General features: G+C 69.0%; 208 protein-coding genes, 3 tRNA genes, 4 pseudogenes and 1 riboswitch (2 of these 216 only partly in view). Of the genes and pseudogenes, 73 read left to right on the top strand and 142 right to left on the bottom strand.

All coding sequences use genetic code 11. The features are described from left to right. Together ABNF93_RS04460 and cimA are read right to left on the bottom strand one after the other, a co-directional pair. On the bottom strand, positions 1–599 hold the 5' portion of the coding sequence (locus tag ABNF93_RS04460; protein ID WP_349326633.1) for a fumarylacetoacetate hydrolase family protein. 181 nt of this gene lie to the left of the window's left edge; the window shows 599 of its 780 coding nt (coding positions 1–599); it begins with the start codon at positions 597–599; its stop codon lies off the left edge, out of view. Positions 600–696: 97 nt separating this feature from the next. Further along, positions 697–2316 carry a citramalate synthase gene (gene cimA, locus ABNF93_RS04455; RefSeq protein ID WP_349326230.1) on the bottom strand — a complete coding sequence of 540 codons (1620 nt, stop codon included), beginning with the start codon at positions 2314–2316 and terminating at the stop codon, positions 697–699. A gap of 419 nt (positions 2317–2735) precedes the next feature. Between cimA and abc-f the strand changes: the two genes are divergently transcribed. Next, a complete protein-coding gene (gene abc-f, locus ABNF93_RS04450) occupies positions 2736–4445 on the top strand; it encodes a ribosomal protection-like ABC-F family protein (protein WP_349326229.1) in 1710 nt (569 codons plus the stop codon). A gap of 79 nt (positions 4446–4524) precedes the next feature. On the opposite strand, the gene ABNF93_RS04445 is transcribed toward abc-f, so the two are convergent. The 4 genes from ABNF93_RS04445 to ABNF93_RS04430 all read right to left on the bottom strand — a co-directional run bounded on the left by ABNF93_RS04445 (position 4525) and on the right by ABNF93_RS04430 (position 7661). Next, a complete protein-coding gene (locus ABNF93_RS04445; protein ID WP_349326228.1) occupies positions 4525–4809 on the bottom strand; it encodes a DUF397 domain-containing protein in 285 nt (94 codons plus the stop codon). 251 nt (positions 4810–5060) lie between these two features. Further along, positions 5061–6152, bottom strand: coding sequence for a branched-chain amino acid aminotransferase (locus ABNF93_RS04440; protein ID WP_349326227.1), 1092 nt, complete (start codon positions 6150–6152; stop codon positions 5061–5063). A 131-nt stretch (positions 6153–6283) separates the two neighbouring features. Then, positions 6284–7342 (bottom strand): 3-isopropylmalate dehydrogenase, encoded by a 1059-nt coding sequence (locus ABNF93_RS04435; RefSeq protein WP_349326226.1) that lies wholly within the window; start codon positions 7340–7342, stop codon positions 6284–6286. 133 nt (positions 7343–7475) lie between these two features. Next, on the bottom strand, positions 7476–7661 hold the full coding sequence (locus tag ABNF93_RS04430) for a hypothetical protein (RefSeq protein WP_349326225.1): 186 nt from the start codon (positions 7659–7661) through the stop codon (positions 7476–7478). Positions 7662–7924: 263 nt separating this feature from the next. Between ABNF93_RS04430 and ABNF93_RS04425 the strand changes: the two genes are divergently transcribed. Further along, positions 7925–8491, top strand: a complete 567-nt coding sequence (locus ABNF93_RS04425; protein WP_349326224.1) for an O-methyltransferase — start codon at positions 7925–7927, stop codon at positions 8489–8491. A gap of 30 nt (positions 8492–8521) precedes the next feature. Here the strand turns inward: ABNF93_RS04425 and serA are convergent, their stop codons facing one another. The 8 genes from serA to ABNF93_RS04385 form a co-directional block, all read right to left on the bottom strand. Beyond that, complete coding sequence (gene serA, locus ABNF93_RS04420; protein WP_349326223.1) at positions 8522–10135, bottom strand: phosphoglycerate dehydrogenase; 1614 nt, start codon at positions 10133–10135, stop codon at positions 8522–8524. A gap of 396 nt (positions 10136–10531) precedes the next feature. Continuing rightward, complete coding sequence (ilvC, locus tag ABNF93_RS04415) at positions 10532–11563, bottom strand: ketol-acid reductoisomerase (RefSeq protein WP_349326222.1); 1032 nt, start codon at positions 11561–11563, stop codon at positions 10532–10534. A 46-nt stretch (positions 11564–11609) separates the two neighbouring features. After that, on the bottom strand, positions 11610–12146 hold the full coding sequence (ilvN, locus tag ABNF93_RS04410) for an acetolactate synthase small subunit (protein WP_349326221.1): 537 nt from the start codon (positions 12144–12146) through the stop codon (positions 11610–11612). Between the two features lie 61 nt (positions 12147–12207). Beyond that, positions 12208–13941 (bottom strand): acetolactate synthase large subunit, encoded by a 1734-nt coding sequence (locus ABNF93_RS04405; protein ID WP_502877543.1) that lies wholly within the window; start codon positions 13939–13941, stop codon positions 12208–12210. 303 nt (positions 13942–14244) lie between these two features. Further along, the gene (locus ABNF93_RS04400) at positions 14245–14886 is read right to left on the bottom strand and encodes a pyridoxamine 5'-phosphate oxidase family protein (RefSeq protein ID WP_349326219.1); all 642 of its coding nucleotides are present in this window, start codon (positions 14884–14886) and stop codon (positions 14245–14247) included. A gap of 21 nt (positions 14887–14907) precedes the next feature. Then, a complete protein-coding gene (gene ilvD, locus ABNF93_RS04395) occupies positions 14908–16581 on the bottom strand; it encodes a dihydroxy-acid dehydratase (protein ID WP_349326218.1) in 1674 nt (557 codons plus the stop codon). A gap of 98 nt (positions 16582–16679) precedes the next feature. Next, positions 16680–17882: a glycosyltransferase 87 family protein gene (locus ABNF93_RS04390; RefSeq protein ID WP_349326217.1), complete on the bottom strand. Its 1203-nt coding sequence runs from the start codon at positions 17880–17882 to the stop codon at positions 16680–16682. 54 nt (positions 17883–17936) lie between these two features. Then, the gene (locus ABNF93_RS04385) at positions 17937–18884 is read right to left on the bottom strand and encodes a 2-hydroxyacid dehydrogenase (protein WP_349326216.1); all 948 of its coding nucleotides are present in this window, start codon (positions 18882–18884) and stop codon (positions 17937–17939) included. Positions 18885–18938: 54 nt separating this feature from the next. Here ABNF93_RS04385 and ABNF93_RS04380 point away from each other — a divergent pair, with 54 nt between their 5' ends. Then, a complete protein-coding gene (locus ABNF93_RS04380) occupies positions 18939–20102 on the top strand; it encodes a PQQ-dependent sugar dehydrogenase (RefSeq protein ID WP_349326215.1) in 1164 nt (387 codons plus the stop codon). 31 nt (positions 20103–20133) lie between these two features. Here the strand turns inward: ABNF93_RS04380 and ABNF93_RS04375 are convergent, their stop codons facing one another. The 6 genes from ABNF93_RS04375 to gatC all read right to left on the bottom strand — a co-directional run bounded on the left by ABNF93_RS04375 (position 20134) and on the right by gatC (position 26394). Next, on the bottom strand, positions 20134–20709 hold the full coding sequence (locus tag ABNF93_RS04375) for a Uma2 family endonuclease (RefSeq protein WP_349326214.1): 576 nt from the start codon (positions 20707–20709) through the stop codon (positions 20134–20136). A 159-nt stretch (positions 20710–20868) separates the two neighbouring features. After that, positions 20869–22377, bottom strand: a complete 1509-nt coding sequence (gene gatB, locus ABNF93_RS04370; protein ID WP_349326213.1) for an Asp-tRNA(Asn)/Glu-tRNA(Gln) amidotransferase subunit GatB — start codon at positions 22375–22377, stop codon at positions 20869–20871. Between the two features lie 201 nt (positions 22378–22578). Continuing rightward, entirely contained in the window at positions 22579–23859 is a 1281-nt protein-coding gene (locus ABNF93_RS04365) for a hypothetical protein (RefSeq protein ID WP_349326212.1), read from the bottom strand. A 5-nt stretch (positions 23860–23864) separates the two neighbouring features. Then, on the bottom strand, positions 23865–24365 hold the full coding sequence (locus ABNF93_RS04360) for a SigE family RNA polymerase sigma factor (RefSeq protein WP_349326211.1): 501 nt from the start codon (positions 24363–24365) through the stop codon (positions 23865–23867). Positions 24366–24583: 218 nt separating this feature from the next. Then, complete coding sequence (gatA, locus tag ABNF93_RS04355) at positions 24584–26077, bottom strand: Asp-tRNA(Asn)/Glu-tRNA(Gln) amidotransferase subunit GatA (protein ID WP_349326210.1); 1494 nt, start codon at positions 26075–26077, stop codon at positions 24584–24586. Further along, positions 26077–26394 (bottom strand): Asp-tRNA(Asn)/Glu-tRNA(Gln) amidotransferase subunit GatC, encoded by a 318-nt coding sequence (gene gatC / locus ABNF93_RS04350; protein ID WP_349326632.1) that lies wholly within the window; start codon positions 26392–26394, stop codon positions 26077–26079. The genes gatA and gatC overlap by 1 nt, the downstream gene beginning before the upstream one ends. 249 nt (positions 26395–26643) lie before the next feature. Between gatC and ABNF93_RS04345 the strand changes: the two genes are divergently transcribed. Beyond that, the gene (locus ABNF93_RS04345) at positions 26644–27309 is read left to right on the top strand and encodes an ACT domain-containing protein (protein WP_349326209.1); all 666 of its coding nucleotides are present in this window, start codon (positions 26644–26646) and stop codon (positions 27307–27309) included. 12 nt (positions 27310–27321) lie between these two features. Here the strand turns inward: ABNF93_RS04345 and ligA are convergent, their stop codons facing one another. The 11 genes from ligA to ABNF93_RS04290 form a co-directional block, all read right to left on the bottom strand. Further along, entirely contained in the window at positions 27322–29412 is a 2091-nt protein-coding gene (gene ligA / locus ABNF93_RS04340; protein WP_349326208.1) for an NAD-dependent DNA ligase LigA, read from the bottom strand. Positions 29413–29536: 124 nt separating this feature from the next. Beyond that, entirely contained in the window at positions 29537–30598 is a 1062-nt protein-coding gene (locus tag ABNF93_RS04335; RefSeq protein ID WP_349326207.1) for a uroporphyrinogen decarboxylase/cobalamine-independent methonine synthase family protein, read from the bottom strand. Positions 30599–30608: 10 nt separating this feature from the next. Continuing rightward, positions 30609–31703, bottom strand: coding sequence for a tRNA 2-thiouridine(34) synthase MnmA (gene mnmA / locus ABNF93_RS04330; protein ID WP_349326206.1), 1095 nt, complete (start codon positions 31701–31703; stop codon positions 30609–30611). Further along, positions 31703–32980 carry a cysteine desulfurase family protein gene (locus ABNF93_RS04325; protein WP_349326205.1) on the bottom strand — a complete coding sequence of 426 codons (1278 nt, stop codon included), beginning with the start codon at positions 32978–32980 and terminating at the stop codon, positions 31703–31705. Before ABNF93_RS04325 ends, mnmA begins: the two co-directional genes overlap by 1 nt. 180 nt (positions 32981–33160) lie before the next feature. Next, entirely contained in the window at positions 33161–33874 is a 714-nt protein-coding gene (locus ABNF93_RS04320) for a TenA family protein (RefSeq protein WP_349326204.1), read from the bottom strand. Continuing rightward, the gene (gene thiD / locus ABNF93_RS04315) at positions 33858–34730 is read right to left on the bottom strand and encodes a bifunctional hydroxymethylpyrimidine kinase/phosphomethylpyrimidine kinase (RefSeq protein ID WP_349326203.1); all 873 of its coding nucleotides are present in this window, start codon (positions 34728–34730) and stop codon (positions 33858–33860) included. The genes ABNF93_RS04320 and thiD overlap by 17 nt, the downstream gene beginning before the upstream one ends. Beyond that, positions 34727–35386 (bottom strand): thiamine phosphate synthase, encoded by a 660-nt coding sequence (gene thiE / locus ABNF93_RS04310; protein WP_349326202.1) that lies wholly within the window; start codon positions 35384–35386, stop codon positions 34727–34729. The genes thiD and thiE overlap by 4 nt, the downstream gene beginning before the upstream one ends. A 3-nt stretch (positions 35387–35389) precedes the next feature. Next, positions 35390–36202 (bottom strand): hydroxyethylthiazole kinase, encoded by an 813-nt coding sequence (thiM, locus tag ABNF93_RS04305; RefSeq protein ID WP_349326201.1) that lies wholly within the window; start codon positions 36200–36202, stop codon positions 35390–35392. Further along, a riboswitch (TPP riboswitch) is annotated at positions 36193–36291 on the bottom strand. It overlaps the preceding gene by 10 nt. Positions 36292–36338: 47 nt before the next feature. Then, a complete protein-coding gene (locus ABNF93_RS04300; RefSeq protein ID WP_349326200.1) occupies positions 36339–37307 on the bottom strand; it encodes an electron transfer flavoprotein subunit alpha/FixB family protein in 969 nt (322 codons plus the stop codon). A gap of 38 nt (positions 37308–37345) precedes the next feature. Beyond that, on the bottom strand, positions 37346–38137 hold the full coding sequence (locus ABNF93_RS04295; RefSeq protein ID WP_349326199.1) for an electron transfer flavoprotein subunit beta/FixA family protein: 792 nt from the start codon (positions 38135–38137) through the stop codon (positions 37346–37348). A gap of 367 nt (positions 38138–38504) precedes the next feature. Further along, the gene (locus tag ABNF93_RS04290; protein ID WP_349326198.1) at positions 38505–39398 is read right to left on the bottom strand and encodes a sugar phosphate isomerase/epimerase family protein; all 894 of its coding nucleotides are present in this window, start codon (positions 39396–39398) and stop codon (positions 38505–38507) included. A gap of 395 nt (positions 39399–39793) precedes the next feature. On the opposite strand from ABNF93_RS04290, the gene ABNF93_RS04285 reads away from it, so the two are divergent. The 6 genes from ABNF93_RS04285 to ABNF93_RS04260 are packed head-to-tail and all read left to right on the top strand — an operon-like array spanning position 39794 to position 46172. Then, positions 39794–41038, top strand: coding sequence for an extracellular solute-binding protein (locus ABNF93_RS04285; RefSeq protein WP_349326197.1), 1245 nt, complete (start codon positions 39794–39796; stop codon positions 41036–41038). After that, positions 41035–42324 (top strand): ABC transporter ATP-binding protein, encoded by a 1290-nt coding sequence (locus ABNF93_RS04280; RefSeq protein WP_349326196.1) that lies wholly within the window; start codon positions 41035–41037, stop codon positions 42322–42324. The genes ABNF93_RS04285 and ABNF93_RS04280 overlap by 4 nt, the downstream gene beginning before the upstream one ends. Continuing rightward, positions 42321–43244 (top strand): ABC transporter permease, encoded by a 924-nt coding sequence (locus tag ABNF93_RS04275; protein ID WP_349326195.1) that lies wholly within the window; start codon positions 42321–42323, stop codon positions 43242–43244. The genes ABNF93_RS04280 and ABNF93_RS04275 overlap by 4 nt, the downstream gene beginning before the upstream one ends. Next, positions 43244–44188, top strand: a complete 945-nt coding sequence (locus ABNF93_RS04270; RefSeq protein ID WP_349326194.1) for an ABC transporter permease — start codon at positions 43244–43246, stop codon at positions 44186–44188. Before ABNF93_RS04275 ends, ABNF93_RS04270 begins: the two co-directional genes overlap by 1 nt. Continuing rightward, the gene (manD, locus tag ABNF93_RS04265; protein ID WP_349326193.1) at positions 44185–45399 is read left to right on the top strand and encodes a D-mannonate dehydratase ManD; all 1215 of its coding nucleotides are present in this window, start codon (positions 44185–44187) and stop codon (positions 45397–45399) included. The genes ABNF93_RS04270 and manD overlap by 4 nt, the downstream gene beginning before the upstream one ends. Continuing rightward, entirely contained in the window at positions 45396–46172 is a 777-nt protein-coding gene (locus tag ABNF93_RS04260; protein WP_349326192.1) for a class I SAM-dependent methyltransferase, read from the top strand. Before manD ends, ABNF93_RS04260 begins: the two co-directional genes overlap by 4 nt. Positions 46173–46178: 6 nt before the next feature. Here the strand turns inward: ABNF93_RS04260 and ABNF93_RS04255 are convergent, their stop codons facing one another. Together ABNF93_RS04255 and ABNF93_RS04250 are read right to left on the bottom strand one after the other, a co-directional pair. After that, on the bottom strand, positions 46179–46664 hold the full coding sequence (locus tag ABNF93_RS04255) for a hypothetical protein (protein WP_349326191.1): 486 nt from the start codon (positions 46662–46664) through the stop codon (positions 46179–46181). Between the two features lie 108 nt (positions 46665–46772). Then, on the bottom strand, positions 46773–47603 hold the full coding sequence (locus ABNF93_RS04250; protein ID WP_349326190.1) for a M23 family metallopeptidase: 831 nt from the start codon (positions 47601–47603) through the stop codon (positions 46773–46775). 623 nt (positions 47604–48226) lie between these two features. Here ABNF93_RS04250 and ABNF93_RS04245 point away from each other — a divergent pair. Then, positions 48227–48697: a BlaI/MecI/CopY family transcriptional regulator gene (locus ABNF93_RS04245; protein ID WP_349326189.1), complete on the top strand. Its 471-nt coding sequence runs from the start codon at positions 48227–48229 to the stop codon at positions 48695–48697. A 29-nt stretch (positions 48698–48726) separates the two neighbouring features. Here ABNF93_RS04245 and ABNF93_RS04240 read toward each other — a convergent pair whose 3' ends face one another. The 4 genes from ABNF93_RS04240 to ABNF93_RS04225 all read right to left on the bottom strand — a co-directional run bounded on the left by ABNF93_RS04240 (position 48727) and on the right by ABNF93_RS04225 (position 51937). Then, positions 48727–49443: an acyltransferase gene (locus ABNF93_RS04240; RefSeq protein WP_349326188.1), complete on the bottom strand. Its 717-nt coding sequence runs from the start codon at positions 49441–49443 to the stop codon at positions 48727–48729. Between the two features lie 196 nt (positions 49444–49639). Next, complete coding sequence (locus tag ABNF93_RS04235; protein WP_092656270.1) at positions 49640–49840, bottom strand: cold-shock protein; 201 nt, start codon at positions 49838–49840, stop codon at positions 49640–49642. A 263-nt stretch (positions 49841–50103) separates the two neighbouring features. Next, the gene (locus tag ABNF93_RS04230) at positions 50104–51087 is read right to left on the bottom strand and encodes a class I SAM-dependent methyltransferase (protein ID WP_349326187.1); all 984 of its coding nucleotides are present in this window, start codon (positions 51085–51087) and stop codon (positions 50104–50106) included. 10 nt (positions 51088–51097) lie between these two features. Continuing rightward, positions 51098–51937, bottom strand: coding sequence for an enoyl-CoA hydratase/isomerase family protein (locus ABNF93_RS04225; protein WP_502877532.1), 840 nt, complete (start codon positions 51935–51937; stop codon positions 51098–51100). Positions 51938–52110: 173 nt separating this feature from the next. Between ABNF93_RS04225 and ABNF93_RS04220 the strand changes: the two genes are divergently transcribed. The 4 genes from ABNF93_RS04220 to ABNF93_RS04205 all read left to right on the top strand — a co-directional run bounded on the left by ABNF93_RS04220 (position 52111) and on the right by ABNF93_RS04205 (position 56812). Next, positions 52111–53811 carry an MDR family MFS transporter gene (locus ABNF93_RS04220; protein WP_349326186.1) on the top strand — a complete coding sequence of 567 codons (1701 nt, stop codon included), beginning with the start codon at positions 52111–52113 and terminating at the stop codon, positions 53809–53811. Positions 53812–53844: 33 nt separating this feature from the next. Beyond that, on the top strand, positions 53845–54930 hold the full coding sequence (locus ABNF93_RS04215) for an S-(hydroxymethyl)mycothiol dehydrogenase (protein ID WP_349326185.1): 1086 nt from the start codon (positions 53845–53847) through the stop codon (positions 54928–54930). Continuing rightward, a complete protein-coding gene (locus ABNF93_RS04210; protein WP_349326184.1) occupies positions 54927–55583 on the top strand; it encodes an MBL fold metallo-hydrolase in 657 nt (218 codons plus the stop codon). The genes ABNF93_RS04215 and ABNF93_RS04210 overlap by 4 nt, the downstream gene beginning before the upstream one ends. Before the next feature lie 377 nt (positions 55584–55960). After that, on the top strand, positions 55961–56812 hold the full coding sequence (locus tag ABNF93_RS04205) for a phytanoyl-CoA dioxygenase family protein (RefSeq protein WP_349326183.1): 852 nt from the start codon (positions 55961–55963) through the stop codon (positions 56810–56812). 83 nt (positions 56813–56895) lie between these two features. Here ABNF93_RS04205 and ABNF93_RS04200 read toward each other — a convergent pair whose 3' ends face one another. Further along, positions 56896–57792 carry a slipin family protein gene (locus ABNF93_RS04200; protein WP_349326182.1) on the bottom strand — a complete coding sequence of 299 codons (897 nt, stop codon included), beginning with the start codon at positions 57790–57792 and terminating at the stop codon, positions 56896–56898. 201 nt (positions 57793–57993) lie between these two features. Then, complete coding sequence (locus ABNF93_RS04195; protein WP_349326181.1) at positions 57994–58917, bottom strand: SMP-30/gluconolactonase/LRE family protein; 924 nt, start codon at positions 58915–58917, stop codon at positions 57994–57996. 365 nt (positions 58918–59282) lie between these two features. On the opposite strand from ABNF93_RS04195, the gene panC reads away from it, so the two are divergent. Genes panC through panB form a run of 3 tightly spaced genes read left to right on the top strand, consistent with a single transcriptional unit; the run spans position 59283 to position 62487 of the window. Next, positions 59283–61184, top strand: coding sequence for a pantoate--beta-alanine ligase (gene panC / locus ABNF93_RS04190; RefSeq protein WP_349326180.1), 1902 nt, complete (start codon positions 59283–59285; stop codon positions 61182–61184). 2 nt (positions 61185–61186) lie between these two features. After that, the gene (panD, locus tag ABNF93_RS04185; protein ID WP_349326179.1) at positions 61187–61600 is read left to right on the top strand and encodes an aspartate 1-decarboxylase; all 414 of its coding nucleotides are present in this window, start codon (positions 61187–61189) and stop codon (positions 61598–61600) included. Continuing rightward, positions 61597–62487: a 3-methyl-2-oxobutanoate hydroxymethyltransferase gene (gene panB, locus ABNF93_RS04180; protein ID WP_349326178.1), complete on the top strand. Its 891-nt coding sequence runs from the start codon at positions 61597–61599 to the stop codon at positions 62485–62487. Before panD ends, panB begins: the two co-directional genes overlap by 4 nt. Before the next feature lie 111 nt (positions 62488–62598). Here the strand turns inward: panB and ABNF93_RS04175 are convergent, their stop codons facing one another. The 3 genes from ABNF93_RS04175 to ABNF93_RS04165 all read right to left on the bottom strand — a co-directional run bounded on the left by ABNF93_RS04175 (position 62599) and on the right by ABNF93_RS04165 (position 66697). After that, positions 62599–64035, bottom strand: coding sequence for a cytochrome P450 (locus ABNF93_RS04175; RefSeq protein ID WP_349326177.1), 1437 nt, complete (start codon positions 64033–64035; stop codon positions 62599–62601). Next, complete coding sequence (locus tag ABNF93_RS04170; protein WP_349326176.1) at positions 64035–65666, bottom strand: FAD-dependent oxidoreductase; 1632 nt, start codon at positions 65664–65666, stop codon at positions 64035–64037. Before ABNF93_RS04170 ends, ABNF93_RS04175 begins: the two co-directional genes overlap by 1 nt. Before the next feature lie 191 nt (positions 65667–65857). Further along, on the bottom strand, positions 65858–66697 hold the full coding sequence (locus tag ABNF93_RS04165; protein WP_349326175.1) for a universal stress protein: 840 nt from the start codon (positions 66695–66697) through the stop codon (positions 65858–65860). Between the two features lie 169 nt (positions 66698–66866). Between ABNF93_RS04165 and ABNF93_RS04160 the strand changes: the two genes are divergently transcribed. From ABNF93_RS04160 to ABNF93_RS04145, 4 genes are all read left to right on the top strand, one after another. After that, complete coding sequence (locus ABNF93_RS04160) at positions 66867–68633, top strand: sensor histidine kinase (RefSeq protein WP_349326174.1); 1767 nt, start codon at positions 66867–66869, stop codon at positions 68631–68633. Positions 68634–68859: 226 nt separating this feature from the next. Next, positions 68860–70968 (top strand): sensor histidine kinase, encoded by a 2109-nt coding sequence (locus tag ABNF93_RS04155; RefSeq protein WP_349326173.1) that lies wholly within the window; start codon positions 68860–68862, stop codon positions 70966–70968. 147 nt (positions 70969–71115) lie between these two features. Then, the gene (gene glgX, locus ABNF93_RS04150) at positions 71116–73242 is read left to right on the top strand and encodes a glycogen debranching protein GlgX (RefSeq protein WP_502877531.1); all 2127 of its coding nucleotides are present in this window, start codon (positions 71116–71118) and stop codon (positions 73240–73242) included. Positions 73243–73489: 247 nt separating this feature from the next. Then, positions 73490–73909 carry an RbsD/FucU family protein gene (locus ABNF93_RS04145; RefSeq protein ID WP_349326171.1) on the top strand — a complete coding sequence of 140 codons (420 nt, stop codon included), beginning with the start codon at positions 73490–73492 and terminating at the stop codon, positions 73907–73909. Between the two features lie 48 nt (positions 73910–73957). Here the strand turns inward: ABNF93_RS04145 and clpX are convergent, their stop codons facing one another. The 3 genes from clpX to ABNF93_RS04130 all read right to left on the bottom strand — a co-directional run bounded on the left by clpX (position 73958) and on the right by ABNF93_RS04130 (position 76906). Then, on the bottom strand, positions 73958–75259 hold the full coding sequence (clpX, locus tag ABNF93_RS04140; RefSeq protein ID WP_349326170.1) for an ATP-dependent Clp protease ATP-binding subunit ClpX: 1302 nt from the start codon (positions 75257–75259) through the stop codon (positions 73958–73960). A gap of 311 nt (positions 75260–75570) precedes the next feature. Further along, on the bottom strand, positions 75571–76251 hold the full coding sequence (locus ABNF93_RS04135) for an ATP-dependent Clp protease proteolytic subunit (RefSeq protein WP_349326169.1): 681 nt from the start codon (positions 76249–76251) through the stop codon (positions 75571–75573). Between the two features lie 40 nt (positions 76252–76291). Continuing rightward, entirely contained in the window at positions 76292–76906 is a 615-nt protein-coding gene (locus ABNF93_RS04130; RefSeq protein ID WP_349326168.1) for an ATP-dependent Clp protease proteolytic subunit, read from the bottom strand. Between the two features lie 228 nt (positions 76907–77134). Between ABNF93_RS04130 and ABNF93_RS04125 the strand changes: the two genes are divergently transcribed. Continuing rightward, on the top strand, positions 77135–77863 hold the full coding sequence (locus ABNF93_RS04125) for a helix-turn-helix domain-containing protein (RefSeq protein ID WP_349326167.1): 729 nt from the start codon (positions 77135–77137) through the stop codon (positions 77861–77863). A 25-nt stretch (positions 77864–77888) separates the two neighbouring features. Here ABNF93_RS04125 and tig read toward each other — a convergent pair whose 3' ends face one another. Beyond that, complete coding sequence (gene tig, locus ABNF93_RS04120; protein ID WP_349326166.1) at positions 77889–79382, bottom strand: trigger factor; 1494 nt, start codon at positions 79380–79382, stop codon at positions 77889–77891. 191 nt (positions 79383–79573) lie between these two features. Continuing rightward, positions 79574–79650 (bottom strand) — tRNA-Pro (locus ABNF93_RS04115). Between the two features lie 278 nt (positions 79651–79928). Between ABNF93_RS04115 and ABNF93_RS04110 the strand changes: the two genes are divergently transcribed. Continuing rightward, positions 79929–80002, top strand: a tRNA-Gly gene (locus tag ABNF93_RS04110). A gap of 496 nt (positions 80003–80498) precedes the next feature. Here ABNF93_RS04110 and ABNF93_RS04105 read toward each other — a convergent pair. From ABNF93_RS04105 to ABNF93_RS04095, 4 genes are all read right to left on the bottom strand, one after another. Continuing rightward, positions 80499–81242 (bottom strand): nucleotidyltransferase domain-containing protein, encoded by a 744-nt coding sequence (locus ABNF93_RS04105; RefSeq protein ID WP_349326165.1) that lies wholly within the window; start codon positions 81240–81242, stop codon positions 80499–80501. A 327-nt stretch (positions 81243–81569) separates the two neighbouring features. Beyond that, complete coding sequence (locus ABNF93_RS34830; protein WP_502877530.1) at positions 81570–81989, bottom strand: NUDIX hydrolase; 420 nt, start codon at positions 81987–81989, stop codon at positions 81570–81572. Between the two features lie 287 nt (positions 81990–82276). Next, a complete protein-coding gene (locus ABNF93_RS04100; RefSeq protein WP_349326164.1) occupies positions 82277–82816 on the bottom strand; it encodes a pyridoxamine 5'-phosphate oxidase family protein in 540 nt (179 codons plus the stop codon). A gap of 444 nt (positions 82817–83260) precedes the next feature. Continuing rightward, positions 83261–84037 (bottom strand): phosphotransferase, encoded by a 777-nt coding sequence (locus ABNF93_RS04095; protein ID WP_349326163.1) that lies wholly within the window; start codon positions 84035–84037, stop codon positions 83261–83263. A 196-nt stretch (positions 84038–84233) separates the two neighbouring features. Between ABNF93_RS04095 and ABNF93_RS04090 the strand changes: the two genes are divergently transcribed. Next, entirely contained in the window at positions 84234–84671 is a 438-nt protein-coding gene (locus ABNF93_RS04090) for an alpha/beta hydrolase family protein (RefSeq protein WP_349326628.1), read from the top strand. A gap of 395 nt (positions 84672–85066) precedes the next feature. On the opposite strand, the gene ABNF93_RS04085 is transcribed toward ABNF93_RS04090, so the two are convergent. Both ABNF93_RS04085 and ABNF93_RS34825 read right to left on the bottom strand, forming a co-directional pair. Then, a complete protein-coding gene (locus tag ABNF93_RS04085; protein WP_349326162.1) occupies positions 85067–85621 on the bottom strand; it encodes an aminoglycoside phosphotransferase family protein in 555 nt (184 codons plus the stop codon). Between the two features lie 22 nt (positions 85622–85643). After that, positions 85644–85991, bottom strand: a pseudogene (locus tag ABNF93_RS34825) (aminoglycoside phosphotransferase family protein); the annotation flags it as partial. 246 nt (positions 85992–86237) lie between these two features. On the opposite strand from ABNF93_RS34825, the gene ABNF93_RS04080 reads away from it, so the two are divergent. Further along, on the top strand, positions 86238–86654 hold the full coding sequence (locus ABNF93_RS04080; RefSeq protein WP_349326161.1) for an NUDIX hydrolase: 417 nt from the start codon (positions 86238–86240) through the stop codon (positions 86652–86654). 39 nt (positions 86655–86693) lie between these two features. Here the strand turns inward: ABNF93_RS04080 and ABNF93_RS04075 are convergent, their stop codons facing one another. Together ABNF93_RS04075 and ABNF93_RS04070 are read right to left on the bottom strand one after the other, a co-directional pair. Next, positions 86694–87218, bottom strand: coding sequence for an NUDIX domain-containing protein (locus ABNF93_RS04075; RefSeq protein WP_349326160.1), 525 nt, complete (start codon positions 87216–87218; stop codon positions 86694–86696). A gap of 282 nt (positions 87219–87500) precedes the next feature. Beyond that, positions 87501–88421, bottom strand: coding sequence for a transglutaminase domain-containing protein (locus ABNF93_RS04070; protein ID WP_349326159.1), 921 nt, complete (start codon positions 88419–88421; stop codon positions 87501–87503). Positions 88422–88653: 232 nt separating this feature from the next. Here ABNF93_RS04070 and ABNF93_RS04065 point away from each other — a divergent pair, with 232 nt between their 5' ends. Both ABNF93_RS04065 and ABNF93_RS04060 read left to right on the top strand, forming a co-directional pair. Continuing rightward, the gene (locus ABNF93_RS04065; RefSeq protein ID WP_349326158.1) at positions 88654–88845 is read left to right on the top strand and encodes a VOC family protein; all 192 of its coding nucleotides are present in this window, start codon (positions 88654–88656) and stop codon (positions 88843–88845) included. Further along, the gene (locus ABNF93_RS04060) at positions 88842–89012 is read left to right on the top strand and encodes a VOC family protein (protein WP_349326157.1); all 171 of its coding nucleotides are present in this window, start codon (positions 88842–88844) and stop codon (positions 89010–89012) included. The genes ABNF93_RS04065 and ABNF93_RS04060 overlap by 4 nt, the downstream gene beginning before the upstream one ends. 169 nt (positions 89013–89181) lie before the next feature. Here ABNF93_RS04060 and ABNF93_RS04055 read toward each other — a convergent pair whose 3' ends face one another. The 5 genes and pseudogenes from ABNF93_RS04055 to ABNF93_RS04035 form a co-directional block, all read right to left on the bottom strand. Then, entirely contained in the window at positions 89182–89667 is a 486-nt protein-coding gene (locus ABNF93_RS04055) for a hypothetical protein (RefSeq protein ID WP_349326156.1), read from the bottom strand. Positions 89668–89850: 183 nt separating this feature from the next. Further along, positions 89851–90311: pseudogene (locus tag ABNF93_RS34820) on the bottom strand (aminoglycoside phosphotransferase family protein). Positions 90312–90683: 372 nt separating this feature from the next. Further along, positions 90684–91484 carry a class I SAM-dependent methyltransferase gene (locus tag ABNF93_RS04045; protein WP_349326154.1) on the bottom strand — a complete coding sequence of 267 codons (801 nt, stop codon included), beginning with the start codon at positions 91482–91484 and terminating at the stop codon, positions 90684–90686. 89 nt (positions 91485–91573) lie between these two features. Further along, positions 91574–92905, bottom strand: coding sequence for a hypothetical protein (locus ABNF93_RS04040; protein WP_349326153.1), 1332 nt, complete (start codon positions 92903–92905; stop codon positions 91574–91576). Positions 92906–92974: 69 nt separating this feature from the next. Next, positions 92975–94003, bottom strand: a complete 1029-nt coding sequence (locus ABNF93_RS04035) for a phosphotransferase enzyme family protein (RefSeq protein WP_349326152.1) — start codon at positions 94001–94003, stop codon at positions 92975–92977. A gap of 174 nt (positions 94004–94177) precedes the next feature. Between ABNF93_RS04035 and ABNF93_RS04030 the strand changes: the two are divergent. Beyond that, a pseudogene (locus ABNF93_RS04030) lies at positions 94178–94348 on the top strand (IS701 family transposase); the annotation flags it as partial. 207 nt (positions 94349–94555) lie between these two features. On the opposite strand, the gene ABNF93_RS04025 reads toward ABNF93_RS04030, so the two are convergent. From ABNF93_RS04025 to ABNF93_RS04015, 3 genes are all read right to left on the bottom strand, one after another. After that, positions 94556–96133, bottom strand: coding sequence for a carboxylesterase/lipase family protein (locus ABNF93_RS04025; RefSeq protein ID WP_349326151.1), 1578 nt, complete (start codon positions 96131–96133; stop codon positions 94556–94558). 339 nt (positions 96134–96472) lie between these two features. Further along, positions 96473–97018, bottom strand: a complete 546-nt coding sequence (locus ABNF93_RS04020; protein ID WP_349326150.1) for a dihydrofolate reductase family protein — start codon at positions 97016–97018, stop codon at positions 96473–96475. A gap of 469 nt (positions 97019–97487) precedes the next feature. Continuing rightward, entirely contained in the window at positions 97488–97865 is a 378-nt protein-coding gene (locus ABNF93_RS04015; RefSeq protein WP_349326149.1) for a GNAT family N-acetyltransferase, read from the bottom strand. A gap of 146 nt (positions 97866–98011) precedes the next feature. Between ABNF93_RS04015 and ABNF93_RS04010 the strand changes: the two genes are divergently transcribed. Together ABNF93_RS04010 and ABNF93_RS04005 are read left to right on the top strand one after the other, a co-directional pair. Beyond that, a complete protein-coding gene (locus ABNF93_RS04010) occupies positions 98012–98827 on the top strand; it encodes an LLM class flavin-dependent oxidoreductase (protein ID WP_349326148.1) in 816 nt (271 codons plus the stop codon). A gap of 11 nt (positions 98828–98838) precedes the next feature. Then, positions 98839–99459, top strand: a pseudogene (locus ABNF93_RS04005) (IS701 family transposase); the annotation flags it as partial. Between the two features lie 207 nt (positions 99460–99666). On the opposite strand, the gene ABNF93_RS04000 reads toward ABNF93_RS04005, so the two are convergent. Together ABNF93_RS04000 and ABNF93_RS03995 are read right to left on the bottom strand one after the other, a co-directional pair. Beyond that, the gene (locus tag ABNF93_RS04000; RefSeq protein WP_349326147.1) at positions 99667–100572 is read right to left on the bottom strand and encodes a phosphotransferase; all 906 of its coding nucleotides are present in this window, start codon (positions 100570–100572) and stop codon (positions 99667–99669) included. 23 nt (positions 100573–100595) lie between these two features. Beyond that, a complete protein-coding gene (locus tag ABNF93_RS03995; RefSeq protein WP_349326146.1) occupies positions 100596–101126 on the bottom strand; it encodes a pyridoxamine 5'-phosphate oxidase family protein in 531 nt (176 codons plus the stop codon). Positions 101127–101188: 62 nt separating this feature from the next. Between ABNF93_RS03995 and ABNF93_RS03990 the strand changes: the two genes are divergently transcribed. Continuing rightward, on the top strand, positions 101189–101650 hold the full coding sequence (locus tag ABNF93_RS03990; RefSeq protein ID WP_349326145.1) for a GNAT family N-acetyltransferase: 462 nt from the start codon (positions 101189–101191) through the stop codon (positions 101648–101650). Here the strand turns inward: ABNF93_RS03990 and ABNF93_RS03985 are convergent. The 3 genes from ABNF93_RS03985 to ABNF93_RS03975 all read right to left on the bottom strand — a co-directional run bounded on the left by ABNF93_RS03985 (position 101637) and on the right by ABNF93_RS03975 (position 103189). Further along, on the bottom strand, positions 101637–102101 hold the full coding sequence (locus ABNF93_RS03985) for a hypothetical protein (protein WP_349326144.1): 465 nt from the start codon (positions 102099–102101) through the stop codon (positions 101637–101639). The two genes, ABNF93_RS03990 and ABNF93_RS03985, sit on opposite strands and share 14 nt — an antisense overlap. Further along, positions 102098–102703 (bottom strand): winged helix-turn-helix domain-containing protein, encoded by a 606-nt coding sequence (locus ABNF93_RS03980; RefSeq protein WP_349326143.1) that lies wholly within the window; start codon positions 102701–102703, stop codon positions 102098–102100. The genes ABNF93_RS03985 and ABNF93_RS03980 overlap by 4 nt, the downstream gene beginning before the upstream one ends. A gap of 63 nt (positions 102704–102766) precedes the next feature. Beyond that, a complete protein-coding gene (locus ABNF93_RS03975; protein WP_349326142.1) occupies positions 102767–103189 on the bottom strand; it encodes a GNAT family N-acetyltransferase in 423 nt (140 codons plus the stop codon). Positions 103190–103317: 128 nt separating this feature from the next. Here ABNF93_RS03975 and ABNF93_RS03970 point away from each other — a divergent pair, with 128 nt between their 5' ends. Beyond that, positions 103318–103836 carry a DinB family protein gene (locus ABNF93_RS03970; protein WP_349326141.1) on the top strand — a complete coding sequence of 173 codons (519 nt, stop codon included), beginning with the start codon at positions 103318–103320 and terminating at the stop codon, positions 103834–103836. A gap of 31 nt (positions 103837–103867) precedes the next feature. On the opposite strand, the gene ABNF93_RS03965 is transcribed toward ABNF93_RS03970, so the two are convergent. Both ABNF93_RS03965 and ABNF93_RS03960 read right to left on the bottom strand, forming a co-directional pair. Beyond that, entirely contained in the window at positions 103868–104752 is an 885-nt protein-coding gene (locus ABNF93_RS03965; RefSeq protein WP_349326140.1) for a peptidoglycan-binding protein, read from the bottom strand. 214 nt (positions 104753–104966) lie between these two features. Continuing rightward, positions 104967–105992: a hypothetical protein gene (locus tag ABNF93_RS03960; protein WP_349326139.1), complete on the bottom strand. Its 1026-nt coding sequence runs from the start codon at positions 105990–105992 to the stop codon at positions 104967–104969. A gap of 260 nt (positions 105993–106252) precedes the next feature. Here ABNF93_RS03960 and ABNF93_RS03955 point away from each other — a divergent pair, with 260 nt between their 5' ends. The 3 genes from ABNF93_RS03955 (at position 106253) to ABNF93_RS03945 (ending at position 109841) form a co-directional block, all read left to right on the top strand. Continuing rightward, positions 106253–107581, top strand: a complete 1329-nt coding sequence (locus ABNF93_RS03955) for a CocE/NonD family hydrolase (protein ID WP_349326138.1) — start codon at positions 106253–106255, stop codon at positions 107579–107581. Positions 107582–107586: 5 nt separating this feature from the next. Then, the gene (locus ABNF93_RS03950; protein ID WP_349326137.1) at positions 107587–108366 is read left to right on the top strand and encodes a TMEM175 family protein; all 780 of its coding nucleotides are present in this window, start codon (positions 107587–107589) and stop codon (positions 108364–108366) included. A gap of 86 nt (positions 108367–108452) precedes the next feature. Then, complete coding sequence (locus ABNF93_RS03945; RefSeq protein ID WP_349326136.1) at positions 108453–109841, top strand: amidase; 1389 nt, start codon at positions 108453–108455, stop codon at positions 109839–109841. Positions 109842–109878: 37 nt separating this feature from the next. On the opposite strand, the gene ABNF93_RS03940 is transcribed toward ABNF93_RS03945, so the two are convergent. The 6 genes from ABNF93_RS03940 to ABNF93_RS03915 form a co-directional block, all read right to left on the bottom strand. Beyond that, positions 109879–110292: a cupin domain-containing protein gene (locus tag ABNF93_RS03940; RefSeq protein ID WP_349326135.1), complete on the bottom strand. Its 414-nt coding sequence runs from the start codon at positions 110290–110292 to the stop codon at positions 109879–109881. 75 nt (positions 110293–110367) lie between these two features. Then, positions 110368–111216, bottom strand: a complete 849-nt coding sequence (locus tag ABNF93_RS03935) for a hypothetical protein (protein WP_349326134.1) — start codon at positions 111214–111216, stop codon at positions 110368–110370. Then, the gene (locus tag ABNF93_RS03930; RefSeq protein WP_349326626.1) at positions 111213–112262 is read right to left on the bottom strand and encodes an endonuclease/exonuclease/phosphatase family protein; all 1050 of its coding nucleotides are present in this window, start codon (positions 112260–112262) and stop codon (positions 111213–111215) included. The genes ABNF93_RS03935 and ABNF93_RS03930 overlap by 4 nt, the downstream gene beginning before the upstream one ends. A 5-nt stretch (positions 112263–112267) precedes the next feature. Continuing rightward, positions 112268–112774 (bottom strand): LppA family lipoprotein, encoded by a 507-nt coding sequence (locus tag ABNF93_RS03925; RefSeq protein ID WP_349326133.1) that lies wholly within the window; start codon positions 112772–112774, stop codon positions 112268–112270. Beyond that, on the bottom strand, positions 112771–114477 hold the full coding sequence (locus ABNF93_RS03920; protein ID WP_349326132.1) for an alpha/beta hydrolase: 1707 nt from the start codon (positions 114475–114477) through the stop codon (positions 112771–112773). Before ABNF93_RS03920 ends, ABNF93_RS03925 begins: the two co-directional genes overlap by 4 nt. A 16-nt stretch (positions 114478–114493) precedes the next feature. Further along, the gene (locus tag ABNF93_RS03915) at positions 114494–114784 is read right to left on the bottom strand and encodes a type VII secretion target (protein WP_349326131.1); all 291 of its coding nucleotides are present in this window, start codon (positions 114782–114784) and stop codon (positions 114494–114496) included. A 360-nt stretch (positions 114785–115144) separates the two neighbouring features. On the opposite strand from ABNF93_RS03915, the gene ABNF93_RS03910 reads away from it, so the two are divergent. Next, on the top strand, positions 115145–116179 hold the full coding sequence (locus tag ABNF93_RS03910) for a phosphotransferase enzyme family protein (protein WP_349326130.1): 1035 nt from the start codon (positions 115145–115147) through the stop codon (positions 116177–116179). Positions 116180–116402: 223 nt separating this feature from the next. After that, a complete protein-coding gene (locus tag ABNF93_RS03905; protein ID WP_349326129.1) occupies positions 116403–116603 on the top strand; it encodes a hypothetical protein in 201 nt (66 codons plus the stop codon). A 57-nt stretch (positions 116604–116660) separates the two neighbouring features. Here ABNF93_RS03905 and ABNF93_RS03900 read toward each other — a convergent pair whose 3' ends face one another. Then, positions 116661–117548, bottom strand: coding sequence for a hypothetical protein (locus ABNF93_RS03900; RefSeq protein WP_349326128.1), 888 nt, complete (start codon positions 117546–117548; stop codon positions 116661–116663). Between the two features lie 53 nt (positions 117549–117601). Further along, the gene (locus tag ABNF93_RS03895) at positions 117602–118651 is read right to left on the bottom strand and encodes a LacI family DNA-binding transcriptional regulator (protein WP_349326127.1); all 1050 of its coding nucleotides are present in this window, start codon (positions 118649–118651) and stop codon (positions 117602–117604) included. Positions 118652–118861: 210 nt separating this feature from the next. Between ABNF93_RS03895 and ABNF93_RS03890 the strand changes: the two genes are divergently transcribed. Continuing rightward, entirely contained in the window at positions 118862–120094 is a 1233-nt protein-coding gene (locus ABNF93_RS03890; protein ID WP_349326126.1) for an MFS transporter, read from the top strand. Between the two features lie 88 nt (positions 120095–120182). Here ABNF93_RS03890 and ABNF93_RS03885 read toward each other — a convergent pair whose 3' ends face one another. Continuing rightward, positions 120183–120437, bottom strand: coding sequence for a hypothetical protein (locus ABNF93_RS03885; protein WP_349326125.1), 255 nt, complete (start codon positions 120435–120437; stop codon positions 120183–120185). Positions 120438–121093: 656 nt separating this feature from the next. Here ABNF93_RS03885 and ABNF93_RS03880 point away from each other — a divergent pair. Together ABNF93_RS03880 and ABNF93_RS03875 are read left to right on the top strand one after the other, a co-directional pair. After that, entirely contained in the window at positions 121094–122506 is a 1413-nt protein-coding gene (locus tag ABNF93_RS03880) for a hypothetical protein (protein ID WP_349326124.1), read from the top strand. Between the two features lie 545 nt (positions 122507–123051). Continuing rightward, positions 123052–124098: a hypothetical protein gene (locus ABNF93_RS03875; RefSeq protein WP_349326123.1), complete on the top strand. Its 1047-nt coding sequence runs from the start codon at positions 123052–123054 to the stop codon at positions 124096–124098. Between the two features lie 37 nt (positions 124099–124135). Here the strand turns inward: ABNF93_RS03875 and helR are convergent, their stop codons facing one another. From helR to ABNF93_RS03855, 4 genes are all read right to left on the bottom strand, one after another. After that, entirely contained in the window at positions 124136–126457 is a 2322-nt protein-coding gene (helR, locus tag ABNF93_RS03870; RefSeq protein ID WP_349326122.1) for an RNA polymerase recycling motor ATPase HelR, read from the bottom strand. Position 126458: 1 nt separating this feature from the next. Then, a complete protein-coding gene (locus tag ABNF93_RS03865) occupies positions 126459–127664 on the bottom strand; it encodes a glycosyltransferase (RefSeq protein ID WP_349326121.1) in 1206 nt (401 codons plus the stop codon). A gap of 908 nt (positions 127665–128572) precedes the next feature. Next, entirely contained in the window at positions 128573–128872 is a 300-nt protein-coding gene (locus ABNF93_RS03860) for a hypothetical protein (protein WP_349326120.1), read from the bottom strand. Positions 128873–128909: 37 nt separating this feature from the next. Next, positions 128910–129065 carry a hypothetical protein gene (locus ABNF93_RS03855; protein ID WP_349326119.1) on the bottom strand — a complete coding sequence of 52 codons (156 nt, stop codon included), beginning with the start codon at positions 129063–129065 and terminating at the stop codon, positions 128910–128912. Positions 129066–129395: 330 nt separating this feature from the next. On the opposite strand from ABNF93_RS03855, the gene ABNF93_RS03850 reads away from it, so the two are divergent. Together ABNF93_RS03850 and ABNF93_RS03845 are read left to right on the top strand one after the other, a co-directional pair. Beyond that, positions 129396–130289 carry a phosphotransferase gene (locus ABNF93_RS03850; RefSeq protein WP_349326118.1) on the top strand — a complete coding sequence of 298 codons (894 nt, stop codon included), beginning with the start codon at positions 129396–129398 and terminating at the stop codon, positions 130287–130289. A 21-nt stretch (positions 130290–130310) separates the two neighbouring features. Then, positions 130311–130841, top strand: coding sequence for a GNAT family N-acetyltransferase (locus tag ABNF93_RS03845; RefSeq protein ID WP_349326117.1), 531 nt, complete (start codon positions 130311–130313; stop codon positions 130839–130841). Between the two features lie 102 nt (positions 130842–130943). Here the strand turns inward: ABNF93_RS03845 and ABNF93_RS03840 are convergent, their stop codons facing one another. Next, the gene (locus ABNF93_RS03840; protein ID WP_349326116.1) at positions 130944–131495 is read right to left on the bottom strand and encodes a hypothetical protein; all 552 of its coding nucleotides are present in this window, start codon (positions 131493–131495) and stop codon (positions 130944–130946) included. Positions 131496–131700: 205 nt separating this feature from the next. Here ABNF93_RS03840 and ABNF93_RS03835 point away from each other — a divergent pair, with 205 nt between their 5' ends. Both ABNF93_RS03835 and ABNF93_RS03830 read left to right on the top strand, forming a co-directional pair. Beyond that, the gene (locus ABNF93_RS03835; RefSeq protein ID WP_349326115.1) at positions 131701–132018 is read left to right on the top strand and encodes a hypothetical protein; all 318 of its coding nucleotides are present in this window, start codon (positions 131701–131703) and stop codon (positions 132016–132018) included. A gap of 389 nt (positions 132019–132407) precedes the next feature. Next, the gene (locus tag ABNF93_RS03830) at positions 132408–133193 is read left to right on the top strand and encodes a phosphotransferase (protein WP_349326114.1); all 786 of its coding nucleotides are present in this window, start codon (positions 132408–132410) and stop codon (positions 133191–133193) included. Between the two features lie 243 nt (positions 133194–133436). Here the strand turns inward: ABNF93_RS03830 and ABNF93_RS03825 are convergent, their stop codons facing one another. Further along, positions 133437–133925 (bottom strand): NUDIX domain-containing protein, encoded by a 489-nt coding sequence (locus tag ABNF93_RS03825; RefSeq protein WP_349326113.1) that lies wholly within the window; start codon positions 133923–133925, stop codon positions 133437–133439. Between the two features lie 288 nt (positions 133926–134213). Between ABNF93_RS03825 and ABNF93_RS03820 the strand changes: the two genes are divergently transcribed. Continuing rightward, positions 134214–134978 carry a class I SAM-dependent methyltransferase gene (locus ABNF93_RS03820; protein WP_349326112.1) on the top strand — a complete coding sequence of 255 codons (765 nt, stop codon included), beginning with the start codon at positions 134214–134216 and terminating at the stop codon, positions 134976–134978. A gap of 482 nt (positions 134979–135460) precedes the next feature. Here the strand turns inward: ABNF93_RS03820 and ABNF93_RS03815 are convergent. The 15 genes from ABNF93_RS03815 to ABNF93_RS03745 all read right to left on the bottom strand — a co-directional run bounded on the left by ABNF93_RS03815 (position 135461) and on the right by ABNF93_RS03745 (position 149810). Beyond that, positions 135461–135533, bottom strand: a tRNA-Ala gene (locus tag ABNF93_RS03815). Positions 135534–135638: 105 nt separating this feature from the next. Continuing rightward, positions 135639–136277: a histidine phosphatase family protein gene (locus ABNF93_RS03810; protein WP_349326111.1), complete on the bottom strand. Its 639-nt coding sequence runs from the start codon at positions 136275–136277 to the stop codon at positions 135639–135641. Further along, positions 136274–136699 carry a ribosome silencing factor gene (gene rsfS, locus ABNF93_RS03805; RefSeq protein ID WP_349326110.1) on the bottom strand — a complete coding sequence of 142 codons (426 nt, stop codon included), beginning with the start codon at positions 136697–136699 and terminating at the stop codon, positions 136274–136276. The genes ABNF93_RS03810 and rsfS overlap by 4 nt, the downstream gene beginning before the upstream one ends. 121 nt (positions 136700–136820) lie before the next feature. Continuing rightward, positions 136821–137423, bottom strand: coding sequence for a nicotinate-nucleotide adenylyltransferase (nadD, locus tag ABNF93_RS03800; RefSeq protein ID WP_349326109.1), 603 nt, complete (start codon positions 137421–137423; stop codon positions 136821–136823). Positions 137424–137482: 59 nt separating this feature from the next. Continuing rightward, the gene (locus ABNF93_RS03795) at positions 137483–137647 is read right to left on the bottom strand and encodes a hypothetical protein (RefSeq protein ID WP_349326108.1); all 165 of its coding nucleotides are present in this window, start codon (positions 137645–137647) and stop codon (positions 137483–137485) included. A 95-nt stretch (positions 137648–137742) separates the two neighbouring features. Further along, positions 137743–139005, bottom strand: coding sequence for a glutamate-5-semialdehyde dehydrogenase (locus ABNF93_RS03790; protein ID WP_349326107.1), 1263 nt, complete (start codon positions 139003–139005; stop codon positions 137743–137745). A gap of 227 nt (positions 139006–139232) precedes the next feature. Next, positions 139233–139637 (bottom strand): VOC family protein, encoded by a 405-nt coding sequence (locus ABNF93_RS03785; protein ID WP_349326106.1) that lies wholly within the window; start codon positions 139635–139637, stop codon positions 139233–139235. A 147-nt stretch (positions 139638–139784) separates the two neighbouring features. Then, positions 139785–140141, bottom strand: coding sequence for a DUF8830 family protein (locus ABNF93_RS03780; RefSeq protein ID WP_349326105.1), 357 nt, complete (start codon positions 140139–140141; stop codon positions 139785–139787). A gap of 15 nt (positions 140142–140156) precedes the next feature. Next, the gene (gene proB / locus ABNF93_RS03775) at positions 140157–141299 is read right to left on the bottom strand and encodes a glutamate 5-kinase (RefSeq protein WP_349326104.1); all 1143 of its coding nucleotides are present in this window, start codon (positions 141297–141299) and stop codon (positions 140157–140159) included. Beyond that, complete coding sequence (gene obgE / locus ABNF93_RS03770) at positions 141299–142660, bottom strand: GTPase ObgE (RefSeq protein ID WP_349326103.1); 1362 nt, start codon at positions 142658–142660, stop codon at positions 141299–141301. The genes proB and obgE overlap by 1 nt, the downstream gene beginning before the upstream one ends. A gap of 178 nt (positions 142661–142838) precedes the next feature. After that, positions 142839–143108 (bottom strand): 50S ribosomal protein L27, encoded by a 270-nt coding sequence (rpmA, locus tag ABNF93_RS03765; protein WP_349326102.1) that lies wholly within the window; start codon positions 143106–143108, stop codon positions 142839–142841. A gap of 69 nt (positions 143109–143177) precedes the next feature. Continuing rightward, entirely contained in the window at positions 143178–143489 is a 312-nt protein-coding gene (gene rplU / locus ABNF93_RS03760; RefSeq protein ID WP_349326624.1) for a 50S ribosomal protein L21, read from the bottom strand. Positions 143490–143738: 249 nt separating this feature from the next. Further along, positions 143739–146819, bottom strand: a complete 3081-nt coding sequence (locus ABNF93_RS03755; protein ID WP_349326101.1) for an Rne/Rng family ribonuclease — start codon at positions 146817–146819, stop codon at positions 143739–143741. 182 nt (positions 146820–147001) lie between these two features. Continuing rightward, the gene (locus tag ABNF93_RS03750; RefSeq protein ID WP_349326100.1) at positions 147002–147868 is read right to left on the bottom strand and encodes a TIGR03936 family radical SAM-associated protein; all 867 of its coding nucleotides are present in this window, start codon (positions 147866–147868) and stop codon (positions 147002–147004) included. Positions 147869–147878: 10 nt separating this feature from the next. Next, positions 147879–149810 carry a TIGR03960 family B12-binding radical SAM protein gene (locus tag ABNF93_RS03745; RefSeq protein ID WP_349326099.1) on the bottom strand — a complete coding sequence of 644 codons (1932 nt, stop codon included), beginning with the start codon at positions 149808–149810 and terminating at the stop codon, positions 147879–147881. A 138-nt stretch (positions 149811–149948) separates the two neighbouring features. Here ABNF93_RS03745 and ABNF93_RS03740 point away from each other — a divergent pair, with 138 nt between their 5' ends. The 5 genes from ABNF93_RS03740 to ABNF93_RS03720 all read left to right on the top strand — a co-directional run bounded on the left by ABNF93_RS03740 (position 149949) and on the right by ABNF93_RS03720 (position 155148). Beyond that, positions 149949–150641, top strand: a complete 693-nt coding sequence (locus ABNF93_RS03740; protein ID WP_349326098.1) for a hypothetical protein — start codon at positions 149949–149951, stop codon at positions 150639–150641. 132 nt (positions 150642–150773) lie between these two features. Beyond that, positions 150774–151787 carry a magnesium and cobalt transport protein CorA gene (locus tag ABNF93_RS03735; RefSeq protein WP_349326097.1) on the top strand — a complete coding sequence of 338 codons (1014 nt, stop codon included), beginning with the start codon at positions 150774–150776 and terminating at the stop codon, positions 151785–151787. Positions 151788–152009: 222 nt separating this feature from the next. Next, on the top strand, positions 152010–152444 hold the full coding sequence (locus ABNF93_RS03730) for a hypothetical protein (RefSeq protein WP_349326096.1): 435 nt from the start codon (positions 152010–152012) through the stop codon (positions 152442–152444). Positions 152445–152594: 150 nt separating this feature from the next. Then, complete coding sequence (locus tag ABNF93_RS03725; RefSeq protein WP_349326095.1) at positions 152595–153614, top strand: LacI family DNA-binding transcriptional regulator; 1020 nt, start codon at positions 152595–152597, stop codon at positions 153612–153614. A gap of 76 nt (positions 153615–153690) precedes the next feature. Continuing rightward, positions 153691–155148, top strand: coding sequence for a sulfatase family protein (locus ABNF93_RS03720; protein WP_349326094.1), 1458 nt, complete (start codon positions 153691–153693; stop codon positions 155146–155148). A gap of 398 nt (positions 155149–155546) precedes the next feature. On the opposite strand, the gene ABNF93_RS03715 is transcribed toward ABNF93_RS03720, so the two are convergent. Further along, complete coding sequence (locus ABNF93_RS03715; protein WP_349326093.1) at positions 155547–156455, bottom strand: DinB family protein; 909 nt, start codon at positions 156453–156455, stop codon at positions 155547–155549. Between the two features lie 210 nt (positions 156456–156665). On the opposite strand from ABNF93_RS03715, the gene ABNF93_RS03710 reads away from it, so the two are divergent. Next, on the top strand, positions 156666–158330 hold the full coding sequence (locus tag ABNF93_RS03710; RefSeq protein ID WP_349326092.1) for a glutamate--tRNA ligase: 1665 nt from the start codon (positions 156666–156668) through the stop codon (positions 158328–158330). A gap of 390 nt (positions 158331–158720) precedes the next feature. Here the strand turns inward: ABNF93_RS03710 and ndk are convergent, their stop codons facing one another. The 6 genes from ndk to ABNF93_RS03680 all read right to left on the bottom strand — a co-directional run bounded on the left by ndk (position 158721) and on the right by ABNF93_RS03680 (position 164663). Beyond that, entirely contained in the window at positions 158721–159131 is a 411-nt protein-coding gene (gene ndk / locus ABNF93_RS03705; protein ID WP_349326091.1) for a nucleoside-diphosphate kinase, read from the bottom strand. A 74-nt stretch (positions 159132–159205) separates the two neighbouring features. Next, on the bottom strand, positions 159206–159691 hold the full coding sequence (locus tag ABNF93_RS03700; RefSeq protein ID WP_349326090.1) for a DUF4233 domain-containing protein: 486 nt from the start codon (positions 159689–159691) through the stop codon (positions 159206–159208). Between the two features lie 10 nt (positions 159692–159701). Continuing rightward, positions 159702–161081 carry a bifunctional folylpolyglutamate synthase/dihydrofolate synthase gene (locus ABNF93_RS03695; protein WP_349326089.1) on the bottom strand — a complete coding sequence of 460 codons (1380 nt, stop codon included), beginning with the start codon at positions 161079–161081 and terminating at the stop codon, positions 159702–159704. A 133-nt stretch (positions 161082–161214) separates the two neighbouring features. Continuing rightward, positions 161215–161646: a PIN domain-containing protein gene (locus ABNF93_RS03690; protein WP_349326088.1), complete on the bottom strand. Its 432-nt coding sequence runs from the start codon at positions 161644–161646 to the stop codon at positions 161215–161217. A gap of 5 nt (positions 161647–161651) precedes the next feature. Next, complete coding sequence (locus ABNF93_RS03685; RefSeq protein ID WP_349326087.1) at positions 161652–161885, bottom strand: DUF6364 family protein; 234 nt, start codon at positions 161883–161885, stop codon at positions 161652–161654. Between the two features lie 69 nt (positions 161886–161954). Beyond that, on the bottom strand, positions 161955–164663 hold the full coding sequence (locus ABNF93_RS03680; protein ID WP_349326086.1) for a valine--tRNA ligase: 2709 nt from the start codon (positions 164661–164663) through the stop codon (positions 161955–161957). 73 nt (positions 164664–164736) lie between these two features. Here ABNF93_RS03680 and ABNF93_RS03675 point away from each other — a divergent pair, with 73 nt between their 5' ends. Next, positions 164737–165369 (top strand): GNAT family N-acetyltransferase, encoded by a 633-nt coding sequence (locus ABNF93_RS03675; protein WP_349326085.1) that lies wholly within the window; start codon positions 164737–164739, stop codon positions 165367–165369. 261 nt (positions 165370–165630) lie between these two features. Here ABNF93_RS03675 and ABNF93_RS03670 read toward each other — a convergent pair whose 3' ends face one another. Together ABNF93_RS03670 and ABNF93_RS03665 are read right to left on the bottom strand one after the other, a co-directional pair. Beyond that, entirely contained in the window at positions 165631–166089 is a 459-nt protein-coding gene (locus ABNF93_RS03670; protein WP_349326084.1) for a hypothetical protein, read from the bottom strand. After that, entirely contained in the window at positions 166082–166441 is a 360-nt protein-coding gene (locus ABNF93_RS03665) for a hypothetical protein (RefSeq protein WP_349326083.1), read from the bottom strand. The genes ABNF93_RS03670 and ABNF93_RS03665 overlap by 8 nt, the downstream gene beginning before the upstream one ends. Before the next feature lie 268 nt (positions 166442–166709). Here ABNF93_RS03665 and valS point away from each other — a divergent pair, with 268 nt between their 5' ends. Then, complete coding sequence (valS, locus tag ABNF93_RS03660; RefSeq protein ID WP_349326082.1) at positions 166710–169340, top strand: valine--tRNA ligase; 2631 nt, start codon at positions 166710–166712, stop codon at positions 169338–169340. A gap of 76 nt (positions 169341–169416) precedes the next feature. Here valS and glgP read toward each other — a convergent pair whose 3' ends face one another. Further along, positions 169417–172131 (bottom strand): alpha-glucan family phosphorylase, encoded by a 2715-nt coding sequence (glgP, locus tag ABNF93_RS03655; protein WP_349326081.1) that lies wholly within the window; start codon positions 172129–172131, stop codon positions 169417–169419. Between the two features lie 291 nt (positions 172132–172422). On the opposite strand from glgP, the gene ABNF93_RS03650 reads away from it, so the two are divergent. The 4 genes from ABNF93_RS03650 to glgB all read left to right on the top strand — a co-directional run bounded on the left by ABNF93_RS03650 (position 172423) and on the right by glgB (position 180422). Beyond that, entirely contained in the window at positions 172423–174696 is a 2274-nt protein-coding gene (locus ABNF93_RS03650) for an alpha-1,4-glucan--maltose-1-phosphate maltosyltransferase (RefSeq protein WP_349326080.1), read from the top strand. A 209-nt stretch (positions 174697–174905) separates the two neighbouring features. Beyond that, positions 174906–176585, top strand: coding sequence for a maltose alpha-D-glucosyltransferase (treS, locus tag ABNF93_RS03645; protein WP_349326079.1), 1680 nt, complete (start codon positions 174906–174908; stop codon positions 176583–176585). Positions 176586–176671: 86 nt separating this feature from the next. Further along, complete coding sequence (locus ABNF93_RS03640; RefSeq protein WP_349326078.1) at positions 176672–178102, top strand: maltokinase N-terminal cap-like domain-containing protein; 1431 nt, start codon at positions 176672–176674, stop codon at positions 178100–178102. Positions 178103–178202: 100 nt separating this feature from the next. Then, positions 178203–180422 carry a 1,4-alpha-glucan branching protein GlgB gene (gene glgB, locus ABNF93_RS03635; protein ID WP_349326077.1) on the top strand — a complete coding sequence of 740 codons (2220 nt, stop codon included), beginning with the start codon at positions 178203–178205 and terminating at the stop codon, positions 180420–180422. 168 nt (positions 180423–180590) lie between these two features. On the opposite strand, the gene ABNF93_RS03630 is transcribed toward glgB, so the two are convergent. The 3 genes from ABNF93_RS03630 to ABNF93_RS03620 all read right to left on the bottom strand — a co-directional run bounded on the left by ABNF93_RS03630 (position 180591) and on the right by ABNF93_RS03620 (position 184962). Next, complete coding sequence (locus ABNF93_RS03630; RefSeq protein WP_349326076.1) at positions 180591–181358, bottom strand: class I SAM-dependent methyltransferase; 768 nt, start codon at positions 181356–181358, stop codon at positions 180591–180593. Positions 181359–181650: 292 nt separating this feature from the next. Further along, a complete protein-coding gene (locus tag ABNF93_RS03625; RefSeq protein WP_349326075.1) occupies positions 181651–181842 on the bottom strand; it encodes a hypothetical protein in 192 nt (63 codons plus the stop codon). 384 nt (positions 181843–182226) lie between these two features. Continuing rightward, entirely contained in the window at positions 182227–184962 is a 2736-nt protein-coding gene (locus tag ABNF93_RS03620) for a glycoside hydrolase family 84 protein (protein ID WP_349326074.1), read from the bottom strand. 221 nt (positions 184963–185183) lie between these two features. Between ABNF93_RS03620 and ABNF93_RS03615 the strand changes: the two genes are divergently transcribed. Continuing rightward, positions 185184–185855: an HNH endonuclease family protein gene (locus ABNF93_RS03615; protein WP_349326073.1), complete on the top strand. Its 672-nt coding sequence runs from the start codon at positions 185184–185186 to the stop codon at positions 185853–185855. Positions 185856–185924: 69 nt separating this feature from the next. Here the strand turns inward: ABNF93_RS03615 and ABNF93_RS03610 are convergent, their stop codons facing one another. From ABNF93_RS03610 to ABNF93_RS03590, 5 genes are all read right to left on the bottom strand, one after another. Next, entirely contained in the window at positions 185925–186929 is a 1005-nt protein-coding gene (locus ABNF93_RS03610) for a DUF8094 domain-containing protein (protein ID WP_349326072.1), read from the bottom strand. Positions 186930–186935: 6 nt separating this feature from the next. Continuing rightward, the gene (locus ABNF93_RS03605; protein WP_349326071.1) at positions 186936–188801 is read right to left on the bottom strand and encodes a hypothetical protein; all 1866 of its coding nucleotides are present in this window, start codon (positions 188799–188801) and stop codon (positions 186936–186938) included. 129 nt (positions 188802–188930) lie between these two features. After that, complete coding sequence (locus tag ABNF93_RS03600; protein ID WP_349326070.1) at positions 188931–189878, bottom strand: tetratricopeptide repeat protein; 948 nt, start codon at positions 189876–189878, stop codon at positions 188931–188933. A gap of 109 nt (positions 189879–189987) precedes the next feature. Further along, positions 189988–191802 (bottom strand): NAD-binding protein, encoded by a 1815-nt coding sequence (locus ABNF93_RS03595; protein WP_349326069.1) that lies wholly within the window; start codon positions 191800–191802, stop codon positions 189988–189990. Positions 191803–191887: 85 nt separating this feature from the next. After that, on the bottom strand, positions 191888–193426 hold the full coding sequence (locus tag ABNF93_RS03590; RefSeq protein WP_349326068.1) for a xylulokinase: 1539 nt from the start codon (positions 193424–193426) through the stop codon (positions 191888–191890). 177 nt (positions 193427–193603) lie between these two features. Between ABNF93_RS03590 and ABNF93_RS03585 the strand changes: the two genes are divergently transcribed. From ABNF93_RS03585 to ABNF93_RS03575, 3 genes are read left to right on the top strand one after another with little or no spacing between them, the layout of a single operon-like run. Beyond that, positions 193604–194224 carry a PadR family transcriptional regulator gene (locus ABNF93_RS03585; protein ID WP_349326067.1) on the top strand — a complete coding sequence of 207 codons (621 nt, stop codon included), beginning with the start codon at positions 193604–193606 and terminating at the stop codon, positions 194222–194224. Then, a complete protein-coding gene (locus tag ABNF93_RS03580; RefSeq protein ID WP_349326066.1) occupies positions 194221–194664 on the top strand; it encodes a nitroreductase family deazaflavin-dependent oxidoreductase in 444 nt (147 codons plus the stop codon). The genes ABNF93_RS03585 and ABNF93_RS03580 overlap by 4 nt, the downstream gene beginning before the upstream one ends. Before the next feature lie 30 nt (positions 194665–194694). Continuing rightward, positions 194695–195618: a sulfotransferase family protein gene (locus ABNF93_RS03575; RefSeq protein ID WP_349326065.1), complete on the top strand. Its 924-nt coding sequence runs from the start codon at positions 194695–194697 to the stop codon at positions 195616–195618. A 207-nt stretch (positions 195619–195825) separates the two neighbouring features. Here ABNF93_RS03575 and ABNF93_RS03570 read toward each other — a convergent pair whose 3' ends face one another. From ABNF93_RS03570 to ABNF93_RS03545, 6 genes are all read right to left on the bottom strand, one after another. Beyond that, positions 195826–197550, bottom strand: coding sequence for a glycerol-3-phosphate dehydrogenase/oxidase (locus ABNF93_RS03570; RefSeq protein ID WP_349326064.1), 1725 nt, complete (start codon positions 197548–197550; stop codon positions 195826–195828). A gap of 2 nt (positions 197551–197552) precedes the next feature. Then, positions 197553–198245 (bottom strand): class II aldolase/adducin family protein, encoded by a 693-nt coding sequence (locus tag ABNF93_RS03565; RefSeq protein WP_349326063.1) that lies wholly within the window; start codon positions 198243–198245, stop codon positions 197553–197555. Beyond that, the gene (locus ABNF93_RS03560) at positions 198242–199795 is read right to left on the bottom strand and encodes an FGGY family carbohydrate kinase (protein ID WP_349326062.1); all 1554 of its coding nucleotides are present in this window, start codon (positions 199793–199795) and stop codon (positions 198242–198244) included. Before ABNF93_RS03560 ends, ABNF93_RS03565 begins: the two co-directional genes overlap by 4 nt. Beyond that, a complete protein-coding gene (locus ABNF93_RS03555) occupies positions 199792–200868 on the bottom strand; it encodes a 2-hydroxyacid dehydrogenase (protein ID WP_349326061.1) in 1077 nt (358 codons plus the stop codon). Before ABNF93_RS03555 ends, ABNF93_RS03560 begins: the two co-directional genes overlap by 4 nt. A 109-nt stretch (positions 200869–200977) precedes the next feature. Further along, the gene (locus ABNF93_RS03550; protein WP_349326060.1) at positions 200978–201622 is read right to left on the bottom strand and encodes a histidine phosphatase family protein; all 645 of its coding nucleotides are present in this window, start codon (positions 201620–201622) and stop codon (positions 200978–200980) included. Positions 201623–201899: 277 nt separating this feature from the next. Continuing rightward, entirely contained in the window at positions 201900–203387 is a 1488-nt protein-coding gene (locus ABNF93_RS03545) for an FGGY-family carbohydrate kinase (RefSeq protein WP_349326059.1), read from the bottom strand. 145 nt (positions 203388–203532) lie between these two features. On the opposite strand from ABNF93_RS03545, the gene ABNF93_RS03540 reads away from it, so the two are divergent. After that, on the top strand, positions 203533–204744 hold the full coding sequence (locus ABNF93_RS03540; protein WP_349326058.1) for a damage-control phosphatase ARMT1 family protein: 1212 nt from the start codon (positions 203533–203535) through the stop codon (positions 204742–204744). A 48-nt stretch (positions 204745–204792) separates the two neighbouring features. On the opposite strand, the gene icmA is transcribed toward ABNF93_RS03540, so the two are convergent. The 7 genes from icmA to ABNF93_RS03505 all read right to left on the bottom strand — a co-directional run bounded on the left by icmA (position 204793) and on the right by ABNF93_RS03505 (position 211777). Then, positions 204793–206499, bottom strand: a complete 1707-nt coding sequence (gene icmA, locus ABNF93_RS03535; protein WP_349326057.1) for a coenzyme B12-dependent isobutyryl-CoA mutase large subunit — start codon at positions 206497–206499, stop codon at positions 204793–204795. Positions 206500–206641: 142 nt separating this feature from the next. Beyond that, positions 206642–207157 carry a MarR family winged helix-turn-helix transcriptional regulator gene (locus ABNF93_RS03530; RefSeq protein ID WP_349326056.1) on the bottom strand — a complete coding sequence of 172 codons (516 nt, stop codon included), beginning with the start codon at positions 207155–207157 and terminating at the stop codon, positions 206642–206644. Between the two features lie 99 nt (positions 207158–207256). Further along, positions 207257–208252 (bottom strand): phosphatase PAP2 family protein, encoded by a 996-nt coding sequence (locus ABNF93_RS03525; RefSeq protein WP_349326055.1) that lies wholly within the window; start codon positions 208250–208252, stop codon positions 207257–207259. Between the two features lie 249 nt (positions 208253–208501). Next, complete coding sequence (locus ABNF93_RS03520) at positions 208502–209164, bottom strand: PH domain-containing protein (RefSeq protein WP_349326054.1); 663 nt, start codon at positions 209162–209164, stop codon at positions 208502–208504. After that, the gene (locus tag ABNF93_RS03515; protein ID WP_349326053.1) at positions 209161–209328 is read right to left on the bottom strand and encodes a hypothetical protein; all 168 of its coding nucleotides are present in this window, start codon (positions 209326–209328) and stop codon (positions 209161–209163) included. Before ABNF93_RS03515 ends, ABNF93_RS03520 begins: the two co-directional genes overlap by 4 nt. Before the next feature lie 184 nt (positions 209329–209512). Next, the gene (gene meaB / locus ABNF93_RS03510; protein WP_349326052.1) at positions 209513–210526 is read right to left on the bottom strand and encodes a methylmalonyl Co-A mutase-associated GTPase MeaB; all 1014 of its coding nucleotides are present in this window, start codon (positions 210524–210526) and stop codon (positions 209513–209515) included. Positions 210527–210586: 60 nt separating this feature from the next. Next, a complete protein-coding gene (locus ABNF93_RS03505; RefSeq protein ID WP_349326051.1) occupies positions 210587–211777 on the bottom strand; it encodes an acetyl-CoA C-acetyltransferase in 1191 nt (396 codons plus the stop codon). 88 nt (positions 211778–211865) lie between these two features. Here ABNF93_RS03505 and mce point away from each other — a divergent pair, with 88 nt between their 5' ends. The 3 genes from mce to ABNF93_RS03490 all read left to right on the top strand — a co-directional run bounded on the left by mce (position 211866) and on the right by ABNF93_RS03490 (position 215358). Next, on the top strand, positions 211866–212360 hold the full coding sequence (gene mce / locus ABNF93_RS03500) for a methylmalonyl-CoA epimerase (protein ID WP_349326050.1): 495 nt from the start codon (positions 211866–211868) through the stop codon (positions 212358–212360). A 249-nt stretch (positions 212361–212609) separates the two neighbouring features. Continuing rightward, on the top strand, positions 212610–213914 hold the full coding sequence (locus tag ABNF93_RS03495; RefSeq protein ID WP_349326049.1) for a hypothetical protein: 1305 nt from the start codon (positions 212610–212612) through the stop codon (positions 213912–213914). Positions 213915–214167: 253 nt separating this feature from the next. Beyond that, the gene (locus ABNF93_RS03490) at positions 214168–215358 is read left to right on the top strand and encodes an AI-2E family transporter (RefSeq protein ID WP_349326048.1); all 1191 of its coding nucleotides are present in this window, start codon (positions 214168–214170) and stop codon (positions 215356–215358) included. 191 nt (positions 215359–215549) lie between these two features. On the opposite strand, the gene ABNF93_RS03485 is transcribed toward ABNF93_RS03490, so the two are convergent. The 5 genes from ABNF93_RS03485 to ABNF93_RS03465 all read right to left on the bottom strand — a co-directional run bounded on the left by ABNF93_RS03485 (position 215550) and on the right by ABNF93_RS03465 (position 219681). Continuing rightward, positions 215550–216335: a ThuA domain-containing protein gene (locus ABNF93_RS03485; RefSeq protein ID WP_349326047.1), complete on the bottom strand. Its 786-nt coding sequence runs from the start codon at positions 216333–216335 to the stop codon at positions 215550–215552. A gap of 116 nt (positions 216336–216451) precedes the next feature. Continuing rightward, positions 216452–217615, bottom strand: coding sequence for a Gfo/Idh/MocA family protein (locus tag ABNF93_RS03480; RefSeq protein WP_349326046.1), 1164 nt, complete (start codon positions 217613–217615; stop codon positions 216452–216454). A 133-nt stretch (positions 217616–217748) separates the two neighbouring features. Beyond that, entirely contained in the window at positions 217749–218423 is a 675-nt protein-coding gene (locus ABNF93_RS03475) for a hypothetical protein (protein WP_349326045.1), read from the bottom strand. Positions 218424–218620: 197 nt separating this feature from the next. Beyond that, positions 218621–219418, bottom strand: coding sequence for an alpha/beta hydrolase (locus tag ABNF93_RS03470; RefSeq protein WP_349326044.1), 798 nt, complete (start codon positions 219416–219418; stop codon positions 218621–218623). A gap of 35 nt (positions 219419–219453) precedes the next feature. Beyond that, the gene (locus tag ABNF93_RS03465) at positions 219454–219681 is read right to left on the bottom strand and encodes an Rv1322 family protein (protein WP_349326043.1); all 228 of its coding nucleotides are present in this window, start codon (positions 219679–219681) and stop codon (positions 219454–219456) included. 178 nt (positions 219682–219859) lie between these two features. Between ABNF93_RS03465 and ABNF93_RS03460 the strand changes: the two genes are divergently transcribed. From ABNF93_RS03460 to nucS, 3 genes are all read left to right on the top strand, one after another. Continuing rightward, entirely contained in the window at positions 219860–220072 is a 213-nt protein-coding gene (locus tag ABNF93_RS03460) for an FmdB family zinc ribbon protein (protein ID WP_349326042.1), read from the top strand. 61 nt (positions 220073–220133) lie between these two features. Then, on the top strand, positions 220134–220394 hold the full coding sequence (locus ABNF93_RS03455; protein ID WP_349326622.1) for an NUDIX domain-containing protein: 261 nt from the start codon (positions 220134–220136) through the stop codon (positions 220392–220394). Positions 220395–220613: 219 nt separating this feature from the next. Next, complete coding sequence (nucS, locus tag ABNF93_RS03450; RefSeq protein ID WP_349326041.1) at positions 220614–221291, top strand: endonuclease NucS; 678 nt, start codon at positions 220614–220616, stop codon at positions 221289–221291. 115 nt (positions 221292–221406) lie between these two features. On the opposite strand, the gene ABNF93_RS03445 is transcribed toward nucS, so the two are convergent. After that, positions 221407–222351 (bottom strand): helix-turn-helix domain-containing protein, encoded by a 945-nt coding sequence (locus ABNF93_RS03445; RefSeq protein WP_349326040.1) that lies wholly within the window; start codon positions 222349–222351, stop codon positions 221407–221409. Between the two features lie 67 nt (positions 222352–222418). Between ABNF93_RS03445 and ABNF93_RS03440 the strand changes: the two genes are divergently transcribed. The 3 genes from ABNF93_RS03440 (at position 222419) to ABNF93_RS03430 (ending at position 225241) form a co-directional block, all read left to right on the top strand. Then, positions 222419–223309, top strand: a complete 891-nt coding sequence (locus ABNF93_RS03440) for a phytanoyl-CoA dioxygenase family protein (protein WP_349326039.1) — start codon at positions 222419–222421, stop codon at positions 223307–223309. 82 nt (positions 223310–223391) lie between these two features. Continuing rightward, entirely contained in the window at positions 223392–224393 is a 1002-nt protein-coding gene (locus ABNF93_RS03435) for an FAD-dependent oxidoreductase (RefSeq protein WP_349326038.1), read from the top strand. 140 nt (positions 224394–224533) lie between these two features. After that, on the top strand, positions 224534–225241 hold the full coding sequence (locus ABNF93_RS03430) for a DUF1707 SHOCT-like domain-containing protein (RefSeq protein WP_349326037.1): 708 nt from the start codon (positions 224534–224536) through the stop codon (positions 225239–225241). Positions 225242–225337: 96 nt separating this feature from the next. Here the strand turns inward: ABNF93_RS03430 and ABNF93_RS03425 are convergent, their stop codons facing one another. From ABNF93_RS03425 to ABNF93_RS03410, 4 genes are all read right to left on the bottom strand, one after another. Next, a complete protein-coding gene (locus tag ABNF93_RS03425) occupies positions 225338–226069 on the bottom strand; it encodes a GNAT family N-acetyltransferase (protein WP_349326036.1) in 732 nt (243 codons plus the stop codon). Between the two features lie 133 nt (positions 226070–226202). Next, positions 226203–226484 carry a UBP-type zinc finger domain-containing protein gene (locus tag ABNF93_RS03420; protein ID WP_349326035.1) on the bottom strand — a complete coding sequence of 94 codons (282 nt, stop codon included), beginning with the start codon at positions 226482–226484 and terminating at the stop codon, positions 226203–226205. Beyond that, positions 226481–228064 carry a Na+/H+ antiporter gene (locus ABNF93_RS03415; RefSeq protein ID WP_349326034.1) on the bottom strand — a complete coding sequence of 528 codons (1584 nt, stop codon included), beginning with the start codon at positions 228062–228064 and terminating at the stop codon, positions 226481–226483. The genes ABNF93_RS03420 and ABNF93_RS03415 overlap by 4 nt, the downstream gene beginning before the upstream one ends. A 149-nt stretch (positions 228065–228213) precedes the next feature. Continuing rightward, the gene (locus ABNF93_RS03410; protein WP_349326033.1) at positions 228214–229077 is read right to left on the bottom strand and encodes a 3-hydroxyacyl-CoA dehydrogenase family protein; all 864 of its coding nucleotides are present in this window, start codon (positions 229075–229077) and stop codon (positions 228214–228216) included. A gap of 161 nt (positions 229078–229238) precedes the next feature. Between ABNF93_RS03410 and murA the strand changes: the two genes are divergently transcribed. Next, positions 229239–230594 carry a UDP-N-acetylglucosamine 1-carboxyvinyltransferase gene (gene murA, locus ABNF93_RS03405; protein ID WP_349326032.1) on the top strand — a complete coding sequence of 452 codons (1356 nt, stop codon included), beginning with the start codon at positions 229239–229241 and terminating at the stop codon, positions 230592–230594. A 34-nt stretch (positions 230595–230628) separates the two neighbouring features. Here the strand turns inward: murA and ABNF93_RS03400 are convergent, their stop codons facing one another. Further along, on the bottom strand, positions 230629–230686 hold the final stretch of the coding sequence (locus ABNF93_RS03400; protein ID WP_349326031.1) for an ABC transporter permease. It continues 827 nt past the right edge of the window; the window shows 58 of its 885 coding nt (coding positions 828–885); its start codon lies beyond the right edge, outside the window; the stop codon is at positions 230629–230631.

The raw sequence follows: 230686 nt of genomic DNA, 5'->3' as shown, positions 1-230686 counted from the left end.
TGCGAGGTACGCCCGGACTGGCGAGGCTCCCCCGCCACGGTCGTCGTCAACGCCAGGTCGGAGGCGTCGAGCTCGGTCTCGATCCAGGGGCCGATCGGGCAGAACGTGTCGAATCCCTTGGCCCTCGCCCACTGCCCGTCGGTCTTCTGCAGGTCGCGGGCCGTGACGTCGTTGGCACAGGTGTAGCCGAAGATGACCTCGGCGGCGCGTTCGCGTGGCACGTGTCGGCAGATCCGGCCGATCACCACCGCCAGCTCGCCTTCGTAGTGCAGGTCCGAGGTTTCTGCCGGGTAGACGATCCCGTCACGCGGCCCGATGACCGACGTGTTGGGCTTGAGGAAGATCAACGGCTCGGCCGGAACCTCGTTGCCCAGCTCGGCAGCGTGTTCGGCGTAGTTGCGGCCGACGCCGATCACCTTGCTCCGTGGGATGATCGGCGCCAGCAGGCGTAGGTCCGTGAGCGGGAGCCGTTCGCCGGTGGGCTGGACGGGCCGGTAGAGCGGGTCGCCGTCGATCACCGCGGCGATCTCGGCCCCCGCCTCCCCTTCGATCACGGCGTACTTCGGGTCCTCACCTGCACTGAACCGGGCGATGCGCAAGGCCAACCTGCCTTCGTGCTTCCTGGTCGCCGGTGGATCCGCGCCGGCGGCCCCGGTGGATCCGTACGGAAGCTCGCAGCCTACCGGGCCGCCCTGGTCAGGTCGCCTGCTCCCCGACCTGGCCGCCCTGGCCGACCTGACCGCGGACGAGACCGAACGTCACGCCGTCGACAAGTGCCTCGAACGACGCCTCGACGATGTTGTGCCCCACGCCGCAGGTCTCCCACGACTCCTCGCCGTCGGACAGCTCGATCAGAACTCTGATCACGGCGTCGGTCCCGTGGCCCGCTTCGAGGATGCGGACCCGGTAGTCGATCAGGTCGAGCTTGTCCACGATGGGGTACGCCTGCCCGATCGCGCCGCGGAGCGCACTGTCGAGCGCGTTGACCGGGCCGTTGCCCTCGCCGGTGACGATGGTGCGTTCGCCCCCGGCGCGCAGCTTGACGGTCGCCTCGGAGACGGCTTCCTCGCCGGGCCTGGAGTCCGTGATCACCCGCCAGGACTCGACCTCGAAGAACGTCGGTCGGACGCCTTCGACCTCTTCGATGAGCAGGAGCTCGAACGACGCGTCCGCGGCCTCGAAGGTGTATCCGCGCGACTCCAGCTCCTTCACCCGTTCGGTGATCCGCGTGACGAGCTCGCGGTCACCGGCGAGGTCGTATCCGAGCTCGCGTCCCTTCAGCTCGATGCTCGCCCTGCCCGCCATGTCGGAGACGAGCAGTCGCATGTCGTTGCCGACAAGCTCGGGATCGGTGTGCTGGTAGAGATTCGGGTCGACCTTGATCGCGCTGGCGTGCAGTCCCGCCTTGTGGGTGAAGGCCGACGCGCCGACGTAGGGCTGACGGGAGTACGGAGGAACGTTGGTCACCTCCGATACGGCATGGGCGATCCTGGTCGCCTCCCGAAGGGCAGGTTCGGGAACGAGCGCATGTCCGAGCTTGAGCTGGAGGTTGGCGACGACGGTGAGCAGGTCGGCGTTGCCGGTGCGTTCGCCGTAGCCGTTGAGGGTTCCCTGCACGTGGGTGGCGCCGGCGCGTACGGCGGCGAGGGTGTTGGCTACGGCGCAGCCGGCGTCGTTGTGGCAGTGGATTCCCACCCGCGCGGTGGTCCCCGCGAGACCGGCCGTGCTCAGCAGGGTGTCGACGACCTCGCCCACATGGTCGGGAAGCATGCCGCCGTTGGTGTCGCAGAGCGCGAGGACCTCCGCCCCCGCTTCGGCGGCCGTGCGTACGACCTCGATGGCGTAGGCCGGATTCTCGCGGTAACCGTCGAAGAAGTGCTCGGCGTCGAGGAAGACCCGTTGCCCGCAGGAGCGGAGGTGTTCGATCGTGTCCCGCACCATCGCGAGGTTCTCCTCCAGCGTGGTACGCAGGGCGAACTCCACATGGCGGTCGTGGCTCTTGGCGACCAGTGTCACGACGCTGGCACCGGAGTCGCGCAGGGCCGCCACGAGCGGGTCGTCTGCCGCCGCCACCCCCGCCCGCCGCGTGGCACCGAACGCGGCGAGCGTGGCGTGGCGTAGGTGCAGCTCCGACCGCGCCCGCGCGAAGAACTCGGTGTCCTTGGGGTTGGCTCCCGGCCAGCCGCCTTCGATGTAGCCGACGCCGAGTTCGTCCAGGTGCCGGGCGATCGTCAGCTTGTTGTCGACGGAAAGGCTCAGCCCTTCTTGCTGGGCACCGTCGCGAAGCGTGGTGTCGTAGACGTGAAAGTCGCTCATCGGGAGGCGCTCCTGGGGGATGACTGCTCGAGTTGACGTCTGCGGGCTCGGCGTGGGAGCTGAACCGGGGAGGGCTTGAGACAAACAAAAAACCTCCCGCCGGAAGCGAGAGGTCTGCGCGCTGGACGAGAGAAGCAGGTCCGGCGCGCCTACGTAATGATCAGGGTGAAGGTCTTCAGCATTCCGGCAGTGTCGCACATCACCCCGGGCACAGGTCAACCACCCCATTCCCGGCAGGCGGTCCTGCCGATCGAGAGGCCGCGCCCGGCGGGCCGTGATCTTGGGCAAATCTCTGGAGAGTCCGTCCCGTCGGCGGTTAGGCTCTGACTCATGGGCATCTGAGGAGAACTCACCTTTCCCGACATCCCGGTTGCCGCTCACCTGTCCGGCACGACCGGTCCGATCGAGTCCGGGGCCCCATGACTGCATCCGCCAGACATTCTGTAGCGCCCTCCGCCGCCGTGCTCAAGGCGTCCGGTCTTGCCAAGAGCTACGACGACGAGCCGCTGTTCACCGACATCAGCCTGACCGTCAACGCGGGCGAGCGGGTCGGCCTCGTCGGCCCCAACGGTGCCGGTAAGTCCACCTTGCTCCGGCTGCTCGCCGGGCGGGAGCGCCCGGACGCGGGGTCGGTGGCGTACGGCCCGCACGGCCGGGTGGGCTATCTCGACGCGGAGATCGCCGACACCGACGCCACGGTGGGTTCGTACCTCGACGAGGGTCTCGGTGAGCTGCACCGGATCGCCGCGCGGATGCGGACTCTCGAGGACGTCATGGCGAGGGACGCCCCGGCGGCCGGCGGCACACTGTCGGAGTACGCCGGACTGCAGGACCGCTTCGCGCTGCTGGGTGGCTGGGAGGCGGAGGCGCGTGCCGAGGAGGTACGCGGCCACCTCGACATTGCGTCCCTCGACCCGCGTACCCCCCTGGTCGACGTGAGCGGAGGACAGCAGGCACGGCTCATGCTGGCGCGGTTGCTGCTGCAGGAGCCGAGCATCCTGCTCCTCGACGAACCCACCAACCACCTCGATCTCGCCGGCGTCAGCTGGCTGGGCGAGTTCCTCGCGGACTACCGCGGGGCGGTCGTCGTCATCACCCACGACCGGGCATTCCTCGACGCGAGTATCGACCGGATCGTCGAACTCGACATCCTCACCGACCGGGCAGAGTTCTACGAAGGTGGCTATTCGGCCTACCGCGCGGAGAAGCAACGCCGCCGGGCGCGGCTGTTGGCCGACTACGAAGCCCAGGAGAAGCACCGCCGGCGTCTCGCCGCCGACATCGAACGCACCGCGAACCAGGCGTTGCGGACCGAACTCACGACCCACAACGACAAGGCACGCCGGTACGCCAAGAAGGTCGCGAAGAAGGCGAAGGCCCGGGAACGCAGGCTGCGCAGGGAAATGCTGTCCGCACGCTGGATCGAGCACCCGCAGGAACGCCCGCCCCTGGTGCTGGACCTCGCCGCCACGACACCGCCCGAGTGCACCGTCCTCACCCTGGACGGCGTCGCGGCCGATCGGGGCAACGGCCTGCTGTGGAAGGACTTCTCGGCGGTGGTGAGAGGTGGTGAGCGGATTCTGGTCACCGGGGAGAACGGCACCGGCAAGTCCACCTTGCTCGCGCTGCTCTCAGGCGAGCTGGCACCGGCCGGCGGGGAGATCGCCACCACCGCCCGCATCGGCGTACTCCCCCAGGTGCACGACCGGCTCCCCCTGCGGATGCCGGTGCTCGACTACCTGCGCAGGGAAGTCCCGATGTACGAGGAGGAGGCCGAACACCTGCTGGACTCGTACCTCTTCGACTCTTCGCAGTTCCGGCGGCCTCTCGGCACACTCTCCGCGGGCGAGCTGCGGAGGTTGTTGCTGGCCGCGCTGATCAACGGCGGCCAGCAGGTGCTGCTGCTCGACGAGCCCACCAACTACCTGGACTTCGAGTCCCTGGACGTGTTGGAGGCCGCGGTCGCCGCATTCGGAGGTACGACGGTGACGGTCAGCCACGATGAGCGGTTCGTGCAGAGTCTGGCTCCGACCCAGCAATGGCATCTCACGCGGCGGAGTGGTGCGGTGTCTTCCTGGGCGGTGTCTTCTTGGGCGGTGTCTTCTTGGGCGGTGGAGATCCGGGAGTGATCAACGGCCGGCGAAGAGGACATTCCCTGCAGAAACCCAATGTCCCGTTCGCGGGCCGCTGATCACCTGACGACCGGTCTCAGCCCGAGCCGCCGGGATCCGCGCCGACCTCGGCCCCTTCGAGGTCGAGGACCTCGGGATCGAACTCGCCGTCCTTCGCACCGGACAGGAACGCCTCCCACTCGCCAGGAGTGAAGACGAGGATCGGCCCGTCCGGATCTTGGGCGTTGCGCATGCCGATCAGGTCGTCGACGAAACCGACCTCGATGTCCCCACCGGGGACTGCCGCGCGCCACTCGACCCTGGTGAGGTCGAACTCTCCCTTGGTCGGGTGGGACGCCACTGCACTGCTCTCTTCGCTCATACCTCCGTTACTCCCTGTTTCAAGACGCGACCGACGAGGGCCTGGTCACCGGCGTTCGTTACCGGCAGAGGTCGCGTACTGTGCGCACAGAAGCTACTCCTCCTACGCCTATTTGCGCAGGATCCCTCGCCGATCCGTGTCGATCGGCAAGGCCGTGGAGACGCTCCGTGATGATCAGCGAAGACGTTGGTATCGAGTACTCAGCGTGACATCGGCGATGTGTTCGGCCGTGTCCGCGTGCGGAGGAGCGGTCAGCGCACCCGGTGGAGCCAGCCGTGGGCGTCCTGCGCCCTTCCGTACTGGATGTCGAGCAGCTGCTGCCGGATCCGCGAGGTCACCGGGCCGGCCGAGCCGTCGCCGATCTCGAGCGCGCCACCGCGCCACTTCAACGATCCGACCGGGGTGACCACGGCGGCCGTACCGCAGGCGAACACCTCCGCGATCCCGCCGCTGACGACGCCAGAACGCCATTCGTCGACGTCGATCCGGCGTTCTTCGATCTTGTGGCCGAGCTCGGCTCCGAGCGCCATGATCGCTTCGCGGGTGATGCCCTCCAAGATGGTGCCGGTGAGCTCGGGCGTCACGATCGACCCGTCGTCGAAGACGAAGTAGAGGTTCATGCCGCCGAGCTCTTCCACCCAGCGTCGCTCGACCGCGTCCAGGAACGCCACCTGGTCGCACCCGTTCGCGCCAGCCTCCTGCTGGGCCAGCAGACTCGCCGCATAGTTGCCGCCGCACTTGGCCGCACCGGTGCCACCGACCGCGGCCCGGGTGTAGTCCTCGGACAGCCAGATCGAGACGGGCTTGACTCCTTCGGCGAAGTAGGACGCGGCGGGCGACGCGATCACCGCGAACGTCACCTCATGGGCGGGTCGCACACCGAGAAAGACCTCGGACGCGAACATGAACGGGCGGAGGTAGAGGCTCTTCTCCCCGCCGGTCGGGACCCATTCGTGGTCGGTCTGGACGAGCAGGTCGAGCGCGGCGACGAAGTCGTCGGCGTCGAGCTCCGGCAACGCCATCCGGTGCGCCGAACTCTGGAACCGCCGGGCATTGGCTTCTGGCCGGAAGGTCCAGATCGAGCCGTCGTCGTGGCGGTAGGCCTTAAGACCCTCGAAGATCTCCTGGGCGTAGTGGAGGACCGCGGTCGCCGGGTCGAGCGAGAGCGGACCGTACGGGCGGAGGACGGCATCGTGCCACCCCTCCCCCGAAGTCCAGGTCACCGTGACCATGTGGTCGGTGAAGAACCTCCCGAATCCGGGCTGCGCGAGGATATCCTCCCGACGCTCCACCGGAGTGGGAGAAGGAGTGAGCTCGCGGCGAAACTCGAGGCTTGCGGTCATGGCAGCACCGTACCCAATCGTGTAACGAGAACAAGGAGTCTGGAGACCAGAGGACTGGAGACGAAGGACGCCGCCCGCGGAACGCGGGCGGCGTCGGGCCTTTGCGAAGGACGTGGGTCCCGTCCAAAGGCCTAGCTGGCTACTCGGGCGGCGATCGCATCGCCGATCTCTGCCGTGGTTCGGGTAGGGCTGGCGCCGCCCCTGGTGTCGAGGTCGGCGCTCACGGCGTCCTCGATCCGGCGGGCCGCCCCGGGCTCGCCGAGGTGCTCGAGGAGCAGGGCGGTGGACAGGATCGCCGCCGTGGGGTCGGCCTTGCCCGTGCCGGCGATGTCGGGCGCCGAGCCGTGGACGGGCTCGAACATCGACGGCGCCGTCCGGTCGGGATTGATGTTGCCGCTCGCCGCCAGGCCGATGCCGCCGGTCACGGCTCCCGCCAGATCGGTGAGGATGTCGCCGAAGAGGTTGTCGGTGACGATGACGTCGAAACGCTCGGGCTCGGTCACGAGGAAGATCGTGGCCGCGTCGATGTGGAGGTAGTCGACGGTGACGTCGGCGAACTCCTTCGCCACCTCCCCCACGATCCGCGACCAGAGGCCGCCTGCGTGGACCAGGACGTTGGTCTTGTGGACCAGGGTGAGCTTGCCCCGGCGAGCCTGCGCGCGCCGGAACGCGTCGCGGACCACGCGTTCGACGCCGTACGCCGTGTTGACGCTCACCTCGGTGGCGAGCTCCTGGGCGGTGCCCTTGCGTACCACTCCGCCGTTGCCGACGTAGAGCCCCTCGGTGCCCTCCCGGACGACGACGAAGTCGATCGGCGCGTCACTCGCGAGCGGGGTCGGCACGCCCGGAAAGCTGCGCGACGGCCGGAGGTTGACGTAGTGGTCGAGCTCGAACCGCAACCGGAGCAGCAGCCCGCGCTCGAGGATCCCGGCCGGCAGTTTGGGGTCGCCCGGTCGCCCGCCCACCGCACCGAGCAGGATCGCGTCGTGGGCACGAAGCTCGGCCAGCACGCTGTCGGGCAGGACCTCGCCGGTCGCGAGGTAGCGCTCGGCACCCAGGTCGTACTGCGTCTGTTCGACCTTGATGTCATAAGCCGGTACGCACGCCTCGAGGACCTTCAGGGCCTCGGCGGTCACCTCGGGGCCGATGTAGTCACCAGGGATGACAGCCAGCCGGATGCTCTGAGCCATACGGATCACCATATTCGCAAGTGTCCACATCCCGAAACTCAGGTCTCGACATGTGGTCGAACGCAATGTGGTCGTGTCGACGGGCGCCCTCGACGGGCGGTTGGAGTTGCTTCGACGGCGGAGGTCGCCTATCTCACCGGACGGGATTTCCGGATGGGGCGACTGCCGGCCGCGGGCGCGGGGTGGCGTCCCGGCTGTCATGTGCGGTGCGGGTCTCGGCAACCGCGGCGGCGGTCCTGCCGCCGTTGTCACGGCGATCCAGCGCCTCCTGCAGGGCCTGGTAGGCCAGCCGTTGCGCCTCGCGATGCGCCTTGGTCATCGGAATTCTCCTTCGCACGTACGCGTCTTCGTCAGTCTCGAGTGCTCGTCCATCTCGAGTGAAGGGCGGGCCGGCAACGCTGGACCCCGTGACGGAGAGCCGACCCTCAGCGGGCCCCGCCACGGCAGCGAAGGATTACGACGAATCTCATGACCCGACCGAGATTAGTTGGACGTCCTAGCAGTTGTCTCGCGGATCGAGGGAAGTTTTCACATGTCGAGACGCCGGGGCGGGAATGCCCTCATGTACCCCACCCTTGGCGCATGAGCGTGCCGCCTGAGATCCCGGCCGTCGTCGCACGAGCCCATCAGCTCTCGCGGCGTCGCGGCTTCGTGTCGTCCTGTCGCAACGAGACCGGCCGGCTGCTGGCGAGCCTCTCCGCCTCCCGCACCGGCACGCTCGCGGAGTCCGGGACCGGCTGCGGGGTCGGCTCTGCCTGGCTGCGCAGCGGCATGCGCGAGGGTGCGCGCCTCCTCACCGCCGAGCACGATCCGGCGCTCGTCGAGGCGGTCCGCGAGATGTTCGCCGGAGACGAGCCCGTGACCGTCCTGGAGGCCGACTGGAAGGAGCTCGCGGCCGAGGCTCCGTTCGCGCTGCTCTTCCTCGACGTACGCGAGGCCAAGCGCGCCGGACCCGACACCGCTGCCGATCTCATGGAGCCAGGCGGGTTCGTCGTGCTCGACGACTTCACCCCGAGTTCGACCTGGCCGCCGATGTACCAGGGCCGGGTCGACACCATGCGCATGCAGTGGCTGACAGATCCGAGGTTCGCAACGGTCGAGGTGATGGTCGCCAGCGACGCCAGCGTGCTGATCGCGACCCGCCGCTGACCGCGGGCCGCCACGGGCCAGTTCTGGGCCCTAGTCCACGAGGTCGATGGCGCGGATGTCCTGGGCGTTGATCTCGCGGGCGATCTCGTCGAGCGCCGCCTGCGGGATCGCCGAGTCGACGGTCATCGCCACCAGGGCCTTGCCGCCTCGGCGGTCCCGGCTGACCTGCATGCCGGCGATGTTGACCCCCGCCTCGCCGAGGATCCGGCCCATGACGCCGATGACGCCCGGCCGGTCGACGTACTTCAGGACTGCCATGTGTTCGGTCAGCTCGATCTCGATGTCGAAGCCCTCGACCTCGACCAGGCGTTCGGCGTGGCGAGGGCCGACGAGGGTGCCGCCGACCGAGACCTGGCGGCCGTCGGCCAGGGTCCCGCGCAGGGTCACGAGGTTGCGGAAGTCGGGGCTGTCGGGATCGGTGAGCAGGCGTACCTCGAGGCCGCGTTCGGCGGCGAGCAACGGGACGTTGACATAGGAGACCTGTTCCTCGACGACCGAGGCGAATGCGCCCTTGAGGGCCGCGAGCTCGAGCACCTTGACGTCGTAGTCGGTGATCTCGCCGCGGACCTCGACGTCCATCTGCAGGGCCACCTCGCCGGCGAGTGCGGTGAAGATCCGACCGAGCTTCTCCGCCAACGGGATCCCCGGCCGGACGTCTTCGGCGATGACGCCGCCCTGGACGTTGACCGCGTCGGGGACGAGTTCGCCGGCCAGCGCCAGGCGTACGGACTTGGCGACCGCGACACCGGCCTTCTCCTGCGCCTCCGCGGTGCTCGCGCCGAGATGGGGGGTCACCACCACGTTGTCGAGCTCCAGCAACGGCGAGTCCGTGCTCGGCTCGGTGACGAAGACGTCGATCCCCGCGCCGGCGACCCGTCCCTCCTTGAGGGCGACGTACAACGCGTGCTCGTCGATGATCCCCCCGCGGGCGGCGTTGACGATGATCGCGCCGGGCTTGGCTTTGGCGAGCTCCGCCTCACCCACGATGCCGGCCGTCTCCGGCGTCTTCGGCAGGTGGACGGTGATCGCGTCGCTGGTCGCGAGCAGTTCGTCGAGGGGCACCAGGCGTACGCCCATCTGCGCGGCCCGGCCGGGCTGGACGTAGGGGTCGTACGCCACGACCTTCATGCCGAACGCGGCCAGCCGCTGCGCGACCAGCACGCCGATCCGGCCGAGGCCGAGGACGCCGAGAGTCTTGTCGTGCAACTCGACACCGGTGAACTTGCTCCGCTTCCACTCGCCGGCCTTGAGCGAGACGTGGGCGGCGGGGATGTTGCGGGCGACCGCCAGGAGCAGGCCGATGGCGTGCTCGGCGGCCGAGACGATGTTGGACTGGGGAGCGTTGACGACCATGACGCCGGCCTGCGTCGCGGCCCGCACGTCGACGTTGTCCAGCCCCACCCCCGCCCGTGCGACCACCTTGAGCCGCGAGGCCGCGGTGAGGACTTCGGAATCGACCTTGGTCGCGCTCCGGACGAGGAGAGCGTCGACGTCGGTGACGGCGGCCAACAGCTCGGACCGGTTGGCGCCGTCGCAGTGGCGTACGTCGAAGTCCGGACCGAGCGCCTCGAGGGTCGCTGAGGACAACTCCTCGGCGATGAGAACGACGGGCTTGGACAAGGTCACATCCGCTGAGGGGCTCACGGTGGAATCCACGCGACAATGCCTTCCTGATGGGCCGAGACGGGGGGAAGGACAGGTCCCCGAGCACATCTGTGGGCCCGGCGCTCCGCCCCAGCATAATCATCGACTCTGATACCTGCAGCGGGGTGCCGAAACGCGGCCACGCGAGGCGGGAATGACCACGCTACCCACCGGCGCCGATCGGAAACACCCCGCTACCCGCCCGGGCGAGGTGGAAAATGAGGCTCTCCGGGAGCCACAGATGACCACGCTGCCCATGCCTGTGGTCTTTGGACAGGTGCCGACACCTGTTCCGGCTACCAGCAGCGTGGTCAATGCCGGGCGCCGGCTACCAGCAGCATGGGCAGCGTGGTCATTGTCGCCCCAGGCGCAACGCGGTTCGCGCTTCCGCCCGCTCTAGCCCCGGGCGGCAGTGCCTTCCACGTAGTCGTCGTCGTGGCTCTTGACCCAGGCCATCAGGGCCCGCAGGTCGCGGCCGACGGCCTCGATCGGGTGCTGCTCGGACTGGGCGCGGAACTTCGCGAACTCGGGTCCGCCGGCGTCCTGGTCGTCGATGAACCGCTGCGCGAACGACCCGTCCTTGATGTCGGCCAGAACCTCCCGCATCCGCTGCTTCACCGAGTCGTCGATGATCCGTGGCCCCGAGACATAGTCGCCGTACTCAGCCGTGTCGGACACCGACCAGCGCTGCTTCGCGATCCCGCCTTCGTACATCAGGTCGACGATCAGCTTCAGCTCGTGCAGACACTCGAAGTAGGCGACCTCGGGCTGGTAGCCCGCGTCGGTCAGCGTCTCGAAGCCGGCCTGGATGAGCGCCGACACACCACCGCAGAGGACCGTCTGCTCACCGAACAGGTCTGTCTCGGTCTCCTCGGTGAACGTCGTCTTGATGCCGCCGGCGCGCAGACCGCCGATCGCCTTGGCGTAGGACATCGTGAGCGGCCAGGCGTTCCCGCTCGCGTCCTGCTCGACCGCGACCAGGACCGGCACGCCGCGGCCCTCGTTGTACTCCCGGCGGACCAGGTGACCCGGCCCCTTCGGTGCGACCATGCACACGTCGACACCCGCCGGCGGCTGGATGTAGCCGAAGCGGATGTTGAAGCCGTGCCCGAAGAACAACGCGTCGCCCTCGACCAGGTTGGGCTCGATCGCCTCGGCGTACAGCTTGCGCTGCGCCGGGTCCGGCGCGAGTACGACGATCAGGTCGGACTCCTCACACGCCTCCGCCGGCGTCAGGACGCGCAGGCCCTCCGCCTCTGCCCTCGCCCGGCTCCTGGAGCCCTCCGGCAGGCCGACGCGGACGTCGACGCCGGAGTCGCGCAGAGACAGCGCGTGGGCGTGGCCCTGACTGCCGTATCCGAGGACGGCGACGGTCCGGCCCTGGATGACCGACAGGTCGGCATCGTCGTCGTAGAACAGCTCTGCCACAAGATCTCCTTCGTACGTTCTCTCTGGGGTGCTCTTACCACAAGCCTCAGGCGCTGCGCTCGCTCGCCCGGTCGAGCGAGCGGAGGGTACGGTCGGTGATCGAACGACTGCCTCGCCCGATCGCGACCATGCCGGACTGCACGAGCTCGCGGATCCCGAACGGTTCCAGGACCCGCAGCATCGCCTCGAGCTTCTCGGAGTTGCCGGTCGCCTCGATCGTCACCGTATCGGGAGCGACGTCGACCACTTTCGCCCGGAACAGCTGGACCGTCTCCAGCACGCTCCCCCGCGTCTGCGTGTCGACCTTCACCTTGACCAGAAGCAGCTCGCGCTGGACCGACGTCGCCGGGTCCAGTTCCACGATCTTGATCACGTTGACCAGCTTGTTGAGCTGCTTCGTCACCTGTTCCAGCGGAAGGTCCTCGACGTTGACGACGATCGTCATCCGCGAGACCTCCGGGTGTTCGGTGGGTCCGACCGCGAGGGAGTCGATGTTGAACCCGCGCCGGGAGAACAGGCCGGCGATCCGTGCCAGGACGCTGGGTTTGTTCTCGACCAGCACGGACAGCGTGTGTCGGGACACTGCTCTTCGTTCCTTTCCTAGAACGTGGGGAAGACGAAAACGCCGGAACGGGCGTACGGACTCACAGGTCGTCGTGCTCCCAGTCGGGTGCCAGGTCGCGCGCGATCTTGATGTCGTCGTTGCTCGTGCCAGCCGCCACCATCGGCCACACCATCGCGTCACGGTGGACCACGAAGTCGACGACCACCGGAACGTCGTTGACGCTCATCGCCTTCGCGAGCACGTCGTCGATGTCCTCGGGCCGCTCGCAGCGCAGACCGACACAGCCGTACGCCTCCGCCAGCTTGGCGAAGTCGGGGATCCGGGTGGAGTGCAGGTCGGAGTTGGAGTAGCGCTCGTTGTAGAACAGCGTCTGCCACTGCCGGATCATGCCGAGGCTGGAGTTGTTGATCACCGCGACCTTGATCGGGATGTTCTCCAGCGCGCAGGTGGCGAGCTCCTGGTTGGTCATCTGGAAGCAGCCGTCGCCGTCGATCGCCCACACCGTGGCATCCGGACGGCCCGCCTTGGCACCCATCGCGGCGGGAACGGAGAAGCCCATCGTGCCGGCGCCACCGGAGTTGAGGAACGTGCCGGGATTCTCGTACGAGATGAACTGCGCCGCCCACATCTGGTGCTGTCCGACACCCGCCACGTAGAACGCCTCGGGACCGGCGACCTGGCCGATCTTCTCGATCACCTGCTGGGGCGCGAGCGAGCCGTCGTCGGGCTTGGCATAGCCGAGCGGATACCGGTTCCGCCAGTCGTCCAGGAGCCGCCACCAGGCGGTGTAGTCGCCATGGCGACCGGCGCCGTGTTCGGCCTGGATCGCGACCACGAGATCGGCGATGACCTCCCGGCAGTCACCGACGATGGGCACGTCTGCGGTGCGGTTCTTGGAGATCTCCGCGGGGTCGATGTCGGCGTGGACAACCTTCGCCTGCGGCGCGAACGTCGACAGCTTGCCGGTCACGCGGTCGTCGAACCGGGCGCCGAGGCAGATCAGCAGGTCGGACTTCTGCAGCGCGCTCACCGCCGCCACCGTGCCGTGCATGCCGGGCATGCCGAGGTGCAGCTGGTGGCTGTCGGGGAACGCACCCCGCGCCATCAGGGTCGTGACGACCGGGATGCCGGTCATCTCGGCGAGGACCCGCAGCTCCTTGGCCGCGCGGGCCTTGATCACGCCGCCCCCGACGTACAGCACCGGTCGCCGCGACTCGGTGATCAGCCGCGCGGCTTCGCGCACCTGCTTGGCGTGGGGCCGGGTCACCGGGCGGTAGCCCGGAAGGTCGAGGCTGGTGGGCCAGGAGAACGTCGTCATCGCCTGCAGGGCGTCCTTGGCGACATCGACCAGGACCGGGCCCGGACGACCGGTGGACGCGATGTGGAACGCCTCGGCGATGGTCCGCGGGATCTCCGCCGGGTCGGTCACGAGGAAGTTGTGCTTGGTGATCGGGAGCGTGATGCCGCGGATGTCGGCTTCCTGGAAGGCGTCGGTGCCGATCGCGCTCCCCGGGACCTGGCCGGTGATCGCGACCATCGGAACGGAGTCCATGTACGCGTCGGAGATCGGCGTCACCAGGTTGGTCGCGCCCGGTCCGGAGGTCGCCATGCAGACACCGACCTTGCCGGTGGCGAGTGCGTACCCCTCGGCGGCGTGGCCGGCACCCTGCTCGTGGCGGACCAGGATGTGGCGGATCTTGTGCGAGTCCAGCAGCGGGTCATAGGCCGGAAGGATCGCTCCTCCGGGAATGCCGAAGACCGTGTCGACACCGGCCGACTCCAGCGCCTTGATCAGGCTCTGCGCGCCCGTCATCTGGCCACCGGTCGGTTGCGCTCCACCCGTCGGCTGCGTGCCCTTCGGGTGGGCGGCGCCGGGGGTGCGGCCTCCGGTCGTCTGGTCGCTCATCGTTCGCCCTTCCGTAGCGACGGCGTTGTCGGTGTTGTCGTCGAAAGTCTGTGTTGTCGTTGCCGGGGAAACAAAAACCCCCCGGCCCGAACGGGCAACGAGGGGTGCGCGCTGGCTGTGTCAGCCGTGTGAGGGCTCAGCCGGCGCGCTGTCGGAGTACGAGAATCTGTGGACGCACGCATGCACGTTCTCTGACCGTCGCCCCTCACGTCAAGCCGAAGCCTCGCGTGTCTCGACATCCGGACGTTCGGTCCGCATGTCGTCACCCTCCGGGGCGCCTGGATCGTCCGGCACGGGCGCCGGATCATCGGTGAACGCCGGGAGCCCGTCGATGCTGTGCAGGTTCTTCTTCCGGCGGTACGCCACCTGCCCCTCCTGCCCCTTCCGGTCCATGTGCGGCGGCAGCAGGTCGCGCTCCCCCACGTAGTCCATGAGGGGTACGCCGTAACCGCAGGAGTCCGAGATCCGGTGCACGTCCACGACAATCACCGCGCGGGCACCACGATGCTCGGTGAAGAGCTCGGCCAACGCGGGGTACGCGTCGTCGTAGATCGACACCACCCGTCCTCGCCCGTGCAGGCGGACGATGTTGGGTGGGCCCTCGAAGGCGCAGAACATCAGCGTGATCCGGCCGTTGTCCCGCAGGTGCGCGATCGTCTCGGCGCCGCTCGCGGTGATGTCGAGGTAGGCGACGGTGTGCTCGTCGATCACCGCGAACGTGCCGCCGACCCCCTTGGGCGAGACGTTGACGTGCCCGTCCGACCCGCTCGGCGCGGTGGCGGTGAAGAACATCTTCTGCGCTTCGATGAAGGTCCGCAGCCGACCGTCGATGCGTTCGTGGATCTTGCCCATGTGTCCTCCCCCACTCAGCCGTCAGCCGCAGACGGCGCCGTGCGCGGCGGACTTCACCAGCTTGGCGTACTTGCCGAGGACACCGCGGGTGTAGGTCGGCGGCAGGGGCTCCCAGTCCTTCCGGCGGCGTTCGAGCTCGTCGGCGTCGACCTGGAGGTCGAGCGTGCGCGCGGTCATGTCCAGGCGTACGACGTCGCCATCGCGAACCAGGCCGATCAGACCTCCGTCGACCGCCTCGGGCGCGACGTGGCCCACGCACAGGCCCGTGGTGCCGCCGGAGAAGCGACCGTCGGTGAGGAGCAGGACGTCCTTGCCGAGACCCGCACCCTTGATCGCGCCGGTGATGGCAAGCATCTCGCGCATGCCCGGGCCGCCCTTGGGGCCTTCGTAGCGGATCACCACGACGTCTCCGGCCTGGATCGTGCCGTCCTCGAGGGCGTCGAGGGCGCCGCGTTCGCGTTCGAAGACCCGCGCCGGGCCCTCGAAGACAGCTGCGTCCAGGCCCGCGCTCTTGACGACCGCACCTTCGGTCGCGAGCGAACCACGCAGGATCGTGAGGCCGCCGGTGCGGTGGATCGGGTCCTTGATGGCCCGGATGATCGTGCCGTCGAGGTCCGGCGGGTCGATGTCGGTGAGGTTCTCGGCCAGCGTCTTGCCGGTCACCGTGAGCGCGTCGCCGTGCAGCAGCCCCGCGTCGAGCAGGGCCCTCATCACGACCGGGATGCCACCCACCCGGTCGACGTCGCTCATCACGTAACGCCCGAACGGCTTGAGATCTCCCAGGTGCGGCACCTTGTCGCCGATCCGGTTGAAGTCGTCGAGGGTGAGGTCGACCTCGGCCTCGCGGGCGATCGCGAGCAGGTGCAGGACGGCGTTGGTCGAGCCCCCGAGCGCCATCACCACGGCGATCGCGTTCTCGAACGCGTCCTTGGTGAGGATCTGGCGCGCGGTGATCCCTCGGCGCAGCATCTCGACGACCGCCTCGCCCGAACGCCGGGCGATGCCGTCGCGGCGTCGGTCGACCGCCGGGGGCGCGGACGAACCCGGAAGCGCGAGGCCCAGCGCCTCGGCCGCGCTCGCCATGGTGTTGGCGGTGTACATGCCGCCGCACGCGCCCTCGCCCGGGCAGATGGCGCGCTCGATCTCGTCGACCTTCTCTCGCGTGATGAGCCCTCGGGCACAGGCGCCGACGGCCTCGAACGCGTCGATGATCGTGACGTCGCGGCCGTCGACCCTGCCGGGCAGGATCGAGCCGGCGTAGACGAACACCGACGCGAGGTCGAGCCGGGCCGCCGCCATCAACATGCCGGGCAGGCTCTTGTCGCAGCCGGCGAGCAGGACCGTGCCGTCCAGGCGTTCGGCTTCGACGACGGTCTCCACCGAGTCGGCGATGATCTCGCGGGACACGAGCGAGAAGTGCATGCCGACGTGACCCATCGAGATGCCGTCGGAGACCGAGATCGTGCCGAACTCCAGCGGGTAGCCACCGCCGGCGTGCACGCCGTCCTTGGCGGCCTTCGCCAGCCGGTCGAGGGAGAGGTTGCAGGGGGTGATCTCGTTCCACGACGAGGCGACGCCGATCTGCGGCTTCTCCCAGTCCTCGTCGCCCATCCCCACCGCGCGGAGCATCCCGCGGGCGGCTGCGCGCTCGATCCCGTCGGTGACTTCCCGGCTGCGGGGCTTGATGTCTGTCATGGTCGTTCGGCTCCTCGTTCGCCGCACAGTTGGTGCGTGGAGGCTGCTGATGGCAGCGACGTGGGACGGGATCTCCGCCCCCTCACTGTACGGCGCCCTCACACGGCGGCAGTCTCGGCACTATGTTGTGCGGTCCGCTTGGCGGAGCGGTGGCCCTCGACCAGAGCGATCCCCACGAGAACCGTTCCGAGAATCGGCGTCACACCGCTGAGCAACTGCTCGGCCGGACCGTAGGTCAGCTCGACGTCCTCACCCCAGGGCAGATGCTTGAACTCCGCGGCCGCGACCCAGACCACGAACGCAGCTGAGAAGCCACGTACCAGGGCGGGCAGACCGCGGTCGACGACCACCGCGGCAAGGGGCACCACCCAGACGAAGTGGTGCGTCCACGACAGCGGCGAGGCGAGCAGGGTGGCCACGCCACACAGCGAGACCGCGAGGAGCGGCTGCCCGCGTACATGCCAGCGTGCCGCTGCCCACGCTCCGGCGAACGCGACAACGGCACTGAGCGCGAGGCCCGCGTAGTAGACGGCCATTCCGTTGCCGGCGAAGCGCAACGTCGCCGCGAGAATCGACTGGTTGAACAGGAACGACGTCGATCCCGTCCGCGTGTCGCCGGCGAGCAGGAACTGCCAGAACGCGAGCGACTCCCGCGGCATGAGGACCGCACCCAGCAACGTCGCCGCTCCTGCCGCGATGAGTGTGGTGCGCGCCGTCCGCCACTGGCGGGCGAGAAGGAGGTAGACGACGAAGAGGGCAGGCGTCACCTTGATCGCCATCGCCAGGCCGGTGAGGACGCCGGGCGGCAGCAGACGCCGCCGCCATGGGGGGAGGCGGGGGCCGGGTACGAGGTCGAGGACGACCATCGCCATCAGGAAGACGTTGACCTGACCGAATCCCAGCGTCTCCCGTACGGGCTCGACGAAGAGGACGGCAGTCGTGGCCGCCAGGCTGAGCCACCAACCGGTCAACCCGAGCCGATGGACGACGGCCACCACCGCGACCGCCGCCGCCGCGAGCCAGAGCGCCTTGAGCAGGACCGGCGTGACGAGGACGAGGGGTAGGCACAGCAGTGCCGCGAACGGTGGATAGATGAACGCCAACCCGTCGCGCGGCGTGCGGGCGGTGAGGATGTCGCCGCCCTGGATCAGGACCTGGCCGGTGTACTGGTAGACCTCCAGGTCGACGACCCGCGGATCCCAGGGCCAGAACCCTTCGAAGCGTACGGAGAACGGCGCGACCAGCAACGCCGCCAGGATCGGCAACGCCACCTGCACGACGATGGCTACCCGGTTCCGCACTCGGTTGCTCCTTCCAGCGTGGGCGTGGTCCCGTCCTTGGTCACCGGATCCGGGTCAGTACGAGCCGGTGACGACGTTGGCGAGCGGCTCGCCGGCGACGTAGCGGCGCAGCTGTGCGCTCACCAGGGCACGGCCGCGGGGAACGAATGCCGACGTGTTGCCGCCGACGTGTGGACTCAGCAGCAGCCCGGGCGCGTCCCAGAGCGGATCCGTTGCAGGCAAGGGCTCCGGATCGGTCACGTCGACCGCGGCGCGCAACCGCCCGCTCGACAGCTCGGCGAGCAGAGCGTCGGACTGCACGATCGGCCCGCGCGCGATGTTGACCAGCAGAGCGCCGTCCTTCAGCTGGGCGAGGAACTTCGCATCGACCATGCCGCGGGTCTCGTCCGTCATCGGTACGAGCAGGACGACGACGTCGGCCGCGGGCAACAGGTCGGCCAGCTGCGCTGCGCCCGCGACGCCGCCCCGTGCCGTACGCCCGACCAGGGTCACCTCGCACTCGAAGGGGGCCAGCCGACGGGCCAGCGCCTGTCCGATCGACCCGGCACCCAGGACCACGACCCGCTTGTCGGCAAGGGCCTGCCTTCGACCGTCCGCCCACCGGTGCTCGGTCTGCGCATGGACGAACTCGGGGATCCCCCGCAGGGACGCGAGGATCAGCGCCACCCCGAGCTCCGCGGTACTGGCGTCGTGGACACCACGCGCGTTGCAGAGGGTGACGCCTTCGCCGAGGTGCGGGCGTACGTTCTCCACGCCCGCGGTCAGGGTCTGCACCACCTCGAGCGCGGGCATGCTGGCGACCAGTTCGACCGTGTGGGGTCCGGCCATGTACGGCGGTACGTAGAAGGTCACTCCCGCGAGCGACTCCGGCGGCTCAGCGCTACCGTCGTAGACGTCGATCACCAAACCGTCGGGCAACCCGGAATAGACGGCAGGTGGCTCGGGAAGCCAGACCCGCGCGGGTGGGGACGCCGGACGCCGGACACTCTGCCTGCTCTCCACGGGCCATGAGACTATCCGCAGCGAGGGCACGTTTCACACATCGAGGAGCCACCAGTGCGTCATGTCATCGTCGCCGTCGTCGCGACCACGGCACTTGGCCTGCTCGGCGCCTGCGCGGACGACCCCGCACCGGAGACCAACGGAAATCCGCCGGATTCGTCGCAAACAGCTACCGCGTCGTCCTCTCCCGAGGAGAGCACGCCAGCTGAGGACGAGGGCGAGGACTCCCGCCGGGCCGGTCCCCCACCCGCTCCCCGGATCGCTGGAACGGTCGCCACCGGCCTCACGTCCCCCTGGGGACTGGCCTTCCTGCCTGACGGCGCTGCGTTGGTGGCTGAACGTGACACTGCACGGATCAAGCGGATCGCCCGCGGCGGCGCGGTGTCCACCGTCGGCACCGTCCCCGGCGTGGTGCCGGGCGGCGAGGGCGGTCTGCTGGGCATCGCCGTGTCGCCGACCTTCGAGCGCGACCGGTTCGTGTACGCCTACTACACCGCCGGGGACGAGAACCGGATCGTACGCATGCCGTACACAGGTTCCCGGCTCGGCCGCCCCCAGACGGTCCTCGACGGCATTCCCGGGAGCGGCATCCACAACGGCGGCCGCATGGTCTTCGGCCCGGACGGCTTCCTCTACGTCGGCACAGGTGAGGCGTCCGACGAGCCGCTCGCCCAGGACCTGGACTCCCTCGGCGGGAAGATCCTGCGGATCACGCCGGACGGTGACCCCGCGCCCGGCAACCCGTTCGACTCGCCGGTGTGGAGCTACGGGCATCGCAACGTGCAGGGGCTGGCGTTCGACGACGACGGGCGGCTGTGGGCGAGCGAGTTCGGCCAGAGCACCTGGGACGAGCTCAACCTCATCCGGCCAGGTCGGAACTACGGCTGGCCCGAGGTCGAAGGTGTCGCGGGCGAGCGCGGGTTCGTCGATCCGGTCGCGCAATGGCCCACCGACGAGGCCTCGCCGTCGGGCCTTGCGTACGCCGACGGTGCGTTGTGGATGGCTGGACTCCGTGGCGAACGTCTCTGGCGGATCCAGATCGACGAGGGTCGCGTCATCGGCAAGCCGCGGGCGTTCTTCACCGAAGACCTAGGCCGGCTGCGTACCGTGGCACCGGCGCCGGGGGGCGGACTGTGGCTCACGACCAGCAACACCGACGGCCGTGGCGACCCGCGCGACGGCGACGACCGGATCCTGCGGCTGTCCCTCGACCGTTGAGCTCAGGTGTAGCGTCGGTCGACCGCTGAGTTCAGGTGTGGCGGCGGTCGAGCTGGGCCGGATCGATCTCCGCCCCCACATCCGGAAACTGCATGGTCTGGCCGCAAGAAGCACGCGCATGATCGACGTAGCGCTCGACCTCCAAGCGCCGTAGCCAGAACGCCGGCCGACCGCCGTCATCGGGCTCGACCACGAGGTACCACGGAATTCCCGCCATCGCGTAGTCGATCGCCTTCTCGTCCCGATCACGTCGCCCGCTGCCGGGCGAGACGACCTCAGCCACCAGAAGTGCTCGGCTCCCCTCGAAGATCATCGATCGATGCAGCTCATGCGTCACGACGACATCAGGAATGCGGATCCGACCCGGAACGATCCGGACGTTCACCTCATAATGAACGTTCAAAGTCTCAGGAGCCGCAGCCTCGAGAAAGTTGGCCAGCCGGCGCGTCCAGTCCTGGTGGAGAGCGCCCGGGCTGGGATTCACGAGCAGGCTCCCGTCCACCAGCTCGACCCACCGGCTTTCCTGAAGTGCCAGGAACTCTTCCTCGGTCCACGGCCCCGGGTGGTTGACCCACACGTCGGGATCCTCGGTCGTGATTGCACCCATTGCGCGACACCTCCAGCGGAGCGCTCACACCAGTGTGGCATGGCAATCCCCCTTCGATCAGGAGTTCGAAGGGTAGATGGCGGCACCGACGGCGAAGATCGACTCGACCTCATCGGCCCCGACTGCAACGGTGCAGGACGTTTCCGCAGGGCGCCGGACCTACTCGGCGCCGAGGCGCTCCAGGATCAGCTCGCGGACCCGGCCCGCGTCGGCCTGGCCACGCATCTCCTTCATCACGGCACCGATCAGCGCCCCCGCGGCGGCGACCTTGCCGCCACGGATCTTCTCCGCCACATCGGGGTTGGCCTCGATCGCCCGGTCGACCGCCGCACCGAGCGCGGAGTCGTCGCTCACCACGGCGAGACCGCGCGCCTTGACGACCTCCTCGGGCGTACCCTCGCCGGCGAGGACGCCGTCGAAGACCTCGCGCGCCAACTTGTCGTTGACGGTGCCGGCGTCGACGAGGGCCTGGATGGCGGCCACCTGTGGCGGCGTGATCGGGAGCGCTTCGAGCTCGACCTCGGCCTCCTTCGCCCGGCGTGCCAGCTCGCCGAGCCACCACTTGCGGGCCGCCGCCGGGGTCGTGCCTGCCTCGACGGTCGCCTCCACGAGGTGCAGGGCGCCCGCGCCGATGACGTCGCGGAACTCCATCTCGGTGAAGCCCCATGCCTCGGCGAGCCGTTTGCGGTGCGCGCTCGGCGGTTCCGGCAGGGTGGCCCGCAGCTCCTCCACCCACTCCGGCGACGGCGCGACCGGCACGAGGTCGGGCTCGGGGAAGTACCGGTAGTCCTCGGCCTCCTCCTTGCTACGTCCGGACGTCGTGATGCCGGTGTCCTCGTGCCAGTGCCGGGTCTCCTGCGTGACCTTGCCACCCGCGTCGAGGATGGCCCCCTGCCGGCAGATCTCGTACCGCAGGGCACGCTCCACCGAACGCAGCGAGTTGACGTTCTTCGTCTCGGTCCGCAGGCCGTACGGCGTCTCACCCTGCGGCCGCAGCGACACGTTGGCGTCGCATCGCAGCGAGCCCTGTTCCATGCGTACGTCGGAGACGCCCAGTGCCCGCATCAGGTCACGCAGCTGCGAGACGTAGGCCCGCGCCACCTGTGGCGCCAACGCGCCCGTGCCCTCGATCGGCTTGGTCACGATCTCGATCAACGGGATGCCGGCGCGGTTGTAGTCGACGATCGAGTAGTCGGCGCCGTGGATCCGGCCGCTCGTGCCGACGTGGGTGGACTTGCCGGTGTCCTCCTCCATGTGGGCGCGTTCGATGCCGATCGTGTACGTACGCCCCTCGACCTCGACCTCGACCTCGCCGTTGACCGCGATCGGTTCGTCGTACTGGCTGATCTGGTAGTTCTTCGGCATGTCCGGATAGAAGTAGTTCTTCCGGGCGAACCGGCACCAGTCCACGATGTCGCAGCCGAGAGCGAGGCCGATCCGGATCGCCGACTCGACAGCCTTGCCGTTGACGACCGGCAGCGATCCGGGCAGGCCGAGGCAGACCGGGCAGACCTGGGTGTTGGGCGGCGCGCCGAACTCCGTGGGGCAGCCGCAGAACATCTTGGTCAACGTGCTCAGCTCGACGTGCACCTCGAGCCCGAGCACCGGGTCGTAACGCTCGACCGCTTCGTCATAGTCGAGCAGGCTCGGCATGGTCCCGGTCGTCATCAGCGTCCTTCTTGATCGGGCAGGGATCGATCTCTGGAAAGTCAGCCTATCCAGCCCCCCGCCCCTGGCTCCCGCGCCGTGGCATGAGGGGCCCGGTACAGCGAACGCCCGTTGTGTGAGGGCCCACCTGCGGCGAACCTATTGGATCAGGGCGCCCCTCACACGAACACCTCTTGGATCAGGGCGCCCCTCATCCATGGGTCACCACGCATAGACCTGCGAGGGTTCGCCGCCGTCGAGCCAACGCACGGTGCCCTTGTCGTAGCGACCGACACTCCAGTGGCGGGTTTCCTCCGCGTACGACTCCTCGGGAGAGACCAGGACGTGGCGGCGCGAGGCATCGAGGGTGAAGCGTCCGACGTGCTTGGCCTCGAGTTGGTCGTCGAGGACCTCGATCGCACCGTCGGCGACGGCGACCTTCACCAGCGCCATCGCCGCGACCTCCCGCATCGCCGCATCGTCGGTCTCGACGTCCACGGTACGGACGAACACCGCGAGCACGTGCTGCCCGTCGGACGTTGCCGCCGCGTTGCGCAGGAGGCCCTCTCCAAGCCGTGGCAGGTTCACGGACTCTTCGTCGGTGACCTTTTCGGCGTCGTCGATGGCATCCTTGCGGTTGGTGTCCAGCACTCGGATCTCGCCACTGTTCGACACCTGCGATCGTCCCGGACTCCTCGACGAACCCCAGAGAAACACCAGCCGTCTGCTGTCTGGAGCCCACGAAGGACTCGAGAGCTCCGCGTCGTCGGAAGCCCACGCGCGCCGCTCGCCGGAGGGGATGTCAATGACCCGCAACTCCGAGCGATACCGCTCGTAGGCTGCCCAGCCCGAACGCGACGTACATCCAGCGTCGTCCTTCCAGGACCTCATGACGGACGCGAGGCGCTGCCCATCCGGGCTCACCGCCACGTCCTCATAGCCGGCCCAGGGATCCACCGTGCCAGCGACGGTGTCGACGCTCGCGGTTTCGCCGTCGGACCGCAGCACGATCCGTACGATCTTTCCCTGAGCCAGGCAGCCGGCGCTGTTTCGTTCCAGCTTCGAGACGTAGAACGTGCGCTGGTCCGGGGCGGCCGCCACCGACCAGAAGATCCCCCGGCCGGTCGCGGTGTCGACCAGTGCACCGGTCCGAGAGTCGCGTACGACAACGCGGGCGAGCTTGTCGGAGTCCTCGATGCTCACGTAGAACCGCGGTGGGTCAGCGGCTGGAATCGTGCCTGGAGCGGTAGTCCACGCGCCCTCGGTGCCGGTCCTGGCCGACAGGATCAGGGCGGGAAGGCCGACAACCAGCGTCAGCACCGCGGCGGTCGCCACGGCGACGGTGGGCCAACGCCAGCTCGACGTCCGGAACCGCCGTGCAGCGAGCCTCCGCGATCGTCGGGCCGGTGCCCAGCCACCGTCGGAGAGTGCCGGCGGGATCGCGTCGTCAGGGATGGTGTGGCCCGCGGCACCGAGTGCGTCGCGAAGTCGCTCTTCAGTCATGGGACTCATCGATCCCCCTTCAGGATCCTGCCGAGTGAGGCGAGCCCGCGCGAGGCGGCTGTCCGGACCGCACCCGGGCTGATTCCCAGGACCTCGGCGATCTCGGCGTCCTTCAGATCGAGATAGAAGCGCAGTACGAGAACTTCACGCCGACGAGCGGGTAGCTTCGTCAGTGCCCGCAAGACCTCACGTCTCTCCTCGCTCAGCACGGCCTCGTGCTCGGCCGACCACACGGGAGGCTCATGCAGGCGGGCGTGTCGTAACGCGACACGACGCCGGCGGAGCGTCGAGCGACTGCGATTCAGGACCGATGACCGCAGGTACGTCACCGCTTGCGCAGGATCACGCAAGCGGGCCCAGTTGCGGTACAACCCGGCGAAGGCGTCCTGGACGGCGTCCTCGGCCGATGCACGGTCGCCCACCATCAGCACCGCCAACCGGACGAGTCCCACCCAGTGCTCGCGGCACAGCTCAGTCAGCTCAGCGTCGCGAGTGCCTGCACTCATCGTCTCGATCACACAGGAGAGACGCCGGCCTTCGCCATTTGTTACACCTCGGGCGCTAGGGGGTGTCTGATGGATCACGATCGATCAGTGAGCGCGTATCCGCGCCCGGCTGGCAAGGCCGAGGAGGAAGGCGCACTGGTCTTGTGCGCCGATCGACGAGAACGCAGCCAGGCGGGATGCGGGACGCCGCGAGCCGATCGTGATCCATCAGACACCCCCTAGAGCGTGGGCGCCTCGTCGAGCAGGGGATGCCCCCGTCGTTCGGCGTACGCCGCCTCGACGGCCCCACCCACGCGGTAGAGCCGGTCGTCGGCAAGCACCGGCGCCATCACGTGCAGCCCCACCGGCAGGCCGTCGTCGGGCGAGAGACCGCAGGGGAACGACGCCGACGCGTTGCCGGCAAGGTTGGACGGGATCGTGCAGAGGTCCGCCTTGTACATCGCCAGCGGGTCGTCGACGCGTTCGCCGATCCGGAACGCCGTCGTCGGCGTGGTAGGCGAGACCAGCACGTCGACGGACTCGAAGGCCCGCTCGAAGTCCCGCGCGATGAGCGTGCGGACCTTCTGCGCCTGGCCGTAGTAGGCGTCGTAGTAGCCACTGGACAAGGCGTACGTGCCGATCATGATCCGGCGCTTCACCTCGGGACCGAAACCTGCCTCGCGGGTCAACGCCATCACCTCCTCGGCACTGCGGGTGCCGTCGTCACCGACCCGCAGGCCGTAACGCATCGCGTCGAAGCGGGCGAGGTTGCTGGAACACTCGCTCGGCATGATCAGGTAGTACGCCGCCAGGGCATGGACGAAGTGCGGGCACGACACCTCGACGACCTCGGCTCCCAACTCGCCGAGCAGGTCGACCGCCTCGCGGAACCGCTGCTCGACCCCAGGCTGGTAACCCTCGCCGCCGAGCTCTCTCACCACGCCGACCCGCAGGCCGCGGATGTCGGCGGCACGGGCGGCGTCGACCACCGGCGGCACCGGCCGGTCGATCGAGGTCGAGTCCATCGGGTCGTGGCCGGCAATGACCTCGTGCAGCAGCGCCGCGTCGAGCACGGTCCGGGCGCACGGGCCCGGCTGGTCGAGGCTCGACGCGAGGGCGACCAGGCCGTAGCGGGAGGTTCCGCCGTAGGTCGGCTTCACCCCCACCGTTCCCGTGACCGACGCCGGCTGCCGGATCGATCCGCCGGTGTCGCTGCCGATCGCGAGAGGTGCTTCGTACGCCGCCAACGACGCCGACGAGCCGCCCCCCGAACCACCCGGGATCCGCTCGGTGTCCCACGGGTTGCGAGTCGGCCCGTACCCGGAGTTCTCCGTCGACGACCCCATCGCGAACTCGTCCATGTTGGTCTTGCCGAGGATCACGAGGTCTGCGGCACGCAGGCGCCGCACCACGGTCGAGTCGTACGGCGGCCGCCACCCCTCGAGGATCCTCGATCCGCAGGTGGTCGGCACGCCCTTCATCGTGAAGACGTCCTTGAGGGCGAGCGGCACGCCGGCCAGCGGGCCGAGCGGCTCCCCCGCGGCACGCTTCTCGTCGACGGCTTGCGCAGCCGCCAGCGCACCCTCGGCGTCCAGATGCAGGAACGCGTGGATCCGGTCGTCGACCTTGGCGATCCGGTCGAGATGGGCCTGCGCCACCTCCACCGCGGATGCGTCGCCGGTGCGGACCAGGTAGGCGATCCGCGTCGCCGTGAGCTTGGTGAGGTCGGTCATCACGCCTCCTCGCCGAGGATCCGAGGTACGCGGAATCGCTGCGTCTCCACGGCCGGCTCGCCGTCGACCAGTGGCGCACCGGCCAGGGCCTCCTCGGCGGACAAGCCGGGTCGTATCTCGTCGGCGCGGAAGACGTTGGTGAGCGGCAGCGGGTGCGAGGTGGGCGGGATGTCCAGTGCCGCGACGTCACTTACCTGGGCGACCGACTGCAGAATGACGTCGAGCTGGGGGGCGAGATGGTCGAGTTCGTCATCGGTCAGGTCGATCCGGGCGAGGCGCGCCAGATGCGCAACCTCCTCGCGGGTGATCGCAGGCACGGTGGTGACCCTTCTTGCCGTCGCGTTGTCCTTGCCGTTGGTGCCGAGCCCTGAGCCTCGTCCGGTGATCATGAAGACTGCGCGGTGCTCTGACGCCGAGGAGATTTCATGATCACGCAGGCAGGGCCCGGTCCGGCAATCCTAGGAGGGCCACCGATCGGGCTCCCCACGGGCACACCGGCATGACTCGTCACGGAACTTGACCTCGAAGCAACAACGTCGCCGATCATTCGCTGCGACAATCATGGTGTGTACCTCGTCCGCGTCGTACTCCCTGACGAACCAGGTGCGCTGGGGACCGTTGCCTCGGCGCTCGGCAAGACCGGTGCCGACATCGTGGCGGTCGACGTGATGGGCCGTGAAGATGACGGTACGGCGGTCGACGACTTCGTGGTCGAACTTCCCCTTGGTGGACGTGCCGACGCCCTCGTCTCGGCCTGCCACTCGGTGCCCGGTGTCCGGGTGGTGTGGCTCTCGCGGTATGCGGCGGGCGGCAACCTGCGCCACGACCTGGAAGCCATCGAGGCGATGACCGAGGAACCCACCGACGCCGAACGCGTTCTGGTCCACCAGGCACCCACCGTCTTCCGGGCGGACTGGGCGTTCCTCGTCCACGCGGGTGAAGGGACCGAGGGCACACAGATCGTCCATGCGACGAGGACGGCACCACGACTCCCAGCGGGCGAGGCGTTCTGGTTCCCGCTCCCCTCGGCGCGCCGGTTGAGCATTCCTGCCGAGTGGGAGGGCCACGGGTGGCGCTACGTCGCGGCGGCCGCGGTGCCCCTCGGCCAGCCGTGCCGGGCTCTGGTCGTCGGAAGGTACGGCGGCCCCGACATCCTCGACTCGGAGCTGGCCCGGCTCGCCTACCTCGCCGCCCTCTCCCAGAGCGTCATGGCACTGGCGTCTGAGGAGTAGCCCGACCTGCGGCTACTCCGCGGGAAGTGCGTGTTCGCGGGCGGCGTCGGGGCCGTCGTCCAGGAGCACCTGGAAGCCTGCCTCGTCGAGGATGGGTACGCCGAGGTCGCGGGCCTTGTCGTATTTCGATCCGGGGTTGTCACCGGCGACGACGAAGCCGGTCTTCTTCGACACCGAGCCCGACGCCTTGCCACCCCGTGCCGTGATCGCCTCGGTTGCTTCGTCGCGGGAGAAGCCTTCGAGGCTGCCGGTGACGACGACCGTGACGCCCTCGAGCGGCCGTGGACCCTGCTCGATCTCCTCGCGCAGCTGGACGCCGGCCGCCCGCCACTTCTCGACGATCTCGCGGTGCCAGTCGACCGCGAACCACTCCACGAGCGACGCCCCGATGGTGGGACCGACACCCTCCGCGGCGGCCAACTCCTCTTCGCTCGCCGCCGCGATCCGGTCGAGATCGCCGAAGGTCCGGGCCAGCGCCTGCGCCGCCGTCGGCCCGACGTGCCGGATGGAGAGCCCGACGAGCACCCGCCACAGGGGGCGGGTCTTGGCCGCCCGGAGGTTGAGGAACAGCCGCTTGGCATTGGCCGAGAGCTCGCCGGACTTCGTGGTGAAGAACTCCGAGCCTTCGAGCTGCTCGGGAGTCAGCGCGAAGAGGTCGCCCTCGTCATGGATCAACCCTTCGTCGAGCAGGGCGGTGCCGGCCTGGTAGCCGAGCACCTCGATGTCGAACGCCCCCCGCCCCGCCAGGTGGAACAGGCGCTCCCGCAGCTGCGCCGGGCATGACCGGGTGTTGGGACAGCGCAGGTCGACGTCGCTCTCCTTCTCCGGCCGCAACGGGCTGCCGCACTCCGGGCACTTGCTCGGCATCACGAACTCACGTTCGGAACCATCCCGCAGGTCGACGACCGGCCCGACGATCTCGGGGATCACGTCACCGGCCTTGCGCAGCACCACCGTGTCGCCGATGAGGACGCCCTTGCGCTTGACCTCCTGGGCGTTGTGCAGCGTGGCGTACTCGACCGTCGACCCGGCCACCTTGGTCGGCTCCATCACGCCGTACGGCGTGACTCGCCCGGTCCGGCCGACGTTGACCCGGACGTCGAGCAGCTTGGTGTTGACCTCCTCGGGTGGGAACTTGAACGCGATCGCCCACCGTGGCGCCCGTGAGGTCGAGCCGAGCTGGCGCTGCAGCGGCACCTGGTCGACCTTGACGACCACGCCGTCGATCTCGTGGTCGAGGTCGTGCCGGCGTTCGCCGAACTCGCGGGCGTAGGCGTCGACCTCCTCCAGCGTGCGGAGGACCCGCACGTGGTCGCTGACGGGGACGCCCCAGTCGCGCAGGCTGGAGTACGCCTCCGAGAGCCGGGCCGGCACCCACCCGTCGCGTTTGCCGATCCCGTGGGCGACGAACCGCAGCGGCCGCTGGGCAGTCATCCGGGGATCCTTCTGGCGCAGCGTTCCGGCCGCGGAGTTGCGCGGGTTGGCGAACGGTGCCTTGCCGGACTCGACGAGCCCCGCGTTGATCTCCTCGAAGTCACGGAGGCGGAAGTAGACCTCGCCGCGGACCTCCAACACATCGGGCGGCATCGACCCGTCTGCGCTGGTGGCCAACCGGGTCGGGATGGAGTCGATCGTCCGTACGTTGACGGTGACGTCCTCTCCGGTCCGGCCGTCGCCTCGGGTGGCTCCGCGGACCAGACGCCCGCCTTCGTAGACGAGGTCGACGGCGAGGCCGTCGACCTTCAGCTCGCAGAGATACTCCGCTTCGGTGCCGATCTCGCGCTCGACCCGGGCGGCCCAGGCGCGCAGCTCCTCCAGACTGAACGCGTTGTCGAGCGACATCATGCGTTCGAGGTGGTCGACCGGGGCGAAGTCGGCCGACCAGGTGGCGCCGACCTTCTGGGTGGGCGAGTCGGGGGTACGCAGCTCCGGGTGGGCGTCCTCGAGGTCGCGCAGCTCCCGCATGAGGGCGTCGTAGTCGGCATCGGAGATCGTCGGGCGGTCGAGCACGTGGTAGCGGTAGTTGTGCTCCTCGACCTCCTGCGCGAGGGTGGTGTGCCGTTCACGTGCCTTGCTGGACGGCTCGGCGGTCCGCTTGCTCATGGCAGCAACCTACCGCCGCGGTCCGACATGGCCGCTGCCCATCGCCCCAGTTCACGCCGGACGTCTGCGAGGTTTCCGGCCGGTCAGGTGGCAGAGCGGCAGCTGGCCGGGCGAGGTGCGGTGATCAGGCCGTACGCAGATGAGCCGCGGCGTCGCGCGCCAGCGCCATCGCCGTGCGCGCCCATGCCGGGTCGGCGCCCGCAAGGCCGCACGAGGGTGTCACCACGCAGCCGCGGGCGGCTTCGTCGGCGGCGAAGCCGAGCCGTCGCCACAAGACCGTCACCGAACGCGCCACGTCGCTGTCCGACGGTCCCGCGCCCTTGCCCCCGGTCGCAGCGCCCGTCGCCGCGCCGGCCGCGGACGCCGGACGCGTAGCCGGCACGGCACCGACCAGCAGCGCCACCCCGCCGTCGACCGCCGCGCCGAGCGCGTCGAGATCGCGCTCCCGCACCCGGCTCAGGTCGAAGGACACCCCACGCGCCCCTGCCCGCACCAGCAGGTCGAACGGAACACCGGCCGCGCAGGAGTGGACGACCGGGAGAGCCCCGTCGCCCGCCACCCGGTCGAGGACACCGCGGAGCAACTCGAGGACTTCGTACTCCTCGACCGTCCGATAACGGGAGAACCCGGAAGCGGTCGGGACGGAACCCGCCAGGACGGACGGCAGGGAAGGTTCGTCCAGCTGGACGACGAGCTCGGCCCCGGGTACCCGCCCCCGGACCTCCACCAGGTGACCGGAAAGCCCTTCGGCCAGCGACTGTGCGACGTCACGCCGGGCGCCCGGGTCACCGAGGACGCGGCCCCCGCGCGGGCGTTCGACGCATGCGGCCAGCGTCCACGGTCCGGCGACCTGCACCTTCAGCGGCCCGGAGTAACCCTGGGCCAGTTCCTCCAGCGCGTCGAGGTCCTGTGCCAGCATCGACCGGCCGCGGCCCTGGTCCAGTCCCTCTCCCGTCGTGAGCCGCCAGCCGGCGGGCTGCAGGTCGACCGCCAACTCGACGAGCAGGCCGCATGCGCGGCCCACCATGTCCGCGCCGGGTCCGCGCCCCGGAAGCTCCGGCAGGTGCGGAAGGTCCGGCAGCTCTCCGAGGACGACCCTCGCCGCCTCCGACGGGTCGGAGAAGGGCAACGAACCCACGCCGGTCGCCGAACCCGGGCGCCAAGGAACCTCGATGTCGTTGGGCACGACGCACAGGCTACGAGTCGGCCGCCGCCGCGGCCGGAACGGTGTCGGCGATCGTCGCGGAGCCGATGACCCGGCTCTCGTCGTAGAGCACGACCGACTGCCCGGGCGCGACACCTACGGCGTGGTCGGCGAGGTCGACGCGGAGCGTCTCGCCGTCGAGCCACGCCCGCGCCGCGAACGCCTCGCCGTGGGCGCGGATCTGGGCCCGGCAGCGCACCACACCGGCCGGCTTCGACCCGCACCAGCGCGGCTGGGTGCCCGCGAGCGCTCGCACGGCGAGCCGCTCGCGCGGGCCGACCGTGACCGTGCGGCTCACCGGTTCGATCGACAGGACGTAGCGCGGGCGGCCGTCGGCGGCGGGCCGGTCGAGGTGCAGGCCGCGCCGCTGCCCGACGGTGAAGGCGTACGACGCGTCGTGGCGGGCGAGCACGGTGCCGTCCTCGTCGACGACCGTGCCGGGCCGCTCACCCAGCTCGCGCGAGAGGAAGCCGGAAGTGTCACCGTCGGCGACGAAGCAGATGTCGTGGCTGTCGGGCTTCTCCGCGACGGCGAGCCCTCGTGCCGCCGCCTCGTCGCGTACGTCGGTCTTGTGGGAGCCACCCAGCGGGAACATCGCGTGCGCCAACTGGTCGGCAGTCAGCACGCCGAGGACGTAGGACTGGTCCTTCTCCGGGTCGACCGACCGGTGCAGCTCTGGTCCGTCCGCACCGTCGACGAGGCGTGCGTAGTGGCCGGTGCACACGGCGTCGAAGCCGAGCGCGAGCGCCCGGTCGAGCACCGCCGTGAACTTGATCTTCTCGTTGCAGCGTACGCACGGGTTGGGCGTGCGTCCGGCCGCGTACTCCGTCACGAAGTCGTCAACCACGTCGGCCTGGAAACGCTCGGCGAGATCCCAGACGTAGAACGGAATCCCGAGCACGTCAGCGGCCCGGCGGGCGTCGCGGGAGTCCTCCAGAGTGCAGCAGCCGCGGGCTCCAGTGCGGAAGGACAGCGGGTTGCGCGACAACGCGAGATGGACGCCGGTGACGTCATGGCCCGCCTCGACCGCCCTCGCCGCCGCGACCGCCGAGTCGACTCCGCCGGACATCGCCGCCAGCACCCGCATCAGCGTTCTCCTCCGGTCGTCGTGCCCGTGACCCGCTCGTGTACGCCTGCGGTGTTGACTGCGTTGACCAGCCCGGCGGCGCGGGCACGCTCGACGACGGGTCCGATCGCGGTGCCCAGGGCGTCGACGTCGGCGCGCGTCGAGGTGTGGCCGAGGCTGAACCGCAGCGATCCGCGGGCCCGCTCCTCGTCCCGTCCCATCGCGATCAGGACGTGGCTCGGCTCGGCGACTCCGGCCGAGCACGCCGAACCGGTGGAGCACTCGATCCCGCGCGCGTCGAGCAGGAGCAGCAGCGAGTCACCCTCACAGCCGGGGAAAGAGAAGTGCGCGTTACCAGGCAGTCGGCGCGTCTCGCCAGCCGGCTGGCGCTGGTCCGTGGCGAGCGGCTCGCCGTTGAGTTCGGCGTCGGGCACCTCGGCGAGGACCTGGCGGACGAGCTCGTTCCGCAGACCTGCCAGAGTGCGCCCGAGCTCGACGTGCCGTGACGTCGCGAACTCCACCGCCGTGGCGAACCCCGCGACCGCGGGAACGTCGAGCGTGCCCGACCGGACGTCGCGTTCCTGTCCCCCGCCGTGCAGGAGGGGCATGAGGTCGATCTCCCGGCGTACGACGAGCGCGCCGACACCGATCGGACCGCCCACCTTGTGCCCGGTCACCGTCATGGCGTCGAGTCCGGTGGCGGTGAAGTCGACGGGCAGCTGGCCGACGGCCTGGACCGCGTCGGTGTGGAAGGGGATCTCGTGCCGGCGGGCGAGTGCGGCGAGCTCGGACACCGGCTGGACCGTACCGACCTCGTTGTTGACCCACATCACCGTCATGAACGCGACGGAGGTGGGATCCCGCTCCACGCTCGCGACGGCGGCGTCGAGGTCGACCCGGCCCACGACGTCGACCGGCAGCCACTCGACCTCGGCGCCAGCGTGGCCGGCCAACCACTGGACCGCATCGAGGACCGCATGGTGCTCCACCGCACTCGCGAGGATCCGGCGCCGACGCGGGTCGGCGGCCTGACGGGACCAGTAGAGGCCTTTGACGGCGAGGTTGTCGGCCTCGGTGCCGCCACCGGTGAAGACGATCTCCGACGGCCGGGCGCCCAGGGCCCGGGCGATCGTCTCGCGCGACTCCTCGACGACCCGCCGGGCCGCGCGGCCGGACGCGTGCAGGGACGACGCGTTGCCCAGCCGCGGGAGCTGGGCAGCCATCGCCGCGACGGCCTCGGGCAGCATCGGAGTCGTCGCGGCGTGGTCGAGGTAGACAGGGGAAGGCGTGGCATCCATCGCCCTCCAGAGTAATAACCGTCTCCGGCACGTGGGCGGCGAGCACGACGTTCGCGACAAGAGCCCCTCTGAGCTCCCGACGATGCACGGCAAGTACCAACGAAGCACGTCGACTTTTGCCGCGTCGTTGGGAATGATCACGTAAACGTGATCATTCCCCGGCGCCCGCGGCTCGCGGTGCTAGGCGGGCCAGGTCTCCCGGCGCCAGGCGGCGTCCCAGAACATCCACTCGAAGGTCGCCGCCCGGGCGAAGGCCGCGTGCATCCGGCGCAGGGTCGGCTCGCCGGCGCCGGCCGCCACCCGGTCGGCGATCGCCCGTGCCGTCGAGGTCGCGGCGGTGAACGACTCGTCCGCGTACATCCCGATCCAGTCGGCGTACGGATGCCCCCGCAACGCCCCAGCCCGCTCCAGCAGCCGCGTACCGACGTCGGAGTAGATCCAGAAGCACGGCAGCAGCGCGGCCACCAGCTCCGGGTAACCCTGGGTGTGTGCGACGCCCAGGAGGTACGACGTGTACGCCAGACAGGTCGGGCTCGCCGGGTGCCGGCCGATGTCGCCGACGTGGCGGCGGTGCAGGTCACGCTCGACGAGGATCGAGTCCCTGGCCGAGCCGGCGAAGAAAGCCAGGTCGTCGACCGTCTCCGCCTTGACCGCCGCCGTGGCCAGCGCCCGTGCGTAGTTCTCGAGGTAGTGCGCGTCCTGGGCGAGGTAGTAGACGAACCGGTCGCGGTCCAGCGAGCCGTCCCCCAGCCCGCGGACGAACGGCAGCGCGTCGATCGCCTCGCGGGTCACGGCGCTCGCGGTCCACGCCGCGGCACTGAACGTCGTACTGCCCGCCGTACTGTCCGTCGTACTGTGCGCCGGGTCGGGAGCGGCATCAGGAGGCGGCGTCACGGTTTCCCCACCAGTGGTGGAAGTGGTGCACGGGTCCGTTGCCGGTACCCACAGCGAGCGTGTCGGCCGCGGCGATCGCCTCCGTGAGGTAGGCCTTGGCGTCTCCGATCGCCTCCGGCCAGCCCGGACGCTGGGGTCGCAGCGCCGCGATCGCCGACGACAGCGTGCAGCCGGTGCCGTGCGTGTGCCTGGTCCTGATCCGTGGGGCGTTGAACAGGTGGGTGCGTTCGGCGTCGACGTACACGTCGGTGGACTCGTCGGAGTCCAGCCGGTGGCCACCCTTGAGCAGCACCCTCCGCGCGCCCATGCGCCGCAGGTCCCGTGCCTGCTCTTCCGCTTCGTCCACGCTCTGTGCAGGCGGGCGGGCCAGCAGCGTGGCCGCCTCGGGGATGTTGGGGGTCACGAGGTCGACCAGCGGCAGCAACCGGTCGCGCAGATCGGCGACAGCGTCGGGTTCCAGCAACCGGTCGCCGCTCGCCGCCACCATCACCGGGTCGAGAACGATGCACGGCGGTCGAAGCCGGACGAGAGCGTCCGCGACGGTACGGATCACCGCGGCGTTCGCCAGCATGCCGATCTTCACCGCGTCGACGGAGACGTCGGCGAACAGCGTGTCGAGCTGCTCGGCGATGAACGCGGTAGGGATCACCTGGATACCGGTCACGCCCCGGGTGTTCTGTGCGGTGAGGGCGACCAGCACAGCCGTGCCGTAGGCACCGAGTGCCGAGAACGTCTTGAGGTCGGCCTGGATCCCGGCACCACCGGAAGGATCGCTCGTCGCGATCGTCAACGCGACCGGGGGTGGCGTAGCCCCTGGCCGCTCCGGGTCGGGCGTTGTCCGCAACGCCGGTGTCATCGAACCTCCTTCACGGCAAGGCAGTTTCGCAGGGCTCGGGCCGCCGCGGCCGGGTCCGGCGTCCCGCAGATCGCGCTGACGACAGCGATGCCGTCCACCCCGGTCGCCCGGACAGCGGCAGCGTTGTCGGCGTCGATCCCGCCGATCGCGACGACCGGCAAGGATGCTCCGCGGACGACCTCTGCCAGCGTGTCGAGGCCCATCGGAGCAGCGGCGTCGCCCTTGGTACGTTGCGGAAGGACCGGTCCGGCACCGAGGTAGTCGACGGCGCCCGCCGCCAGCTCACGCACCGCGGCGAGCTGATCCGGCCGCTGGATCGACAAGCCCACGAAGGCGTCCGGACCAAGGAGCGCCCGCGCGACCTCGACCGGAAGGTCCTCCTGCCCGACATGGACTCCGTCAGCACCCGCCGCTGCCGCAACGTCCGCGCGATCGTTGACGATCAGCGGAACGCCTGTCTCAGAGAGGGTTTCGCGCAGGCGACGGGCTAGGGCCACGAGCGCGCGGGCGTTCGCGTGGGTGTCGCGTAGCTGGACAGCCGTCACGCCACCGGTCACAGCGGCCAGCACGGTGTCAACCACACCTTGCGTACCGCCACACAACCTCGTGTCGGTGACGAGGTAGAGCGAGAGGTCCAGGTGGCGCAACGAGATCACCTGTCAACGCAGCCTTGCGCCGGTACGGATACGGTCGCCGTCGACGGTGGCCAACTCGTCGATCAAACCCACCGCGAACGAACCAGGCTTGTCGGCCCGCGCCACCGCGTCCTCGGCCGCCAGCGTCAGGAACACGGTAGCCGTCACGGTGGCGAGAAGAGGATCGTCGACGACTGCGAGAAACCCTGCCGCCAGCGCGCCGAGCACACAGCCGACGCCGGTGACCTTCGTCATCAGGGGATGGCCGTTCTCGACACGGACGGTCCGCTCGCCGTCGGTGATCAGGTCGACAGCCCCACTCACGGCGACCGTCGCGCCGAACCTGCCGGCGATCGCGGTGGCCGCCGCGGCCGCGTCGTCCGGTCCGGCACTCGCGTCGACCCCCCGACCGCCGAGCTCTCCGGTGAGTGCGAGGACCTCCGAGGCGTTTCCACGTACGACCGCAGGGGGATACAGCTCCGTCAACTCCGCAGCCAGGGCCGCCCGCCAGGGCAACGCACCCGCGGCCACCGGGTCGAGTACCCAGCGACCGCCGGCGTCACCCACCGCGACCACGGCGGCCCGCATGCCGTCGGCGGATGCCGCCGTGACGGTCCCGATGTTGACGAGGACTCCGCCGGCCGCTCGGGCGAGCACGTCGGCGTCCTCCACCGCGTCAGCCATCGCCGGGGCCGCCCCTGCGGCGAGCAGGGCGTTGGCGGTGAATCCGGCCACGACAACGTTGGTGAGACAGTGCACAAGTGGAGTCTGGACGCGCAACCGCTCGAGCGCGTCGGCCATGTCGTCAGCTTTCACAGCAGCATCGGCTGCGGGCATCGCGACGTCCCTTCGCCAGCATGATCTGGATCAGGTTCCACGGGTGTGTTCTCAGCCCGGACGATCTACGGGCACCCCGCGTCACTGCCTTCGACCGTACCCGCTCGGCGGCGGGTATGCGACCCAGGTGTGCCGGTCAGCCCTTGCGTTCGGTGATCTCGTGCGTCGCCTGGGGCAGGACCGTGTGCAGGTCGCCGACGACACCGAAGTCGGCCATCTCGAAGATCGGCGCCTCGGCGTCCTTGTTGACGGCCACGATCGTCCGCGAGGTCTGCATGCCCGCCCGGTGCTGGATGGCGCCGGAGATGCCGGCCGCGACGTACAGCTGCGGCGACACGGTCTTGCCGGTCTGCCCCACCTGGTAGGCGTGTGGGTACCACCCGGAGTCGACCGCGGCCCGCGACGCCCCGACGGCGGCACCGAGCGCGTCGGCGAGTGCCTCGACGACGGCGAAGTTCTCCGCCGACCCGACGCCACGGCCGCCGGACACGACGATGGCCGCCTCGGTGAGGTCGGGCCGGCCGGTCTGGGTGCGTGCCGTGCGTTCGACGACCCGGGCCGTCTTCGCCTGGTCCGACACGGCGACGTCGAGCTTCTCCTCCACCGGTTGCGCAGGCGCCTGCTCCGGGGTGGCGGCGTTGGGCTTGACCGTGATGATCGGCGTGCCGCGGGTGACCTTCGCCTCGACGGTGTAGTTGCCGGCGAACACCGACTGGGTGGCGACCGGCCCGCCGCCGTTCTCGCCGGCTACCACGTCGACCGCGTCGGTGAGTACGCCGGCGTCGAGCTTGATCGCGAGCCGTCCCGCGATCTCCTTGCCCTCGGCGCTGGAGGTCAGCAGGATCGCGGCGGGCGTCGCGCGCTCCGCCACCTGGGCGAGAGCCTCCGCCTTGGGTGCCACGAGGTAGTCGGTCAGCTCGGGGTCTTCTGCGAGGTAGACCTTCTGGGCGCCGAAGCTCGCCAGGGTGTCCTTTGCGCGTTCGTACCCGCTGCCGATGAACACCGCGGCGGGATCGCCGAGGCGGCGGGCGATCGTCAGCAGTTCGGTGGTCGTCTTGCGGACGGCGCCGTCACTGTGGTCGACGAGGACGAGGATCTCTGCCATGCCGGAAGCCTTCCCCTATCTCTTTCCGCGCGCGTGCTTCAGACGAACTTCTGCTCGGCCAGGAAGCCGACGAGTGCCCGACCGCCGTCGCCGTCGTCGGTGACGACCGTGCCCTGCTGACGTGGTGGGCGTTGTGTGTACGACGCGACCGCCGTCCTCGCCGCGCCCAGCCCGACCTCGCCGGGGTCGATGCCGACGTCGGAGAGACTCCAGGTCTGCACCGGCTTCTTCTTCGCCGCCATGATCCCCTTGAACGACGGGTAACGGGGTTCGTTGGCCTGGTCGGTGACGGAGACGACCGCCGGCAGGGACGCCTCGACGGTCTCGGTGGCGGTCTCGCCGTCCCGGCGGATTCGTACGCCGCCCTCCCCCACCTCGACGCTCGCGGCGAAGGTCACCTGCGGCAGGTCGAGGCGTTCGGCGAGCATCGCGGGAACGACCGACATGCCGCCGTCGGTCGAGGCCATGCCGCACAGGACGAGGTCGACAGGACCCTCCTCGCCGATCTTCGCCAGCGCCTTCGCGAGCACCAGGGAGGTGGCCACCGCGTCCGAACCGTGCACCGCGTCGTCGGCGACGTGGACGCCGGCGTCCACGCCCATCTGCAGGGCCTTCTTCACCGCGGCGGCGGCGTCGGGCGGGCCGACCGCCAGGGCGGTGACCTCGGCATCACCGGCCTCGGCGAGCGTCAACGCCGCCTCGATCGCGTGCTCGTCGAGTTCGGAGAGCAGGCCGGGCACGTTCACCCGGTCGACGGTGTTGTCGCCAGGGTCGAAGGTGCGGTCCGCTGTGGCGTCGGGGACGTACTTCACACAGACGACGATCTTCATGCTCCGGTCCGGCTCCTCACTCGCTCCGGGCGCTTACGCGGCTGAACGAACACCCCGCGAGTCGCGGGCGCTCGCGTGGCTACCAGCCTGCCAGGCTCGCCGCTCCTGGCGAACGCACTCGAGCGAACACCTTGGACCCGAACCCGACCAGCGAGACGTTACCCGTCAGTAGCTTAGGCGGCAACCAGCGTGCCACGGGGACGTGTGGGTGCCTCGGCGCGGTGCAATGACCACGCTGAGCAGGCGTCAGGACCCTCACGAGGCGTCGGCACCTGTCCCGGGTGCAACAGACCTGCTCGGCGTGGTCATTTGCCGCCCCCCCGGCGGACGCCGGGAGCCGTTCGCGCGACGAGGAGCCGGGCGAGGGTCAGAGGACGGAGGAGAGGGAGTCCGCCGTCTTCGCCACGACATCGCGGACCGGCAGCGCCCGAAGCTCCGCGTTGAACGGCTCGACCTTGATCGGCCCGGCATAACCGATGTCGCGCAGCGCGCCGACGAAACCCGCCAGGTCGATGACACCGGTCGCTCCCGGGAGGGTTCGCTGGCCGTCGATCTGCTCGTCGCGTTCACGGCCGACCGGCGCGTCGTTGAGGTCCACGGCGACCACCTGGTCAGCGGTCAGTCCGCGCAGGTCGTCGGCCGTCTCGCCAGCGGTGTACCAGTGGAAGGTGTCCAGGATGAGGCCGACGTTCGAACTTCCCACCGCCGCCAGCAGCTCGCGCGCCTCGGCGAGGGTGTGGACGAACGGGTAGAGCTCGGTCGACCAGAAGGTCTTCGGCCCGACGTACTCCAGCCCGAACCTGATCCCCGCACCGCTCAGGATCTCGTCGACGAGGCCGACCCGCTCGACGTGCCGGGCGAAGTTGCGCCGGTACGTCACCGCGTCGCTCATCGGCCGGATCCACGTACCCGCGCGCTCGACGCCTGCCGCCGCCAGCGTCGCCGCGTACGCCGGAAGACCCGACAGCTGCTCCGCGAACTTCGCCGCATCACCGGTGAGGTCGACCGGCACGCCACCGGATCCCCAACGCAGACCCGCGCTCTCCAGGCGTTCGCCCACCTTCGACAGCTCGGCTTCGGGCTGCTCCCCGAGGTAGCGGGCGTCCGGGTCGACCGCGCCGAAACCGAACTCGCCGGCGAGCTCCACCGCCGCTTCGAAGCCCGGGCTGATACCGAGCGCACCGGGGTTGAGGCTGGTGAAGAACGCGTCGCCGGCCGGTGTGCCCGGTGTGGTGGAAGTGGTGGCACTGGTACCGCCCACAGGCGTACCCCTCTCGTCGTCGCTACGAGGACTGTCGCCGCTGCCGCCATGGAAGGAGCGACCTCTCAAGTCTCGTCCACACAACGCCGTCGAGTCGTGTGGCAGTCCGCCGGCCCTGGGCCGAAACAGGACCGTTCCGGTGTGGATTGCGCCGGTTCGTCCGGGGACTATGCTCTTCACCCCACAGCGGGGCAGCGAGGTCGTGCCTGGCCTTGCCCCGCGTGTCGGCCCGGGGGTCATGCCGGGGGTGGTCGCGACTCCACGTGTCCGGTTGGTGTGAAAAGTGGGGTCTTGACCGTCGAACGCCCGCTGTGGTCGTCTTCGGGAAACCCGTTTCCCATGGACTTCGTGTCGCTCGTCACCGCAATGCTCGCCGGCGAAGGAGAGACGCTGCCATGAAGGCTGCCATCGTGAGTGGTGCAGTTCGGTACGTCGCCGCAGGACTGGGCGCGGCTCTCGTGCTCATCGCCTGTGGCGCACCCGAGCCACCACCAGGAGCGGGCTTCAGCAGTATGACGGGAGGCAGGGAGGTCGAGGTTCCCGCGAGGCCGGCCCAGCCGGTCACGCTGAACATCCTCGACGTCGCCGGCGACCTGCAGTTCACCCAACCGATGATCGACGAGTTCGTCGAGGAGAACCCGGACATCGTGAGCCGGGTGACCTACTCCAAGTCACCCGCGCCCGAGCTCACCGGCAAGATCAGGGCCCAGCAGGACGCCGGGCGGGTCAACATCGATCTCGTCCTCACCGGCAACGACGGCCTGGCGGCCGGGATCTCCCAGGAACTCTGGATGCCACTGGTGCCCAAACACCAGATGCGGTTGACACACATGAACGACTATCTCCCCGCGGCGAGCAAGATGCAGTGGCTGGCCCAGGGCTACGGCGCCGTCGTGATGTACGACCCGTCCGGCCCGCTGCTGGAGTACAACCCGGAGAAGGTCCCCAGTCCGCCCACGAACGCCGACGCACTGCTGGCGTGGGCGAAGGAACACCCGGGCCGGATGATGTACGCCCGACCCGCCAACTCCGGTCCGGGCCGGACGCTTCTGATGGGGCTGCCCTACATCCTCGGCGACAAGGACCCGAAAGACCCGGTGAAGGGCTGGGACAGGACCTGGGCATACCTGAAGGAACTCGACAAGTACATCGAGTACTACCCGTCCGGTACGACCGAGACGATGAAGAACCTCGGCAACGGCAGCGTCGACCTCATCGCGTCGACGACCGGGTGGGACATCAACCCGAGGGTGCTGGGCACGGTGCCCAAGGAAGTCGAGATCGCTGCGCTCGACGGCTTCCACTGGATCACCGACGCCCACTACGCCGTCGTACCCCACGGCGTCTCCGTGCAGAAACAGGCGGCGATCCTGCTCCTGCTCGACCACATGCTGAGCGTGGAGCAGCAGGCGAAGATCTACGACGACGGCACGTTCCTGTTCGGTGCGGCGGTCAAGGGCGTGACTCTCGACATGGCACCGCCGGCGAGCCGAAAGATCCTCGAGGAGTTCGGCCGCCCCGAATACGACCAGCTCATCGCCGACCACCCCACCGAGACACCGCTCGACGCCGACGCACTCGTCAAGGCGTTCGACAAGTGGGACCGCCTCATCGGCGGGTCGAAAGTCAAGGAGTCATGAGTACCGACGCTCGGACCGACGGGTTCGAAGGCCTGACCCTCGAACGCGTGTCGCGCCGGTTCGGAGACTACACCGCACTCCACCGGCTCAACCTCACCATCAAGGCGGGTGAGTTCATCGCCCTGCTCGGCCCGTCCGGGTGCGGCAAGTCGACGGCGCTGAACTGCCTGGCCGGTCTGTTGCCGCTTTCCGGCGGCCGGATCTGGCTCGACGCCGAACGCATCGACACCGTTCCCTCGGAGCGGCGCGGCTTCGGGATGGTGTTCCAGAACTACGCGTTGTTCCCGCACATGTCCGTACGCAAGAACATCGGCTTCGGCCTTGCCATGCGCAAGATTCCCGACGCGGAGATCAAGCGCCGGGTCAACGACGCCCTCGCGCTCGTACGCCTGGAGGAGCACGCGAACAAGCTGCCCGACCAACTCTCCGGCGGCGAGCAGCAGCGGGTGGCGATCGCACGGGCGATCGTGCTCGAACCCGCGCTGGTGCTGATGGACGAACCGTTGTCCAACCTCGATGCCCGGCTCCGACTGGAGATGCGTACCGACATCCGCGGTCTACACCAGTGGCTCGGGTTGACGACGATCTACGTCACGCACGACCAGGAGGAGGCGTTGTCGCTCGCCGACCGGCTGGTCGTTCTCCGCGAGGGGCGCACACAGCAGATCGGCACGCCGGAGCAGCTCTACAGCCAGCCCGCCAACCGTTACGTCGCCAACTTCATGGGTTACCGCAACGACTTCGAGCTACGGGTCCACGCGATCGACGGGCGCGGCGGTGTCCTCGTGGCGGGGAACGGATGGGCCCTGCATGGCGCCGCACAGGCCCGGCTCACGGTCGGCGACCCGGTGGTCGCGATGGCACGGCCCGAGGACCTGGTGGTCGTCCGGCCGGGCGGCGATCCGCGCGGTCCACAACCCGCGTGGGGAGCCCAACGGGCGCCGTCCCCCGAAGGCCGTCAGGGGCAGGGATCCTCGCCTGGGCATGAGGCCGGCCAGGGCCAGACCGGCGACGTTCCGACTTCTCCCCCGGGCGCACCCGGGGTGGAATCCCCGACCAACCAGTGGGGCGTCCACAACGGCATCGAAGTCCGCGTCGAGGTCTGCGAATACCAGGGACGCGAACTCGCCGTCGAAGGTCGGACACCGGACGGCACCCGGATCCACCTGCTGACCCCGCACCGGTTGGCGCCCGGCGACCGGGTTCAGGTGACGATCCGGCCGGAACGCCTCCTGGTCTATCCGTCGGGGACCCGCGATGACACGCCCCGAGGACGCCACCGGTGACCCACGACGAGCAGCTGACCATCGATGTGGACGACGACACCGGCGGCAAGCCGGCCCTTCGCCACCGGCTGGCCGAGCACGGCATCGACCGGGTGCTGCTCCTGCTGATCCCCGCCGCGTTGTTCTTCGGTGTGCTGTTCGTCTATCCGTTCCTCTATGGCGTGGGGCTGTCGTTCCAGCCGGAGACCGGCGGCAGGTTCGCCAACTTCGCGCGGTTCTGGGCAGACCGGCACCTGCGCGACACAGTTGCCACGACACTGTGGCTGGCCATCCCGGCGACGGCAGTCAACGTCCTCGCCTCCGTTCCGGTCGCGTACCGGCTGCGCGGTCGATTCCGTGGGAAGAGGTCGCTCACCACGCTGCTCGTCGTGCCCGTCACCCTCGGCACGGTCCTTACCGCGGAAGGGCTGTTGACCTACCTCGGGCCGACGGGGTGGTTCTATCGCACGCTGCGCACGCTTGGCCTCATCGACGAACCCCTGCAGCTGATCCACAACTACTGGGGCGTGTTCTTCTCCCTCGTCATCACGGGTTTCCCGTTCGCCTTTCTGTTGACGCTCTCCTATCTCACCGGCATCGACCCGACACTCGAACGCGCCGCCGCCACGCTCGGTGCCGGTCGCTGGCAACGCTTCCGCCACGTCACGCTGCCGCTGCTCGCGCCCGGGCTGGCGATCGTGTTCTGCCTCAACTTCGTTCTCGCGTTCTCGGTCTTCCCCTCCGCCGTGCTCGTCGGTGAGCCCGCCGGGGAGACCCGCGTCATCGCCATCGCCGCCTACCAGGCGGCGTTCGAGCAGTACGACTACACCATGGCGGCGGCGATCACGATGGTCATGGGCGGCGTGGAGTTCGTCGTCATCGCGGCGATCCTCGTCTGGCGTTCCCGGCTCTACCGCGGTGCGACGAGGGGACGGGTGTGATGGTCACGCGCAGTACGGCAGCGATCCGCGCCACGGCGCGCCGGGAGCGGGCCGAACGCCGTTCCGCCCGGCGTCAGGAGCGGTCCGACTTCCATCCGCCGCAGCGCGAGCGGCGCCGTCTCGTCGCCAGTCCGCTCGGCTGGCTGGTCCTCGGCATCGTCGGCTTCTTCCTCGTCAACCTGGTCGGCGTCTTCGGCGCCGTCCTGGCGAGCTCCTTCGCCACCCGGTGGTTCGACACCTGGCTCCCGGAAGGCTGGACCACGCAGTGGTACACCCAGGCGTGGGAGGAGTTCGGGCTGCTGTACGTGCTCCTGGTGACGCTGGAGGTCTCCGCCGCGGTCGTGGGATTGTCGGCGCTGATCGGGGTGCCGGCGGCCTACGTGCTGGCCCGGCGGGACTTCCCCGGCAAGCGCCTGGTGATGTTGGCGTTCCTGCTGCCGATCGTGATCCCGCCGATGACCTACGGCGTGCCGCTCGCGACGGCGCTCTACAAGTACCACCTGGCGGGGACGCTCATCGGTGTGGTGCTCGCCAACCTCGTCCCCTCGGTGCCGTTCCTCATCCTGGTGCTCACGCCGTTCATCGAGCAGATCGACCCCAACATCGAGGCCGCGGCCAGAATGTGTGGAGCGACGACGTGGGACGTCCTGATCCGCATCCTGTGTCCCCTGCTCGCACCGGGGATCCTCGCCTCGTGCATCCTCGTACTCGTGCGGTCTGTCGGGATGTTCGAACTCACCTTCCTCACCGCAGGTCCAGGGTCGGAGACCCTGGTCGTGGCGTTGTACTACTCCATCTCGGCGGCGGGAATCCGCGCGCAGCAGTCCGTCGACGCGATGGCGGTCATCTACACCGGGTCGATGCTGGTCCTCCTCCTGATCGCCCTGAGGTTCGTCAACCCCACGCAACTCGTGGCCGAGGTCAAGGAAGCACCGCCGAAATGACGACAATCGTCGACGCCAGTGTCATCGTCAGCTGTCCGGGCCGTAACTTCGTCACCCTGAAGATTCGTACCGACGACGGCGTGTCCGGCGTGGGTGACGCGACGCTCAACGGACGCGAGCTCGCCGTCGCGAGTTATCTCCGCGACCACGTCTGCCCCCTGTTGATCGGACGGGACGCCCAGCGGATCGAGGACACCTGGCAGTACCTCTACAAGGGCGCGTACTGGCGGCGCGGTCCTGTCACGATGGCCTCGATCGCCGCCGTCGACACCGCCTTGTGGGACATCAAGGGCAAGCTCGCCGGCCTGCCCGTCTACCAACTCCTCGGCGGCCGCAGCCGCGAAGGCGTCACGGTCTACGGCCACGCCAACGGCGAGTCGGTGGCTGAGGCCGTCGACGACGTGGCGCGGTTGGTCGACCTCGGCTACCGCGCGGTCCGGGTGCAGTGCGGCATTCCCGGCATCGAGAAGATGTACGGCGTGCACAAGGGTTCGACGCCGTACGAACCCGCCGGTGCCGGTGCGCGCCCGGTCGAGGCGACCTGGTCCACCCAGCGGTACCTCACCCACGTTCCCCAGCTCTTCGAGGCGGTCCGAGACCGGTTCGGGCCCGATCTCACCTTGTTGCACGACGTCCATCACCGGTTGACGCCGATCGAGGCGGCGCGGCTCGGCAAGCGGGTCGAGGACTACGCCCTGCACTGGTTGGAGGATCCGGTCCCGGCCGAGCTGCAGGAAGGATTCCGGCTGATCCGGACGCACACGACGACACCCATCGCCGTCGGCGAGGTCTTCAACTCGCTCTGGGACTGCCAGCATCTGGTCGCCGAACAACTCGTCGACTTCGTCCGCGCGACGGTCGTCCACGCGGGCGGGATCACCCACCTGCGGCGGATCTTCGACTACTGCGCGCTCTACCACGTGCGGTCGGGCTCGCACGGAGCGACCGACCTGTCGCCCGTGTGCATGGCCGCGGCGCTCCACCTCGACGTGGCCATCCCGAACTTCGGGCTACAGGAGTACATGCCCCACGCCGAGGTGACCGACGAGGTGTTCCCGCACAGCTACCGGTTCGCCGACGGCTACCTGCATCCCGGTGAGGAACCCGGGCTCGGCGTCGACATCGACGAGAAGCTCGCGGCCCGCTATCCGTACCAACCGGCCTACCTTCCGGTGAACCGGTTGACCGACGGCACCGTGCACAGCTGGTGAGCGGGCTCATGGCCTCCCCCGACGCGCTGCCACTGACAGGTGAACGCACCATGCCTGGCATCTGGCACGAGAACTACTGGTTCCGCCGACACGAGGTGGTCTACCACTGGGTGGCGGAGCAGTTCCTCGCGGCGGGGGCGGGACCGTCCTGGCGGGTGCTCGACGCGGGTGTTGGCGAGGGCTACGGCGCGGACCTGTTACGGCGTACGACCGGAGCCCGGGTGGCCGCACTCGACTACGACGCGGACGTGACGGCACACGTGCGCAGGACCTATCCGGACGTCCCGGTGCTGCGGGGCAACCTCGTGGCGCTGCCGTACGCCTCGCACGTGTTCGACGCGGTGGTCAGCCTGCAGACGATCGAGCACCTGTGGGACCAGCCGGCGTTCCTCGCCGAGTGCGTCCGCGTCACCCGGCCAGGCGGGCGCATCGTGCTCTCCACACCGAACCGGTTGACGTTCCCACCGGGGAACATCTGCCACGCACATGAGCTCGTCGGCAGTGAGCTTCGCGCGTTGCTGGAACGGGCCGGGCTCGAGTCGACGACGGTCGCCGGTCTCCACCACGGCGAACGGATCCTCGCCTGGGAGCACCGACACGGCGACCTCGTCAAGGCCCAGCTCGCCGATCCGCCCGAAGACTGGTCGCCCGAGCTGGCGGCCTTCGTCACCAGCCTCGTCGACGAGGACTTTCACCTGCGAGCCGGGATCGGCGAAGGCGCCGACCTCGACGCCGCGCTCGACCTGCTGTCGGTCGCGAACGTCTCCTCCTGAGGACGGTCAGGGGCGGACGACGCGCTCCACGACGCGTCCGACGACGAGGTAGACCGCCGCGGCGATCCCCCAGTTGACGAGGGTCTGCTTCATCGCGTCGGCGAAGGTGAAGACGTCTGCGAACGGCCCGTCGAGCCGGCCCGCCAAGCCCAGGACCGCGGCCACGATCTCGTTGTCCTGATTGGCTTCCAACGCCGTGAGGATCGCGCCGAGCGCCATGACGAGGGCCGCCAGCACGGCGACCGCGAAGACCACGGTCGCCACCATCTCGCGCACCTTCCCGACCAGAGAGCCGGTCGGGCGCTTCCGGTCCCCCGGCGTACGCCGGCCGTCCGCACGCCCCGATGACGGTGCTGACGGTGACGGTGCTGACGGTGACAGTGCCGCCGAAGCCTCCTGCGCCGCCTCGTCAGGCGCGGGCGCTGGTTCGGCGGTGGTGGGTTCTGCTGACACGTTGCTGTCTGCTGTGGTGCTGCGCGCGTTGTCCGGCACGGCCGCTCCCCTCGACGACACCTCGAGGGTAGGGCACCAAGCCGGTTCACGGACCCTCGCGACGCCGTCAGATGTCAGAACCGACCACCTCCGGGGACTCCGCGTGGCCTACGGGTCGAGGCCCTTGTCCTCCAGCCAGTCCTCGGGGTCGATCGTGTCGTAGAGACCACCGTTGTCCGGGCGTACCTCGAGGTGCAGGTGTGGTCCGGTCGCGTTGCCGGTCGCGCCGATGTAGCCGATCACGGTGCCGGCGTCGACGCTGCCGGATGACCTCTCGAAGCGTGACATGTGGCCGTAGAGCGTGACGGTGCCGTTGGGGTGCAGCACCTTGATCCTGTTGCCGTAGGCGCCGTCCCACCCGGACGCGATGATCTCTCCCGAGCCCACCGCGCGAATGGGTGTGCCGCTCGGCGCCGCGAAGTCCAGCCCGTGGTGCGACGACGCCCAACGGTTTCCGCTTGCCCCGAAGCGACCGGTGAGGTGGTACGACTCCACCGGAAGGACCCAGTCAGGCTTCCTGGCCGCTTTCACCGCCCCACGCTTCGCGGCAGCCTTCCTCGCTGCCGCCTTCCTCGCTGCCGCCTTCTTCGCCGCGGCCTTCCTCGCTGCCGCCTTCCTCGCTGCCGCCTTCGTCGCCGCGGCCGTCTTCGCCGCGACCTTGGATGCCGCATGCTTCGCGTCGGCCCTCGAACGTCCGGCCCGCTCGCGAGCGGCCCGGGCGCGAGCAGCATCGCGGGCGAGGTGGACATCCGCCCCCGCGGCACGTTCCCCCGTGCCCGAGGCAGCGGCCGGCTGCGGTGTCGCGGACGTTCCACCGACCGCCACAGCCGTTCCCACACCGGCACCGCACACCGCGAGTGCCGTCGCCACCATCGTCAACGGAATCTTGCGCCAACGAAATGTCCACAGAGTGCGAATACGCCGCAAGAAGGACTCCACAACGGTTACCTCGAAAACGTAGACGGCACACCTGTTCGCCCTTTCGAGACGAAATGTGCCGTGCCCAGCGGTGGGCGTGGGGTCGCCAATGAATCGGCGGTCTTCGACCGCGCCCCCGGTGTGCAGGCGCCCAGGCGGACTCTGTTTCTCTGGCCGGGTGAGAGAAGAGATGCACGCACGTCGACACCGACGTTGGTGCCGAATTCCGCTCACCGGCCGCGGACAGTCCTAACAGAGGACTTTTCGCCATGCCAGCCCTGCGCTGGTGCGCACCTACGATTCCCGCTCGTAGTCGGAGTGGAAATACGTGCGTTAAAGTCGAGCGCCGCGGCACCGAAAAGCCGCGGCCGCAATTCACGCAGGTGCAATGTCACGCCTGGCCGGGCTAGGTAGTTCGTCCATGCCTGGTTGGCGGGATGCGTCGATAACGGGATTTATCCGCGAAGTACGAATCGGCGTCGAACCCGCGAGCATCCGTACGATGATCCGTAGGAGGAATATTTGTGGCGTGACACGGATCACAGCACTCGGACGTTATCCATCAAGGACACGTCGGATCTCTGCCCGATGATCCGAGGTGTCTCCGACACATTTCCGCCCAACCTGCGGGAAAGGATGGCGGGATGCCCCGATTTGGACAGCTCGAAGAACAGGTAATGCTGCGCGTGTGGGCGGCCGACCACCCGGTTCAGGTGCGCGAGGTTCGGGAAGCGTTGCTGCCTGACCGGAGTCTCGCCCACACCACCGTGATGACCGTTCTCGACAAGCTTTTCCGCAAAGGGTGGTTGCGCCGCGAGACCAATGGTCGGGCTTACCGCTATTCGCCGGTCATGTCCCGGGAGTCCTACACCGCCGCGCTCATGCACGAGGCGTGGTCGGCGGCGGAGAATCCGGCGGCCGCCCTCGTCTACTTCATCGAGGCGATGAACGCGGACCAGACAGACGCGCTTCGTGATGCGCTGCGGGTCGTCCTGCCCGCACCGAACGGGAGCACGGACTCCGACACCACCGTCCACGAGACCATCGTCAACGACCCGACCCTCCACGACCCCACCGTCAGCGGCCCTGCGGACCACGGCGCCACCCGGCCCTGACCCGCGGTGCCCAGCCCACGGCGAGCGACCTACGGTCCGCCGACCCCGCGGGCCTTCGCCGCCGCCTCTTCCGCGCCCCGGGCCAGACCTTCGAGATACTCCCGGTGACTCGCCTCCGCCGCGTGGACAGCACGTCGGTCCTTCACGAAGCGCGCCGGCACACCAGCGACGATCGCGTAGTCGGGTATCTCGCCGCGCACCACCGCGTGTGCGCCGACCACGACACCCGTCCCGACAAAGCTTCCGCGGAGAACCGTCGCCTTCGTTCCCAGCCAGCAGTTCGGCCCGATGCGTACGGGCGACTTGACGAGGCCCTGGTCCTTGATGGGAGCGGCGAGGTCACTCGTCACATGGTCGAAGTCGACGACGTAGCACCAGTCCGCGATCAGGCTCGCGGCGCCGATCTCGATGTCCAGATAACAGTTGACCGTCACGTCGCGGCCGAACACGCACTTGTCTGCGACCCGGAGCGTTCCCTCGTGGGCGTGCAATCTGGTGCCGTCGCCCAGGTGGACGAAGCGCCCGAGCACCAGACGTCCATATCCCTTGCGTACCTGCAGATCCACCCGCCGACCGAGGAAAACGAACCCTTCGGTGATGACACCGCGATGCCTGATCCGCAGCAGCAGAAAGCGCCAGTAGCGCACCAGGTGGTACGGCGTGAAGGCGCGATGGCGGATGACCCAACGCAGGCTGGCGAGGGTGAGGAACCTGGCCTGGCGCGGATCTCGGACGCGGCGTCGCACGGCATCCGACCCTACGACGCCGGCACGCCACACGTGCACCCGACACGAGTGCGTCGTGCCAAAAGCAGGTTCGGCTTCGACGGGTGCCCGAGATGAGCAGCCGAGATGAGCAAGGGCCCGCGGGAAGGAATCCCGCGGGCCCTTGACCAAGAGCAGTTGCTCCTCTGGTGGCCTAACTCAGATCACGCGAACGTGGTCAGACAGTGCGGACGTTCTCGGCCTGCGGACCCTTCGGGCCCTGCACGACGTCGAACTCCACCCGCTGGTCCTCGTCCAGGCTGCGGTAGCCGTCGGCGACGATCGCGGAAAAGTGGACGAAGACGTCCTGACCGCCGTCGACGGAGATGAAGCCGAAGCCCTTGTCAGCGTTGAACCACTTGACGGTCCCTTGCGCCATGTTCCTGATTTCCCCTCGCGGAGACGTTGGTGCAGTGCCCGAACCTCACGAGCACCGAGTCGCCACGGGGGTCCTATCCCCGCGTGTCGAATCCCGCGGACGAAGAGTTTGACGCGGCCGGTCACAGGAGGCTGTCACCGGCGCACATTGCACACTTCGACGTACGTCTTGTCGAAACGACGAACGACCGCCGAGGACGGTACCACGGGTGAGCGCCCTGTGACCATGGTCCCTGTTTGACCGGTAGCGCACGAAATCTCCCGTTAAGGTCGTACGCCGGTGATCGACACGTTGTAGTACAACTCGTCCGGGACGAGTGGCTTCAACCACCTGTCGACCGTGCAGAGCCGCCGCCAGCTGCGGTAGGCGAAGCTCGCCCAGCCCCACCCCAGGCGCCCCGGTTTGACCGCGTGCTCGAAGGTGCGGACCGGCCAGCCGAACCATGCCGCGGTCAGCTCGTCGGTGACGGTACGCACGTCCACCGCGCCCGCCCGCGCGGCCATCCGCGCGAGGGTGTCGGGATCGAAGGTGTGCAGATCGACGACCGCCTCCAACGCGGCGGCCCGGGAGGACTCGTCGAGCTCCTCCTGGGGCCGCGCCCACGCCTCGCGCAGGGCCGGCAGCCGGGTCACCCGCGTGGCCGCCCACCAGGTCGCCTGGGACAGCTTGCGGGCGACGCGGTCGCCGTACCGCGTCGGCTCTCCGCAGATCACGAACCGGCCCCCCGGTCTGAGGACCCGCAGCATCTCGCGGAACGCCTCCTCGACGTCGGGGATGTGGTGGATGACCGCGTGCCCGATCACGAGGTCGAACGTCTCGTCGGGGTAGGGCAGACCCTCGGCGTCGGCAACCCGGCCCTCGACCTCGAAGCCCAGCCGGCGGGCGTTGCGCTTGGTCGCCTCGACCATGCCGGGCGAGAGGTCCGTGACGTGCGCGGCGTCCAGAACGCCAGCCTGCTTGAGGTTCAGCGTGAAGAAGCCGGTGCCGCAGCCGACCTCGAGCGACGTCGCGTAGGGCCAGCCGGCCGCACCCGCGACGGCGACGAACCGGTCGCGGGCATAGCTGATGCAGCGTTCGTCGAACGAGATCGACCACTTGTCGTCGTAGGTCTGCGCCTCCCAGTCGTGATAGAGGACGTTGGCCAGCTTGGGATCGCCCCAGGCGGCCTCGACCTCTTCGGCGCTGGCGTTGGGGTTGGGATTGGGCGTGGGACCGCCCGTGGACCTCGAGTGCTCGGAGCGTGCCATCGGGTCCTCCTCAGCGTCCGGTGAAGGTCGGTGTGGACTTCTCCACGAACGCCGACATGCCGATCCGGCGGTCCTCGGTCGCGAAGAGCGCGGCGAAGTTCTGGCGTTCGATCTCGAGGCCGGTGGCGAGGTCGACGTCGAGGCCGTGGTCGATCGCGGCCTTGGCCGCCCGCAACGCCTGCGCCGGCCCGCCGACGAACTGGGCCGCCCATGCCCGCGCGGCGGCGTAGACGGACGCGCCCGCCGTGTCGGGTTCGGCAGCTGGATCGGTCTCGACCACCTCGTCGACCAACCCGATCGCGTGAGCGTGCTGAGCGTCGATGAGACGCCCGGTGAAGATCAGGTCCTTCGCCTTGGCCGGTCCCACCAGGCGGGCAAGTCGCTGGGTGCCGCCCGCGCCCGGAATGATGCCGAGCTTGATCTCAGGCTGGCCGAGCTTGGCCGTGCTCGCCGCCACCCGGTGGTCCGCGGTGAGAGCAAGCTCACAGCCGCCGCCGAGTGCGTAGCCGTTGATCGCGGCCACGACCGGCTTCGGAATCCGCGCCACCGCGTCGAACGACGACGTGAGCCCGTGGGACCGGATCGCCATGTCGGAGTAGGACATGTCGATCATCTCTTTGATGTCCGCCCCGGCGGCGAACACCTTCTCGCCTCCGTAGAGAACAACCGCGGCGACATCGGCACGCCCGGTGGCTTCGGCAGCGGCCGCCCGGATCTGTTCCTGCATCGCCGTGTCGAGCGCGTTCATCGGCGGTCGATCCAACCTGATCGTGCCGATGCCGTTGTCGACCTGCAGGCGTACGAATGCGTCCACGCGCGAAGCCTTCCTCTCGTTGTCCGGATCCGGCATCGCGGCGAGCCTAGCTCCCGCGGCGGACGCATTGTCCATTTCGCGGACCATCCGCCGAGCCGTGTTCCGGCGCGAGGCCAGCAACGGTACGAGACGAGACAGTTGTATGTGGCAAGTATATTCTTGGGTGGGCCAGATCGCTTTCGCCTCACGACAGGAGCGTTGACCACCGGATGAGCGCGACCGGCTCACAACCTGCGTCAGAACCGCCCACCACAACTACATCTGGCACAACTCCACAAAGCACTGAACGGCCTTCGTTCAGCCACAAGCAGATCATCGAGATCGTCTGGGCCCTTCTGCTGTGCCTCTTCGTCACCTCGCTTTCAGCGACCGTCGTCGGCACCGCCCTCCCCACGATCGTCGGCGATCTCGGCGGCCAGGACCAACTCGCCTGGGTCGCGAGCGCCACTCTCCTCACCACCACGGTCTCAACCCCCTTGTGGGGAAAGATTTCCGACCTCTATGGCCGCAAACCGCTCATGCAGATCGCGATCGCGGTCTTCGTCGTGACCTCGCTCTTCGCCGGCCTCTCGCAGACGATGGGCGAACTCATCGCCGCCCGCGCCGCACAGGGCGTAGGCATGGGCGGCGTGATCGCCCTGTCGCAGACGATCATGGCCGACATCGTGAGCCCTCGAGAGCGCGGTCGCTATGCCGGGTATCTCGGTGCGTCGTTCGGCGTCGCCACCGTGGCCGGTCCACTCATCGGCGGTTTCCTCGTCGACGGTCCGGGCTGGCGCTGGTGCTTCTACGTCGGTATCCCGATCGCCGTCGTCGCCTCCCTGGTGCTGCAGAAGACCCTGCATCTTTCGTTCGTACGAAGGAAAACCCGGATCGACTGGCTCGGTGCGATGTTCATCACGGCGTCGGCGTCGGCACTGCTGTTGCTGCTCTCCCTTGCCGGACAGGAGTTCGCCTGGGTCTCGCCATGGTCCGCCGCGCTGGTGCTGGTGAGCCTGGTGAGCCTGGTCCTTGCGGTGCTCGTCGAGCGACGGGCGACCGAGCCGATCCTGCCGCCGCGGCTGTTCCGCAGTCCGACGTTCTGCCTCACCGGGATCGCGGCGTTCTTGGTGGGGGTCGCGATGTTCGGCGCGATGATCTACCTTCCGCAGTACCTCCAGGTCGTTCGCGGGAAGAGCCCCACCGTCTCGGGCCTGCTCACCATCCCGCTGGTGATCTGCATGCTGTCGGTGTCGATGGTGTGCGGCCGCGCGATCACCCGGTGGGGGCGCTGGAAGGTCTTCCCGCTGGTCGGGCTGCTCCTCGTCGCCACCGGGTCGGCCCTGCTGTCGACCCTGCGCGCGGACACCGACCTGGTGGCCGTCTGCGCCTACATGGCCGTCTTCGGTTGTGGGCTCGGCCTGACGATGCAGGTGCTCGTTCTCGCCGTCCAGAACACCTCCGAGGTCCGCGACCTGGGCATCGCCACGTCGTCGTCGACGTTCTTCCGCTCCATGGGAGGGGCCGTCGGCGTGGCGTTGTTCGGCGCGATCCTGACCTCGGGCGTCACCGCGTCGATTCCCGAGGTCCTGGCCAGGCGTGGTGCCCGGGCGCCGTCGGAGGACTCCCTGTCCTCGCACCTGGGTACACCTGCCGAGATCGGTGCCCTGCCCGAACCGCTGCGTACGGCGATCCGGGAGGGGTTCACGATCGGGTTGGACCGGATCTATCTGCTCGCCGTACCCCTTGTGCTGCTGGCGTTCTTCGCCCTCCTCGCGGTGAAGGAGGTGCCGCTGCGGGGAAGGGTGCCCGCAGCGGCGGACCTTTCCGGTGGCGTGGAGACCCCCGGTGGCGGAGCGATCTCGGAGTGTCGACACCACCCTTCCCACGCGTGGCCCAATGCTGGAAGGATCCCACCCGAGCACGAGTAACGTCGCCGGCCCGAGGCCCGAAGGAGTGCCCCCATGCCCGAGGTCACCGCTGTCATCTCCCGAGCGAAGGACGCCCCTGTCACCCTGGAGACCATCCACGTGCCTGACCCGGGCCCAGGCGAGGCGCTGGTTCGCATCCAGGCGTGCGGGGTCTGCCACACCGACCTGCACTACAAGCAGGGCGGCATCGGCGACGACTACCCCTACCTGCTCGGGCACGAGGCGGCCGGGATCGTCGAGGCGGTCGGTGACGACGTGGCCGACGTCGCCCCCGGCGACTTCGTGATCCTGAACTGGCGGGCCGTCTGCGGCCAGTGCCGGGCCTGCCGCCGCGGCCGGCCGTGGTACTGCTTCGCCACCCACAACGCCACCCAGAAGATGACCCTCGCCGACGGCACCCCGCTCTCGCCGGCCCTCGGCATCGGCGCCTTCGCCGAGAAGACGCTCGTGGCCGCCGGCCAGTGCACCAAGGTCGACCCGCAGACGCCAGCTACCGTCGCGGGGCTGCTCGGCTGCGGGGTCATGGCCGGCCTCGGCGCCGCCCTCAACACCGGCGGCGTCCAGCGCGGCGACTCGGTGGCCGTCTTCGGCTGCGGGGGCGTAGGCGACGCGGCGATCGCGGGCGCTGTCCTCGGTGGAGCTACCACGGTGATCGCGGTCGACGTCGACGACCGCAAGCTCGCGTGGGCCAAGGGGCTCGGCGCCACCCACACCGTCAACGGCCGGCAGGAGGACGCGGTCGAGCGGATCCGCGAGCTCACCGGCGGAAACGGCGTCGACCTCGCCATCGAGGCGATCGGCCTGCCCGAGACCTACAAGCAGGCGTTCTATGCCCGGGACCTCGCCGGCACCGTCGTCCTGGTCGGCGTACCCACCCCGGAGATGACGATCGAGCTCCCGTTCCTCGACGTCTTCGGCCGTGGCGGCGCGCTCAAGTCGTCGTGGTACGGCGACTGCCTGCCCTCCCGCGACTTCCCCATGCTCATCGACCTGTACCGTCAAGGGCGGCTCCCCCTGGACGCCTTCGTGAGCGAGGAGATCGGTATCGACGCGGTGGAAGCGGCCTTCGACAAGATGCACGCCGGAGAGGTCCTGCGTTCCGTGGTGGTGATCAAGTGAGCACGCCCAGCATCTCCGGCGCCGGCGGGGCGCGCATCGATCGGGTGGTCACGTCGGGGACCTTCAGCCTCGACGGCGGCACCTGGGAGGTCGACAACAACGTCTGGCTGGTCGGCGACGACAGCGAGGTGCTGGTCGTCGACCCCGCCCACGACGCTCCGGCCATCCTCGCCGCGGTCGGCGACCGCGACGTGACCGCCATCGTGTGTACGCACGGACACAACGACCACATCAGCGCCGCCGGGGATCTCTGGGACGCCACGAAGGCGCCGATCTGGCTGCACCCGGGCGACCGGATGCTGTGGGACACGGTCTATCCCGACATGGCACCCGGCGGCGAGCTCTCCGACGACCAGCGGTTCACCGTCGCCGGTGTCGAGATCCGCGCCCTCCACACCCCCGGCCACTCCCCCGGCAGTGTCAGCCTGCGGGCACGTGACCTCGACGCGGTGTTCACCGGTGACACGCTGTTCGCCGGCGGACCCGGTGCGACCGGTCGTTCGTACTCCGACTTCGAGACGATCATCGCGTCGATCCGCGACCGACTCTTCACGCTGCCGCTGGAGACGGTCGTCTACACCGGGCACGGTGACACGACGACGGTCGGTTCGGAGATCCCGCACCTGCAGGAGTGGATCGCCCGCGGCTGGTGACAGGCGGGGCGGCCCGTGAGCCTGACACCAACGCGCTGATGCTGCCGGCCTGCGCCGCAAATGACCACGTTGGGTATGCCTGTGGACCTGTGCCAGGCGTCTATGCATGTTCCAGGTACCACAGGCATACCCAACGTGGTCATTGGTCTGCAGGCGCCCACCGCGGCAGCTATCCCGGGTGGGCTGTCTTTGCGGTAGGCGCGCGACTCCTCCCCCGGACCTCCACAGGTGCCAGAAGCGCCCCCAGTTGCAGAAGGCCTGAGCTTTCCCTTGCGCGGCCGAAGGCGGCCGCCCGTGCGCTGGCCGATGGCGACGACGTACGGGCATTGCCAGACTCGGAGGGCGCAGAGAGGGAACGCGCCAGCGGAGGAGTGCGCATGAGCCAGCTCAGCACCGACCTGCGGTCCACGATCGAGTCGCAGGGCTATGTCGTCGTCCAAGGCGTCGTACCGCGCGCGGCGACGGAAGCAGTCGTCGCCGACATCTGGCGGCACACAGGGGCACGGCCCGACGACCCGGAGTCGTGGTACGCAAAGGGCATCGTCGCCCCTACCGGCATGATCGAGATGTACCACTACGCCTCGATGTGGAACACGCGCCAGCACGAACGGGTCCACGCGGTCTTCGCAGAGATCTTCGGCACCGAGCGGCTGTGGGTGAGTCTCGACCGGGCCAACCTCAAGCCGCCGGTGCATCCGGACCATCCGGACTACGACCACAAGGGATTCATCCACTGGGATGCCGACATCGCGGCGTACCCCGACGTGCCGTTCCGGGTGCAGGGCGTGCTGGCGCTCGTCGACACCGACGAGGCGATGGGTGGCTTCCAGTGCGTACCGGAGATCTACCAGGATCTCGCCGGCTACCTCGAACGCCATCCACCAAAGGACGGCTCACGGGTGCCGGACCTCTCCGGCTACGAGGTCACCAAGATCCCGCTGAGTGCCGGGGACATGGTGATCTGGACCAACCTGCTACCGCACGGAAACGGACACAACACCTCCGACCGACCGCGGCTCGCACAGTACATCTCGATGGGTCCCGCACCCACGGACGACGAGAAGCAGGACTACCGCGACCACCGTGTCACCGTGTGGCGGGAGAACCGGGCACCGACCGAAGGCGGGTCACCGTTCCCCGGCGACCCGCGCCGGATCGAGGAGGCGCGTACGCAACCCGCACCGCTCACGTCACTCGGACGCAGGCTGCTCGGCGCCGACCCCTGGTAGGAGTGCGGTCCGGGGCGTCGGTGTCTCGGCGTTCTGGTGTGAGGGTGGCCCTCATCCAACGGGCGCTCGCTTGAGGGGCGCCCTCATCCAGTCCCTCGCGAGGTTGGCGCCGGCTCCGTCACGGCTTCCCCCGTCCGTGTGCGCTCCTGCGACGGTCGGGGCACATGTGCGCCTTTCTCGAGCGCGTTCGCTGTGGTGTCAGCCCCCTTGGACCGTTGCTCGACGAGACCGCCCGCTGCCTTGTCGAGGAAACGCAGGAGTTCCACCGGGAACGGCAGGACGACGGTGGAGTTCTTCTCCGCTGCGACTTCCACGATCGTCTGGAGCAGTCGTAGTTGGAGCGCGGCCGGCGTGTCCGACATCGCACCCGCGGCCGCCGAAAGCTTCTTCGAAGCCTGGAACTCCCCGTCAGCGGTGATGATCCGCGACCGCCGCTCGCGCTCGGCCTCTGCCTGGCGTGACATCGACCGCTTCATCGTCTCCGGCAGGGCGACATCCTTGATCTCCACCCGGTCGATCGAGACGCCCCACCCGACGGCCGGGCTGTCGATCATCAGCGCGAGCCCTTCGTTGAGCCGCTCACGGTTGCACAGCAGGTCGTCGAGCTCGCTCTTTCCGATGATCGAACGCAGGGAGGTCTGCGCGACCTGGGCCACCGCAAACGTGTAGTCCTGCACCTCGACGCAGGCCCGGATCGGGTCCACGACGCGGAAGTAGACCACCGCGTCGACTCGCACGGTCACGTTGTCGCGAGTGATGCCTTCCTGGGCCGGCACTGGCATCGTCACGACCTGGATGTTGATCTTGTGCAGCCGGTCCACCACCGGAATGATCGCCGTCACCCCAGGGGTCCGCAGGTGGTCCTGGACCCGGCCGAGACGAAACACCACGCCTCGCTCGATCTGGCGTACGACGCGGACGCTGGCCGCGAGCCCGACCACGACGAACGCCAAGACCGTGAGGACGATCGCGAGCGCCATGCTGACCTCCTCGTCAGCAACCTGCCTCCACCCCCAAGCCTATGACGGGGTTCGGGTATTGCCGGCGCTCAGGCTCGCTTCCGCCGGTACTTTCACGGCAATCACCGCATTGCGGCCGGAGACGCAGCCGGACTCCGCGCGGGCTCCACCGGCACTCGCAGGCACTCCTGACGTGGCTGGCGGCGTCGGCGAGCTCAGCTCCTAGAGGCGTGGGGCGCCGTTGACCGGGAGAAGTACGGCGTAGAGCGACGTCGTGGCGCAGATGAAGAGCCGGTTGCACCGTGGGCCGCCGAACTCCACGTTGGCGACGGTCTCGGGCACCAGCACCTTGCCGATCAGGGTGCCGTCCGGGTCGTAGCAGTGCACACCGTCACCCGCGCTGGCCCAGATGCGGCCGCCGTCGTCGAGCCGGAACCCGTCGAAGAGGCCCTCCGTACACACCGCGAAGACGTCACCTCCCGACAGCGACGCACCATCGTCGGAGACGTCGAACACGCGCATGTGTCGCGGCCCGTCGGCCGCGTGCGTGGCACCGGTGTCGGAGATGTAGAGGCGCCGCTCGTCCACCGAGAAGGCCAGCCCGTTAGGGCGTACGAAGTCGTCGGCGACGATCCGCACCTCCCCCGTCGCGGGATCCCACCGGTAGACATGGCAGGCGCCGATCTCGCTCTCCGCCCGGTGGCCCTCGTAGTCGCTGTCGAGGCCGTACGCCGGATCGGTGAACCACACCGAGTCATCGGAACGGACCACGACGTCGTTGGGACTGTTGAACCGCTTGCCCTCGAACGTGTCCGCCAGGACGGTGACCGATCCATCGTGCTCGGTCCGGGTGACGCGCCGGTTGCCGTGTTCGCAGCTGACAAGGCGGCCTTGACGGTCGACCGTGTTGCCGTTGGAGAACCCCGCCGGCGTGCGGAAGACGCCGACCTTGCCGCTGGTCTCGTCCCACCGGAGTTGGCGGTCGTTCGGAATGTCGCTCCAGACGAGGTAGCGTCCCGCCGCGAAGTAGGCCGGTCCCTCCGCCCACCGGCACCCTTCGTAGAGCTTCTCGAGTCGGGCACTGGTCTTGACGCATGAGGCGAAACGTTCATCGAGGATCTCGAAGGTCGGGGACGCGTCGGACATGCAAAAACCTCCAGCTCGGACGGGCACCACGCGGGGCAAAAGGCACCGTCACGGACGCTAGCGGGCCCTACCTTTCCGGCGCGAGAGGGTACGACGGCCGATCCAGGCTCGCCGGGCGCGAGAACTCGGCGCTCGGTGGTGACCGGCTCTCCGGGGGACGGGATGATCACCTCCGGCGGGTGTCAGGGACGAAACTCGGGAGGTGGTACGGCGGACGCCTATAATTTCGGTGCGCCGCGACCTGGGCCAACCAGGCGCGGACGGTGCCGCGCAGGCGGCACACCGGCATGCCCTCGCCGCCGTGAGGGTAGCCACACCGTATGGCCCTGACGGGGCCCCATACCGAAAGCCGTCTGGTATCTCCGATGCGAGAACTGGAACGGGACCGAGACGCGCGGGCGCTGTCCCGCGCCTCGTCCGAGTTTGGCCGGATTGTCGTGATCGGCAACGGCCGGGTCGGCGGTTCTGTCGTTCATGCCGCCCGGTCCGCCGGGCTCGAGGTCAGCGTCGCAGGACGCGATCGCCTCCACGAGGCGGCGGCAGCGGAGATCGTCCTGATCTGCGTGCCGGATCGGGCGATTCCAGACCTCGCCCACGCGCTCGCAGCCGCCATCCAGGAAGGTTCCACCCAAACGGAGGCTTCCCAACCCAGCGCCGGTCCGCCGACGTCCGCCCAGCCCACGTCCGCCGCCCAGCCCACGTCCGCCGCCCAGCCCACGTCCGCCGCCCAGCCGACGCCCGCGCCCAGCCGACCGGCGTACGTCGGGCATGTCAGTGGTGCGTCCGGCCTCGATGTCCTCGCCGCGGTCGTGGGCGCACAGGCGTTCTCGCTCCACCCCCTGCAGACGATCCCGCGGGCGGGGGCCGACCTCACCGGCGTTCCGTGCGCGGTCGCCGGCGCGACGGGGGCCGCGGCGGCGGTGGCCGAGGACCTGGCCCGCCGGCTCGGGATGGCGCCGTTCGCGGTCGCCGAGGAGCATCGCGCCCTCTACCACGCCGCGGCCGTCATGGCGTCGAACTTCCTCGTCACACTCGAGGAGACGGCGGCGGACCTGCTGGCCCGTGCCGGCGTGGCGGACGCGCGGGCGACTCTCGCGCCGCTCGTACGACAGACGGTCGCCAACTGGTCGGAGTTCGGCGGTGCTGCCCTCACCGGGCCCGTCGCCCGCGGTGACGACACCACTGTGGCGCGGCACGTCGAGGCACTCCAGGCCCACGCACCAGAACTCCGGCCGCTCTACGACCTGCTCACCACGCACACCCGGGCCCTCGCCGACCGCGCGGCGGCACCGACCACAGGTCGCCTGGGCGGCCTTCGACCTGACTCCGCTGGAGGTACCCAGATGAGCACCCCCCGCATCATCCGTACCCGCGAGGAACTCCGCACCGCGCTGGCGTCGGCGCGCCGGGAGGGCCACACGATCGGGCTCGTGCCGACGATGGGCGCCCTGCACGAAGGTCATCTCACCCTGCTGCGGACCGCCCGAGCGCGGTGCGACGTGGTGGTGATGAGTTTGTTCGTCAACCCGACGCAGTTCGCTGCGGGCGAGGACCTCGCCGGCTATCCGCGGGACGAGGAACGGGACGTACGCCTGGCCGGCGAGGCGGGTGCCGATGTCGTCTACGCGCCGGACGCCGCGCAGGTCTACCCGGACGGGTACGCCACGACGGTCGAGGTCGGTGGTGGCCTCACCGAGGTGCTGTGCGGCGCTCCAGGCCGGCGCGGTCCCGGGCACTTCCGTGGCGTGACGACCGTCGTCGCCAAGCTCCTCAACGCCGTCGGGCCGGACGTCGCGTTCTTCGGCCAGAAGGACGCCCAGCAGGCGGTGGTCATCCGCCGGATGGTGCGCGACCTGGAGTTCGGCGTGCAGATCGTCGTCGTGCCGACCGTACGGGAGCCCGACGGCCTCGCGATGAGCTCGCGCAACGTCTATCTCGACCCCGCCGAGCGGACCCGGGGGCTCGCGTTGAACCGGGCCCTCACGGCTATCCGCGACGCGGCGTTGGCGGGTGAGAGCGCGACCGAACCGGCGCTCGCCCTTGGCCGGAAGATCCTCGCCGACGCGGGCGTCGAGCCGGAGTACCTCGAGGCCCGCGACGCCGAGGACCTCACGGCGGCAGCGAAGTTCGGCGTACGACCGGTGCTCGTCGCGGTCGCCGCCCGGGTCGGACGGGCGCGGCTCATCGACAACACCGTGATCACCCTCTCCGAGACCACCACCACGTCAAGCACCACCGATACCGGCCCGAACGAAGCGGAGGACTGACGATGCACCGCACGCTGTTGAAGTCCAAGATCCACCGGGCGACTGTCACCGGATGCGACGTCGACTACGTGGGCAGCATCACCATCGACGCCGAGCTGATGGCGGCGGCGGACCTGCTCCCCCACGAACAGGTCCACGTCTGGGACGTCGACAACGCCGCCCGGTTCGTCACGTACGTGATCGCCGGTCCCGCGGGCTCGGGCACGATGCAGGTCAACGGCGCCGCCGCGAGTCTCGTGGAGATCGGTCACCGGGTGATCGTGGCGTCGTTCGGGAGCTTCTCCTCCGACGAGGTCTGGGCTCACGAGCCCGTCGTGGTCCACGTCGATGCCGCCAACACGATCGCCCGGGTGGACTCCGATCCCGGGGCGCTCCTGGGCTCGCCCCTTGCGTCGCAGGCAGGTGATCCGCGATGACCGCCCGCACTCGCGTGACCATTCCCAGGCTCGCCGAGATGAAGGCGGCCGGCGAGCCGATCGTCATGGTGACGGCGTACGACCATCCGTCGGCGCAGGTCGTGGAGAAGGCCGGCGTCGACGTGGTGCTCGTCGGCGACTCGGCCGCGATGGTGGTGCTCGGCCACGACTCGACCGTGCCGGTGGGGATGACGGAGATGCTCGTCCTCGCGGCGGCCGTGCGGCGGGGGCTCACGGTTCCGTTGCTGGTCGGCGACCTGCCGTTCGGTTCGTACGAACGCTCCGACGAGCAGGCGATCGAGAATGCTCAGCGGCTCGTCAAGGAGGCCGGCTGCGACGCGGTGAAGATCGAACGCGGTGGTACGTCGGTCGACCGGGCCCGCGCGATCGTCCGTGCCGGGATTCCGGTGATGGGCCACGTCGGCCTCACGCCTCAGACGGTCGGGCTGCTCGGCGGGTTCAAGGCGCAGGGGCGGACGGCGGCGAGTGCGGCGCGGATCGCGGCGGAGGCTCGGGCGCTGGCCGACGCCGGGTGTTTCGCGCTGGTCTTCGAGGCGATCCCGTCGGCGGTGACGGAGATCCTGATGGAGCAGGTGGACGTACCTGTCATCGGGATCGGCGCGGGGCCAGCCACCGACGGCCAGGTGCTGGTCTTCCACGACCTGCTGGGGATCTCGACCGGGCACACGCCGAAGTTCGTGAAGCGGTACGCCGGGGTCCGTGAGGCGATGACCACGGGCGTGGCCGCCTATGCCGCCGACGTCCGCGGGCGGGTGTTCCCCGGTCCCGAGCACGGGTACCCGATCGATCCGGACGAGAGTGCCGAGCTCCGCCGCCTGCTCGACGGGCGGCCGCCACTGCCGTGGGCCCGGTCCGCCCCGGGCTGACCTGGTGGCGAGGTCCCTGCGCTCGCAGGCGCGCCGTCGTTGTGCATGAGGGCGGCCCTCACGCAGAACCGCCTCGCATGAAGGGACGCCTCATGCGGAAAGCTGACACCCTCAACGGGGACGCGCCGCCTGGTCGGCAGCCTCCTCGATCGGTCGGCGGGCTTGGGGAACACCTGGCCGCGGTTCCGCCGGCTGCGCGGCGAGCAACCGGTCGTACGCCACTTCGAGGTGGCGCGGGCCACGCAAAACCGCGTTCGGACGGTACGACGGCGGATCCGCGGCCAGGCGGGGGTTCTCGAGCCGGCGGGCGAGCGCGGTCAACGCGACCCGCGCTTCCAGCCGGGCGAGCGGAGCACCGAAGCAGTAGTGGATCCCGCCGCCGAACCCGAGATGTTCGGTGCCTGCGCGGTCCTCGCCGTACCGGTCCGGATGGAAGCGGTCCGGGTCGAAGCGGTCCGGGTCCCGCACGTGCGCGGGATCACGGCTACCTGCGGCGAGGGCCAACGTGATGGCCGCCCCTTCCGGGATCGTCGTACCGCCGACGTCGATGTCGGCGAGGGCGACCCGTTCGGGCAGGAAGTGCACGGGCGGTTCGTAGCGCAGCAGCTCCTCGACGACCCAGATCCCGAGGTCGGGTTCGTTGCGCAGGCGCCGGAGTAGGTCGGGGTGCCGGAGCAGGGTGAGCATCCCGTTCGCGATCAGGTTCACGGTGGTCTCGTGGCCGGCGAAGAGCAGCAGCGCGGCGTTGCTGAGCAGCTCGGCGCGGGTCATCCGACCCCGTTCGACCTCCTCGACGACCAGCGTGGACAGGAGGTCGTCGCCCGGCCGGTCGCGGCGTACGTCGGCGAGCCCGCCGAGGTAGCGCTCCAGCTCCGCGACCGCCTCGATCCGTTTGCGCCGCAGGTCGGACGCCTCGGACCTCTCCCCACCGCGCGGGCCGATGGACTCCAGCAGCGCCGCGGTCCACACCCGGAACTTCGGTTCGTCCTCGGTGGGTACGCCGAGCAGCCGGCAGATCACCGTGACCGGGAACGGATAGGCGAACGCGTCCACCAGGTCCACCTGGTTGCTGGCGGAACCGTCGCTCGCGGCCGGGAAGTCGTCGACCAGGCCGGTCACGATCTCGACGAGTTCCGGCTCCATGTCGTCGATCCGCCGGGGAGTGTGGGGAGGGCCGAAGTGCCGCGCCATCAGGCCGCGGAGCCGGTCGTGCTCGGGCGGATCGTGGCGGATGAAGCTCGCCAGGTGCTCGTCCTCCTGTCCCGAGGCGGTCCCGGCTTCCGGTTCCGTCAGCTCGTCGTCCGGTGCCAGTTCGTCGTCAGGAACCTGCTCGTCCTCCGGGGCCGATCCCGGCGCACAGCGGGCGGCGTGCTCGTCCGAGCTGACCCGAGGATCGTGGAGCAGGTCGACGATCTCGCGGTACGTACTGACGACGTAGGTCCCGTCGGCCTCCCGGCGTACCGGTATCTCGCGAAGCTCCGCGTACAACCGATACGGATCGGGCCGGTTGGCGGGATCGAGGATCCGGTCGAAGACGCTCCGCTCCATCACAGGCCCCCTGACGGTTCGCCACCGTGCACCAGCGTCGCCCGCCGGTCGCTCGGCTGGTGGCCGGTGACGAGCACGGTGGCGACGTGGCTGGGCAGGGTCTGGTCCGGGATCTCGGCGGAGACGGGCGCCAGCGTGTCCGGTTGGTCGACGGCATGGAAGTCCGGCGGAAACGCCGCTCGCCGCTCGATCAGCCGCGCATAGAAGTCCAGCCACTTCGCCTGGTCGAAACAGACCGCCGCGGTGATGCGGCCCTGGTAGCCGTACGCCGCGACGAAGCCGTCGCCGTCAAGCGCACCTTGCGTGATGACCAGCTCGTCGGCGTAGGTCGGTACGCCGACCGACTTGATCTCGATCCCGAACTGCGTGGACCAGAACACCGGCAGCGACAGGTGCGGCCAGCGTTCGGTCTCGGCGCTGAGCATGTTGTGCGCGGCGACCTCGGCCTGGGTGACCGCGTTGCCCCAGTGCTCCAGGGCGAGTAGCTGGTAGTCGTAGATGGGGTGCGGGAACCGCGCCACGTCACCTGCGACGAACACGTCGTCGGTCACCAGCCCGTTGACGTCGAACGCCCGGCAGCCGGCGTCGCAGGCCACGCCCCACGCTCCGGCGGCGAGACCTGAGTCGTGAAGCCACTCCACGTTACGGATGGCGCCGAGTGCCGCTACCGCCACGTCGACGTCGAGCACACTGCCGTCGGAGAGCTTCGCCCTGCGCAGCCGGCCGTCGGCATCGCCCTCGAGGGCCGTGACTGTGACGCCACACCGCAGGTCGACGCCATGCTTGCGCTGCATCCTGGCCGCTGTTGCGCCGATCACGCCGCCGAGCGCGCCGACCAGCGGGGTCGGTCCGCGTTCGGCGACGGTGACGGGAATGCCGAGATCACAGCAGTCCGACGCGATCTCGGAGCCGGTGAAGCCGGCGCCGATCACGAGGACCCGGCGAGGCTCCGCCCCGAGGCGCCGCCGGAGCACAGTTGCGTCGTCGCGGGTACGCAGGACGAAGACACCGTCGAGTGCCGCCTCTGTCGGGTTCGGCCAGGGCCGGGCGCGGACGCCGGTCGCGATCAGTACCCGGTCGTAGCCCACCCGCCGACCGTCCGCGAGGACGACCTCCTTCGCCCCGATGTCCAGGCGCGCGGCCGGGCTGCCGAGCATCCACCGCGCGTCGATCCCCTCGGTCCGCGGCAGGCTCGTCCGCTGCGCGGGGACCCGGCCGGTCAGGACGTGCTTCGACAGTGGCGGACGATCGTAGGGTGCGTGGCGCTCGTCACCGATCACCGTCAGCGTGCCGGTGAAGCCCTCCGCGCGGAGCGTCACCGCGGCCCGCAACCCGGCAAGAGACGCGCCGACGATGACGATGCGTTCGACCCGCGGCCGCGTCGAGGTGCTCCGCGCCCGGGTTGGCACGGCAGCCGTGCCGCCCGGTGCGGCACCGCCGTCCAACCGGTCCAGCACGATCGCCTGCACCGGACACGCGGCCGCCGCACGCAGGATCCGGTCCCGCTGCCGATCGTCGGGTTCCGCGTCGTAGGTCAACGACTCGTTGCCACGCATCGAGAAGACGTCCGGCGCGAGGAACGCGCACTGGGCGTACCCCTGACAGCGGGTGAGGTCGACGACGAGCCGCATGGCGCTGTCCTCTCCCGAGAGCCTTCCCCGGCCCGGACTCGCCGTCCGGCCCTGCGACCACACTTTGCGGCCGGGCAGGTCGAACCATCACCTGATCGGGGTGAACACGGGCGGAGTCACCGGTCCCTCCGGCCCAGCGCCACAGGACTGCCAGACCGTTCCCCCGAACGCAGGGGCGGGACGGGGGTACTTCAGGAGGAGGGAACCACCGGGCGTACGACGGCGATGGAGCAGTACGCATGGTGGAGCAAGCTCTGGCTGACCGAACCGAGCAGCATCCCGACCAGCCCGCCGCGGCCCCGTGAGCCGACCACGACGAGGCCGGCGCCGCGCGAGAGTTCGGTGAGCAGCACCGCGGGCCGGCCCTCCAACAGACTCGTCGTCACCTGCACCTCCGGGTACTTGTCCTGAAAGCCCGCAAGCGATTCCGACATCCACCTCAGGTGCTCGTTGCGCCGTGTCGCGAACGCCTCCGCGTCCCACCGGGCTGCGGCCGGATGGTCAACCTGCCAGCAGTGCACGGCGACCAGCCCGGTCCCGCGGTGGGAGGCTTCGCCGAATGCGAAGTCCACCGCACGTTCGGACACGTCCGAGCCGTCGACTCCGACCACGACCCGCGCACCCGGCGTGGCGCGCTCTCCCGACGTCCGGGCCACGATGACCGGGCAGGGCGCATGGGTCGCCACCGCCGATCCCACCGAGCCGAGTACCACCGACGCGATTGCCGACCGCGGCCGCGATCCCACGACCACGAGTTCGGCATCGGCCGCCTGTTCCAGCAGGGCCATCGCCGGGAACCCGCTGGTGACCAGGCCGGACACCTCCGTGAAACCCAGGTCGTCACGGACGAAAGCCACCGCCGAGTCGAGTTCTTCGCTTTCGGGGTTCTCTTCGTACATCTCGACCGAACGCACGATCTGGAGCGGACAGTTCCGGTACCTCGCCTCGTCGACTGCCAGGCGCAATGCCGTGCGGCTCTCCGTACTGCCGTCGACTCCCACGACAACCCGACGGCGCGATGGATCGGTCATCAGAACCTCCTCGCCCGGCTCTGCGCCAGGATTCCCGATCTCGACGATCGCCCCCAGAGGCCAATGTCCCGCTGACGGACGTCCATCGACTCTCCGCGATCCCGCACAATATGCGAGCGAGACGGTGGCCGGCTATGTCTTGGCGTTCTGGGCGCCTACCATCGGTTCCATGGCCCTGACCGGGGAGGCGGCCGGTATGTCCACTCCAGGGCAACCGGGCGCTCTGCGCGACAACCGGGTGGATCAGGAAAGGATCCCTCCCGATGACCCTGCCTACCCGAGGATGCCGGCTCCTCAGCGTCGGGTCCAGACACTGATCGACGCGATCCTCACCGTCGGAACCGATCTGGACCTTTCACAGGTTCTCGAACGTGTCGTGCATTCCGCGTGCGTCCTTGCCGGTGCTCGATACGGCGTCCTCATTCTCGCCACACCCGAACGGGAAATCACCGACACCATTACCATCGGTACCACTGCGGAGGATCGGGAGAAAATCTCTCAACTGCCGGAATTCCGCGAGGTGCCGGGGTGGGACTTCAAGCCTGGAAAAGAGATCCGGATCGGCGAGGTTCCGGAGCATTTCACGGCCGCCGGGCTGCCTCGCCCCCATCCGGCGGTCCCTGATCTTCTGGGCGTTCCCATCGCCATGCGCGACGAGACATTCGGCCATCTCTACCTCGGCGACTGTGGGCAGGACGGCGACGACGGCACGACGTCGTTGACCCCCGACGACGAGGAAGCGCTTCTCGCCCTCGCCACGGCCGCCGGAATCGCGATCCAGAACGCCCGGCTCTTCGAGCGTGAACGTCGGCGCCAACAGTGGTTGCAGGCGGCATCGGAGATGACCCATCTCCTGCTGGGCGAGGTCAACCGCGACCAGGCCCTGCGCATGGTGACCAGGCAGCTGCGGGAGATCTCCGGCGCGTGCTACGGGAGCCTGATCCTGCTCGATCCGGCTGTCCCGGGAACGATGGTGCTCGAGGCGGCCGACGGTCTCGGGCTGGAGTTCACCACCGGCACCCGCACTGACATCCGCGGAATTCCCGCCATGGTGATGGAGTCAGGAAAAGCTCTTGTCACTCGTGACCTTCCGGCCGAAAAGGCGTTCAACCCACCGCCTGACTGGCGTAAGCCCTTGTCGGTGGTGGGTCTCGGCATGGTCCTGCCCCTCGTCGCCAGCGACGAGATCCTCGGCGTGCTGTATGTCGGCTGGGAACGCAACTCGCCGAACGAACGTCTGGCCGCCCAGGAGGTCCCCCTGGTGGAGATGTGGGCCAGCCATGCCGCACTTGCGCTCCAGCGGGTCCAGGCCCAGCGCAACAACTCCCGCCTGCTGATCCTGGAGGACCGCGACCGGATCGCCCGCGATCTGCACGACGCCGTGATCCAACGCCTCTTCGCCGTCGGTACCCGTCTGCACAGCGCCAACGGTCTCAGTACCCGGCCCGAGGTCCAGCGCAGGATCGCGAGAGCCATCGAGGAGCTCGACGAGACGACGAACGACATCCGGTCGACGATCTTCCAGCTCCATGAGCCGCGCCGCGAGTCCCCCACTCCCCTGCAGAACCAACTCCTGGCGGAGCTCGACATGGCGCGGGACCTGTTCGGTTTCACCCCACGTGTCGTGTTGAACGGGCTGGTCGATTCCCTGCCTGAGGCTTTCCACGACGAGCTGATATTCGCGGTCCGTCACGCCCTCACCGTTGCCGGCAAGCGTCGTGCGGTGGTCCACGTGGAGGTCGTGATCAACCTCGTCGGCGGAGTCAGCCTCACGGTGACAGATGACGGCGTTGCCGGCGATTCGCAGACCGAACGCTTCCGCGCCGCCCGGATCGCGGAACTGTCGGCGCAGGCGAGCCGCCTCGGGGGCAGGTGCGAGACATTCGCAGACGAGGACGGCCGCACGACGATCAAGTGGTACGCACCGTTCGACTGACTCCCGGGGCCGAGCCTTTGTCTGCCAGGCAGACCCTTTCTCTGCCAGCCTGATCCCTTCTCCAGCGGGCTGGCACTGTCCTCGCAGGGTGCGATCATGCCCCGCGAAGCAGCGGCGCGGCGCAATGTGTCCTACGCTTTTCGAAAGCGGGGTTGCGGACTCGCCGCAAGGGGATGTGTGACCTATTTGCCGCAAGGCTTATGGCCATTGATGGAGCGGACAAACGGTGGGTAACAATTGCGAGCGGAGGCAGGTCCTTCAGCGCATTGTGGAAACAGCGGCGCAGCTCACCGTCGCGAAGTATGCCGTTCTGGTCATCGTGACGCGGGAGAAGCGGATTCTCGAATTCATCCCCTTTGGTGTCACCGAGGAACGTGTTGCGAAAATCGGTGAGCGACCACAGTTCAGAGGAATTCTTAAAATTGTCCGCAAGACCGGCAGAGCCCTGCGGATCGCCGATGTCAGGACACATCCGGCACGATACGGCATTCCCGCACACCATCCCGTCATCACCAGTCTGCTCGCCGTACCCATCAAGCTGCACGGCGACACCGAAGGGCTGCTCTACCTCGCCAACAAGACGTCCGCGCGCGAGTTCTCGGCCGCGGACGAGGCCGCCGTGACCGCACTCGCCGACGCGGCAGGCATGACGATCGAGAACTCGCGGCTGTTCCAGCAGGAACGCCGACGCGAGCGTTGGATCGAGATGGGCGCCGAGGTGACCCGCCTGCTCCTCAACCCGGCAAGTCGCGACGAGGCGCTGCCGCTGGTGCTGCGTCGCATCCGGGAGGTCTCCAGGGCGTTCACAGGCGTGATCGCCCTCGTCGAACGCACGGCCTCGGAGGAACGCATCGTCTTCGAGGCGATGGACGGCATCGAGACGGATCACGACGAGACGGTCAGCATCCAACTCCGCCGCCCCAGCTTCCTGGCGTCCGTGATCGACACCGGAGCGCCGATCCTCACCACCGACCTGCAGGACGACCCGCAGTACAACCCCACCCCCATCTGGGCCGCCCTGTCCGAAGACGTCGGCCTCGCGATGTTCATGCCGCTGACGGCCGAGGGCGAGACGATGGGAGTGCTCGCTCTCACCTGGCGGCGAGGCTCACCCGACGAAGCCGTCGCGATCGAGGACGCCGAACTCATGCAGTCGTTCGCCGACCAGGCCGCACTAGCCCTGCACCAGCAGCGGCTCCAGTACGACCGTGAGCGGCGCGGGCGGTGGCTCGAAGCCGGGTTCGGGCTGACCCGTCTGCTCCTCAACGACGTCGACCGTGACGAGGCGTTGACGATGGTGATCCGGCGGTTCCGGGCGGTTTCCGCCGCCGACTACGCGGGGCTGATCACCGTGGACCCCGCCGACGCCGACACCGCGGTCCTCGCCGTGGTCGAGGGACTCGACCTGGAGTCGACCGCGGGCACCAGGATCGGCCGGCGTGGCCTCACCGCCCGTGTCATCGAGACGCGCCAGCGCGTCGTCAGCGACGATCTCACCCACGAGCCGGAGTACGACCCTCCGCCCGAGTGGGCGGAAGCCATGTCGGTGATCGGCCTGGGCATGCTCATCCCGCTGGTGGTGTCGGGCGACGTCTTCGGCATCCTCTACGCGGGATGGCGGCGTGGTTCGCCACAGGAGCGGGTCGGTCGTCGAGAGATCGACATGGTGGAAGCGTTCGCCGGCCAGGCCGCGCTCGCCCTGCAACACGTCCAGTCGCAGGAGGCCCGCGCCCGGATGCGGGTGCTCGAGGACCGCGACCGGATCGCATCGGACCTGCACGACGTGGTCATCCAGCGCCTGTTCGCGGTCGAGATGCGCCTGCACAGCGCGGCGGGGCTGAGCACCGACCCGCAGGTGCGGCAGCGCATCGACGCGGCGATCGACGACCTCGACGACATGACCAGGGAGGTGCGTTCGACGATCTTTTCCTTACACCACGAGGAGGGCGACGAAGCGTCCATCCGCTCTCAGCTGCTCTACGAGATCGACTCGGCGCGGGCTGTGCTCGGTTTCACGCCACGCCTGGTCGTGCGTGGACCGGTCGACCGAGGCGTGTCACCGCGGCTGCGCAGCGAGCTGGTTCCAGCAGTGCGCGACGCGCTCGCCAACGCCGCCGCCCACCTGTCGCCGACCGAGGTCGAGGTCACGGTCAGGGTCACCGGAGATGAGCTTGTCCTCACCGTCACCGACGACGGCACCGATATCGGCGGCTCGCCGCCTGAAGCGCGCGTCGCCGAGCTGAAGACCCGCGCCCTCCACCTGGGTGGTTCGTTCGACGTCCGGTCCGGCGAGCGTGGCAACCTCCTCGAGTGGCATGTCCCTCTCGCAAGTTGATCGCGTTTGAGCCCGCCCGTGGGGTGCGAGGAACGAGATCGCACGCCCCTGTCGGGCCCTCTCACACCCGGATCGGCGCGGCGATCGCGGGTATCAGTGTCCCGAATCGCCGGCACCACATCGGTTCCGTCCCACCGATCCGCAAGGATGGAGCCCGTGACGAGGAATGGAGCGGGCCTCTGGTGGCCCGACGGCTGCCCACCACCCGGTGCGACGTACGACGGCTCTGGCGTGACGTTCGCCCTCTGGGCGCCCATGGCCGAACGCGTGGAGGTCTGCCTCACCGCTCCCGACGGTTCCGAACGGCGGGTTCCCTTGTCCGACCAGATCTTCGGGACGTGGTACGGCCGCATCGCCGGTGTCGGGCCCGGGCAGCGTTACGGTTACCGCGTCTACGGGCCGTGGGATCCGCAGGCGGGCCACCGGTTCAACCCGGCGAAACTGCTTGTCGATCCGTACGCCCGGGCGATCAACGGTGAGCTCGTCGACCACGCAGCGATCTTCGGCCACGCGACCAAGGCCGAGGGCGACCTGATCCGCGACGACCGGGACTCCGCGCCCTATGTGCCGCGGTCAGTCGTCGTCGACGCGTCCTTCGACTGGGGCGATGACCGACGACCCCGCGTACCGTGGAGTGACACGGTTCTCTACGAGCTTCACGTGCGTGGTTTCACGAAGCTGCACCCCGAGGTCCCGCCCGAGCTTCGCGGTACCTACGCCGGCCTGGCCCATCCGGCGGTCCTCTCCTACCTCGTCGACCTGGGCGTCACCACCCTCGAGCTTCTGCCGGTCCACCAGTTCGTCAGCGAGTCGATGCTGAGCGGGCGTGGGCTCGCCAACTACTGGGGCTACAACACGCTCGGGTTCTTCGCGCCCCACGGGGGATATGCCGCGGCCGGCACCGAAGGGCAGCAGGTCACCGAGTTCAAGCAGCTGGTGAAGGCGGCCCACGAAGCCGGGCTCGAAGTCGTGCTCGACGTGGTCTACAACCACACCTGCGAGCAGGACGAGCGCGGACCCACGCTGTCGTTCCGTGGCATCCACAACGCCGCCTACTACCGGCTGGACGACGGGGGGCGGCACTACCTCGACCTCAGCGGTACGGGCAACTCCCTCAACCTGCGCCATCCCGAGGTCGTGCGGCTGGTCCTGGACTCGCTGCGGTACTGGGTGGAGGAGATGCACGTCGACGGGTTCCGGTTCGACCTGGCGTCGGCGCTCACCCGGGACGACGGCGGAGTCGACATGGCGGGACCGTTCGTCGCGGCCGTCAACCAGGACCCGGTCCTGCGTCGCGTCAAGCTGATCGCCGAGCCCTGGGACCTTGGGGCGGGCGGCTACCAGGTCGGCGCGTTCCCGCCGCCGTGGTCGGAGTGGAACGACCGGTTCCGGGACGCCGTCCGCGAGTTCTGGTCCGGCTCCCCCGATGGCGTCAGGGACCTTGCGTCGCGGATGTCGGGGTCGAGCGACCTCTACCGGCGCAGCGGCCGCCGGCCCTTCGCTTCCATCAACTACGTCACGTCCCACGACGGCTTCACGGCGCGTGACCTCGTGAGCTACGAACGAAAGCACAACGAGGCCAATGGCGAGGACAACGCCGACGGGAACGACGACAACCGGTCGTCCAACTCCGGTGTCGAGGGCGAGACGGATGACCCGGCGGTGGTCGCGCGGCGGCTGAGGCAGGTCCGCAACCTGCTCACGACCCTGGTCCTCGCAGCCGGTGTGCCGATGGTGCTCGGCGGCGACGAGCGCGGGCGTACGCAGGGCGGCAACAACAACGCCTACTGCCAGGACAACGAGATCTCCTGGGTCTCCTGGGCTGACAAGGGCGTCTGGACGGACCTTCGCCGCGTGGTACGGACGCTGCTGCGGATCCGGCGCGAGCACCCGGTCTTCCGACGTTCGACGTTCTTCTCCGGCGCGCTCGACCCCGCTGGCGGGCGCCGCGACGTGGGCTGGTTCGGCCCATGGGGCGAGGAGATGGACGACGCCGCCTGGCACGACTCGTCACTGCGGACGCTCGGGATGTTCCTGGCCGGCGAACGCACCGGACGGCGTACGGCCGCAGGCGAGCCGGTCCACGACGACTCGTTCCTGCTGTGGCTCCACGCCGGCGAGGAGGCCGTCAAGGTCAGCTTGCCGGGACCGCCATGGGCGCTGGCCTACTCCGTCATCGTCGACTCCAGCGACTCGGTGGTGCCGCGGCACCTGGCCGGCTACGAAGAGCTGGAGCTGCCACCCCACTGCGCCGTCCTCCTCCGCGCTGAGTGACCGCCGGCGACCCAGGTTCGGATTCGGATTCGGGTGCCCCCCCGCCAACGCGCCCTCACGAGAGGGGACCCCCCTCCAATAGGTACGTACGAAGGGCACCCTCACCCAACGCGGCTTCGCAGGGAGGGTCCCCTCCTGCAGGAGCGAGAGGGCGAAGAACCACCGACATCCCCGGCTCGTTATAGTCCCAGGCCGGAGGACGTGCGGGTCGGCGGAGAAGGGCCCGCACTCATCGAGAGGCGAGGCCATGCTGCGGTACAACCTCATCCATCCAGAGATCCTGGCCGCCCTGGCCTCGGCGGGCCATGGCTCGCGAGTGCTGATCGCGGACGGGCACTACCCCTTCGTCACCGCTGCCGGGCCCAACGCGACTCACGTCTTCCTCAACCTCACGCCCGGTCGGCTCAACGCCACCGAGGTTCTGGCGGCCGTGGTGGACGCCACGCCGATCGAGTCCGCCTCGGTCATGCAGCCACCTCCCGAGCTCCCGACGCCTGAGGTCTTCGCCGAGTTCGGGGCGCTGCTGCCCGACGGCACTCCGATGGAGCGGCTCGACCGGTTCGGGTTCTACGACGCCGCGAAGTCGGAGGATGTCGCGCTGGTCATCGCCACCGGCGAGCAGCGCACGTACGCCAACATCCTGCTCACCATCGGCGTCGCGGCCTGAGCAAGGGCCCCTCCGGCGCCCGTCCCCGTCGAGCCCGCGCCAGTCTCGTCAGGCCGTCTTCTCGCGGCGTTCGCTGCTGCTGCGCTTGCGGCCGGTCTGCTCTCGCGGAACGAGCGTCGGGTTCACGTTGTCGAGGACGACCTCGCGGGTGACGATGACCCGGGCCACGTCGTCGCGGCTGGGCACTTCGTACATCACGTTGAGCAGGACCTCTTCGATGATCGCCCGGGTCGCGCGCGCCCCGGTGCCGCGAAGCAGCGCCTGCTCGGAGATCGCCTCGATCGCTTCGTCAGAGAACTCGAGCTCGACACCGTCGAGCTCGAAGAGCTTCTGGTACTGCTTGACCAGCGCGTTGCGCGGCTCGGTGAGGATCCGCATCAGCGCGGTCCGGTCCAGTGGCTGCACCGTCGCGACGACCGGGAGCCGGCCGACGAACTCCGGGATCAGCCCGAACTTCAACAGGTCCTCCGGCATCACCTCGGAGAAAGCGTCGTCCTTCTCGCGTTCCTCCTTCGTCCGGATGGTGGCGGAGAATCCGACGCCCTTCTTGCCGACCCGCTGCTCGATGATCCGCTCGAGGCCGGCGAACGCCCCGCCCACGATGAACAGGACGTTGGTCGTGTCGATCTGGATGAACTCCTGGTGCGGGTGCTTGCGGCCACCCTGCGGCGGCACGCTCGCGGTGGTCCCCTCCAGGATCTTCAGCAGTGCCTGCTGGACACCTTCGCCGGAGACGTCGCGGGTGATCGACGGGTTCTCGCTCTTACGGGCGATCTTGTCAACCTCGTCGATGTAGATGATGCCGGTTTCGGCCTTTTTGACATCATAATCAGCGGCCTGGATCAGCTTGAGCAGGATGTTCTCGACGTCTTCACCGACGTAGCCCGCCTCGGTCAGTGCGGTCGCGTCGGCGATCGCGAACGGGACGTTGAGCATCTTGGCCAGGGTCTGCGCGAGATAGGTCTTGCCGCAGCCGGTGGGCCCGATGAGCAGGATGTTGGACTTCGCCAACTCGACTGGCTCGTCACGGGCGTGTCGCCCGGCGGCCGACAGGCCCGACTGCACCCGCTTGTAGTGGTTGTAGACAGCCACCGAGAGCGCCTTCTTGGCAGCGTCCTGCCCGACGACATAGGAGTCGAGGAACTCGTAGATCTCCCGCGGCTTGGGAAGCTCGTGCAGACCGACCTCCGAGGACTCGCTGAGCTCCTCCTCGATGATCTCGTTGCACAGGTCGATGCACTCGTCGCAGATGTAGACGCCCGGACCTGCAATGAGCTTCTTGACCTGCTTCTGGCTCTTTCCACAGAAGGAGCACTTGAGCAGGTCGCCGCCGTCACCGATGCGTGCCACTCCGGAACGTCTCCTTCGGTTGCTACGCCACTGTCATGGGCGTGGGGGTCGAACCTGCATAGGACTCGGGCCGGTCAGCCCTCAGGGTGTGTCGCGGCGACCTTGTGAGCCGTTGCCGCGCATGCTCTGAGCGTACAGAGACCGACGGTACTCCGTTCTGGGCGCGAACGGTCGCGTTCAACCGCGCGTCGCTGGACACACGCGGCGAATCCGGGTGGGCCCGACACTTCTGGGCCGCCGTGACATTCGGCACGTCGGTTGACTCCCTTGTCAGTTCCCCACAAAGCCGGCTCTGGAGCCTGGCTCGGCCCTCAGACCTCGACCAGGCTCTTCTTGCGGCTGACCAGCACCTCGTCGATGAGGCCGTACTCGACGGCCTGCTCGGCGCTGAGGTACTTGTCGCGCTCGATGTCGCGTCCGACCTCCTCGATCGGACGTCCGGTGTTGTCGGCGATCATCGTCTCCAGCATCTCGCGCATCCGCAGGATCTCGTTCGCCTGGATCTCGATATCGCTCGCCTGACCGTAACCACCCTCGGTGTAGGGCTGGTGGATGACGATCCGGCTGTGCGGAAGCGCCGACCGCTTGCCTGGCGCGCCGGCGGCCAGCAGCACCGCGGCCGCCGAAGCCGCCTGGCCGAGGCAGACCGTGTGGACGTCGGGAGTGATGTAGCGCATCGTGTCGTAGATCGCCGTGAGCGCCGTGATGGAACCACCGGGTGAGTTGATGTAGATCTGCACCTCACGGTCGGGGTCCATCGACTCCAGGCACATCAGCTGCGCCATGACCGCGTTGGCGATGTCGTCGGAGATCGGCGTGCCGAGGAAGATGATCCGCTCCTCGAAGAGCTTCGCGTACGGATCGATCTGTCGGTAACCGTAGGGGGTGCGCTCTTCCCACCGCGGGATGAAGTAGTCGCCCCGCGGCAGCCTCGAGGGCTCTGTCGCGAGTCCGGGGAGCTGGATACCGCCGGCCGGTTGGATGCTGGTCATCGTGGTTCGTCCTCCAGGGGGATGGTGCCGTGCCGGGGTGTCAGGAGACAGGTCCGACCGAGCTGACTTCGCCGGCGTACTTCACCACATGGTCGATGAAGCCATACTCCCGCGACTGCTCGGCGGTGAACCACCGGTCGCGGTCCGCGTCCGCCTCGATCTGGTCGACCGTCTGGCCGGTGTGGAGAGCGGTCAGCTCGAACAGTTGCTTCTTCAGGTGCAGGCTCTGCTGGGCCTGGATCTTGATGTCGGACGCCGTGCCACCGAGCCCACCCGAGACCTGGTGCATCATGATGCGCGAGTGCGGCAGGGCGAAACGCTTGCCCTTCGTACCGGCCGCCAGCAGGAACTGTCCCATCGACGCGGCCAGGCCCATCGCCACGGTGGCGACGTCGTTGGAGATGAACTGCATCGTGTCGTAGATCGCGAGGCCGGAGTCGACCGATCCGCCCGGCGAGTTGATGTAGAGCCAGATGTCCTTGGCCGGGTCCTCGGCGTTGAGCACGAGCATCTGCGCGCAGATCGCGTTGGCGTTCTGGTCGCGGACCTCCGAGCCGAGGAAGATGATCCGCTCCTTGAGGAGCCGCTGGTAAATGTGATCGTCGAGGCCGCCCTGGCCGTTGTGGCCCTGCGCCCGCTCCGCGTATTCGTTCACGTCCTCCGCCTAGGTCTGTCTCGTGGGTGTCTGGTGGCACACATCGGGCCCGCACGTGGGCGGTATTCGCACCGTTCGAACTTGACCTCGACCCTAGCCAACCGCTCCCCCGCAGCGGACGCGGAGAGGGTCCTGTTCGCTCACGGCGCAGAGTCGTCAGGTCCGGACTCCGCTTCCCATGCAAAGAATCGTTTGCAAACATGTTTCCGCGAGCGTACGGTGCCCGGCATGTCCGACGAGTCCGACCAGTCCGACGAGTCCGTCCGGGCCGCCCAGCCCGAGGCCACGCGAGACCTTCCGCCCAGGCTCGCCCCGAGGAGCGAGGTGCCCCTCACCCCGAGGAGCGAGGTGCCCCTCAACGCGCGGTCGCTGCGGGGCCTGGCCCACCCGGTCAGAGTCCGGATGCTCGGCCTGCTGCGCGAGGCGGGGCCGGCCACCGCGACCACCCTGGCGCACCAGCTCGGGCTCAACACCGGCGCCACGAGCTACCACCTACGACAGCTCGCCGCGCATGGCTTCGTCGTGGAGGACGCGGAGCGTGGCACCGCCCGCGAGCGCTGGTGGCGACCTGCGCACCGGCACACGCGCCACGCCCCGCCAGCGGCCGACGACGACCGCGCGCTCGGCGACGCGTACCTCCGTGCGGTCGGCCTGCAGTACGCCGAACGGATCCAGGACGCACTCGACGACCTGCCGACCCGCCCGGAGCGCTGGAGGCCAAACCTCAGCGACTTCAGGCTCCGTGTCACCCCCGACGAGCTCGAGGAGGTGCTCACCCAGGTCACCGAACTCATCGGCAGATACCGTCACGATGACGCCGCAGGCGGCGATTCGGCGCCAGCTGATGCCGAGCCGGTGGTTGTCCAGGTCCAGGCGTTCCTGCGTCCCGGCGCACCGACCGGCGACGACCTCGGGGCCGGCAACACCGCAGGGCCCGACCAGGACGGCGACGCGTGACCGTCCCTAACGCGGCGGCTGCCGATCAGGCACCGGAGCCTGGCTGACCTTCCGGGTCGCCATCTGTTCCGGTCCCGGCGTCACCCTCACCCTTGCCCGCCGTCGAGTCCTCTGCAGCGTCGGTGGGAGTCTCCGCGTCGCCAGCGGCGTCGGCGTCCTCGGAGGCCTCCGCCGCATCCTCGCCCTCCGGAGCGAGCGTGCCGTCCGGCTGCAGGCGCTTCAGCTCGACCGGGCGCCCGGACTCATCCGTCACGACCGCGTTGTCGACCACCAGGGCCAGAGCCTTGCCCCGCCTGACCTCCTGCACCAAAGTCTGGAAGTAGTTGGCCTGGATGACCTGGTTGAAGTAGTCCGCCGGGCTCATACCGGACTGCTGGGCGCGCTGCGCGATGGCGATCTTGACCTCGTCCTCGCTGACCGAGAGCTCTTCCTTCTCGGCCACCTCGTCGAGGACGAACTCCGCCTTCATCGAGTCGCGGGCCCGCTTGTCCAGCTCCTGACCGAATTCCTCGGCCGACTGGCCTTCGCTCTGGAGGTACTGCTCCTCCGACAGACCGATCTGGCCCAACTGCTGACCGATCGCCTCGCGGCGGGACTCGACCTCGGTCGCGACCGCGGCGTCCGGGAGCGGGATGTCGACGAGCCCGAGCAACTTCTCGAGGATGCCGTCACGCGCGGCCTGCGCCTGCTGGATCCGCTTCGAACGCTCGATGCGATCGCTGAGATCTGCCCGCAGCTCGTCCAGGGTGTCGAACTCGCTCGCGAGCTGGGCGAAGTCGTCGTCGAGGTCGGGGAGCTGCTGCTCCTTGACGGCGGTCACCGTCACGGTCACCTCGACGTCCTCGCCCGCGTGGTCGCCAGCGACCAGCTGAGTGCTGAAGGTCGCGGACTCGCCAGCCTGCAGGCCCTTCACGGCGTCGTCCAGTCCCTCGAGCCGCGCACCGCTGCCGATCTGGTAGCTGACTCCGCTCGACTCCTCGTCCTCGAGCTCCTCGCCGTCCTTGCTGGCGGACAGGTCGATCGTCACGTAGTCATCGTCACCGGCGGCGCGTTCGACCGTCGTGAGAGAACCAAACCGCTCACGCAGCGAGTTGACCTGTTCCTCGACGTCCTCGTCGGTCACCTCGGCGTCGTCGACGCTCAGCTCCAGCCCGTGATATTCGGGGAGCGTGATCTCCGGCTTGACGTCGACCTCGGCGGTGAACTTCAGGTCGGCACCGTCAGCGATCTCCGGTACGTCGACCTCCGGGCGGCCGAGTGGCTCGACCTTGTTCTCCTGGAGGGCGTCAACGTAGAGCCGCGGGATCGCGTCCTGGACCGCCTGCTCCAGGACCAGTCCGCGTCCCACCCGCTGGTCGATGATCCGGGGTGGGATCTTGCCCTTCCGGAACCCGGGGATCGTCACCTGTCGGGCGATCTCCCGGTAGGCGTTGTCGAGGCTCGACTTGAGCTCCTCGAAGGGCACCTCGACGGTCAGCCGGACCCGGGTCGGGCTCAGGGTCTCGACGGCGCTCTTCACGATCGTGGATCTCCTCGGAATGGGCGTGAGCACGTGGCCTGGGACACCCGCATGCCTCATGCAGACGATCGCGGGCGCGTCACGGGACGTGGCCCGCTCGGGCCGATCCCGGTGCGCGACGCAGTGTACGCCCCACGGCGGCGCCTCTTCTTCGCGCACCCGCTGAGTGGCCGAGGTGGAGGCCGGCCGCCTGGTCGGGGAGAGGGGATTTGAACCCCTGGCCTTCGGCTCCCAAAGCCGACGCGCTGCCAAGCTGCGCCACTCCCCGGTGTCACCTCCCACGCCCAGGCATCGGCCAGTCCCGCCGGCCGAGGCCGGTTGGGTCGTGGGACGTGACAATCCACCCACCCCGAACGGGTCGGAGCTGGCGGGCACTACGCTGGCCTCGCGGTGCCGCCCGGAGTTTAGTCCACCGGCTCGACACGGGCACGCACCGCCGGTTGGTCGGCCTACGGTCGTGCGACGGTACGCCTTCTCCGAGGAACGCCTGAGAGTGATCTCATGCGACGTCGGAGGGATACTCATGGGACCATGGACCGGCACCACGCGGGTGTAGCTCAATGGCAGAGCTCCAGCCTTCCAAGCTGGCCATGCGGGTTCGATTCCCGTCACCCGCTCCACACGCACCACCCCAGGTCAGAGCCCCTCTCGGCTCTCCTGGGCCTCGCCGAGTCACAGGGCTCAGTGGGTCCATGGGCCATTAGCGGGCCATTAGGCACGAGGACCGGAGGAGCCAGCGCCACGGTCGTCTGGACCGTCGCTCTCACCACCGGGCCGCTGGCCAGAGCCCTCGGAACCATCCTCGACGTCGCCGCGAGCCGCCTTCACCTGAGCATCAAGGCGCCGCTGACGCGGCGCACCGCCCGGCTACCGCCCTTGCGGGCGGCCGTGGGCGGCCGTCCTCGCTCGCCGGGCGATACGACGGTGATGAAGCCCTTGGTTGAGGTGGTCGCCGGACCGTCATGCTTTACCCACCTCCCTCGGGTCGGGTCCCTAAGACCGGGGGGCCGCCTCGGGCCACAACGGTCGGGCCAGGACCCGCCCGAGACGCGGAAGCTTACGGCCCCCCGGTCTCCGCGACCCGATGCAGGACACCGGCCAAAGCCCGCCGTTCCTTCATGCTCGACGCAGGGACGCGGCCAGGCCGCAGACCGTCTCGGCGCAGCGAGGGCCGAGCCGTCCAGCACGTAGCTCTGCCAGCAGAAACTCGGTGACTCGATCCTGGAGCTTGTGCGCCCGGCGTCGGTAGCCCGCAAGATCGGTGACGGTCGTCTCTGCTTCGAGATCTCGCAATAAGGCATCGATGTCGAGGCCAAGGGGATGCAGGTTGTCTCGCAGCATGGACCGCGCCTCGGTTCCACTGGCCGGGGCGATGCCGGTCGTGTGGCCGGCGACGATGGCGGCCATCCAGGCCAGAATCTTCTCGATCCCTGCCTTGTCGGTGTGGCTGAGATCGCTATCCTCGGCGATCACCCGGAAGACTCCCAGGGCCTCTCGCGCATGTTCGTCGAAGGTGGGGTGCGGCAGAACATGGCGCCAGTCTCGACCTCCGATGAACCTGGCCCTCTGTAGCTTCACCCAGGGGTCTGCGGCGAACCGGGTCGTCGTGAACGCCTTGAGGTCTAGCCGGTCCACGAGCGGGTCGTTGCAGGCGCGCCCAGCCGTGACAAAGGCCTGGATGACCTCAGGTGGTGTCGACGGATCGGCGAGCGCGGTGACATCAACGTCGCTGTGCGCGCGTTCCTCTCCGCGAGCACGGCTGCCGTGCAGGTAGACGCCGAACTGAGCTTGAGGCCACCTACCTGAGATCCGGAGTAGCTCGGCCAGTAGCTCATCCACGCTGTCGAGTTGCTCGGGCACGCCTCCCACCGTGGCCGCATGATCGACCAACCTCAAGCTGTCGTTGGACCAGCACCGGACACTCGGACCGTACGACGACCCTGCACGGTCACGGCTTCGTCTCTGGTGAGAGCCCTGACTCCGCCTGAGCCCAACGAGCAGCAACACCGGCCGACGATGAGCACCTGGTCGCGGGCGTAATGCGTCGCTCGCCCTGACCCCAGCGTGACCCCAACGACCTGCAACGCCGGGCGATGGTGAGCACCTGGCCGACGACCTTCCGAGGCCTGACGAGCAGGTCGCGATCGAGTTGCCTGCCTCTACGGATAAGAAGGTGGTCAACGGGCCCTACGTGATGGCTGCTTCGCGAAACATGCGCCTGATGATCGGCGCGACGGGCAGCGACGCCACCTTCAAGTCGTCCATGAGGTGCGTTGCCGGGACAACGCGACGGTGCGAGATTTCGAACTTCGGCTCCCATGGGGCCAGTTCGACATCGGCTCGCCACACCGAACGGACAAGGACCAAGCCCTCCTGATGCCCCACGACGCACACACCACGAGTGAATCCAAGGAGCCTGGCTTGCACCACGGTTGCGCAAGCCTCTTCGAGTACCTCGCGGCGAAGCGTCTCTTCCCACGTCTCCGTCCCGTCTGGCCTGCCAGCCGGAAGCTCCCAGCGCTCTCCATCGCGACTGATCACCACGATCTCACCGGCCGGGGTTACGCAGATGCCCTCTGCCCCATGTGGCTTACCGTCTGGCGGCATGTGCGGCTGATGCCACGACATGATCCAGTCCTGACCGTTCGACCGCGCGGGGACACCTTCTCCATCGGCAGCGACCGCGCTCACCAATGCCACCCGCAACTCCCGAAGTCTCGGCTCACAGGGATCATCTGGCCGGCAAGACCTTACTCAGTCCCCGGCGTGCAACCTGCATGCAACGAGCGGCCGGACGGATCTGGACTGACCTGGACAAGCGAGCCGAGGCGAGGCCGGTTTTGCAGCGCGAATCAGCGAGTCCTGGACTGATATGGACGAGTGACGATGGGTTCCTAACCCGTGTGTCGCGCAGGGCCAACCCGTGGCATCGTCAGGGCGTGTTCCCGTTCGGTCTGGGGGCGGATGTCTGTTGCGGTGGTGGGCATATTGGCCGGGTTGTCGGCCGTGAGCTGCGCCGGATCCAGCTGTTCGGACATCTTTCGCCGCCCCTGAATGACCTCGGCGTGCATCCGGATGATGTCGACTCTGCCGTCGTTCGTCCAAGGCTCGGGTAGCAGTTTGTGCAGTCGTGCTACTTCCTGCGGATCGGTGACTGGTTCGGCATGTCCGCTGAGGGTGACAGTCCATCCCCGTCCGTGTTCAGGGTCGATGTAGTCGACCTCGAATGCGGCGAGGTCGTGTTTGCTGGCTGCGTCGAGCTTGGCGCCGCCGTTGGTCTGGAAGACGACGCTTCCGCCATCGAAGGCGTATGCCACTGGATGGACGGCGAGCAGCATGTGGTCAACGAAGACGAACCGCCCGACCTTGTTCTGACGGAGCAGCGCCAGGCACGCAGCCTGGTCAAGCACCTCAAGCCCATATGCGTCGTACATGTCGTGATACCACCCCTGGAGCTTCACCCGTTGCATCTACCACGCTGCACACCGATTCGAACATATGGTCGGGCCGTTAGTCCCGACCTAAGGCAGGAGATATCCCTACGAGCCGGCGACACGACAGCCCGGGGCCACCCACGGGCCATTAGACCGGGCGAGTACGGGTTACCCCAGGCCACTCCAGGCACCGAAACCTCGCGTGCGCTGAACCTGTCCGGGACCGTTTCCACATCTTCCAAGCTGGGGCTCTCATCGCACGCAGGATTGACCCCAGCGTGACCCCAACGACCTGCAACGCCGGGCGACGATGAGCACCTGGTCGACGACCTCCGGAGCGCGGATGAGCGGGTCGCGATCGAGTTGCCTGCCTCTACGGATCTGATGGTTGTCCGTCACTCCAGCATGCTAGGCGGATCTGAACAGCCCGACGCTCCGGCGCAATCACGCCAGCAGTGCGGTGCGGTTGTCGAGGATGAACCTGGCAGCCGTTCGGTAGCCGCTGCCGTGGTCTTCCTGGCGATGCACCTCGAAGTCGGGGTTGCCGGCGCGAACCTCCTGCTCGATGTGGGCGGCGATCGAGGCCAGGCGCAGCACCGCGAGGTCGAGGATCTCCGCTGGGGTGACTCTCAACCCGTAGGTGCCACTGAACAGTCTCAGGCGGGCCGCTCGGTCTGGTTCGTCGTTCCAGCCGAACGGTGCCAGCGATGCAGGGGGGTGGAGTGGGACGAACTGGTGCGCCGCGTAGGACAGGTCCCACACCCGGTTGGACGGACGGATGGAGTCCCAGTCGAGGATGCCGACGACCCGGCTGCCGTCGAAGACGATGTTCCAAGGTGCGAGGTCGTGGTGTCCTATGCAGTCGGTTCGCACGGGGGCGGCGACTTCCTGGTCGTGCCAGGCGTTCGGCTCTGCCGGCACAAAGCCCTGGGTGGCGTCGTGCATGGCGCGGATCGCTCGAGCGACCTCGACCAGTGCGTCGTCCGAGCGGTGCGCATCTGACAGCGGCGGGTACCCGGTTTCGCCTTCGATGAAGCTGAGGACCTCTCGGGTGCCGTCGGCAGTGGTGCCAAGGATCCGGGGTGCCAGGGTGAAGCCGACTCGTTCGAAGTGGCGCAGTAGGGCATGCACATTTGGGCTCGCCGGGGTCAGTCGGCGCTCCACTGTATCTCCCTGACGCACCGGACTAGAGAATCGGCCGCCCGTCATCTCCTCACCCATGCGGCGACCCTATCCAAGGCCAAGTCCTGGGACTGTCACGCGCCACAGTGGGAGAGCCAGCCGCGCCGTTAACGGGCCATTAGCCGAGGACAACAAGGGGTACTCCAGGCCGCTCCAGCTCGTCGCTCGCGGCTGAGACGGCGCCTGCGGCTATGTACGATTCCCAAGCTGCCAGTCGGGTGTTCTCTACGCTCACCTGTGCTCCCTGCTCGGTGTCGATCAACCCGGTACCGTGCAGGCGGTGATCGCGCGAAGCGCTCCGGCCGACCTGACGAAGATCGACCTGGCCGCGATCGACAACAATGCCGTACTTGGCTCCCTGGCCGGCGGACCACCGAGCCAGTACGTGGACGTCTTGCATCAGCTCAGCCCCACACTGAATGTCCACGGCGCTGTCCCGCCGTTCCTGATCGTGCACGGCACCAACGACGAGATCGTCCCTTTCGCCAATGCTGAAGCCATCGTTATGGCCCTCCGACAGCATGCCGCTGATGTCACCTTCCACGTCGTCCAAGGCGGCAATCACGGGCTACGCACAGACTTTGCCCCGCCGACCGACAACAAGCTCTGGGAAGGCCTCGGCGACCAAGCACTCGCCTTCTTCACCAAGCACCTAAGCCATTGGAACGCTTAGCCACCACCGGTCGTCCGACCCCGTGCCCAGCCCATCCACCCACGACGAACCACCGCGCGGGGCACCCTTCGAGCAGCTTCGCGATCGCCGGGGGGGTCCCACGCATCCCACGTTTCCGCACCCCACTCAAGCCTCTCCGGCTCAGCCAGCACGCGGCGAGCATAGGCCCGACGTGGAAGTGCCCCAGCGTGAGCCTATTGAGCTGCAACCTCGCGCCCCGGCGCGCGGTCGGGCGGCTACACGGAAACTGTGCAGGGTGTGGACAAGCTGCCCGACCGACGTGAGAGGAGCCTCCAGGGGTACTCCCATGGCCATGCCTGACGCGGTGGACCATCGCGTGGGGACCATCGCGGGTTGTCCGGACTGAGTGCGGCCGCGAGAAGGTCCGCGAGTGGTCAGTCGGTCAGTGTGGTGGCCATCCATTCGTGCATACCGCCGTCGTTCATGGGGCCCTCGAGTGGCCCCGTTCGCAGGATCGTCTGGACGGCTCTGGTTTGCGTCCAGCGCAGGGCCCTCTCGACGTCGATCTCAGCGGCATCGGCGAAGATCTGGATCCGTCTGCGGAGGGCTCGGTCGGGGTCGGGCAGGTCTCGCAGCTCGGTCCACCGGTCGCGGAGGTGGGTGAGGCATTCGAACGCGATCTCGCCGACATAGCCGAGGGGGTCGATGGCGAGCCAGTCCTCGCGTTTCCCACGGAGCACATTGGTTTGGTTGAGGTCACTGTGCAGGATCGTCCTGGGTTGGTTTGGGCCCAGCTCCACACAGGTGGCGATGGCGGCGTCAACGGCGCGTGCGGTCAGGGGATCTGCCGCGGCTGCCGACATGGCGGGAAGTTCGGCCGCCCATTGCGCGAACAACGGCTCCAGCCTGGGCGGCCCGGGCGGTGCGGGGACTGCGAGTCGTCGGGCCAGGCGGCCGATGATGGTCATGGCTTCGTCGGTGTCGGTCACGGTGGCCAAGGACGCCGGGGTGGAGTTGTTCGAGCAGGATCGCGGAGTTGGCGTCGTCGCGCTCCAGCAACAGCGCGGCTCCCCGCCCGGCCCAGGTGGCGAGCGTGGTCGCCTCGAACTGAGGGGTCCCATAAGGCGGCGACACCTTCAGCATGGCGCCGCTGCCATCCAGTCGACGTACTGGGACTACGACGCCTGCCCATCCGGACATGGCTGGCCCGGCGATGATGCACGACCAGCGCTCCAACAGTTGAGCGACCAGTCCGGGCAGACGGTCGAACCATTCGCGAGCCCGATCGCCCTGGACATTGACGAGGGCGTCGCGAAACGCGGCCGGGACAGTGAAGGCTCGAGGCTCAGCTTGACTCATGGAAACAGATTCGATCACCCCGTCGCAGGGCGTCCACAGGTTTCACGATGGAGTCGTCTAGGAACCGTGCCGCTGAGGTGCGCCCAAGCGCCCGGCACCAACCGTCAATGACTCGCGCTCGCCAGTACCGGTCCACACTCAGCGCGCGCGAGGCGCGCCGGCTGGCCAGGAGTGGTTCCACCGCGCCGGGCCGAGATTGGTACGGTCCGCAGAGGGTTCGACTACGACGCGAAGGAGCCCGTGCCGATGCCGTACACACCCACTCGATTTTCCGTCAGCGTCAAAGGCGTAGTGGTACTGGATGGCCGGGTTGTCCTGCTCATGAACGAGCGGGACGAGTGGGAACTTCCAGGCGGCCGGCTGGAGCCAGGTGAACAGCCCGAGACCTGCGTCGTCCGCGAGATCCAGGAAGAGACTGGCTTGGATACGGCAGTTGTCGCAGTCCTGGATTCATACGTGTACCACATCGGAGCTGGGCCAGGTGTACTGATCGTTACCTATGGCTGCGCCGTGATAGGGGACACAGAGCCAGTCCTCTCGCATGAGCATCAGCAGATCGGGACGTTCTCCGAGCCCGAGGTCTCGGGCCTTGCCATGCCAGATGGCTACAAGCGATCGATCTCGGCGTGGTACAGCCACCTGCGCTCTGGTGCTCGTGCCTAGACCTAGACCGCGCGCAAGCACTGCGTTCGGCCGACCCGTTCACGATCTCCTCGCCGCACCGGCCGTGGCCGACCAGACGACTCGTTCGCCGTCTTCCAGATACGCCACCGTTCCATGTGCCCGCGCCTCCAGGCAGGCCGCGATCCGACGGGCAAGGAGCGGAGAGAGCCTTTCCGCTGCCTCCTGAGGAGAGCAGAACGCCCAGCCGCGAAGCTCATCCGCCGGCACCGCGATCGTCGCAGCCACATCCGCCGGCACCATGCCCCCGTCGAAGACAAGCATCACGCCCTCCGTCCTCCCCTCCTGAGGCGGAACCCAGTCGACGGCCAGAAGTCCACCGACCGGCAGACGGACGCCAAGCTCCTCCTCCAACTCCCTGCACACTGCCTCGTACGGAGACTCATCAGCCTCGACGGCCCCGCCCGGGACTTCCCAGTAGTCCTTGTATGTCGGCTCAACGAGGAGTACTCGATCCTCAGCGTCGAGGAGCAACGCACCCGCCCCCATCCGCTTCCGAGCCAGCGGGATCGTGTGCTGCTCGGCCGTCGCGGCGTGGTCGTTCATCCGCCGTACGCTACTGGACGAGTCGCTCCAGGACTGAGCCCAACGACCTGCAGCGGCGAGCGGTGACGAGCTCTTTGTCGACTGCCTTGGAAGCGTGTACGAGAAGGTCGCGATCAGGCTGCCTGCCTTGACGGGTCGCGTCGCGCGGGCCTGGACCGTGCACGCCCCGGGCACCACCATGGGCCGGGACGGGTGTCCCCGAACGGCCCTGACCAGCACGAAGCGACCACGCGTACAAGGAGCACTCCGTCAGGAGTGTTCGAGGCGGAGATCGCGTGGCTGTCAGGGAGCCGGCCGGCGCGCGATCGGCACGGTAAGAGGCGGATCGCCGTACGGGGAATACTGCGTCACGGACGTGCCAGGGTGCAGCCGCTCGTCATCGTCGTACCGCTTGCGCAACATGGCATCCAACCGACTCGCGTCCGCAGGTGAATCGGCGGACTCGACCGCGATCAGTAGGTCCGCGATGTCGTCGATGAGGGCCAGCGTGGAGTTGGGAGGACCGCTCGGCAGGCTCACGGCACCCCAGCCGTCCCACAGCAGCAGCTCGTCGGCGTAGCGGTGAGCAAGTTGCATCAGAACGTAGTTGTGGATGAACCACATCCCGGCGAAGTCCGATCCCGGACCAGTCCCGAACAGGTGCGGGTCCAGGGATCCGGCGCGACAGCCCTTCCAGACCTCGGCCGCCGTGCGGAAGGGGGCATCGGCACCAGCCGGAATGTCGTGTGGCGTCGGCAGTGCCTCGGTCGGCTCGGCGATTTCCGGGTCGAACCGCACCCAGCGCTGCGTTTCCCTGTCGTAGGTCTGCACGATCACATGGTCATGGTTGTAGTCCGGCCTGAGGTAGCCCGCGAAACCCACCAGTGAACGGGCCGGAATTCCGTGCTGACGCAGGACCCCGACGCAGAACAGGGTGTGATCACGGCAGCAACCCTGAACCCGATCGGTGGGATCGCGAGGTTCCGCGAGTGGCTTCCGGTGCCTCTTCTGGTCGATCTCCAGCGTGACCGCGAGCCAGCGACTGTGGATGTCGTTCCGGGTGGATGCGGGAAGCTCCAGCCCCGACCCTCGATAGTGCACGATAACGTTGCGCGCCACCGCTGACAGACCCGGAATGTCGGTGGGCACATCGTCCAGCAGCACCGCGTGCCTGCCGGGATCCGAGTACGGCGAGTGCCTGCTCCAGTCACGTAGATCCGTCATACCCGCGACCCTAGATGTACGGCACCCGCAACTGGAAGCGATTGCCGCGCTTCACCTGGTAGGCCTCCATGTCCACGACTTGGCCGCTGCGCTGATCGACCCACCGCCAGCACTCCTCGTACCCGGACACGACCGACGGGGTTCCTTGCGACCGGATGCGTACTGAGCTGGACTGGCTCGGCAGAGCGCAAACGAATGACGGCGTACCGCTTTCTGACAAAAGGAGCCACCCGTGCAGCCAACCCGCATCATTGCGAACCTGTCCGTCCCAGATATAGGCGAAGCCCGGGACTTCTACGTGGACTACCTCGGGCTGAGCGTCGAAGGGCTCAACATGGGGTGGGTTACCCGGTTCCAGTCTCCTGATGGCCAAGCGGTCGTCCAACTCGTCACCCGTGATGCCACCGCTCCGCGCGTTCCGTGATCTCGGTCGCCGTCGGCGACGGCGTTGAGGAGGCGTACGAGGAAGCGAAACGACGCGGGTTCGAGATCGTCCATCCGCTCACCACGGAGCCCTGGGGCCTGCGGAGGTTCCTCGTTCGCGCGCCAGACGGCAACGTGATCAACATCGTCAGCCACAAGAACGATTAGTTCCTACGGGTTCCACTCGTGAGTGTCGCTGTGACGAGGCAAAGTACGTCAACTCTGCGTGCGAAAAGGTCGACCAGTACGTCCAGACGCACCGGCAGACGTAGATCGCGACGGGTGACCTTCCGGGTGACCAGGGGCCCGTAGTGGTGGATCGAGGTGGACTCTTCGCCTATCCGCGCAGGTCGCGGGTTTCGACGTTGAGGTCTTCCCAGGCGTTGGCCAGGCGGCGGATCTCGCCCAGGTCGATCTGCGGATCGAGCAACCGACGGTCGGGTTGAAAGTGGACGGTCGTCCCTGTCGTCTCGTCGTCGGCGATCTGCACAAGGTCCGTCACCGGCACACCGTGCTCATAGCGCTGACTCCACGAACCGCTTTCGCGACGGTTGACATGCACGAGCCACTCGCTGAGCGCGGCGACGACAGACATGCCCCGCCTCGGATGTTCCTCGGGCAGCGACTGCGCCTGTGGCGAATCGAAGAACCGAATGTCTTTGCTGCTCAGAACCGGCTTCTTCACGAAACGACCGTTCGGATCGCGGCGGATGTCGGTGCCACGTCCGTCATCGGCAATCGAGATCGAACCGTCTGCGAACACCGAGACACGACATCGGCCGCCGTGACCGCCTGCCGCTTCGTCCGCGACATAGGCGAGCACCTCGAGCGCCAGGTGGATCGCGCCTGTCGGCGCGAACCCGGCAGCGTCCCGCCGGATCGCGGTCAAGTGCGCGAGATCTACGCCGACCGCCCAGTCATGTGTGGTGTTGCGCCACGGCGATGTCGCCACCGCACGACGCTACCAGCCAGAGGTCACCACGGCGGGGTTCGTACGCGGGAATGGTCAGTCCGCCAATGTGGTGGCCATCCAGTCGTGCACGCCCCCGTCATCGAAGGCGCCCCCCGTTCGGAGTATCACCTGGACGGCTCTGGTTTGCGTCCAGCGCACCGCCCTCTCGACGTCGATCTCGGCGGCGTCGGCGAAGATCTCGATCCGCCTGCGGAGGGCGCGGTCGGGGTCGGGCAGGTCTCGCAGCTCGGTCCACCGGTCACGGAGGTGAGTGAGGCACTCGTAGGCGATTTCGCCGACAAGCCCTGGGGGTCGATGGCGAGCCAGTCCTGGCGCGTTCCGCGGAGCACATTGCTCTGGTTGAGGTCGCCGTGCTGGATGGTGTCGGGTTGCTCCGCGCCCAGCTCCACGCAGGTCGCGACGGCGGCATCGACGGCTCGTGCGGGAAGGGGGTGACCCGCGGCCGCCGACATGGCGGGAAGTTCGATCGCCCACTGCTCGAACGTCGGCTGCATCCGGGGCAGTCCGGACGGTGCGGGGACAGCGAGCCGTCTGGTCTCGTGCGGGTGCGAGATCTTCAGCATGGCGCCGCTACCGTCCACCCGACGTACCGGCACCACGACTCCCGCCCACCCGCACATGACGGGCCCGGCGATGACGCACGACCAGCGCGCCAACAGATCTGCGACAAGCCCGGGCATGCGGTCGCACCACTCGCGAGCGCCCTCACCCTGGCCCTCGATGAGCGCATCGCGCAGCCTCGCAGGAACGGCCAGGAATTGCGCGTCAGCTTGACTCATGGCAGCCGATTCGATCAATCCCGCGGGGGGACGTCCAGTGGTTTCATGACCACGTGGATGGCATCCGCAAACCGAACTCCGTGGAAGTCAGGGGCAGTCTCGATCCTTCGTTGCCAGCAGTACGAAGCCACCGGGAAGCTTGCGAAGCTCTTCCTGCTGCTGTGTGGTGAGCTCCGGCCTGTCGTTCGGGTACTCGTCCAGGAGCTCGATGCGCATACCCGCCCGGGCCAGTGCAGTGATGACGTCGCCAATGGGCCAGCGGAACTCCACGGTTTCCGGCATGATGTCGTCGGGCCCTGTGCCGGCCAGGCCTGGCGGACCGGCAGCGTTCCATTGTGGCCGGTTCCGCCGGAAGTAGTCCTCAACGGCGACGTACCTCCTGCCGTCGAACTCGAGGCAGCTCGCGAGTGGATGGATCTCGTCGACAAGCAGGCGTCCGCCCTTCTTCAACGCCGCCGTGACGATTCCTGCCCATTGCTTGATGTCTGGGAGCCAGCCCAACGCTCCACAACTCACGAAGACGACATCGAACCCAGCGGACAGCAGCTCGGACGGCAGCTGATACACGTCGGCCACGACGAACGTTGCTTGCATGCCCGCGATCTCGGCCTTACGACGGGCGTGTCTGATGTTCTCCGGCGCGATGTCCACACCTGTGACGTGTGCTCCAGCGAGTGCGAGGCTGAGGGTGTCTTCCCCGGAGGCGCACTGCAGGTGCAGGACGTCGAGACCGCGCCACTGCGAAATAGGCAGCTCGTTGGCGGCCAGGTTCGCCTCACCTTGTGCGAACAGCTCTCCCGGGTGAAGACCGTCACCACGTACGCCAGCGATGGTGTCCCACGCATGACGATTGACCCCGGTAAAAGGGGCGATCTCGGCAGGCTCCACGCCTGCGAGGGTAGAGCGACACGGCAGGTACGGCTACCCAATATCCACAGGTCACCGCCAGGTCTGGATCCGGGCCTCCGTTGCCACCGCTACCGGCTGAGTCGTCCGGAAAGCACCTCGGAGCGGCTGTCCCAGGCGGCTCTGATCAACTCCTGGCGGAGCTCGGCACCGCCGCCGGTGTGCTCGCAGACCCAGTCGAGTTCGTCGCCCAGCGAGATGCCGAAGTTGCCGGGATCGTCGGAGGACACGACGACCGGGAGCCCTGCGGCTACGAAGCGCCGGACCGGATGGTGCGCCGGGTCCACGATGCCACCGATCCTTCGGTTGGACGTCGGGCACACCTCGATGACCGCTCCGGTGGAGCAGATGCGGCCCATCGCGTACGTCTGCCGTCGGCGTACCTCATCAAGGCGCGCCGCGTCGTAGTCGATGGTGACGGAGGCGCCGTCGGGTAGCGCGGCGAGGTCCGCGAGTTCGGTGCGGAGAGCCACGGAGTCAACTGCGACACCGGCCGCGCGCAGTCCGGAGCAGTGGTGGAGGTCGTAGGCGATCTGGTCCCTGTGTTCACTGACAGGTTCCTCTCGGGAGTGCGCGCCGTACAGGTGAGGATCCACCCCGAGCGCGATCGCGTGACCGAGCCGGTGCGCGCCGAACTCGGCCGCTTCCTGCACCCACCGGACGGCACTTTCGAGGCTCTTGTCCCGGAAGCTTTCCCCCACGTGGTAGAGGATCGCCAGGGAGCGCTGAGGGTGGGCGGCGTTGAAATCCTGTACCGCGTGGAATATCGCGGCGGCGTCCTTCGGTGGATGGCCCTCCTCGATGTTGCAGAAGTCGATGCCGGTCAGCACGTCGCCGTGGGGTCCGCGTGCGATTTCCTGCACGAGCTCCCAACCCGGCCACGGGTTCGTGCGGTTCAGCGAGATAGCCAGGCGTTCAGTTGGTCCGGCATCACCGTGGTGGTACGCGTCCAGAACCGTATCGAGCACTGCCCGGTTCCGCGGTGTGTCGAGGTCAACCCCGAACAAGACGCGGTGTTCGGCGTAGCTGATTCCGTGTCGGATATGGTCGGCTCGGATGCCGGTCACGATCTTGGCCATCTCGGCCGCGATCTCGGCCGGCCCAGCGTCAGGATCGTTGAGCGCCAGGCTCAGGGCCATCAGGTTGCCCTTGGCTTGAAAGCGGTCGAAGTTCCCCGCGTCCTGGTCGCCGAACACGTAGAGGTTCTCGAACTCGGCGGCCGCCGTGGCGTCTCCTTGGCGGTACCGTTCAACCACCTGCCGGACGGGCGGGATCGTGCCGTACGCGGCCTTCATCCCTGACTCGTACAAGTCCCACCGGACCTGGCCGCGGACCACCAGCTGACGGAGGAGATCCAGCGGGCGGATGCAGCCGAACAGGTGAAGGTGCAACTCTGCGAGCACGGCCGCCACGCTGCCATAGTCGACCGTGAATCCACACGGCATTATTCCGAGCTACTTCTAGGACGAGACTCATGATGGTGCCTGGGCGAATGCGGTCGTCCACCCTGAGTCGTTGATCGCCGCCGACGCCCACACCCAGGCGGGACCCCGACGGCGAATCAGCTCAGTCGCGCATCTCGCATCGCTGTGTGCCGGTTGGTCAGTGAAGCACAGCGTGGTGCGTGCGATGGCGTACGGCAGTGCGTGGCGTTCCGCTCTTGAGAGCGGTTCAGTGAGCGTTTCGTCATAGGCATCGACGAGCTCTCGCAGCTGGCAACGCCGCCGGACCGACGTGTCGTCGCGCCCGAGTCGCTCGTTGGCATAGAAGAGCGTCAACGCAAGGTCATCGATCCGGGGCCGGTAGCCCATGAAGTCCAGGTCCGTGATGAGGACGATCCGGGAGCCCGTGAACCTCACGTTGTCGTCCCAGAAGTCACCGTGGACGAGCTGGCGGGGCAGCAGGTCGACGAGACCTGCCTCGGCTCTCTGCACCTGATGCGCCAACGTCTCGGCGACCTCGGCGTACCGGAAATCCTCGTTCGACAATTCGGCGGCGCGCAGCGCGGCCACCCATGCCCCTACCACGTCGACCACGCGACCGGCGTCGACGTGATTGGCCACAGGAGCGTGGGCGGCCGATTCGTCGACACTGGCGAGGCTGAGCCGGTTGTGGATCTGCGCGAGCACGGGCATCGCCAGGCGGATGTGCGCGAGGGACTCCATGTACGTCTCCGACGGCACGAACTCGTCCGCCTCGATCAGTCGTCCACCGAACTCACACCAGTCGCTGCCATCGAGCGTCGGCCGGAGAGGTGCGAACGGAATGCCAGCATCGATCAGGAATCGGCGGACCTTCTGCACGGCCGCCAACCGTGGTGCGGTCATCGACGGCCGGTACATCCGTACGACCAGCCGCTCATCCCCATGCGATACGAGCATGTTGAGGTTGAACGAGTCCCCGAGTTCACGGTGCTCCGCCGTGGATGGCAGACCGTAGGCTGCGCTGACGGCATCGATCAGCTCGCGGGACATCGTTCCACGGGACGGCTGGCCGGCCATGGTCTCTCTCCTCGAGCGACTCGACTCACTATGGGTGCCGTCGGCGGGCACCACTACCGTAACGAGTTCTCCCCAGACGAGTTCGGAGGCGACGTGGAGGGGCACCGGCTGGAGTTCAGAGAGTCCGAGAATCCGTGGGCGCCGACAGCAGTGGTCGCCGAGATCAACGAACGCAAGGAGTGCTTCCAACAGGCCAAGAACGAGGCCGGACTGGACCACTACCAGGTACGCACCTACCACGCCTGGTACGCCCACATCACCCTCTCGATGCTCGCTCTCGCCTGGCTAGCCGTCACGAAAGCCCCTGCCATAAAAGGGAAACCAGCCCAGCAGAACAAAACATGATCAATTACACGCTACCGGAGATCCGCCGACTCCTCGTCAATCTGATCTTGCGACCCGCCCCCGAACCCGATCACATCTGGGGATGGTCCCACTGGCGACGACGACGCCAACACCAAGCCCGCGAAAGCCACTACCAACGACGAGGACATCCACTCCCACAAGTGCCGTTGCAGTATTAACCGCGATAGGTGTGTTGCTAGCCCGGAGTCAGTGTGGGAGTCCGGCCCAGAAACCGCAGCGGTGGTCGGTGGCGTACGGCGTCGGGCCGATGCCACCGGTCGACATCCCGATCACGGTGCCTGCCGTGCCGAACTCGGGCCAGGGCGCCCGGCTGGGACCGTTCGGGTTGCCAGTGCCGGCGAACGCCGACCAATAGTCGACGATCGTCGCCGACAGCCGATCCTGATCAGCGGACAGCTCCGGGTACGGGTTCGGCCAGAGGGGGTCGAGGTCCCACAGGTATGGCTGGTCCAGGCCATGGTAGGAGCCCATCGGGAACCCGTTTCGGTCCTGACCGCTGTCCTCGGCAAACTCGTAGGCGTAAACCGGCTGCTGCGCGGCGGCGGCCTCGGCCGTGCGCAGTACGGGACAAGCGCCGATGGCACCGCCCCAGTCGCTGAGCACCGCCGACAGGGCGAGCGCCGGGTTGTCGTAGTCGGTAAGCGGATACTCCGCGAGTACGACGCCGGCCCTGTCCCCGAATGTCTGGGTGATCATCGCGCGGTACTCCTGCTCGGTCAGCGCCGCTCTACCTGAGACGAACGACCGCATCTCGTCCCGGGTGCCGCCAACCATGAGCGGGACCCGAGCGGCCGATCCGTAGCGCAGCGCGTCGCCCGGCTGCTGCGGTAGCACCGATGTACCGGCGACCGGGTTCCACGGCCGGTCGCTCACCCGACCGTTGAGCTGCCAGCCGACGCCTGCGAGCGTTGTGAGGAGCTCGGCCGGGGTGCGCTCGCGAAGACAGGCGGCGACATCGGCCGCCATGTCGCAGCCGAGATCCTCGGCGGCCCGGGCGCCGAACGCGTGGGCCTCGACCAGGGTTGGCACCCGGTTGTCGCAGGCACCGCTCTGCGTAATCGCCCGGTGGAACAGGCCACGCGATATCGGCGAGGCAAGCTGGGCACACACAGCTCGGGCGCCGCCGGACTGGCCTGCCAGCGTCACGTTGTCCGGATCGCCGCCGAAGTTGTCAACGTTGCGGCGCACCCAGCGCAGCGCGGCGGCCTGATCCATGAGTCCATAGTTCCCTTCGCCGTGCTCCAGCGCGGGCGAGGCAAGGAAGCCGAGCGCACCGAGCCGGTAGTTCACCGTGACAACGATCAGGCGGCCCGAGGTCGCGAGCCGCGCGCCGTCGTGCTCCCGCGCACCGCCGGAGTTCAAGCCGCCGCCGTGCAGCCATACCAGGACTGGAATCCGCTCCCCCGGTCGGACATCCGTGGGCAGGGTGACGTCGAGATAGAGGCAGTTTTCCGTACCCACCATGCCCTCGGGTCCGCCCTGCGGGCAGTACGGACTCGGCCTCGTGGCGTCGCGGACCCCAGACCAGGCCCGCGGACGTGCCGGCGCTCGCCATCTGCGCCCGTCGACAGGGGGCGCGGCGTACGGGACGGCGGAGTAGTTCACGTGGTCATCGGTGACGCTGCCGCGCAGCCACCCGGACTCCACCCGGACCACGCCCGGGCCTGGATGGCGTGGGACGGCCGAAGCCGGCGAAGCGACAAGAGTCGCAGCCGCAACTACAGCGACCGCGAGCAGAGACATGGCACGAGCGCGAATCGACATACCGGCAAGTCTTGTCGGCCTGGACAATCGGCGCGTACGTCGACAGTCCCCACTTCCGCTACGTCACAGGACGTACATCCCATCCGAGAGATGCCCCGTCGATCTCATCGTCAAGAGCCACAACGAGAGGTGCGACCGATCCACTCGCGGAGCCGGTGCTTGATTCCGCGCCAGGCCAGGACGATCAGGCACCGGTGACAACGCAGTTCGCCTTCGGATCCACCAGCGCCGCAGGTGCCGGGCCTCCGCGCGAACGGGCGTCGTCTGCACCAGCAGACGATGGTGCGGAGCCCCTGATCGGCCACTCCGGTTGTCACCGGAGTGGCCGATCCTGTGCGGCTACCGGACGGGGCGATAGGTCGCGATCAGTGCCCCACTGCTGGTCGGCTGGGCTTCGAGCAGGTCGAACTTCGTCAGCGCGGAGTCGTCGGCGAAAAGCCGCCTGCGACCCCCGCCGGCGACGACCGGGCTGATCATCAGGGTGAGTTCGTCGAGCAGCCCTTGCTCGATCAGTGATCGGACCAGCCCAATGCTGCCTGCTACGCCGATGGTGCCGCCGTCCTGCTGGCGCAGGTCCGCGATGAAGTCGGTCAGCGAGCCCTTGATCAGCGTGCTGTTCGACCACTCGTCCACCGAGTCGAGAGTGGTGGAGGCGACGTACTTCTGGGTGTTGTTGATGAAGCTGGCGAACGGTTCGTCGGTCGATGTCGGCCAGTACTCCGCCCATTCGGAGTACGTCGCCCGGCCGAGCAGCACGGCGTCCTGTCCGTCGAGCATGCGGGCCAACGCCGCACCCATCTCCTCGTCGAAACTTGGCTGCCACTGGTCGGGCGCCTCGACCACACCGTCGATCGAGCTGAACAGTCCTGCGTAGATCTTGCGCATGCGACGAAACTCCTTCTGGGCACCCGAAACGGGCTGATGGACGACGTACTCAGTTGATCCGAACTTGCTCGACGTCGACCGCGAGCATCGTGGACCGACCTGGCGAGGTTCTCACAGCCCCTGGCACACGACGTACGCCTGGAAGCGGCGGTGGGAATACGTCGACCGACGTAGGTTCGTCGGTCGCCCGGGTTTCGTCGAAGCTCGACGCTACAGTCCGTCGGCGCACCGAGCGATCTGGCCGCCTGTCGGTCGTGGGAGGGCATCGGGATCTACGACGTCGCCTGCCTTTCAAGAGCGGCAGATAAGGCCGGCAGCCGGGTCGGCCGTGGTCACCATGGGCCGGCCTCCCCTCTACGCGTACAGCATCGTACGGGTTAGCACCTCGGGCCCGGCACGCCAGCTTTCCACGGGTGCGGCGGTTGTCACGGCTGCCTTGTCGGGTGGCGCGAACGCCACTGGTCGACGCTCAGGCGGTACAACACGTGCGGGCGCAGTGCATGGCGTGGGAAAGCCGCGGGTGGTCGAAGTCGTCCGCCGGATCGTGCGACCGCGTGTTCGACACTGCCGTCATCGACCGATCGTGGAGATGCCGACGCTGGTGAATGCGTACGCCAGAGCCGCCTTCGCCGCCTCGGTCGCATAACCTGGCCCATGCGCTGCGGGCAAATCGGTACGCGATCTCGAACGCGGGCGTGAAGTGAGCATCGAACGTCTGGTAGAGCAGCCCCGCGCAGCCGATGAACTCACCCGTCTCAGCCAACTTCACAGCCCACATACCGTGCCCGCGCTCGGAAGTCCCGGCCTCTATGACGATGACGAACCCGTCGCGCTGCTCGCGGGTCATCGTTGTCGAGGTGAGGCGGGACAGAGGGGTTCGATCGGTCAATCCAGTCGGCTGCTGTCCATGGTCGTCCTGCGCTCCTGTTGGTAATCCGGTTAGCAAGTCGGAGCGGCGGAATAGCCGAGGAACCGGGGAGGTTGGAGGCGATCATGCGCTATGGAATCTATGTCCCGTCGTTCGGTGCGTACGGCGACCCGGCCGTCCTCCGCGACCTGGCGGTCGCCGCCGAGTCCGCAGGTTGGCACGGCTACTTCATGTGGGACCTCATCAGTCCGGGCCAGTATGACCCGCCGGTCGCCGACCCGTGGGTAGTGCTCGCCGCGATCGCCCAGGCAACAAGGACCATCCAACTGGGGCCGATGGTCGTCCCGCTACCGCGACGCCGACCGGCGAAGCTCGCACTGGAGGCGGGCACGCTGCAGTCTCTGTCAGGGGGCCGGCTGATCCTCGGCCTCGGAACAGGTGTCGGGTGGGACTACACGAACCACGGCGAGTCAGCGAAGCGCTCTGAGCTCGCCGCGCGGCTTGACGAGGGCGCCACGCTGATCCACGCGCTGCTGTCTGGTGAGCCTGTCGAGCACATCGGGACGTACTACAAGGCCACCGGCGTCCGATTCCCGCCCACGGACGTCCCTGTGTGGACGAGCGGGTTCTGGCCACGAAAGGCACCCGTCCGTGGCGCGCGGAACGCCAACGGCTTGTTCCCGCAGATGCGTGACAAGACCGACGACTTCCGGCTGCCAACGCCGTCCGAAGTCCGCGGGATCCGCGCCGAGTTCATCCGAGCCGGCGGTCACGCCGACGGCGACATTGCGATCTGGTCGCCGAACAACGCCGGTGCGCCGGCCGCCGCACCGGCGAAGGAGTACGAACAAGCCGGCGTCACCTGGTGGTTCCAGGACGGCTCGGAACTCTCGCCGGATGATCTGCTCAAACGCATCGCCAACGGCCCACCGGCCGGCTAGCACCACCGCTTGCGACCAAGCCGCGGCAGGCCATCGGCATGCTTCAGCGCGCATTCGACGCGGGTGTGCCGTTCGCCTGGGTCACCGCCGACGAGGCGTACGGGCAGGTCAAGTACCTACGTGCGTGGCTGGAAGAACACGACGCAGCCCATGTGCTGGCCACCAAGTGCAACGACACCGTCATCACAGGCGCTGGCGGCGATGGGCGGGTCGACGAACTCATCGCACAGCTCCCGGCTCGGGCATCGCGACGCTTCTCGATCGGGGCGGGCGCGCACGGGCCTCGCACCTATGACTGGGCCCGGACCCCGATCCGGATCGGCTGGCAGGCAGGCCGCGGCCACTGGCTGCTGGCCCGCCGATCGATCAGCGACGGCGAGATCGCCTACTACGTCTGTTACGGCCCACGCCGGGCAACACTGGCCGATCTGGCGCGGGTCGCCGGATCACGGTGGCGAATCGAGGAATGCTTCCAACAGGCCAAGAACGAGGCCGGACTGGACCACTACCAGGTACGCACCTACCACGCCTGGTACGCCCACATCACCCTCTCGATGCTCGCTCTCGCCTGGCTAGCCGTCACGAAAGCCCCTGCCATAAAAGGGAAACCAGCCCAGCAGAACAAAACATGATCAATTACACGCTACCGGAGATCCGCCGACTCCTCGTCAATCTGATCTTGCGACACGTCCCCGAACCCGATCACATCTGGGGATGGTCACACTGGCGACGACGACGCCAACACCAAGCCCGCGAAAGCCACTGCAAACGACGAGGACATCCACTCCCACAAGTGCCGTTGCAGTATTAGGTCAGCCGCGACGGCTGGCGTGGGCGTTTCACCGCGGGCGCGGGCGGTTGTCCCAGAGAAAGTCGACATATCCAACCGGTACGTCGATCCCTTCGGTGCGCATCCAGTGGACGCGGCTCGAACCGACGAGCGCCAAGGTGATGCGGTAACCACGGACGACCTCGTGCGCGGGAAACGTCCCGTTGAGACCGGAGAGATACTCGGCCACGAGATCCCGCCGCGTGCTCAGCGCCAGATGGGCAAGGTCGGCCCCTACGGGCGCAAGCCCGAGAGTCCCCCAGTCGAGGGTCGCCGTATCCGAGCCGTACTCCCTCAGGTTCGCCTGATGAAAGTCACCATGAGACAGAACCGGAGCAACCTCTGCCAGCTCGCCGAGGAGGTCGTGGCGTGCGTCCCACAAGAACTTCACCCTGCTGTCTGATTGGACGTTCGACCAGTCGAGATCGGATGCTTCGATCCGCTGGGACACCTGGTGCCCGCTCAGCCATGCCACGTTCGGCGGCTCGGCGAGGGCCTGCCACGTGCCGAGCTGACGAGCTGACGTACGCACGTCCGCGGGACTGTCGCCCACATCCTCGAGGTAGATCGTCGACCCGGACACCCCGTAGCACCGCGGGGCGCGCAGGCCGGGGCCGGCCGGCAACACACCCGAGCCGTAGGCCAGGATCTCCCGCTTCCAGTACGCCCAGTGGGACGGCTCGTGAGCGCCATGCCGGTGCCTACCCGACCGCAAGGGACGGAACGTCTTGCGGATGACCCTGAGCTCGTCGAGTCGGCGGCCGTCGCGCTCGCGAGTCTGGATGGTCAGCCGTGCGACCGCTGCGGTCGCCGCGCCGGTACCGCCATGCATCGGGTGGGTGGTGAGGTTGACGACGCTGCTCGTGTCCCGCCCCGTCAGGTTGACGAGCACGGACGCCGGAATCTCCACGGACATTGGACGCCTCCCGCGTCGTGCCGTCAACGAAGTAGTCGCTGGACAGGCTCTGGAGGTCCGAGGCTGGTCGGAGTGGTCGCCGCTCGGACGTACTCGATGCCAGCTGGCCACCGGGCGACGTGCTGGGCACCATTGTCCGCGTCGTAGCTGACATAGCTCACCTCGTCGATGCCCACCGCGACAAGCGTGAACTCGCCCACCACGGGTTGCCACCCGATCTGGCTGGCGACCGCGTCGGCATAGCGCTCGTGCACGGCACGCTCGTTCTCGCGGCGTACCGAGCCTCGCACCTTGATCTCGGCCGCCGGATCTGGGCCGGTCACCACGCTGTGGAGCAGGATCCGCGAATCGCGCTGCAGGTCGTGTGCCTTGGTGGACGTCCGCATCATCGACAGGTACAGGTCGCCATCCATGAGCAGCGGTTCGACGCCACTGATGCGTGCCGTGCCGTCGCGTCGGGTCGTGCCCACCAGGAGCACACCGGGCTTGATGAGTTTCTCGTACGCAACTGTCGCGAGCGCAGGTTGACGCTCTGTCAGCTCAGACCAGTTCATCGATCCTGACTACACCTCTCCACCGACAGGGCGCTCTCTCCATCGACGCGTAGGCTCGGAAGATGAGGTTCGCCGGCATTCGGACGCGTTCTGCCGGACCGGATGATGGGGACTTCATCTTCGCGACCCGACGATCGACGTTCCGTGCGTACGTGGAGAGGATCTCGGGCTGGGACGACACCCAGCAACGCGCAGCCACCAATGAGGAGCTGGGGAGACTGCCCTTCGAGATCGTCGAGGAGTGGGGCGATCCGATCGGCTATCTGTGCGTTCTCCACCAGGAGGATCTCGATTTCCTCGAGGAACTCGCCCTCGTCCCGCAGGCGCAGGGGCGTGGCATCGGCACCCACCTTCTTCGTCGCATCCTCGAGAAGGCTCATCGCCGGCGCGTGCCCGTACGACTCAGCGTCTTCGCCGACAATCCGGCCCGCAACCTCTATGCGCGCCTGGGTTTCGGCGTTGTCGGTGGTGAGCATCCACGAGTGACGATGGAGTGGCACGCAGGCGAACTCAGTGGGTCATGAAGAAGCCCAGATGCGGAAGAAGTCGCTCGACCGCGTCGATGATCCCTCGCGCCGCGGTCACGGCCCCGTCAGCCTCCTCCTTGTCAGCTCTGTCCCCGGGATGGCTCGGGTACTCCAGTTCGTTGCGACGACGCCGTAGCATGCCGTACGCCTTGAACGGATCACCGAACGGCGCGCGGACCGCCCGCTCCACCACCAGATGTCCGCCGGCGGAGGTCGGACGCAGGCCCTGCTGCGCGAGCAGGGCGGTGCATCCGTAGCGCGCGGCGTCGTAGGCGAGGACGTAGGCGCTTTCGGGATCGGTGTCGACCAGCGAGGCGGCGGTCTGCACAGTACGACGCGCGCGGGTGAGCCATGCGCCCCCATCGGCCTGTGCGCCGCTGACGTCCTGCAGTCCGGCTTCGGCAAGGAACCGTTCGATCTCGGCCTCTCCTGCCCGCCACCTGCTCATGGCTCTCCCCTCTCAGCGGGTTGGTCGGGGTCGATCACGGTCACTGTCGGGCTGGACTTGACCTGCTCGACCAGCGCGTCCCCGGCATCCCGCCACCGCTGAACGGATCTGATGGTCGGGTTCACCGCGAATCCCAGCCGCTGCTCGGCCCGCTCTGCCGCCTCGTAGACGGTCGCGCGGTCCGGGCGACCCACCACGAGCACGTCCAGGTCCTGGGGCATCGGCCCCGTCTCACCGTCGTACCGCCGGGCCCACGAACCGTAGATCAACACGAGGTCCACCTGCTCCAGCCCGGCGAACTCGTCGGCCACCACGGTGTGCGGCCCGAACGTCACGGTCAGGAGCTGCGACAACGGCCCGAACGCCCGATGGCCGGTGTTGGCGCGGAGCAGCCTTGACCGGCCCACCGTCCGCCCGACCAGCAGATCCGCGTCCACCAGGCGTTGCGCCTCACGGTGCAGCGTCGTCAGGGGTACTCCCAGCCGGCTGGCCACCTCGGTGACCGTGTAGTCCCGCTCCGGATGCAGCAGCAGCAGGGTCAGCAGGTCGGCCTGGGCCCGCGATCGGAAGATCGGCAGCAGTGCCGGCGCCTCGCTACGCATAACTGGAAGATATAACCCATCTAACGGGAACGTCCAGCGGCGACACGCCAATCCGTCGTCCCGCTACGCGTCGAACGAGCCGCTTTGCCCCGGATGGAGCCGGAAGCCGGCGAGCGCACTGTTCGGCAGATTCTGGTAGAACGCGTTGGCCTCCGGTGTCGACAACAGGTCTATCCGCTCGGCCCCGCTGGCCCTGAACAGCTCACCGATCAGCCGCCGTCCCACGCCTCCTCTGCGGTGGTCGATGGCGACCGCCAGGAAGGTCAGGTACGCATGGTGACCGTCGCTCAGCAGGTGTGCCGCACCCACCACGCGCCCGTCCCGGACCGCGACCCTGGAGAAGACGCCGGGCGCGGCGGAGAGCCGCAGCACCCGGTCAGGATCGGAGAATGTCGGCCACCCCTCGGCTTCGGCCAGGGCGGACACGCCCGAAGCATGCCCTGCCTCGAACGGCATGATCGCGGTCCCAGGTCCAGCTGCCGACATCGCCACAGGTTGCGGGCACCAACCGACCCGGCGCAAATGACTATCTGAGCGTCGGGCCAACTCGCGAGGGAGCCCGCCGGACTGCACCCGATCCCTGTCCCGGCGACCGGAACTGTCATGCTCGTGCCATGGATCCAGCGGTCACCACCGAACGCGTCGCGCCGCCCTTGATCGCAGGCGAACGCGGGATGCTGCGTGCCTACCTCGACTTTCACCGCTCGACCCTTGCGATGAAGTGCGACGGCCTGTCCGACGAGGACCTGCGCCGCCAGTCGATGCCACCCTCGACGCTTTCCCTGCTCGGTCTGGTGCGCCACATGGCCGAGGTGGAACGGACGTGGTTCCGCCGGGTGATCGCCGGTGAGGACATTCCCCTCGTGTGGTCGCCCGAGGGAGATTTCCAGGTGGCGTACGACGCTTCGAAGGCCACCAGGTCGGAGGCGTTCGACGCCTGGCAGGCCGAAGTCGTCCACTCTCGAAGGATCGAGGCCGAGGCGGAGTCACTCGACGTGACCGGCCATCAGGCCAAGTGGGGCGAGGATGTGTCGCTGCGACTGGTGATGCTGCACCTGATTCATGAGTACGCCCGCCACAACGGCCACGCCGACTTCCTGCGCGAGGGTATCGACGGGACCGTCGGGGCCTGACAGCACGGCCAGGCCCCTTGGCGTGGTGTCGTTACTCGTCTTCGCGCAGTGCGGCGAGTTGGGCCCTGCTGATCGTCTTTCGGTCCTCGGTCACCCAGCCTTGCGCGACGAGGAACTCCAGGTGCGTCTGGTTCTTGATGTGGACCGCGCCTGCGAAGGTGACGGCGAAGATCGCGGACTCTCCTTCGACCTGCACCTGTTGGGCGGGAAGGCCTGCCATGACTGCGTCCTCCAGTTCAGCTGTGGACCCGGGTGGAAGTGGCCCGTTCTTGCGGACCCGTAGCTTCGCCCACGACGTTTCGCCGGGGATCCCGTCGGCGTCGTCGCCGGTGTAGCCGAGGCTGCGTTGGTAGTGCGCGTACGCCGACTTGCTCGCCGTCGTGAACTCGCGGGTCTCGGGCGCGTCGTGTCCCGTCGCCGCCAGCCGCATGTTCATCCGGCCGATGGTGTTGCTCCTGCGACCGATCCGGAAGTGGGCGGCACCGGGGAAGGCGATGTACGGCGACGGTCCTGGTGGCCGGTAGGCCGGCGGCTTCTCCTCGAACGAGATGTGCACGTGGTTGGCGTGCGACTCACCCGGGTAGTCGTGCCAGCCGCCATAGGCGTAGCCGTCCGGGTTGTTCGACTGGATCAGCTGGTCGTAGATGACGTAGTCGATGCCGAGTCGCTTGCGGTTGGCCCAGGCGTACTCCGCGACGGTCTTGTTCCAGCCCGTACGAATCGGTCCCGGGTTGTCAGGACCGCCGCCGCGGGAGTAGGCCATCAGGTCGAGTGCCTTGCCGGCCTTGTGGTCACCGGAGGCGCCGATACCCCAGGCGAAGTAGATTTCGTACCTCGCGGCGAACTCCTCGAACACCGCCTTCGTGTGTGCACGGATATCGCCAAGGTCTGTCTCCAACGGGACACGCCGTGCCATGAGACCCCTCCCGTGTGCCCAGCCGTGTGGCCCAGCAAGGCCATGCCGTGTGGCCCAGCCATCGGCCCTGCCGTGTCGCGATGCACGCCCTGTCATGCACCGCCGCAGAGCCTAGGGGCGTTCGCGGCAGTGATCCAGTTCTGATCCCACCAATCTGGGACATCCGCCAGGTACGGGTTCCACCACACCGCCGACCGACCCGGCCGGACCGCGCTCACCAGGTGTCGTACCACCGGGTGGCGACGGGTTCGGTGATCTCCCGGATCACCTTCTGGTCATCTTCGGTCAGGCGCGTGCGCCACGCGTTGACCAGTGCGGAACTGTTGCGCCGCAGCACATGCAGCACCGGCTGGTCGGGGGTGACGACGTTGTGGGCGCCGGTGTACTCCTCCACGATCCGCTCCAGATTCCGGGGTACGCCGAGCCCGCAGCGGCGATAGGTCTGGAGCAGAACGGAGTACGGATCGACCGCGAAGTCCTCCATCCGGACGACCTCCGCCCTCGCTCCCGCGTCGAGTTGCACGCTGAGCATGCGGACCAGACAGGCCCAGGTGGCGGCGCCGGCGGGTACGAGGTCGGCCTCCTCCCAGGCGCGCCGCGCGAGGATCTCGGTCACGACCGGATCGCCGAACCCCTCCTGCGCCCGGAACGACTCCAGCGCCGCGCGCGGGTGCATCGACCGTCGTTGCAGGCTGGCGACCCAGGCACAGGGGTGGCGGAGCGTCACCACGATCGGGTTCATGCTGAGCGCATGGTTGGCCCACCCGAGCGCGAGCAGGAGGAACGGATCCTTCACGATCACCGTGAACCCGAACGGACGCAGGGTCCGGATGTTGTCCCGGTTCGTCCGCATGCGCTGGTGGTTGGCGGGGAGTGGCTTGCCGTGACCGAGCCACTGGCCCTCGCCCGTCCGCAGGAACCGCCGCAGGACCTGGGCCGCCGGATGAGCGGTGTCGGACGGGGTGAGGTACGGAAAGCGCTGGGGAACTCCGACGAGCCCCCAGTCGAGGTTCAGCGGCTCGTGGACCAGGAAGGTGTGCGGTGCGTGGAGGAGCAGCCGGCCCATGATCGTCGTGCCCGAGCGGTGCGGGCCGGTGACCACGACGACGTTGCGTAACGGTTGACCCTCCGCCCGTGGCTCGAACCACCGGCCGACCGGCACGGCGGAGAGGGTCCGCACGGCTGCCTGTCGTGCAGCCTCGCGGACGGCCCTGTGCGTACGGCCTCTCGACGTCGACACCGGCCAGAGCTTACTTGACTCAAACCTCTTTACCCGCAACGGATGACAACGCGTGACCCTGGGCCTTCACGAGCAGGGACCATCCGGCTCCCCACCGCATCTTTCGGCCCTAGGACCAGGCGGTGCCGGGCCGCATCGTAGTGATGGCACCCATCGGCGAGGCCGCGACCGGCACAGCGCCGACGCCGGTGGGTGCCTCTCACCTTCTGGCGAACGAGAGCTGTGCGACAGAAAGCCCCTGTTGCTCGAGGAGGTCGGCCGTGGTGGTGGTGGCGCCCGAACGTCCGGCAAGGAAGCGGCGGGTACGCGGGCTCCGGCTGAGGTTCGGCAGCCGTCCACCACGGGCGCGACGCGGGCGGAGCCGGCCTCTGACGCTCCTTCCCCAGGGTTTCATCCTGCTCGGCGTCACGTTCGTGGTCATCCTCGCGCCGGGCGGTTCGATCGTGGGCGGCGTCAGCCGGGTCCTCTGCGCGCTCGGTGTCACCGGTTGGGCAGTGCTCGCCGACCGCTGGGCGGACCTTCGGCCACGGGCGAGCCTGGCGATCGCGTTCGGTACGGCCGGAACCGTGCTCGGCGCAGGGATCGGCATCCCGCACGCCGTGGAGGACGGACTGTCTCTCCGTTCCGCCGCCGGCCTGTGTGCCTTGCTGGTGGGACTCACCGTGCTCGTCCTCGGGCTGATCACGCTGCTGCGGACGATGCCGTTCCGCGCGCGCCTGCTGGTGTTCGCCTGCATCCCGTTGAGCCTGTTGTTCGTGATGACGCCGCTGGTGACGACCGTGGCCGGGGTCAACCCGCCGCCGACCATGTTGGGCCTGACCACACCCGCCGACCGCGGACTCGCCTATGACGACATAGAACTCCTGACCAACGACGGGCTCGTCCTGCAAGGCTGGTACGTACCCTCCCGCAACCACGCGGCCGTGGTCCTCATGCACGACAGTGGCGGCACCCGGTCGAGCGTGCTCGTCCATGCCGTGGCGTTGGCCCGCATGGGTTACGGCGTCCTGCTCTTCGACGCCCGCGGCCACGGGGACAGTGAGGGCGACGCGATGACGCTGGGCTGGGGGCGGGAACGCGACATCGCCGCCGCGGTGACGTTCCTGTCGTCGCGTGACGACGTGGACCCGGCGAAGATCGGGCTGTTCGGCCTCGGCCGAGGCGGTGAGGCGGCCCTCACCGAGGCGGCATCGGACGATCGCGTCAGCGCCGTCGTCGCCGAAGGGCCCGGCCGGAGGACTCCGGTCGATACCGTCACCCTGCCATTCGGTCCGGCGGGCTGGGCCCAGGGTTTCAACGAGATGATCAGCTACGCCGGAACCGCGGTCCTGCGTCAGGCCCTGCCCCCGCGGAGCCTGCAGGGAGCGATCAGGAACATCGCTCCGCGATGGGTCATGTTGATCGGCGAGCAGGGCAGCATCGACGCGAGTCGCGTCTACCAGCAGGGCTCGCTCACCAACGTGGTCGTGTGGGAGCTTCCGGACACTCCCCCGTCGCAGGCGTACGACCTGCACGCGGCGCCGTGGGAGGAGGAGGTCACGACGTTCTTCGACCGCACGCTCTTCCCCCGCACGGTGCCGCGCCAATAGCCGGCATGGGTGAGGACCGGGAGGAGCAGCCGGCCGTCACCCCGGGAGGGATCGGCGCGCCGCTCCACATCGAGGGAACACGTGTCGTCCTGCCGGTGGAGCGGGTCTTCGCGATCGTCGATGCGGTCGTGGCGATCGCGATGACCATCATCCTGCTCGACATAAGGATCACACCCGGACTCGACGACGGCCCGCTCCGGGAAGAGTTGTACCGCACCGTGCCCGATCTCTGGGCGTTCGCGCTGAGCGTCGTGGTGATCGGTCTGTTCTGGCGGCACCATCACATGGTGATGCGGCACGCCGCCCGGATCGACGCGCCCCTGCTCTGGCTCAACTTCGCGTTCATCGCGATGGTGTCGCTGATCCCGTTCCCGACCTCCGTGCTGGAGGACTACGTGACGAAGCCGGTCGGGCCGACGCTGTACGCGATCGTGATCGCGGCCCTGGCCTCCGTCCTGGTCCTGATGTGGCTCCACCTGACCCGGGAGGCCGGGCCCGCGCACGCGCCGATCACCGGGACCGCCAGACTCCGGCCGCTCGTCATGCAGCTGATCGTCGTCATCGTGTTCCTCGCCTCGATTCCCGTGGCCCTGAGTGCGCCTGCCCTGGCGCCGTACGTCTGGTTGGCCGTACCCCTGCTCAGCGTCATCGCCGTACTCCTCCTGCGCCGACACGACCGGGCGAGTCAGAACCGGGCGAGTCAGAACCGGACGAGACAGGACCGGACGAGACAGGACCGGACGAGACAGGACCGGCCAGGGAACGGCCCGTCGATTTCTGGTTGACCCAACCCCAGGCGCCTGGTTGCATGAGCCGCCGCGTCGCGGCCGTCGACACGGTTCGCGCCCCCGAAGCCCAGAGAAGACAGGCCTTGACCAGCGACCTCCACCACGGCTCCGTCACCAGGCTCGCTGAGCTGATCCGGGGCGGCGCGCTCTCGTCGTACGACCTCGTGACCGCACACCTGGCGCGCATCGAGCGGCTCAATCCGTCGCTCAACGCCGTGATCGAGATCGCCGACTCCGCCGTCGCACAGGCGCTGGAGGCCGACCGCGCGACCGCGCGTGGCGAGGTGACCGGACCGCTGCACGGCGTCCCGTTCACCGTGAAGGACGTCTACGCCGTGTCGCCGGAGACCGCCCAGCTGCGGACCGCTCCCGGAATGCCACCGCGCCCCGACCGGCCGACCGCCGATCGAGACGTCGCGCCCGCCCGGGACGCCACGGCCGACCGGGACTCCACGGCCGACCGGGACTCCACGGCCGTCGCGCGGCTGCGGGCCGCCGGGGCGATCCTCGTCGGGGTCACGAAGGCCACCCTGTGGACCGACCGCGAGGCCCACTACGGCGTGACACACAATCCGTACGACCTCAGCTGTACGCCGGGAGGCAGCAGCGGAGGTGAGGCGGCCCTCGTCGCGGCCGGCGTGTCCCCACTTGGCATGGGCAGCGACTCCGGCGGCAGCCTGCGCCAGCCGGCGCACTTCTGCGGGGTGGCGACGATCCGCCCTTCGAACGGCCGTGTGCCCCGCGCGACGGACGCCGACGGGATGTATGACCCCCGCACCGTCGCCGGTCCCCTCGCCCGCACCGTGGCCGACGTCGGGCTGGCCCTGTCGATCATCAGCGGCGCCGACTGGCACGATCCGACGACACTGCCGGTACCGCTCGGCGACTGGCGCTCGGTCGAGCTGGCAAGCCTGCGGGTCGCCGTCCACGCCGACAACGGCCTCGTTCCGGCGACGGCGGAGACCGTCGCGACGGTACGCCGGGCCGCCGACGCCCTCGCCGACGCCGGAGCCCAGCTGACCGAGGTCGTGCCACCCGAGCTCGACCTGGCGTGGGACATCACGCTCGACTACTGGCGCAGGTGCGGTGGCGACGGGACTCTGCGGGACTACTTCGGGCTCCTCGACCGGTGGCAGGACTACCAACGGTCGGCAGGGGCGTTCATGCGGGCGTACGACCTGATCCTCTGCCCGGTCGAGGCATCCCCGGCGCCGCGGCGAGGAGGCGGCGCCGATGGGAACGGTGGGGGTGGCGGGGACCGCGAGCAACGGGTTCCGGAGTTCACCTACACGGCACCGTCGAGTCTGCTCGGCTGGCCGGCCGCCGTCGTTCGCGCCGGAACCTCGCGCGGCGGACTCCCGATCGGCGTCCAACTGATCGCCGGGCCGCTCCGCGACGACGTGGCGCTCCGGGCGGCGGCCGCCGTCGAGGCGGCGACCGGAGGGTGGCAGCCGGCCGCCGGCATGGCGTGAAGCTCACACGGCTACCGGGACGGCCCCAGTGCCAAAGTCAGGAGGTCGACCGGTCCCACTGCGGCGCGACCCCCGGCTCGATGAGTCCGAAGTCGGGTGCGCCGGTCAGGGCCTGCTCCTCACCGCCTGGTACGTACGTCACGATCAGCCGGAGTGGGCGCCAGCTCGTGTTCAGCGTCGAGTGGTAGGCCGCGGTCGGCACGTGGACCGCGTCACCCTCCCGGATCACGAACGGTTCCTCGTCGTGGACCATCTGCAGCGCCTCGCCGGAGATGACGTAGATGACTTCTTCGGCGTCGGGATGGTTGTGCCGGGCGTGTCCACGGCCGGGATTGACGATCACCTCGCCGAGACTCGACGATGCGCCATCGATGCGCTGCGGCGTCACGAACCACTTGATCGAGCCCCAGTCGAACGTCATGGTGGTCAGTTCGTCCGGTCGGATCCGCACGCGAGCCCCTCTTTCGACGACAACGGTCTCGACAGCCTGCGACGCTCGGTGGGCGACGCTTCGGCACGCGACAGCTCAGCTGAGCGGCGAGGGAGATTGGTCCCCCGGGCGTACCGTCAGACGGTTACCCGGGGGCGCCTTGTTTCTACGGCTTCGGCGCGGCGTTGTCAACGCTCCGCTGGATTCTCGCACGCGACCCTCGCTCCGCCAGATCGCCTGCGCACCCGCGCGTGCCTGCCTATCCCGCATCGCGGTGACCCACGACTCGGGACACTCGCCGGCGATGCCACGCAACTGCTCCGACTCGTCGAGCAGGGCCTGCAGCAACGCCCGCTGCGCCACCAACCGGCGGGGACGTCCGTGCGTATCGAGCAGGCAACCGTGGCGGCTGACGTAGACATCACACCCGTCGAACGGCGCGCCGCCGACCGCCTCCAGGACACCGAACGCTTCAGGCAGGCGGACGCGGTCATAGCTGGGCTCGGTACGGTCCACGGCGGCGAGCTGGACGGGATCCAACCACACCACGAAGGCGTGCCCCATCTCGCCATCGGTGGGTACGGGCGTGGCAGGAACGTAGCCCGGCCGGCTCACGTGCGCGGAGACACCCGCGGCGAGGCCGTGGAGTTCGACGTACGCCATGGGAACGACCAGCGGATCGCGTGCGGAGCGCCCGGCAGGGGCGAGCTTGGCGCGGAGCTGCGCGGGTGCGGCGTTCGATCCGACCGCGACCACGGGCGTGCGGTGCACGAGGGGCGCGACCTGCAACCGGGCGAGTTCGGCGTCCACGGCCGCCCAGGGAATCTCGCGGTAGCGGGGACCGACGACCAGTCCGGATGAGGATGGCGTCGTCCCTGGATAGGCGAGCGGCGAGGTGTACGGAGTCTCCTCGGCATCGCCTGCCCGCGGATCGGCGGCGGTCATGAGTCGACGACCGCGAGTTCAGCGACGATGGTGCGGTGGTCCGTTCCCTGGATCGTGCGTTCCTCCACCGAGACGGCGGCCAGTCCGTCGCCGTGCAGCACATGGTCGAGCTGGATCAGTGGCGGCAGCGTCGGCCTCCCTGCCGGCCAGGTTGGCGCCCAGCCGCGACCGAGCTCCGCGTGACTGTCGACCAGACCGGCGTCCAGGAGCGACCGCATCGGCGCGTGGTCGAGGGTCGCGTTGAAGTCGCCGAGCAGCACCGCGTCCGCACCGGTCTCGGTCGCCTCATCCCGCAACGCCCGCAGGTCGAGGTCCCAGCGGCGCGGATCGCCGGCCGGATAGAACGTGTGCACCGCCACGAGGCGTACGACGTGACCGCCGACGTCGATCCCGGCCGTCACCTGAGGCCAGGTGGTGGGCCGGTCGAGGACTCGCGCGTCGATCAGCGGCCGACGAGAGTAGAGCGCCGTGTCGGCTTCGGGTCGCACGATGCGATACGGCATCAGGTCCCGCAGACCCGCGCCGTCGAGGGCATGGGCGCTGTCCGGCGTCATCTCCTGCACGGCGAGGACGTCCAGCCGGGCCGTACGCACGAGGTCGACAAGCGCCGCCTCATCGATCCTGCCCTGGTAGGCGTTGCTCGTCGCGACCCGCAGCCTCGGCGCCGTCGCCGGAACATCCCTCGCGTCCGGAACGAACCGCGGAAGAACCACGGCGAGTTCCACCCCCAGCAGGACGGCTGCCACCAGGGCCAGGCAGCGAGCCTTCACCCCGAGCAGAACCAGGGCGACGATCGCCGTACCGGCGGCGACGTACGGCAGGCCGGCCATGGGCAGGGCAACGGCAGTCCCCGCGTCGAGTCCAAGGAGCCGTGCGGCCGTCAGAGCTGCACTGGCGGCGAGGGCGAGTCCGCAGCCCACCAGTGCAACAAGTCGGCGGGGGATCCACGTCGGTGCGGGTGACCCGTGCTCAGGCTCCACCTGCGCCGTGCCCTCCGTCGGCGCGTCGTCGGGCAGGACGGGTACGTCGGCCGCCTGGACGCCCATCCTCGTCACGGCGACCCACCGGGGACAACCGACCCGCTGCCCGGCACGCTCCGCTGATGAGCACGCCTCGTGAGATGACACCCGGTGCTGAGGCCCAGCGTCGTGTTGACGGCGGTCCCGAACAGCAGTTCCGCGCCGTACGTGTCCATGAACGACACCTCGTGGTCGCCGGGACGTTCGACGACGACCGTCGCCGCACCGAACCCACCTCGACGCACCACCCCGGCCACCAGTGAGCGCGCACCAGGCCAGTCGGTGTCGCGGATGGCGCCCGGCGAGACACCCGCGTGGTACCGACGGACTTCCGCGTCCTCTCCCAGCGCTGCGTACTCCCCCACACCGCCGGAAACGTTCGCGAGCTGAACGCGGTTCATCCAGGCGCGGACACCCACCTCATCGACAAGGCTCGTCCGCAGGGCCGTGAGCAGGTCAAGGTAGCCGACTTCGACGTCCTCGATGTCAGGGCGCTTCCGCAACTCGGCAAAGGCCGCCTGGACACCGGGGAGGTTCACTGTCGCATGCCCCAGAGCTCCGGGTGGTCCCCCAGGCCGCGATTGTCGCCCCGAACCATCCGCTCGGGCATCCCACCGACGATCACACTCGTGTTGTACTGGCTGGTACTCCCGTCCTCGAGGTAGCTGGTGTGCCCCGTGACGCCCGACAGGTGCCGCCCGTCGGGCAGGTTCGCCTCCGCCGACGATCCTTGGCCCATCCCCGGCAGATGAGTGGGATCCTTACCGAAACGACCGAGGTCACCCACCGGGTCGTTCTTCGCCTCGATGTAGGTGGCATGCCCATCAGGCACCTTGAGGTCGTCCACATTGCTGGTCCCCACTCCGGGCGACCCGAGGAAGACCGCCTCGTCGACCCCGGTGTTCTGCCGCAGGGCGAGACCTGTCGTCGTCGAGCCGTACGAATGACCGATCGCGGTGACGTGCGCGTCGGAGTCACGCGCGGCGTCGATGCCTTGCAGGAAAGGCGCCAGCTTGGCGGCACCGCGTTCGGCCGCGCCCTGCGTCACCACCGAGTTGGGGTCACCGATCGTCTCACCGATCTGTGGCGCCTGGTAGCCGATCCAGCTCACGGTCGCCACCGAACCGCCGTCTCCATAACGCCCGAGCTCGCCTTCGGTGCGGTACTTGAGCTGCGCCATGTTGCCGTCGTACTGGCCGAGGCTGTCGCCGACATTGGACGTCAGCCCAGGTGTGAAGACGGCAACGTGATCAGCCTTGTCCACGTTCCCGTTGGCGACGGCCGCCTCCGCGCGTTCGGGCGAGGTGTCCAAGAGCAGCAACTGGCGCTCGCCCGGCTTCGCGAGCGCGCCCTCGATCGCCTTGATCGACTGGAGCTTCTCGTCGAGGAACCGGAGCCTGGCTTCGACGTCGGTGGCGCTGCCACCTCTGGCGTGCTGGGTTCTCGCGTACTGGGAAAGGCGGTTCCGCTCCGCCAGCAGCCGTTGTTTCTCCCAGGCGAGCGTCCTGCGGTTGGCCTGGTCGCGGGCGGTGAAGGGGATGCCGTCGCGGTTCCCGATCCAGTCCGGCCGATTCGCGATGATCCAGTTCTTCTCGTCCGCGGACAGGGTGTCCCACCAGCCGGCGTTGTCGCCCGGAGATCCCTTGCCAGGCGGGGGTTCCACGGTCGAGAGCCACCCCCGCTTCACTCCGGCCGCCGCGGCGGCCGCGAGGTTCGTCGCGCCGCCGTCACCGATCTGGCCGGTCGCGACCTTGTGAAGGACGGTGGCCAGGTCGTTGTCGATGTCGCTCGCTCGGCGCAGGATCTGCTCCACGCGGTCCCGTAGCTCGAACCAGATCCGTTCGCGTTCGCGCTGGACCTCATCTCGTTGGTCGGCGGGCACGTTCTGCGGCGGTGCGACATCGGCGATCGCGCCATCGCCGCCGATCGCGAAACCATGCTTGTGGGCAAGGGTTTCGGCCTCTTCGACACCGCTCCGCAAACCGCCGATGGCATCCGCCGCCTTCGCCAACGCCGTCCTGGTCGCGGACACACCCGCGACGAGCCACTCCATCCGGTTCGTGATGTGCTTGCGCGTCTCCTGGGCGGCTCTCGCCGCGTCGCCGATCCACCTGGCCGGCGTACCCATGTCGGAGAACTCGTCGGACAGGCCGAGCAGCCGGTCGGACCTTCGCTTGAGCGCGCGTTCGGCGTCGTCGAGTGGCTTCGGCCGCCACTTTCGTACGTCTCCGTAGGTGACCATCGCTGTTCACCCCAACTCAGCGGTAAGCGGAGAGGTCGCGTGCGGCCGCGTCCTCGTGCGTCTCGTAGTTGCCGGCGGCGGACCGCAGTGCCTTCGCGTAACCGGCGGCCTGTCCCACCCACCAGGTGATCTCGTCGGTCCATGCCTTGCCCAACGCCCCGAGGGCGGCGACGCTGCGACCCCCCGGCACGCCGGTGGCCGCGTCGTCGATGGCGTCGGCGAGCCCCACGGCGGTGACCTGTTCGCCAGCCGATTCGGCCGCTTCGGCGGCATCGCGTAAGGCACCGATCTGCGTCTGGTACGTCACCGAACGCCACCTTCCCGAGCCGCCCTCGTCGCCTTGGCGTCCCATGGTCCTGAGCCGACCTGTAGCCGTGCTGTACTCGTGCTGAAACACGTCGAGAACCGGTAGCGGCAGTCTCCGGGAGCCTTACCAGGTCTGGAATGTACGCCGGCGGCGAACCGCATGCTGACCTGACCACCGACAACGACACATCGCGTTGACGGCAACGTCCTGACCGGTTGCCCGTCGATGCCGCTCCTGTCCGCCACTGATCGCCGGGTACCGCACGCAGGGATCCGCACCAGAGCCTCGGACGCCGCGTCATGTCGTACCGTCAGGTAATTGCCGGGCGTTGGCGGCCACCATGCCGTAGTTTCCCGTGCTGTGCGGACTCCCGATCTCACCCGCGTCGTGGACAACGTGGTGGCCGCGTTCGGCCTCGGCAGCCACCTCGGCGCGACCGTGGCTGAACCGGTGCGGGAGGCCTGGTCCAACGACGTGCTGCGCGTGCGCACGACCTCAGGTGCGTACGCGGTCAAGTTCTTCCCTCGTGGGCTCGGTCCTGAGCAGCGTGCCGCTCTGCGGAACGGCATGGAGGTCGAACGGATCGTACTCGGCACCGGCCAGGTTCCGATGCCGGAGCCTGAGGCCGATCCGGATACCGGTAGCTGGCTGCTGGAAGTCGCCGAACCTGGCACTGGTGCCGCGAGGCTTGTCCGTGTCCATGCGTGGGTGGACGGTACGCCGTGTTCGGACGTCGCACCGTCGGTCGACCTGGTCCGCGATGTCGGGCGCTCGCTGGGCAGGGTCCACGCGCTGCGGCTCCCTGGTGGTGACACGTCCGGTCTGCGCGGGGTTGACCTCGAACGATGGCAGCGGGCGATCGAGTGGGCGAGATCCGCGGCGGCACCGTGGGCCGCCGAGCTGGCCGCGTGTACGCCCCTCGTCGAGGAGATGGCCGGCAGGGTGGACCAGGTCCGTGCGGCGCGCCTGCCGATGCGGCGGAGCCACCGCGACCTCGACCCCAAGAATGCCGTCGTACGCCCGGATGGCCGGGTCGCCCTCACCGACTGGGACTACGCCGGACCGGTCCTCCCGGGTGTCGAGCTCGTCGTGGCCGCGTCGTCATTCGCCGGCGTGGAGCCAGCTGTCGTTGAGCAGGAGCGGTTGGTGGCGGAGTTCGTGGCGGCGTACCGACTGGCCGGCGGTGACGCCGAGGCGCCGGACGCCTGGGCGATGGCCGCGGAGTTCGATCTCGACTGGCTGTTGCGCAATGTCGAAGGCAGCCTCCGCCCGCAACCTGGCGACGACATCGAGCTCCGGAGACGACTCGCCCCGGAGCTGATCGCCTCGTTGGCCGCGGACGTCACAGCCCTTGAGCGCTGGGCACGGCTGATCGCAGCTACCCTGTCGGGGTGATCGACATCCCCACGAGCTTTGCCCGCGGGATTGTCGAGCGTGAGGCGAGTCCGCGCATGCGTGGGTGGAATCCCTGCCCCGCTTGGTGGATGAGATCCTGCAGCGGTGGCGTTGCACACCCACCGAACGGATCGTCTGCGGCGGAGTCGGGATCATCCTGGGCGTCCATCGTCACGATGGTTCACCTGCAGTGGTGAAGGTCTCTTTCCCTCATCCGGGCAACGTGTACGAGCCACACGCCTTCGCCACCTGGGGTGGACGCCAGCTGGCAATCTTCTCTGATGCGGCCGAGGTCGATCGCGAACGAGTGACCCGATGGGTCCAGGCTCGTACGGCGATCGGCGCCCACCACAGCCGTAAGGTCGGCGACCCGGCCTGGGCAATCCACCTGCTCGAGCAGACCGCCGAGTTCCTGGCTCGATAGCAACCAGTTCATTCGTGCGTACGGGTGGCGCCTTCCGTTGTGCGCCGGAGGGAGCCGCTAGCGATCATCCACGCTCGCGCTGGAGGGGACTGGTTGTGCCGTCGCCCGGTCTGGATCGGCACTCTGGGCAGCATCACCTCTGGCAGCGAGCCACCTCCGGTGGAAAGCGCGGTAGCTGGGGAACCGCGTCGTGACGGCCTCCTGCACGACGGCGTACACCGCATCCGGAGCGCGGAAGGCATGTCGGTCAAGGGTGCCGTCGGCAAGGAAGACAAGTACGGTGCGGGCCATCACGTAGGCCGTCGTGCGGCCGTCGATCGGCGCGCCGAGCGAGAACTCTTCAGGCGCCATGAACCGGTCCGAGCCGAACATCCGGCCCATGTCGTTGTGGAAAGGCCCGGGCCGATAGCAGTCCAGGTCGATCACGGTCAGCTGCCGCCGGTCGAAGTCGTAGAGCAGTCCGCCGTCGTAGAAGTCTTGCTGGATCCAGCCGGCAGCGTCCAGCCGCTCGTGCAGATCGAACAACCCATCGAGAGCAACCAGGATCTCCTCTGCGGGCAATGAGCGGAACCGCTGGAACGCAGTCGTGGGATCATCCCGTCGATCTCGCGAAGTGCCGAGGTGATCGCCGTCCCGCCATTCGTAGGCCAGAAGAGGTCCTCCGGGCGACTCGATCAGCCCATGGAAGGTGGCGAGGAGCGGATGCTGGATCATCTCGGCGAGCCGGGCGGCGTTGCGGAGCAGCCCTACGCGGGCATCGAAGTCCAGATATGGAGCCGCGTCCGTCGGATCTCCCGCGGTCTTGACGAAGAGTCGCTGGCCGTCCGCATCGACGCCGTAGGAGATGTTGCCCGAGTCCTGGATGTCGGCGCCGAAACGGGCGAAGACGTTGCCGAGCTGTTCGACGTAGACGCCCGGTTGGTTGTCAATCGCACGAGGGAACATTCGTGCGACTTTACCGATGCGGATCCGGGACCTGCGAGCAGGTTTGTACCGCCTCAGCGGCGCGTACTCTCTCGGACCACGACCGTCCACGGTGCCGCCGGAGGCGGCGGCTCCAGACCCAGGACCGCGCGCGCACACTGCGCACCCTGGTCGCGGAGCGACTGCGCCACAGTCGTGAGTCCGAGGTCGGCGGCGATCGCCGCGTCGTCCCACCCGCTCACCGCGACGTCGTCGGGAACCTTGCCATGGGTCGTACGAATCGCTCGGACGACGCCCGCGGCCAGTTCGTCGCTCATGGCCGCGATGGCGTCCGGCGGGTCGGCCCTGGCCAGTAGGCGTGCGGTGAGCCGCTCCGCCTCGTCTGCCGCATTGTGCGCGCACACGGCGACGACGACGTCGCGCCACGGCCGGCCGTGTTCCTCCGCAGCCCGCTGGAACCCGGCCAGCCGGTCCCGGGTCACGGGGAACCGGACGTGCGCCGTGTCGGGTCCCGTCACCACTGAGCTGACCCTGGCGCGGTCCAGCGGGAAGCTCATGACCAGTGGACGCCTGGCGCCGGCGAAGGTGACCCGTCCCACCGCGTACGCCGCGGCCTCGTTGTCGATCGTCACAAGTCCCAGGCCGTCGACCGCCGGCCCGCCATGGACGACTGCCGGCCGCCCCAGCGACGCCACGGTCGTGAGCGCAGGGTCGTCGTCGGAGGTAGTCCAGAGGATGAAGCCGTCGACGGTCGCCGCCCGGATCCGCTGGCCGTCGTCGGCGGCACCAGTGATCGGCAGGATGGTCATGCCGTACGCGCGATCCGCGCAGACGTCTGCGATGCCGGCCAGGAACGACGCGGCCTGAGGATCCTCGAACGCGTAGCTCAGGTGCTCGCCGAGGATGACCCCGAGCGTGTGCGTACTGCCGCGGCGCAGCGATCGGGCGCTCGGATCCGGACCGGGATAGCCGAGCTCTGCCGCCGCGGCAAGCACCCTGGACCTTGCCTCGGCGGAGACGCGGCCCGGCTGACTGTAGGTGTACGAGGCAGTCATGACAGAGACGCCGGCCCGTGCGGCGACCTGGGTGAGGGTCGGGCGCCTGCCGCCGGCCGGGGGTGTCACGCCGACAGCCTATTGCGGTTGTTGCGCCTGAGTTGGTGCGCCCGAGTCGCCACGTCCGGTGGTGGCTCAGCGATCTTGTGTACCGTTACACGGATGTCGGAACAGCCGCGGGAACCCACCCGTCCACCGCACGGCGGAACACGAGTCCACCGCGGAGGAGCCGGCCCAGGGCGTACGCATGAGAGGCGTAGCGGCTCAGAGCCTGACCACGTGGCGGTCCGCCGTACCGTCGCCTCCGCTGTCCTGGCGTTCGCCGCGTTCGGCACGTTCTGGGGGGCCTGGGGAGCGTCCGTTCCGCGGGTCCAGGACCAGGCTGGGCTCACCGACGGCCAACTCGGGTTCGCGCTCGTGTTCGTGGGCGCTGGTGCCCTGCCCGCCATGCTGGTGGCCGGCAGGGCGCTGGACCGGTGGGGTCGGGCCGTCGTGGCGCTGACCATCGCTGCTCTCGGCGTGTCCGGCGCCGTCGTGGCCGTCACCGCGGTCGGGGTGAACAGCCTCTCGATCGGCCTTGCTCTCGTCGGCGCCTCCAGCGGTGCGGCCGACGTGGCGATCAACGCGGTGGCCGGCCGGGCCGAGAAACTCGCCGGTCGGCCGGTCATCACCCGGGCGCACGGGGTCTTCTCGGCCATGGTGGTCGTCGCCAGCCTTGGCTGCGGGCTCGCCTCGTCAGCGTCCCTGCCGCTGGCAGTTCCATTCGTCGCTGCCGCTGTCCTCTGTCTGGTCGCCGCGCTCGCGGTCGGCACGATACGACCTCCCGGAGGTGGTGGGACGGCTGACGTTGCGGCCAAGCCCTCGGACAGCGACAGTCCAGACACTCACGCTCTGAACGCCGACGCTCCGGACGCCGGATCTCCGATCGACGGTCGACCCAGAACCGTCCCGCTGCTCCTCCTCGGAGTGCTTGGCGCCCTCGCCTTCGCCAGCGAGAACGCCCACCAGAGTTGGAGCGCGGTCTATGTGCACGCGGAGTTGGGCCTGGGGCCCGGTGGCGCGGCGGTGGCCCCGGCAGTGTTCGCCGGCACCGTCGCACTCGCGCGGTTCGCCGCTGGTGGCCTCGGACCGGCGTACGCCCGCGCCGTCCTTGTGGCCGGCTCATCGGTCGCCGCCGCCGGTGCCACCGTCATGGCCGCCGCGCCCACGTTCCTCGTCGCGGCACTCGGCCTCGTACTCGCCGCGGCAGGCACCGCCGTCCTCTTTCCGACCCTCGTCGGCCTGGTCTCGCGCAGCGTGGACGAGCGGCACCGAGGCCATGCGACGTCCCTTGTCAGCACCACGTCGTACCTAGGGTTCCTGCTCGGACCTGGCTACGTAGGCCTCTGGGCGGACGCGGTCGGGCTGCGCGGGGCAATGCTTGCCGTCGCGGCGCTGGCGGCAGTCCTCTGCCTGCTCACGCCGGCGCTGCTGCGGCTCGGCGGACACGGACGGCTTCCTGCCTCGCCATAGTCCCTTCTCGCATGCACACCGATCACACGCCACGGTGACGAAAGGTGGCTGAGACAAGTCCGTTCGCCATGTGGGCGAAACATCGAGGCTAGGAGATTCTGGCCCGGCAGGTTGGTCGGTAGGACGCCTGGGTCGCGGGGCTGACCAGGTTCTGCGTCGTCGGGCGTGGAAAACCCTTGAGCAGGCGTTCGACCGCGGCAACCCGCTGGTGGCGGATGCGGTCAAGGATGGAGAAGCCCAACAGTTTCCGCGGCCGCAGCAGCACATACGTGGCCAACGTTCCTGAGACGCGAACCGGCAGGTCGTCGCCCCACACCCGCCGACCGAGGGCGCCAGTCGACACCGGTTGCCCCTCCGCGAGCGGGCGTCAGGTGCGGGCTGAGTTGTCATCGCGGTGCGATCACGGTGTCACCAGTCATCGTTCGAGCCCGAGCCATGACGCCTCCTCCCCGCCAGTTGACCGCATCCGCTTGACATGGCGGATCCTCACAGGGGAAAGACTTCACCGGTGAGGGCGCGTCTTCCAAGTGGCGCCGGTCCGAGCGCTCGGCGTACGACGGGTCAGCTGTGCAAGGCGTCGTGGGCTACGACAGTGGCGGGCTGAGGAGCGGGCCTCGTTGAGATTGTCCTGACATCGATCTGGGATCGGGCCTGCGTACCGTCGGTCTGCCTGTGACCGCACGCGGGCACCGCCGGCAGGGTGGGCACGTTCGAGGGAGATCGGGAGCGCACGTGGGTTGGCACGGACCACCGGGCCGGCAGGGACCACCAGGCCAGCAAGCACCAGACCAGCAAGCACCAGACCAGCAACCATCGGCCCAGCAACCACCAGGACAGCAACGACGGCCGCCTCTCATCCCGCCGCCTGCGCCACCTGGCAGCCGATGGGGATCCGGTCCGCCGTCACCGGGTCAGCCCGCCGGTTCGGCACGCACCCGCTGGGCCATCCTGACGGTCATCCTCGTCGCGTCCGCCCTCGTCGCAGCGACGGTCGGCGCGGTGTGGCTCGGCCGTGGTGCAACCAGCTCCGATCGGGAGGCGGGCAGCGAGGCCCCATCCGCCCAGCGTGCCGACGGCGGCGCGGCTGCCGGAGGTCAACCCTGGCAGGCCGAGGCGAACGACGGCCCCCGTCCTGGCGAGGTGATCCGGACGCTCACCGCGGGCCAGGATCTGATCATCGTCACCCAGCGCGACGTCACGTCCATCGATCGGCGTACCGGCGAGAAGAACTGGAACACCGGCGTCGCGAATCTCGACAATCCCCAGGGCAAGGCCGCGTTCTGCGGTGCGAGTACGACCGCCGCCAACGGAGTCATCGCCGTCGCCGCCGGATGGGACCCCAAGGCCAAGGAGGGCGGCCGCTACCGTCCGACCTGCGGCCTCGTGTCTTTGCTCGACCTCGAGACGGGCAAGCTCGGGGCGACCGTCCAGGTCGCTTACACCGAGGGCGCCGGGAGTGTGCCGGTCAACGGCGTCCCCGTGGAGATCATCGGCGATACCGTCGTCGCCGCCTGGAACTCGACCATCTTCGGCTTGAACCTCGCCGACCTCAGCACCAGGTGGAACTACCAACTCGAGCAGGGGCCCGGTCGGAAGGGACAGAGCTGCCGGATCACCGACATGGCGCTGGGTGAGAGCGACCGGGTGGTGGTGGCGATGTCCACCTGCACCAGACAGTGGAGCGCCGACGTCACCCGCTACGTGGACGAAGTAGATGTGGCGGGCCGCCCGTTGCGCAACCATCAGTTCAGCGACGAAGAGACTCGAACCGAGATCGCCTCGCTCGAGATGGTCTCCGCGTCGCCTCTCGTCGTCTCCGTGTACCCGGGTGTCAAGGTCAAGGGCCAGGTCGGCTCGCTGGTGACGCTGGGCGGCGACTCCTGGCAGGTGCAGAACGTGATCCACGACGAGCGCACCAAGCATGAGCGCCCGAACGACGAAGCGTTCACCATGGTGTCGATCGGTTGGGACTCGAGGGTCGGGACCTACCGTGTCCCCAACCGGACCCTGGTCTCGGACGAGACCTTGGTGTCTTTCACCCCGCCGAACCGGGGCAAACCCAATGCGCTGGTCGTTGTCGACCTCTCGAGCGGCAAGGAACTCTGGACCAGTCCGGCTCCCGCGGGGACGGTCTACTGGCAGGTTCTCGCCATCGAGGACGACGCGGTCGTCGCGCTCGCCGCTGACACCGACAACAAGGCACGTGGACTCCATGTCGTACGCGTTGACCGGAAGACCGGCAAGGTCATCGATCGGGAGACGACGGAGGTCCAGACGCCGACGGGTGGACGGGTAGTCGTGCAGTTCTACGGTTTCGTGTACGCCGACAAACGCGCGTACGGCGTGGAGTTCCAGCATGCCGGCGAAAAGGGTGGCGACCTTCCCAGCTGGCTCGCGTTCAGCGTGGGTTAGCACGCAGCGGGGAAGGCCGAACCCTCGGTCAAGGCGTGGGATCGCGACGACATCGACCTGGCAACGCACCGCCGTAGCGTTCCTGGGTCCTGCGCCGAGCTGAGGGGATCGTGGACGTGACGTGGAACCAGCCGCCGAACTCTGACCAGCCACCACCGCAACCGTCCCCACCACAACGGCCCTACCTACAGCGGCCGCCCGCACCGCAGCCGCTCTACCGGCAGCCGCTCCACCCGCAGCTGCCTGGCCGTTCGGTCGGTCAGCCGGGTCGGCGGCTCGGACGGACCGGCGTCGTCGCCATCGCGCTCGGTGGTCTCGGCGCGGTTGTCCTGATCATCGCCGTTGCCGTCACCTTTACCGCGGTATCTGGCGATCGGCAGTCTGGGGCCGACGGCTCCGCGGTTGATGGGTCCGCGGTTGATGGGTCCGCGGCTGATGGATCATCCGAAGAGAATGCCGGACCGAAGCACCCCGTCCAGCACGACAGACCAGGGTATGAACGAAAGAAGTTGAGCTCAGGCGTCGGCGACCCGATGGCCCTCACGATGAGTGAAAGTCCCCGGCGCATCGAGCTCGGCGGCAAGCCGACGCTCGACCCCTGCAGCGTGCTGCCGCTCACCGATGTCATCGAGCTCGGCCACCTGCCGATGGCGAACACGCTGCCGACCTCGATCAAGCGGTCGTTCTACGACGGCGTCGGGCGCGGCCCGGTCGAGGCCCCCAGCTACCTGTCGACCTTCACCGGTACGTACGCCCGGTGCGCGTACGCGATCGAGCCCGGCACCAAGACGATCGATGTGGAGACGTACCAGTCGTTCAACGTGTTCGACGAGGATGTCCTCGCGGAGATCGACCGGCGCTACATGTCCGGCCCGATGGTCGGTGGCTATGCGACGTACAGCCGAGAGGGCAAGTACTTCATGTTGCGCGGTGAAGGTGCCACCGTGCACCTCTACACCGACACCGGCGACGGCCCGAAGCTGCTCGACCGGATCGCCCGCAACCTCGCCGCCCTGGCCCAGGACCCTGGTGGTCCAGCGGTCGTGACGTACAAGTCGCCCACATTTCCCGCCCCGGTGGCCCGCGCCTGCGACCTGGTCGACAATGCCGACATCAAAGCCCATACCGGCAAGGACGCCAGCCCACTGGTCGAAGAGAACCTCGCCGGCGCTACCGGTGTGCTCGTCTTCCGCGAGGTGGGTGACCCGACGGAGAACAACTACATCCACAACGAATGCGTACGCCATGAAGGTTTCGCCGAGGAGTCCGACGCCGACATTCTCGTGCCGGACGCCGGCCTACGGGTCGCGACCATGAGCTTTCTGGACGCCAAGGCCGCACACAGCTACCTGTCGTTCATCCCGGTGGGAGGACTCGACACGAACGTCGAGGAGGTCGACGACCTCGCCGACGGTGCGTACAGCTACATCGCGGCCGGCACTGGGAACTTCGAGCTCGCGTTCCAGTACGAGCGTTTCGTCGTCAAGATCTCTCCGACCGAACCCTGGGACCCCCAAGAGGACCCCGGTCAGGTGGTCGACTCGTTGCGCCCCCTGGTCGCCAAGATGACGGCCAAGCTCGACCGCCTGTAGGCGTCCGAGGTCCGTCGACACGAGGTCGTGGCCGACGTCATGAGCTGGTGAGGATGACAAGTTGCTGGGTCGCTCGGGTCATCGCGACATAGCGGTCGACCGCTCCTTCGGTGCCCTCGCCGAACGACCCAGCGCCGAATGACTCGGGGTCGAGGAGGACAACCAGGTCGAACTCGAGTCCCTTCGACAGCTCCGGGGTCAGCGAGCGGACGCGGGACGTCGCCCGCAACGTGCCATCCGCCATCCCATTGGTACCGATGACGCAGGCGATCCCGTCGGCATGCTCGGCGAGCCAGGTGTCCAGGATCGGGCCCAGCTCCGCGGTAGATCCGTACACGACGGGGTTGCCGGTGCTGCGGATGGACGTCGGCACGTTGGCGTCCGGGAGTACGGCCCGGATGACCGGCTCGGCCTCGGCCATGACCTCTTCCGGCGTCCGGTAGTTGATGCTCAGCGAGGCCAGGTTGATCCGGTCGATCCCGATCCGCTCGAGCCGTTCCTGCCACGACTCCGCCCTTCCCGCCCCCCTGCCCTTCGGGCCCACCCCCCGTGCTTTTCCCGCCCCCCGGCCCTTCGGGCCCACCCCCCGGGTGAACCCGTTCCTGGCCTGGGCACGGTCCCCGACGATGGTGAAGCTCCGGGACGGGCAACGGAGCAGCAGCATCTGCCATTCCGCGTCGGTCAGCTCCTGAGCTTCGTCCACGACAATGTGCGCGAACGGGCCGGCGAGCAGGTCCGGGTCAGCGGCCGGCACGGCGCCCTCGTCGACCAGGGCACCCCGCAGGTCCTGCCCGCGCAGCATCGACATCACGCCCATGTCGGAGTCGTCGGTCTCGATGAGGTGATCGACGACGTCGGCCATGCGTGCGCGCTCGGCGGAGACGGCAGCCTCCTGCCGGCGCCTGCGTCGTGCAGCCTCCGGATCGCCGAGCCGCTGGCGTGCCGCGTCCAGGATTGGCAGGTCGGACACCGTCCAGGCGCGCGCGTCCTCGCGCTGGAGCCTCGCGACCTCGTCGCGGGTGAGCCATGGCGCGCACATGCGCAGGTAGGCGGGGACCTGCCACAGATCTCCTACGATGTCGGTCGCTTCCAGCAGCGGCCATGCCCGGTTGAAGGTCTGCACGAGCTCACGGTTGCCTGCCAGTGACCTGCGGAACGCGGCTACCGGGTTTTCGCCCCGCAACCCGTAGGCGTCGAACTCGTCGTCGTCACCGTCCTCTGACTTCTCGTCGGCGGCGTCCCGGAGCTTGTCGATCAGGATCGCGAGCAGCGCCTCCCAGACGTGGTCACGCGCCTCGTTGTGCGGAGTGCCGGGTTCCGCTGCTTCGAACGCCTCGGTCCAATCGGCGGGGCTGAGCCAGATGTCGCCCCAGGGGGTTTCGACCTCCATCCCTTCGGTGGGTGGATCCTCGTAGAGCCTGACGGCGGGCTCGATCGCCTTCACCATGTCCGCGGACGACTTCAGGCGGGCGACGTTCGGATCGGTCTCGATCGCCGCCGTGGCTCCCTCAGGGACGAGGTTCCGCAGGGTGCAGGTCTGCACTCCCTCCTCCCCCAGGCTGGGGAGTACGTCGGACACGTACGCCAGGTAGGGCTGGTGCGGACCGACGAACAGTACGCCGCCCCGGCGATGGCCAAGGCGTGGGTCGGAGTAGATGAGGTAGGCGGAGCGGTGCAGAGCGACGACGGTCTTTCCCGTACCCGGACCGCCGTCGACGACGAGAGCGCCACGGGAGCTCGCGCGGATGATGGCGTCCTGGTCGGCCTGGATGGTGCCGAGTACGTCTCGCATCCGGGGCGACCGGCTGCTGCCCAGGCTGGCGATGAAGGCGGACTGATCGTCGAGTGCGGCAGCGTGTCCGTCGAAACCGTCCGAGGTGAACACCTCGTCCCAGTAGTCGCTGATCCGGCCGCGGATCCAGCGATACCTACGCCGGCTTGCCAGACCCATCGGGTTGGCGTGGGTCGCTCCGAAGAACGGCTCGGCCGCGGGGGAACGCCAGTCGACCAGCAGCCGACGGCCCGCACTGTCCGTGAGGCCGAGTCGTCCGACGTACACAGGTTCGGGGTCGCCGGCACTGACGATGTGTCCGAGGCACAGATCCAGGCCGAAGCGACGCAGGGCGCGCAGGCGAGCGGTCAACCGGTGGATCTCCATGTCCCGGTCCATCGCCTCCTGACCTTGGCCGCCGGGCGCCTTACGCGCGACATCGAGACGGTCGGACAGGTCGGCGATCGACTGCTCGAGGCACTCCGCGATGGCCACGAAGTGCTGCTCGTCGCCGGCGATCAGCATCGGGTCGGCCTTGCGAGCGAGCTGGTCTGGAAGGTCGAACGCGCTGGTGGTCAGAGGGTTCACGTCAGCAGCTCCGATCGAGCAGCAGCTTCGCGGCCACCATCGCGCCGTCGGTGCGGATCCAGCCGGCCACGGCGGTCGCCTGCGCTCGGGTCTCCGCGGTCAGGGCCGTCTTGAGTGCGGTCGACAGGGACTCCAAGGTCAGAGTCGGGCCGTCGTGGGCCGCGCCGATACCCAGGTCGGCTACCCGGCCCGCCCAGTACGGCTGGTCCCCGATCTGGGGCACCACCACCTGTGGCGCGCCGGCCCGGGCGGCCGTGGTCGTCGTACCCGCCCCACCGTGGTGGACGACGGCGGCCACCTGGCCGAACAGTGCCTGCTGGTTGACCTCGCCGACGGCGAAGCAGTCCTCCCGATCGTCGATCAGGGCAAGGTCGGCCCAGCCACGGGAGACGACTGCGCGGCGACCCTGCGCGCGGATCGCCTCGATGGCCGCCCGGGCGACGTCATCCGCGGCGCGCATCGGAATGCTGCCGAAGCCGACGTACACCGGTGGTGTGCCGGCGTCCAGGAACGCCTGAAGCTCCGTCGGGAGTGGGCGGTCGTCCGGCAAAATCCACGCGCCGGTCTGCACGACGTCGAGGTCCGCCGGCTGCAGCCACGGCCCCAGCACCGGGTCCGCCGCCAGCCACGGACTGTCGGTGAAGAGGTGACCGCCGACGCTGTCGATCGGCGGCAGGCCGATCGACACCCGGTGTGCGTTGATCGGCGCGCCGAACACCGTGTTCAGGCTCTCAGCGTGCAAGTCCCACAACGCTCGGTTGTCGATCACGTCCGGTGGCGACGGCCACAGCGGCGGGTGGTGCGGCGACGGCAGCCAGAGCGGACAGTAGGTCGCGTACGCGTAGCGGATGCCCAGCTTCTCGGCCATCGACTGCGCGCCGGCCACGGTCGGAGTCAAGCCGGTCGCCACGACCACGTCACATCCCTTCGCCGCCGCAGCGGCAACCGCGTCGAACTGCGCGGTGACCAACCCGGGGGCCAGGTCCGCGGGCGACGGCGGCGTCTCCTCCGTACGCACCCGGCGCACCATCTCGCGCACCGACTGCCCGGCGGGTACCAGCGGCACGCCGACACGGGCCAGGAGGTCCGCGAAGTCCGGGGGCGCGCACACCCGCACCTCCGCGCCCAGTGCCCGCAACTGCACCGCCAGCGCCACCATCGGCTCGACGTCCCCGCGCGACCCGTACGTCGACAGCAACACACGCATTTTTGTGACCCCCCACTTCCGCAGATTCTTGCTTCGGCCGACGATTCTCCGGCACGAATAGGGGCTTGCGGCAAGCCCCCAGGTGCGCTATAACTTAGGAGTGGCAGGGAGTGCGGACTCCTTGCCTTTCTTTATGTCCGCTCTGGACGGGGACCTCCTCGCGAAGCGGCGACATGGCGCGTGCGGCGGCACCGTCGGCCCAGGAGGATCTCCCATGTGCCTGCAAATGCAACCGCGGAATGAGGAGAAGATCGCCATGTTGGAACCACGAATGAGGAGCCCGCACACACTGCATTCCCGGAGCCAGGGATGCAAAGTAGTTGATCCATCCCTTTGTGTATAACGAGTCCCGCCGATAGGAAATGCGTAACGGGGAACACCGCAAAGTCAACGCCACTCGCCAGGCAACCGAGAATCGTTGGCTCAGTCGCCTGATCCGGATGGAGCGCGACGACCAGATCAAACTCGCAAAGATCAACACCTTCGACGCTTGCTCCTATCCGTCGTATTGGATAGGGCCGCTCTCCCCTGACTTGCCGCTCCGTAAGTCTCGCTGTATCCATGTGGGGAACCTAGCGGCGCGCGGATCTATTACCGTTGGGTCGCGTCCGATCATCGCAAGCCAGTACGAAAGATCGCCGTGTCCACCCGCAACGTCAGCAATGGACACCGCTTCCGGAAACGTCTCACAGGTGAAGCTCGCGAAGACTTCTGCTCGAGCTTTGCCGCCCATTCGTAGACCTCCGAAGACGCACGCAACGATTCGCGCCACGCGCATGACAGCGCCTGCGCTGGTCGCGCCGCTGCGGGGCTGGTGTGAACACGTCGAGCGCTCACGGGTGCATTGCGCTGTCGATTGGATCCGGACCACGCGAAGGTCGCGCGGTCCGGATCTGAAAGCGTGGGGCTCACAGAGGATTGCTGGGATCGTCGGCCAGGTGGTTGAGACCTGCGAAGACCCAGGGCAGGCTCTCCGGGTCGCGTTCGGCCTGGAAGCGCAGGATGTCGAACGCGGTAGCGGCTGCACACAGAGCGAGCACCGTTGCGCAGCAGCACGTTGCGGCTTTGGAGGTCTCCATGCACCATGTCGCCGTCGGGAAGCCGCACACACCCGTGCTGTTCCAGGACCCGGTCAAAACGGGCGAGGAGATCCACGCCACGTTGGCCAAGCCCGCGAACGAACGCGCGAGGTCCGTCGTCGCCGTCATCGTGAACGACGTGTGCTCTCCACTTCACGATCGCCTGTCACCCGTCGGGGGCGATCAGGGCCCAGGCCCCGCCGTTGAGCCCACCACGGCAGCGATCCCGCAGTGCGTACCGTAGTCCGTGGGCCTGGTTGATGTCGTTGACCACCTGCCGTACAGGTTCCGAGGCGGGGTCAGCAAGGTTGAGGTCATCCATGGTGGCGTTCTCTCCCATTCGTCGGATGGCCGCCGGTCGGGACTGGCAGACGGCAGTCATCTGCGCGGCTGAACCGCGCTGGAGAGATCACGCCACGTGAGGACTCTAGCGACCCGGCCACCTGACGAGCAACGAGTTACTCGATGTCCTTGCGCACACTCACAATGCGCTGGCCTGCTCGACGCCGGCGTCCCCGAGTGTCCGCCGATGTACTCTTCCTCGATGCGATTACATCCGGAGGCTACGCTTTCAGCCGCTTCGCTCGCCGCCATTTCCGACGCCTACGGTCTAGGGGAACCACTGGACTCTACGTTCATCGCCCGAGGAGCCATGGGAGCCGTCAACCGAATCACTACTCGCATGCATGGCGAGCGGGTTTGTTGGACCGTGAAGCGCGCGTACTGGAACCATTTCAGTGAAGACGGGATTCGGCGCGAAGTTGACTTCACCACGCGATGTGAATCAGTCAGGGTACCGGCACCGCGGTCCATCCGGCGGATCGACGACGGTAGCTTCGTGTTGACGGTTGATGATCAGCCGGATGGGAGGAGTCAGTACCGTGTGCTGGCCTGGGTGCCCGGTGAGACTGGTGACCGGGAGGACGATCGCACCATCGCGCCGATAACGGAGTGGATGGCGCGAATCCATAACCTTGCCGTCGACCCGAACGACCAGGCAATTGACGACTGGTTCGTGCGGGTGAAATTTGATTGGGACGAACTGGCCAAGCGTATGAAGGACCCCGCTCCCGATATAGCCGATGCGATGCACGCACGCAGATCGGACCTCCATGCGCTCACCGACCTCGTCAACAGCACGCGCGAGCCAGGCGCACTGTGGTGTCACACCGATCTCGGTGCCGACAACCTGATCTGGAGCGACGGCGGCCCTTGGTTGATCGACTGGGAGAATGCCGGCCCCTTGGTTCCTCACCAGGAACTCGGATCCTTCGTACGGTCCCTGGGGTCGCGGGTGCGTGGGAAGAGCGCATACTTGGCGTACCGCCGAGCGGGTGGTCCCGCAGAGATCACAGAGCCGAGCCACCTCGCCAGCTCCGTGGCTGTCCATCTCAACTATCTCGGTTGTCAGTCCGAGCTGTTACTCGATGCCACGCATCCAGAACAACATGACTTCGCCAGAGAACAGGCCGGCAACGCGGCGAAGGACCTGCCGAGCCTCGCCGAGTTGGAGGCCTTGATCGACCACCTGAATGGTCGGACGTAGCCGAGGCGCCAGGAAGTACTGATGTCTACTGTACGGATGACTGCCGAATGGAGTATCGAGCCGGCCACGACCGCCGAGTTGGCCGACGTCGCTGCTGTGTTGGAGGACGCGGCGGCCTGGCTCAACGAGCGCGGCATCAGGCAGTGGCCAACCAGGTTTCCCGAACGACTGCTCCTTCCCGCCATCGAAAGCGGGGAGACTTGGCTGGTTCGCGCCGGGACTGATGTGGTCGCCACAGTTACTGTCGACCACGCTGACGCCGCTTGGGACGATCTCCCTACGGACGCCGCGTACGTGCACCGGATGGCGGTCCGCCACCACGGCCAGCAGCTCGGCACCTGGATGCTCGACTGGGTCACCAAAGTAGCCATCGACGAGGGACGGCGAGCAGTGCGCCTGGACTGCGTGGCAACCAACGAGGACCTGTGCCGCTATTACGAACGGCAAGGTTTCCGGAGGATGGGTGACGTAACTGTGGGTGGTATGCCGGGCGAAAGGCTCGCCAGCAAGGCAACTCAGACCGTGGTGCGTCGATACGAACGGGTGCTGTGACAGCACGACGAAGGCGCGGCCACGCTTAGCAGGTCCGCCGGTCATTGTCAGGCAGGGTTCTGGTCGGTCTTGTCGCTGTGCTTCTCTGCAATCCGCTGCGGTCTAGACAGTTGGATGGCGGCGGGAACGGGCGCGCCGCCGGATTTTGGCGCTCGTGGCGACGACCTCCGCGGCGATGCCGCAGCCAAGCAAAACTCCAAGCAGGCGGGCCCACCAAGGCAGGCCGCTTGCTGCCGAGGCGGTCGCGATCACTGCGCCGACGGTCAGACCGAGGCCGATGTCCGGCCAGAGCAGTCGTCCGGCTCCGGCATCGCGCAGTCTCCTGTCTACCGCCGGCAGATGGCGAATGCGGCGGCCGACGTGGAACAGGAGTCGCCATCCCAGGATCGGCAGAAGCAGCAACCCTACGATCGCGAGGTCCGCTGGGGGGTTGAAGGCGCTGATGGAGAGCAGCGCCAAGACGCCGACCACGATCATGACGCCGACGCCGATGATGCAGAGCAGCGCCAGGATGTCGAGCACGAGGCCGCACACGCGCACCCACAGCGGGAAGACCGACGCGGGCATCGTCACCATGGCGCCGGCAAGCATCAGGGAGCAGGCCGAACCGAGCGCGAGCCGCAGCCATCCCGCCTTGTCCGGCTGCTTGCCCATGGCGGGATGATGGCAGGCCCCAGGAGGCTTCGGAAGGTCCTAAGCCGACCTGCTGCCTGCCGACCGAAGCCTCGCCGCCTACCCATGCTGACCGGCCACTCCGACAGCCATGCCGGGCTGTGACGGTGCAAGCCACGCAGGCGGTGCGAGGTGTTCCTTGTCAAGATCTTCGGTCATGCTGGACTCCTCTTGACGGAGGGACCTCATGAGCGAGCGACCGCGAATCAACCCGGCTGAGTATCCATATCTCAAGACCAGAAGTGCCACGTTCTATCTTTCCAAGGATCCGCAGGTGCGCGCCCAGCGTTACGAGGACGCCATCAAGAAGGTGCTGGAGTTATGTGACGACGTATCCGACAATCCAATCGATCACGTCCCTCCGTGGGAGGGTGAGGACCGCCACGCTCGTGGTCAGCGGGCCTGGACGGTCGAAGGCCATCCCACCCGGGAACAGCATCTTGTCGCGCGCATTGAGAGTCTCATCGAGAAGACCATCGCCGAGAACTGGGTCGCGGGATGGTGAGGATCACAGGATCGCCTGCCGGGCCCCGCTCCGCGACGGCGGCGACGTCGTATGGTGTGCCGGATTCGAGTACGTCTTCCTCGGCCCACGCGCGGGCACTTCCGTCGGTCCGACTACAGCGAGCGCATCATGCGGCCAACCGCGGACGGGTGGCACCCAGCCCGGAAGCAAAGACCCCACGTCAGAGCGTGGCTGTCCTCGTCGGCCTCGCACACGGCTGGCCAGGCAAGGTCCAGATCGGTCGAGGGCTCACTCATTCACAGTGGAGAGCCGCCGCTTCGACGCTCACATGTCCAGGCCAGTCCAGACCCGTCCGGCTCCGTGTTGCACGCGGGTTGCACGGTGGCGACTCTGGCCACCCCACTGGCTCTCGACTGTAGCGTGGCCTCGTGCCAGAAGAAGTCCTCGCAGGTGGCAACCTCAACCCGGTGGCCCGTGCAGGCGATACCGTCAGGCGGGCGACTGGAGCTTGGACGCCCGCCGTGCACCAGCTTTTGAAGCACCTCGAAGCCCACGGTTTCGAAGCGGCCCCCCGCGTACTAGGCGTCGATGACCAGGGGCGCGAGGTGCTGACCTTCATCGACGGAGACACCGACAGCTCGGGCGCTCAAAGCTGGATCTGGTCAGAACGAGCGCTAGTCGAGGCTGCTCGTCTCATCCGCCGCTATCACGATCTGTCCAGAAGCTTTCAATCCCCAGCCAACCCACACTGGCAGGTGATGGTCCGCGCACCGACACAAGGCGACATCATCTGTCACAACGACCTGGCACCGTTCAACGCGGTCTATCGACAGGGCATCCCAGTTGCCTTCTTCGACTGGGACCTGGCCGCCCCCGGAACACCATTGTGGGACATTGCTTACGCGGTCTGGCGGTTCGTCCCGCTCTACAGCGATACAGCCGGGCGGAGCTGGCCGGCCAGCATCGACGAGCGCGCCGCCCGACTGCGCTCGTTCTGCGACTCGTACGGCCTAGAGTTCCACGACCGCGCGCGCCTCGTGGAACTGATCGAACGGCGGATTCAATGCGTGTTGGACACGGGCGAAGCCTGGGGCAAGGCAGGCAAGCCAGGCTGGTCTGAGATGTGGCGGGAGAACACGCACAGGGATGGTGCGCTCCGAGACCTGGCGTACATCAACGAGCATCGTCGCGCCCTCACCGACGCCCTCGTTTAACGTCAAATGACTCGACGGATGAGGAGCCCGGCCTTCCCTCCCGGAGTCCTCCCACAATGGCTAAGCGTCAAGATCCCGCACGCCGGACCATCTGTTCCGTAGGCCGCTGACGATCGTCCGGCAAGCGTCCATCGACGTCCAAGCCACGCGGGACGGATGGGCTCGAACGGCCCAGCCTGTCGGCCGTTGCCCACGATCGTCCAGCGCTCCTGTTAGGAGTCGCGTTTGCAAGTTCCCGCGCTCCTAGGCGACCTGGAACCGTCCGGTTCGACCGTACGCGTGCCAGAGTCTCAGCGTCTCGTCCACCTGATCGTGGCGCTGGTCGGGGAGGTCGGTGAAGAAGCGGAGGTCGAGGGCCTCCCCGTCGAGCGGATGTAGTGCGCCGGTCCACGTTCTGACAGCGAAGCACAGCGCAAATGCATGCACCTGGTCGCCGTTGGGGTACGTCACCGCGTACCGGTCGGGATTCGAGACGCAGGCGAAGGGTTCGAGGTCGGCGACCTCGGCACGCAGGCCGGTCTCTTCCTCGAGTTCGCGAACCGCGGTAAGCGCAAAGGTCGAATGTGGTTCTGCACTGCCAGCGGGCAGCCCCCAGCGTCCCGTGTCGCTGCGCCGGATCAGAAGCAACCTGTCGTCCGAGTCAATGACCAGAACCTGGGCGCCGGGCACGACGACCAACTCGGAGCCAATCTTCCGGCGCAGCCGCCACAGGTATGAACCTTCGAATCCCACTGCGGGACCATATCTTCATGGGCCATCTTCCGACGGCCGCCCTCCCTGAGACCCCCACGCGGCTGGGGCGTCGCATGCTGGTGCACCACCACTTGCAAAGACACCTCGCCCGTTCACGCTGCGCCGAGCGTGGATCGGGTCAGCGTGCGTGGCGAGTCGTCGTGGCCGTTCGCTGGGTCTTGTTGTCCATCGCCGTCCAGATCAGTCCGGCGGCCTATTGCACGCGGGTTGCATCGCGAGGGCGTATTCGGTTGGTGAGGTGCGGCCATGGTGAGTACGGTCCGGCCCATGGACCGAATCCTTGCCCATACGAGGTCGAACCGGCTCGGTTGGAATGCGATCGCCCCGGCTCGGCCATCACAGCCGCCTGAGTTCTTCCTGCAAGGTGGCACCACGCTCGAGGACTGGGAACCAGGACTCCTGCCGGACGTTGCCGGTAAGCGGATGCTTCACCTCGCGTGCGCCAACGGCAACGCCTCGATCTCCTGGGCCCTCCTCGGTGCTTCAGTGACCGGTGTCGACATCAGTGACGTCGCGATCGAGGCGGCGAGAACTCTGGCCCGCGAGACGGGGGCAGACGCGCAGTTCATCGCGGCTGACATGTATGAGATGCCAAGCCAGTTGCGGGACTTCGATGTGATCTTTGCCCAAGCGGGCGTCGTGTGCTGGCTCCCCGACCTTGACCGGTGGGCTCAGATGATCGCCGACCGTCTGCGCCCCGGCGGGACGTTCCTGCTCAACGAGCACCACCCGATCTGGGAGGTCCTCGGCGTCCGACGGCCTGGCGAGGTAGCTGTAACCGTCGACTATTTCGGCCGCGGTCAGCCCAAAGAACAGACCTACGACCAGTCCAAGCGCCCGATCGGGTGGACGCCTGAGGTCTCGTTCGACGCGTTCCTATGGCCAGTGAGCGACGTCGTGATGAGCCTCCTGCGGGCCGGACTGCGTATCGAGCAGTTCTTCGAGGCGCCGTACCCCACCATGTATGACGGTCTCGGCGAGCCCGCGACCTGGCTGCCAGCGGTCTACGTGATCAAAGCAACGCGCGAATGAATACAAGCGCACGTCCCGACAAGGGTCGCGAGACGAGGTCTTCGTTGAGTGCAGGAGTCTCGCTATGCGCCGGCCGTCCGAGGAGGGCCCCTAGGGCGCCCGCAAGGGCGGCCGGCGAGCGCCGCACCAGCGGCGACCTTGATCAAGAGAGAGCCAGGCTCGGCAGTACTAGGAGCGCGCTGATGCCCAGGTCGCCGTTCTCAGCGTTGGTTACGCCAGGGACATGCCGGCTCTGTCACCACTGTCACTCTGTCACTCAACCGTCCTTGACCTGCAGAAGCGGGCGTGACAGCGGGAGTGACAGTCACCAGTTCCTGGCCTCTCACACTCTCCCCAGTCACTACGTAACTCCCTACCCAGGTGTGGAGGGGCAGCGGTGTCCTGAGGTCCTTCGCTCCCATTTCGCTGCCAGATCGGGCATCCAACAGCGAGAGGCCCCGGCTGCTTTCGCGCCTAGGGCCTCTGACCTGCGAGTTCGTGAGTGGAGCTGAGGGGATTCGAACCCCTGACCCCCTCCATGCCATGGAGGTGCGCTACCAACTGCGCTACAGCCCCGCGGCCCTCTCACTCGGGCCAGGCGAGCATATCTGGTCGGCGTACGCGAGGTGAAATCAGGTCACCGCTCCGCGCAGGCGGGCCACAACCGCGTTGGCCGCGTCCTCAGCGATCATCACTCAGGACCGGCTCCGGCAAGGTTCCAGCGTTCCATTCGACGATCCGCCAGCCGCGTCGTCCCGGTTCGCACACCACCCAGGAACAGTTGCTCAACCCACCCAACGCCTCCCAGTACGCGGCGGGCAGGCCGACCAGCCGGGCGATGCCCACCCGCATGGCGAGGCCGTGACATGCCGCGACGACGGTCTCCCCGTCGCGAACGAGATCGATCGCCCGCCGTAAGCCCTTCTCGGCTCGTTCGGCGAGTTCGGCGACGGTCTCGCCGTCGCCGCCCCGGCGGTAGTCCTCGCCCGCATCCCCACGTGCCTGGATGTCGGGGAAGCGGGCGCGGAACTCCTCGCGCGTCATGCCCGCCCACGAGCCGACGTCGATCTCCCGGAGGTCCAGGTCGTAGGTGACCTCGAGGCCGGTGAGTCGGGCGAGTTCAGCGGCGGTCTGCGCGGCCCGCTGGAGGTCGCTGGACACGATCGCGGCAGGGCGCAGGGCAGCGAGCCGGGCAGCGGCCGCCCGCGCCTGCTCAATGCCGACAGGGTCGAGCGGAATGTCGGTCTGGCCCTGAAACTTTCCCTCGAAGTTCCACGACGTGCGGCCGTGCCGCCACACCACCAGGCGCGCGGCGGTCACAGGTCGGTGCCGGTCGGACGACGACGGTCAGCGACCGACTCGCCACCGGGCGCGCCCGCAAGGACTGTCTCGGGGAGCGGGATCTCCGGGCAGTCACGCCACAACCGTTCGAGCGCGTAGAACTCACGCTCCTCGACGTGCTGAACGTGAACGACAAGATCGCCGTAGTCGAGAAGGACCCAGCGGTTGTCCCGCTCGCCTTCGCGGCGGGCGGGCTTCGCGCCAGCAGCGGCCAACCGGTCGAGGATCTCATCGACGATGGCGCCGACCTGGCGGTCATTGGTGGCAGAGCACAAAAGGAACGCATCGGCGAGGGCGAGCCGCTCAGAGACGTCAAAACAGATGATGTCGTGGGCCAGCTTGTCAGAAGCAGACCGCGCGGCCAGGTGGGCCAACTCGACGGCGTGGGTGGTTGCGGGCACGAGGTCCTTTCTCGGCGAAACCCGGACATTGCGGCCCGACCCGCCGTTCGCTCATCGGCGTACGAACGACTCCAGGATCTCACGCCGCATTCGTCAAGTTGACCGGTGATTCGAATCTGGCTCAGCCACCGCGGTACATCCGCCTCTTGTTGATGTACTGCACGATGCCGTCGGGTACGAGATACCAGATAGGTTGACCGGCTGCGACGCGCTCACGACATTCCGTAGACGAAATCGCCAGGGCGGGGATCTCCAACAGCGTGATGCCGTTGGACGGTATCTGGTCGGTGTCGATCGTGTGCCCCGGCCTCGTGCACCCCACGAAGTGCGCCATCGCGAAGAGTTCGTCCACGTCGCGCCACGTGAGGATCTGGGTCAGGGCATCAGCGCCGGTGATGAAGTAGAACTCCGCGTCCGGCCCGCGCGCCTCGCGGAGATCCCGCAACGTGTCGACCGTGTAGGTGAGCCCTGGGCGGTCGATGTCCACCCGGCTCACCGAGAACCTCGGGTTGGACGCCGTCGCGATGACCGTCATGAGATAGCGGTCCTCAGCGAGGGAGACTTCCCGATCGTCCTTCTGCCATGGCTGGCCGGTGGGGACGAATATGACCTCATCGAGATCGAACCAGGCCTGCACCTCGCTCGCCGCCACCAGGTGCCCGTGGTGGATCGGGTCGAACGTGCCGCCCATCACGCCCAGGCGCAGCGGCCTTGCGTTGCTCACGTCTGGCCTCCCGCGCCCTGCGCGCTCAACAGCCTCAACCGCCCCTCTCGCGTACCCGCTCAGCTGTGCGGGCGGCCCCTGCCGATCGCGAGAGTGATCAGGAGGAGCACCGTCAGCAGGACGAAACTTCCCAGGCCGATGACCTCGGCCGGCACCGGCAGCTCGATGTGGTGGGCCGGCTGGGCGAGGACGATGCTGCCGACGATAGTGGCGTACGACTCCATGGCGGGCAGCCTACCGGGCGCGCCATGCCGCCCCCGCCGCGAGGCCCGACCGTCGATCCAGTCCGGCGATCCAGTCCGTCGATCCAGTCCGGCGGTCAGGCGCGGATCTGACCCTCGCCGACCACGACGTACTTCGTCGACGTCAACTCCGGCAGGCCCATCGGACCGCGGGCGTGGAGCTTCTGCGTGGAGATCCCGATCTCGGCACCGAACCCGAACTCCCCGCCGTCGGTGAACCGCGTCGACGCGTTGACGACCACCGCCGCCGAGTCGACCGCCTGCACGAACCGCCGAGCTGCCTGCTGGGAGCCGGTGACGATCGCGTCGGTGTGACCCGATCCGTGCGTACGAATGTGCCGGCAGGCATCGTCCAGAGAGTCGACGACAGCACCTGCGATGTCGAGCGAGAGGTACTCGGTGCCCCAGTCCTCTGGTGTGGCCGGCACGACGTGGTCCTTGCCGTACGACCGGATCCGCTCGTCCCCGTGGACCGTCACGCCGGCCCCGGCAAGTGCCGCCAACGCACGGGGAACGAACGTGTCGGCGATGTCGGCATGGACGAGGAAGGTCTCGGCGGCGTTGCAGACGCTCGGCCGCTGGGTCTTGGCGTTGAGGAGGATGTCGATCGCCATGTCGAGGTCTGCCGCGCTGTCGACGTAGACGTGGCAGTTGCCGACGCCGGTCTCGATCACCGGCACGGTCGACTCCTCGACCACGCTGCGGATAAGGGTGGCTCCCCCGCGCGGGATGAGCACGTCGACGAGGCCGCGGGCCCGCATCAGGTGCTTGACGGACTCGTGGCTGTCGCCGGGGACCAGCTGGACCGAATCTGCTGGGAATCCCTTGCCCACAAGGGCGTTGCGGAGGGCTGCGACGATCGCTTCGTTGGAGCCACGGGCCGACGACGAGCCGCGCAGCAGCACGGCGTTACCGCTCTTGAGGCACAGGCCGGCGGCGTCGGCGGTGACGTTGGGGCGGGCTTCGTAGATGATCCCGACCACACCGAAGGGCACCCGCACCTGTCGCAGCTCGAGCCCGTTGGGAAGGGTGTAGCCGCGGACGACCTCACCCACCGGGTCGGTCAGGGCGGCGACGTCGCGGAGTCCGTCGGCCATCGCATGGACGCGCTTCTCGTCGAGCCGAAGCCGGTCGATGATCGCCTCGGACGTACCCCCGTCGCGGACCCGCTCGACGTCACCGGCGTTGGCGGCGATGATCGTGGGCGCCGCCGCCTCGAGGCCGGACGCCATCGCGTGGAGCGCGGCGTCCTTGTCGGCCCGGGAGCGGCTCGCGAGATCGACCGCCGCGGTCCGCGCCCGGCAGGCCGTCTCGCGGACGGCATCGCGATCAGTGCTCATGGTCCGATCCTAGGCGCCCCGCCAGTCCCGGCCGCAAATGACCACGCTGCCCATGCCTGTGGTAGCCGGACCCGGCATGTACGCATGGCCCGGTTACCGGAAGCATGCTCAGCGTGGTCATTTGCGCGCGCGGTTCTCAGCGGCAGCGTGGTCATTTGGGCGAGCGCGGTTCTTTGCGTGAGATCGCGGTTCTTGCGGCAGCGCGGTTCTCAGCGGGAGCGCGGTTCTCACATGCGGGGCGCGACCACCGTGTCGTCGGGCTGCAGCGCGCCGAAGTGGTTGCCTTCGGGATCGACGAAGTACGCCATCCAGCCGACACTCGGAAGTGCCCGTCGTTCGCCGACCTGGCGGCCACCGGCGTTGGCGACGGCCTTCTCCACGACGTCGAGGTCGTCCACCTCGATCGTGCACAGGAACGCCCCCGCCGCGTTCGTGTGATCCACGCTGGCATCGCCCTGACGTGGCGCGAGTCCCCCGTTGATGCCTGCCGTGTCATCGGACCCGGTGGTGATCAACCGGAATTCCGTCGGACCGTTCCAGCGCCGAAACGACCAGCCGAACACGTTCGCGTAGAACCGCTCGGCCCGATCCAGGTTGTCGGCCTTGATCTCGAAGTGAACGACCCGATTCATGCGAGCCTCCGCGTACTTGTCGCCAGCTGTCCCTTCCTTTTGAGAATGTCCAGCTTCGACGCGGGCCACACCGTGCGCTGCACGAGTTGTCCGAGGATCGGGAACGGAGGGGTACGACAGATCCGACAGATCCGTACAGACGACAGATCAGTACGGGCGGACGTCGGCGGCACCGGCGACGGGCGGCGGAGCGGTCCCCTCGTCGACCCGCATGGCGAAGGTCTCCCGGTCGAGTACCTCGAGCCCGATGACCTCCCACCGCGGGAGCCGGGCGCTGTCGCGATGCTCGGTCCAGAGCCGAAGGGCGAGGGAGGCCGCGTCGAGGATGGTGGTCGCCTGCTCCCAGTACCGCACCTCCACCCGGTCGGCCCGGTAACGGACCGTCAGCAGGAAGGGCCGCTCCTCGGTCAGACGTTCCAGACCAGCCTGGACCTCGGTGACATCATGCGGCTCACCGGCCACCGTGACGGTGATGTGCCACATCCGTGGCTCTTCTGAGCTCACCACCGCCGGCGCTCCTCACGCTCGGGCGCCGTGCCGGCGCTGGGTCAGGACGAGATCGTCCCGATGGACGACCTCGCGCTCGTAGGCCGGACCGAACTCCCGCGCGAGGTCACGAGTCGACCGCCCGAGCAGACCGGGCAGCTCCTGTGCGTCGAAGTTGACCAGGCCGCGAGCGACAGTCTGGCCATCCGGGTCTATCAGGTCCACCGGATCGCCGGCATCGAAGCTGCCTTCGACCTCGACAATCCCTGCTGGGAGCAAGGATGCCCGACGTTCGCAGACCGCACGCACCGCACCCGGGTCAAGGCGTAGCCGCCCGCGTGGCGTGGTCGCGTGTGCGAGCCAGAGTAGCCGGGTCGGACGTCGGCGGCCGGTGACGTGGAAGTACGTCCCGACCCGTTCGCCGACGAGTGCCCGTGCCGCATCGGCCGCGTCGGCGAGGATCACGGGGACGCCGGCGCCCGTGGCGATTCGGGCGGCCTCCACCTTGGTCGTCATCCCACCGGTCCCGACACCTGAGCGGCCCGTCCGGCCGAGCATCACCTGGTCGAGGTCGGCCTCGGCCCGGATCTCCGCGATCCGTTGCGTACCGGCGCGTCGGGGGTCTCCGTCGTACAACCCGTCGACGTCGGAGAACAGCACCAACAGATCGGCGTGGACCAGGTGCGCGACCAACGCGGCCAGCCGGTCGTTGTCACCGAACCGGATCTCCTCGGTGGCCACGGAGTCGTTCTCGTTGACGAGCGGGACGACGCCGAGCTCGAGCAGCCGGGCAAAGGTGCGGTAGGCGTTCCGGTAATGGGACCGTCGGGTCACGTCATCGAGCGTGAGCAGGACCTGCGCCACCCTGAACCCGTGGCGCCCGAACGCCTCCGTGTAGCGCGCGACGAGCAGGCCCTGCCCCACACTGGCAGCCGCCTGCTGGGTGGCGAGGTCGCGCGGGCGGGTACGCAGGCCCAGCGGTGCGATCCCGCTCGCGATCGCGCCGGACGAGACCAGGACGATCTCGATTCCCGCGGAAAGTCGGTCGGCGAGGACGTCGACCATCGCGTCGATCCGGTGCGGGTCGATCCCACCTCGGCGGGTCGTCAGCGAGGACGAACCCACCTTCACCACCACCCGCTGGGCCCCGGCCACATCGGCCCGAACCTCGGCCATCACCGACCCTCCAGCCGCGGGTCGCTGCCGCGCGGCCCGCGGAGCAGCTCCGCCCCTGACTCCACCGACGGGTCGAAGTCGAAGATGACGGCGTTCTCATCCGAGCCCACCGCCACCGCGTCACCCGGCACCGCACCGAGCTGGCGCAGTCGGTCCTCGACGCCCAACCGGTTCAGCCGATCGGCGAGGTAGCCCACCGCCTCGTCGTTGGCGAAGTCGGTCTGGCGTACCCACCGCTCTGGCCGGCGGCCGGTGACCCGCCAGATCTCTCCCTCGCGGACGACCGTGAACTCCGAGTCGTCCACCGCCTTCGGGCGGAGCACGATCCGGGTCGGCTCGGCCTGCGGCATGGCGGCACGGCGCCCCTGCACGAGCCGGGCCATGGCGTACGTCAGCTCGGTCATGCCTTCCCTGGTGGCCGCCGACACGTCGTAGACGGCGTAGCCGCGGCTCTCCAGCTCCGGGCGTACCATCTCGGCCAGCTCCCGCCCCTCGGGCACATCCACCTTGTTCAGGGCCACCAGGCGGGGACGGTCGTCGAGCCCACCGTGCGCACGCAACTCCGCCTCGATCACCTCGAGGTCGGTCAGCGGGTCACGGCCGGATTCGATCGTGGCGCAGTCGATCACGTGACACAGCGCGCTGCAGCGTTCGATATGACGCAGGAACGCGTGGCCGAGCCCGCGTCCCTCGCTCGCCCCTTCGATCAAGCCCGGAACGTCGGCCACCGTGAACGACGTGTCCCCCGCCGTGACGACACCGAGATTGGGAACGAGTGTGGTGAACGGATAGTCCGCGATCTTCGGCCGTGCCCGCGACACCGCGGCGATCAGGCTGGACTTGCCCGCACTCGGGAACCCCACCAGGCCGATGTCGGCGACCAGCTTCAGCTCCAGGACCACCGTCCGACGCTCGCCCGGCTCGCCGAGCAGCGCGAAACCGGGCGCACGACGCTTCTTCGAGGCCAGTGCCGCGTTGCCGAGACCGCCATGGCCTCCGGACGCGATGACGTACGACGTGCCAGAACCGATCAGGTCGACCAGCACCCCGCCGTTTATGGACTTGACGACTGTGCCGTCGGGAACCCTCAGGATGACGTCGGGTCCTTCGGCGCCCGACTTGTTGTTGCCCTGGCCACGCTTGCCGTTGCCGCCGCGGCGGTGCGGTGCGTGGTAGTAGTCGACCAGCGTCGTCACGCCGGGATCGACCTGGAGGACGACGTTTCCGCCCCGCCCACCATTACCGCCGTCCGGCCCGCCGAGCGGCTTGAACTTCTCCCGGTGGATGGAGGCACAGCCATGACCGCCATCCCCGCCGGCCACGTGCAGGGTGACCCGATCCACGAACGTCGGAACCGCCACGGCTCACCTCCCTCGTCTCGAACCTTCATGCGTACGACGTGCTCTGTGCGGTCGGCGTGCGACCGGAAACCCCGTGCGAACGGCCCCGGCGATGTGAAGAGGGGCGGGCCAGCTGGCCCGCCCCTCGAGGTCTCACTGCCGCGTTCGCGGCATCACTCCGTTGTCCAGGAAAGTGGCGTCACTCAGACGGAGCACCGTCGCCCGCGACGATGCTCACCACCCGGCGCCCGCGCCGGCGGCCGAACTCGACCTTGCCCTGGGACAGTGCGAACAGCGTGTCGTCGCCGCCACGCCCGACGTTGACACCGGGGTGGAAGTGCGTGCCACGCTGCCGGACGATGATCTCGCCGGCGTTGACCAGCTGGCCGCCGTAGCGCTTGACGCCGAGCCGCTGCGAATTGGAGTCGCGCCCGTTCCTGGAGGACGAGGCGCCCTTCTTGTGTGCCATCGGTCGACCCTTTGCCTGTCGTTCGCGGTGGGGAGCAGGATCCGGTGGTCCTGCCGTGCTGTGTGAGGACTACTTCGTCTCGATGCCGGTCACCTTGAGCTGCGTCAGCTTCTGGCGGTGACCCTGGCGGCGGCGGTAGCCCGTCTTGTTCTTGAACTTGAGAATGTTGATCTTCGGTCCCTTGGCGTCGCCGAGGACCTCGGCGGTGACCGCGACCTTGCCGAGCGCCGCGGCGTCGGAGGTGACGGTCTCGCCGTCGACCAACAGCACCGCCGGAAGCTGCACTGTGGCACCAGTCTCCTCGGCGAGCCGGTTGACCTCGAGGACGTCGCCGACCACAACCTTGTGCTGCCGGCCGCCACTGCGCACGATCGCGTACACCGCTCGTCTCACTCTCTTCGGGATAAAGCTCTTCGGGAAGTGCAGCTTCGGATCTATGCGCCTTCGAAGTTCAGAGGACTGCGCCGGACCAACGACGGCAGACACGACGAAGACGCGAACTCCGCGCCGATCGTTGAGGATACCCAACCGAGGCGATGGGGTCCAAAGCGGGTGAGCGCGCGGCCGGCGCCAGGGTGGGCCGAGGCGAGGTCGAGACCGCCCCACGGAACACCGTCGGTCCCTGGTCGGTCACCACCAGCTGGTACGACCGACGGGACTCCCCTGGGCCTGCGGTGTCTCCTTCGGTGTCTCCTGCTGTGTCTCCTGCTGTGTCTCCTGCTGTGCCCCCTCCAGGACCGTTTCGTCCGAATGGGGCGCTTCATCGTGCTCCGGCGCTTCGCCCTGCTGAGACGCTTCGCCGTGATCGGGTGCTTCGCCGTGACCGGGCGCTTCGCCCTGGTCGCTGGGCTCGGCTGGCTGACTAGGTTCGCCTGGCTGACTAGGTTCGCCTGGCTGACTAGGTTCGCCTGGCTGACCGGGTTCGCCCAGCTGACTAGGTTCGCCCAGCTGACTGGGTTCGTCGACGTGGGCGGGTTCCTGGGCGGGGGAAGGCTGGACCTCAGCCACCGCCGGTGCTGACGGCTCCACCTCGACCGCCTCGTCAGCCCTGGCCGCGACCGCCTCGACCACTTCGTCAGGCCGGGCCGCGACCGCCTCGACCACTTCGTCAGGCCGGGCCCCGACCGCCTCGACCGCCTCCTCAGCCCTGGCCTCGACGGCCTCGTGTGTCTCAGCCTCCGCGGCGAGTTGAGCCTCGGCCGCCGCCACGAGTTGGGCGTGGGCGTCTGCCGCAACCGGCGCCTCGGGCGCTGGCGCGGTATCGGCCTCCACCGCGGTCGGAGCTTCTGCGGTGTCCGCGTCGGACCCAGCCTCTGCGGCAGGTTGGTCGTCCGTCTCGGGCTGGGCGTCCGGCTCCGACGATGCCTCGTCGGTATCGAGGCCCTCCGCCGTAGCGGCTCCCCCGCCCCCTCCGCGCCGCCGCCGGCGCGACCGGCGTCCGCCCTCGCCGTCCGCCGGGTGATCGTCGGACTCGACAGGATCGAGCCGGATGTGGAACCCGCGACCGTTGCACGCCTCGCAGGGCTCGCTGAACGACTCGAGCAGGCCGGTACCGATCCGCTTCCGGGTCATCTGGACCAGCCCGAGCGAGGTCACCTCGGCCACCTGGTGCTTCGTACGGTCCCGGCCCAGGCACTCCACCAGACGGCGTAGCACCAGGTCACGGTTGGACTCCAACACCATGTCGATGAAGTCGACCACGATGATGCCGCCGATGTCGCGCAGTCTGAGTTGCCGGACGATCTCCTCGGCCGCCTCGAGGTTGTTCTTGGTGACCGTCTCCTCGAGGTTGCCGCCAGCGCCGGTGAACTTCCCGGTGTTGACGTCGATGACCGTCATCGCCTCGGTGCGTTCGATGATCAACGACCCGCCCGACGGCAGCCACACCTTGCGGTCGAGCGCCTTCATGATCTGCTCGTCGATCCGGAACGACGCGAAGACATCCTTCGGCGTCGTCCAGCGTTCCAGCCGGCTGCCCAGGTGCGGGGCAACGTGGCGGACGTAGCCCTCGACCATGTCCCACGCGTCGTCGCCGGACACGACGAGGCGGGTGAAGTCCTCGGTGAAGAGGTCGCGGACGACCTTGATCAGCAGGTCCGGCTCGGCGTAGAGGAGGTTCGGCGCCTGCCCGTTCGATGCCTTCTTATCGATCTCCTGCCACTGTGCCTGGAGGCGCGACACGTCGCGGGAGAGTTCCTCCTCGCTCGCACCCTCGGCAGCGGTGCGGACGACCACGCCGGCTTCCTCGGGGACGATCTCCTTCAACAGCTGCTTGAGCCGGTTGCGTTCGGTGTCGGGGAGCTTGCGGCTGATGCCGTTCATGGAGCCGTGGGGTACGTAGACGAGGTAGCGCCCCGGGATGCTGATCTGGCTGGTCAGCCGCGCACCCTTGTGTCCGACCGGATCCTTGGTGACCTGGACCAGCACGGCCTGGCCGGACTTGAGCGCGGTCTCGATCCGCTTGGGCTGACCCTCGAGGCCCAGGCCGCTCCAGTCGACCTCACCGGCGTAGAGCACGGCGTTTCGGCCGCGGCCGATGTCGACGAACGCGGCCTCCATGCTGGGCAGGACGTTCTGAACCCGGCCGAGGTAGACGTTGCCGATCATCGAGGACTGGGTCTCACGGGTGACGTAGTGCTCGACGAGTACGTCGTCCTCGAGAACGCCGATCTGGGTCCGGTCGCCGTGCTGTCGGATCACCATCGTGCGTTCGACGGACTCGCGGCGGGCGAGGAACTCCGACTCGGACAGGATCGGCGGCCGTCTGCGGCCGGCCTCGCGGCCCTCACGTCTGCGCTGCCTCTTCGCCTCGAGCCGGGTCGAGCCCTCGACCGAGGTCACCTCGTCGGACTTGCGGGGTTCCCGCACCTTGACGATGGTCGTCTCTGGGTCGTCCGGAGCGGCCTCGATCGCCTCTCCCTTGCGCCGGCGCCGGCGCCGGCGCCGACGGGACCCGTTGCCGCCGGACTCGTCGTCAGTGCCCGACCCGTCGGCGTCGTCGGCCTGGCTGTCGTCGGTGTCGCCTGCGCGGTCGGCCTCGGCGTCGTCGTCTCCGGAGGTGCGGTCACCTTCGGACCGGTCCTCGTCGGAGCTGTCGTCGCCGTCCGCGCCGGAGTCGTCGTCGGAGGCGTTCTTGTTGCGCCGCCGGCCACCACGCCGGCGTCGCCGGCGTCGGCCACCTTCGTCGTCGGAGTCGTCGCCGTCCGAGCTGGCGCCGGTACTACCGGCGCTGTCGCTCTCGGAGCCGCCGCTGGTGTCGGCCTCCTCGCGGGCATCAGAGGAGTCGCCGGTGTCGCTGGCCTTGGCGGTCCGGCCCCGCTTGCGCCGGCCGGGGGCGGGCTCGTCGACAACCTCGTCGGTCACCGGTTGCGCGGTCTCGATCGTCGGCGGCTGGAACAGCACCGACGGCGCCTGGAACGCCACGGTCTGCGCGGGGGGCTGGGCTGCTCGCCCGGATCCTGCCGGTGGTTCCCCGGGGCTGCCACCCGTGCCGACACTGCCGCTGTCGCCGCTGTCACGCGTGGTGCCCGGGTCGCCGGAGGACTCCCCCGCGTCGGACTTCGAGCGGGCGGACTTCCGCGAGGTCGTCCGTTTCCGGCTCGACCGCCGCCCGGGCGAGTCGGCCTGCTGGTCGTCGGCCGGATTCGCGGCGGTCTGCGAAGGATCTTCAGCTGGTTCTGACTTGTTGGTGTCTTGCTCGTGGTCGAGCATGCAGTCTTTCTCCTGTCAGCCCTCGGGCTCGAAAGCCGCACAAGGGCCCTGTCGGTCGCCTGCGTTGCGCTGGGCAACGCGGACGTAAGTCGTCTTCGTCGGCTCCGACCGGGAGAAATGGTTCTCTCCGATCGCCGCGACGACGTTCTCACCGGCAGCACCGCAACCCCGGCTGCTCTGGCCTACCGCGGAACGGCCTCCGCCACTTTCGGTGTGACGGGGGCGTCGCGGTCGAGCGCCAACGGATCGCCCACGGTGCCGGACACCTCGTCCCAAGGGCCCTGCGCCAGCCGGGTCGCACGAGGCGACATCGACAGCTCGAACCCAGACGCCAGGCGGAGCCCGGAGAGGACATCGTCGGGTCGTACGGCGGGCGTTCCATGCCGGACGACCACCTGCAGTATCGCACAGGCCTGGCTCGACACCTGGTAACCGACCGGTTGCGGGCTGCCAGACACTGCCCGAGCCACCTCGCCAGGAGCCGCGGCGACCGCCTCCGGGTCGTACGGTGGGTCCGCAACCAGGAGGCACAGGATCGCCGGACGGACGTCGAACACCTTCCGGCCGTTCTTGGTCAGCCGCTCCACCTCGACGGTCTCGCGGGCGAGGAACGCCTCCACCGCAGCGGCAAGCCCGTCCATCTCCGCGACCGGCACCTCGATCCGCCAGTGGGACGCCTGGAGCCGCTCGGCCAGCGACTGTCCTCGCGCCTCCACGATCTCGAGGACGTCCAGACCGTCAGGTAGCGCCGCGTCCAGGGCAATCCGGACGGCCTCGGGATCCTGGACGACGGCCAGCCCGAGTTCTGCGTACTCTGCCTCGCTCGCCGCGCCGGTAGGCGCCGCTCCCGCGAAGGAGATCTTCGGGTGCGGGCTGAAGCCGGCGGAGAACGCCATCGGTACGGCGGCCCGCCGCAGCGCCCGCTCCAGCGCCCGCTGGAAGTCGCGGTGGCTCGTGAACCGCAGCCGCCCGCGCTTGGCGTACCTCAGGCGTAGCCGCTGGACGGTGGCCGGCGTGTGGCGGTCGGGAGGTGTGGGTTTGCGACTCATCTCGCGGCACTCAGCTGTGGGAGACGGCGGCGATGGGGAGGAGCTTCTTGCCGGTCGGGCCGATCTGGATCTCCGTACCCATCTGCGGGCAGACACCGCAGTCGAAGCACGGCGTCCAGCGGCAGTCGTCGACCTCCACCTCGTCGAGGGCGTCCTGCCAGTCCTCCCAGAGCCACTCGCGGTCGAGCCCTGCGTCCAGGTGGTCCCAGGGCAGGACCTCCGCCGCTTCCCGCTCCCGCGTGGTGTACCAGTCGAGGTCGACCGGTTCGTCCGCGAGCGCCTCCTCGCACGCCTTCACCCAGCGGTCGTAGGAGAAGTGCTCGCTCCACCCGTCGAAGCGGCCACCGCCGTCCCAGACCGCCCGGATCACCCGACCGACCCGACGGTCGCCGCGCGACAGGAGCCCTTCGATCACCGACGGTTGGCCGTCGTGGTAGCGCAGACCGATCGCCTTGCCGTAGTTCCGGTCACTCCGGATCGCCTTGCGAAGCTTCGCCAGCCGCGCGTCGACGACCTCCCACGACGCCTGGCCCGCCCACTGGAACGGCGTGTGCGGCTTGGGGACGAACCCACCGATCGACACCGTGCACCGGATGTCGCGCCGGCCGGTCGCCTCACGCCCGGCCGCGATGACCTTGCGGGCGAGGTCGGCGATCTCGAGGACGTCCTCGTCGGTCTCGGTCGGGAGCCCGCACATGAAATAGAGCTTCACCTGGCGCCAGCCGCCGGCGTAGGCCGTGCTGACGGTACGGATGAGGTCCTCCTCGGACACCATCTTGTTGATCACCTTGCGAAGGCGTTCGCTGCCGCCTTCTGGCGCGAAGGTCAGCCCGGACCGCCGGCCGCTGCGGGAGAGTTCGTTGGCCAGCGTCACGTTGAACGCGTCGACGCGGGTGGACGGCAGCGACAGCGAGACGTTGCTGCCTTCGTACCGGTCCGCAAGGCCCTTGGCGACGTCGCCGATCTCGGAGTGGTCGGCGCTCGACAGCGACAGGAGCCCGACCTCCTCGAAGCCCGACGCCTCGATGCCCTGCTGGACCATGTCCCCGATCGTGGTGATGCTGCGTTCGCGGACGGGCCGGGTGATCATGCCCGCCTGGCAGAACCGGCAACCGCGCGTACAACCGCGGAAGATCTCGACCGAGTACCGCTCGTGCACGGTTTCGGCCAACGGCACAAGGGGTTTCTTCGGGTACGGCCACTCGTCGAGGTCTGTCAACGTGTGCTTGACGACGCGCATCGGGATGCCACTGCGGTTGGGAACCACCCGCTTGATGCGTCCGTCCGGGAGATAGTCGACGTCGTAGAAGGCTGGTACGTAGACACCGCCGGACGCGGCGAGGCGACGCAGCAGCTCGGTCCGCCCGCCTGGGCCACCCTCGGCCTTCCACTCGCGGATCACCTCGCTGATCGCCAGGACGATCTCCTCACCGTCGCCCAGGACCGCGGCGTCGAGGAAGTCGGCGATCGGCTCGGGGTTGAACGCCGAGTGCCCGCCCGCCAGCACGATCGGGTGCGCGTCGGTACGGTCCCGCGACTCCAGCGGGATGCCGGCGAGATCGAGCGCCGTGAGGAGATTCGTGTAGCCCAGCTCGGTCGCGAACGACACACCAAGGACGTCGAACGCCTGGACCGGGCGGTGCCCGTCGACCGTGAACTGGCCGATGCCGTGTTCCCGCATCACCCGCTCCATGTCGGGCCAGACGGAGTACGTGCGCTCGGCGAGGATCCAGTCGCGTTCGTTCAGGATCTCGTAGAGGATCTGGATGCCCTGGTTGGGCAGGCCCACCTCGTAGGCGTCGGGGTACATCAACGCCCAGCGGACCTGCGCCGCGTCCCAGTCCTTGACGGTCGAGTTCAGCTCGCCGCCGACGTACTGGATCGGCTTCTGCACCTGCGGCAACAGCGGTTCCAACCGGGGGAAGAGCGACTCGACGGACATTTTCGTGGTGCCTCCGGGGCGGGATGTACGCAACACTCTGTGGATCTGTAGCGGAAATACCTGGGTCCGAGGGCCAGATCGTCAGGTTTGGACTCGAGGCTCGATGGGGTCGGAGAACTCAGTGGGTCGGAGGTATCGGTGGGGTCGTACGAAGCAGACAGCGTAACCGGGACCGGGAACCCGGAAGCTCCGCGGACCGAGGCGGACGCCGCGGCGGCGGATCGGGCCCTCGATCCCGCCCGCGTCGCCGAACTGCTCCAGCGGCAGGACGATCTCCAGGCCGAGGCGGGGCAGGTGAGCGCCGACCTCAGGCTCGACGTCGTACTCGGCCAGGTGGGGCGGGTGGTGCCGATCGGCAGCGCGGCGTCCGGGTTGATGGTGTGGCGTGACCTCGACCTCAGCATCTACTGCACCGGTGCGGAGCCTGGCCGTGACGTGGCGACAGCGCTCCGCGACCTGCTCGCCGATCCGCGCCTGCTCGAGGCGGAGTACCGGAACGAGGTGGGTCCCCGCAGCCCGTCAGGCGGCACCCACGACCAGCGCTACTACGCCGTCCTCCACTACCTCGGCGCCGGGGACCAGGAGTGGAAGATCGATCTGTCCTTCTGGACCGACGCCGGACCTCGGGGCGAGTTCATCGACGCGGGGCGGCTCCGCGAGCGGCTCACGGACGAGACACGCCTCGCCGTCTTGTGGATCAAGGACGTGTGGCATCGCCTGGACTGTTATCCGTACGAGGTCGGCGGCATGGAGGTCTACGACGCCGTCCTGAACCACGGGGTGCGGACGCCCGCCGAGTTCGCGACCTTCCTCGCCGGCGGCAGTGCGTAGCGCCAGAGTTACGCCGAGGTAGAGGCGGCATCCGGACGACACCGAAGACCACGCCGGCTCGGCAGCCGGAATGCGTACGACATTGCGGGCACAATGGCACCCGAGTAGGAGCCGCTGACACAAAGGACCGCAATGAGCGTCGTCGACAACGCGATCTACGCGGGCGGGCACCGGATGGAGCCGGAGTCGCTCGACCAGACCTACGACCTGCTCCGCCAGAGTGGCGGCATGGGGTGGATCGGGCTCTACCGACCCGACGACGACGAGATCAGGTCAGTCGCCCGGGAGTTCAGCCTGCACGAGCTCGCCGTCGAGGACGCGGTGCACGCCCACCAGCGACCGAAGCTCGAACGCTACGGCACCACGCTGTTCGTGGTCCTGCGGCCGGCCCGCTACGTCGACCACGAAGAGGTCGTCGAGATCGACGAGCTGCACGTGTTCGTCGGGCCCGACTTCGTGGTCACCATCCGGCACGGCCCCGCGCCCGAGCTGAAGCCGGTACGCAGTCGCCTGGAGGGACAGCCGGACCTGTTGAAGATGGGTCCGGAGGCCGTGCTCTACGCGATCATGGACCAGGTCGTCGACGACTATCAGCCCGTCCTCCGGGGCCTGCAGCACGACCTGGACGAGATCGAGACCGAGGTCTTCGGCGGCGAGATCGAGGTGTCCCGCCGGGTCTACCAGCTCTCCCGCGAGGTGATCGAGTTCGACCGGGCGTGCCGGCCGCTGGTCGAGGTGCTCGACGCCCTGATGGCAGGTTTCGACAAGTACGCCGTCGACCTCGAGCTGCGTCGGTTGCTGCGTGACGTCCGGGACCACGCGGTACGGGTCGCGGAGCGGGTTGATTCGTTCCGGCAACTGCTGGGGTCCATGCTGACCGTCAACTCCGCGCTCGTCGCCCAGAGGCAGAACGAGGAGATGAAGCGGCTCTCCGAGGCAAGCTTCGAGCAGAACGAACAGGTCAAGCGGATCTCGGGATGGGCCGCCATCATCTTCGCGCCGACGCTGGTGGGCACGGTCTACGGCATGAACTTCGCCTCCATGCCCGAGCTGGACTGGGCCTATGGCTATCCGTTCGCGCTCGGACTGATGTTCGTGGTGGGGCTGATCCTCTACGCCTTCTTCAAGATCCGCGGCTGGCTCTGAGGGGCGGCGCGTCCACCGCTCCCCTCACGTGGAAGAGGGGCACCCCGACCAATGGGTTCGCCACAGGGGCACCCCCCACCAGCCCGGCTCCGCCACAGGGGCACCCCCCACCAGCGCGGCTCCGCCACAGGGGCGGGCACCCCCAACCAGTTGGAGGGTCGCCGTCGGGGTTCCCGGCAAGGCGTGATCGGCGCAGGGGCTGGCGGATGGCACCATAGGCGCATGGCTGCGTTCTTGCTGCTCCCCACTGGCGCCGACCTGACCCTCGCCGATGTCGAGACCTGGGTCGCGCGGGCGAGGGCGCTCGGCGCCGCCGACTCCGCGCCCGTTCAGGTCGGCACGCCACCCCTGGCAGGTGACGACAGCGCCGAGGTGGCACTCAGCGTTCCGGTCACCGTGTCGCGCACGATCATCCCTGGCGCCGCTCCCGCCACGCCGGAGCCGGACGCTGAGGTCGCGGACGAACCTGAGGCTGAGGCTGAACCTGAGCCCGAGGCTGAACCTGAGCCCGAGGTCAGGGCCGGTGCGGTCGGGCCCGAGGCCGAGGTCAAGGTCGGCTCTGCCGCTGAGGCGGAGCCTGGAGCCCCGAGGCGGCCCGCCGGCCGAGGAGCGCCGCCGCCGGCGGTCTTCGGCTCGGGGTCCGCCCTCGTATCCTGACCAGGCCCGCGCGCTTCGCCGGCACTCACGGCGGCCGTGCCGCTTCGTGTGCCGGCTCGTAGACCGCGTACTTTTGCATCCGTGATGGCCCCGGTGCCCGGTGGCGGACAGGGGGTTGACCCTGGAGGTCGCCTCCTTAAACGTATAACCATGCCAGGTCGCCAGCATCCGACCTCACGGGACGTCGCCGAACTCGCCGGCGTCTCGGTCGCGACCGTTTCCTACGTCATGAACGGACGAGACGACCGCCGGGTCAGCGCCCAGACGAGGGATCGGGTACTGGCTGCCGCCCAGCAACTGGCGTACGCACCCAACCAGTCCGCCCGCAGCCTGCGACGCCGGCGAACTGAACGGGTCGTTCTGGTCGTGGGATCCATCGGCGTACCCGCCTATGACGAACTCGCGATCGACCTGCACGCCAGTGCCGACGATGCCGGCTACGGCGTGATCACACTCGTCGTCGACACGCCTGCTCGGGCGCTCAAGGCCGTCGATCTCCTGCGCCAGCGGATCGCCGACGGCGCCGTCATCGCATCCTCCGTCCCGCACATGCAGGAGGACACTCTCGCCAGCCTTGCCCGCGCGGGACTCCCGTTGGTCGTGATGAGCAACAGCGTGAGGCCGGACGGCTTCGATGTCGTACGAGCCCCGGAACGCCAGGCGTGCGGCGATGCTCTTGACCATCTCTTCCGGAGTGGCCGGCGACGGATCGCCTTCGTCGGGCACGCGCACGAGGTGGCAGCCGAGGAAGCATCTGAACGCCGGACCGCGTACGTCGACGCCCTCGAACGCCACGGCGTCCCTGCTACCGAGCAGATCATCGTGCCGGGGGCGAACTCGCGCGTTGCCGGCTACCGGGCCGTGACGGATCTCCTTGCCCGGCCCGACCGGCCGGACGCGATCTTCGCGGCGTCGGACCGGGCCGCCATCAGCGCGATCCGTGCCACGGTTGATGCCGGGCTCGCCGTACCAGAGGACGTGGCCGTGATCGGGGTCGGCAACCTGGAGGAGGGCGTCGTCACCAGACCCACCCTCAGCACCGTCGGACCGGCGGCGCAGGACTACGCGGAGGTCGCACGCCTGTTGTTCGACCGCGTCCTGCGCGACACACCGCTGCCAGGGCGCGAACGCCTCACTCCCTGGTCCTTCATCCGCCGCGGCTCGGCCTGATGCCTCGAGTGGTATCAGTGTGAGCCGGGCTTCCCACGCCACGCCGTCGCCCCAACCCCCTGCGAAAGGTTCGTCGATGCCATCAGATTCGCCCACGCCGTCGAGTTCCCCGGCCAGACGTCCCAACGTCATCGTGGTCTTCACCGACCAGCAGCGCTGGGACACGACCGGCGTGCACGGGAACCCGCTCGACCTCACGCCGAATTTCGATGCGCTGGCGCGGGCCGGAACCCATGCGGTACAGGCGTTCACACCACAGCCGGTGTGCGCACCCGCCCGTGCGGCGATCCAGACCGGGGTCTATCCCACGACGTCCGGCGTCTATCGCAACGGCCGCATACTTCCCGACGACGCCCGCACGCTCGCCCACCACTTCGGATCGGCCGGCTACGCGACCGGCTACATCGGCAAGTGGCACCTCGCCAATACCGAACCCGTGCCGGAGGCGCAGCGCGGCAACTACCAGTCGTGGCTTGGGGCCAACGTGTTGGAGTTCGTTTCCGACGCCTACCGCACCACAGTGTTCGACGACTCCGGTACGCCGGTGATGCTGCCCGGCTACCGGTCCGACGCGTTGATCGACGCGGCGATCCGGTTCGTTGCCGATCGCTCGTCGCCCGACGGTTCCGGCGCGGCCACGCCGTTCTACCTCTTCCTTTCGCTGATCGAGCCGCACCACCAGAACGAGGTCGACACCTATCCGGCGCCCGAGGGTTACGCGGAGCGCTACCAGGGCAGGTGGATGCCGCCCGACCTGGCCGCGCTGTCGGCGAAAGGGCTCGGCACGGCGCACCAGCACCTCGGTGGCTATTGCGGACAAGTACGCAGGATCGACGAGGGGTTTGGCCGGCTGCTCGACGCGCTGCGGAGCATGGGACTGGCCGACGACACGATCGTGGCGTTCACCTCCGACCACGGCAGCCACTTCAAGACCCGGAACACGGAGTACAAGCGGTCCTGCCACGACGCCTCGATCCGGGTGCCGCTGGCCCTGCGGGGTCCGGGCTTCGACGGCGGCGGTGCGTTGGATCGGCCGGTCAGCACGATCGACCTACCGCCGACGCTGCTCGACGCGGCGGGGTTGGAGGTGCCGGCGCAGATGCAGGGGCGGTCGTTCCTGCCGTTGCTGCGCGACCCTGCGGCCGAATGGCCGGAGGAGGTGTTCGTCCAGGTCAGCGAGTCCGAAGTGGGCCGGGCGGTGCGTACGTCCCGGTGGAAGTACTACGTCGTCGACCCCGACGCGCACCCGTGGAACGACGCCGCTGGGACCCGGTACGTGGAGACGGCGCTCTACGACCTCGCCAACGATCCGTACGAACTGGTCAACCTGGCGGGGATGCCGTCGCACCGCAAGGTGGCGGACGACCTGCGGGCGCGGCTGGTCGCGCGGATGCGCGAGGCCGGCGAGGCGGAGGCGCAGATCGAGCCGGCGCCCGCCGTGCCCGCGGTCGCTCAGCGCAGAACCGACCCGGCCGTCCACACGTCGACACGTACGCCCACCCGCTTCGGCCACCAGCCGCCCGCCAGCAGGTGAACCCTGCGCAAGACCTGCAGGTCGCCGCGGATGACCGTGAGCGCCGGGCAATAGGGCGGCGAACGCCGGAGAATGACCACGCTGAGCATGCGTCTGCTCGCCCGAACAGGCACCACGCGCCGCGGGACTCCACAAGCCTGCTTGCCTAGGTCACTCAGGCTCCACAAGCCTGCACACCAAGGTCACTCAGGCTCCACAAGCCTGCACACCAAGGTCACTCACCGCGCCAACCAGGCGTCTGCTCGCCGAAACAGGCGCCGACACTTTGCGGAGTCCCACAAGCCTGCTCAACGTGGTCAATCTCCGGGCCGAGCAAGGCGCCTGTACACCGGGACAGGCACCGACACGCTGCCGGCTACCACACACCTGCTCAGCGTGGTCATTTGCAGCGGCGCGCGCTACGCCTGCAGAGCGTCGAGATAGGCCGCTACCTTGTCGTGGCCGAAGTGCGCCGCCCAGCCCCGCGGAGTGTCGCTGAACGTCGGATCCGCGACACCCCGGTCGGCACCGCGCTCGACGAGAAGCCTGACCACCTCGACCTCGCCCGCCCCGGCGGCGTAGTGGAGCGCCGACGCACCCGGTTCGCCCGCCGCGAGGTTGACCGGAAACCCGAGTTCGACGAGCAGGCGTACGACATCCCACCGCTGGCGGGCGGCGGCCAGACGCAGCAGGTCCGGTTGGCCGGACCGCGCCACGTCGACCACGCCGGGATCGGCGGCCCACAACGCCTTGGCCACTGCCATGTCACCCCCCAGGCAGGCGGCAACGAACGGCTCCCGCGGCCGACTCGCACGGTAGAGGTCGCGCACGACCGCGATCTCGGCACCGTGGTGGATGAGCTCGTCGAGGATGTGCAGGATGAACGACAGCCGCGTGTGTGCGGCGTACGGACCGGCGATCGGGCCCATCGTCGTACCCAGCCCGTCCTCGTCGACCGCCGTCAACCGGCGGCGCCAGGCAGTGTGGGCGCGGTCGAGCGCCCGCAGTGCGTCGGCCGCGGTGCCGGGCACGGCCGGTTCGCCGTCCTCAGGCGTCGGCGCCACGTCGACCCAGGTCGCCGTACGCGCGGCCTGGAGAACGTCGATGACGTGGCTGATCCGCCAGGCGGCCGTGGTGAAGGGCGCGGGCTCCGGCGGCAGAGCCGCCGAGTCCATGGCGAAGGTCCCGTCCCCCACCGCGCGCACGGACCAGCAGTCGGGCGCGGGATCCCAGAGGTACTCCTCGTCCGTGAGCCCCGTGAGCCGGGTCCGCAGCCGGCTCCACGCGTAGTCGGACAGGCCGACCAGGTCAGACTTGAGGTAGGTCATGCCCGGCACCGTACGACGGCTCGCGGACAGTACAGGTCCTCGATTCCTGATCGACTCCGGTGACCACTCGAATCGCGACAACCGGGTCCTGAGAGACTTCGTACGCGGGCGCTGTCTCCGGTCGCGCGCCGAACCCCCACCGGAGAACCGAGCCCGCCCCGACGAAGCCCCGACGAAGCCATGCCCTTCCAGAATGTGGAGCCGCCACCGATGCTCGACCGCGCCGCCGTCGACGCCCTCTTTCCCGCCGACCTTCCGGAGCCGGCGGACTGGGAGCAGCGCTTTCCACCGCGCGACCTGCCCGAGGGAGCGAAGGTCACCCGGGTCGGTCCGTCGCCCACCGGCTCGCCGCACATCGGTCTCATGTACGTCGCCATGATCGACCGCGACATCGCACACTCCACCGACGGTGTGTACATCCTCCGCGTCGAGGACACCGACCAGGCGCGGGAGGTCGCGGGGGCACTCGAGCAGTTCGAGCGGGCGTTCGCGTACTTCGGGATCACGCCGGACGAGGCAGAAGACGTCGCCGGACACGGAGAGTCCGGGGCCTATGGTCCGTACCGGCAGACACAGCGCTCCCTCATCTACCAGTCGTACGTCCGTGAGCTGCTCCGCCAAGGCAAGGCCTACCTCTGCTTCGCCACCAAGGAGGACCTCGAGCGCACCACGAAAGCACAGCAGGCGGCGCGGCTTCCCACGGGCTACTACGGCAAATGGGCGACGTGGCGCGATGCGCCCGCGGAGGAGGTCGAGAAGCGGCTCGCCGCCGGGGAGGCGTACGTCGTGCGCTTCCGCTCGCCGGGCGAGACCGGTGCGCGGGCCCGCTTCGTCGACGCGATCCGCGGCCCGCTGGAGCACGAGGCCAACCGCAACGACGCCGTGATCCTCAAGTCGTCCGACACCGAGCCACGGCTGCCGACCTACCACTTCGCGCACGCCGTCGACGACCACCTGATGCGGGTCAACCTCGTGATCCGAGGCGAGGAGTGGATCTCGTCGGTGCCGCTGCACCTGCAGCTGTTCGAGGCGTTGGGCTTCGAGCCGCCGGAGTACGCCCACATCGCGCCACTCCTCAAGCAGGAGGGGGGCAGCAAGCGCAAGCTGTCCAAGCGCAAGGACCCGGAGATGTCGGTCGACTTCTACATCGAGGCCGGATATCCCCGGGAGGCGGTGCTCCACTACCTGCGCGGACTGGCCAACGGGCGGCTCGCCGACCTGCCGCTGGACGAGGCGCTGGCGACGCCCATCTCTTTGGCCGAGTTCGGGGTCGCGGGTCCACTCTTCGACGTCGTGAAGCTCGAGGACATCAGTGCCGACCACATCGCCGCCCTGTCCGGCGAGACGATTCTGGAGGCGGTCAAGGAGTGGGCCGCGACCTACGACCCACCGGTGCGGGCGGTGCTGGACGGCGAGCGCGACCTGGCGCTGCGTGCCCTCGCGGTCGAACGGGAAGGGGTCGACAACCCGCGCAAGGACCTGCGCAAGTGGTCGGACTTCCGTCCGGCGTACGGCTTCTTCTTCCCGGGGCTGTTCGAGGTCGTCTCCGACGCCGCCGATCCGCGGCTCGGTGGGCTGGCGCCGGAGCTCGTACGCACGGTGGCGGAGGAGTTCGCGTCCGGCTACCAGCCACTCGACGATCCGCAGGAGTGGTTCGGTCAGATCCGGGCGCTGGCCGCGCGGCACGGGTTCGCCAAGAACGCGAAGGAGTACAAGCGGGATCCGGACGCCTATCCGGGGTCGATTCGTGAGGCGGCGCAGGCGATCCGGGTGGCGCTCACGGGTTCGACGCGGAGTCCGGACCTCTTCGCGGTGGCGCAGGCGCTGGGGCCCGAGGAGGTCGTCCGCCGGGTCCGCGCTCTCGCTTCCGGCTGAGCGGCCTGATCCCTTCGCGGGTTCGTTGACAGTTGCCTACCCCCCAGGATGCCTACCCTCCGACGAATGCTGATCCCCTTGTGATCATGATCGTGATCATGAAAGTAAACGGGGCTGGCCATAGGTCCGCGTGACGTTCACCATTCTGTTTGCGTTCATGATCGTGGTTCCGCGACCTCCGACTCCGGACCGTGAAGGAGACCGGGTAGCGAGACCGGGTAGCGAGACCGGGTAGCGAGACCGGGTAGCGAGACCGGGCCATAGCGCGGTCATGAAGCGAAACCGGACCATGAAGAGAAACGGGGCAATACGTACGCCAAAGCTTCATGATCACGATCATGATCACGGGGAGGCGGCGCCGGCGGGACGTTCGCGGAGGAGAACAGGCCGTCAGGCGAGGTGGGGGAACCAGAGGGCGATCTCACGCTTCGCCGACTCGGGCGAGTCTGAGCCGTGGACGAGGTTCTCTCGATTGGACAGGGCGAGGTCTCCCCGGATCGTCCCCGCCGCGGCCTTGCGGGCGTCCGTCGCACCGCACATCAGGCGTACGACCTCGATCGCCTCGTCACCCTCGAGTACCGCGGCCACCAGCGGACCACTCGTCACGAAGTCGCGCAACGGCGGGTAGAACGCCTTCTCCACATGCTCGGCGTAGTGCCGGTCCGACATGGCACCGTCGATCGTCCGCAGGTCCATGGCGACAAGGGTGAGCCCCTTGCGTTCGAATCTGCCAAGGATCTCGCCGACAAGACCCCGGCGTACGGCGTCGGGCTTGAGTAGGACCAGGGTGCGCTCGGACACGCGTCAACTCCTCCAGAGGCGATCAAACGTGCGCAGCGTAACGGGTCGGTGCGGCCACGCTCACCGCGCGCCCCTCACGTATCCGGGTCTCGCCGCTGCCCGCCCTCCGGTTCAGCCCGCGCGCCCTCTGCGCCCTCACGTTCTGCGTTCTCGCGCTCCGCGTTCTCGCGCTCCGCGCCCTCACGCTCCGCGCCCTCACGCTCCGCGCCCTCACGCCCGGCACCCTCACGTTCAGCGTTCTCGCGCTCCGCGCGTTCCGCCGTGATCCGCCGGTCGAGGCGCAGGCACACGAACCACAGCACGGCAAAGATCGCCCCGAGGAGGAACATCAGCGGTACGACGAACCCCAGCCCGATCGCGATGACCTGCAACACCGAGCCGGCGATCCGCCCCACCCGGTAGCGCAGCAGACCCGTCACCACGAGGCACGCCACCGCGAGTCCCGCACCCACCGCGCCGGCGAGCCCTCCGTCCACACCACTCAGTGCGACCGCGACCGGAATCGCGAGCGCGACGATGATCGCCTCGAACACCAGGATCGCCGACAGGACCGGACGCATGACCGCCAACTCACCCGGCCCCGAGCAGGACCCGCGCCTCGCCGGCGGTGATGACGGACCCTGTGATGAGGACGCCGCCGCTGCCGAGGGCGGTGCTCTGTTCTTCGGCGAGCCGGACCGCGAGGTCGATCGCGTCGTCGAGGCCCGCGGCCGTCTCGACCCGGTCCTCGCCGAAGATGTCGACGGCGACCTCGGCCAGTTCAGCGGCGGGCATCGCCCGGGCGGTGGAGTTCTGCGTACACACGATCCGGTCCATCACCGGCTCGAACGCCTCCAGCACGCCTTCGATGTCCTTGTCCTGCATCATCGCGACACAGCCGACGAGCGGCTCGAACGAGAACGCCTCCCCCACCGCGGCCGCTGTCGCCCGCGCGCCATGCGGGTTGTGGGCGGCGTCGAGCACGACCGCCGGGCTCCGGCGTACGACCTCCAGCCGACCGGGTGAGCTCACCGCCGCGAAGCCGGCCCGGACCAGCTCGGCGTCCAGGCCCTCGCCTTCGGTCACGCCACCTGCGAGGAACGCCTCGACCGCGGCGAGCGCGCACGCGGCGTTGTGCGCCTGGTGGACGCCGTGCAGCGGGAGGTAGATCCCGTCGTACGTCCCGGACAGCCCTTGGATCGTGACCTGCTGCCCGCCCACGGCGAGCTCACGTTCGACGACGCCGAACTCCAGCCCCTCCCGCGCCACGCTCGCGCCGACCTCGGCGGCCCGGCGCATCAGGACCTCGGCGACCTCCAGCTCCTGCTGGGCGATCACCGCAACGGCGCCCGGCTTGATGATGCCGGCCTTCTCCTCCGCGATCTCCGCCGGCGTACTCCCGAGGTACTTCGCGTGGTCCACCGCGACCGGCGTGACCACGGCCACCTTGCCATCGGCGACGTTGGTGGTGTCCCATCGGCCGCCGAGACCGACCTCGAGCACGGCGACGTCGACCGGAGCGTCGGTGAAGACCGCGAAGCCCAGCGCTGTGGAGGCCTCGAAGAACGACAGGGGCCGGTCGAGCCGGGCATCGGCGAGTTCGAGGAAGGGGGCGAGCTCCGCGTACGCCTCGACGAAGCGGTCCGGCTCCACCGGCTCGCCCGACAGGCTGATCCGCTCGCGTACCTCGGCCAGGTGCGGGCTCGTGAGCCGCCCTGTCCGCAGGCCGAACGCCACCAGCAGGGCGTCGATCATCCGGGCCGTGGTGGTCTTGCCGTTCGTACCGGTGATGTGGATGACCGGGGCCGAGTGCTGCGGGTCGCCGAGCAGTTCGCAGAGGTGGCGGATCCGGTTGATGTCGGGTCGCTCGATCGACTTGTGCTCGGCGAGCCGACCGAGCAGTGCCTTCTCCGCCTCGACGTACGCCGAACCGGTGGTCTTCGCGTTCGCACGCTCCTCAGGACTGGCCATGCCTGCCTTCGATCGCTGTCTGGGTCACCCACGTATTGTTCCGCGCCGGTCGGCCCACGCGGTGAGAGGGGGTTCATCGAGCTGGCGGCGCGCCGGCTGGTGGCCGCACCATCACGCGTCCACCGACGTGCCGTTAGCCGGAGGCGTCGGCGAAGGGGTTCTCCACGGTGAGAGCGCCGAACGTTCGGCCGTGCTGGAGGTCCTCGGTGAGCAACCTGCTCGCACCGGCACGTCGGGCAGCCTCGACGATCAGGGCGTCCCAGAACGACACCGAATGCCGCTCGTGCAACTCCGACGCAGCGAGGATCAACGCAGCGTCGGGCGATACCACTGGCCATCCGGAGTAGCCGCGAAGCACCCTGCGCGCAGCTGCATGCGACAGCGGCTGCCGGAAACGCCGCGTCGCCGTGTTGTAGAACTCCTGCAGAACTTGCGTGCTGACGACGCCGGCCTTTGTGCGCCAGAGGATGTCCAGCGCCTCCAGGGCGATTGGTCGTTTCTTCGCCTCGTCCAGATCGTAGGCATAGGCCAGGATGTTGGTGTCGACGAAGGTCAGTGGAGGCACCAGCGTCAACGGTCGTAGAGATCTTCGCGCTTCCAGTTCCGGCCTCCCCCGTGAGTGGCGTCCTCGAGCGACTCCCGCGCGATCCGCCACGCCTCGTTGTAGCGCTCGTCAGCGGCGGTGAGATCTTCGATCTGCTGAGCGACCAGCCGACTCACCGACGTGCCGCGGTTCGCGGCGAGGACGCGGGCCTTGGCGATTGTTTCCTCGTCGAGTTGGACGGTGAGGTTCCGCTTAGCCATGCCCACAGTCTGTCACGTGGAGCACGCGGATGCCACGGGATTCGCCGCTGGCGAATCCGTGGCATCCCGTCAGCCCTCGGGCAGGCCGGCCAGCTGGCTCTCGATCCGGGCGATCTCGGCGTCGGCCGACGCGAGCTGGCCGCGGACCTTCTCCACCACGGCGGCCGGCGCCTTCGCCAGGAAGTCCGCGTTGCCCAACTTCCGGCCCGCCTGGTCCCGCTCCTTGCGGGCGCTGCCGAGGTCCTTCTCCAGGCGCTTGCGCTCGGCGCCGACGTCGATCGTGCCGGCGGTGTCGAGCTCGACGGTGACGTTCTCGATCAGCACCGACGCCGTCCGCGAGAAGCCGTCACCGGGCGCCTCGAGCCGCAGGAGGGTACGAATGGCCCGCTCATGGGACGCGAGAACGGTCGCGTTGATCCCCACCAGCTGGGCCGGCACGCGCTGACCAGGCTTCAGGCCCTGGTCGGACCGGAAGCGCCGGACCTCGGTCACCAGCCGCTGCAGTGACCCGATCTCCGCCTCCGCCTCGTCATCGGCATACGACGGGTCGGCGGCCGGCCACTCCGCGACGACCACCGACTCGCCTCTCGTGACGGCGAGCCACAGCTCCTCGGTCACGAACGGCATCACCGGGTGGAGCAGCCGCAGCAGGCGGTCGAGCACGTGTCCAAGGACCGCCCGCGTGCCGTCAGCCGCCGCACCGCCCGCTGTCAAGGTCGTCTTGGCAAGCTCGAGGTACCAGTCGCAGAACTCGCTCCACGCAAATGCCTGGATCGCCTCGCACACCTTCGCGAACTCGTACGTCTCGTACGACGCGTCGACGTCGCCGATCAACCGGTGCAGCCGAGACAGGATCCACCGGTCGGCGGCCGACCGCTGGTCGGCGGGCGGCAGCGGCAGGGCGGGATCGGCACCGTTCATCAGCGCGAAGCGGGTCGCGTTCCACAGCTTGGTGGCAAAGTTGCGCGAGCCCTGGCACCACTCCTCGCTGACGGGTACGTCGGCGCCGGGGTTGGCGCCGCGGGCCAGGGTGAACCGCGTCGCGTCCGCGCCGTAGCGGGTGATCCAGTCCAGCGGATCGACGACGTTGCCGAACGACTTCGACATCTTCTTGCCGTGGGCGTCGCGGACCATGCCGTGGAGGACGACGGTCCTGAAGGGGACGGAGTGGACGGGGCCCTTGTCCTGCATGGCGTAGAGCCCGAACATCGCCATCCGCGCCACCCAGAAGAAGAGGATGTCGTAGCCGGTGACCAGAACGCTGGTCGGGTGGTAGCGCGCGAGGTCGGGCGTCTCGTCGGGCCAGCCGAGCGTCGACACCGGCCACAGCCCGGACGAGAACCAGGTGTCGAGCACGTCCTCGTCCTGTGTCCAGCCGTCGCCGGTGGGAGGCTCGTCGTCCGGGCCGACACACACGACCTCGCCGGCTGGGCCGTACCAGACGGGAATCCGGTGCCCCCACCACAGCTGGCGGGAGATGCACCAGTCGTGCATGTGGTCGACCCAGGAGAAGTACCGCTTCGCCATCTCGGGCGGGTGGATCTCGATCCGGCCGTCGCGTACGGCGTCGCTCGCGGCCGCGGCCAGCGGCTCCACCCGGACGAACCACTGCAACGAGACTCGGGGCTCGACCACCGTGTCGCAGCGCTGGCAGTGGCCGACGGCGTGGCGGTACGGGCGTACCTCCTTCACGATCCGGCTCTGCTCCCGCAGCGCGGCGACGACGGCGGGACGTGCCTCGAACCGGTCCAGCCCCTGGAACGGACCGTGGGCGGTGATCACCCCGTGCTCGTCCATGATCGTGATGCTCGGCAGGTCGTGCCGCTGGCCGATCTCGAAGTCGTTGGGGTCGTGCGCCGGCGTGACCTTGACCGCGCCGGTGCCGAACTCCGGGTCGACGTGGACGTCGGCCACGATCGGGATCCGCCGCCCGGTCAGCGGCAGCTCCACCTCGGTGCCGACCAGGTGGGCGTACCGCTCGTCGCTCGGGTGGACGGCCACCGCCGTGTCGCCGAGCATCGTCTCGGGTCTCGTCGTCGCGACGACGACGGAGGCGTCCCCTTCGCCGTAGCGGATCGACGTCAGCTCGCCGTCGTCGTCGGAGTGCTCGACCTCGATGTCGGACAGTGCGGTGAGGCAGCGGGGACACCAGTTGATGATGCGTTCGGCGCGGTAGATCAGGTCGTCCTCGTACAACCGCTTGAACATCGTGAGCACGGCGCGCGAACGGCTCTCGTCCATCGTGAAGCACTCGCGGCTCCAGTCGACCGAGTCGCCGAGCCGGCGCATCTGGCCGAGGATCGCGCCACCGGACTCGGCTTTCCACTGCCAGACGCGCTCGACGAACGCCTGCCGGCCGAGGTCGTGGCGGGAGAGTCCTTCCTTGGCGAGTTCGCGTTCGACGACGTTCTGGGTGGCGATGCCGGCGTGGTCCATGCCCGGGAGCCAGAGGGCGTCGTAGCCCTGCATCCTGCGGCGGCGGATCAGGACGTCCTGGATCGTGTGGTCGAGCGCGTGGCCGACGTGCAGGGAGCCGGTGACGTTGGGCGGTGGGATGACGATGGAGTACGCCGGCTTGTCCGAGCCCTCGCCACCCGCGGAGAAGTACCCGCGCTCGATCCACCGGTCGTACAACCGCTGCTCGACCTCGGCAGGGGCGAACGCCTGAGGCAGTTCGCGCGCGGGCGTGCGAGCCGGGGGCTGCGCTGAGGTTGGGGCCTGCGCGGGAGCCGGTGCTGGGGCCTGCGGGGAGGGATCGGGACGCTCGGGCGCACTCATGCGGTGCAGTGTAGGGACCCTCCCGCCCCACCCCGCGATGGCGGTCGGGCGGGTCGGCGGCAGACTCGTGCGGGTGAGCGAGCCGACGGAATCCTCCTATGTCGTACGACCGGCGACGGACAGCGACGCCGACTTCATCGCGCTGATGACGCTGGAGGCGTTCAACTGGGATCCCGACCGGACCCCCTTCACGATGGCGCAGTTGCTGGCCGATCCGGCGCTCGCGAAGTACGTCGAAGGCTGGCCGGCGGCCGGTGAGGAGGGGGTGATCGCCCAGACGTCGGGTACCGCGAGCGGCGGAGGTCCCTCCGCGACGGGCGCGGGTCCCGGGTCGACCCGCGCCGGTTCGGGGTCGACCGGGCCGGTTTCGGGGTCGACAGACACCGGTTCGGGTTCGATCGGCACGGGTCCTGTGCCGATCGGGGCGGCGTGGTGGCGGTACTTCTCGTCAGCCGAGCCGGGCTACGGCTACGTGGCCGACGACGTACCCGAGATCGGCATCGCCGTCGTGGCGTCGTGGCGCGGCCGTGGCCTCGGGCGGGCCCTGCTGCGCGGGATCGCCGACCGGGCCAGGGCCGCCGGAGTCTCCCGGCTGAGCCTGAGCGTGGAGCGTGCCAACCCGGCCGCCCGCCTCTACGCCTCAGAGGGGTACGAGATCGTCGCCGTCGACGAGTCCGCCGAGACGCGGGTGAAGCACCTGCGGTAAATGACCACGCTGCCCATGCTGGTGGTCACATGACCAGGCGCCGATGCCTCGTCCGAGGCCACAGGCCCAGCCGACCAGGCCAGTAGCCGAGCCCCTCGATCACCGAGTGCCAGCCGGTCCTCCCTCGATCACCGAGGCCCGCATCCAGGCCCACAAACCCAGCCAGCCAGGCCACTCACCACCCCACAGGCACCGACACCTGCCCCACAGCCCACAAGCCCAGCCGACCAGGCCAGGAGCGGTCACCTGCCATGGCCAGCGTCAGCCGCGGGCAGTGCGACGGAGCCAGAGCAGGCCGAGGACGGGGAGGACGAGCGGGATGAAGAGGTAGCCGCGCCCGTATGCCGACCACACCGTCTCGTCCGGAAACGCCGCCGGGTCGAGGACGCTGAACGTCCCGATCGCAAGGACCCCCGCGAGTTCGATCCCGCACGCGGCGTACGCGACCGGCCGGGCGACCCGACCGCCACGGGCCAGGGCGACGGTCGCCACCACGTAGACGATGGCCGAGAACGCCGAGAGTGCGTAGGCCACCGGCGCCTCATCGAACCGCGACGCGATCTGGACCGCCGCCCGGGCGCTGGCGGCCACCGCGAAGACCGCGTACACCGCGACGAGCACCCGGCCGGGCCCGGACCGGGTCGACCTGGGGTGGCCGCCGCCCGGCGCCGGCGCGCCGGGTCGTCGAGGCCGGTCAGGGGTCTCGAGCCCGTCAGACACCGGCCCACACCTGTTGCAGGCGTACGACGAGAACGACGACGACCAGTCCGCCGACCCCGAGGACCACGCCGCTCCACCGGTTGCGTTCCGACGCGGCCCACAGGACAGCGATCGGCAGCACGAGCACCGAGACGATGAGGTACGCGAGGAACGTCGCGAACTCCGTCGGCCGCTCACCGCTCAGCATCAGCACGACCGCGGCGATGAGCTGGCCGATCAGCGCGAGCTCCAGCAGCGCGGCTCCGCCGACCAGAACGATCCCCGAGATCCGGTTGAGCAGGCCGGTCAGCAACGAACCAACGGAAAACACCAGTCCCAGCACCACGAGCACGGTCACCAGGACGCCGATCATCGCGCTTCCTCCGTCGGGTGGGCATGCAGGATTCTCCGCATTGTAGTACTACGTACGGTAGTAGAACTGCGGTGGGTCGAGGCTTTGGGTTAGCATTGGCCCCGATGGCCAACGGAGCGCACCCTCACAGCGTCCACGCCCGCGTCGGCAGCGCGCGGGCGCGAGTAGCCACGCGCCTCTGAGCGCTCTCCGACCCCTCTCGTTCTTCCGACCTTTTGCCGTGGCACGCCCACGACGCGTGCCGCGACATCTCGAAGGTGAGCCATCCATGCTGCCTGCAGACATGTCCACGCCCATCCAGGTTCCCGACCGGCCCTCCCTCGACGGTCTCGAGGACAAGTGGCTGCACTCCTGGGACGCCAACGACACCTACCGGTTCGACCCCGCAGCGCCGGCCGGGCAGATCTTCTCGATCAACACGCCCCCGCCCACGGCGTCCGGCGACCTGCACGTCGGCCACGTCTTCTCCTACACCCACACCGACATCGTGGCCCGCTTCCAGCGCATGCGCGGACGCGAGGTCTTCTACCCCATGGGCTGGGACGACAACGGCCTGCCCACCGAACGCCGGGTGCAGAACTACTACGGCGTCAGGTGCGATCCGTCGTTGGCGTACGACCCGAACCTCGTCGCGACGCCGCGCAACCAGCGGCCCAAGGCGATCCGCGACCAGCAGACCGCCATCTCCCGGCGGAACTTCATCGAACTCTGCGAAACCCTGACCCTGCAGGATGAGCAGGCCTACGAGCGACTCTGGCGTCAGGTCGGGCTCTCGGTCGACTGGTCGCAGCTCTACACGACGATCGGCGCACCCGCCCGCCAGGTGTCGCAGCGGGCGTTCCTTCGCAACCTGGCCCGCGGCGAGGCCTACCAGGCGGAGGCGCCGACCTTGTGGGACGTGACGTTCCAGACCGCGGTCGCCCAGGCCGAACTCGACGACAGGGAACGCCCCGGAGCCTTCTACCGTGTGGCGTTCCACGCCGACGAAGGCTCTGACAACGCCCGCCCGAACGAGTACCCCCGCACGATCGAGATCGAGACCACCCGGCCCGAACTCCTGCCTGCCTGCGTCGCACTCGTCGCGCATCCAGATGACGCGCGCTACCAGCCGATGTTCGGATCGACCGTGCGTACGCCGGTGTTCGGTGCGCGGGTCCCGGTCCTCGCCCATCGGCTGGCCGATCCCGAGAAGGGCACCGGGATCGCCATGATCTGTACCTTCGGCGACACCACCGACGTCACCTGGTGGCGCGAGCTCGACCTGCCGATCCGCGCGGTGATCGGACGTAACGGACGGTTCCTCGCCGATCCGCCAGAAGGCCTTGCCCCACAAGGGAAAACGGCGTACGCGGAACTCGCCGGCCGCACCGTCAAGCAGGCACAGCGGCGGATGGTCGAGCTGTTGGGCGAGTCCGGTGAGATGATCGGCGAACCTCGTGAGATCACCCATCCGGTGAAGTTCTACGAGAAGGGCGAGCTGCCGCTCGAGATCGTGACCAGCCGGCAGTGGTACATCCGTAACGGTGGAACGGATCCGACGCTACGTCAAGCTCTCCTTGCGCGTGGTCGCGAGCTGGGTTGGACCCCTGACTTCATGCGCCACAGGTACGAACACTGGGTCGAAGGGCTGACCGGCGACTGGTTGATCAGCCGGCAGCGGTTCTTCGGGGTGCCGTTCCCGGTGTGGTATCCCCTGAACGCCGCGGGCGATCCGGACTACGACCGGCCGCTCCTGCCTGGTGAGGACCGGTTGCCGATCGACCCGACCTCGGACGTTCCCGACGGCTACCGCGCAGACCAGCGTGGCGTTCCCGGTGGGTTCATCGCCGACCCTGACGTCATGGACAGCTGGGCCACCTCGTCCCTGACGCCGGAGATCATCTGCGGGTGGGAACGCGACCCGGACCTGTGGGCGAAGACCTTCCCGATGGACCTGCACGCCCAGGCCCACGACATCATCCGGACCTGGCTCTTCGACACCGTCGTGCGTTCCCACCTCGCACACGACTCGCTGCCGTGGAAGCGTGCGGCGATCTCGGGCTTCGTGGTGGACCCCGACCGCAAGAAGATGGGCAAGTCGACCGGCAACGCCAGTACGCCGATCGACGTGCTGCACCGCTACGGCACCGACGCAGTGCGCTGGCGGGCAGCCGGTGCCCGGCCGGGTCTGGACTCGCCGTTCGACGAGGCGCAGATGAAGGTCGGCCGGCGGCTCGCGACGAAGATCCTCAATGCCAGCAGGTTCGTGCTCGGACTCGGCTCGGCGGCGCCCGATCCCACGCAGGTGACCGAGCCGCTCGACCGTGCCATGCTCACCCGCCTCGCCGAGGTGGTGCGGGCGGCGACGGAATCACTCGACGTGTACGACTACACGAGCGCCCTGGAGACGGCCGAGAGGTTCTTCTGGGACTTCTGCGACGACTACCTGGAACTCGTGAAGGATCGTGCGTACGCCGGTCTGGGTGACGAGGACGGTGCGGGTAACGGCGCTGCGAACAACGCGGGGAGTACGTCTGCCAAGGCGGCCTTGACACTCGCCCTGTCGGTGCAGCTGCGGCTCTTCGCGCCGTACATGCCGTTCGTGACCGAGGAGGTCTGGTCATGGTGGCAGGAAGGTTCCATCCACCGTGCGTCGTGGCCGAGCGGCGAGGAGTTCGCCCACCTGGACGGCGACCCAGCCCTCCTGAGCGCGATCAGCACCGTTCTCGCGGCCGTCCGCGGAGCGAAGTCGGCTCGCAAGCTGTCCATGAAGGCAGAGCTGTCCCGGGTCACCGTGCGCGGGGCGCAAGCCGAGCTTGACAGGATCGCCGCAGCCGCCGCGGACCTCCGCAACGCCGGCCGGATCGGCGTCCTCGACCTGCATCCGGACGCGGACACGGCCGTGACGGTCGACGCCTGACCGCCTCGTCAGTTGTTGGAGGTTCGTCGCCCTAGAAGCCGACGAACCTCCAACAGGTCATCGCGGGCAGGAACGCCTAGCGGAGGTCGCCATTGGTGAATCCTGGGCTCGAGGGTGGCCAGGCAACCAGACCGAGCTCGGCAGGTCCGGAGAGTCGCTCATGGTGCGGCAGGATCCGCACCGTGTAACCGACGGGGCCGGTCCGGTCGAAGTGGACCTCCCCTTCGTAGCGATACCGCCCCGCCTCATACGCCTCGGCCTGCTTCAACGACACCGCGGTCGGGTCCCTCAGCTGGTCCGAGTCGTCCACCCGGCCGTGCAGCACCTGCACGTCGACGTCCTCCGGAGTGAGCGACCCCAGGCTGACGAAGACCCGCAACGCGGCCGAGCCACCCAGTTGGGCGCCATCGCCGGCGCCCGTCGACTCCACGTGGTCGACGCGTACGCCGGACCAGCCGTCACGCACGCTGCGCTTCCACGCCGCGAGCGCCCGCGCCCCGTCGAACGAGGAGTTGAGCGCCCGGGAGCTCTGGGCCGCCGGCGTGTACAGCTCGCGTACGTAGTCACCGACCATCCGGCTCGCCAGCACCTTCGGCCCGAGCGACTTCAGCGTGTGCCGCACCATCTCCAGCCAGCGGCGCGGCAGACCGGCGGCGTCACGGTCGTAGAAGCGCCTCGCGACCTGGTTCTCGACCAGGTCGTACAACGCGGTCGCCTCGAGCTCGTCCCGGCGGTAGGCGTCGTCCACCCCGTCGGCGGACGGGATCGCCCAGCCGTTCTCGCCGTCGAACCACTCGTCCCACCAGCCGTCGCGGATCGAGACGTTGAGCCCGCCGTTGAGGGCCGCCTTCATCCCGGACGTTCCGCAGGCTTCGTACGGGCGCAACGGGTTGTTGAGCCACACGTCGCAGCCGGTGACCAGCGGATGCGCCAGCGACATGTCGTAGTCGGGCAGGAACACGATCCGGTGGCGCACCTCGGGATCGTCGGCGAACCACACGATCTCCTGGATGAGCTTCTTGCCACCGTCGTCGGCCGGGTGCGACTTGCCGGCGATCACCAGCTGGATCGGCCGCTCGGGGTCGAGCAGCAGCCGCTTGAGCCGCTCGCGGTCGGTGAGCATGAGAGTGAGTCGCTTGTACGAAGGAACCCGCCGGGCGAAGCCGATGGTCAACACGTTCGGGTCCAGGGCGTCGTCGATCCAGCCCAGCTCGGCCTCGGAGGCACCACGGGCGAGCCACGCCTTGCGCAGCCGCGCACGGGAGAACTCCACGAGCCGGGCCCGGAGCTTCGCCTTGGCCGACCAGATCTCCGCCATCGGGATCTGGTCGGCGACGTCCCAGGTGCCGGGGGCATCGACGATCCCGGCGAGGCGGTCGTCAGGATCGCCTGACCCGTCGGCGCCAGCCTCGAGCTCGCTCATCTCCCGGGCGACCCAGGTCGGAGCGTGGACCCCGTTGGTGACGGAGATCACCGGAAGCTCGGTGGCGTCGAAGCCGGGCCACAGCCCGGCGAACATGCCCCGGCTCACCTCGCCGTGCAGGGCGCTGACGCCGTTGGCGCGCTGACCGAGCCGCAGACCCATCACCGCCATGTTGAACAGGCCTGGGTCGCCGCCCTCGTAGTCCTCGGCGCCGAGTGCGAGCACCTGGCCGATCGGGATGCCGGCGCCCGCCGCTCCGCCATCGCCGGAGCCAGAGCCTGCGGTGGTGCCGGACCCGTCCTGCCCGCGCTCCCATGCCGCGGACGTTGCCACCGGCGTACGCGCCCACACGGTGAAGTGCTGCTCCACGAGCTCGCGGGTGAACCGGTCGATGCCGGCAGGGACCGGCGTGTGGGTGGTGAAGACGGTGCCGGCCCGGGTGATCTCCAGCGCGGCGTCGAAGTCGAGCCCGTGTCCCTCGACGTACTCCCGGATCCGTTCGAGGCCGAGGAAGCCCGCATGCCCCTCGTTGGTGTGGAACACCTCCGGTGGGGTCGCGCCGGTGATCCGGCTGTAGACCCGCAGGGCGCGTACGCCGCCGATGCCGAGCAACATCTCCTGCAGCAGCCGGTGTTCGGTGCCACCGCCGTAGAGCCGGTCGGTCACGTCCCGTTCGAGGGGCTGGTTGTCCTCGATGCCGGAGTCGAGGAGGAGCAAGGGCGCCCGGCCGACCTGGGCGACCCAGATCTGGGCGGCCAGCTGCCGGCCACCGGGCAGCGCGACGCTCACCCGGGCAGGCGTACCGCCCGCCTCGCGGAGCAGCGTGAGCGGCATCGCCTGCGGATCGACGATCGGGTAGCGCTCCTGCTGCCAGCCTTCGCGGGAGAGTGACTGGACGAAGTAGCCGTGCCGGTAGAGCAGGCCGACACCGATCAGCGGTACGCCGAGGTCGCTGGCCGCCTTGAGGTGGTCGCCGGCCAGGATGCCGAGGCCGCCGGAGTACTGCGGAAGCACCGCGCTGATCCCGAACTCGGGTGAGAAGTACGCAATCTGGCGCGGAGCATCCGGCCCCTGCGCTTGGTACCAACGGTCGCTCGTGAGGTAGTCGCGCAGGTCGTCCGCTGCCTCTCCAAGGCGAGCCAGGAAGCCCTGGTCGGAGCCCAGTTCGGCGAGGCGCTCGGCCGTGACCTCGCCCAGCAGGCGTACGGGATCATGGCCGCTCGCCTCCCACAACTCGCCGTCGACGGCGGCGAACAGGTCCTGGGTGGGCGGGTGCCACGACCAGCGGAGGTTGAGGGCGAGGTCGCCGAGCGGCGCGAGCGGCTCGGGGAGCATCGGGCGGACGGTGAAACGACGGATGGCGCGCACGAGGGCACACGCTAACCCAGCGCCATCTCCGACACGCCGTGGGGCCTGCTCTGTCGTTGCAGAACAAGCAAGGTTTTGCAGCCGCTCCGGGGGAACCACCCGGGTATGAACCTGCTGCTGGTCGGCCTCGTGGCGGGCCTCGCGTTGGCTGCGCGGCGCCAACCGTACCCAACCCGAGCATGCCCTGGCTCTACCCGTGATACTGGGATGAGTAGGTTCACCGCTGTGTCTCAGCGTCGATCCCGAAACAACCGATCCCACGCCCGCCCATCCCCCAGCTCCCGGACTTCCATGGCTCCCAACGAGATGCCCCAAGACCCCAGGCAGCAGGCTCACGGCGCGCCGGATCCCGGCCGCGGCACCATCACCTCGGGGGAGGTCGCCGAAGCGACCGAGGCCCCCGAGGTCACGGAGGGGACCGAGACCGAGGCCCCCGAGGTCGCGGAGGTCGGCGAGGACACCACCGGAGCGCGCCACCGGCCCGACCCGGCAGCGGACCGGTCCTGGGACCCGCACACCGTGATCGGCCGGATCCCGATCATCTCGGTGGATCCGGTCGTACGCGCCGGCGGGCAGTTCCCCGCGAAGGCCGTCGTCGGCGAGGCGTTCACGGTCGCGGCGACGATCTTCCGCGAGGGCCACGACGCGCTCGGCGCCAATGTCGTCACCCGTGGCCCGGACGGCCGCACCCTCGGCTGGATCCCCATGCGCCCCGGCGAGCCGGGGACCGACCGGTGGTTCGCGGAGATCCGTCCCGATGCGGAGGGTGACTGGACCTACACGATCGAAGCGTGGGGCGACCCCGTGTCCACCTGGCGGCACGCTGCGGAGATCAAAGTCCCGGCTGGTCTCGACGTCCCGCTCATGCTCGCCGAGGGGGCGCAGGTCCTGCGGCGCGCCGCTGACAACCTTCCGGCGGCCGACCGGGCCGGTCGCGCGATCCTCGAGGCTGCCGTACACGCGCTCCGTGACGACTCCCGACCCGCCGAGGCCCGGCTGCATGTCGCCACGGCGCCGGAGGTGTCCGAGGTCCTGGCCGCGCACCCGCTGCGCGACCTGCTGACCGCCTCCGAACCCTTCCCGCTGCGGGTCGACCGCGAGCGGGCGTTGTACGGCAGCTGGTACGAGTTCTTCCCGCGGTCCGAGGGCGCCTACCTCGCCGCGGAGGAGGGCCGCTGGGTCTCCGGCACGTTCAAGACCGCCGCCGAACGCCTGCCCGCCATCGCCGCCAACGGCTTCGACGTCGTCTACCTGCCACCGATCCACCCGGTCGGCAAGGTCAACCGCAAGGGCCCCAACAACACCCTCGACCCTGGGCTCGGCGATCCCGGCTCGCCCTGGGCGATCGGGTCCGACGAGGGCGGCCACGACGCCGTCCATCCCGACCTGGGCACCCTGGAGGACTTCGACGCGTTCGTGGCCCGCGCGGGCGAACTGGGCCTGGAGGTCGCGCTGGACCTGGCCCTGCAGGCCGCGCCCGACCACCCGTGGGTCGCCGAGCACCCCGAGTGGTTCACCACGCTGTCCGACGGAACCATCGCCTACGCCGAGAACCCGCCGAAGAAGTACCAGGACATCTACCCGCTGAACTTCGACAACGACCCCGAGGGGATCTACGCCGAGGTGCTGCGGATCGTCCGGCACTGGATGGACCACGGCGTACGCATCTTCCGGGTCGACAACCCGCACACCAAGCCGGTGCAGTTCTGGGAGTGGCTGCTCGCCGAGATTCGTACGACCGATCCGGACGTGCTCTTCCTGTCCGAGGCGTTCACCCGGCCGGCCATGATGCAGACGCTGGCCAAGGTGGGCTTCCACCAGTCCTACACGTACTTCACCTGGCGCAACACCAAGGACGAGCTCGAGTCCTACCTCACCGAGCTCAGCCAGCAGACGTCGGCGTTCCTGCGGCCGAACTTCTTCGTCAACACCCAGGACATCCTGACCGCGTTCCTGCAGGACGGCGGGCCGGCGGCGTTCAAGATCCGCGCCGTCCTGGCGGCGATGCTCTCCCCCACCTGGGGTGTCTACTCCGGCTTCGAGCTCTGCGAGCACCTGGCTCTGCGCCCGGGCAGCGAGGAGTATCTCGACTCCGAGAAGTATCAGTACCGACCCCGCGACTGGTCCGCCTACGAGCCGGGCGGCGACCGCGAGGGCCAGTCGATCATGCCCTATCTGCGCCAACTGAACGACATCCGCCGTGCACATCCGGCCCTGCAACGCCTGCGCAACCTACGTTTCCACCATGTTCCAGACGACAGCCTGCTCGTCTTCTCCAAGCGCGAGCAGCTGCCGGACGGCGACCACACCGACGGGCGGCGCGACAGCGCTCACAGCGGCGCAGCCGACACCGTTATCGTCGCAGTCAACCTCGACCCGCACGGGACCCGTGAGTCGGTCGTTTCCCTCACCATGCCCGACCTGGGCCTGGACTGGCACGACACCTTTGTCGTGCACGACGAGCTGACCGGCGAGACATGGCGCTGGGGACAGCACAACTATCTCCGGCTCGACCCCGCTGTCCAGCCGGCCCACATCCTCTCCCTCCGACGAGGTATCGCATGATCCAGACTGCTGCCCCAGGGGACCGTCCGTCCGGGAGCTCCGGCGGGCGCCCTCCCGACCCCAGTTCCACGTCGACGGCCAGTTCCACGTCGACGGCTGGCTCCACGTCGACGGCTGGCTCCACATCGACGGCTGGCTCCACATCGACGGCTGGCTCCACATCGACGGCTGGTTCCACATCGACGGCACCGGACGCCAGCGCGTCCGGCGTGGTGGGCGGCCTCGGGTCGGATCCCGAGTGGTACAAGCGGGCGGTCTTCTACGAAGTGCTCGTCCGTTCCTTCGCCGACTCCACCAGCGACGGGATCGGTGACATCAGCGGGCTGAGGGAGAAGCTCGACTACCTCGAGTGGCTGGGTATCGACTGCCTGTGGCTGCCGCCGTTCTACGCCTCGCCGCTGCGCGACGGCGGGTACGACGTCGCCGACTACACCGCCATCGCGCCCGACATCGGCAGCCACGACGACTTCGTGTCGTTCGTCGAGGCCGCTCACGCCCGGGGTATCCGGGTGATCATCGACTTCGTCATGAACCACACCTCCGACCAGCACCCGTGGTTCCAGGCGTCCCGCAACGACCCCGACGGTCCGTACGGCGACTTCTACGTCTGGGCCGACACCGACGAGGGATACCCGGACGCGCGGATCATCTTCGTCGACACCGAGACCAGCAACTGGACCTTCGACCCCGTACGCAAGCAGTACTTCTGGCACCGGTTCTTCTCCCACCAGCCGGACCTCAACTTCGAGAATCCGAAGGTCTGCGAAGCGATCATCGACGCGCTGAAGTTCTGGCTCGACCTCGGGATCGACGGGTTCCGCCTCGACGCCGTGCCGTACCTCTTCGAAGAGGAGGGCACGAACTGCGAGAACCTCCCGAAGACCCACGAGTTCCTGCGCCGGATCCGCAAGGAGGTCGACAAGGAGTACCCCGACCGGGTGCTGCTCTGCGAGGCCAACCAGTGGCCCGCCGACGTCGTGGAGTACTTCGGGGATCTCGGCAGCGGTGGCGACGAATGCCACATGGCGTTCCACTTCCCGGTGATGCCCCGCATCTTCATGTCCGTACGCCGGGAGTCGCGCTACCCGATCTCGGAGATCATGGCGCAGACGCCGAAGATTCCCGACCGCTGCCAGTGGGGCATCTTCCTGCGCAACCACGACGAGCTGACGCTGGAGATGGTCACCGACGAGGACCGCGACTACATGTGGGCGGAGTACGCCAAGGACCCCCGCATGAAGGCGAACATCGGGATCCGCCGGCGCCTCGCTCCCCTGCTGGAGAACGACACCAACCAGATGGAGCTGTTCACCGCGCTCCTGCTGGCGCTGCCCGGATCGCCGGTGCTCTACTACGGCGACGAGATCGGCATGGGCGACAACATCTGGTTGGGCGACCGTGACGGCGTGCGTACTCCCATGCAGTGGACCCCGGACCGCAACGCCGGCTTCTCCGCCTGCGACCCCGGCCGGCTCGCGCTGCCGGTCATCATGGACTCGATCTACGGCTACCAGGCCGTCAACGTCGAGGCCGAACTGCAGAACAGCTCCTCGCTGCTGCACTGGGTGCGCCGGATGATCTGGGTACGCAAGCAGAATCCGGCGTTCGGTTCCGGTTCGTTCACCGATCTTGGGGGTAGCAACCCCAGCGTCCTGTCGTTCGTTCGGGAACAGGGCGACGACGCGGTGCTCTGCGTCAACAACCTGTCCCGGTTCCCGCAGCCGGTCGAGCTCGACCTGCGCCGATGGGAGGGGGTCGAGCCCATCGAGCTGATCGGTGGGGTGCGGTTCCCGAAGATCGGCGAGCTGCCGTACCTGCTGACCCTCGGTGGCCACGGGTTCTACTGGTTCCGGCTGCCCCTACCCACAGGTGAGGAGCCCTTGGCCTGAGGCAAAGCGACAGGGCGAGACGACACTTCCTTGAGCCAACACAGTCTTGAGACAACACCGCCCTCGAGGAAGGCGACCGAAAGGCGATGATGGGACAAGCCGCTCAGACCACCGGTCTCCATGACTATCTCGAACGCCAGCGATGGTTCGCGGGCAAGGGACGAGAGTTCACCGTGGAAGCCATCCACCCCCTGAGCTGGCTCTCCGCACCGCCGGCCGACTCGAACAACACGGCCTGGCCCGCGGTCCGGATCGAGCTGGTGACCGTTCGCTATGCCGACGGGGGAGGCAACCTGGTCGACGTCTACCAGCTCCCGGTCTCCTACCGGCACGAACCGGAGGACCACCTCGGCCACGCCGCGATCGCCGACTGGGCCGAGCCCGAGCTCGGCGGCAAGATCGTCTGGGCCTACGACGCCCTGCACGACAAGGAGGCCACGCCGGCCTTCCTCCAGGGTCTGCTGCGTACGACGGTCACAGGCGACGTGGCGTTCCAGCGGATCGGGACCATGGACGTCGAAACCGAGCTGCCGTCGCTGGTGTTGACCGGCGAACAGAGCAACACGTCCCTGGTGTTCGGTGAGGACGTGCTGCTGAAGGTGTTCCGGCGGGTGCACCACGGGCGCAACCCCGACATCGAGGTGCACGAGGCCTTCGCCCGGCACGACTGTGGCAACGTCGCCCGCCTCTTCGGCTGGATCGAGGCGGAGTGGCCCGACGCCGACGGCAAGCCAGGGCGCGGCGACCTGGGAATGTTCAGCGACTTCTTCCGTACGGCGACCGACGGGTGGGAGCTGGCCATCACCAGTGTGCGCGACCTCTACGCCGAAGCCGACCTGCACGCCGACGAGGTAGGCGGCGACTTCGCGGCTGAGTCCCACCGGCTGGGCGCCACGACCGCTCAGATCCACGCCGACATGGCCCGCTACCTCCCGACCGGCGAGTGGGGGCGCGACGAGCTGGTCAGCCTGGCCGGCGCGATGCGGTCCCGGCTGGCCGCGGCGATCGACGTCGTACCGGCCCTGCAGACCTACGCCGGCGGCCTGCGCCAGGCATACGACGACCTCGAGGGCGCCCTCGAGTCCGTCCAGGTCCAGCGGATCCACGGCGACTTCCACCTCGGCCAGACCATGCGGACCGTCGGCGGCTGGCGGATCATCGACTTCGAGGGCGAGCCGGCCCGCGCCTGGGCCGAACGCACCGCGCTCGACTCCCCGATCCGCGACGTTGCGGCGATGCTCCGCTCGTTCGACTACGCCGCCCAGCACCTGCTCGCCGGCCACGACCACCCCGACGAGCACCAGCTCGCCTACCGCGCGGCCGAGTGGTCCGAGCGCAACCGCTCGGCGTTCTGTGAGGGCTACGGCGAGGTGGCCGGCAGCGACCCGCGCGACCAGGGCGTCCTGATGCGTGCGTACGAAACCGACAAGGCGGTCTACGAGGTCGTCTACGAAGCCCGCACCCGACCCGACTGGATCGGGATCCCCCTCGCGGCGATCCGGCGCCTCGCCGGTTGAACAGTCCGTTGATGAGGTAATAGGCACCGAACACCTTGGAGTGCGCCACCCTCATACCGCGAGACACGCCGCAGCATCGGCCCGAAGAAGGTGCCCCACGATGCCCGACCACACCACCGTTCCCGCCCAGCCCGCCGAGATCGCCCGCGAGGAGCTGGCCCGGCTGGTCGCCGGGGAGCACCACGACCCGCACGGGATCCTCGGCCCCCACGTCGGCTCCGACGGCGTGGTGACCGTCCGCGTCCTGCGTCCGCTGGCGGAGAAGGTCTGCGTCCGCGTGGGCGCCACACCTGACACGAGCACCCTCGTCGAGCTCACCCACGAGTACGAAGGCATCTGGGTCGGCGTCCTCCCGGGCTCGCAGGTGCCCGATTACCGGCTCGAGGTCGGCTATCCCGACGGAGTGAGCGTCCGTACGGACGACCCTTACCGCTTCCTGCCCACGCTCGGCGAGATGGACCTGCACCTCATCGGCGAGGGTCGTCACGAACAGCTCTGGACCGTGCTGGGTGCGCACGTCCGCACCTACGACACCCCGGCCGGTCCGGTCACCGGTACGTCGTTCGCCGTCTGGGCGCCCAACGCGCGCGGTGTCCGAGTGGTCGGCGACTTCAACTTCTGGGAGGGGCGCGGGCATCCGATGCGCTCGCTCGGCAGCAGCGGCGTCTGGGAGCTGTTCATCCCCGACGTCGGCGACGGCACCCTCTACCGCTACGAGATCCTCGGGCGCGACGGCGGGTGGCGGCAGAAGTCCGACCCGCTGGCGTTCCGGTCCGAGGCACCACCGGCCAACGCCTCCATCGTCTACACCTCGTCGTATGCCTGGGACGACGCCGAGTGGCTCGCCCGGCGCGCCGCCGCCCAGCCGCACGCCGAACCGATGAGCATCTACGAAGTGCATCTCGGATCGTGGCGGATGGGGCGGTCCTACCGCGAGATCGCCGACGAGCTGGTGCCGTACGTCCGCGACCTCGGCTTCACCCATGTCGAGCTCATGCCGGTGATGGAGCATCCGTACGGTCCGTCGTGGGGCTACCAGGTCTCGTCGTACTTCGCGCCGACGGCGCGGATGGGTGACCCGGACGGCTTCCGAGCGCTTGTCGACGCGCTGCACCAGGCCGGCATCGGGGTCCTGCTCGACTGGGTTCCGGCACACTTCCCGCGCGACGAGTGGGCCTTGGCGCGGTTCGACGGCACTCCGCTGTACGAACACGCCGATCCACGCCGCGGCGAGCACCCGGACTGGGGCACGCTGGTCTTCGACTTCGGCCGCCGGGAGGTCCGCAACTTCCTGCTGGCCAACGCGCTCTACTGGCTGGAGGAGTTCCACATCGACGGGCTGCGCGTCGACGCGGTCGCGTCGATGCTCTACCTCGACTACTCGCGGAAGGAAGGCGAGTGGACCCCCAACGAGTACGGCGGGCGGGAGAACCTCGACGCGGTGAGCTTCCTGCAGGACGTCAACGCGACCTGCTACCGGCGGGTGCCCGGCATCGTCACGGCCGCCGAGGAGTCGACCTCGTGGCCCGGGGTCACCAGGCCCACGCATCTGGGCGGGCTCGGGTTCGGGTTCAAGTGGAACATGGGCTGGATGAACGACTCGTTGGAGTACATCCGACACGAGCCGGTCCACCGGCAGTACCACCATCACCAGATGACGTTCTCCCTCATCTATGCGTACTCCGAGAACTTCGTCCTGCCGCTCTCCCACGACGAGGTCGTGCACGGCAAGGGGTCTCTGATCGCGAAGATGCCGGGTGATCGGTGGCAGCAGCTCGCCAACCTGCGGGCGTTCCTCGGATACATGTGGGCTCATCCGGGCAAGCAGCTGCTCTTCATGGGCGGGGAGTTCGCCCAGAGCAACGAATGGGCAGAGTCGCGCGAGCTGGACTGGTGGCTGCTGGAGTTCGCCGAACACCAGGGCGTGCAGGCGCTGGTACGCGACCTCAACCGGGTCTACCGCGAGTCGCCCGAGCTGTGGGCGCGCGAGCAGGACTCCGGTGCGTTCGCGTGGATCGACGCGAACGACGCGGGCAACAACGTCTTCAGCTTCGTCCGCGCCGGGCCGGACGGCTCGCTGCTGGCGTGCGTCGCCAACTTCGCCGCCGTACCGCACGAGGGGTATCGGATCGGACTTCCGACGACGGGCGCGTGGCACGAGGTGCTCAACACCGACGGCGATGCGTACGGCGGCAGTAGCGTCGGCAACCTGGGTGCCGTCGAGGCAGTGGCCGAACCCTGGCACGGCCGTCCGGCGTCGGCGACCCTCCGGGTCCCGCCCCTCGGCACCGTCTGGCTCCGCCACAAGCCTGCGCCCTGACCTGGACTCGGGTCTTGGCGCGCCGCGACGACCCGGCGATTGAAGCGATTGAGGCAAATGACCACGCTGAGCACCGCAGCGCCCGGTAGGGCGGCACCGGGGAGGGGACGGGGCGGCACCGGGGAGGCGGCGGGGCGGCGGCCGGCAGGTCGACAGTGAGCCTGAGGGTCAGCTCACATCGGGCTTGCGGGCCTCGACGAGGAACCGTTGGGTGTGGGCGACGAAGGACCCTTGCCGCTCGATGTGCGCGTGCATGTCAGCCAGCCTGGGGCGGTACGCCTCGACCGTGAAGCCGGGGACGATCCAGATCACCTTGCGCAGGAAGTGCACCACGGCGGCGACATCGAAGAATTCCGCACGCAGCGACTCGTGGCGCAGGTCGACCACCTCGAGGCCGACCCGCTCGGCCTCCGTCGCGGCCCGCTGGGTGCTGTCGCCTCCCACCGGCTGGGTGCCCATCATGAAGTCTTTGAGTTCGCGGACCGTACCGGCACCCACCTGCTGCGACAGGTAGGTCCCACCCGGCTGGAGAACCCGTGCGATCTCGTCCCACAGCGTGACCGTCGGGTGCCGGCTCACCACCAGATCGAACGACCCATCCGGGAACGGGAGCGGCGCTTCGTCGGCGACCTCGACCACCGACGCGCCCAGCCGGCGCAGGTTCCCTCGGGCGACCTCGATGTTCGGCGGCCACGACTCGGTGGCGGCCAGCACGGGCGGTGCTTGGGGGATGCTGGCCAGGACCTCACCGCCCCCGGTCTGGATGTCGAGGCCGGCTTCGGCGGTGGCCATGCGGGCGGCGAGGAGGCGTGAGTAGCCCCAGGAGGGACGTTCCTCGGTCGCCCGCCCCTCGAACCAGGAGAAGTCCCACCCTTCGACGGGTACGGCCTCGCCTTCGGCGAGCAACTCTTCGAACGACGCTGTTGTGCTGGCCATAGCGAGAAGGATGACCCCCACGACGGGTCGCCGCGAGCGGTTTTCCGACGCCGCAACGTCTGTACCAGACGCGAGGCGCCCTCGTCTGGGACAACGCCCGGACCCCCGGTCTGGGACAACGCTCGCAGGGCCGCCCCGTCTGGGACAACGCTCGGGGGCGCTCCGCCCGTCGCACACAAGACTGCGGGGCCCCTGCAAAAGGGGCCCCGCAGGACGTGCTGCTCCAGGTAGCGCTGTGCGTGCGTGACCTGGACGGTCCGGTCAGGTCATTGACCGGGCCCGTCCGGTCCGGTCAGCAGGTCTCGGCGTTGGGACGGGGGGCGTCGAGCCGGTCGGCGAACCGGACCAGCTGCGCCCCGGTGCCGCGAAGCGACCGGACGACCCACCGGTTGCGCTGACGCGGGAAGGGCACCACCTGGTGCCGGGTCCGCTCGTCGTACCGGTAGTTGTAGTCGTTGGCGAAATTGCTGATGGCAGGCCACATGGTTCTTCGATCTCCGTAGGTTTGGTGATGAATGGTCGGGAACGGGGAGGTTCACTCCCTCGACGACCAGCCGCACGCCGCCTTGCCCAGGCGTCTTCCTTGACCCCCCGACATCGAGTGGCGTCGACTTCTGGGTCGACTCCGGCGGCCGAACCGGCGCTGGTGCGACCGGCTGGCTCGCGTGGCAGCTCGCTGGCTGACCACTCCTTCGATGATGATCCGGGTTTGTGTGGACAGTATTTCTGCGGTGCTTCGGCTTGGTGCCTTCCCAACCAATAGGTGGCAACGTCGTAGCCTGGTCGGACATTCCAGTCTTCGCAAGATATTTCTGGTCCGGGTCCAACTTCCTGAGCCCGCCCCGCCCCCACGGCGGCGTGGGCTGCCTCAGTCGGGCAGGTAGTGCGGAACGATCTCCGCGACCCTGGGAGCGACCTCGCCGCGTTTCCACCGTAGGCGGAGTGCCTCGACCGGGGCATGGTCCCGCACCGGGATCGACGTGTAGGTGCCGCCCACCTGGCCGATCACCGTCCATGTCCCGCTCCTGCGCACCTCCAGCGTCCCCTGCGAGGTCTCCCCTGCGGCCTGCAGGACGCTCACCCGCTCCAGCGGGCGGGCCGTCGACAGCGTGACGACCAGATGGTCATCGTCGCCCTCCGGACCGGTCCCGAGGTAACTCGAGTGGGGGTCGCCGTCCACCGCGGCATTCGCCGTACCGCTCGCGTCGCCCGCATCGTTCTCGCCGTCCGCCGCGTTCTCGTCGTCAGACTCGTTCTCGTCGTCGGACTCGTCCTCATGGTCGGAGCCACCGTCGACGGAGAGAGTCGTACGGTCGAGAACCTCGACGTCGAACTCACGGACCACGAGCCAGTACGGAGCGTTCGCCGCCGCAGCGCGGTAGCGGACGTAGCGCGCCCGCGTCCCCTCCGGGGCCTTCGCCAGCACCTCCGCGGCGTCGCCTCGGGTAAGAACGGTCCAGGTCTCGCCGTCGGTGGAGTACTCCAGTACGCCCGACCGGAGGTAGTCCTTCGGTGAGTTGGCGTACGCCAGCTCGAGCCGCACCTCGCCGATTTCGTGCTCGACACGGAGATCGACCTGGACGAAGTCGCCGACCACGGGAGCCCGCGCACTGGAGTAGTAGGTGATCTTGTCGCCGTCGAGCATCTGGGCCGGTTCGTGGCCCGCGTAGGTGTCCATGGATGCCTGCGCCTGCGGCCGGTCGAGCCCGATGCCGAGGGCGGCGTCGACTGCCCGGTCGACCCGGGCGACGAACTCGTCGACCACCCCGTCGCCGACCATCAGCTGACGACCAGCGTGCGGGCTTCGGGTGTCCCGGACCTCCTTGGCGCGCTCGACCAGGCCATTCGCCGCCGCGCGGGCGTCCGCGGCCGCCGCGAGGTCGTTCTCCGCCGCAGCTACCAGGGCGGCGAGCGATGCCTGCATGGCACGTGCCCACAGTTCGGTCGCGTCGAGCCAGCCGGCGGCCTGGGTCGCGAAGTTCGGGTCGTCGACACCTTCCCGGATCAGTTGCGGTGACCCGGCGATCTCAGCCAGCGTGCGACGCAGCTCCGCCGCCGCGCGGGTCCGGTCGCCGTCGTTCCACGCGGTCCAGAAGTCCGCCAGTTTCACCGAGAGCACCGGCGCCCGGGCATAGTGCAGCGCGCCGTCGAAGTTGTTGAGGTCTGCCAACCAGCGGAGAGCGCCGGCCACTCTCCGGTCGCCACCGGCCTGGTCGGCCAGTGCGCGCGACCACGCCGCCGCCGGGTCGAAGCCCTCGTCGTCCCAGCCGAACTCGCCGACCGCGGACAACGCGATCTTGCTCAACGCCGACTGGTTCATCGGGTTGGACAGGACGCCCGCGACCTCACCGGACAGCCCGTTCTCCCGGCCGGAGTACGCACCGAGCGGGATCCGGCCGGGGATGTAGTCGTTGGTCGGATAGTTGTCCCAGAGGATGATCTCGTGCCCGAACACCCTGGCCGCGTGCGCCGCCTGGTCGCGGCTGACTGAGCGCGGGATGTTGGCCACCCCGCTCCAGTACACCGTCACACCCGTCTGCAGCTTGGCCCGCAGGACCTTCTTGTAGGGCGAGTCGGTGACGCTGTCGTACTCCGTCGGCACGATCCGCAGCGCCGCGATGTCGGGCTTGCCGTTCGCCCACTCGTGCTGGAGGCGGGTGAGCAGAGCGGCCTGCGCCTCGGCCGCCCCTCCCGGCTTGTCGGCGTACGTCGCCTCGTCCGCGGCGCAGTGCCACTGGGTGGGATCGATGTCGTCGAAGCCCATCGTGAAGGACCGGACGCCGAGGGCGTAGATCGAGTCGAGCTTCGCCGTCAGGGCCTTGTAGTCCTGTTCGCCGCTGAAGCACATCGACAGTCCCGGCGACAGCGTGAATCCGACGTCGACCCGGTTCTGCCGTGCCCTGCGCACCAGCGTGGCCAGCTGGGAGCGCTTCTCGGCGGGGTACGGCATCCGCCAGAGCTTGCGCTGGTACGGATCGTCCTTCGGTGCGTACTCGTAGGTGTTCATCCGATGCGTGCCCATGAAGTCGAGCAGGTCGAGGCGCTCCTCGAACGACCACGGCGTGCCGTAGAAACCCTCGACCACACCGCGGTACCGCATCGAGGGCGTCTCCTGCACGTGCGTCGGGGGCATGAAGTCGGGTCCGCTGCGACGTTGAACCAGGTCGGCCAGTGCGTGGGCCGCGTAGAATGTCCCGTCGGCGTCCGCACCGTCCAGCACCACGTGACCACGCCCGTCGTGGTCCTTCCCGACAGCGAGGATGTAGCTGTCGGCGGGGAGCGTCGCGGCCGTCTTGGAGCCGAGAGCCGCCAGAGTCGTGGCAGCGTCGCCGAGCCACACGGTGAGGTGGGTACGCGGCTGTGTTCCGTCCGTGTTGACCACCTTGCGGACACCGGCGCGGGCGAGGACATCGCGGACCAGTTGCTCGGTCTGCTCGTCGGAATCGACGCCGCGGACGATCCCCACGGGGCCGATCAGGCCGAATCCCTCGAAGGAGCGCGCCACCTCGGCCTCGGCGCTCGGCAGCATCGCCACGGCCACGAGGACCCCCACCGCCGCCACGACCAACCGGCGTACGAGCCCGCCTCGCTCACGTCCACCCATCGCCGCGGCGTCCCCCTCACCTGTGACCGGATCCCCCGGTACGCCTCTGGGGATTTCCCTGGCACCCCCTGCCAGACCCGGACAGGTCATCAGGTGCTTACCCAGGCGTTCCTCCGGCTCACCCGCAAACGGTCCAAACTGGGATGAGAAACCCGAGACACCGAAAGACACCGCATCAGTTCGCGAGATCCGCGATGGCGATGAGCCCGGAGGTGGCAGCCGTGTCCAGGTGGCGATCAGGTCCCGACCCAGCCCGTCGAAGTCCCCGCAAGCGGCCGGCGATCCTCGCCGTCGTCCTGGCGAGCGTGGCGCTCGTCCTGTCCACCCAGCAGTCCGCCGTGGCGTACCCGCCCACCCCGCCGAGCGGCGGCGAGGCCGCGTCGATGCTCGCCGCGCTCACGGTCGCTCCGGAGGGATCGTCCGACGGATACGACCGCGACCTCTTCCCGCACTGGATCAACCAGAGCGGGTCATGCGACACCCGTGAGGTCGTCCTCCAGCGGGACGGGACCGGCGTCGCCGTCGACTCGTCCTGCCAGCCCACCTCGGGCCAGTGGTACAGCGTCTACGACGCGACCTGGGTCACCGACTCATCCGACGTCGACATCGACCACATCGTCGCCCTCGCCGAGGCGTGGCGGTCCGGTGCCAGCGGGTGGACCACCACGCGGCGGCAGGAGTTCGCGAACAACCTCTCGATCGCCCAACTCATCGCCGTGTCCGCGTCAAGTAACGCCTCGAAGAGTGACAAGGACCCAGCCGAGTGGATACCACCGAACCAGAACACGTGGTGCATCTACGCCCGGGAGTGGATCTGGGTGAAGAGCAGCTACGGGCTCACCGTGGACAGTGCCGAGAAGCAGGCCCTGCAGTCACTGCTCGGCTCCTGCTGAGCGGTCACTGCGGTCGGGTGCGTTCCCTCGCGTACGGGAGGGCTGGGGAGGCGGTCGGGAGGCGGGCCGTCACTTCATGTCAGCCGACGCCAGGGAACGCTCCGTGCCGAGGATGCGGACCCTGATGTCCTCGGCGTCCTGCATCGGGACCGCCGCGACCACCTGCCAGATCCATGACGTACGCAAGAACGCCTCCCCCTTGGCGAGCCCGGTGTAGGCGGCGACGGCGTCGTCCTGGTCGAACTCCAGGCTCGCGTTGCGCATCGCGAGACTCTCCGCCTCCGTCATCGTGAAGAGCACGAGCGCGCCACCGTCCTTGGTCGCGAGCGCCCGCACCGACGTCACGGAGAACTCCTGGTCGTAGGTGAAGGCGTTGGCCTGGCTGCGGTTCTGCTGGGAGGCGCGGTGGCTGCGTTCGGTGTCAGGATGAGGGACGAACGCCGGTGCCTGGGGCGCCTCCGGCCCCTCCTCGAGCAAGGCAGCGTAGGCGGCCGCCGCCTCGGCGGGTGCCCGGGCCCGGCCCTCTCGTTCGCCCGGAGGTACCACGACGGCAGCGCTGTCACGGTCGAGGATCTCCGGGACCTCCGCGTCGTCGTCGAGGACGACGGACTGGGCCTTCCGCCACAATGAACCCGCGGTCGGGCGCATGACCAGGTCGACGGCGGTGTCGCCCTCGCCGGCGACCTTCGAGACGGCGAAGTACCAGACCGGGTAGCCCTCGAACGCGGGGAGGTAGGCCCGTGGATCGCTGTGGCTGACCGCCGCGCCGGGATTCTTGTCGTCCGGGTCGAGCCGTTTGGCGATCCGGAACTGGGCCTGGCTCGCCGTCAGGAGCGGGCCGGACTGGATCGACTCGATGAGGTCGGAATCGCGTGCGGCGCTCGCCTTGGCGTTGATCTTGTCGTACCGCTGGAGGAACCCGATCGTCTTGTCCTGGCTCGCCGGTGACCACTCGGGCGACCTTCCGGTCCTGGTCTCGGGCAGCGAGACGCAGCCCGCACTCGCGGCCAGTGCGAGCAGCAGGACACCGAGGGGGACGGCACGGCGGACGGGCCGGGGGCGCCGGTCAGGCATCCTCCGTCACCGACCTTCCGCCCGGTCGGCGTCGCCCCGCAACAGGGCGTCGATGGTGGTCCGGTCGTCGTCGTACGCACGGTCCTCGGGCGGGGAGTAACCGTGCCCGCTGGCGTCGACGGGCGGGAAGGACTGGAAGTCGGAGAGATCCGGTTCGAACGCCGGGAAGTCCGACAGATCGGGCGTCGGCGAAGCTGCAGGTCCTCGCTGGGGCCGCCAGTCGGGCCCTTCCGGTGCACGGGAAGCTGGCGAGGTGGGTGCGCCACGTGCAGCGCTCCACCATTCGTTTCCCTGGGGTCCGCTCTGCCCACCTCCCTGAGGTCTGCTCTGCCCACTTCCCTGGGGTCCGCCCTGCCCACTTCCCTGCGGTCCGCCCTGCCAACCCGGACCATCGGCTGTGCTCGGCCGGCCAGGCGCAGTCGGTTGGCCGGGCGCAGTCAGGCTTGCCGGTGGGCCAGACCAGCCAACGTCGGCGCCCCCGCTCGGTCCACCAACCTCACGCGGTCCACCAACCTCACGCGGTCCACCAACCTCACTCGGTCCACCAACCTCACTCGGTCCACCTACCTCACTCGGTCCACCTACCTCACGCGGTCCACCAACCTCACTCGGTCCACCAACCTCACTCGGCCCGCCAACGCCGCCAACCCCGCTCGGTCCGCCAACGCCGTCAGGGGCGCTCAGTTCGCTGGGCCCGCTCGGCGGTTGCCAGGGAAGTCGGGCGGACGCCTCGCTGAAGCCGGTCGGACCACCGGGAGGCGCGCCCTGTGGCGTGCGCGGAGGTGCGCTCCGCGGGATGTGGTGTTGCGGGTCCGTCGGCCTCCCCGGCAGATCAGGAGGGTGGCGATGCGCCGGCGGCCAACTGCCGTTGTGCCTCGCGGCGGGCGCTGAGGACGGCGAGGGCGGAACGGTCGCGGGGCCGCCCGAGATGCGCTGTGGCCGGCTGTCGGGATTCCACACCCCCGGCGGCGGCCACGCGCTGCCCGGGGGTGGTGCCGCCGAGGGTCCTGTCGGCATCCCCTGTCCCTGCTGACCGGGGTGCCCTCCCTGGTGACCGGGGTGCCCTCCCTGCCCGGGATGAGCGGGGGCGCTCCGCGCAGTGCCTTGCGCGCTGGATGCGTGGGCAGGCACGGCGCGGGGGTCTGCCGGTATTCCGGGGAGCTCCGCCAACGGCACCGACCGCTCGGGTGATCCCCAGTAGCCGTTGCTCTCCCAGAGCTCCCGGTCCTCCCACAGCACGTCATTGCCGAGCGCAGAATCCTTCCGGAGGGATCGGAAGAGCAGACCGGCGCCAGCGAGGAGCACCATCCCTGCGCCAGCCACGGCGAGCGAGCTTGCGAAGGCGCCCTTGATCTCCAATCCGAACGTGGCGGTCACGTCGACACCGGGCGTGCCGTCGGCGGCCATGATCACCAGGTCGTAGGGACCGTCGGGGAGTTCCCACTCCAGCGTCTGGGCGCCGCGACCCGAGACGTGGGCGGTCCACCAGTCCAGCTCGGTCGGTGGCAGGACGCGCGAGGTAGCGCCTCTGACCTCCTGGGTTTTCACCGTCGACGGGTAGCTGACCTCGGTGAACCGGGTCTGCGCCACCTTGTCGAGGTAGCTGCGGACGTCGATGTCGTGGCCAATGCCGACGAACACGTCCCTGTCCGCCATCGCGGGATCGACCCTCACCACGGCGCGACTTCCGTAGTAGTCGACGAGATCGGGTGGGGTCGTGAGCGCCAGCCCCTTGCTGGCGACCTGCCGCGGTTCGGCGCTCAGGACGTCGTCGGGGCCGACGATCCAGAAACCCACCACGGCGCCGACGCCGAGCGCCACCACTCCGACGAGGGCAGCCAGGATCCCGGCAGCCACACGCAAAGCACGCATGCTCACCTGATGACCCCTGTGACCAAAGTCGGAAGTACCTGCTGATCCGTAGCCTAACCAAGCCGAGCCAGGTCGGGTCAGGCACGATTCTCCACCGGTGGACAACCCGGCGACCCTCGATCCGGCGGGTCAGAAGAGCGCGGCGCTCAGGTCCTTCCGGCCCTGTCGGACCCGCTCGTCCTCGGGCCCGACGGCCTCGAACAGCTCCAGCAGATGCAGCCGGACGACGTTGCGGTCGTCTCCGGTCGTACGCCGGACCGTGTCGACGAGCCGGCTGAACGCGTCGGCCACATGACCGCCGGCCACGTCGAGATCGGCGACCGCGCACTGGACGCGCGCGTCGTCAGGCTTCGCCGCCGCTTCCGCCCGGACCTCGGCGCCGGAGCCGAGAGCCGAAACCCGCCGCAGGAGCTTGGCGCGGGCGAGGCCACGGGTTGCCTCGGCGTCGCTGGGTGCCTGAGCGAGGATCCGTTCGAAGGCGGCGACGGCCCCGTCGAGATCGCCGCGTTCCAGGGCCGCGTCGGCATCGGCGTATCGCGGGTCGCGGGCGGGTTCGTCACCGGCATCCTCGACCGGTGCGCCACCGACCGGCTGGTGCGTACCGGCGGCACCCTGACCTTCGCTCAGTCGAAGGAGTTCCTCGATGAACTGCCGGACCTGCCCCTCGGGCACCGCCCCCTGGAACAACGGCACGAGCTGACCCCGGACGACGGCCACGACGAGCGGGATGCTCTGGACCCCGGCCGCCTGGGCGATCCGGGGATTCTGGTCGACGTCGATCGTGCCGAGCAGGAAGCGTCCCGCGTACTCCGTCGCGAGACGCTCGAGCACTGGGCTCAGTTGCTTGCAGGGCTGACACCAGGTCGCCCAGAAGTCGAGAACGACAGGTGCGGTGACCGACCGTTCGACCACTTCGGTCTGGAAGTTGGCCTCGGTCACCTCGACGACGTATCCGCCACCCGCAGCACCCTGGCCGGGCGCACCGGGTTGACCCGTCGTCGCTCCCGGTGAGCCTGTTGGTGCGCTGAGGCCGGACAGGTCGACGGCACCGGGGCGCGAGAAGCTCTCGGACGTCATGAGGGCGATTCTTCCCGACTGGACTTCTCCCTGCCACGGGAGGTCCCCATCCATGCGCTTGGGCAGGGACGGGTCCGCTGGTCACGCCTCGCCGGCGAGGCGGCACCACTCATGCCTCAGCGTGGATGTCGGAACTCAGCGAATCGTCCTGGTCGGCGGCGGATGAGACCGAAGGCTGCCGCGCGGGCCTGGCGGCCAGCAGGACGCGGGCCAGCCCGGCGCGGCTGGTGACGACCGCCACGCGGTCGCCGGCGCGCAGCGGCGTCGTGAGAGCGGGATCCCAGTTCCACCCCCCGGCGAGTGTCCGGTGGGCGAGGAACCGGACCATCTGCGGCTCCACCAGGTCGCCGAGCAGGTCACCGACGACGGAGGCACCGTCGCGGATGGTCACCTCGGTGACGACGATCACCCGCCGCCCGGCCGGCACGACCGCGTCGACCCGTCGCTCCAGCAGCGCGTCGGCGAACGCGGGAGCGGCGAGCGTGGACACGCTTCGCGTGGTGAAGCCCATTCCCTTACGGTCCTGGACCCGTCCGGCGAACTCGTGGTCGAAGAGGCGCAGGACGACGCGGGCATCGGCGTTGCGTGCTCGTGCGTACAGCCCGGCCTGCAGATTGGCCACGTCGTCGTTCGTGACGGCGAGCAGCGCTCGGCAGCGATGAAGCCGGGCTTCGCGAAGCACCGCGTCCTGGCTGACATCGCCGATGAGAACGGGGATGCGGAGCGCGCGGGCGGTGCGGACGCCCGGCTTCTCAGGATCGACCTCCACCGCGACGACGTTGAAGCCCCTGTCGTGGAGCAACTCGGCGACCCTGGTGCCGACCGTGCCGAGCCCGCACACCACGACATGCCCGCGCGGCCGGCCGCGCAGCACGCCGAGCGACCGCGCCAGTGAGGCCCCCACGAACGCGTCGACGATCGCTGCCGTCACCAGCGACACCATCACGAGCCCGAAAAGCTGGACACCGACCGCGAAAAGCTTCACCCAGGTGGTCGCGCCGGACGTTCGCGGGTCGTCGAAACCGGTCAAAGTCACGGTCGAGACGGCGATGTAGATGGCGTCGGGCCACTCGATCTCCTGGTTCTGCTTCCGCGGCCAGAAGTGCACGAGCAGACTGCCCACGGCGATGACAGCGACCAGGAACAGGGCGACCAGCCGGAGGCGGGCGTCGAAGACCCGCCGCAGGTCGGTGAGGAAGTCGTCCAGTCGGGGATGCACCCGCCTGGGCCTCCGCCGGACTCCGGTGGCAAGGACCAGGTCGGCGTGCTCGTTCGGCAACAGCTCCGTACGACCGTCCGATGTCCGCGCGAGCCCGGTCAGTGGCGGGTCGGCGAGGAGCTCGGCCGGCCCCGCGACGACCTTCCGCCCACCCACCGTCATCGACTGGATCTCGGACTCCCCCAACGCCGCGGCCACGAACTCCGGCGCGGCCATGTCCGCCGCCGACATGGCCTCGCAGGCGACCAGGTTTTCGACGAACTCGGCGAGCCGCGGGTTGACGATGTGGACGACCAGCCGGATCGACTTGTTCAGCTCCTCCGCGGTCAAGGCGGCATGGACATTGCCGAGATCATCGGGCGCGACGAGGGCGATCGCCTGCGCGGTCTCGACCCCGGCTTCCCGCAGCGCCGCTTCGTGGGGTCGCGCGGCGACGACGAGAGTCGCTCCCATGGCCGCCATCTCCTGGGCATGGTCGGAGTCGGCGTCGGGGACGATCACCGTCACGGCCTCGTTGACCGCCAGCAGCTCGGTGGTGATCCGCGCGGCGGTGCTGTCCGAGCCACACACGACGTAGTGGCCGGTCGTCCGGGTGGCCTTCCTGGTGTCGGAACGCTCCGCAGCGGGCTCCTGCGTGCGGCCGCGGCCACGTTCGCGGACCCGTCCGACGATGCCGTTCCGCGTCCTGGTCTGAAGGTCAAGCATGCGTCGCAGTCGCGTCAGCACCCGTTCGAACCCTCCCGTGTCGGTACGCGGCGAAAACGATCTTAGAGCTTCCGGCTCGGAGTCCTCAGGTGACGCGGAGGTCGGCGAGCTGGTCAAACGTACGACCGAGTGCTGGGTAGAGGTCCCGAAAGACCGCGTAGTAGCGCTGGTACACCTCATGACGCGCCGGATCGGGTTCGACGTGCCGGAGAACGCCGGCGGCCCGGGACCGCACCGTCGCGGCCAGGTCGGGGACGAGCCCGACTCCGGCCGCCGCCACCAGTGCGGCGCCGACGGGCGCGCCACGCGACTCCTTCGGCACGTCGATCGGCAGGCCCGTGACGTCGGCCTTGATCTGGGTCCAGGTGGTTCCGCGGGCGCCTCCGCCGACCGAGCGCAGCACACCGGGCCGCAGGCCGAGCCGCCCCAGCTCCTCGAGGTTGTGGGCGAGACCGTACGCCGTGCCCTCGAGGATCGCGCGGACGACGTCGGCCCGCCGGCTCGCCATCGACAGGCCGACCAGCGCACCTCGCGCGTCGGCGTTCCACAGCGGCGAGCGCTCGCCCAGGAAGTACGGCAGGAGCACGAGGCCGCCGCTACCGGGCGGCGCCGTCGCGGCGAGAGCGTCGAGAGCGGCGAACGCGTCGGGGGTAGGTTCGGCGTCGCCGAACTCGTCGCGGAACCAGCGCAGGATCCCGCCCGTCGCGACCATGGAGCCGTAGACGAGATGGTGGCCGGGCAGGGGGTACGGCAGGACGCTCAGGGTGCCGAGCCGGTCGCGGCGGAGGCGCTTCGCCTCGACTGCCGCGTTGACGACGGTCGACTGGCCGGTCATCTCGCAGACGTCGCCGTGGTGGGCGAGTCCCGCCTCCAGGCTGGCCGCCGCGCCGTCGACGACACCCGCCACCACCGGCGTACCGGCGAGCAGTCCGGTCGCCTCCGCGGCGTCGTTCGTCACCGTTCCCACGACGTCGGTCGGTTCCGCTACCGGGGGCAGCCACGCGGGCGGCACGCCCCACAGGTCGACCATGCCGGCCGACCACTGGCCGGTGTCGAGGTCCCCGAGCAGGGTCAGCCCGAGGTGCCCGGAGTCGCAGACCGCCACGCCGGTGAGCCTGCGTACGACATAGCCGTTGGCCATCAGGACGCCGGCGCCTGTCTGCCGAATCCCGGGCTCGTTCGCCAGGAGCCAGGCGAGCTTGGGAGCCGCGAAGTACGCGTCGATCCGGTTGCCGGTCGTGGAGACGACCGTTGCGGCGGCGTCCGCGCGCTGCCGGCAGGCGGGCTGCCCACGCCGGTCGAGCCAGAGCAGTGCGGGCCGCACGGGAACACCCGCCGCGTCGACGACGACCACGCTCGGGGCCTGGCTGCTGATGCCGATCCCGCCGATCCGCGCGGGGTCGACGCCGGACCGACCGAGGACCGCCCGTACGCACCGGCAGGTCGCGGCCCACCAGTCGTCGGGGTCCTGCTCGGCGCCGTTCGGCTCGAGGTACCGGGTGGGGTACTCCTCGCCGGCCTCGGCACGGACCCGCCCGGCGTCGTCGACCAGGACCGCCTTGGCGCCGGTCGTCCCGATGTCGACTCCGATCACACCGTCGCTGTGGACCCTGTCGCCGACCATCCCACCCTGCTTTCCGCTCCGGGACCACATCACCAGCCGGATGTACGCACCAGCATGCCGCCGGACCGCCGCCCCGGTTGTCCGCGCGCCGCCTTCGGACGTATAGTCGATATCGATTAACCGAATTCGACTAACGTCAACGTCACCGTCACGGCAAGGTGCGAAGGGAGATCGTCGATGTCGCTCCGCGCTCTCCGCACGCCATTGACCATGGCCGTGCTGAGCCTGCTCCGCGAACAACCGCGGCATCCGTACGAGCTGCAGGCGCTCGTCCGCGCCCGCCACATCGGCGAGGTGGTGAAGTTGCGCGGCGGTTCGCTCTACGACAGCGTGGGGCGCCTCCATCGGGCCGGACTGGTCGAGCCGGTGGAAACCAGCCGGTCCGGCGGCCGGCCTGAGCGCACGGCCTACGCCATCACCGACGCTGGACGCGACCTACTGGACGCGCTCGTCCGCGAGTACGTCGGCGTCCCCGCGCAGGAGTACCCGGTCTTCGCGGCCGGCCTGGCCCACATCCTCAACGTGACCGCGGGCGACGCGGCCGACCTGCTCGACGCGCGCGCGGACTCCCTGCACGCCGAGATCGACGAGACCGACCGCCAACTCGAGCCGCTGCGCGAGTCCGGCATCGCCCGCGTCGTCCTCCTCGAAGTGGAGTACGCCCAGGTTCTGCGCCGAGCGGAACTCCACTGGCTGCGCCAGATCGTGGACGCAATACGCGAAGGGGCCCTTCCATGGATCGATGGGCCCGAGCGAGCGGAGACGTCCGCCACACCTAGCGACAAGGAGAACCCATGAGCAGTTCGACGTTTCCCCCGCCCTGGCTGAAGTGGGCCAACAAGATCATCATCGGCCTCCAACGGCTCGGCCTCCCCTTCGGCACAATGCACCTCCTCACCGTGCCTGGCCGCCGCACCGGGGCGCCGCGCACGACCCCGGTGTCGCCGTACACCGTCGACGGGCAGCGCTACGTCGTCGCCGGTCAGGTGGACGGCGACTGGGCGAAGAACGTTCGAGCGGCCGGCGAAGCGACTCTCGCCCGCGGACGTCGCCGCGAAAGCGTCCGACTGGTCGAGTTGCCGGTGAACGAGCGGGGACGGATCCTGCGCGAGTTTCCGGTGAAGGTGCCCCAGGGCGTCACCATGTTCCTCAAGACGGGGACGGTGGAGAGCCCTACCCCTGAAGGCTTCGAGGCCGCCGCGCCGCACTGCGGGGTGTTCCGCATCGAACGCCTGTGAGCCGACGTCGGCATGGCAAGATGCCTGCTCGTGGATGATTTCCGGCTGGTCTTCGTCGGCGGGATGGGCCGGTCAGGATCAACGCTGGTCGAGCGGCTCCTCGGCGAGCTGCCCGGCGTGTGTTCGGTCGGCGAGGTCGTGCACATGTGGCGGCGAAGCCTGGTCGACAACGAGGCCTGCGGATGTGGCGCACCCTTCGGCGACTGCGGGTTCTGGCGCGCCGTCGGCGACCATGCCTACGGCGGATGGGATCGCGTCGACGCCGGCGAGATCCTCGCCCTCAAGGACTCGGTCGACCGGATGCGCTTCGTTCCGTCCCTCCTGCGTGCGCGCCCGCCGCGCGAACTCGCCGCCAGGATCGACCGCTACACCGAGCTGTACCACCGGCTCTACGCGGCGATCGCCTCGGTCAGCGGCTGCGGCGTCGTCGTGGACGCCAGCAAGCACGGTTCCCTCGCCGCGTGCCTGTGGCAGCGCTACGGCGCGCGGTTCCAGGTGGTCCACGTGGTGCGTGATCCGCGGGCGGTGGCGTACGCCTGGAACAAGCAGGTCCGGCGACCGGAGGCGACAGCAACCAGCCCCGAGCAGGAGATGGCGCGGTACTCACCGGGCGTGGCCGCCGCACAGTGGATGGCGCAGAACTCCGTCTTCGCCGCACTCGCCCGTCGGGGCGTGCCGACCCGCCGCGTGCGGTACGAAGATTTCGCCGCGAGGCCAGTCGAGGAGTTCCGGGCAGTCGCCGCTTTCGCCGGTCATCGCGGTGCGGTGCCGTTGGGTGCCGACCAGGTGGCACGGCTGTCCAGCAGCCACGCGGTCTCAGGCAACCCGATGCGGTTCACCACCGGCGCCGTCGCCGTACGCGCGGACACGAGGTGGCGCGACGATCTCGACCCGGTGCGGCGGCTCGTCGTGTCCACGCTCACGGCACCCACCCGCTGGCGCTACGGCTACTGACACGCCTCTTCCGTACTGGTCCACGTGGGACGGGCCGTCCTGGTCCACGCGCGGAGCGGCGTCGTGGCTCCGCCAGCAGTCCAGCACCCGGCGGCGTCCATGATCAAGAGTCACTTACGGGGCTTTTGCCGGCCTCAAACGCCCGGTTTCCGCCTCTTGATCATGGGAGATCCGCAGACTCTTCATGATCACGATCATGATCACGGATCAGGTCGAGTCCGGCGAATCCGCGAGAGAGCGCCAGGTCTCGACGGCCTTCTCGTCGGTCGGCATCTCCGCGGCCCGGCGCTCGGCGTCGACCATCCGGCGATAGGCCGCGATCTCCTCGCCCCGCCGCGTGTCGTCCCAACCCAGGACCTCGCCCATCAACCGGGCCGCGTTCGGCGCCGCATGCGTACCCCGGTCAGCGGTTTCCATGAACACCCGCGTGCGGCGAGCCAGCACGTCGACGAGATGGAGCGCACCTTCGGCCTGCACCGCGTACACGACCTCCGCGGCGAGATAGTGCGGCGCACCGAGCAGGGGCCGGCCGAGGGCCGGGTTGTCGGCGATGAGGTCGAGCACCTCGGTGACGAGGGTGCCGTAGCGGCCGAGCAGGTGGTCGATCCACTCCACGTCGAGACCCGCCTCGCGGGCCAACGCCTCCCGCTGGTGCCGCAGGGCCTCGAACCCCACCGCACCGAGCAGCGGCAGCCGGTCGGTGGTGGACGCCGGGAGGGTACGACGAAGAGGGCGGGCGGCGGCGCTGACCGCGTCGCGGGCCATCAGCCGGTACGTCGTGTACTTGCCGCCGACCACCGTGACCATGCCCAGCGGTCCTTCGACCACGGTGTGGTCCCGCCGGACCGCCGCGGTCGAGTCGGTGCCGAGCAGGCCGCTCGCACCTCCCCCGGTACGGGCGAGGAGGGGCCGCAGACCGGCATAGACGCCCACCACGTCGTCGTAGGTGAGTTTGCGCCGCAGCCAGCGGTTGGCATGGTCGAGCAGATAGTCGGTGTCGGCCCTGGTCGCGAGTGGACGGTCCCGGTCGTACTCCCACGCGGTGTCGGTCGTCCCCATCAGCCAGTAGTCGAACCACCGGCGGATGATGAAGACGCTGTCGCGAGTCTTCGCGATGAGGCCGGTACGCGACTCGATCCGGTCGGCGGGTACGACGACGTGGACCCCCTTCGCCGCCGTCACCATGAGGTTCTGCTGACCGGCGAGCGCCTGTACCTCGTCGGCCCACACACCGGCGGCGTTGACGACGACTCGCGCCGACACATCGACGTGGTGGCCGGACTCGAGATCGTGGACGCGTACGCCCCGCACCCGCCCGGCCTCGCGGATGGTCGCCACCACGCGCGCCCGGGTGATGATCGTCGCGCCGAGACTCGCGGCTGTCCGGGCGACGGTCATCGTGTGCCTGGCGTCGTCGACGCGCACGTCGTGGTACTGCACCCCGCCGGTGATCCGGTCCGGCCGCAACGCGGGCATCTCGGCGAGGACGGCCCGCCGCCGCAGGTGCCGGTGCCCCGGCACGCTGCGCGAGCCGCTCAACCGGAACAGGTCGTACAACGCGACACCGGCCCCGACGTACGGACGCTGCCAGTGTCGGGTGAACGGGAAGAGGAACGGCTCGGCCTCCACCAGGTGTGGGCACAGCCGTTCGACCATCAGGTCGCGTTCGAGCAGGGCCTCCCGGACGAGCCCGAAGTTGAGCTGTTCGAGATAGCGCAGCCCGCCGTGGAAGACCTTGCCCGATCGCGATGACGTACCGCTCGCCAGGTCGTCGGCCTCGACCAGCACCACGGTGAGCCCGCGGGCCACGGCGTCCAACGCGACGCCAGCACCGGTCACGCCACCACCGACGACCGCGAGGTCGAAGCTGCGGGCGCCAAGCGTCCGCAGCTGCTCTTCCCGGCGAGCGGCGGAGAGGCGGGACCGGTCCATCCTCACCCGCCGCTGGTCTCGCCGGACGGCTCAGCCTGGTCCACCGGGACGGCCTGGCCGTACGTCGCGAACTTCGCGATCACCCGCTCGATCTCCTCCGGTGGCAGCTCGCGCGGCCGCAGGCCCATCGCGCCGCCCGCGGTCGAGGCCCGCAGCCAGACCTCGCACAGCCATTCGAGGTAGTGGTTCAGGGTGTACGCCTGGGCGAGGCTCGCGCCGACCGTCACCGTCCCGTGGTTGGCCATCAGGGCGCCGGTCCGTCCTTCGAGGGCCTCGATCACCGAGGAGGCGAGTTCGGGAGTGCCGTACGTCGCGTAGGGCGCGACACGGACCGCTCCGCCGAACAGCGCGACGAGGTAGTGGATCGACGGCAACTCGTCCACGAGCAGCGAAACCGCGGCCGCGGCGGTCGCGTGGGTGTGGACCACCGACTGGTGGGCGGTCGTGGTGTAGACGGACAGGTGCAGCGGCATCTCCGAGGTGGGTTCCAGCGGCCCCTCGACGAGCCGGCCCTCGAGGTCACACACGCAGACGAGTTCGGGGGTGAGGGCGTCGTAGTCGAGGCCGCTCGGCGTCGCGACGACCAGATCGCCGACCCGGATGCTGAGGTTGCCCGACGTACCGACCACGAGGCCGTCGGGGCGCAGCGACTGTGCGTACCTCACGACCTCAGCGCGCTCCCGCTCCAGTTTCATGCCGGACCTCCAGATGCGCCGGGCTGGTCGTCGGCGCCAGCAGGGTGGCCGCGAACTGCGTCGGACGGATGAGTCAACGAACGCTCCTTCCATTCCGTGCGGGCCCGGCCGACGGCGGCGAGGTATCGCGCGTACTTCTCTGCGTAGACACCCATCGACGCGGGCGCGGGTTGCACGACGGCGGCCGGCTCGGTCCATCCGCCGGTGTCGACCCCGGTGTCGACCCCGGTGTCGATTGCGGCGAGCCCGGCGAGTACTGCCCCATAGGCTCCCACCTCCGGTTTGGCGGCGACCCGGACCTCCCGGCCGAGGACGTCGGCGAACAACTGCAGCCACTGCCGGCTCCGGGTCCCGCCGCCGCAGCACGTGACCTCCTGCAGGGTCGTCCCACCGGCGCTGGCCGCCTCGAAGCAGTGTCGGGCGGCGAACGCGATGCCCTCGCAGACCGCACGTACCAGCTCGCCGGTCGACGTGTGCATGGTGAGCCCGTCGAGGCGGGCGCGTGCACCCGACTCGACGAAGGGCGCCCGCTCCCCCGCCGGCGAGAAGTACGGCAGGCAGTCGACCCCACCCGCACCCGGCTCCGTTTCCGCGAGCAGGTCGTCGACCTCCGCATGGGGAACCCCGACGCGGGCGAGGATCCAGTCCAGCGCCGCCGTACCCACCATCGCCGGCATCGCCCGCAACCACTGGCCGGGCGTGGTGAGTGCGAGCGTGAGCCCGGCGACCTCGCCGGAGAGGTCGAGGGTGTCAACGATGACTTGACAGGCGAGGGTGGTGCCGACGATGAGGTGACCCTGGCCGGGTGCGGTGACGCCGGAGCCGAGCGCGCAGGCCGGCAGGTCGAACGGCCCGGCGGTGACCGGCGTACCCTCCGGCAGGCCGAGCAACGTCGCCGCCTTCCCGGTAAGACCGGCCGCCGGCACGGGTTCGACCACGGGCGCCAGCAGGTCTGCCCGGTGGGCGAGGCCGCAGTGGTCGAGAACGTCTCGTGCGTACGTCCTCGTGGCCGGATCGAGGAACGGCTGCGACGCGTCGGAGGCGTCGGTCGCCCGCAGGCCGGTGAGCCGCTGCATCACCATGTCCTTGCAGTAACCCGCCGTGCGGGCTCGGTCGAGAACGTCAGGCTCGTACGCATCGAGCCAGGCGAGCACCGGCCCTGGTGACCCGGGGAACATCGCCCCACCCGTACGCCGGAACGCCGCCTCGACCGTGCCGTCGGCCTGCCACCGGTCGACGATCACGGCGGCGCGGGCGTCCATCCACGACACGGCCGGACGGGCGGCGTGACCGTCGGCGTCGACCAGCCACACGCCGTCGCCCTGCCCGGTGAGGGCGATCAGCTCCGGGGGCGCCGCGCCGCCGCCCACCAGCTGCCCGATCACGCCCGCGACCGCCGCGAAGACGTCGTCCATGTCCTGCTCGAACCACCCCGGCCGCGGGCTCACGACCTGTGCGGGCTGGGACGCGACCGCGAGCTGGCGACCATCGGTGTCGAAACTCGCGGCCTTGATGACCGACGTACCGATGTCGACGCCGATATAGCTCACGTGGCGGCCCCCAGCACGTCCGGGTTGGCGCAGTGCAGCGGTGGCTCGCCGGCGAGCCACCTACCCACCTCGTCGGCACAGATCCGGGCCGCGCGTTCGGCCACCTCGCGACTGCAGCCGGCGATGTGCGGTGCCATCACGATGCCGCGGGTGGTGAAGAGACGCGAGTCCGGCGGGAGGGGTTCGGCCGGGTAGACGTCGAGACCGGATGCGGCGAGGTGGCCGGAGTCCAGCGCGTCGCAGAGTGCGTCGTAGTCGAGGAGCCCACCCCGTGCGGTGTTGACGAGCACCGCGTCCTCGGGCATGGCCGCCAGCTCGGCGGCACCGATCAGATGTGTCGTCTCGGGGGTGAGCCGCGCGTGCAGGCTCACCGCGCGCGACCGCGCCAGGAGATCGGCGAGGACGTCGACCCGCTCCACTTCGGGACCGAACGCGTGCGCCGGCGCGACCGGGTCGTACGCCAGGACATGGGCGCCGAACGCGGTGAGGATCCGGGCGACGATCCGGCCGATGGCGCCGTAGCCGACCAGACCGACGGTGGAGCCGTGCAGTTCGAAGCCGGCGGAGTCGTAACGGAAGTAGTGGTCGGGCCAGCTACCGCTGCGGAGCTCGGCGTGGCCGGCCGCGATGTTGCGGCACGTCGCGAGGAGCAGGCCAACAGCGAACTCCGCCGCGGCCTGGGCGTTGCGTCCGGGTGCGTAGCAGACGGTCACGCCGGCCTCGGTGGCCGCGGTCAGATTGACGTTGACAGGCCCGCCGCGGGACACGACGACCAGCCGCAGGTCGTGGGCGCCCGCGAAGACGCGCTCGGTGAACGGTGCCAGGTGGGTGACGACGGCGTGGACTCCGGCGAGGGCGTCGATCATCGTGTCCTCATCGCCCGCCGCCTCGGTCACCTCCGCGACATCGCCCCACGGTGTCGTCGGCCAATCCAGCGCGAGTTCCTGGATCCTTGGTCCCGCACCGATCCGGTCCCGCAGAGCCCGCACCAACAGGTCCGTACGTACGAACTCATCCCCCACCGCCAGAATCCGGTGATCATGATCGTGATCATGAAGACTTCCGGGCTCCACAGCCCCGTCATCCTTCACGGACCCGTCAGGCTTCATGATCACCACATCCCCCTCGCGCGGTCACCGGGTCGCTGACCCCCTGTCATCCGACGTCATCCGACGAGTCCGGTCACCAGCTGTGCGCCCCCAGCACGAGCGGCGGGTTCCACGCGACCAGACCCCAGGAATCTGCCGTACGCCGCAACACCGCACCCGTGGCGTTGCGGATCACCGGGAACGCCGAGCGGTAACGGCCAGGCGGGAGGCCGAGCAGGTCGCAAAGGACGATCCGCAGGAAGGTGCCGTGCGCCACGACGAGTACCCGCTCGCCGCGTTCGCCGGAGGCGAGGTCGGCCAAGGCCGCCCGCCCGCGGGTCAGCGCGTCACACGGCGCCTCGCCGCCCGGGAACGGATGGGAGTACGGATCGGCCTCGAACGCCGCCCGCTCCGCCGGGAACTGCTCCCGCATCTCGGCGGCGGTCAGGCCGTCGGCGGCGCCGAAGTCAAGCTCGACCAGGCGTTCGTCGAGCACCAGGTCGAGCCCGGTCTTGCTGGCCACCGGCTCCGCGGTCTGGCGCGCCCGCCGAAGCGGCGAGGCCACGATGCCGGACAGCCGGGCAGCCGCCGCCCACTCGCCGAGCTCGAGCGCCTGCGCCTGGCCGCGATCGGTCAACGGCAGGTCGGTCCTGCCGGCATAGCGGTTCTCTGCGTGGTAGGGCGTCTCGCCGTGGCGGATCAGGAACACGGTCACCTGGGTGCTGGTGCGCCTCGTCACGCATCGACCATAGACCGTCGCCGCAACCCCTACGCCCGCCATGCGCCCCGACTGGTGTTCATGACGGCTCGCCCGTGCTTTGACCTCGCCCGCGGAACTTCTTGACCGCAAGTGTCCGCCGTGATCATGACGGCTCGGCCGTGCTTTGACCTCGCCCGCGGAACTTCTTGACCGCAAGTGTCCGCCGTGATGATGAAGGAAAAGTGGCGCATACTCGACAAAACTTTCATGATCACGATCATGATCACGGGACGCAGGGTCTGGGCGGACGTCCCGATCAGGACAGCCAGCCGCGGGAGCGGAGTTCGGCCCGCCATCGGACGTAGGCCTCACTCAGCCGCTCCGACGCCTCGGCCCGGGGTACGAATCGCCCCCGTATCCGCACCATCTTGGCCGCCGCGTCCTCCAGCGAGCCGTACGCCGACCGCGCCGCCAGCACCGCCATCCCGAACGCTCCGTCCGCCACTTCCGGCACCACCACCTCGCCACCGAGGATGTCGGCCTGGAGCTGGCACCAGTACGCACTGCGGGTTCCCCCGCCGGTGAGTCGGACCGACGTACCGACCGACGCGCCCAACCCGCGCACGTGGTCCAGGCTCAACCGTTCGACAAAAGCCACTCCCTGCAACAGCGCGGCGTAACGATCGGCATCATCGCGGGGCGACCCCACCGTGAACCCCACCGCGTCCGCGCGCCGGAACGGGAACCGCTCCCCCGTTCCCACGAGGGGATATCGCAGGCACCCAGCCGGCTCCCGCGCGGCGGCGGCCTCATCGAGCGACGCCAGGTCGGCGCTGCCGAACTCCGCCGCGAGCGCACCCGCGCCCGCGCTCGATGCGCCGCCCGGCCACCATGTCCCGTCCGGGCTGCGATGGGAGTAGACCGCACCGCTCGGATCCCGCAGCGGCTCCTTCGTGGCGCCCTTGAGGACCAGCGTCGTGCCGAGGACGAAGTTCCAGGAGCCGACTGCCAGCGCACCTGAAGCGACCTGCGCGGCACATCCGTCGGTGAGCCCCGCGAAGACCTGCGTGCCGGCAGGGATCCCGGTGAGCGCGGCGGCCCCCGCGCCGACCGCTCCGAGAATCGCCCCCGGCGGGACCACAGCGGGCAGCCGAGCGGCGTCGAGCCCGCAGCGCTCGAGAACGTCCACCGGCCACTCGCCGGTCTCCAGGTCGACACCGGTCTTCAGCGCGTGACTCCAGTCGGTCGCGACCGGTACGCCGACCAGCCGGGAGGTCACGACGTCTGCCTGGTGGGCGAGTCGCGCCCGGCGCGGCACGTCGGCGTGGTCGAGCAACCACAGCGCCTTGGCGAGTCCCCAGGTCACCTGCGGCCGGGCGCCCGCGGTGAGCCATCCCGGCGCCGGCGCCTGACCGATCCGGTCGGCGTACTCCACTGCCCGACCGTCGTCGTACATCAGTGCCGGCGACACCGGCCGCGACGGCTCGTCACCCGCGGACTCCACGAAGAGGACGGTCCCCGACGTGCTGCACACCGACAAGCCACGGATCCGCGCGCTGTCAAGGTCGCGCGTGGCGGACCCGGCGGCACGGATGAACGCCGACCACCAGTCCTCCGGGTCCTGTTCGTGCCGGTGACCGTCCCGCACACTCGTCAGCGCGACACCCGCGCGCGCTACCACCTGCCCGTCCCCGGTGGCAGCGATGACGCGGACGCCCTGAGTACCCAGGTCGACGCCCAACCAGATCGCCTCGTGATCCCCGCCGGACCCGGTCCGCGGGCTGGACCCACCACCGTGTTCCACGCGGGCCTCCCTGACCACGACGGCTGCGACGCTTCAACGGTAACGGTCAGGAGGGGTGCCGACGCCTCCCACTCGACCCGGTTGGTCGTGTCGAGTGGGAGGAGCCGAATAACCTCGGTGGCACCAGTCGCCATCATCGAAGTAGGTGCGGACGCCACTCGTGCAAGAGACATCCGACCGACCGCCGACGATCCACAGCAACGAGCCCGGCTCGTTCCCGTGGAGCGTTCTCCACGACCGTCACCCGGAACTGATCCGCCGGGTTCTCGACAGCCATCCGTACCCACCCCGGCACCAGCATCGGCTGCGGCTGCTTCTCGAGCAGGCCACCGGCGGTGTGATCGAGCCTCTCGACGACACCGCGGGCGACCACGAACGCTGGCGGGAGTCGGCCCGGCCGTACCTCGGCAAACGGTGGTACGACGTGCCGTGGCTGTGGGCCGAGAGCTACTTCTACCGCAAGGTCCTCGCAGCGGTTGGCTACTTCGACCCCGGTCCTTGGCAGGGCGTCGACCCGTTCGCGCCGATCAAGGACGCCGAACTGCGAGGCGCCGGAGTCGAGGCCGAGTTGGCGGGGCTGGACGAGCTCACCGACCTCCCCGACGACGAAGTCGACCGGGCCGTGCTCCAGGCGGCGCTGTGGGGCAACCGCGCGGACCTCGGCTTCCGCATGATCGCGGACGGAGCAACGGACGGAACAACGGACGCAGCAACCGACGGGGCAACGCCGGGGACGATCGTCGACGACAGCGCTCGCCTCTGGACCCTGCTCGACCCGGCGCGTCCGGGCAAAGTCTGTGTCATCGCGGACAACGCGGCACAGGAACTGCTGCCCGACCTCGTCCTCGTCGACCACCTACTGCACTCCGGTCGGGCGGACGTGGTCGTCCTGCACGTCAAGCCGTACCCCTACTACGTCTCTGACGCCACCACCGCCGACACGCTCGCCTGCCTCCGCCGGCTCTCCGCGGCGCGCGGGCAGGCGTCGGTACGCGGGCAGCGCCTCGCCGAGGCGATCAGGACCGGACGGCTCACGCTCGCCACGCACCCGTTCTGGTGTGCTCCGTTGACGTTCCACGCGATGCCCGTCGACCTGCGGGCGGACTTCGCAGACGCCAGCCTCACGATCGTCAAGGGAGACCTGAACTACCGGCGACTCGTCGACGATCGCGTCTGGGCACCGACCACGCCCTTCGAGGAGCTCACTGCGTACTTCCCCAGCGCGGTAGCCGCCCTGCGGATCCTCAAGTCTGATGTCGTCGCCGGCCTGCCCGCGTCGGCGGTGGAGACCCTCGACGCCACGAGCGATGACTGGCGGACCAGCGGCAGCTACGCCCTGATCCAGGTCCGGAGCTGATCCCAGTCCGGACCTGGATGCCAGTCCGGGCCAGAACTCGAGCGGCCCTCAGAACATCGCGGGCTCGCGGTAGTCGCCCCACTCCTCCTTGAGCGCACCGCAGATCTCCCCGAGGGTCGCCTCGGCGCGCGCCGCCTCCAGGATCACCGGGACGGCGTTCTGCTCGGTTCGCGCCACCTCCCGCAACCGTCTCAGTGCGGCGTCGACCTCGGTGTGCGACCGCGCCTTGCGGCGTTCGGCCAGCACGCGGACCTGTTCGGCCTCGACCTCGTGGCTCACCCGCAGGATCTCGACCTCGCCGGTCACGGTGGAGGTGTGGGCGTTGACGCCGACGATCTTCTTCTCGCCCTTTTCCAACGCCTGCTGGTAGTCGAACGCGGCCTCGGCGATCTCCGCCATGAACCATCCGTCCTCGATGCCGCGCAGCAATCCGGAGGTGATGGTCCCGTCACCGCCCATGTCCTTGATCCGGGCGAAGGCCTCCTCCGCCTCGGCCTCGAGCCGGTCCGTCAACGCCTCGACGTACCACGACCCGCCCAGGGGGTCCGCGACGTTCGCGACCTCGGTCTCCTCCCGCAGAACCTGCTGGGTACGCAGGGCGATCTCTGCGGACTGCTCCGACGGCAGGGCGAGCGTCTCGTCGAGCGCGTTGGTGTGCAGGGAGTTCGTGCCACCGAGAACAGCGGCCAGTGCCTCCACCGCCGTACGCACGACATTGTTGTACGGCTGCTGCGCCGTCAGGGACACGCCAGCGGTCTGGGTGTGGAAGCGCAGCCACTGCGCCCTTTCGGTCTTCGCGCCGTAGACGTCGCGCAGCCAGCGCGCCCAGATCCGCCGCGCCGCCCGGAACTTCGCGATCTCCTCGAAGAAGTCGATGTGCGCGTCGAAGAAGAACGACAGCCGCGGCGCGAACAGGTCCACGTCCAACCCGCGCGAGAGTCCCAGCTCGACGTAGCCGAACCCGTCCGCCAGCGTGAACGCCAACTCCTGCGCGGCCGTCGAGCCCGCCTCGCGGATGTGGTAGCCCGACACCGACAGCGGCTTGTACGCGGGAATCTCCTTGACGCAGAACTCCATCAGGTCGCCGATGAGCCGCAGGTGCGGCTGCGGCGGGAACAGCCACTCCTTCTGCGCGATGTACTCCTTGAAGATGTCGGTCTGCAGCGTGCCGTTGAGGCTGGCGATGTCGACGCCCTGGCGCTCGGCCGCGACGAGGTACATGCAGAAGATCGGCACGGCCGGACCGGAGATGGTCATCGACGTCGTGACCTCTCCGAGTGGGATGCCGGCGAAGAGCACGTCCATGTCGGCAGCGGAGTCGATCGCCACCCCGCAGTGCCCCACCTCGCCGAGTGACTGTGGCTCGTCGGAGTCGCGTCCCATCAGGGTCGGCATGTCGAACGCCACCGACAGCCCACCGCCGCCGTTCGCGAGGATCATCTTGTAGCGCTCGTTGGTCTGTTGGGCGTTGCCGAACCCGGCGAACTGCCGGATCGTCCAGCTCCGTCCGCGGTAGCCGGTGGGATAGAGCCCGCGGGTGTACGGAAATTCCCCCGGCCAGCCGATCCGGTCGAAACGCGGGAGGTCGGCACCTTCCGGCGGACCGTAGACCGGCGCTACTTCGTCGCCGGAGATCGTCGTACGCCGGAAGTCCTGCCCGCCGCCGCCCGGCCCTCCGGACCGGATCTTGCGCGCTGCCGCTTCGTACCGCTCCTGCCAGCGGCCCCGACCGGCTTCGATGTCCTCGACGCTCATGGTTCCTCCCGGCTGTGAGGTGCCCTTGTGAGGCGCCCACCGCCAGGATAGTAGGACGTCCAACTACCGCGCCGTGAACACCGGTCGGAACCTCAGGGATCGACGGATTCCGGGACGAGGATCAGCCCGGCATTTCCGGAAGTCAGGGGAGAAAGTCGCCCGCGTCGCGACGGACCCGGGTCAGTATGTCGTGCACCCCGGCAAGACTCTCGTCATCGAGCGGGTCCAGCCCGAAGCGCATCCCCACCAGCTCCTTGGTGGTGGCCCCCACGACCGCGCGACCCTCATCGGTCACCTCCGCCAGGACGCCACGACCATCCTCCGGATGGGGTGTACGCCGGACCAGGCCGTCGCGTTCGAGCCGCCGCACGATCGAGGTCACCGACGTCGGATGCACCTGGAGCCGCTCGCCCATCTTGCCGAGCGGCAGCGCGCCGGTCCGCGTGAAGGTCAACAGCACCAACGCTTCGTACCTCGCGAAGGTCAGGTCGTATCGCCGCAACACGTCGTCGAGCCGGCGGAGGACGATCTGCTGCACCCGCATCAAGGACGTGACCGCCCGCATCGGCTCGACGGCCGCGTCGGCGCCGAAGTGGCTCTCCCACTGCCGGGCCGCCTCCTGAACCGGGTCGAACGGCAGGGGCCTCCTCTTAGCCATGACGAGGAACGTAACAGGGGCCTGGGCGGCCCAGGTTCACGACCCAGGCGGTGGGCAGGACCGGCTCCATACCGGGCCCGGCCACCTCGACACGGGTCGTCAGGACCAGGACGAGGACCGCGGCCTGACGACAGCCTCGGGCTCGCGACCGTCCGGGCCGGCATCCTCACGTCCGCCCTTCCGGCGGGACACGACGCCGCCGACCGACGTGGAACCGGGCGCCGCCGGATGCCGCGTGGTGGGCACCAATCCGCGCCCACCACGGGACGAGGATGCCCGGGCACTGTGCGCCAGCTCTCTCGTCACCGGCTGCGGAAGCTTCGCCATCGCCGGCTTCGTCTTACCCACGACGACGGGGCGGAGGCGTTCGATCACCCATTCGGCGACCACCCAGGTCGGCCCGGCCAGCCGCCGGAGCCAGTTGACCAGCGGTACCCATTCCCGGTCGGCGGCGAGGGAGACACACAGCAGGGATGTGCCGATCAACCCGCCGGCGATCAGATCACTCAACCAGTGCGTGTGCCGATACACCGAGACGAACGTCATGAGGACGAACAGGAACACCACGCCGATGTGCAGGACCTTGCGCTGCCACTCCCGCACGTAGGTGTAGCGGAGAAGCAACGCCGCGACCAGGCCGTAGTGGAAGATCACGTTGGCGGCGTGACCGGACGGGAAGAGCACGTTGTCGCCGACGAACATCTCCGGCCCACCGGTGCGCGGGCTCTCCCGCCCACTCGCGAGCTTCAGGACGCCGACAGCGAAGTTGAGCGTGATGGTCAGGACCGTGCTGATCACGAGCGCGCGCATGCTGCCGATCCGCCGACACACCACCCAGGCGACGATGATCAGGAGGGGTACGCAGACCTGCCGCTGCCCGATCCGGTCGATCATGTCCGCGACGTAGTAGGAGTACGGCCCCTCGTAGGGCCAGATGCTCGCCGCCCAGGCGTCCAGCCGGATCATCGGACCGTTTCGACCGAGATCGGCGAAGATCACCAGAGCGGCGGCATAGAGCCCCACCGCCAGAGCAGGCAACGCCAGGCGCCCGGCGCGCGACTCGTCCCGGTGTTCACCCGAGACTCGACCGTGCATGACGTGCCGACTCCTCTCGCTCGACGATGGGGCCACCTCCGCGGGCGGCCGTCATTCATGGCGTACTCGACGATAGACGGGGGGCGCCTCGGCGGAGTTCCTGCTACCGCGTCTTGTCGCGGAGCGTTACCGAACAGTTCACCGTATCCTCACCGGAACCAGGACATCCATCCCGGTTTTCTCATCCGGACGGTGCACGGTCCGAGATGCACTTTACCCAGCGTGCCTGAAAAGGCAGCAGCCGTCGGCTCAGCGAGGAAGGCGGCGGGCGGTCGGCGGTCCGGGGCGGCGTGGATGGTTGGCCCGGACAGTGCGGACGACCTTGGACGCACCGCCGCCGCCGGCGGCCTCCGCGGCGGCCTGGTCATCCTCGTCCTGTTCCTTGGCCGTGGCGCGCAGGCCGGCCCGCTGGAGCAGCCGCTGGATGGTGAGGTCGCGCTGGTCGGGCTTGCCGACGAACTTGATGTCGCGCAAACCCTGCTCCTGCGCGGCGGACTCGAAGATGAAGTGGCCGTAGCCCAGGATCCGGCCGATGAACGGCTTGTCGACGGTGATGTCGAGGATTCGCATGATGGGCGTCGTCGCGATCTTCTTGGTGAGAACGCCGCTGACGCGGAAGACCCGCATGTTGGTGATGACGAACCGGTCCATGTGTTCGCAGAGCGCACGCCACCCCGCATGGCCCAAGATGATGAGCGCGCCCGCGAACGGCACCCACGCCGCCTCGACCGGCAGGTAGAGCATCGCGACGAACAGCGCGAGTGCGACGAGGCACTCCAGGACAGGCATGAGATAGACCACCCAGTGGTGGCGTACCTCGTCGACGACGACCTCCCCCTCGTCGGCGAGGAGATGACGCACGATCTTGGGATCAGCGATCGCGCGCCGAAGCCAGCGAACGGGTCCGGTCACGCGAAGACGGAGGTCAGGAACGCGATGATGGCTTCGAACGCGTCACCGATCATGCCTCCCGCGCCCCGGACCGCTACCGCGGCACCCTGTGGGTTGGTGACCAGATAGAACGCGACCAAGGCGATAGCAAGCCAGCTCACCACCTTTTTCGTACCAGCTGTCACGCTTGCCACTCCTCCCGATGAGTCCTACTCGGCCTTTATGCGTGCTGTAGCCCACTACAAACTCTAAGTACGAAGTTACCCGCCGCAAACTGCAATCGGCGTACATGTCATCGCCTGGCCGTTAAAGCCTAGGACATGGTGGCCGCCTGAGGCCGCCAGGCGCGGCGAACCCGCGAAAGAGGTTTCAGGTCGCCGCGGACCCTCGAAGCCGCGCGGATCCGGTGCCCTCGCCGACGACCTCGGCCACCAGTTCGTCGGCAGCGGAATAGGGGTCGAGCTCGCCGGCAAGCACCCGCGTCGCGAGTGCGTCGACGCGCCGGTCGTGCGGCAGCAGGTCCAGGCGTTTGCGCAGGTCGACCAGGGCCAGTGCCTCGATCTCCTCCCGGGCGCGGCGGGTCCGCCGCGAGCTGAGCTCCCCGCTGGCGCGCAGATGGTCCCGATGCTGCGCGACCGCCTCCACCAGGGCGTCGATGCCGTCGCCGGAGGGTGCGACAGTACGCACGATGGGAGGCCGCCACGCGCCCTCCGGCCGCTCGCCGAGGCTCAGCATGTGACGAAGATCGCGACCGAGCCGGTCCGCGCCGTCCCGGTCCGCCTTGTTGACGACGTAGACGTCACCCACCTCGAGCAGGCCGGCCTTGGCGACCTGGACCGCATCGCCCATGCCGGGGGCGAGCAGGACGAGGGTCGTGTCGGCGAGGCCGGCGACCTCCACCTCCGACTGCCCGACACCGACGGTTTCCACGAGGACGACCGAACACCCGGCGGCGTCGAGGACCCGCAGCGCCTGCGGCGTCGCCCAGGACAGCCCGCCGAGATGGCCGCGGGCCGCCATCGACCGGATGAAGACCTCGCGGTCGGTGGCGTGATCCTGCATGCGTACGCGGTCGCCGAGCAGCGCGCCGCCGGAGAACGGCGACGAGGGGTCGACGGCAAGGACCCCCACCCGCCGACCCTGCTGCCGGTACGCCGTCACCAGGGCCGACGTGCAGGTGGACTTTCCCACACCTGGTGCGCCGGTGATGCCGATGACCTCGGCCGAGCCGGAGTACGGTGCGAGCGCGGCCGCCACCTCGCGGAGTTCCGGCGCCGCGTCCTCGACCAGGGAGATCAGCCGGCCGATCGCTCGTGGATCGCCGGCGCGGGCGTGTTCGACCAGCTCGGAGACCGGCTGGTTCCGGCGTAGGACCGCGGTCAACGTCGCCCCACCGTCATCTGCTGTCTAACCCTCATCGTTCCGCCGTTGCCCGCCGGACCGTCACTCGCCAACCGCCGGCACCCGTACGACGAGGGCGTCACCCTGCCCCCCGCCACCGCACAGCGCCGCGCAGCCGACGCCTCCGCCCCGGCGACGGAGCTCGAGGGCGAGGTGGAGGACGATGCGAGCCCCCGACATGCCGAGCGGATGGCCGACCGCGATCGCTCCGCCGTGGACGTTGACCTTCTCCTCGTCGAGACCCAGCTCGCGGAGGGACGCGACCGCGACGGACGCGAACGCCTCGTTGATCTCCACGAGGTCCAGCGCCGTAGGGTCGATGCCCTCCTTCTCACAGGCGGCACGGATCGCGTTGGCGGGCTGCAACTGCAGAGACGAGTCGGGCCCCGCCACGACGCCTTGCGCGCCGATCTCGGCGATCCACGCGAGGCCGAGCCGCTCCGCGGCCTCCTTGCTCGCGACCACCACGGCGCATCCGCCGTCGGAGATCTGGGACGACGAACCGGCCGTGATCGTGCCGTCGGGACCGAAGGCCGGTGTGAGGCCGGCGAGCCGGTCGGCGGTGGTGTCGGGCCGAATTCCCTCGTCCTCGGCGACGACCAGGGGTTCGCCCCTGCGCTGGGGAACCTCGACTGGCGCGATCTCGTCGTCGTACACGCCGTCCTTGCGGGCCGCCGCCGCCCGCTGGTGGGACCGGGCGGCGTAGACGTCCTGCTCCTCCCGGCCGAGCCCGCGCTTGGCGTTGTGCGTCTCGGTCAGCTCGCCCATGGCCGCGTCGGTGAATGCGTCCCACAACCCGTCGAGGACCATCGAGTCGACGAGCGTCGCGTCGCCGTAGCGGACACCGCGGCGCGAGTCGGGGAGCAGGTGAGGTGCGTTGGTCATCGACTCCATTCCGCCGGCCACCACCACCTCGAACTCACCGGCGCGGATGAGCTGGTCGGCAAGAGCGATCGCGTCCAGACCCGACAGGCACACCTTGTTGACCGTCAGCGCGGGGACTGTCATCGGGATGCCGGCCTTGACGGCGGCCTGACGTGCGGTGATCTGCCCCGTCCCGGCCTGCAGGACGTGGCCCATGATGACGTACTGCACCTGACCGGGTGTGACCCCACTGCGGTCCAGGGCGGCCTTGATCGCGATGCCGCCGAGATCGACGGCGGAGAAGTCCTTGAGCGCACCGGCCAGCCGGCCGATGGGGGTGCGCGCGCCCCCGACGATGACCGTTCTCACCCTCTCAACCCTACGCGTGAGCGCCGCCGTCGGCAGGTGGGCGCGAGCCGAGGGGTATGGAGTCGGCAGTGACGGAGAGGATGGGTCCATGCCTGAGAAGAACCCAGACCCGGCAGCCGCCCCGACCGGAGACCCCGAGCCGACACCTGCGGTGTTCCGTTCCATCGACCACATCGGCATCGCGGTCCACGACCTGGACGCCGCGATCGAGTGGTACGCGGAGAAGTTCGGTATGCGCGTCGTCCACATCGAGACGAACGCCGACGAGCACGTCCGCGAGGCGATGCTCGAGGTCGGCGAGTCGGGCCCGCTCCTGCAGCTGATCGCTCCGCTGGACGAGGAGTCGCCGGTAGCCAGATTTCTGGCGTCCCGCGGCGAAGGGCTCCACCAGATCGCCTACACGGTCGACGACGTGGAGGCCGCCACCACGACCCTGCGGGAGCGTGGCGTCGACACCCTCTACGAGCGGTCGCACGCCGGCACCTGGGGATCGCGGGTGAATTTCGTCCACCCGAAGACCGCCGGAGGGGTCCTGGTCGAACTCGTCGAACACCCCGACGCGTCGTCGGGTCCGTCCAGGTGACACACCCAGCACGCACTGCCGGTTCGAGGAGAAAAATGAGAATCCGCCGCGGTGGCTCCCCGCGAGCGAGCGCGACATGCCAAGGTTGGACGTGGAGCGCATGGGGCCTGGCCGGGGCACGTCGGGATTGGCCAACTTTCTCAGTTGGTGACCTGGCGGACCGATGTCGGCACCCCACCGCCCCGAGCTGGCGACATAGCGTGAAGACGGGCACCATGGGGAGATTGGCCGAGGCGGTGAGGAGAGCAGATGTCTGAACCCGACGAGGGCCTTGACCTGCTGGACACGGGTAGTGCCGTCGGCACCTTCACGACCGTCCTCCTCGGGTATGACCGGCAAGAGGTAGACACTTGTGTGGGCATGCTCGAGTCGAGGCTTGACGAGCGTGACCGCAACATCGGTGAGCTGCACCGCGACCTGGTAGCCACCCAGCGTGCCCTCGAGGCGGCTGGCGAGCCCACCTGGGCCAAGCTGGGCCGGCGCGCCCAGGAAATTTTGCGGCTGTCCGAAGAGCAGGCCATCGACGTCGAGACCCGCGCCGAGGAGAAGGCGGCGGAGGTTCGCGCCTCCGCCCAGAGCGATGTCCGCCGACTTGGCGACGACGCCGAGCGCACGGCGGCGGAGACCCGGCGCCGTGCCACCGACGAGTCGGAGAAGATCCGCAACGCCGTCGAGGAAGAAGCCGACCGGATCATCAAGGCGGCGCAGAAGCGTCGCGAGGACATCCTGTCGCAGGCGAGCGAGACCGCCACCCGGCAGCTGCGGGAGCTGGAGCAGAAGCTCAAGACCAAGCGCCAGAGCACCGAGCACGAAGTCTCGGCGATGCTCGCGGCCGCCGAGCGCGAGGTGGCCGAGCGGCGCAGCACCGTCGCGGGAATCCTGGAGAAGGCCCAGCGCGAGGCCGCCACCCTGCACACCAACGCGACCGCCGAGGCCGAACGCCTCACGTCCCACGCCGAGCAGATCCTTCGCGATGCCGAGAAGCGCGCCCAGGAGAGCGACCAGAGCACCGAGGAGCGCCTGCGCAAGGCGAACGACCGGGTGACCCAGGTCCTCTCGCGCTCGCGCCGTGACGCCGAGCAGATCCGCAAGGAAGCCCGCGCCGAAGCCGAACGGATTACCCGCGAGGCCGACGCGAGGTCCCGTGAGGACGCCGCGGCGACCGAACGACAGATCGCCAGCCTGCGCCGCCAGCGCGACGACCTGATCGAAAGCCTGACCCGGTTGCGTGACCACGTGAGCGTCATCACCGGCGTACCCGACCAGCAGCGCGCCATGGGAATGGGACCCGCCCGTCCTGGCGCGCCGACCGGCCCCATCGGTGCCCCGACCAACGGACCGCCGTCGAGCCCGCAGGCCCCGAGCGGCGCGGCGGGCGCGGGAGCCGGCGCGGCACGGTCAGCGGCATCCGCCGACCACCCGTCCCGCCCGGGTGGTGGCACTCCCCCCGACGCGAAGAAGTCCGGACCCTCGCAGCCGTCGACCAGAAAGCCCTCCGGTGACAGCGGGCCAGACCGGCCCCAGTCCGGCGCCAGCAACCAGCGGGCCCGCTGAAGGCCACACCAGGACCGTCGGTCGCACCCGGCTGCCGCCATCGGCGGTAGTCGCCGTACGGTGAGACCCGTCACGGACGTCGGTGTGAGAGGTGGCTCGCAGTGGCTGGGCAGGCGGTATGGGTGACGGGCACGTGATGGCGCCACCTCCGCAGGACGCGGCGCCAGGATCGGCCCCGACAGAGACCAGCAATGGTGGTTCCGTGCACCCGACCCCCGAGTCGGCGGCCGCAGATCCGGCGGATTTGGATTCGGTGCCGGGACCCACCACCCAGGGCCCAGCGACCGGACCTTCGGGCCGCCCGCCGACCGGTGCAGCGGACGAGGGTCGGGCCGGGACGGCGCCCGCGCTGGGCGGTGCATCGGCCTCCAGCACCGCGGGACCCACGTCTTCCCTCGGACTGCCCGGGGCTCGGCTCAGCCGCCATTCGCCGTTCTACATCGGTTTCTTCGGCGCCCTCGGTGCCCTGCTCGCCTGGCAGCTCGCCGGCATGCTCGCCTCCGCGCGCAGCGTCATTCTCCTGCTCGTGGTGTCGATGTATCTCGCCGTCGGACTCAACCCGGTGGTCGAGTGGTTCGTCCGCCGGAGGGTACGACGCGGTCTCGCCGTCGCGGCAGTCTTCGTCGGCGTCGCGATGATCTTCGGGCTCATCGGGTTGGCGATCATCCCGGTCGTCACCGAACAGGTCACCGCCCTCGTCAACCAGGTGCCGGACTGGCTCAAACAGCTGCAATCCGACGACAATCTCCGGCGGCTCGACGAGGAGTACGAGATCACCAAGCGGGTCGAGGACTACATCACCAGCGGAGGTCTCGCGGAACGCCTCTTCGGCGGGGTGCTCGGCGCTGGGAAGATCGTGTTCAGCACGCTCTTCTCCGGCTTCACCGTGCTGGTGCTCACGCTGTACTTCCTCGGGTCACTGCCCGCGACCAAGAGCACGTTGTACAAGTTCTTCCCGCGGTCACGCCGCACCAGAGTCACCCAGCTGGGCGACGAGATGCTCGACCGGGTGGGCAGCTACGTCGGTGGCCAGATCGGAGTCGCTGCCATCGCCGCGGTGTCGGCGTTCATCTTCTTCATGTTTTCCGAGCTACGGGAGTACGCACTCGCGCTCGCGATCGTGGTCGCCGTCCTCGGCCTGATCCCGCTCATCGGTGGCGCCATCTCCGCCGTGGTGGCAACGTCGGTCGGGCTGCTGATCGACTGGCGGATCGGTGTCGCCTGCCTGATCTACTTCGTCATCTACCAACAGATCGAGAACTACGTGATCTACCCGCGGGTGATGCAGAAGTCGGTCAACGTACCCGGCACCGTGATCGTCATCGCCGCGATGGTGGGCGGCTCGCTGCTGGGAATCGTCGGGGCACTACTGGCCGTACCCACCGCGGCCGCGATCCTGCTGCTCATCCGTGAAGTGATCCACCCACGGCTCGAAGACGCCTGACACCAGCCCAGCCCGCTGCGTCCCAGCCCGCTGCGTCCCCGCGCCGCTGGCGGCAAATGACCACGCTGAGCACGCGCGCAGCGGTTGAATGACCACGCTGAGCATGCCCGTGTTCGCCAAAGAGGCGTCGACACCCGTTCCGGGTGCCGAACGCCTGCTCAGCGTGGTCATTCACCGACCAGCACGGAACGTCAGGACTGTGCCAGGCGCGGGTCAGCCGTGGAGAGCGTCTCCCCGGACTCGTACCACCCGGTCGGGCGCCGCGACACGCTCGGCGTCCGGCGCTCCGGCTCCGTCGGCGCGGCCCACGCCACAGCGTTGGCGATCACCTTGAGGACGTCCGGGTGGTGGTAGACGGGGTACTCCTGGTCGCCAGGACTGAAGTAGAAGACCCGCCCGTGTCCCCGGCGATAGGCACAGCCGCTGCGGAAGACCTCACCGCCGCTGAACGAACTGATGAAGATCAACTCGTCCGGCTGCGGGATGTCGAAGTGTTCGCCGTACATCTCCTGCGCCGGGATGATGATCGGGCTGGGGATACCCGCCGCGATCGGGTGGTGCGGGGCCACCGTCCAGACCAGCTCACGGTCGTTCTCGCTGCGCCAGTCGAGTACGCAGCTGGTACCCATGAGCTTGCGGAAGATCTTCGAGAAGTGGGCCGAGTGCAGGACGAGCAGTCCCATGCCGGAGAGCACCTGCTGCTGCACCCGGTCGACCACCTCGTCGGAGACCTCGCCATGGGCTGCGTGTCCCCACCAGGTGAGGACATCGGTCTCGGCGAGGACCTCGTCGGTGAGTCCGTGCTGCGGCTCCTGCAGGGTCGCCGTGCGTACGACCGCACCGTCACCGAGGTTGGCCCTGATGCCGGCGGCGATCGCCGCGTGCATGCCGTCGGGGTAGATCTCCTTGACGGATGCGTCCCGTTGCTCGTGGACGTTCTCGCCCCAGACTGTGACCCGGATGGGGGACGCGCTCATGTGTTGCTCCCTCGCGCTTCAAGGCAGGTGGGTTGGTCCGCTCTACAGGTGGATCGCGGGACCGTTGGACTGTGGACTGACCCTGACGTTTCGCGGCCAGGGTCCATCATGACCTGTCAGAGCAGGTCGAGGACCGGCACCTCTCGGCCCTCCAGCGCCGACTGGTAGCAGGCGTCGATGATGCGCGCCCGCGCCAGGCCGTCGCGGCCCACGTGCGCGGACCAGTCACCGCCGTGGATGGTCTCGACGAACTCGCGGACGACGGCCCGGTGGCCCTCACCGCGTCGCACTTCCGGCCGGATCTCGGCCGCGGCCCCGCCCACGTCGGTGTAGATGCGGAGCGTGTCCTCGACGGCGTAGTTGGGGACGGCGATCTCGGCGCCACCGTCGGTGCCGTAGAGCGTCACGCCGAAGTGGTCGCCCGACTGCCGGAACGTCGCCCAACTGGTCTCGAGTGCCAGCACTCCCCCGCCGTCGAGGCGGAGGTAGGCCGTGGCGAGGTCCTCGACCTCGTACGCCGACCCGACGCCGACCTTCGTCGACCAGGCCGAGCCGCCCAGGCCGCGGGGCCCGAGCTCGGCGAACGTGGACGCGCTGACGCTCAGGACCTTCGGCTCACCCAGCAGGTACATCGCCATGTCGAGCATGTGGACGCCGAGGTCGATGAGCGGCCCACCGCCGGCCATCTCACGGTTGGTGAACCAGCTGCCGAGGCCCGGGATGCCGTTCCGTCGCATCCAGTGGGTCTTGGCGTAGTAGACCCGACCGAGCTGGCCGTCGTCGATGTGCCGCTTGAGCACGGTGACGTCGCCGCGCTTGCGGTGGTTGAACACCACCTTCAGCACGCGGCCGGCCTTGATCGCCGCCTCGGTGATCCGCTGCGCCTCGTCGCCGGAACGCGCCAGCGGCTTCTCGCTCAGGACGTGCCGGCCGCCTTCCAGCGCCGCGATCGCGATCGGGGCGTGCAGCTGGGTGGGTGTGGCGACGCTCACGGCGTCGAGGTCGTCCCGTTCGAGCAGATCCTGCCAGCGCTCGTAGAGGTAAGGAATGGCGTGTTCTTTGCCGAGCTCTGCCAGCCGGTCGGCCTCCAGCCCGGCGAGGCCGATGACGTCGACGTCGGGCAGTTCCTTGTAGCCCTTGAGGGCGGCCTGTCCGGCGAACCCGAGACCGACGACGCCCACCCTCAGAGGTCGGACGGGTTCGGGGACCACGGGTTCGGTACGGGTGGACTCAGAAGGGGCGGCCGCCTTGGAGGCAGCCGCCGATAAATTCTCGCTCATCGCTACTCAGTGTAGGGAGGACTTCCGACACTTTCGGGCGGCGCAGGCGCTGGCCCTTCTGGCCAACCCCGGCCAGGTCCGCAGTCGATCATGCCCGATCCGCGACCGTGCCGGGAACGCCGCGGGCCCGCCTTCAGCGCGGCCGTCGGGTCGCGGACCGGCGGGCCACCAGCGTGCCGGTGCCGAAGCCGGCAGCTGCCGCGAGCCCGATCGCGGCAAACCACCACGGCAACGTCGATGCGCTGCCATCCGTGCCTGCCGACCCAGAGCCCGCGTCGGCTCGCTGCGAAACCTTCGCGACAGATCGCGGCACCGATGTGGCAGCAGCCGGTTCGGCCGATGCTGTCGGGCGCGGCACCCCGAGCGCCACGAGGTTCGTACGAAGGAGCTCGGGCACCATGCACCAACCCGACGCCACAGCAGCGGTCCCCCACACGACCTGGCCGGGCGGCGTGTAGGTCATCGGCCCCGCCGCGGCGAACGGGTAGGCGTCCTGGACCAGCTGCGTCCCCGGTGCGGAGTAGATCATGGTGTACCGCGGACCAAGCTCCCCTGCGGGAGCCTCGCGATCGCGCCTGACGAGCCCTTCGCCCGTGACCAACGCGGCCCCGCTTTCGGCGAAGAGATCATGGATGAAAGGCGGTTCGGATGTGTCGGGGCCCACCGTGATGGGCTCGTGGAGGCCAGGACCGGAGATGGTCAGGTTGGTCATCCCCTTGGCGTAGGAAGGCGAAGCAAGACCGAGCATGCCGGCCACGAGCAGGACCGGTGCCGCCACCACGGTGACCAGCCAGAAGCGTCGCTTCATGAGACCCCCTCGACGTGCGAACCCACGGGACGTACGGACTACACCGCGGCTTGCCACCCGGTTCCGCGGTCCCGCGCGCCGGCGCTTACTGTCTCGCGGTCGGCGACGGTGCTCCTGTCTCGCGGTCGGCGACGGTGCTCCTGCCTCGCGTGCGGCGACGGTGCTCCTGCCTCGCGTTCCGGCACCGGCCCCCTCGGCTACGCCTCGCGTTCCGGCATGGGGACATGGGAGTACGCCGCGACCGTCCTGTCGGCGTACGCGCTGGTGTCGGCCCACTCCATCGGTCCGTCCCACGTCGTCGGCAGGGGCCCGGCGGACGGCGAGATCCGTGCCACGATCTCGTCCAGGGCACGTTCGGCCGCTCCGACCCACAGGTGCTTGACCCCGTCCATCGCCACCACCTCGGCCTGGGGGATCGCGGCGAACCGCTCCCGCGCCTCCGCCGGCCTGAGGTAGTCGTCCAGCTCGGGGACGAGGGCGGCGACCGGCTTGCCCGACTCCGCCCAGGCAGCGAGATGCTCTGTGCCGGCGAACCGTAGCGACGGTGAGAGCAGGACCGCGCCCTCGACCTCCGGATCGCATCCGTACATCAGGACAAGATCGGTTCCGAACGACCAGCCGAGCAGCCAGATCCGGGGCAGTTCGGCGAACTCGGCGTACTCCAGCGCCGCCGCCACGTCGAGCCCCTCACCACGGCCGTTGTCGAACTCCCCCTCGCTACGCCCTTGGACGCTCGCCGTCCCGCGGGTGTTGAAACGCAGGACCGCGATCCCGGCCAGAGCAGGCAGGCGGTACGACGCCTTGCGGATCACGTGGCTGTCCATCATCCCGCCGTGGGTCGGGAGAGGGTGGACACAGACGAGGGTGGCGACTGTGGGCCGGTCCAGCGGCTCGGCCAGCTCGCCGACCAGCTTCAGCCCGTCGGCGGTCTCGAGCGTGAGAGGTGTGCGCTTGGCCGGTAGGACGCTGCTTGCCCGGATCTGCTCGGTGCTCACCCCACCGATTGTGCCCGGCCCGGCGCGACACGCCCCTACCGGCGGCGGCGACGGCGGTCGCGGGCGCGCCAGCAGGCCGTATGCCAGTGCCTGCGTTCGTCGAGGCCGGGACCGGTGAACGAGCGAGGGTCGACCGGCCACGCCACGACGTGCGGGGTCGCCGGCAGGATCAGCTGGTCGCAGCCAGGACAGCGGTAGGGCTTGGAGCTCGTGGCACCGGTGATCTGGCGTACGACCCACTCCCCGTCCGGCCACTCCTCCACCCGCTCATGACCACCACGGGGTGGGCGCGGCGACGGGTCCGGCCCTCTCGAGCCACGGCGAGGACGACGGCGAGCCACCCGATCATTGTCCCGTCCAACTGTTGGCCGGCGCCGGCTGGGCCACGTACGGACGCCCGTCAGGCGGGCTGTTGGGGGCGCCGTCATCTACGCTGGTCGCGTGCCCCGCTATGAGTACCGCTGCCGCAGCTGCGGCGCCACGTTCGAGCAGACCCGCCCCATGAGCGAGGCGGGGTCGCCCGCACCGTGCCCCCAGGGCCATGACGACACCGTGAAGCTGCTGTCGACCGTTGCGCTCGGCGGCCGCTCGACCGGTGCAGCCGTGGGTCCGGCCGGTGGCGGTTGCTGCGGCGGTGCGTGCGGCTGCGGCTGACCGCCTCGCCCCACCGCCACCTGCCTTCACCTACGACACTCCGTCGTCGATCCGCTCGCCCATGGCCGAAGCTCGACCTGCCCGCGTACGCCTCGTCATCGTCGCGAAGGGCCGCGTCGCCCTGATCCGCCGCCGACGCGCTGGCCACACGTACTACGTGATGCCCGGCGGCGGCGTCGAGCCCGGCGAGACCTTCGTGGAGGCGGGCGAGCGCGAGGCGATGGAGGAGTTGGGGGTCGAGGTGGTGTGCGAGGAGTTGCTCGCCGAGGAGCACAGGAAAGGGGAGCGGTTCCTCTTCTACCGCGCGCATCACCGGCGGTGAGTTCGGCACGGGTACGTGGCCGGACTTCGCCGTCCTGCCGCCGGAGGAACGCGCCGCCAGGGGCACCTACGAACCTCTGTGGCTCGACGTCGCCGAGCTCGACGGCCTCGACATCGCCGGTCCGCTGGTCGCGCTCCTCGGCCAGATCGCCTAAGCCCGCAACCGCGACACGGGCCGGGCTCACGGCGTCCGGTCGTACGCCCGATAGTGTGATCGGCCGTGCGTCTCGTCATCTGTTCGTGCCAGGTCGACTACGCCGGCCGCCTGACCGCCCATCTTCCGCGCGCCACCCGACTCATCCTCATCAAGGCCGACGGTTCGGTGTCGATCCACAACGACGACCGGGCGTACAAACCGCTGAACTGGATGAGCCCGCCGTGCACACTCCAGGAGCAGCCCGGCGAGGACGGCGAACCGGACCGCTGGACGGTCACCGGCAAGGACGGCGGTCAGTTGGTCATCACGATCGACGAGGTGTTGCACGACTCCCGGCACGACCTCGGTGTCGACCCCGGCCTGCAGAAGGACGGCGTCGAGGCCCACCTGCAGGAGCTCCTCGCCGAACATCCGGGGACGCTCGGCGATGGCTGGAGCCTTGTCCGCCGCGAGTTCCCCACCGCGATCGGACCGGTCGACCTGCTGTGCCGGGACTCAGGCGGGTCCGCGGTCGCCGTCGAGGTGAAGCGGCGGGGCGAGATCGACGGCGTGGAACAGCTCACCCGCTACCTCGAACTGCTCAACCGCGATCCGCTGTTGGCTCCTGTCCGGGGGGTCTTCGCCGCGCAGGAGATCAAGCCGCAGGCGCGGGTCCTCGCGGGCGACCGTGGAATCGACTGTGTCACGGTCGACTACGACGCGCTGCGCGGCCTCGACGACCCGTCCATGCGCCTGTTCTGACCCGCCACCGCCCCGACGGCGAGGGTCGTCCATCGACCGGGGCTGACTTTGGTGGAGGGGTCCCCTCATCTAGACACCGGACGAACGCGGAACAACGCCCGAGCCGGACCGAGCCTCAGCGGACGCCAGTGCGGTAGTCCTTCGGAGGTACGCCGAACCTGGCCCGGAACACCCGGCTGAAGTGGAACGCGCTCACGAACCCCGACGCGGCCGCGATGCTCGCCACCGGCAGGTCGGTCCGCTCCAGCAGCCGGGCCGCATGGCGCAGCCTGGCGTCGCGGACGGCCTGCATCGGCGTACGACCGGTCTGCTGCGAGAACAGATGGGCGAGCCGCGACGCCGACAGCGCCACATGGTCGGCCAACGAGCCCACGGTGTGGGGTGCCGCGGGATCAGCCACGACCAGCGCCTCGACCTGGGTGACCCGCGGGTCGACCTCGCCGCTCAACGGCCCGCGGTGGCGATCGCCGAGTGCTGATCCGGTCGCTGTCGTGGCGAGGACGAGGACCTCCTCGACCCTGCCGAGGACGAGCTCGCGGGCCGGCGTACCCGCCGCGACCGCGGGCGGTACGGTCCGCCCCTCGGCGGTGGCGGCCGCGGGTGGCGGGCCATGCCCGGACCAGCGGGCGTCGGCATGCAGCCGCAGGAACGCGGCGTCGATCCGGTCTCGGACGACTGCCGGTACGCGGGCCACCACAAAGACCTGCTCCCCCACCGCGTACGGCTCCAGCCACGACGGCCACGTCACCCGGGCCGGGTAGTGGACCCACCAGAACGACCACCGGCGCGCGCCGGGTGCCACCGCATAGGAGTGTGCGACCCGAGGACCGAGCACGACGAGGTCGCCGCGTACGGCGGTGACCTCGACGCCGCCCTGTTCGAAGCGACCCGCTCCGTCCATGGTCCAGGCCAGCAGCGTGCTCTCCGCGCCGCGGGCCCGGTGGACCGCGTAGTCCGGGCCGACGTCGAACCGCCCCGCGAGGACCAGTTCGGCCGGCGGTGCGGGCGTACCACCTGACTCCTCAGCAGAATCAGACAGCTCCGCAGCGTCCACGGGCATCCCCTTATGGCAGCACACGCCGTAACGTCGAGGTAGTCGTCAAAGGTCCGCGCACCGAGGAGGTCGCATGACATCCACCCAGCAGAGCGTATCGACGGCGATCCCGCCGGGCGGGTCGACGACCCCGCCGGGCACGTCGACCCCGGTCGCGTCGGACGTCCTGAGTGCGGAGGATCGCGCGCGGTTCGCCACGGACGGGTTCGCCGTCATCAAGGGCCTGTTCACCGCTGCGGAGGTCGGAGAGATCCGCGACGAGTTCATGGCGATCCATGCCGCTGGGCCGGTGCCGGGCCACTTCGAACCGGCGACGTCGAACCCGGACGGCCCGACCGACGTGCTCCGCAGGTTTCCCAGGGTCATGCACCCGCACCAGTTCAACGCCCTGGCCCTGCGTTACCTGCTCGACTCCCGCGTACGCAGCATCCTCACCGAGCTGCTCGGCGAGGAGCCACTGGCCGCCCAGAGCATGTTCTACTTCAAGCCGCCGGGCGCCCGCGGCCAGGCACTCCACCAGGACAACTTCTACCTGCGGGTCGAGCCGGGCACCTGCGTCGCCGCGTGGTTGGCCTGCGACGTCATCGACCGGGCCAACGGTGGGCTGGAGGTCGTTCCGGGTACGCACCGGATGGACGTGTTCTGCCCCGAGGACGCGGACATGGACGTGTCCTTCACCCGGGAGTACGTGCCGCCGCCGCCGGGGCTCGCGCCGGTGCCTGTCGACATGGAGCCGGGCGACATGCTCTTCTTCAACGGCAGCCTCGTGCACGGATCCGGGCCCAACACCACGACCGACCGGTTCCGGCGTTCGTTCATCTGTCATTACGTCGGGCGGGAGTCCTGCGACCGGATCTCGCGGCACTACAGGACCCTCACCATGGACGGCGCTCCGGTCGAGCTGGCCGAAAGTGTCGGCGGTGGCCCGTGCGGCACCGAGGACCTCGTGGCCGGACCCCACTGACCGACACGCGCACGTCGACGGCGGGCAGTGAGGTCCTTCGCGGCCACCGGCGGCGTTGTCCAGGGATCGCTAGCGTGGAGCCGTGACGTCGAACAGCCCGGTCTCCGTGCCGGACCCCGCGCCTGTCGACGTGCCGTCGCGGCCACGGGTGCTCGTGGTCGGCGCCGGCGTCATCGGACTCACCTGCGCGGTGCGGCTCGCGGAGGCGGGATACGAGGTCAACGTCGTCGCCCGCGATCTCCCCCTCGAGACGACCTCCGCCGTCGCGGCCGCGCTGTGGTACCCCTACCGCGCATTCCCGCTGGACCGTGTGACCGGGTGGGGCGCGACGTCGTACGACCAATTCGCCCGCATCGCCGAGGACACACCGGCCGCCGGTGTACGCATGCGGACCGGTCGTGAGCTTCTCCGCACCCCCGGCGAGCCGCCCTGGTGGAGCTCAGCGGTCCCCGATCTCCGCCCGGTGAGCGCACCGCCGGCGGGATACTCGGGCGGCTGGGAGTTCGCGACGCCGGTCGTCGACATGAGCGTCTATCTGCCGTGGCTCACCGGGCGCCTCGACGAGCTCGGCGGCACCGTCACCCGGCACGCACTCGCCGGACTGCCCAACACCGCCCCGATCGTCGTCGACTGCGCGGGCCTCGGCGCTCGCCTGCTGGCCGACGACGACACGGTGACCCCGGTCCGCGGCCAGGTCTGCGTCCTCGAACAGGTCGGCCTCACCGAATGGTTGATCGCCGAGAACACCCCTTCGCGCCCCATCTATGTCGTTCCGCGGCTGCACGACATCGTGGTCGGCGGCACGGCGGAGCCTGGTGACTGGGAGGCCCGCCCGCGCGAGCAGACCGCCCGCGAGCTGCTCACCCAGGCGCGGGCCCTCGTTCCCGTCCTGGCGAAGGCGCGCGTACTCCGGCACCGGGTCGGGCTGCGGCCGGCCCGACCGAACGTCCGTCTGGAGCCCCTGCACCTCCCCGGTGGCCGGCTCGTCGTGCACTGCTACGGCCACGGCGGCGCCGGTGTCACCCTGTCGTGGGGCTGCGCCGACGAGGTGGTCGAGCGGGTCCGCGCACGCGCGCCGACCTGATGCCGCGAACGCCGACCGCCTCATGTAACCGGACGCCGATCCTGCGGCTACGGTGTGCTCGACGCCCTGTTCCAGGGGAAGCCTCGGGTCAGGCGACCCCCGGACCTGGTCATCCGGGCCACGGTACGAAAGGAGCCGCCGTGGACGACGGCGAACGCCTTCCCGCCCACCCGCCACCGGTTAGCGAGCCCCCCGACACCGCCGCGGTCCGCGCCTCCGACGCCGAGCGCGACCGCGTGGTCGAACTCCTGAGCGACCACGCCGCCGTCGGCCGGCTCACCCTTGCCGAGCTGGAGGAACGCGCCCAGAAGGCCTACGACGCCAAGACCCGCGGCGAACTCGACGCCCTCACCCGGGACCTGCCCGACCAGCCGACCGCCGACCAGCCGACCGCCGACCAGCCGACTGCCGACCGGCACGCCGTCGAACGGCCGCGTCGACGCGTCACCCGCTGGTTCGTCGCGATCATGGGTGGCTCCGACCGGCGGGGGCGGTTCCGGCTGAGCGGCACGGTGCACTCGATCGCCGTCATGGGCGGCGACACCGTGGACCTGCGCGACGCCGAGATCGACGGCGACGAGGTACTCATCAACGCGTTCGCCGTGATGGGCGGGACCGACATCTACGTCCCCGACAGTGTCGAGGTGATCGTCGAAGGTTTCGCACTGATGGGCGGCAACGACGAACGCGGCAGCCGCCGCCCCGCCCGTCCCGGGGCACCGGTCATCCGGATCCGTGCGTACTCCCTGATGGGTGGGATCGACGTGTGGCGGCTGCCGGCCGAGGCCAAGGGCAAGTCGCTCAAGGAGGCCCGCCGGGCAGCACGCCAACTCGAACGCGGCCGCTGACACCACCAGCGCAACCTTCACCCACTCGCTCGCAGGCAGACGCTGCCGCTCCATCCACCTCGTCCCAGGCCCACCGGAGTTTCGCAGGACCTGGGTTCAGTCACCGGGGCGGAGCAGCACATGGACTCCGACCTGGCCGAACCCGAGCCGTGCGTACATCGGGTGCAGGTGCGACTCGGCGGCAAGCCACACGACCCGTGGATGGCTGGCGAGGGCGAACCGGGTCGCCGCCACCGAGATCGCAGTCCCGATGCCTCTGCCGCGGCACGCCGGGATGACCGTCACACCCGAGATGTACGCGGTGTTCGCCACCTCCCGCACCTGGACACAGGCCACCGGCTGGCCGTCGACCCGGCCGACGAAGTGGTGATGCGTCGGGTCGGCCAGGATGCCGGGCGTGATCAGCGGAGCGAGTTCCTCGCCGTAGACGGCCAGGAACTCCGCCGCACCCGACGCCGGACCGACGTCGAGGCCGTCCACGGCGGCGATGCGCTCCAACAGGTCCGCGCGGCCGAGCGCGAGGATCGGCAGCGTGAGCCACGGCGACAGGCCAGCCGCCGAGAAGACCGGAGCGCCGACGTGGCGTTGCCGGGTCATGACCGTCCACTCGCGACGGGTGACCGCGTGCGCCTCCAGCCAGTCGGTCGCCGCGTCAAGGGCGGCTGACGTCGGCGGGACCATGGCCTTGGCCTGGCACGCCCACGGCTGGTCGACCCGGTAGCTCACGCACGGGATGCCCTCCACCACGGCCGAGCCGGCTCCCGACGTGGGGCCAAGCACCGCGCACGCGGCCTCGGCGCGCGCCAGCAGATCGGCGACGTCGGTCATCGCGACCCCACAGCGCCGCTGTGCCACAGATGCATGACGGCTCCCCACCTTCTGCGGCCACCGACCCGCCGACGGCAGGTCCGAGCGGACGTCCCCTAGCCTGAGGAGAAGATAGCTCCCGAGACCGGTGGCGCTAACCGATGCGTTCGTCGACGAAGCACCAGCGCCAGTTCTCCCCCGGCTCGAACGAACGGATCACCGGATGGTGCACGGCGGCGTAGTGCGCCGAGGCATGGCGCAACGGCGAGGAGTCACAGCAGGCCACGTGGCCACAGGCCAGGCAGATCCGCAGGTGGACCCAGTCGTCCCGGTCCAGCGCCAGGCAGTCCTCACACCCTTGCGTCGTGCTCGGTTGTACGCCGGAATCGCCGCCCACCTCGGTGGGCGCTTCGGCAAGGTGCGGGCACCCGTTCATTCGTCGTCCTCCCGGCCGCGGTCGAGCATCAGTTCCTCCAGGTCCTGCTCCAGTTCGACCTGGCGGCGTATCTCGTCAGGGATCCTTCCCGTGTTCCGCGCCTCGATGAACACCTGGCGTTCGGCGTCGATCATCCGGCGGCGCAACCGCCGGAACGCCTCCGCGGGCACTTCGCGGGACGGGTCGCCCAGCCGCTCCCACACCTGGTTGGCGCGCGCCTCGGCCCAGGCGTCCAACCGCTCCACCACGTGGTCGGGCGCGTTTCCGCGGTGCTCTGCGAGGGTGCGTTGGGCGGCACGCAGGGCGGCCTGGCGCACCTCGGCCTCGGCGAGCACGTCTGCCTGGCGGTCGTCGCGTCGCACACCCAGCAGCCGGGCCACCAGCGGGATGGTCAGGCCCTGGCCGATGAGCGTCACCGCGATGACGACGAACGTGATCCAGATGAGCAGGTCACGCGAAGGGAAGTCGAACGGGAGGCTGAACGCCGCCGCGAGTGACACCACTCCGCGCATGCCGGCCCAGGCGATCACCGCGGTGTTCGCGACCGGAGGTGGTTGCTCGCGGCGCCGGATCCGGGGGATCAGGAACGGAAGGTACGCACCGGGAAAGACCCAGACGAAACGGCCCACCAGGACGGTGCCCACCACCGCCGCCGTCACCGCGGCGACAGTCGGCCACGACTCCGAGACGGCGTCCACGATGTCGCGCAGCTGCAGACCGACGAGCAGGAAGACGACGCCCTCGAGCAGGAACTGGGTCACCCGCCAGAACGCGTCCATCTGCAGGCGTGACGCCGCACCCATGAGAACCGGGCGTTTGTGCCCGACGTAGAGCCCGCAGACGACGACGGCCACCACCCCCGAGGCGTCGACGGCGAAGGCCGGTACGAATGCCACGAACGGCGTGAGGATCGACAGGGTGTTGTCGAGCAGCGGGTCGTCCGTACGACTGTGCAGCCAGGCCGCCAACACGCCGACGGCCCCGCCGATCAGGAGCCCGCCGAGGGCCGCCACCAGGAACTCGGTGCCCGCCTGGCGCCAGGTCATCGCGACACCGCTCGCCGCACCACCGGCCACCGCCGCGATTGCCACTCTGAGGGTGACGAGCGCGGTCGCGTCGTTGACGAGGCTCTCGCCTTCGAGGATGGTCACGACTCGGCGCGGGAGTCCCAACCGTCGGGCGATCGCGGTCGCCGCCACCGCGTCCGGCGGCGCCACGATCGCCCCGAGAGCGAACGCCGCTGCCAGCGGGATCTGCGGCACCATGGCGTGCAGCACCAGGCCGACCGCGACGGTGATGAACCACACGTGGCCGAACGCCAGCAAAGCGATGGGGCGCAGCAGTCTGGTGAAGGCGGGTAGGGAGGTGCGGATCGCCGCGGCGTAGAGCAGCAGCGGCAGGATCCCCTCGAGGACGAGGTCGGGTTCGAGCCGGACTCGCGGGCCGAACGGCAGGAAGGACAGGGCGATCCCGGCAACCATCAACAGGAACGGCGCCAGCAGGCCCAGCCGCCTGGCCAGTCCGGAGACCACACCGACGACGGCCAGCAACACGACGGCGGTGAGCAGCGTCTCCGTCACCTGTCGAGCCTAGGGCATGTCTGCCAACCCGTGGACAATGACCACGGTGCCCATGCGTACGGACGACTGACCAGGTGCCCATGCCTGGCCCGGCGACCACAGGCATGCCCGGCGTGGTCATGTGCGGCTCGGCGCCAGGGCAAGGAACGTCAGTCGTAGGAATAGAAGCCCTGGCCGGACTTGCGGCCGAGCTCCCCCGCCTCGACCATCCGGGTGAGCAACTCGGGCGGGAAGAACTTCGGGTCGGCCGTCTCGTCCCAGATGTTCTGCGTGGCATGGCGAAGGACGTCGACACCGGTGAGGTCGGTGGTCGCGAGCGGGCCCATGGCGTGGCCGAAGCCGAGCTTGCAGGCGGTGTCGATGTCCTCGGCCGTGGCGACGCCGGACTCCACCAGGCGTACGGCCTCGACGACGAGCGCGGAGATCAGCCGGGTGGTCACGAATCCGGCCACGTCCCGCGTCACCACCACGCACGTCTTGCCGACCGCCTCGGCGAACGCCCGCGCCCGTGCCAGCGTCTCGTCCGATGTCCGGTGCCCTCGGACCAGCTCGCACAGCGCCATCATCGGCACCGGCGAGAAGAAGTGCGTGCCCACGACGGACTCCGGCCGCTGCGTCGCCGCCGCGATCTTGGTGATCGGGATCGCCGAGGTGTTGGAGGCGAGGATGGCGCCGTCGGGGCAGATCCGGTCGAGGTCGCGGAAGACGTCCTGCTTGACCTCGATGCGTTCGAACACGGCCTCGACCACGATCGACGCGCCACCCACGGCGTCGAGGTCGGTCGTGGTGGTGATCCGCTCGACCGCCGCCTCGGCGTCAGGGGCGCTCAGCCGGCCCTTCTCGACGAACTTGCCGAGCGACGCGCGGATCCCGTCGACCCCGCGTTTGAGGGCTTCGTCGGTGACGTCGCGCATCGTGACCTGCCAGCCGGCGGCCGCCGCGACCTGCGCGATTCCCGATCCCATCAGGCCGGCGCCGACCACCGCGAGCGTCCGAGGAGTGAGTTCCGCCATGGGGGCAGCCTATGCAAATTCCGAACAGCCGTTACGGTATGTCGTGCTTCTGCTGCGAGGTGGTTTCGCAGGCGCGGCCATTCTCGACGGTCGTACACCTCGCAGAAGACTGGTGTGGCATCAAGCTGGGCGCGGGGGCTGACGCACTTGGAGGGATGCACATGAGCGAACGAAGTGAGGCCGTGAGTCACCACAGCACCGTCGACACCCTGGTGGTGTCCGGTGGAACCCCGCTCGTCGGCGAGGTCGCCGTCCGGGGAGCGAAAAACCTTGTGCCGAAGGCGATGGTGGCCGCCGTCCTCGGCGACTATCCGTCCGTCCTCTCCAACGTTCCCCAGATCAGGGACGTCGAGATCGTCCGCAACCTGCTGGAGCTGCACGGCGTCACCGTGGCCGACGGTGAGGCGGCGGACACCCTCGTCCTCGACCCGTCCCGGGTGGAGCAGGCCGCCCTCCCCGACATCGAGGTGCACGCCGGGGCGAGCCGGATCCCGATCCTGCTCTGCGGGCCGCTGCTGCACCGGTTGGGCCATGCGTTCATCCCTGACCTAGGTGGCTGCAAGATCGGCGACCGGCCGATCAACTTCCACCTCGACGCGCTCCGGCAGTTCGGTGCGGTGGTGGAGAAGCGTCCCGAAGGGCTGCACATCAGCGCCCCGAGAGGCCTCACGGGGACGAAGATCGAGCTCGCGTACCCCAGCGTCGGTACGACCGAACAGGTGCTGCTCACCGCGGTCCGCGCCCAGGGGGTGACCGAACTCCGCAACGCCGCCGTCGAGCCGGAGATCATCGACCTCATCTGCGTCCTGCAGAAGATGGGCGCGATCATCTCGATCGACACCGACCGGATCATCCGGATCACCGGTGTCGAACGCCTCGGTGGCTACATCCACGAGGCCGTGCCCGACCGGATGGAAGCCGGGTCCTGGGCCTGCGCGGCGCTCGCGACCGGCGGCGAGGTCTTCGTCCGTAACGCCCGGCAGGTCGACCTGATGACGTTCCTCAACGTCTACCGCCGGGTGGGTGGGGCCTTCCAGGTGACGGCCGACGGGATCCGGTTCTGGCATCCGGGTGGAAAGCTCGACGCGCTGGCGCTGGAGACGGACGTCCATCCGGGGTTCATGACCGACTGGCAGCAGCCGCTCGTCGTCGCGTTGACGCAGGCGACCGGGTTGTCGATCGTGCACGAGACGGTCTATGAGAACCGCCTCGGGTACGCCGACGCCCTGGTCCGGCTGGGCGCCCACATCCAGGTCTACAGCGAGTGCCTGGGCGCGACACCGTGCCGGTTCGGCCGCCGCAACTTCTCGCACTCGGCGGTGATCTCCGGTCCGTCGTCACTGCACGGTGCCGACCTGCGGGTGCCGGACCTGCGCGGCGGGTTTTCCTACCTCATCGCGGCACTCGCCGCCCAGGGACGTTCGACCGTCCACGGCGTCGGGATCATCGCCCGTGGCTACGAGGCGTTCCTCACCAAGTTGGAGGACCTGGGCGCCCAGGTCGAGCCCGCCTGCTGAGGGCCCTGTCCTGAACCCGCCGCTCGACGCGCGTTCAGGACAGTACGTCCTTGCGCAGGAACGTCCACCAGGCACAGGCGAGGAAGAACCCC

This window comes from Actinopolymorpha sp. B9G3 (genome assembly GCF_040120725.1).
Lineage (GTDB): Bacteria > Actinomycetota > Actinomycetes > Propionibacteriales > Actinopolymorphaceae > Thermasporomyces.
Note: the sequence above shows the minus strand (reverse complement) of the source record. Positions and strands in the feature narration are given on the sequence as shown.

What these genes read in the sequence shown, in the direction of transcription:
- ABNF93_RS03990 (WP_349326145.1), top strand. Translation starts at nt 101,189, where the DNA reads ATGAGGTTCGCCGGCATTCGGACGCGTTCTGCCGGACCGGATGATGGG.
- ABNF93_RS04015 (WP_349326149.1), bottom strand. Translation starts at nt 97,865, where the DNA reads ATGACCCGCGAGCAGCGCGACGGGTTCGTCATCGTCATAGAGGCCGGG.
- ABNF93_RS03600 (WP_349326070.1), bottom strand. Translation starts at nt 189,878, where the DNA reads ATGACGTCCGAGAGCTTCTCGCGCCCCGGTGCCGTCGACCTGTCCGGC.
- thiM (WP_349326201.1), bottom strand. Translation starts at nt 36,202, where the DNA reads ATGCCCGCAGCCGATGCTGCTGTGAAAGCTGACGACATGGCCGACGCG.
- mnmA (WP_349326206.1), bottom strand. Translation starts at nt 31,703, where the DNA reads ATGCGGGTGCTGGCGGCGATGTCCGGCGGAGTCGACTCGGCGGTCGCG.
- ABNF93_RS04070 (WP_349326159.1), bottom strand. Translation starts at nt 88,421, where the DNA reads ATGACGGATCTACGTGACTGGAGCAGGCACTCGCCGTACTCGGATCCC.
- ABNF93_RS03935 (WP_349326134.1), bottom strand. Translation starts at nt 111,216, where the DNA reads ATGACCGCCGCCGATCCGCGGGCAGGCGATGCCGAGGAGACTCCGTAC.
- ABNF93_RS03845 (WP_349326117.1), top strand. Translation starts at nt 130,311, where the DNA reads ATGTCTACTGTACGGATGACTGCCGAATGGAGTATCGAGCCGGCCACG.
- ABNF93_RS04215 (WP_349326185.1), top strand. Translation starts at nt 53,845, where the DNA reads ATGCCCGAGGTCACCGCTGTCATCTCCCGAGCGAAGGACGCCCCTGTC.
- thiD (WP_349326203.1), bottom strand. Translation starts at nt 34,730, where the DNA reads ATGACACCGGCGTTGCGGACAACGCCCGACCCGGAGCGGCCAGGGGCT.
- ABNF93_RS03720 (WP_349326094.1), top strand. Translation starts at nt 153,691, where the DNA reads ATGCCATCAGATTCGCCCACGCCGTCGAGTTCCCCGGCCAGACGTCCC.
- manD (WP_349326193.1), top strand. Translation starts at nt 44,185, where the DNA reads ATGACGACAATCGTCGACGCCAGTGTCATCGTCAGCTGTCCGGGCCGT.
- ABNF93_RS03625 (WP_349326075.1), bottom strand. Translation starts at nt 181,842, where the DNA reads ATGTGGCCTGCCATCAGCAATTTCGCCAACGACTACAACTACCGGTAC.
- murA (WP_349326032.1), top strand. Translation starts at nt 229,239, where the DNA reads ATGAGCGAACGAAGTGAGGCCGTGAGTCACCACAGCACCGTCGACACC.
- ABNF93_RS03665 (WP_349326083.1), bottom strand. Translation starts at nt 166,441, where the DNA reads ATGATCGGCGTCCTGGTGACCGTGCTCGTGGTGCTGGGACTGGTGTTT.
- ABNF93_RS04025 (WP_349326151.1), bottom strand. Translation starts at nt 96,133, where the DNA reads ATGTCGATTCGCGCTCGTGCCATGTCTCTGCTCGCGGTCGCTGTAGTT.
- ABNF93_RS03710 (WP_349326092.1), top strand. Translation starts at nt 156,666, where the DNA reads ATGCTCGACCGCGCCGCCGTCGACGCCCTCTTTCCCGCCGACCTTCCG.
- ABNF93_RS03715 (WP_349326093.1), bottom strand. Translation starts at nt 156,455, where the DNA reads ATGACCTACCTCAAGTCTGACCTGGTCGGCCTGTCCGACTACGCGTGG.
- ABNF93_RS03680 (WP_349326086.1), bottom strand. Translation starts at nt 164,663, where the DNA reads ATGAGTGCGCCCGAGCGTCCCGATCCCTCCCCGCAGGCCCCAGCACCG.
- ABNF93_RS03735 (WP_349326097.1), top strand. Translation starts at nt 150,774, where the DNA reads ATGAGCGTCGTCGACAACGCGATCTACGCGGGCGGGCACCGGATGGAG.
- ABNF93_RS03970 (WP_349326141.1), top strand. Translation starts at nt 103,318, where the DNA reads ATGGATCCAGCGGTCACCACCGAACGCGTCGCGCCGCCCTTGATCGCA.
- ABNF93_RS03445 (WP_349326040.1), bottom strand. Translation starts at nt 222,351, where the DNA reads ATGCCCGTGGACGCTGCGGAGCTGTCTGATTCTGCTGAGGAGTCAGGT.
- ABNF93_RS03855 (WP_349326119.1), bottom strand. Translation starts at nt 129,065, where the DNA reads ATGGATGACCTCAACCTTGCTGACCCCGCCTCGGAACCTGTACGGCAG.
- ABNF93_RS04000 (WP_349326147.1), bottom strand. Translation starts at nt 100,572, where the DNA reads ATGTCCGTGGAGATTCCGGCGTCCGTGCTCGTCAACCTGACGGGGCGG.
- ABNF93_RS03605 (WP_349326071.1), bottom strand. Translation starts at nt 188,801, where the DNA reads ATGCGTGCTTTGCGTGTGGCTGCCGGGATCCTGGCTGCCCTCGTCGGA.
- ABNF93_RS03745 (WP_349326099.1), bottom strand. Translation starts at nt 149,810, where the DNA reads ATGTCCGTCGAGTCGCTCTTCCCCCGGTTGGAACCGCTGTTGCCGCAG.
- ABNF93_RS04035 (WP_349326152.1), bottom strand. Translation starts at nt 94,003, where the DNA reads ATGGCCGGCCAGCCGTCCCGTGGAACGATGTCCCGCGAGCTGATCGAT.
- ABNF93_RS03860 (WP_349326120.1), bottom strand. Translation starts at nt 128,872, where the DNA reads ATGACGGCGACGACGGACCTCGCGCGTTCGTTCGCGGGCTTGGCCAAC.
- ABNF93_RS04200 (WP_349326182.1), bottom strand. Translation starts at nt 57,792, where the DNA reads ATGGCGCTCGCGATCGTCCTCACGGTCTTGGCGTTCGTCGTGGTCGGG.
- ABNF93_RS04405 (WP_502877543.1), bottom strand. Translation starts at nt 13,941, where the DNA reads ATGACGGGCGCGCAGAGCCTGATCAAGGCGCTGGAGTCGGCCGGTGTC.
- glgX (WP_502877531.1), top strand. Translation starts at nt 71,116, where the DNA reads ATGGAGCCCGTGACGAGGAATGGAGCGGGCCTCTGGTGGCCCGACGGC.
- ABNF93_RS04430 (WP_349326225.1), bottom strand. Translation starts at nt 7,661, where the DNA reads ATGACCAAGGCGCATCGCGAGGCGCAACGGCTGGCCTACCAGGCCCTG.
- ABNF93_RS03420 (WP_349326035.1), bottom strand. Translation starts at nt 226,484, where the DNA reads ATGAACGGGTGCCCGCACCTTGCCGAAGCGCCCACCGAGGTGGGCGGC.
- ABNF93_RS04095 (WP_349326163.1), bottom strand. Translation starts at nt 84,037, where the DNA reads ATGGGTGAGGAGATGACGGGCGGCCGATTCTCTAGTCCGGTGCGTCAG.
- ABNF93_RS03840 (WP_349326116.1), bottom strand. Translation starts at nt 131,495, where the DNA reads ATGGGCAAGCAGCCGGACAAGGCGGGATGGCTGCGGCTCGCGCTCGGT.
- ABNF93_RS03525 (WP_349326055.1), bottom strand. Translation starts at nt 208,252, where the DNA reads ATGCACGGTCGAGTCTCGGGTGAACACCGGGACGAGTCGCGCGCCGGG.
- ABNF93_RS03620 (WP_349326074.1), bottom strand. Translation starts at nt 184,962, where the DNA reads ATGGGTGGACGTGAGCGAGGCGGGCTCGTACGCCGGTTGGTCGTGGCG.
- ABNF93_RS03440 (WP_349326039.1), top strand. Translation starts at nt 222,419, where the DNA reads ATGACATCCACCCAGCAGAGCGTATCGACGGCGATCCCGCCGGGCGGG.
- ABNF93_RS04165 (WP_349326175.1), bottom strand. Translation starts at nt 66,697, where the DNA reads ATGACCGATCCATCGCGCCGTCGGGTTGTCGTGGGAGTCGACGGCAGT.
- ABNF93_RS03850 (WP_349326118.1), top strand. Translation starts at nt 129,396, where the DNA reads ATGGGAGCCGTCAACCGAATCACTACTCGCATGCATGGCGAGCGGGTT.
- ABNF93_RS03975 (WP_349326142.1), bottom strand. Translation starts at nt 103,189, where the DNA reads ATGTCGGCAGCTGGACCTGGGACCGCGATCATGCCGTTCGAGGCAGGG.
- ABNF93_RS03965 (WP_349326140.1), bottom strand. Translation starts at nt 104,752, where the DNA reads ATGGCACGGCGTGTCCCGTTGGAGACAGACCTTGGCGATATCCGTGCA.
- ABNF93_RS04205 (WP_349326183.1), top strand. Translation starts at nt 55,961, where the DNA reads ATGAGCCAGCTCAGCACCGACCTGCGGTCCACGATCGAGTCGCAGGGC.
- ABNF93_RS03485 (WP_349326047.1), bottom strand. Translation starts at nt 216,335, where the DNA reads ATGAGCGCGTCCCCCATCCGGGTCACAGTCTGGGGCGAGAACGTCCAC.
- ilvD (WP_349326218.1), bottom strand. Translation starts at nt 16,581, where the DNA reads ATGACAGACATCAAGCCCCGCAGCCGGGAAGTCACCGACGGGATCGAG.
- ABNF93_RS04325 (WP_349326205.1), bottom strand. Translation starts at nt 32,980, where the DNA reads ATGGATGCCACGCCTTCCCCTGTCTACCTCGACCACGCCGCGACGACT.
- ABNF93_RS03930 (WP_349326626.1), bottom strand. Translation starts at nt 112,262, where the DNA reads ATGGGCGTCCAGGCGGCCGACGTACCCGTCCTGCCCGACGACGCGCCG.
- ABNF93_RS03425 (WP_349326036.1), bottom strand. Translation starts at nt 226,069, where the DNA reads ATGACCGACGTCGCCGATCTGCTGGCGCGCGCCGAGGCCGCGTGCGCG.
- ABNF93_RS03995 (WP_349326146.1), bottom strand. Translation starts at nt 101,126, where the DNA reads ATGAACTGGTCTGAGCTGACAGAGCGTCAACCTGCGCTCGCGACAGTT.
- cimA (WP_349326230.1), bottom strand. Translation starts at nt 2,316, where the DNA reads ATGAGCGACTTTCACGTCTACGACACCACGCTTCGCGACGGTGCCCAG.
- ABNF93_RS03865 (WP_349326121.1), bottom strand. Translation starts at nt 127,664, where the DNA reads ATGCGTGTGTTGCTGTCGACGTACGGGTCGCGCGGGGACGTCGAGCCG.
- ABNF93_RS03630 (WP_349326076.1), bottom strand. Translation starts at nt 181,358, where the DNA reads ATGGCCAGCACAACAGCGTCGTTCGAAGAGTTGCTCGCCGAAGGCGAG.
- ABNF93_RS03900 (WP_349326128.1), bottom strand. Translation starts at nt 117,548, where the DNA reads ATGTTCCCTCGTGCGATTGACAACCAACCGGGCGTCTACGTCGAACAG.
- ABNF93_RS04295 (WP_349326199.1), bottom strand. Translation starts at nt 38,137, where the DNA reads ATGAAGATCGTCGTCTGTGTGAAGTACGTCCCCGACGCCACAGCGGAC.
- glgB (WP_349326077.1), top strand. Translation starts at nt 178,203, where the DNA reads ATGCCCGACCACACCACCGTTCCCGCCCAGCCCGCCGAGATCGCCCGC.
- valS (WP_349326082.1), top strand. Translation starts at nt 166,710, where the DNA reads ATGCTGCCTGCAGACATGTCCACGCCCATCCAGGTTCCCGACCGGCCC.
- abc-f (WP_349326229.1), top strand. Translation starts at nt 2,736, where the DNA reads ATGACTGCATCCGCCAGACATTCTGTAGCGCCCTCCGCCGCCGTGCTC.
- ABNF93_RS03590 (WP_349326068.1), bottom strand. Translation starts at nt 193,426, where the DNA reads ATGGTCGGCGACAGGGTCCACAGCGACGGTGTGATCGGAGTCGACATC.
- ABNF93_RS03495 (WP_349326049.1), top strand. Translation starts at nt 212,610, where the DNA reads ATGTCTGAACCCGACGAGGGCCTTGACCTGCTGGACACGGGTAGTGCC.
- ABNF93_RS04375 (WP_349326214.1), bottom strand. Translation starts at nt 20,709, where the DNA reads ATGGGTGCAATCACGACCGAGGATCCCGACGTGTGGGTCAACCACCCG.
- ABNF93_RS03695 (WP_349326089.1), bottom strand. Translation starts at nt 161,081, where the DNA reads ATGGCCAGTCCTGAGGAGCGTGCGAACGCGAAGACCACCGGTTCGGCG.
- ABNF93_RS03480 (WP_349326046.1), bottom strand. Translation starts at nt 217,615, where the DNA reads ATGAGCGAGAATTTATCGGCGGCTGCCTCCAAGGCGGCCGCCCCTTCT.
- ABNF93_RS03790 (WP_349326107.1), bottom strand. Translation starts at nt 139,005, where the DNA reads ATGAGCACTGATCGCGATGCCGTCCGCGAGACGGCCTGCCGGGCGCGG.
- gatB (WP_349326213.1), bottom strand. Translation starts at nt 22,377, where the DNA reads ATGACGACCGGGACCATGCCGAGCCTGCTCGACTATGACGAAGCGGTC.
- ABNF93_RS04125 (WP_349326167.1), top strand. Translation starts at nt 77,135, where the DNA reads ATGTCCGACGAGTCCGACCAGTCCGACGAGTCCGTCCGGGCCGCCCAG.
- ABNF93_RS04360 (WP_349326211.1), bottom strand. Translation starts at nt 24,365, where the DNA reads ATGAGTGCAGGCACTCGCGACGCTGAGCTGACTGAGCTGTGCCGCGAG.
- ABNF93_RS03795 (WP_349326108.1), bottom strand. Translation starts at nt 137,647, where the DNA reads ATGGAGTCGTACGCCACTATCGTCGGCAGCATCGTCCTCGCCCAGCCG.
- ABNF93_RS03755 (WP_349326101.1), bottom strand. Translation starts at nt 146,819, where the DNA reads ATGCTCGACCACGAGCAAGACACCAACAAGTCAGAACCAGCTGAAGAT.
- ABNF93_RS03565 (WP_349326063.1), bottom strand. Translation starts at nt 198,245, where the DNA reads ATGAAACTGGAGCGGGAGCGCGCTGAGGTCGTGAGGTACGCACAGTCG.
- ABNF93_RS03585 (WP_349326067.1), top strand. Translation starts at nt 193,604, where the DNA reads ATGTCGCTCCGCGCTCTCCGCACGCCATTGACCATGGCCGTGCTGAGC.
- ABNF93_RS04365 (WP_349326212.1), bottom strand. Translation starts at nt 23,859, where the DNA reads ATGACTGAAGAGCGACTTCGCGACGCACTCGGTGCCGCGGGCCACACC.
- panC (WP_349326180.1), top strand. Translation starts at nt 59,283, where the DNA reads ATGCGAGAACTGGAACGGGACCGAGACGCGCGGGCGCTGTCCCGCGCC.
- ABNF93_RS03980 (WP_349326143.1), bottom strand. Translation starts at nt 102,703, where the DNA reads ATGCGTAGCGAGGCGCCGGCACTGCTGCCGATCTTCCGATCGCGGGCC.
- ABNF93_RS04220 (WP_349326186.1), top strand. Translation starts at nt 52,111, where the DNA reads ATGAGCGCGACCGGCTCACAACCTGCGTCAGAACCGCCCACCACAACT.
- ABNF93_RS04075 (WP_349326160.1), bottom strand. Translation starts at nt 87,218, where the DNA reads ATGAACGACCACGCCGCGACGGCCGAGCAGCACACGATCCCGCTGGCT.
- ABNF93_RS04010 (WP_349326148.1), top strand. Translation starts at nt 98,012, where the DNA reads ATGCGCTATGGAATCTATGTCCCGTCGTTCGGTGCGTACGGCGACCCG.
- ABNF93_RS04445 (WP_349326228.1), bottom strand. Translation starts at nt 4,809, where the DNA reads ATGAGCGAAGAGAGCAGTGCAGTGGCGTCCCACCCGACCAAGGGAGAG.
- ABNF93_RS03685 (WP_349326087.1), bottom strand. Translation starts at nt 161,885, where the DNA reads ATGGCTAAGCGGAACCTCACCGTCCAACTCGACGAGGAAACAATCGCC.
- panD (WP_349326179.1), top strand. Translation starts at nt 61,187, where the DNA reads ATGCACCGCACGCTGTTGAAGTCCAAGATCCACCGGGCGACTGTCACC.
- ABNF93_RS03750 (WP_349326100.1), bottom strand. Translation starts at nt 147,868, where the DNA reads ATGAGTCGCAAACCCACACCTCCCGACCGCCACACGCCGGCCACCGTC.
- ABNF93_RS03725 (WP_349326095.1), top strand. Translation starts at nt 152,595, where the DNA reads ATGCCAGGTCGCCAGCATCCGACCTCACGGGACGTCGCCGAACTCGCC.
- ABNF93_RS03785 (WP_349326106.1), bottom strand. Translation starts at nt 139,637, where the DNA reads ATGAATCGGGTCGTTCACTTCGAGATCAAGGCCGACAACCTGGATCGG.
- ABNF93_RS03580 (WP_349326066.1), top strand. Translation starts at nt 194,221, where the DNA reads ATGAGCAGTTCGACGTTTCCCCCGCCCTGGCTGAAGTGGGCCAACAAG.
- ABNF93_RS04425 (WP_349326224.1), top strand. Translation starts at nt 7,925, where the DNA reads ATGAGCGTGCCGCCTGAGATCCCGGCCGTCGTCGCACGAGCCCATCAG.
- ABNF93_RS04245 (WP_349326189.1), top strand. Translation starts at nt 48,227, where the DNA reads ATGCCCCGATTTGGACAGCTCGAAGAACAGGTAATGCTGCGCGTGTGG.
- ABNF93_RS04270 (WP_349326194.1), top strand. Translation starts at nt 43,244, where the DNA reads ATGGTCACGCGCAGTACGGCAGCGATCCGCGCCACGGCGCGCCGGGAG.
- ABNF93_RS03410 (WP_349326033.1), bottom strand. Translation starts at nt 229,077, where the DNA reads ATGGCGGAACTCACTCCTCGGACGCTCGCGGTGGTCGGCGCCGGCCTG.
- ABNF93_RS04225 (WP_502877532.1), bottom strand. Translation starts at nt 51,937, where the DNA reads ATGCCGGATCCGGACAACGAGAGGAAGGCTTCGCGCGTGGACGCATTC.
- ABNF93_RS03730 (WP_349326096.1), top strand. Translation starts at nt 152,010, where the DNA reads ATGGCTGCGTTCTTGCTGCTCCCCACTGGCGCCGACCTGACCCTCGCC.
- ABNF93_RS04080 (WP_349326161.1), top strand. Translation starts at nt 86,238, where the DNA reads ATGCCGTACACACCCACTCGATTTTCCGTCAGCGTCAAAGGCGTAGTG.
- ABNF93_RS03570 (WP_349326064.1), bottom strand. Translation starts at nt 197,550, where the DNA reads ATGGACCGGTCCCGCCTCTCCGCCGCTCGCCGGGAAGAGCAGCTGCGG.
- ABNF93_RS03700 (WP_349326090.1), bottom strand. Translation starts at nt 159,691, where the DNA reads ATGCGTCCGGTCCTGTCGGCGATCCTGGTGTTCGAGGCGATCATCGTC.
- ABNF93_RS04160 (WP_349326174.1), top strand. Translation starts at nt 66,867, where the DNA reads ATGGCCCTGACCGGGGAGGCGGCCGGTATGTCCACTCCAGGGCAACCG.
- ABNF93_RS04230 (WP_349326187.1), bottom strand. Translation starts at nt 51,087, where the DNA reads ATGGCACGCTCCGAGCACTCGAGGTCCACGGGCGGTCCCACGCCCAAT.
- ABNF93_RS03530 (WP_349326056.1), bottom strand. Translation starts at nt 207,157, where the DNA reads ATGGCTAAGAGGAGGCCCCTGCCGTTCGACCCGGTTCAGGAGGCGGCC.
- ABNF93_RS04135 (WP_349326169.1), bottom strand. Translation starts at nt 76,251, where the DNA reads ATGACCAGCATCCAACCGGCCGGCGGTATCCAGCTCCCCGGACTCGCG.
- ABNF93_RS04145 (WP_349326171.1), top strand. Translation starts at nt 73,490, where the DNA reads ATGCTGCGGTACAACCTCATCCATCCAGAGATCCTGGCCGCCCTGGCC.
- ABNF93_RS04285 (WP_349326197.1), top strand. Translation starts at nt 39,794, where the DNA reads ATGAAGGCTGCCATCGTGAGTGGTGCAGTTCGGTACGTCGCCGCAGGA.
- ABNF93_RS03835 (WP_349326115.1), top strand. Translation starts at nt 131,701, where the DNA reads ATGAGCGAGCGACCGCGAATCAACCCGGCTGAGTATCCATATCTCAAG.
- ABNF93_RS04400 (WP_349326219.1), bottom strand. Translation starts at nt 14,886, where the DNA reads ATGGGCAAGATCCACGAACGCATCGACGGTCGGCTGCGGACCTTCATC.
- ABNF93_RS03920 (WP_349326132.1), bottom strand. Translation starts at nt 114,477, where the DNA reads ATGGTCACCTACGGAGACGTACGAAAGTGGCGGCCGAAGCCACTCGAC.
- rpmA (WP_349326102.1), bottom strand. Translation starts at nt 143,108, where the DNA reads ATGGCACACAAGAAGGGCGCCTCGTCCTCCAGGAACGGGCGCGACTCC.
- ABNF93_RS04435 (WP_349326226.1), bottom strand. Translation starts at nt 7,342, where the DNA reads ATGGCTCAGAGCATCCGGCTGGCTGTCATCCCTGGTGACTACATCGGC.
- ABNF93_RS03610 (WP_349326072.1), bottom strand. Translation starts at nt 186,929, where the DNA reads ATGCCTGACCGGCGCCCCCGGCCCGTCCGCCGTGCCGTCCCCCTCGGT.
- ligA (WP_349326208.1), bottom strand. Translation starts at nt 29,412, where the DNA reads ATGAGCAAGCGGACCGCCGAGCCGTCCAGCAAGGCACGTGAACGGCAC.
- ABNF93_RS03640 (WP_349326078.1), top strand. Translation starts at nt 176,672, where the DNA reads ATGATGGGACAAGCCGCTCAGACCACCGGTCTCCATGACTATCTCGAA.
- ABNF93_RS04235 (WP_092656270.1), bottom strand. Translation starts at nt 49,840, where the DNA reads ATGGCGCAAGGGACCGTCAAGTGGTTCAACGCTGACAAGGGCTTCGGC.
- panB (WP_349326178.1), top strand. Translation starts at nt 61,597, where the DNA reads ATGACCGCCCGCACTCGCGTGACCATTCCCAGGCTCGCCGAGATGAAG.
- ABNF93_RS03820 (WP_349326112.1), top strand. Translation starts at nt 134,214, where the DNA reads ATGGACCGAATCCTTGCCCATACGAGGTCGAACCGGCTCGGTTGGAAT.
- ABNF93_RS04170 (WP_349326176.1), bottom strand. Translation starts at nt 65,666, where the DNA reads ATGCGGCTCGTCGTCGACCTCACCCGCTGTCAGGGGTACGCCCAGTGC.
- icmA (WP_349326057.1), bottom strand. Translation starts at nt 206,499, where the DNA reads ATGAGCGTCGAGGACATCGAAGCCGGTCGGGGCCGCTGGCAGGAGCGG.
- ABNF93_RS03875 (WP_349326123.1), top strand. Translation starts at nt 123,052, where the DNA reads ATGAGTGAAAGTCCCCGGCGCATCGAGCTCGGCGGCAAGCCGACGCTC.
- ABNF93_RS04020 (WP_349326150.1), bottom strand. Translation starts at nt 97,018, where the DNA reads ATGCGCAAGATCTACGCAGGACTGTTCAGCTCGATCGACGGTGTGGTC.
- mce (WP_349326050.1), top strand. Translation starts at nt 211,866, where the DNA reads ATGCCTGAGAAGAACCCAGACCCGGCAGCCGCCCCGACCGGAGACCCC.
- ABNF93_RS34830 (WP_502877530.1), bottom strand. Translation starts at nt 81,989, where the DNA reads ATGCCGCCAGACGGTAAGCCACATGGGGCAGAGGGCATCTGCGTAACC.
- ABNF93_RS04440 (WP_349326227.1), bottom strand. Translation starts at nt 6,152, where the DNA reads ATGACCGCAAGCCTCGAGTTTCGCCGCGAGCTCACTCCTTCTCCCACT.
- ABNF93_RS03985 (WP_349326144.1), bottom strand. Translation starts at nt 102,101, where the DNA reads ATGAGCAGGTGGCGGGCAGGAGAGGCCGAGATCGAACGGTTCCTTGCC.
- ABNF93_RS04280 (WP_349326196.1), top strand. Translation starts at nt 41,035, where the DNA reads ATGAGTACCGACGCTCGGACCGACGGGTTCGAAGGCCTGACCCTCGAA.
- ABNF93_RS03595 (WP_349326069.1), bottom strand. Translation starts at nt 191,802, where the DNA reads ATGCTTGACCTTCAGACCAGGACGCGGAACGGCATCGTCGGACGGGTC.
- ABNF93_RS04300 (WP_349326200.1), bottom strand. Translation starts at nt 37,307, where the DNA reads ATGGCAGAGATCCTCGTCCTCGTCGACCACAGTGACGGCGCCGTCCGC.
- ABNF93_RS03650 (WP_349326080.1), top strand. Translation starts at nt 172,423, where the DNA reads ATGGCTCCCAACGAGATGCCCCAAGACCCCAGGCAGCAGGCTCACGGC.
- ABNF93_RS03455 (WP_349326622.1), top strand. Translation starts at nt 220,134, where the DNA reads ATGGCCGAAGCTCGACCTGCCCGCGTACGCCTCGTCATCGTCGCGAAG.
- gatA (WP_349326210.1), bottom strand. Translation starts at nt 26,077, where the DNA reads ATGACCGACCTCACCAAGCTCACGGCGACGCGGATCGCCTACCTGGTC.
- ABNF93_RS03950 (WP_349326137.1), top strand. Translation starts at nt 107,587, where the DNA reads ATGGGTGAGGACCGGGAGGAGCAGCCGGCCGTCACCCCGGGAGGGATC.
- ABNF93_RS04175 (WP_349326177.1), bottom strand. Translation starts at nt 64,035, where the DNA reads ATGGAGCGGAGCGTCTTCGACCGGATCCTCGATCCCGCCAACCGGCCC.
- proB (WP_349326104.1), bottom strand. Translation starts at nt 141,299, where the DNA reads ATGGCCGAGGTTCGGGCCGATGTGGCCGGGGCCCAGCGGGTGGTGGTG.
- ABNF93_RS04100 (WP_349326164.1), bottom strand. Translation starts at nt 82,816, where the DNA reads ATGTACGACGCATATGGGCTTGAGGTGCTTGACCAGGCTGCGTGCCTG.
- ABNF93_RS03475 (WP_349326045.1), bottom strand. Translation starts at nt 218,423, where the DNA reads ATGAAGCGACGCTTCTGGCTGGTCACCGTGGTGGCGGCACCGGTCCTG.
- ABNF93_RS04195 (WP_349326181.1), bottom strand. Translation starts at nt 58,917, where the DNA reads ATGTCCGACGCGTCCCCGACCTTCGAGATCCTCGATGAACGTTTCGCC.